General features: G+C 59.6%; 239 protein-coding genes, 4 tRNA genes and 1 pseudogene (1 of these 244 cut by a window edge). 94 read left to right on the plus strand and 150 right to left on the minus strand.

Features of this window, described 5'->3' with window-relative positions:
* Window positions 1-3219 (minus strand): excinuclease ABC subunit UvrA (gene uvrA, locus B472_RS07950; RefSeq protein ID WP_026039492.1); only part of this gene is annotated, 3219 nt, incomplete at its 3' end.
* A 151-nt stretch (window positions 3220-3370) separates the two neighbouring features.
* Here uvrA and B472_RS07955 point away from each other — a divergent pair.
* The 8 genes from B472_RS07955 to B472_RS07990 all read left to right on the plus strand — a co-directional run bounded on the left by B472_RS07955 (window position 3371) and on the right by B472_RS07990 (window position 11404).
* Window positions 3371-4669 (plus strand): DUF294 nucleotidyltransferase-like domain-containing protein, encoded by a 1299-nt coding sequence (locus B472_RS07955; protein ID WP_019426686.1) that lies wholly within the window; start codon window positions 3371-3373, stop codon window positions 4667-4669.
* A gap of 116 nt (window positions 4670-4785) precedes the next feature.
* Window positions 4786-5088 (plus strand): DUF4212 domain-containing protein, encoded by a 303-nt coding sequence (locus B472_RS07960; RefSeq protein WP_019426687.1) that lies wholly within the window; start codon window positions 4786-4788, stop codon window positions 5086-5088.
* A gap of 415 nt (window positions 5089-5503) precedes the next feature.
* Complete coding sequence (locus B472_RS07965) at window positions 5504-7261, plus strand: MFS transporter (RefSeq protein WP_019426688.1); 1758 nt, start codon at window positions 5504-5506, stop codon at window positions 7259-7261.
* Between the two features lie 181 nt (window positions 7262-7442).
* Complete coding sequence (locus B472_RS07970; RefSeq protein WP_116798632.1) at window positions 7443-7715, plus strand: hypothetical protein; 273 nt, start codon at window positions 7443-7445, stop codon at window positions 7713-7715.
* A gap of 330 nt (window positions 7716-8045) precedes the next feature.
* Window positions 8046-8342 carry a hypothetical protein gene (locus B472_RS07975; RefSeq protein WP_019426690.1) on the plus strand — a complete coding sequence of 99 codons (297 nt, stop codon included), beginning with the start codon at window positions 8046-8048 and terminating at the stop codon, window positions 8340-8342.
* A complete protein-coding gene (locus tag B472_RS07980) occupies window positions 8333-8950 on the plus strand; it encodes a tetratricopeptide repeat protein (RefSeq protein ID WP_019426691.1) in 618 nt (205 codons plus the stop codon). The genes B472_RS07975 and B472_RS07980 overlap by 10 nt, the downstream gene beginning before the upstream one ends.
* 79 nt (window positions 8951-9029) lie before the next feature.
* Window positions 9030-9293 carry a DUF4212 domain-containing protein gene (locus B472_RS07985; RefSeq protein ID WP_019426692.1) on the plus strand — a complete coding sequence of 88 codons (264 nt, stop codon included), beginning with the start codon at window positions 9030-9032 and terminating at the stop codon, window positions 9291-9293.
* Window positions 9290-11404, plus strand: a complete 2115-nt coding sequence (locus B472_RS07990; protein WP_019426693.1) for a sodium:solute symporter family protein — start codon at window positions 9290-9292, stop codon at window positions 11402-11404. Before B472_RS07985 ends, B472_RS07990 begins: the two co-directional genes overlap by 4 nt.
* Window positions 11405-11516: 112 nt before the next feature.
* Here the strand turns inward: B472_RS07990 and B472_RS07995 are convergent, their stop codons facing one another.
* Window positions 11517-12155, minus strand: coding sequence for a 2-hydroxychromene-2-carboxylate isomerase (locus B472_RS07995; RefSeq protein WP_019426694.1), 639 nt, complete (start codon window positions 12153-12155; stop codon window positions 11517-11519).
* An 11-nt stretch (window positions 12156-12166) separates the two neighbouring features.
* Between B472_RS07995 and B472_RS08000 the strand changes: the two genes are divergently transcribed.
* Window positions 12167-12769 carry a universal stress protein gene (locus tag B472_RS08000; protein WP_081504950.1) on the plus strand — a complete coding sequence of 201 codons (603 nt, stop codon included), beginning with the start codon at window positions 12167-12169 and terminating at the stop codon, window positions 12767-12769.
* 21 nt (window positions 12770-12790) lie between these two features.
* Here B472_RS08000 and B472_RS08005 read toward each other — a convergent pair whose 3' ends face one another.
* The 8 genes from B472_RS08005 to B472_RS08040 are packed head-to-tail and all read right to left on the minus strand — an operon-like array spanning window position 12791 to window position 21036.
* The gene (locus tag B472_RS08005) at window positions 12791-13027 is read right to left on the minus strand and encodes a DUF1289 domain-containing protein (RefSeq protein ID WP_019426696.1); all 237 of its coding nucleotides are present in this window, start codon (window positions 13025-13027) and stop codon (window positions 12791-12793) included.
* Between the two features lie 3 nt (window positions 13028-13030).
* A complete protein-coding gene (locus B472_RS08010) occupies window positions 13031-13939 on the minus strand; it encodes a hydroxymethylglutaryl-CoA lyase (protein ID WP_019426697.1) in 909 nt (302 codons plus the stop codon).
* A 16-nt stretch (window positions 13940-13955) separates the two neighbouring features.
* Window positions 13956-14876 carry a glyoxylate/hydroxypyruvate reductase A gene (locus B472_RS08015; protein ID WP_019426698.1) on the minus strand — a complete coding sequence of 307 codons (921 nt, stop codon included), beginning with the start codon at window positions 14874-14876 and terminating at the stop codon, window positions 13956-13958.
* Window positions 14877-14888: 12 nt separating this feature from the next.
* The gene (locus B472_RS17485) at window positions 14889-16895 is read right to left on the minus strand and encodes an acetyl/propionyl/methylcrotonyl-CoA carboxylase subunit alpha (protein ID WP_019426699.1); all 2007 of its coding nucleotides are present in this window, start codon (window positions 16893-16895) and stop codon (window positions 14889-14891) included.
* A 1-nt stretch (window position 16896) separates the two neighbouring features.
* Entirely contained in the window at window positions 16897-18054 is a 1158-nt protein-coding gene (locus B472_RS08025; RefSeq protein WP_019426700.1) for a S9 family peptidase, read from the minus strand.
* A 10-nt stretch (window positions 18055-18064) separates the two neighbouring features.
* Entirely contained in the window at window positions 18065-18850 is a 786-nt protein-coding gene (locus B472_RS08030; RefSeq protein ID WP_019426701.1) for an enoyl-CoA hydratase/isomerase family protein, read from the minus strand.
* The gene (locus tag B472_RS08035) at window positions 18847-19383 is read right to left on the minus strand and encodes a DinB family protein (protein ID WP_019426702.1); all 537 of its coding nucleotides are present in this window, start codon (window positions 19381-19383) and stop codon (window positions 18847-18849) included. The genes B472_RS08030 and B472_RS08035 overlap by 4 nt, the downstream gene beginning before the upstream one ends.
* Window positions 19384-19428: 45 nt before the next feature.
* Entirely contained in the window at window positions 19429-21036 is a 1608-nt protein-coding gene (locus tag B472_RS08040; RefSeq protein ID WP_019426703.1) for a carboxyl transferase domain-containing protein, read from the minus strand.
* Window positions 21037-21167: 131 nt separating this feature from the next.
* Here B472_RS08040 and B472_RS08045 point away from each other — a divergent pair, with 131 nt between their 5' ends.
* Entirely contained in the window at window positions 21168-22211 is a 1044-nt protein-coding gene (locus B472_RS08045) for an AraC family transcriptional regulator (RefSeq protein ID WP_019426704.1), read from the plus strand.
* Window positions 22212-22233: 22 nt separating this feature from the next.
* Here the strand turns inward: B472_RS08045 and B472_RS08050 are convergent, their stop codons facing one another.
* The 13 genes from B472_RS08050 to B472_RS08110 all read right to left on the minus strand — a co-directional run bounded on the left by B472_RS08050 (window position 22234) and on the right by B472_RS08110 (window position 33058).
* Window positions 22234-22902 (minus strand): HAD-IA family hydrolase, encoded by a 669-nt coding sequence (locus B472_RS08050; RefSeq protein ID WP_019426705.1) that lies wholly within the window; start codon window positions 22900-22902, stop codon window positions 22234-22236.
* A 24-nt stretch (window positions 22903-22926) separates the two neighbouring features.
* Complete coding sequence (locus B472_RS08055; RefSeq protein ID WP_019426706.1) at window positions 22927-23328, minus strand: YchJ family protein; 402 nt, start codon at window positions 23326-23328, stop codon at window positions 22927-22929.
* Window positions 23328-23759, minus strand: coding sequence for a rhodanese-like domain-containing protein (locus B472_RS08060; RefSeq protein WP_019426707.1), 432 nt, complete (start codon window positions 23757-23759; stop codon window positions 23328-23330). The genes B472_RS08055 and B472_RS08060 overlap by 1 nt, the downstream gene beginning before the upstream one ends.
* A 36-nt stretch (window positions 23760-23795) precedes the next feature.
* Entirely contained in the window at window positions 23796-25259 is a 1464-nt protein-coding gene (locus B472_RS08065; RefSeq protein WP_019426708.1) for a TrkH family potassium uptake protein, read from the minus strand.
* Complete coding sequence (trkA, locus tag B472_RS08070; RefSeq protein ID WP_019426709.1) at window positions 25259-26650, minus strand: Trk system potassium transporter TrkA; 1392 nt, start codon at window positions 26648-26650, stop codon at window positions 25259-25261. Before trkA ends, B472_RS08065 begins: the two co-directional genes overlap by 1 nt.
* A 49-nt stretch (window positions 26651-26699) precedes the next feature.
* Window positions 26700-27827 (minus strand): acyl-CoA dehydrogenase family protein, encoded by a 1128-nt coding sequence (locus tag B472_RS08075; RefSeq protein WP_019426710.1) that lies wholly within the window; start codon window positions 27825-27827, stop codon window positions 26700-26702.
* Between the two features lie 20 nt (window positions 27828-27847).
* Entirely contained in the window at window positions 27848-28525 is a 678-nt protein-coding gene (locus B472_RS08080) for an SDR family oxidoreductase (RefSeq protein ID WP_019426711.1), read from the minus strand.
* Between the two features lie 3 nt (window positions 28526-28528).
* Window positions 28529-29713 carry an acetyl-CoA C-acyltransferase gene (locus B472_RS08085; RefSeq protein ID WP_026039496.1) on the minus strand — a complete coding sequence of 395 codons (1185 nt, stop codon included), beginning with the start codon at window positions 29711-29713 and terminating at the stop codon, window positions 28529-28531.
* A gap of 11 nt (window positions 29714-29724) precedes the next feature.
* Window positions 29725-30237, minus strand: a complete 513-nt coding sequence (locus tag B472_RS08090; protein WP_019426713.1) for a hypothetical protein — start codon at window positions 30235-30237, stop codon at window positions 29725-29727.
* A 13-nt stretch (window positions 30238-30250) separates the two neighbouring features.
* The gene (gene can, locus B472_RS08095) at window positions 30251-30892 is read right to left on the minus strand and encodes a carbonate dehydratase (RefSeq protein WP_019426714.1); all 642 of its coding nucleotides are present in this window, start codon (window positions 30890-30892) and stop codon (window positions 30251-30253) included.
* Window positions 30893-30902: 10 nt separating this feature from the next.
* On the minus strand, window positions 30903-32084 hold the full coding sequence (locus B472_RS08100) for an isovaleryl-CoA dehydrogenase (RefSeq protein ID WP_019426715.1): 1182 nt from the start codon (window positions 32082-32084) through the stop codon (window positions 30903-30905).
* Window positions 32085-32129: 45 nt separating this feature from the next.
* Window positions 32130-32504, minus strand: coding sequence for a PaaI family thioesterase (locus B472_RS08105; RefSeq protein ID WP_192877863.1), 375 nt, complete (start codon window positions 32502-32504; stop codon window positions 32130-32132).
* 149 nt (window positions 32505-32653) lie between these two features.
* Window positions 32654-33058, minus strand: coding sequence for a MerR family DNA-binding transcriptional regulator (locus tag B472_RS08110; protein WP_019426717.1), 405 nt, complete (start codon window positions 33056-33058; stop codon window positions 32654-32656).
* A 68-nt stretch (window positions 33059-33126) separates the two neighbouring features.
* Between B472_RS08110 and B472_RS08115 the strand changes: the two genes are divergently transcribed.
* Window positions 33127-34347: an MBL fold metallo-hydrolase gene (locus B472_RS08115; RefSeq protein WP_238147412.1), complete on the plus strand. Its 1221-nt coding sequence runs from the start codon at window positions 33127-33129 to the stop codon at window positions 34345-34347.
* Here the strand turns inward: B472_RS08115 and B472_RS08120 are convergent.
* The 6 genes from B472_RS08120 to B472_RS08145 form a co-directional block, all read right to left on the minus strand.
* Entirely contained in the window at window positions 34317-35237 is a 921-nt protein-coding gene (locus B472_RS08120; RefSeq protein ID WP_019426719.1) for a M48 family metallopeptidase, read from the minus strand. The two genes, B472_RS08115 and B472_RS08120, sit on opposite strands and share 31 nt — an antisense overlap.
* Before the next feature lie 18 nt (window positions 35238-35255).
* Complete coding sequence (locus tag B472_RS08125) at window positions 35256-36005, minus strand: 1-acyl-sn-glycerol-3-phosphate acyltransferase (RefSeq protein WP_019426720.1); 750 nt, start codon at window positions 36003-36005, stop codon at window positions 35256-35258.
* Window positions 36006-36027: 22 nt separating this feature from the next.
* Window positions 36028-36621 (minus strand): D-glycero-beta-D-manno-heptose 1,7-bisphosphate 7-phosphatase, encoded by a 594-nt coding sequence (gene gmhB, locus B472_RS08130; protein WP_019426721.1) that lies wholly within the window; start codon window positions 36619-36621, stop codon window positions 36028-36030.
* A 13-nt stretch (window positions 36622-36634) separates the two neighbouring features.
* Window positions 36635-38767, minus strand: a complete 2133-nt coding sequence (glyS, locus tag B472_RS08135) for a glycine--tRNA ligase subunit beta (protein ID WP_026039497.1) — start codon at window positions 38765-38767, stop codon at window positions 36635-36637.
* Between the two features lie 11 nt (window positions 38768-38778).
* Window positions 38779-39684, minus strand: a complete 906-nt coding sequence (gene glyQ / locus B472_RS08140; protein ID WP_026039498.1) for a glycine--tRNA ligase subunit alpha — start codon at window positions 39682-39684, stop codon at window positions 38779-38781.
* Between the two features lie 147 nt (window positions 39685-39831).
* Window positions 39832-40800, minus strand: coding sequence for an AEC family transporter (locus tag B472_RS08145; protein ID WP_019426725.1), 969 nt, complete (start codon window positions 40798-40800; stop codon window positions 39832-39834).
* Between the two features lie 146 nt (window positions 40801-40946).
* Here B472_RS08145 and B472_RS08150 point away from each other — a divergent pair, with 146 nt between their 5' ends.
* From B472_RS08150 to B472_RS08175, 6 genes are all read left to right on the plus strand, one after another.
* Window positions 40947-43022 (plus strand): ATP-dependent helicase, encoded by a 2076-nt coding sequence (locus B472_RS08150; RefSeq protein WP_019426726.1) that lies wholly within the window; start codon window positions 40947-40949, stop codon window positions 43020-43022.
* Window positions 43019-43453, plus strand: a complete 435-nt coding sequence (locus B472_RS08155; protein WP_157951967.1) for a hypothetical protein — start codon at window positions 43019-43021, stop codon at window positions 43451-43453. Before B472_RS08150 ends, B472_RS08155 begins: the two co-directional genes overlap by 4 nt.
* A 91-nt stretch (window positions 43454-43544) precedes the next feature.
* Window positions 43545-44258, plus strand: a complete 714-nt coding sequence (locus B472_RS08160) for an energy transducer TonB (RefSeq protein ID WP_019426728.1) — start codon at window positions 43545-43547, stop codon at window positions 44256-44258.
* A gap of 122 nt (window positions 44259-44380) precedes the next feature.
* Window positions 44381-45103 carry a MotA/TolQ/ExbB proton channel family protein gene (locus tag B472_RS08165; RefSeq protein ID WP_369908192.1) on the plus strand — a complete coding sequence of 241 codons (723 nt, stop codon included), beginning with the start codon at window positions 44381-44383 and terminating at the stop codon, window positions 45101-45103.
* Window positions 45103-45531 (plus strand): biopolymer transporter ExbD, encoded by a 429-nt coding sequence (locus B472_RS08170; protein ID WP_019426730.1) that lies wholly within the window; start codon window positions 45103-45105, stop codon window positions 45529-45531. Before B472_RS08165 ends, B472_RS08170 begins: the two co-directional genes overlap by 1 nt.
* A 10-nt stretch (window positions 45532-45541) precedes the next feature.
* On the plus strand, window positions 45542-45967 hold the full coding sequence (locus tag B472_RS08175) for a biopolymer transporter ExbD (RefSeq protein ID WP_019426731.1): 426 nt from the start codon (window positions 45542-45544) through the stop codon (window positions 45965-45967).
* A 60-nt stretch (window positions 45968-46027) separates the two neighbouring features.
* Here B472_RS08175 and B472_RS08180 read toward each other — a convergent pair whose 3' ends face one another.
* The 8 genes and pseudogenes from B472_RS08180 to B472_RS08215 all read right to left on the minus strand — a co-directional run bounded on the left by B472_RS08180 (window position 46028) and on the right by B472_RS08215 (window position 55579).
* Complete coding sequence (locus B472_RS08180; protein ID WP_019426732.1) at window positions 46028-47014, minus strand: tripartite tricarboxylate transporter substrate-binding protein; 987 nt, start codon at window positions 47012-47014, stop codon at window positions 46028-46030.
* Window positions 47015-47152: 138 nt separating this feature from the next.
* On the minus strand, window positions 47153-48415 hold the full coding sequence (locus tag B472_RS08185; RefSeq protein WP_019426733.1) for a phenylacetate--CoA ligase family protein: 1263 nt from the start codon (window positions 48413-48415) through the stop codon (window positions 47153-47155).
* A 54-nt stretch (window positions 48416-48469) separates the two neighbouring features.
* Window positions 48470-49279: an ABC transporter ATP-binding protein gene (locus B472_RS08190; RefSeq protein ID WP_019426734.1), complete on the minus strand. Its 810-nt coding sequence runs from the start codon at window positions 49277-49279 to the stop codon at window positions 48470-48472.
* A 150-nt stretch (window positions 49280-49429) separates the two neighbouring features.
* Window positions 49430-50767 (minus strand): ABC transporter substrate-binding protein, encoded by a 1338-nt coding sequence (locus tag B472_RS08195; RefSeq protein WP_019426735.1) that lies wholly within the window; start codon window positions 50765-50767, stop codon window positions 49430-49432.
* Window positions 50768-50823: 56 nt separating this feature from the next.
* A complete protein-coding gene (locus tag B472_RS08200) occupies window positions 50824-51900 on the minus strand; it encodes a branched-chain amino acid ABC transporter permease (protein ID WP_019426736.1) in 1077 nt (358 codons plus the stop codon).
* A 12-nt stretch (window positions 51901-51912) separates the two neighbouring features.
* On the minus strand, window positions 51913-52842 hold the full coding sequence (locus B472_RS08205) for a branched-chain amino acid ABC transporter permease (protein WP_019426737.1): 930 nt from the start codon (window positions 52840-52842) through the stop codon (window positions 51913-51915).
* A 12-nt stretch (window positions 52843-52854) separates the two neighbouring features.
* Window positions 52855-53637 carry an ABC transporter ATP-binding protein gene (locus B472_RS08210; RefSeq protein WP_019426738.1) on the minus strand — a complete coding sequence of 261 codons (783 nt, stop codon included), beginning with the start codon at window positions 53635-53637 and terminating at the stop codon, window positions 52855-52857.
* Window positions 53634-55579, minus strand: a pseudogene (locus B472_RS08215) (long-chain fatty acid--CoA ligase). The gene B472_RS08210 and the pseudogene B472_RS08215 overlap by 4 nt, the downstream one beginning before the upstream one ends.
* 155 nt (window positions 55580-55734) lie before the next feature.
* On the opposite strand from B472_RS08215, the gene B472_RS08220 reads away from it, so the two are divergent.
* The 5 genes from B472_RS08220 to htpG all read left to right on the plus strand — a co-directional run bounded on the left by B472_RS08220 (window position 55735) and on the right by htpG (window position 61466).
* The gene (locus tag B472_RS08220; RefSeq protein WP_019426739.1) at window positions 55735-56442 is read left to right on the plus strand and encodes a Crp/Fnr family transcriptional regulator; all 708 of its coding nucleotides are present in this window, start codon (window positions 55735-55737) and stop codon (window positions 56440-56442) included.
* 163 nt (window positions 56443-56605) lie between these two features.
* Window positions 56606-57820 (plus strand): sorbosone dehydrogenase family protein, encoded by a 1215-nt coding sequence (locus B472_RS08225; protein WP_019426740.1) that lies wholly within the window; start codon window positions 56606-56608, stop codon window positions 57818-57820.
* On the plus strand, window positions 57807-58445 hold the full coding sequence (locus B472_RS08230) for a c-type cytochrome (RefSeq protein ID WP_019426741.1): 639 nt from the start codon (window positions 57807-57809) through the stop codon (window positions 58443-58445). Before B472_RS08225 ends, B472_RS08230 begins: the two co-directional genes overlap by 14 nt.
* 68 nt (window positions 58446-58513) lie before the next feature.
* A complete protein-coding gene (locus B472_RS08235) occupies window positions 58514-59422 on the plus strand; it encodes a pseudouridine synthase (RefSeq protein ID WP_019426742.1) in 909 nt (302 codons plus the stop codon).
* A gap of 76 nt (window positions 59423-59498) precedes the next feature.
* Window positions 59499-61466, plus strand: a complete 1968-nt coding sequence (gene htpG / locus B472_RS08240) for a molecular chaperone HtpG (RefSeq protein WP_019426743.1) — start codon at window positions 59499-59501, stop codon at window positions 61464-61466.
* Between the two features lie 98 nt (window positions 61467-61564).
* Here the strand turns inward: htpG and B472_RS08245 are convergent, their stop codons facing one another.
* Window positions 61565-62584: a serine/threonine protein kinase gene (locus B472_RS08245; RefSeq protein WP_019426744.1), complete on the minus strand. Its 1020-nt coding sequence runs from the start codon at window positions 62582-62584 to the stop codon at window positions 61565-61567.
* A gap of 39 nt (window positions 62585-62623) precedes the next feature.
* On the opposite strand from B472_RS08245, the gene B472_RS08250 reads away from it, so the two are divergent.
* Complete coding sequence (locus tag B472_RS08250) at window positions 62624-63076, plus strand: potassium channel family protein (protein ID WP_019426745.1); 453 nt, start codon at window positions 62624-62626, stop codon at window positions 63074-63076.
* Here the strand turns inward: B472_RS08250 and B472_RS08255 are convergent.
* From B472_RS08255 to B472_RS08275, 5 genes are all read right to left on the minus strand, one after another.
* On the minus strand, window positions 63063-63869 hold the full coding sequence (locus B472_RS08255) for a crotonase/enoyl-CoA hydratase family protein (RefSeq protein WP_019426746.1): 807 nt from the start codon (window positions 63867-63869) through the stop codon (window positions 63063-63065). The two genes, B472_RS08250 and B472_RS08255, sit on opposite strands and share 14 nt — an antisense overlap.
* Before the next feature lies 1 nt (window position 63870).
* Window positions 63871-64719, minus strand: a complete 849-nt coding sequence (locus tag B472_RS08260) for a 3-hydroxybutyryl-CoA dehydrogenase (protein WP_019426747.1) — start codon at window positions 64717-64719, stop codon at window positions 63871-63873.
* Between the two features lie 72 nt (window positions 64720-64791).
* Window positions 64792-66951 carry a TonB-dependent receptor gene (locus tag B472_RS08265; protein ID WP_238147413.1) on the minus strand — a complete coding sequence of 720 codons (2160 nt, stop codon included), beginning with the start codon at window positions 66949-66951 and terminating at the stop codon, window positions 64792-64794.
* A gap of 201 nt (window positions 66952-67152) precedes the next feature.
* Window positions 67153-67959 (minus strand): ABC transporter permease, encoded by an 807-nt coding sequence (locus B472_RS08270; protein WP_019426749.1) that lies wholly within the window; start codon window positions 67957-67959, stop codon window positions 67153-67155.
* Window positions 67960-67962: 3 nt separating this feature from the next.
* Window positions 67963-68892 (minus strand): ATP-binding cassette domain-containing protein, encoded by a 930-nt coding sequence (locus B472_RS08275; RefSeq protein WP_019426750.1) that lies wholly within the window; start codon window positions 68890-68892, stop codon window positions 67963-67965.
* 93 nt (window positions 68893-68985) lie between these two features.
* Between B472_RS08275 and asd the strand changes: the two genes are divergently transcribed.
* Complete coding sequence (gene asd, locus B472_RS08280) at window positions 68986-69846, plus strand: archaetidylserine decarboxylase (protein WP_019426751.1); 861 nt, start codon at window positions 68986-68988, stop codon at window positions 69844-69846.
* Between the two features lie 20 nt (window positions 69847-69866).
* Here asd and B472_RS08285 read toward each other — a convergent pair whose 3' ends face one another.
* The 4 genes from B472_RS08285 to B472_RS08300 are packed head-to-tail and all read right to left on the minus strand — an operon-like array spanning window position 69867 to window position 73064.
* Complete coding sequence (locus tag B472_RS08285) at window positions 69867-70721, minus strand: uracil-DNA glycosylase family protein (protein WP_019426752.1); 855 nt, start codon at window positions 70719-70721, stop codon at window positions 69867-69869.
* A gap of 8 nt (window positions 70722-70729) precedes the next feature.
* On the minus strand, window positions 70730-71239 hold the full coding sequence (gene rimI, locus B472_RS08290; protein WP_019426753.1) for a ribosomal protein S18-alanine N-acetyltransferase: 510 nt from the start codon (window positions 71237-71239) through the stop codon (window positions 70730-70732).
* Window positions 71236-72054, minus strand: coding sequence for a tRNA (adenosine(37)-N6)-threonylcarbamoyltransferase complex dimerization subunit type 1 TsaB (gene tsaB, locus B472_RS08295; protein ID WP_019426754.1), 819 nt, complete (start codon window positions 72052-72054; stop codon window positions 71236-71238). Before tsaB ends, rimI begins: the two co-directional genes overlap by 4 nt.
* Window positions 72051-73064 (minus strand): DMT family transporter, encoded by a 1014-nt coding sequence (locus tag B472_RS08300; RefSeq protein WP_116798639.1) that lies wholly within the window; start codon window positions 73062-73064, stop codon window positions 72051-72053. The genes tsaB and B472_RS08300 overlap by 4 nt, the downstream gene beginning before the upstream one ends.
* 67 nt (window positions 73065-73131) lie before the next feature.
* Here B472_RS08300 and dacB point away from each other — a divergent pair, with 67 nt between their 5' ends.
* The 3 genes from dacB to B472_RS08315 all read left to right on the plus strand — a co-directional run bounded on the left by dacB (window position 73132) and on the right by B472_RS08315 (window position 76271).
* A complete protein-coding gene (gene dacB, locus B472_RS08305) occupies window positions 73132-74652 on the plus strand; it encodes a D-alanyl-D-alanine carboxypeptidase/D-alanyl-D-alanine-endopeptidase (RefSeq protein ID WP_019426756.1) in 1521 nt (506 codons plus the stop codon).
* The gene (locus tag B472_RS08310) at window positions 74649-74903 is read left to right on the plus strand and encodes a SemiSWEET transporter (protein WP_019426757.1); all 255 of its coding nucleotides are present in this window, start codon (window positions 74649-74651) and stop codon (window positions 74901-74903) included. Before dacB ends, B472_RS08310 begins: the two co-directional genes overlap by 4 nt.
* Window positions 74904-75008: 105 nt before the next feature.
* Window positions 75009-76271, plus strand: coding sequence for an alpha/beta fold hydrolase (locus B472_RS08315; protein WP_040505903.1), 1263 nt, complete (start codon window positions 75009-75011; stop codon window positions 76269-76271).
* Window positions 76272-76277: 6 nt separating this feature from the next.
* Here the strand turns inward: B472_RS08315 and B472_RS08320 are convergent, their stop codons facing one another.
* Genes B472_RS08320 through purE form a run of 3 tightly spaced genes read right to left on the minus strand, consistent with a single transcriptional unit; the run spans window position 76278 to window position 78987 of the window.
* Window positions 76278-77282, minus strand: coding sequence for an L-threonylcarbamoyladenylate synthase (locus B472_RS08320; protein ID WP_019426759.1), 1005 nt, complete (start codon window positions 77280-77282; stop codon window positions 76278-76280).
* An 8-nt stretch (window positions 77283-77290) separates the two neighbouring features.
* The gene (locus B472_RS08325) at window positions 77291-78481 is read right to left on the minus strand and encodes a 5-(carboxyamino)imidazole ribonucleotide synthase (protein ID WP_019426760.1); all 1191 of its coding nucleotides are present in this window, start codon (window positions 78479-78481) and stop codon (window positions 77291-77293) included.
* Window positions 78478-78987, minus strand: coding sequence for a 5-(carboxyamino)imidazole ribonucleotide mutase (gene purE / locus B472_RS08330; RefSeq protein WP_019426761.1), 510 nt, complete (start codon window positions 78985-78987; stop codon window positions 78478-78480). Before purE ends, B472_RS08325 begins: the two co-directional genes overlap by 4 nt.
* 81 nt (window positions 78988-79068) lie before the next feature.
* Between purE and trxA the strand changes: the two genes are divergently transcribed.
* Window positions 79069-80022 (plus strand): thioredoxin, encoded by a 954-nt coding sequence (trxA, locus tag B472_RS08335; protein ID WP_019426762.1) that lies wholly within the window; start codon window positions 79069-79071, stop codon window positions 80020-80022.
* 82 nt (window positions 80023-80104) lie between these two features.
* On the opposite strand, the gene B472_RS08340 is transcribed toward trxA, so the two are convergent.
* From B472_RS08340 to pyk, 4 genes are all read right to left on the minus strand, one after another.
* Window positions 80105-80626, minus strand: a complete 522-nt coding sequence (locus B472_RS08340) for a DUF962 domain-containing protein (protein WP_019426763.1) — start codon at window positions 80624-80626, stop codon at window positions 80105-80107.
* Between the two features lie 144 nt (window positions 80627-80770).
* Window positions 80771-81679, minus strand: coding sequence for a phosphoribosylaminoimidazolesuccinocarboxamide synthase (locus B472_RS08345; protein WP_019426764.1), 909 nt, complete (start codon window positions 81677-81679; stop codon window positions 80771-80773).
* A 73-nt stretch (window positions 81680-81752) separates the two neighbouring features.
* Window positions 81753-82817 carry a class II fructose-bisphosphate aldolase gene (fba, locus tag B472_RS08350; protein WP_019426765.1) on the minus strand — a complete coding sequence of 355 codons (1065 nt, stop codon included), beginning with the start codon at window positions 82815-82817 and terminating at the stop codon, window positions 81753-81755.
* A 142-nt stretch (window positions 82818-82959) separates the two neighbouring features.
* Entirely contained in the window at window positions 82960-84393 is a 1434-nt protein-coding gene (pyk, locus tag B472_RS08355; protein ID WP_019426766.1) for a pyruvate kinase, read from the minus strand.
* A 182-nt stretch (window positions 84394-84575) separates the two neighbouring features.
* On the opposite strand from pyk, the gene B472_RS08360 reads away from it, so the two are divergent.
* Window positions 84576-85691 carry a fatty acid desaturase gene (locus B472_RS08360; protein ID WP_019426768.1) on the plus strand — a complete coding sequence of 372 codons (1116 nt, stop codon included), beginning with the start codon at window positions 84576-84578 and terminating at the stop codon, window positions 85689-85691.
* 76 nt (window positions 85692-85767) lie between these two features.
* On the opposite strand, the gene B472_RS08365 is transcribed toward B472_RS08360, so the two are convergent.
* The 5 genes from B472_RS08365 to def all read right to left on the minus strand — a co-directional run bounded on the left by B472_RS08365 (window position 85768) and on the right by def (window position 89646).
* Window positions 85768-86961, minus strand: coding sequence for a phosphoglycerate kinase (locus B472_RS08365; protein ID WP_019426769.1), 1194 nt, complete (start codon window positions 86959-86961; stop codon window positions 85768-85770).
* Window positions 86962-87079: 118 nt separating this feature from the next.
* Window positions 87080-87415 (minus strand): AzlD domain-containing protein, encoded by a 336-nt coding sequence (locus B472_RS08370; protein ID WP_019426770.1) that lies wholly within the window; start codon window positions 87413-87415, stop codon window positions 87080-87082.
* The gene (locus tag B472_RS08375) at window positions 87412-88143 is read right to left on the minus strand and encodes an AzlC family ABC transporter permease (RefSeq protein WP_019426771.1); all 732 of its coding nucleotides are present in this window, start codon (window positions 88141-88143) and stop codon (window positions 87412-87414) included. The genes B472_RS08370 and B472_RS08375 overlap by 4 nt, the downstream gene beginning before the upstream one ends.
* Window positions 88143-89117: a methionyl-tRNA formyltransferase gene (gene fmt / locus B472_RS08380; protein ID WP_019426772.1), complete on the minus strand. Its 975-nt coding sequence runs from the start codon at window positions 89115-89117 to the stop codon at window positions 88143-88145. Before fmt ends, B472_RS08375 begins: the two co-directional genes overlap by 1 nt.
* A gap of 22 nt (window positions 89118-89139) precedes the next feature.
* Complete coding sequence (gene def, locus B472_RS08385; protein WP_019426773.1) at window positions 89140-89646, minus strand: peptide deformylase; 507 nt, start codon at window positions 89644-89646, stop codon at window positions 89140-89142.
* Between the two features lie 205 nt (window positions 89647-89851).
* On the opposite strand from def, the gene dprA reads away from it, so the two are divergent.
* Window positions 89852-91021, plus strand: coding sequence for a DNA-processing protein DprA (gene dprA, locus B472_RS08390; RefSeq protein ID WP_019426774.1), 1170 nt, complete (start codon window positions 89852-89854; stop codon window positions 91019-91021).
* A gap of 97 nt (window positions 91022-91118) precedes the next feature.
* Here the strand turns inward: dprA and secF are convergent, their stop codons facing one another.
* The 3 genes from secF to yajC are packed head-to-tail and all read right to left on the minus strand — an operon-like array spanning window position 91119 to window position 94326.
* Window positions 91119-92069 (minus strand): protein translocase subunit SecF, encoded by a 951-nt coding sequence (gene secF / locus B472_RS08395; protein ID WP_019426775.1) that lies wholly within the window; start codon window positions 92067-92069, stop codon window positions 91119-91121.
* Window positions 92070-92081: 12 nt separating this feature from the next.
* Complete coding sequence (gene secD, locus B472_RS08400; protein ID WP_019426776.1) at window positions 92082-93959, minus strand: protein translocase subunit SecD; 1878 nt, start codon at window positions 93957-93959, stop codon at window positions 92082-92084.
* A gap of 34 nt (window positions 93960-93993) precedes the next feature.
* Window positions 93994-94326, minus strand: coding sequence for a preprotein translocase subunit YajC (gene yajC / locus B472_RS08405; protein ID WP_019426777.1), 333 nt, complete (start codon window positions 94324-94326; stop codon window positions 93994-93996).
* 185 nt (window positions 94327-94511) lie between these two features.
* Between yajC and nthA the strand changes: the two genes are divergently transcribed.
* The 4 genes from nthA to B472_RS08425 are packed head-to-tail and all read left to right on the plus strand — an operon-like array spanning window position 94512 to window position 97117.
* Window positions 94512-95171: a nitrile hydratase subunit alpha gene (gene nthA, locus B472_RS08410; RefSeq protein ID WP_040505923.1), complete on the plus strand. Its 660-nt coding sequence runs from the start codon at window positions 94512-94514 to the stop codon at window positions 95169-95171.
* Window positions 95168-95845 (plus strand): nitrile hydratase subunit beta, encoded by a 678-nt coding sequence (nthB, locus tag B472_RS08415; RefSeq protein ID WP_019426779.1) that lies wholly within the window; start codon window positions 95168-95170, stop codon window positions 95843-95845. Before nthA ends, nthB begins: the two co-directional genes overlap by 4 nt.
* 10 nt (window positions 95846-95855) lie before the next feature.
* Window positions 95856-96257, plus strand: coding sequence for a nitrile hydratase accessory protein (locus B472_RS08420; RefSeq protein ID WP_019426780.1), 402 nt, complete (start codon window positions 95856-95858; stop codon window positions 96255-96257).
* Window positions 96258-96274: 17 nt separating this feature from the next.
* Window positions 96275-97117 (plus strand): DMT family transporter, encoded by an 843-nt coding sequence (locus tag B472_RS08425; protein ID WP_050995449.1) that lies wholly within the window; start codon window positions 96275-96277, stop codon window positions 97115-97117.
* 21 nt (window positions 97118-97138) lie between these two features.
* On the opposite strand, the gene B472_RS17090 is transcribed toward B472_RS08425, so the two are convergent.
* From B472_RS17090 to B472_RS08440, 3 genes are all read right to left on the minus strand, one after another.
* Entirely contained in the window at window positions 97139-98299 is a 1161-nt protein-coding gene (locus B472_RS17090; protein WP_019426782.1) for a hypothetical protein, read from the minus strand.
* Between the two features lie 70 nt (window positions 98300-98369).
* A complete protein-coding gene (locus B472_RS08435; RefSeq protein ID WP_040505924.1) occupies window positions 98370-99158 on the minus strand; it encodes an enoyl-CoA hydratase/isomerase family protein in 789 nt (262 codons plus the stop codon).
* Window positions 99159-99242: 84 nt separating this feature from the next.
* On the minus strand, window positions 99243-99800 hold the full coding sequence (locus B472_RS08440; RefSeq protein WP_019426784.1) for a phasin family protein: 558 nt from the start codon (window positions 99798-99800) through the stop codon (window positions 99243-99245).
* A gap of 239 nt (window positions 99801-100039) precedes the next feature.
* Here B472_RS08440 and B472_RS08445 point away from each other — a divergent pair, with 239 nt between their 5' ends.
* Window positions 100040-100639, plus strand: coding sequence for a hypothetical protein (locus B472_RS08445; RefSeq protein WP_026039500.1), 600 nt, complete (start codon window positions 100040-100042; stop codon window positions 100637-100639).
* Window positions 100640-100690: 51 nt separating this feature from the next.
* Here the strand turns inward: B472_RS08445 and mdeB are convergent, their stop codons facing one another.
* Window positions 100691-103300 carry an alpha-ketoglutarate dehydrogenase gene (mdeB, locus tag B472_RS08450; protein WP_026039501.1) on the minus strand — a complete coding sequence of 870 codons (2610 nt, stop codon included), beginning with the start codon at window positions 103298-103300 and terminating at the stop codon, window positions 100691-100693.
* Between the two features lie 102 nt (window positions 103301-103402).
* Here mdeB and B472_RS08455 point away from each other — a divergent pair, with 102 nt between their 5' ends.
* Complete coding sequence (locus B472_RS08455) at window positions 103403-103870, plus strand: Lrp/AsnC family transcriptional regulator (protein WP_026039502.1); 468 nt, start codon at window positions 103403-103405, stop codon at window positions 103868-103870.
* A 13-nt stretch (window positions 103871-103883) separates the two neighbouring features.
* Here B472_RS08455 and B472_RS08460 read toward each other — a convergent pair whose 3' ends face one another.
* The 5 genes from B472_RS08460 to B472_RS08480 form a co-directional block, all read right to left on the minus strand.
* Window positions 103884-104675, minus strand: a complete 792-nt coding sequence (locus tag B472_RS08460) for an SDR family NAD(P)-dependent oxidoreductase (RefSeq protein ID WP_019426788.1) — start codon at window positions 104673-104675, stop codon at window positions 103884-103886.
* 39 nt (window positions 104676-104714) lie between these two features.
* Window positions 104715-106001 carry a TRAP transporter large permease gene (locus B472_RS08465; RefSeq protein WP_019426789.1) on the minus strand — a complete coding sequence of 429 codons (1287 nt, stop codon included), beginning with the start codon at window positions 105999-106001 and terminating at the stop codon, window positions 104715-104717.
* 7 nt (window positions 106002-106008) lie between these two features.
* A complete protein-coding gene (locus tag B472_RS08470) occupies window positions 106009-106605 on the minus strand; it encodes a TRAP transporter small permease (RefSeq protein ID WP_019426790.1) in 597 nt (198 codons plus the stop codon).
* Window positions 106575-107564, minus strand: coding sequence for a TRAP transporter substrate-binding protein (locus B472_RS08475; RefSeq protein ID WP_019426791.1), 990 nt, complete (start codon window positions 107562-107564; stop codon window positions 106575-106577). The genes B472_RS08470 and B472_RS08475 overlap by 31 nt, the downstream gene beginning before the upstream one ends.
* 245 nt (window positions 107565-107809) lie before the next feature.
* Window positions 107810-108421, minus strand: coding sequence for a PolC-type DNA polymerase III (locus tag B472_RS08480; RefSeq protein ID WP_019426792.1), 612 nt, complete (start codon window positions 108419-108421; stop codon window positions 107810-107812).
* 82 nt (window positions 108422-108503) lie between these two features.
* Between B472_RS08480 and B472_RS08485 the strand changes: the two genes are divergently transcribed.
* The gene (locus B472_RS08485; protein ID WP_238147414.1) at window positions 108504-109259 is read left to right on the plus strand and encodes a metallophosphoesterase; all 756 of its coding nucleotides are present in this window, start codon (window positions 108504-108506) and stop codon (window positions 109257-109259) included.
* A gap of 137 nt (window positions 109260-109396) precedes the next feature.
* On the opposite strand, the gene B472_RS08490 is transcribed toward B472_RS08485, so the two are convergent.
* A complete protein-coding gene (locus tag B472_RS08490; RefSeq protein ID WP_019426794.1) occupies window positions 109397-110992 on the minus strand; it encodes a glycerol-3-phosphate dehydrogenase/oxidase in 1596 nt (531 codons plus the stop codon).
* Between the two features lie 44 nt (window positions 110993-111036).
* On the opposite strand from B472_RS08490, the gene glpK reads away from it, so the two are divergent.
* Complete coding sequence (gene glpK, locus B472_RS08495; RefSeq protein ID WP_019426795.1) at window positions 111037-112539, plus strand: glycerol kinase GlpK; 1503 nt, start codon at window positions 111037-111039, stop codon at window positions 112537-112539.
* A gap of 3 nt (window positions 112540-112542) precedes the next feature.
* On the opposite strand, the gene gyrB is transcribed toward glpK, so the two are convergent.
* The 3 genes from gyrB to dnaA all read right to left on the minus strand — a co-directional run bounded on the left by gyrB (window position 112543) and on the right by dnaA (window position 117880).
* Window positions 112543-115146: a DNA topoisomerase (ATP-hydrolyzing) subunit B gene (gyrB, locus tag B472_RS08500; protein ID WP_019426796.1), complete on the minus strand. Its 2604-nt coding sequence runs from the start codon at window positions 115144-115146 to the stop codon at window positions 112543-112545.
* Between the two features lie 85 nt (window positions 115147-115231).
* Complete coding sequence (gene dnaN, locus B472_RS08505) at window positions 115232-116341, minus strand: DNA polymerase III subunit beta (protein WP_019426797.1); 1110 nt, start codon at window positions 116339-116341, stop codon at window positions 115232-115234.
* Between the two features lie 150 nt (window positions 116342-116491).
* Window positions 116492-117880 (minus strand): chromosomal replication initiator protein DnaA, encoded by a 1389-nt coding sequence (gene dnaA / locus B472_RS08510; protein ID WP_040505905.1) that lies wholly within the window; start codon window positions 117878-117880, stop codon window positions 116492-116494.
* A 252-nt stretch (window positions 117881-118132) separates the two neighbouring features.
* Between dnaA and rpmH the strand changes: the two genes are divergently transcribed.
* From rpmH to B472_RS08595, 17 genes are all read left to right on the plus strand, one after another.
* Entirely contained in the window at window positions 118133-118267 is a 135-nt protein-coding gene (gene rpmH, locus B472_RS08515) for a 50S ribosomal protein L34 (RefSeq protein ID WP_005798102.1), read from the plus strand.
* A 67-nt stretch (window positions 118268-118334) separates the two neighbouring features.
* Window positions 118335-118784: a ribonuclease P protein component gene (locus B472_RS08520; protein ID WP_040505927.1), complete on the plus strand. Its 450-nt coding sequence runs from the start codon at window positions 118335-118337 to the stop codon at window positions 118782-118784.
* Entirely contained in the window at window positions 118781-119056 is a 276-nt protein-coding gene (yidD, locus tag B472_RS08525; RefSeq protein ID WP_019426800.1) for a membrane protein insertion efficiency factor YidD, read from the plus strand. The genes B472_RS08520 and yidD overlap by 4 nt, the downstream gene beginning before the upstream one ends.
* Window positions 119053-120768, plus strand: a complete 1716-nt coding sequence (gene yidC, locus B472_RS08530) for a membrane protein insertase YidC (protein WP_019426801.1) — start codon at window positions 119053-119055, stop codon at window positions 120766-120768. The genes yidD and yidC overlap by 4 nt, the downstream gene beginning before the upstream one ends.
* Before the next feature lie 73 nt (window positions 120769-120841).
* On the plus strand, window positions 120842-122254 hold the full coding sequence (mnmE, locus tag B472_RS08535) for a tRNA uridine-5-carboxymethylaminomethyl(34) synthesis GTPase MnmE (RefSeq protein WP_019426802.1): 1413 nt from the start codon (window positions 120842-120844) through the stop codon (window positions 122252-122254).
* A 127-nt stretch (window positions 122255-122381) separates the two neighbouring features.
* Window positions 122382-123071 carry a GntR family transcriptional regulator gene (locus B472_RS08540; protein WP_238147415.1) on the plus strand — a complete coding sequence of 230 codons (690 nt, stop codon included), beginning with the start codon at window positions 122382-122384 and terminating at the stop codon, window positions 123069-123071.
* A 26-nt stretch (window positions 123072-123097) separates the two neighbouring features.
* On the plus strand, window positions 123098-123664 hold the full coding sequence (locus tag B472_RS08545) for a VOC family protein (protein WP_019426804.1): 567 nt from the start codon (window positions 123098-123100) through the stop codon (window positions 123662-123664).
* On the plus strand, window positions 123661-124527 hold the full coding sequence (locus tag B472_RS08550; RefSeq protein WP_019426805.1) for a fumarylacetoacetate hydrolase family protein: 867 nt from the start codon (window positions 123661-123663) through the stop codon (window positions 124525-124527). Before B472_RS08545 ends, B472_RS08550 begins: the two co-directional genes overlap by 4 nt.
* A 14-nt stretch (window positions 124528-124541) precedes the next feature.
* Window positions 124542-125537 carry a zinc-binding dehydrogenase gene (locus tag B472_RS08555; RefSeq protein ID WP_019426806.1) on the plus strand — a complete coding sequence of 332 codons (996 nt, stop codon included), beginning with the start codon at window positions 124542-124544 and terminating at the stop codon, window positions 125535-125537.
* 55 nt (window positions 125538-125592) lie between these two features.
* On the plus strand, window positions 125593-126561 hold the full coding sequence (locus B472_RS08560) for a tripartite tricarboxylate transporter substrate binding protein (RefSeq protein WP_019426807.1): 969 nt from the start codon (window positions 125593-125595) through the stop codon (window positions 126559-126561).
* 96 nt (window positions 126562-126657) lie between these two features.
* Complete coding sequence (locus B472_RS08565) at window positions 126658-127236, plus strand: amino acid synthesis family protein (RefSeq protein WP_019426808.1); 579 nt, start codon at window positions 126658-126660, stop codon at window positions 127234-127236.
* Entirely contained in the window at window positions 127223-128206 is a 984-nt protein-coding gene (locus B472_RS08570) for a fatty acid desaturase family protein (RefSeq protein ID WP_019426809.1), read from the plus strand. Before B472_RS08565 ends, B472_RS08570 begins: the two co-directional genes overlap by 14 nt.
* Window positions 128207-128365: 159 nt before the next feature.
* Window positions 128366-129142, plus strand: a complete 777-nt coding sequence (locus B472_RS08575; protein ID WP_019426810.1) for an ABC transporter ATP-binding protein — start codon at window positions 128366-128368, stop codon at window positions 129140-129142.
* Window positions 129135-129845: an ABC transporter ATP-binding protein gene (locus B472_RS08580; RefSeq protein WP_019426811.1), complete on the plus strand. Its 711-nt coding sequence runs from the start codon at window positions 129135-129137 to the stop codon at window positions 129843-129845. Before B472_RS08575 ends, B472_RS08580 begins: the two co-directional genes overlap by 8 nt.
* Before the next feature lie 30 nt (window positions 129846-129875).
* Window positions 129876-131090, plus strand: coding sequence for an ABC transporter substrate-binding protein (locus B472_RS08585; protein ID WP_019426812.1), 1215 nt, complete (start codon window positions 129876-129878; stop codon window positions 131088-131090).
* Between the two features lie 33 nt (window positions 131091-131123).
* The gene (locus tag B472_RS08590; protein ID WP_019426813.1) at window positions 131124-132008 is read left to right on the plus strand and encodes a branched-chain amino acid ABC transporter permease; all 885 of its coding nucleotides are present in this window, start codon (window positions 131124-131126) and stop codon (window positions 132006-132008) included.
* Window positions 132009-132012: 4 nt separating this feature from the next.
* Complete coding sequence (locus tag B472_RS08595) at window positions 132013-132972, plus strand: branched-chain amino acid ABC transporter permease (RefSeq protein ID WP_026039505.1); 960 nt, start codon at window positions 132013-132015, stop codon at window positions 132970-132972.
* 90 nt (window positions 132973-133062) lie between these two features.
* On the opposite strand, the gene B472_RS08600 is transcribed toward B472_RS08595, so the two are convergent.
* Together B472_RS08600 and B472_RS08605 are read right to left on the minus strand one after the other, a co-directional pair.
* Window positions 133063-133599, minus strand: a complete 537-nt coding sequence (locus B472_RS08600) for a 2,4'-dihydroxyacetophenone dioxygenase family protein (RefSeq protein WP_019426815.1) — start codon at window positions 133597-133599, stop codon at window positions 133063-133065.
* 114 nt (window positions 133600-133713) lie between these two features.
* Window positions 133714-134268 (minus strand): adenine phosphoribosyltransferase, encoded by a 555-nt coding sequence (locus B472_RS08605; protein WP_019426817.1) that lies wholly within the window; start codon window positions 134266-134268, stop codon window positions 133714-133716.
* Between the two features lie 119 nt (window positions 134269-134387).
* Here B472_RS08605 and B472_RS08610 point away from each other — a divergent pair, with 119 nt between their 5' ends.
* From B472_RS08610 to lptC, 3 genes are read left to right on the plus strand one after another with little or no spacing between them, the layout of a single operon-like run.
* Window positions 134388-135374, plus strand: coding sequence for an SIS domain-containing protein (locus tag B472_RS08610; protein ID WP_019426818.1), 987 nt, complete (start codon window positions 134388-134390; stop codon window positions 135372-135374).
* Window position 135375: 1 nt separating this feature from the next.
* The gene (locus tag B472_RS08615) at window positions 135376-135954 is read left to right on the plus strand and encodes an HAD family hydrolase (RefSeq protein WP_019426819.1); all 579 of its coding nucleotides are present in this window, start codon (window positions 135376-135378) and stop codon (window positions 135952-135954) included.
* A complete protein-coding gene (gene lptC / locus B472_RS08620; protein WP_019426820.1) occupies window positions 135951-136559 on the plus strand; it encodes an LPS export ABC transporter periplasmic protein LptC in 609 nt (202 codons plus the stop codon). Before B472_RS08615 ends, lptC begins: the two co-directional genes overlap by 4 nt.
* Before the next feature lie 65 nt (window positions 136560-136624).
* Here lptC and B472_RS08625 read toward each other — a convergent pair whose 3' ends face one another.
* A complete protein-coding gene (locus tag B472_RS08625; protein WP_019426821.1) occupies window positions 136625-137218 on the minus strand; it encodes an RNA-binding protein in 594 nt (197 codons plus the stop codon).
* 230 nt (window positions 137219-137448) lie between these two features.
* Window positions 137449-138651 (minus strand): ammonium transporter, encoded by a 1203-nt coding sequence (locus B472_RS08630; protein WP_026039507.1) that lies wholly within the window; start codon window positions 138649-138651, stop codon window positions 137449-137451.
* A 176-nt stretch (window positions 138652-138827) separates the two neighbouring features.
* On the opposite strand from B472_RS08630, the gene B472_RS08635 reads away from it, so the two are divergent.
* From B472_RS08635 to B472_RS08650, 4 genes are all read left to right on the plus strand, one after another.
* The gene (locus B472_RS08635; RefSeq protein WP_019426823.1) at window positions 138828-139394 is read left to right on the plus strand and encodes a TMEM165/GDT1 family protein; all 567 of its coding nucleotides are present in this window, start codon (window positions 138828-138830) and stop codon (window positions 139392-139394) included.
* Window positions 139395-139627: 233 nt separating this feature from the next.
* Window positions 139628-140782: a homoserine O-acetyltransferase gene (locus B472_RS08640; RefSeq protein WP_019426824.1), complete on the plus strand. Its 1155-nt coding sequence runs from the start codon at window positions 139628-139630 to the stop codon at window positions 140780-140782.
* Window positions 140779-141363, plus strand: coding sequence for a methionine biosynthesis protein MetW (gene metW / locus B472_RS08645; protein WP_019426825.1), 585 nt, complete (start codon window positions 140779-140781; stop codon window positions 141361-141363). The genes B472_RS08640 and metW overlap by 4 nt, the downstream gene beginning before the upstream one ends.
* Window position 141364: 1 nt before the next feature.
* A complete protein-coding gene (locus tag B472_RS08650; RefSeq protein WP_019426826.1) occupies window positions 141365-142573 on the plus strand; it encodes a Bcr/CflA family efflux MFS transporter in 1209 nt (402 codons plus the stop codon).
* A 38-nt stretch (window positions 142574-142611) separates the two neighbouring features.
* Here the strand turns inward: B472_RS08650 and B472_RS08655 are convergent, their stop codons facing one another.
* The 3 genes from B472_RS08655 to B472_RS08665 are packed head-to-tail and all read right to left on the minus strand — an operon-like array spanning window position 142612 to window position 145090.
* Window positions 142612-143136 carry a VOC family protein gene (locus B472_RS08655; protein ID WP_019426827.1) on the minus strand — a complete coding sequence of 175 codons (525 nt, stop codon included), beginning with the start codon at window positions 143134-143136 and terminating at the stop codon, window positions 142612-142614.
* 19 nt (window positions 143137-143155) lie between these two features.
* A complete protein-coding gene (locus tag B472_RS08660; RefSeq protein WP_019426828.1) occupies window positions 143156-143386 on the minus strand; it encodes a DUF2783 domain-containing protein in 231 nt (76 codons plus the stop codon).
* An 18-nt stretch (window positions 143387-143404) separates the two neighbouring features.
* Entirely contained in the window at window positions 143405-145090 is a 1686-nt protein-coding gene (locus B472_RS08665; RefSeq protein WP_019426829.1) for an FAD-dependent oxidoreductase, read from the minus strand.
* 189 nt (window positions 145091-145279) lie between these two features.
* Here B472_RS08665 and B472_RS08670 point away from each other — a divergent pair, with 189 nt between their 5' ends.
* A complete protein-coding gene (locus B472_RS08670) occupies window positions 145280-146053 on the plus strand; it encodes a FadR/GntR family transcriptional regulator (RefSeq protein WP_019426830.1) in 774 nt (257 codons plus the stop codon).
* Window positions 146054-146072: 19 nt separating this feature from the next.
* On the opposite strand, the gene B472_RS08675 is transcribed toward B472_RS08670, so the two are convergent.
* From B472_RS08675 to hpaR, 11 genes are all read right to left on the minus strand, one after another.
* Complete coding sequence (locus B472_RS08675) at window positions 146073-146993, minus strand: DMT family transporter (protein ID WP_019426831.1); 921 nt, start codon at window positions 146991-146993, stop codon at window positions 146073-146075.
* A gap of 30 nt (window positions 146994-147023) precedes the next feature.
* The gene (locus tag B472_RS08680; RefSeq protein WP_019426832.1) at window positions 147024-148007 is read right to left on the minus strand and encodes a 2-dehydropantoate 2-reductase; all 984 of its coding nucleotides are present in this window, start codon (window positions 148005-148007) and stop codon (window positions 147024-147026) included.
* Window positions 148004-148792: a class II aldolase/adducin family protein gene (locus B472_RS08685; protein WP_040505906.1), complete on the minus strand. Its 789-nt coding sequence runs from the start codon at window positions 148790-148792 to the stop codon at window positions 148004-148006. Before B472_RS08685 ends, B472_RS08680 begins: the two co-directional genes overlap by 4 nt.
* Before the next feature lie 62 nt (window positions 148793-148854).
* Window positions 148855-149670: an aldolase/citrate lyase family protein gene (locus B472_RS08690; RefSeq protein ID WP_019426834.1), complete on the minus strand. Its 816-nt coding sequence runs from the start codon at window positions 149668-149670 to the stop codon at window positions 148855-148857.
* A 152-nt stretch (window positions 149671-149822) separates the two neighbouring features.
* Complete coding sequence (hpaH, locus tag B472_RS08695) at window positions 149823-150644, minus strand: 2-oxo-hept-4-ene-1,7-dioate hydratase (protein ID WP_019426835.1); 822 nt, start codon at window positions 150642-150644, stop codon at window positions 149823-149825.
* A 3-nt stretch (window positions 150645-150647) separates the two neighbouring features.
* The gene (locus B472_RS08700) at window positions 150648-151079 is read right to left on the minus strand and encodes a 5-carboxymethyl-2-hydroxymuconate Delta-isomerase (protein WP_019426836.1); all 432 of its coding nucleotides are present in this window, start codon (window positions 151077-151079) and stop codon (window positions 150648-150650) included.
* Between the two features lie 12 nt (window positions 151080-151091).
* Window positions 151092-152018, minus strand: coding sequence for a 3,4-dihydroxyphenylacetate 2,3-dioxygenase (hpaD, locus tag B472_RS08705; RefSeq protein ID WP_019426837.1), 927 nt, complete (start codon window positions 152016-152018; stop codon window positions 151092-151094).
* Window positions 152019-152020: 2 nt separating this feature from the next.
* Window positions 152021-153490, minus strand: a complete 1470-nt coding sequence (gene hpaE, locus B472_RS08710; protein ID WP_026039510.1) for a 5-carboxymethyl-2-hydroxymuconate semialdehyde dehydrogenase — start codon at window positions 153488-153490, stop codon at window positions 152021-152023.
* A 2-nt stretch (window positions 153491-153492) separates the two neighbouring features.
* Window positions 153493-154257, minus strand: a complete 765-nt coding sequence (locus tag B472_RS08715; protein ID WP_019426839.1) for a fumarylacetoacetate hydrolase family protein — start codon at window positions 154255-154257, stop codon at window positions 153493-153495.
* The gene (locus tag B472_RS08720; protein WP_050995443.1) at window positions 154254-154925 is read right to left on the minus strand and encodes a fumarylacetoacetate hydrolase family protein; all 672 of its coding nucleotides are present in this window, start codon (window positions 154923-154925) and stop codon (window positions 154254-154256) included. Before B472_RS08720 ends, B472_RS08715 begins: the two co-directional genes overlap by 4 nt.
* A 3-nt stretch (window positions 154926-154928) precedes the next feature.
* Complete coding sequence (hpaR, locus tag B472_RS08725; protein ID WP_019426841.1) at window positions 154929-155420, minus strand: homoprotocatechuate degradation operon regulator HpaR; 492 nt, start codon at window positions 155418-155420, stop codon at window positions 154929-154931.
* A gap of 161 nt (window positions 155421-155581) precedes the next feature.
* Here hpaR and B472_RS08730 point away from each other — a divergent pair, with 161 nt between their 5' ends.
* The 9 genes from B472_RS08730 to B472_RS08770 all read left to right on the plus strand — a co-directional run bounded on the left by B472_RS08730 (window position 155582) and on the right by B472_RS08770 (window position 163607).
* Entirely contained in the window at window positions 155582-156634 is a 1053-nt protein-coding gene (locus B472_RS08730; protein WP_019426842.1) for a nitronate monooxygenase family protein, read from the plus strand.
* 21 nt (window positions 156635-156655) lie between these two features.
* A complete protein-coding gene (gene radA / locus B472_RS08735) occupies window positions 156656-158041 on the plus strand; it encodes a DNA repair protein RadA (RefSeq protein ID WP_019426843.1) in 1386 nt (461 codons plus the stop codon).
* Window positions 158042-158072: 31 nt separating this feature from the next.
* Window positions 158073-158486, plus strand: a complete 414-nt coding sequence (locus tag B472_RS08740) for a hypothetical protein (protein ID WP_019426844.1) — start codon at window positions 158073-158075, stop codon at window positions 158484-158486.
* Between the two features lie 47 nt (window positions 158487-158533).
* The gene (locus B472_RS08745) at window positions 158534-159484 is read left to right on the plus strand and encodes a branched-chain amino acid transaminase (protein WP_026039513.1); all 951 of its coding nucleotides are present in this window, start codon (window positions 158534-158536) and stop codon (window positions 159482-159484) included.
* A gap of 3 nt (window positions 159485-159487) precedes the next feature.
* The gene (locus B472_RS08750; RefSeq protein WP_019426846.1) at window positions 159488-159694 is read left to right on the plus strand and encodes a zinc-finger domain-containing protein; all 207 of its coding nucleotides are present in this window, start codon (window positions 159488-159490) and stop codon (window positions 159692-159694) included.
* A gap of 9 nt (window positions 159695-159703) precedes the next feature.
* On the plus strand, window positions 159704-160555 hold the full coding sequence (locus B472_RS08755) for a glycosyltransferase (protein ID WP_019426847.1): 852 nt from the start codon (window positions 159704-159706) through the stop codon (window positions 160553-160555).
* A 2-nt stretch (window positions 160556-160557) separates the two neighbouring features.
* Entirely contained in the window at window positions 160558-161355 is a 798-nt protein-coding gene (locus B472_RS08760) for a glycosyltransferase family 2 protein (protein ID WP_019426848.1), read from the plus strand.
* 11 nt (window positions 161356-161366) lie between these two features.
* Window positions 161367-162350, plus strand: a complete 984-nt coding sequence (locus B472_RS08765) for a glycosyltransferase (RefSeq protein WP_019426849.1) — start codon at window positions 161367-161369, stop codon at window positions 162348-162350.
* A 423-nt stretch (window positions 162351-162773) separates the two neighbouring features.
* Window positions 162774-163607 (plus strand): O-antigen ligase, encoded by an 834-nt coding sequence (locus B472_RS08770; RefSeq protein ID WP_157951968.1) that lies wholly within the window; start codon window positions 162774-162776, stop codon window positions 163605-163607.
* On the opposite strand, the gene B472_RS08775 is transcribed toward B472_RS08770, so the two are convergent.
* Window positions 163591-164979: an MFS transporter gene (locus tag B472_RS08775; RefSeq protein ID WP_040505928.1), complete on the minus strand. Its 1389-nt coding sequence runs from the start codon at window positions 164977-164979 to the stop codon at window positions 163591-163593. The genes B472_RS08770 and B472_RS08775 overlap by 17 nt on opposite strands.
* 86 nt (window positions 164980-165065) lie before the next feature.
* Between B472_RS08775 and B472_RS08780 the strand changes: the two genes are divergently transcribed.
* Complete coding sequence (locus B472_RS08780; protein ID WP_019426852.1) at window positions 165066-165938, plus strand: M48 family metallopeptidase; 873 nt, start codon at window positions 165066-165068, stop codon at window positions 165936-165938.
* Window positions 165939-165953: 15 nt separating this feature from the next.
* On the opposite strand, the gene B472_RS08785 is transcribed toward B472_RS08780, so the two are convergent.
* A complete protein-coding gene (locus B472_RS08785; protein WP_019426853.1) occupies window positions 165954-166595 on the minus strand; it encodes an MBL fold metallo-hydrolase in 642 nt (213 codons plus the stop codon).
* A 167-nt stretch (window positions 166596-166762) separates the two neighbouring features.
* Between B472_RS08785 and B472_RS08790 the strand changes: the two genes are divergently transcribed.
* The gene (locus tag B472_RS08790; protein ID WP_040505907.1) at window positions 166763-166996 is read left to right on the plus strand and encodes a glycine zipper 2TM domain-containing protein; all 234 of its coding nucleotides are present in this window, start codon (window positions 166763-166765) and stop codon (window positions 166994-166996) included.
* 9 nt (window positions 166997-167005) lie between these two features.
* A complete protein-coding gene (locus B472_RS08795) occupies window positions 167006-167152 on the plus strand; it encodes a lmo0937 family membrane protein (protein WP_019426856.1) in 147 nt (48 codons plus the stop codon).
* An 80-nt stretch (window positions 167153-167232) separates the two neighbouring features.
* Here B472_RS08795 and B472_RS08800 read toward each other — a convergent pair whose 3' ends face one another.
* From B472_RS08800 to B472_RS08810, 4 genes are all read right to left on the minus strand, one after another.
* Entirely contained in the window at window positions 167233-168462 is a 1230-nt protein-coding gene (locus B472_RS08800) for an OmpA family protein (protein ID WP_019426857.1), read from the minus strand.
* Between the two features lie 79 nt (window positions 168463-168541).
* On the minus strand, window positions 168542-168667 hold the full coding sequence (locus B472_RS17430) for a hypothetical protein (protein ID WP_019426858.1): 126 nt from the start codon (window positions 168665-168667) through the stop codon (window positions 168542-168544).
* The gene (locus B472_RS08805; RefSeq protein ID WP_019426859.1) at window positions 168664-169047 is read right to left on the minus strand and encodes a hypothetical protein; all 384 of its coding nucleotides are present in this window, start codon (window positions 169045-169047) and stop codon (window positions 168664-168666) included. Before B472_RS08805 ends, B472_RS17430 begins: the two co-directional genes overlap by 4 nt.
* Window positions 169047-169373: a DUF883 family protein gene (locus B472_RS08810; RefSeq protein WP_019426860.1), complete on the minus strand. Its 327-nt coding sequence runs from the start codon at window positions 169371-169373 to the stop codon at window positions 169047-169049. The genes B472_RS08805 and B472_RS08810 overlap by 1 nt, the downstream gene beginning before the upstream one ends.
* 250 nt (window positions 169374-169623) lie before the next feature.
* Between B472_RS08810 and B472_RS08815 the strand changes: the two genes are divergently transcribed.
* The gene (locus tag B472_RS08815) at window positions 169624-169938 is read left to right on the plus strand and encodes a BON domain-containing protein (protein WP_019426861.1); all 315 of its coding nucleotides are present in this window, start codon (window positions 169624-169626) and stop codon (window positions 169936-169938) included.
* Window positions 169939-170008: 70 nt separating this feature from the next.
* On the opposite strand, the gene B472_RS08820 is transcribed toward B472_RS08815, so the two are convergent.
* The 3 genes from B472_RS08820 to B472_RS08830 form a co-directional block, all read right to left on the minus strand.
* Window positions 170009-170644: a hypothetical protein gene (locus B472_RS08820; RefSeq protein WP_202862777.1), complete on the minus strand. Its 636-nt coding sequence runs from the start codon at window positions 170642-170644 to the stop codon at window positions 170009-170011.
* A 91-nt stretch (window positions 170645-170735) separates the two neighbouring features.
* On the minus strand, window positions 170736-174107 hold the full coding sequence (locus B472_RS08825) for a filamentous hemagglutinin N-terminal domain-containing protein (protein WP_081504952.1): 3372 nt from the start codon (window positions 174105-174107) through the stop codon (window positions 170736-170738).
* 64 nt (window positions 174108-174171) lie between these two features.
* Window positions 174172-175836, minus strand: a complete 1665-nt coding sequence (locus B472_RS08830) for a ShlB/FhaC/HecB family hemolysin secretion/activation protein (RefSeq protein WP_019426863.1) — start codon at window positions 175834-175836, stop codon at window positions 174172-174174.
* Window positions 175837-176065: 229 nt separating this feature from the next.
* Here B472_RS08830 and B472_RS08835 point away from each other — a divergent pair, with 229 nt between their 5' ends.
* Entirely contained in the window at window positions 176066-176794 is a 729-nt protein-coding gene (locus tag B472_RS08835; protein WP_040505930.1) for a methyltransferase, read from the plus strand.
* Window positions 176795-176809: 15 nt separating this feature from the next.
* Here B472_RS08835 and B472_RS08840 read toward each other — a convergent pair whose 3' ends face one another.
* Window positions 176810-177601, minus strand: a complete 792-nt coding sequence (locus B472_RS08840; protein ID WP_026039516.1) for an exodeoxyribonuclease III — start codon at window positions 177599-177601, stop codon at window positions 176810-176812.
* 10 nt (window positions 177602-177611) lie between these two features.
* Between B472_RS08840 and pyrE the strand changes: the two genes are divergently transcribed.
* Window positions 177612-178316 carry an orotate phosphoribosyltransferase gene (gene pyrE / locus B472_RS08845; RefSeq protein ID WP_019426866.1) on the plus strand — a complete coding sequence of 235 codons (705 nt, stop codon included), beginning with the start codon at window positions 177612-177614 and terminating at the stop codon, window positions 178314-178316.
* Window positions 178317-178581: 265 nt separating this feature from the next.
* A complete protein-coding gene (locus tag B472_RS08850) occupies window positions 178582-179211 on the plus strand; it encodes an excisionase family DNA-binding protein (protein ID WP_019426867.1) in 630 nt (209 codons plus the stop codon).
* A gap of 36 nt (window positions 179212-179247) precedes the next feature.
* Here B472_RS08850 and B472_RS08855 read toward each other — a convergent pair.
* A tRNA-Arg gene (locus tag B472_RS08855) sits at window positions 179248-179323 on the minus strand.
* 141 nt (window positions 179324-179464) lie between these two features.
* Between B472_RS08855 and B472_RS08860 the strand changes: the two genes are divergently transcribed.
* Entirely contained in the window at window positions 179465-179986 is a 522-nt protein-coding gene (locus tag B472_RS08860) for a cytochrome c5 family protein (RefSeq protein WP_019426868.1), read from the plus strand.
* 58 nt (window positions 179987-180044) lie between these two features.
* Here B472_RS08860 and B472_RS08865 read toward each other — a convergent pair whose 3' ends face one another.
* The 12 genes from B472_RS08865 to B472_RS08920 form a co-directional block, all read right to left on the minus strand.
* The gene (locus B472_RS08865; RefSeq protein WP_019426869.1) at window positions 180045-180584 is read right to left on the minus strand and encodes a DUF2946 family protein; all 540 of its coding nucleotides are present in this window, start codon (window positions 180582-180584) and stop codon (window positions 180045-180047) included.
* Window positions 180585-180596: 12 nt separating this feature from the next.
* Complete coding sequence (locus B472_RS08870; protein ID WP_019426870.1) at window positions 180597-181601, minus strand: YheT family hydrolase; 1005 nt, start codon at window positions 181599-181601, stop codon at window positions 180597-180599.
* Window positions 181602-181605: 4 nt separating this feature from the next.
* Entirely contained in the window at window positions 181606-182055 is a 450-nt protein-coding gene (locus B472_RS08875; RefSeq protein WP_026039517.1) for a nuclear transport factor 2 family protein, read from the minus strand.
* Between the two features lie 117 nt (window positions 182056-182172).
* Window positions 182173-182586 (minus strand): F0F1 ATP synthase subunit epsilon, encoded by a 414-nt coding sequence (locus B472_RS08880; protein WP_019426872.1) that lies wholly within the window; start codon window positions 182584-182586, stop codon window positions 182173-182175.
* Between the two features lie 67 nt (window positions 182587-182653).
* The gene (gene atpD / locus B472_RS08885) at window positions 182654-184057 is read right to left on the minus strand and encodes a F0F1 ATP synthase subunit beta (RefSeq protein WP_019426873.1); all 1404 of its coding nucleotides are present in this window, start codon (window positions 184055-184057) and stop codon (window positions 182654-182656) included.
* Window positions 184058-184095: 38 nt separating this feature from the next.
* A complete protein-coding gene (atpG, locus tag B472_RS08890) occupies window positions 184096-184980 on the minus strand; it encodes a F0F1 ATP synthase subunit gamma (protein WP_019426874.1) in 885 nt (294 codons plus the stop codon).
* A gap of 27 nt (window positions 184981-185007) precedes the next feature.
* Window positions 185008-186561, minus strand: coding sequence for a F0F1 ATP synthase subunit alpha (gene atpA, locus B472_RS08895; protein WP_019426875.1), 1554 nt, complete (start codon window positions 186559-186561; stop codon window positions 185008-185010).
* A 44-nt stretch (window positions 186562-186605) separates the two neighbouring features.
* Window positions 186606-187136, minus strand: a complete 531-nt coding sequence (locus B472_RS08900; RefSeq protein ID WP_019426876.1) for a F0F1 ATP synthase subunit delta — start codon at window positions 187134-187136, stop codon at window positions 186606-186608.
* Window positions 187137-187158: 22 nt separating this feature from the next.
* Window positions 187159-187629: a F0F1 ATP synthase subunit B gene (locus B472_RS08905; RefSeq protein WP_026039518.1), complete on the minus strand. Its 471-nt coding sequence runs from the start codon at window positions 187627-187629 to the stop codon at window positions 187159-187161.
* Window positions 187630-187665: 36 nt separating this feature from the next.
* A complete protein-coding gene (gene atpE, locus B472_RS08910) occupies window positions 187666-187914 on the minus strand; it encodes a F0F1 ATP synthase subunit C (RefSeq protein WP_019426878.1) in 249 nt (82 codons plus the stop codon).
* Window positions 187915-187970: 56 nt separating this feature from the next.
* Window positions 187971-188849, minus strand: a complete 879-nt coding sequence (gene atpB, locus B472_RS08915) for a F0F1 ATP synthase subunit A (RefSeq protein WP_019426879.1) — start codon at window positions 188847-188849, stop codon at window positions 187971-187973.
* Window positions 188850-188867: 18 nt separating this feature from the next.
* Window positions 188868-189383 (minus strand): ATP synthase subunit I, encoded by a 516-nt coding sequence (locus tag B472_RS08920; RefSeq protein WP_019426880.1) that lies wholly within the window; start codon window positions 189381-189383, stop codon window positions 188868-188870.
* 195 nt (window positions 189384-189578) lie between these two features.
* Between B472_RS08920 and B472_RS08925 the strand changes: the two genes are divergently transcribed.
* Genes B472_RS08925 through yghU form a run of 5 tightly spaced genes read left to right on the plus strand, consistent with a single transcriptional unit; the run spans window position 189579 to window position 192999 of the window.
* The gene (locus tag B472_RS08925) at window positions 189579-190025 is read left to right on the plus strand and encodes a CopD family protein (protein WP_019426881.1); all 447 of its coding nucleotides are present in this window, start codon (window positions 189579-189581) and stop codon (window positions 190023-190025) included.
* 27 nt (window positions 190026-190052) lie between these two features.
* On the plus strand, window positions 190053-190352 hold the full coding sequence (locus B472_RS08930) for a DUF493 family protein (protein WP_019426882.1): 300 nt from the start codon (window positions 190053-190055) through the stop codon (window positions 190350-190352).
* Between the two features lie 2 nt (window positions 190353-190354).
* Window positions 190355-191017 carry a lipoyl(octanoyl) transferase LipB gene (gene lipB / locus B472_RS08935; RefSeq protein ID WP_081504953.1) on the plus strand — a complete coding sequence of 221 codons (663 nt, stop codon included), beginning with the start codon at window positions 190355-190357 and terminating at the stop codon, window positions 191015-191017.
* A 58-nt stretch (window positions 191018-191075) separates the two neighbouring features.
* A complete protein-coding gene (gene lipA, locus B472_RS08940) occupies window positions 191076-192086 on the plus strand; it encodes a lipoyl synthase (protein ID WP_026039520.1) in 1011 nt (336 codons plus the stop codon).
* 40 nt (window positions 192087-192126) lie between these two features.
* Window positions 192127-192999: a glutathione-dependent disulfide-bond oxidoreductase gene (gene yghU, locus B472_RS08945; RefSeq protein WP_019426885.1), complete on the plus strand. Its 873-nt coding sequence runs from the start codon at window positions 192127-192129 to the stop codon at window positions 192997-192999.
* A 45-nt stretch (window positions 193000-193044) separates the two neighbouring features.
* On the opposite strand, the gene ptsP is transcribed toward yghU, so the two are convergent.
* The 5 genes from ptsP to B472_RS08970 are packed head-to-tail and all read right to left on the minus strand — an operon-like array spanning window position 193045 to window position 197316.
* Window positions 193045-194793 (minus strand): phosphoenolpyruvate--protein phosphotransferase, encoded by a 1749-nt coding sequence (gene ptsP / locus B472_RS08950; RefSeq protein ID WP_019426886.1) that lies wholly within the window; start codon window positions 194791-194793, stop codon window positions 193045-193047.
* Window positions 194794-194796: 3 nt separating this feature from the next.
* Window positions 194797-195066 (minus strand): HPr family phosphocarrier protein, encoded by a 270-nt coding sequence (locus B472_RS08955; RefSeq protein ID WP_019426887.1) that lies wholly within the window; start codon window positions 195064-195066, stop codon window positions 194797-194799.
* A complete protein-coding gene (locus B472_RS08960; RefSeq protein WP_019426888.1) occupies window positions 195035-195478 on the minus strand; it encodes a PTS sugar transporter subunit IIA in 444 nt (147 codons plus the stop codon). The genes B472_RS08955 and B472_RS08960 overlap by 32 nt, the downstream gene beginning before the upstream one ends.
* Window positions 195479-195490: 12 nt before the next feature.
* Window positions 195491-196771 (minus strand): MFS transporter, encoded by a 1281-nt coding sequence (locus B472_RS08965; protein WP_019426889.1) that lies wholly within the window; start codon window positions 196769-196771, stop codon window positions 195491-195493.
* Window positions 196768-197316, minus strand: coding sequence for a hypothetical protein (locus B472_RS08970; RefSeq protein WP_026039521.1), 549 nt, complete (start codon window positions 197314-197316; stop codon window positions 196768-196770). The genes B472_RS08965 and B472_RS08970 overlap by 4 nt, the downstream gene beginning before the upstream one ends.
* A 53-nt stretch (window positions 197317-197369) precedes the next feature.
* Here B472_RS08970 and B472_RS08975 point away from each other — a divergent pair, with 53 nt between their 5' ends.
* The 3 genes from B472_RS08975 to B472_RS08985 are packed head-to-tail and all read left to right on the plus strand — an operon-like array spanning window position 197370 to window position 199902.
* Window positions 197370-198614, plus strand: coding sequence for a CaiB/BaiF CoA-transferase family protein (locus B472_RS08975; RefSeq protein WP_019426891.1), 1245 nt, complete (start codon window positions 197370-197372; stop codon window positions 198612-198614).
* A complete protein-coding gene (locus tag B472_RS08980; protein WP_019426892.1) occupies window positions 198614-199342 on the plus strand; it encodes an alpha/beta fold hydrolase in 729 nt (242 codons plus the stop codon). The genes B472_RS08975 and B472_RS08980 overlap by 1 nt, the downstream gene beginning before the upstream one ends.
* A gap of 38 nt (window positions 199343-199380) precedes the next feature.
* A complete protein-coding gene (locus tag B472_RS08985; RefSeq protein ID WP_019426893.1) occupies window positions 199381-199902 on the plus strand; it encodes a TlpA disulfide reductase family protein in 522 nt (173 codons plus the stop codon).
* A 90-nt stretch (window positions 199903-199992) separates the two neighbouring features.
* Here the strand turns inward: B472_RS08985 and B472_RS08990 are convergent, their stop codons facing one another.
* Entirely contained in the window at window positions 199993-200445 is a 453-nt protein-coding gene (locus B472_RS08990) for a cytochrome c (RefSeq protein WP_019426894.1), read from the minus strand.
* A gap of 91 nt (window positions 200446-200536) precedes the next feature.
* Between B472_RS08990 and B472_RS08995 the strand changes: the two genes are divergently transcribed.
* Window positions 200537-201196, plus strand: coding sequence for a cytochrome b/b6 domain-containing protein (locus B472_RS08995; RefSeq protein ID WP_040505934.1), 660 nt, complete (start codon window positions 200537-200539; stop codon window positions 201194-201196).
* 33 nt (window positions 201197-201229) lie between these two features.
* Window positions 201230-201736, plus strand: coding sequence for a GNAT family N-acetyltransferase (locus B472_RS09000; protein ID WP_019426896.1), 507 nt, complete (start codon window positions 201230-201232; stop codon window positions 201734-201736).
* Window positions 201737-201825: 89 nt separating this feature from the next.
* On the opposite strand, the gene B472_RS09005 is transcribed toward B472_RS09000, so the two are convergent.
* The 24 genes from B472_RS09005 to rpe all read right to left on the minus strand — a co-directional run bounded on the left by B472_RS09005 (window position 201826) and on the right by rpe (window position 217066).
* The gene (locus tag B472_RS09005; RefSeq protein WP_019426897.1) at window positions 201826-202332 is read right to left on the minus strand and encodes a peroxiredoxin; all 507 of its coding nucleotides are present in this window, start codon (window positions 202330-202332) and stop codon (window positions 201826-201828) included.
* Between the two features lie 103 nt (window positions 202333-202435).
* Window positions 202436-202705, minus strand: coding sequence for a 30S ribosomal protein S17 (gene rpsQ, locus B472_RS09010; RefSeq protein WP_019426898.1), 270 nt, complete (start codon window positions 202703-202705; stop codon window positions 202436-202438).
* Window positions 202706-202714: 9 nt separating this feature from the next.
* Window positions 202715-202909, minus strand: coding sequence for a 50S ribosomal protein L29 (gene rpmC / locus B472_RS09015; RefSeq protein ID WP_019426899.1), 195 nt, complete (start codon window positions 202907-202909; stop codon window positions 202715-202717).
* 17 nt (window positions 202910-202926) lie between these two features.
* The gene (gene rplP, locus B472_RS09020; RefSeq protein WP_019426900.1) at window positions 202927-203343 is read right to left on the minus strand and encodes a 50S ribosomal protein L16; all 417 of its coding nucleotides are present in this window, start codon (window positions 203341-203343) and stop codon (window positions 202927-202929) included.
* An 11-nt stretch (window positions 203344-203354) separates the two neighbouring features.
* The gene (rpsC, locus tag B472_RS09025; protein WP_019426901.1) at window positions 203355-204233 is read right to left on the minus strand and encodes a 30S ribosomal protein S3; all 879 of its coding nucleotides are present in this window, start codon (window positions 204231-204233) and stop codon (window positions 203355-203357) included.
* 14 nt (window positions 204234-204247) lie between these two features.
* A complete protein-coding gene (gene rplV, locus B472_RS09030) occupies window positions 204248-204577 on the minus strand; it encodes a 50S ribosomal protein L22 (RefSeq protein WP_019426902.1) in 330 nt (109 codons plus the stop codon).
* A 9-nt stretch (window positions 204578-204586) separates the two neighbouring features.
* Window positions 204587-204865, minus strand: a complete 279-nt coding sequence (gene rpsS / locus B472_RS09035; RefSeq protein WP_007847809.1) for a 30S ribosomal protein S19 — start codon at window positions 204863-204865, stop codon at window positions 204587-204589.
* Window positions 204866-204875: 10 nt separating this feature from the next.
* The gene (gene rplB, locus B472_RS09040; protein ID WP_019426904.1) at window positions 204876-205700 is read right to left on the minus strand and encodes a 50S ribosomal protein L2; all 825 of its coding nucleotides are present in this window, start codon (window positions 205698-205700) and stop codon (window positions 204876-204878) included.
* 2 nt (window positions 205701-205702) lie between these two features.
* The gene (gene rplW / locus B472_RS09045; protein WP_019426905.1) at window positions 205703-206017 is read right to left on the minus strand and encodes a 50S ribosomal protein L23; all 315 of its coding nucleotides are present in this window, start codon (window positions 206015-206017) and stop codon (window positions 205703-205705) included.
* Window positions 206014-206634, minus strand: a complete 621-nt coding sequence (gene rplD, locus B472_RS09050) for a 50S ribosomal protein L4 (protein ID WP_019426906.1) — start codon at window positions 206632-206634, stop codon at window positions 206014-206016. Before rplD ends, rplW begins: the two co-directional genes overlap by 4 nt.
* Complete coding sequence (rplC, locus tag B472_RS09055) at window positions 206634-207299, minus strand: 50S ribosomal protein L3 (protein ID WP_019426907.1); 666 nt, start codon at window positions 207297-207299, stop codon at window positions 206634-206636. The genes rplD and rplC overlap by 1 nt, the downstream gene beginning before the upstream one ends.
* Window positions 207300-207482: 183 nt before the next feature.
* Window positions 207483-207797: a 30S ribosomal protein S10 gene (gene rpsJ / locus B472_RS09060; protein ID WP_019426908.1), complete on the minus strand. Its 315-nt coding sequence runs from the start codon at window positions 207795-207797 to the stop codon at window positions 207483-207485.
* A 75-nt stretch (window positions 207798-207872) separates the two neighbouring features.
* Window positions 207873-209063 (minus strand): elongation factor Tu, encoded by a 1191-nt coding sequence (gene tuf, locus B472_RS09065; RefSeq protein ID WP_019426909.1) that lies wholly within the window; start codon window positions 209061-209063, stop codon window positions 207873-207875.
* 73 nt (window positions 209064-209136) lie between these two features.
* A tRNA-Thr gene (locus B472_RS09070) sits at window positions 209137-209211 on the minus strand.
* Between the two features lie 28 nt (window positions 209212-209239).
* A tRNA-Gly gene (locus B472_RS09075) sits at window positions 209240-209313 on the minus strand.
* An 85-nt stretch (window positions 209314-209398) separates the two neighbouring features.
* Window positions 209399-209484, minus strand: a tRNA-Tyr gene (locus B472_RS09080).
* 61 nt (window positions 209485-209545) lie between these two features.
* Window positions 209546-210316, minus strand: coding sequence for a uracil-DNA glycosylase (locus B472_RS09085; protein ID WP_019426910.1), 771 nt, complete (start codon window positions 210314-210316; stop codon window positions 209546-209548).
* Window positions 210316-211104, minus strand: a complete 789-nt coding sequence (gene trpC / locus B472_RS09090; RefSeq protein ID WP_019426911.1) for an indole-3-glycerol phosphate synthase TrpC — start codon at window positions 211102-211104, stop codon at window positions 210316-210318. The genes B472_RS09085 and trpC overlap by 1 nt, the downstream gene beginning before the upstream one ends.
* A gap of 52 nt (window positions 211105-211156) precedes the next feature.
* A complete protein-coding gene (gene trpD, locus B472_RS09095) occupies window positions 211157-212185 on the minus strand; it encodes an anthranilate phosphoribosyltransferase (RefSeq protein ID WP_019426912.1) in 1029 nt (342 codons plus the stop codon).
* Between the two features lie 26 nt (window positions 212186-212211).
* On the minus strand, window positions 212212-213279 hold the full coding sequence (gene ltaE, locus B472_RS09100) for a low-specificity L-threonine aldolase (RefSeq protein ID WP_019426913.1): 1068 nt from the start codon (window positions 213277-213279) through the stop codon (window positions 212212-212214).
* Window positions 213276-213857, minus strand: a complete 582-nt coding sequence (locus B472_RS09105; protein WP_192877861.1) for an aminodeoxychorismate/anthranilate synthase component II — start codon at window positions 213855-213857, stop codon at window positions 213276-213278. The genes ltaE and B472_RS09105 overlap by 4 nt, the downstream gene beginning before the upstream one ends.
* Window positions 213858-213859: 2 nt before the next feature.
* On the minus strand, window positions 213860-215359 hold the full coding sequence (gene trpE / locus B472_RS09110) for an anthranilate synthase component I (RefSeq protein WP_019426915.1): 1500 nt from the start codon (window positions 215357-215359) through the stop codon (window positions 213860-213862).
* 288 nt (window positions 215360-215647) lie between these two features.
* A complete protein-coding gene (gene gph / locus B472_RS09115; RefSeq protein ID WP_192877862.1) occupies window positions 215648-216370 on the minus strand; it encodes a phosphoglycolate phosphatase in 723 nt (240 codons plus the stop codon).
* A gap of 15 nt (window positions 216371-216385) precedes the next feature.
* The gene (rpe, locus tag B472_RS09120) at window positions 216386-217066 is read right to left on the minus strand and encodes a ribulose-phosphate 3-epimerase (protein WP_019426917.1); all 681 of its coding nucleotides are present in this window, start codon (window positions 217064-217066) and stop codon (window positions 216386-216388) included.
* A gap of 29 nt (window positions 217067-217095) precedes the next feature.
* Here rpe and apaG point away from each other — a divergent pair, with 29 nt between their 5' ends.
* The 4 genes from apaG to B472_RS09140 are packed head-to-tail and all read left to right on the plus strand — an operon-like array spanning window position 217096 to window position 219507.
* Window positions 217096-217488, plus strand: coding sequence for a Co2+/Mg2+ efflux protein ApaG (gene apaG / locus B472_RS09125; protein ID WP_019426918.1), 393 nt, complete (start codon window positions 217096-217098; stop codon window positions 217486-217488).
* A gap of 35 nt (window positions 217489-217523) precedes the next feature.
* Entirely contained in the window at window positions 217524-218483 is a 960-nt protein-coding gene (gene thiL, locus B472_RS09130; RefSeq protein WP_026039526.1) for a thiamine-phosphate kinase, read from the plus strand.
* Window positions 218480-219028 carry a phosphatidylglycerophosphatase A gene (locus tag B472_RS09135; RefSeq protein WP_019426920.1) on the plus strand — a complete coding sequence of 183 codons (549 nt, stop codon included), beginning with the start codon at window positions 218480-218482 and terminating at the stop codon, window positions 219026-219028. The genes thiL and B472_RS09135 overlap by 4 nt, the downstream gene beginning before the upstream one ends.
* Window positions 219025-219507: a CinA family protein gene (locus tag B472_RS09140; protein WP_040505909.1), complete on the plus strand. Its 483-nt coding sequence runs from the start codon at window positions 219025-219027 to the stop codon at window positions 219505-219507. Before B472_RS09135 ends, B472_RS09140 begins: the two co-directional genes overlap by 4 nt.
* Window positions 219508-219614: 107 nt before the next feature.
* Here the strand turns inward: B472_RS09140 and B472_RS16945 are convergent, their stop codons facing one another.
* From B472_RS16945 to B472_RS09155, 4 genes are all read right to left on the minus strand, one after another.
* Window positions 219615-219818: a hypothetical protein gene (locus B472_RS16945; RefSeq protein ID WP_133176081.1), complete on the minus strand. Its 204-nt coding sequence runs from the start codon at window positions 219816-219818 to the stop codon at window positions 219615-219617.
* Window positions 219797-220222, minus strand: coding sequence for a barstar family protein (locus B472_RS09145; protein ID WP_019426923.1), 426 nt, complete (start codon window positions 220220-220222; stop codon window positions 219797-219799). Before B472_RS09145 ends, B472_RS16945 begins: the two co-directional genes overlap by 22 nt.
* A 25-nt stretch (window positions 220223-220247) precedes the next feature.
* The gene (locus B472_RS09150) at window positions 220248-220661 is read right to left on the minus strand and encodes a ribonuclease domain-containing protein (protein WP_019426924.1); all 414 of its coding nucleotides are present in this window, start codon (window positions 220659-220661) and stop codon (window positions 220248-220250) included.
* Window positions 220662-220815: 154 nt separating this feature from the next.
* Window positions 220816-222178, minus strand: partial view of an NADP-dependent malic enzyme gene (locus B472_RS09155; protein WP_019426925.1) — the 3' portion only. Its footprint extends 941 nt past the window's final position; 1363 of the gene's 2304 nt are visible here — the last part of the coding sequence; its start codon lies off the right edge, out of view; the stop codon is at window positions 220816-220818.

Consider the following 222178-nt stretch of genomic DNA (forward strand, 5'->3'; position numbering starts at 1 on the left):
GGTGTCGGCGGGTGACGATTTGGGCGTACCCCCGCCGTATGAGGAACCCGCCGACACCGCAGCCTCGCCCCCATAGAAACCCAAACGCTCAGCCACACCATGCACCTCACCCATGGACTCAGCGTATTCCCGCAGCGCCAGCCCCGTGTGCGATGTCGCGTGTTGGCGCACATCTTCGGGCGTGCCCTCGGCCACGACCAAGCCCCCGGCATAGCCGCCCTCTGGGCCCAAGTCGATCAGCCAATCGCTGGCCCGGATCACATCCAGGTTGTGCTCGATGACGATGAGCGAATGCCCCGCTTCGAGCAGCTTGCGCAATGCGCGCATGAGCTTGGCGATGTCGTCAAAATGCAGACCGGTGGTTGGCTCGTCAAACAAAAACAGCGTGCCCTTGCGCGCCAGGCTCTGGCGACTCTTGGACGCACTTTTGGCCGCCTCGGCCAAAAAGCCAGCCAACTTGAGGCGCTGTGCCTCACCGCCCGACAAGGTGGGCACGGGCTGGCCCAGGCGCACGTATTCCAAGCCCACATCCACAATCGGTTGCAGGGCGCGGATGACTTCGCGGTCTTGCGCAAACAATGCCGCCGCTTCGCTCACGGTCAGCTGCAAAATGTCGGCCACATGGAGGTGCCGCACCGCGCCGCCGATGGCCTGGCGCTCAATGGTGATCTCCAGAATTTCGGGGCGGTAACGCTTACCGTCGCAATCGGGGCAGCGCAAATACACGTCGCTCAAAAACTGCATCTCGACGTGCTCGAAACCCGAGCCGCCGCAGGTTGGGCAGCGGCCATCGCCACCGTTGAAGCTGAACTTGCTGGCGGTGTAGCCGCGCTGACGTGACAGCGGCGCGGTGGCAAAAATCTCGCGGATCGCGTCCCACGCGCCCACATAGCTCACCGGGTTGGATCGTGCGGTTTTGCCGATGGGTGACTGGTCCACAAACACCACATCGCTCAGGTGGTCTGCGCCCAGCAGGCGGTCGTGCGCGCCGGGTGTTTCGGTGGCTTTGCCAAAGTGGCGCATCAGCGCCGGGGCCAGTACGTCCTGAATCAAACTCGACTTGCCCGAGCCGCTGACGCCGGTGATGGTGACCAAGCGCTGCAGCGGAAAGTCCACGCTGATGTTTTGCAAGTTGTGCTCGCGTGCGCCTTCCAAAATCAAACGCGGCGTGCTGTCAGACACCATGCGTTTGAAGCCCAAGCCCACTTGCTTGCGGCCGCCCAGGTAGGCACCTGTGAGCGTGTCGGCCTTGCGCAGGTCGGCGGTGGTGCCGTCAAACACGATTTGCCCGCCGCGCTCGCCAGGCCCGGGGCCCATGTCGATCATGCGGTCGGCGGCCATCATCACCGCCGGGTCGTGCTCGACCACGACCAGGGTGTTGCCCGCGTCGCGCAGGCGGTGCATGGCCTGTGTGATGCGGTGCATGTCACGCGGGTGCAGGCCAATGCTGGGCTCGTCCAGCACAAACAAGGTGTTGACCAAGCTGGTGCCCAGGGCGGTGGTGAGGTTGATGCGTTGCACTTCACCGCCGCTCAATGTGCGGCTTTGGCGGTCGAGGGTAAGGTAGCCAATGCCCACATCGCACAGGTATTTGAGGCGGGTGGTGATTTCTTCGAGCAGCAGCTGCAGGGCTTTTTGTTCGGCGCTGGGGCCTCGGCTCGTGGGTTCTGCTGAGAGTCGGTCTGCATCAGCGCGGGGGGCGGGCTCCTCATGAGGCGGGGGTACGCCAAAATCGTCGCCCGCCCCCCGCTCTGACGCAGACCTTGTGGTGGATCGAACGTCAGAAGCCGACACCCGGTCAAAGAACAAACGCAAGCGGTCCAGCGGCATGATCATCATGTCGTGCAGACTCAAACCCGGCAGCGCCTCCAATTGCGCCCGCGTCCACTTCACGCCCGCAGGCATGAAGCGCTTTTCTACGGGCAGAACCCCGTCGGCGTCCGAATGGCTGCCAATGCGCCAGAGCAAACTCTCGGTCTTCAAACGCGCCCCGTGGCAGGTCGGACACTCGGTGTAACTGCGGTACTTGGACAAGAGCACCCGGATGTGCATCTTGTAGGCCTTGCTCTCGAGGTAATCGAAAAAGCGCTTCACGCCGTACCACTGGTGGTTCCAGCGGCCCTTCCATTCGGGCGAACCGTGGATCACCCAGTCTTGCTGTGCCTGGGTCAACTTGTCCCAGGCGGTGTCGCGCGGAATGCCTGCGGCCTCGGCGTGGCGCATCAGGTCGTCCTGGTTCTCTTGCCAGGCGGGTGTTTGCAGTGTCTTGATGGCCCCGGCCCGCAAAGTGAGCTTGGGGTTGGGAATGACCAGGCCGTAATCGACCCCAATCACCCGGCCAAACCCCCGGCAGGTCTCGCACGCGCCCACGGCCGAGTTGAAGGAGAACATCGATGGGATCGGGTCGGTGTAACGTTGGTCGCTGTCGGGGCAATGCAGGCCTGTCGAAAAGCGCCAGATGTCAAAGGCAGGCTCAGGGGAGGAAGAAGCGGAGAAATTGGGGTCAGACCCCAATTGATCGGCATACACATTCAAGCGGCCACCGCGCTTCAGGGCCACTTCGATGGCTTCAACCACACGGGCTTTTTCGGCATTGCCGATGCGAAAGCGGTCGGCGATCACGTCCAGCACCTTGCGCGGGCCGGTGGGTGTGGCCACTTCGCGTTCAGCCTGCACTTTGGTGAAGCCGCTGGCCGAGAGCCACTGCGCCACTTGCTCAGCGCTGGTGTTGGCGGGCAGCTCGACCGGGAAGGTCAGGTACAAGCGCGGGTCGCCCGCTTGGGCGGCACGCTGGGCCAGTTCGGCGTAAATCGTGTCGGGGTTGTCGTGGCGCACCGGCTGCGCGGTGTCCTTGTCGAACAACTGACCCAGACGGGCGAACAACAATTTCAGGTGGTCGTTCAGCTCGGTCATGGTGCCCACGGTAGAGCGTGAGCTGCGCACCGGGTTGGTCTGATCGATCGCAATCGCCGGGGGCACGCCTTCAACTTTGTCCACCGCCGGTTTGTCCATGCGGTCCAAAAACTGCCGGGCGTAGGCGCTGAAGGTCTCCACATAGCGGCGCTGGCCTTCGGCGTACAGCGTGTCGAACACCAGGCTCGACTTGCCCGAACCGCTGGGGCCGGTGACCACCGTGAGTTCACCGGTGCGGATGTCCAAGTCGAGGTTTTTGAGGTTGTGCTGACGGGCACCACGGATGCGAATGAGACCTTGGGACATGCTGGGCTTTGTGGGGTGGAGGCCAAACATTCTAGGGCCGCGCCCCATGCACCTTGAACAAGTCACGTTTGTCCCTTTTTCTTGACCGGGATCATGAAAACAGACGACTTTTCAGCCGCACAAACCTGGCAAATGACAAAATGAAATCACCGTGTTCACCCAAAAAGAGCGAGGCCAGAACATGTCCATGGTGAGCACCGATCACGCCGCAGCACCCAAGGCCATCGCCTTGCCCGATTCAGCCCAAGAACGTGCTGAAAACGCAAGCTTGTTCGGCATGCCACTGCAAGCCTTGGTTCAGCGCAACCCCCTCACCTTGCCATTGAATGCCAGCGTGCTCGAAGTGGCCCGCACCCTGCGCTGGATGGGCATGGTCAGCGCATCCGACCTGATGCGCCAGCAAAGCACAGCGCCGGTGCACTTGGCGCGCGACATCCACCGACAAACCACGCTCGAAGGGCTGGTGGGCATCGGTCAACGGGTCAAGGCCCTGCAAAACCATTTGAGTGCAGCCAACGCCAGCGCCTACCAAACCGGTCACATCATCACGGCCATCACCGATGCTTTGACCTGTCGCCTGATTGCGCTGACCGAGTCGGCATTGGGACCACCGCCTGTGCCCTATGTGTGGGTGGCGGCGGGTTCGCAAGGGCGTTGCGAACAAACCGCCAAATCGGACCAAGACAACTGCATGATTTTGGACGATGCGTATGAGCCAAACTTGCATGGCGACTATTTCAAGACCTTGGCTCGCCAGGTCTGTGACGGCTTGGCCGCCTGCGGCTACATCCACTGTCCGGGTGAGATGATGGCCATGACCGACACATGGCGACAACCCTTGCACGTTTGGCGTCGGTATTTTCAACGCTGGACAGAAAATCCTGAGCCCAAGGCTTTGATGCTGATCACGGTCTTTTTTGATCTGCGGGCGGTTCACGGCCAACTCGAATTGCTTCAGGCATTGCGCCAAGACGTGCTGGCGCATACGCCCCAAAAAAGCCTGTTTTTGGCGCATGTGGTGAACAATGCACAACGGCAACGCCCGCCACTGAACTTGTTTGGCCAAATCGCCAGCAGCCACAGCGGCGCGCACGCCGGGACGGTCGACCTGAAAAACCATGCCATCACCCCCATCGTGGATTTGGCCCGCATCTGCGCCTTGGAGTCCGGCTTGCTCGAAGTCAACACCCGTGACCGCATCGAAAAAGCCTCGAAACGGGGTGAATTGTCTGAGTCCAGTTCGCACGACTTGCGGGACGCTTTCGAGTTCGTGTCCCGACTGCGCATCGCCCACCAAACCTTTTGCATGCGGCGTGGCCTGGAGCCTGACAACCACCTGCATTTGCAAGAACTGTCGAATTTCGAACGCGGTCATCTGCGCGACGCCTTGTTGGTCATTCAATCGCTGCAAGATGTCTGGGCCCAGCGCTACCCCTCAGGCTTGCTTTGAAACTTTGGGCGCTCTGCAGTGCTTGCCATGCACCCGCTTTACATGCAAGGGTAAACACCGAATATCGGTGTGGCATTGCGCCAACAAGCGCCATGGGTTTTTGCGTATCCTTGCGCATGCCTGAAATTCACACGCCATCTGCCGCGCTGAAAAAACGTCAAAACCGTTTGAAGTGGGGCTTGTTGTCGGTTTGGCTGTTGACCAGTTTTGGGCCTGGTTTTTTTGCTCGCGATTTGGCCATCGAAATCAATGGTTGGCCTCTTTATTTTTGGATGGCCGCACAAGGCTCTTTGCTGATTTTCATGGCCATCGTGGTGCTTTATGCATGGCTCATGAACCGCTGGGAGGCCGAAGAAGTTGCCCAACTCAGCGCGGCATCCCATCGTTCTTCTCTCTCAGACCCGCACGCATCTGACTGATTGTGCGTTCAGCGCACCCCCACACCAGGCCCGTGTGAGGCGCGTGCCATCTTATTCAGCATTCGCACGGCCTTCAACAGATCTTCGCCCGTTGATCTGGGTCAAAACAAGATGTGGCGCCATCGCTATGGTTCAACCTGAACACGCGCATGCTGCCAATTGATCTGCAGGCAAATCAAGTGCCCGCCGCCTCAATTTAAGTGTTTACCCTAGGATTGGCGGCATCTTATAGCCGATGAAATCTCCGAGTAAGTTAACAAGCCTAAATTTATAAGGTAATTATGTGGCAGGCACTCCACCCGCCCATCAGTACAGGATTTACCTAAACCGCCGGGCTTTGAAACCCGACATCCCTTGAGGAAACGACATGTCAACAACAGAACAGTCAACCAACGTGCGGGAACGCTCCCGTCCGATGACGCCGGAGGAGAAGAAGGTCATCATGGCTTCTTCAGCCGGCACCATTTTTGAGTGGTACGACTTTTACCTTTACGGCGCACTGGCCGCCATCATTGGTGCGCAATTCTTCACCGCCTTCCCAGAAAACACCCGCAACGTTTTTGCCCTGCTCGCTTTTGCCGCGGGCTTCATCGTGCGCCCCTTCGGCGCGCTGGTCTTCGGCATGTTGGGCGACATGATTGGTCGCAAGCACACCTTCTTGATGACCATCGTCATCATGGGCGTCTCCACTTTCCTGGTGGGCGTGCTGCCCAACTACGAAAGCTGGGGCGTTGCTGCGCCCATCATCCTGATCCTTTTGCGCATGGCCCAAGGCCTGGCTCTGGGCGGTGAATACGGTGGTGCGGCCATCTATGTGGCCGAACACGCGCCTGCCAATCAGCGCGGCTACTTCACGGCGTTCATTCAGACCACGGCCACTTTGGGCCTGCTGCTCTCGCTGATCGTCATTTTGTCGGTGCAAGGCTATGTCAACGGCAACTACCCCGACGTGCCCTTGATGAAAGACGGCGTGGCCGTGCTCATGGCCGACGGCAACCCCACCATGGTCAAGGCATTCAATGCCTGGGGCTGGCGTGTTCCTTTCATTGGCTCCATCTTCTTGCTGGCGATTTCGCTGTACATCCGCTTGCAGATGAACGAAAGCCCTGCCTTCAAGAAAATGAAGGAAGAAGGCCGCACCTCCAAGGCGCCTTTGAGTGAGGCCTTTGGCAACTGGAAAAACGGCAAGATCGCCCTGATCGCTTTGCTGGGTCTGGTGGCGGGTCAAGCTGTGGTTTGGTACACCGGCCAGTTCTACGCTTTGTTCTTCATGCAGAACGTCATCAAGATCGACAGCTTCACGGCCAACGTGATGGTGGCTTGGTCGCTGATCTTGGGTACAGGCGGCTTCTTGTTCTTCGGCTCTTTGTCGGACCGCATTGGTCGCAAGCCGATCATTTTGGCCGGCTGCGCCTTGGCTGCGGCGACCTTCTTGCCCGTGTTCAGCTTTTTGACTGAAACGGCCAACCCCGCCATTTACCAAGCACACAAGACGCCCGTTTCCGTCAAGGTTTCGGCTGAAGATTGCTCTTTCCAGTTCAACCCCACGGGCACTGTGAAATTCACCTCGTCTTGCGACATTGCCAAGGCTCAACTGGCACGTTCTTCGGTGAACTACACCACCGAAGAAGGCGCTGCCCCTGGCACACTGACCATCGTGAAGGTGGGCGAAACAGCCATCGAGTCTTATGACGCAGGCAAGCTGACTGGCGATGATCTGAAAAAGGCCAAAGCCGCTTTCGACAGCAGCCTGAACGCAGCCCTCAAACAAGCGGGTTACCCCCTGGTGCCTGCTGACAACAAAACCATTGCCAAGGCCAGCAGTTTTATGGACATCTTCACGGCACAGAAGATGACCATCATTGTGATCTTGACCTACTTGGTCCTGCTCGTGACCATGGTCTATGGCCCCATCGCCGCCATGCTGGTTGAAATGTTCCCCACACGCATCCGTTACTCGGGCCTGTCTTTGCCGTACCACATCGGCAACGGCTGGTTCGGTGGCTTGATGCCGGCCACAGCGTTTGCGATCTCTGCGCAGACCGGCAACATCTACTCCGGCCTCTGGTATGCCATCGTGATTGCGGTCATGACGGTGGTGATCGGTACCTTGTTTGTGCCAGGCGGCACGCACAAAAAGGACATCTTCGCCGGCGACCGCGACGCCCGATAAGTTCAACGTCGACCCGACTCGGTTGCAAACAACCGAGCTCGGGCCTCACGGCTGCGTTGCCCCTGACAAGGCAACGGGCCGGTTGGCTTCTTCCAAATCGGGTTGGTCCAACCCAGCCCGATTTGCAAGGCGCAGACCATGGCAAACTTCATGCTCGTTGCTCGGAAAAGGAAATGACACTGTGATTGAGCTTGTGTTGTCGCAATTGAGCGACGTGTTTCGCATTGGTCTGATCATTGCCTTGGTGGTCACCATGCTCAGAACATCCTCGGTGACAGGGCGCGTGCTGCCCTTGATCGCGGGCGTGGTGTTCGTGGCCGTGATCGTGCCGAGCACCCTGTCTGGCGGCACGGAGTCGCTCAGCCAAGCAATCGCCGCCGGCCTGATCTCCAACCTGATCATTTTGGCCCCTGTACTGCTGCTGGCGCAACTGATTGCTCGCTTGCGCCGCTGACGCTGCACTTCTGCGTCCCATCCGATGGGCGCCCCATGACGGCCAACAGAGCAGGCCACAGCCTGCGTTTGCGCTGTGAATCGGCGCAATTTGCCTAAGTGTTTTCCCTCGAACCCACATCGCCCAGTCTGTAAGCCTTCGGACAGCAATTTGTCAGGCATTTGTCAGCTTGGCAATTTCCCCGAGTGAGGCCACCGAATAGACATCAAAAAAAAAGGTTTTTCAACCGCTGCGGTCAGGTTTTGAATGGGGCTCGCTGGGTTTGGACGATTGCAAACTTGCCCCTAGAATCCAAAAAAATTGATCCGGTCGCCCCAAAAATGGAACCTTATGCTGCTCGCTGTCGTCATCGCCAAGAGTCTGATTGAACTTTCTTTGATGTTCATCATTGGGCGTTTCTTGCTGGGATTGCTGGCGGGCGCCAAACGCGACACCAATGTTTTTTACCAGCTGCTCGACGTGGCCTCCAAGCCCGCGCTTTGGCTCACACGCAAGATCAGCCCCAAATTGATCCTCGACCAGCACATCCCCTTGGCCACCAGCAGCTGGTTGCTCATCGCTTGGGTGCTGGTGTTGCAATTGAAAATTGACCTCTGCCTCGAGCTGGGAATCGCCACATGTCAGTGAAAACCCATCTCTCGCCCACCGGCGTCAACACCTCCAATCGCGGCAAGTGTTTTTGGCTGCGCCTGCAGGCCAAAGCTTTTTTGGTGCTGGGCATGCGCAGCAAAGCCCATGCGGTGTTTCAAGAGATCCTGGACCTCAATCCCCAGGACGTCTTGGCTCTGAACAGCCTGGGCTTCAATGAATTGAACGATCGGCGCTTGCTTCAGGCTTTGGGCTTTTTCGAGCGCGCGTTGGCGCTCACCCCGGCCAACGCCAATTCGCACTTCAACGTGGGGTTTGTCTGCGAAGAATTAGGGCGCAGCCAAGAAGCAGAACACGCGTTCAGGGCCGCCCTCCAAATAGACGAAAAAATGGACCGCGCTTGGTATGGCCTGGGCTTGGTGCTGGTGCGTCAACGGCGTTTTGAAGAATCTTTGGTGGCCTTTGAGCGCAACACCAAGTTGCAATCGATGAGCCCCTACGCCTGGTACCAAATGGCCCGCGTGCACATGGAGATGCATGCCCCCGAAAAGGCGCTGGAAGTCATGCGCCACCTGAACGGTTTCGAGCCCAAGGTCGCCGCACAACTCGAGCGAGAAACCGGGCTCAAGTTGAACACGCTCATGTGAGTCCCTGCCCTCTGATTGGGGGCAAGAAATTCAAATGTGACAGTTGGTAGTTTGATTTTTTAACGAGAAGGAGAAGACAATGCAGCTCACTGCAAGGCACCAGGAATACTGGAGCAAAAACTTAAGGATCACGGGGCTCTTGCTGGCCCTGTGGTTCTTTGTCACGTTCGTACTTTTGTACTTTTCGCGTGATTTGACGTTCAGCTTTTTTGGCTGGCCGTTCTCGTTTTGGGTTGCAGCCCAAGGCGCATTGATCGTGTACTGCCTGATCATTTGGTACTACGCCCGCTACATGAACAACCTTGACAAGGAATATGGCGTGGCAGAAGGAGAAGAGTCATGAGCGTATTTGACGGAGTGGGGCAAACCCAAAGCCAGTTTCAGAAATCTCTGAACAAGGTCTTCCTTTTCTACGGCGGTGGCTTTGCGGCCTTCGTCATCGTGCTCGCCATCCTTGAGCAAATGGGCATGCCCAAAGAGTACATCGGTTACGCCTTCTTGGCCGCCACCGTGCTCTTGTACGGCGGCATTGGTGTGATCAGTCGCACCAACGATGCGGCCGAGTACTATGTGGCGGGCCGACGCGTGCCGGCCATTTACAACGGCATGGCCACCGGCTCTGACTGGATGTCGGCGGCTTCCTTCATCGGTATGGCCGGTACGCTTTACCTGACAGGTTACGGCGGTTTGGCCTTCATCTTGGGCTGGACTGGCGGTTACTGTTTGGTGGCTTTGTTCTTGGCGCCTTACCTGCGTAAGTTTGGCCAGTTCACCATCCCTGACTTTTTGGGCGCACGCTACGGCGGCAACATGGCGCGTCTTATTGGCGTGTTTGCGGCCATCTTGGTGTCCTTCGTGTACGTGGTGGCGCAGATTTTCGGCGTGGGCCTGATCACAGCCCGTCTGACAGGTCTCTCCTTCGACGTGGGCGTGTATGTCGGCTTGGCCGGTATCTTGGTGTGCTCGTTCTTGGGCGGTATGCGCGCTGTGACCTGGACCCAGGTGGCCCAATACCTGATCCTGATCGTGGCTTACATGATCCCCGTGGTTTGGTTGTCGGTGAAACACACCAGCAATCCTCTGCCGCAAGTCTCTTATGGCTATTTGCTTGAAAAAGTGACCGCCAAAGAAGAGCAACTGCTGAAAGACCCCAAAGAACTCGAAGTTCGCGGTATCTTCAAAGCACGTGCCGATGCAGCCGCTGAAAAGCTGAAAGACGTGCCAGCAGCCATGGCCGCTGACAAAGAAGCAGCCACCAAAAAGCTGGAAGACCTGAAGGCCGCCAACGCACCGGCAGCTGACATCCAGGCCGCTGAAAAGGCTTTGGCTGGTTTGCCCAAAGACGAAGCGGCTGCCAAAGCGGCCTACACCGCTGCGCGCGCTGCCAATGCACCCCGTGCCAACCCACCCCTGCGCCATGCTGAGCCCTTCCCAGGCAAAGACGACGCTGCCCGGGATGTGGCCCGTAAGAACTTCTTGGCGCTGGTGTTCTGTTTGATGATCGGTACGGCTGCTTTGCCACACATCCTGATGCGCTTTTACACCGTGCCTTCGGTGCGTGAAGCGCGTGAGTCGGTGGCTTGGTCGCTGTTCTTCATCTCTTTGCTGTACTTCACGGCGCCTGCTTTGGCGGTGCTGGTCAAGTTCGACATCTACACGATCCTGGTCGGCACACCGTTTGACCAGTTGCCGGGATGGATTGCCCGCTGGAACGTGGTCGACCCCACACTGATGGCAGTTTCTGACATCAACAAAGATGGCATCTTGCAGTTGGCAGAGATCCGCTTGGGCGGTGACATCGTGGTCTTGGCCACACCTGAAATCGGCGGCTTGCCGTTCGTGATTTCGGGTCTGGTGGCAGCCGGTGGTTTGGCCGCGGCCTTGTCCACAGCCGATGGCTTGTTGCTGACCATTGCCAACGCCTTGTCGCACGACGTGTACTACAAAGTGATCGACCCCAACGCCTCGGCCAACCGCCGTGTCGCGATCTCCAAAGCCATTTTGGTGTTTGTGGCCTTGGCGGCGGCTTATGTCGCATCCCTGCGCATGGCGGACATTTTGTTCCTCGTGTCTGCGGCCTTCTCGTTCGCTGCGGCAGCCTTCTTCCCTGCGTTGACCCTGGGCATCTTCTGGAAGCGTGCCAACAAATGGGGCGCTTCGCTGGGCATGTTGGCTGGTTTGGGCATCTCGTTCTACTACATGACCAAGACCCATCCTTGGATGTACGGCTTGTTCCATGAGGGTTCGTTGACGCCTGAAATCCTGAAGGCCAACACCTGGTGGGACATCGCCCCCATCTCGGCTGGTATCTTCGGCGTGCCATTGGGCTTCGCGGTGATCATCATCGTGTCGCTGCTGACCAAGGCACCGGACCAAGAAGTGCAGGAAATGGTCGAGAACGTTCGTTTCCCCAGCTTTGACGGCACCACCTCACAAGGGTCTGCTGCTCACTAAAAGGTCGATGTTGGCAAGACCTGTCTTGCCAACCTGAACCCTTCTCATAAAAAACCCCGATCGCATTCAGCGATCGGGGTTTTTTTATGGCGCTTGTGCGTGGCCCGTCAAATCATAAACGCCGCACCCCGACACCACACAAGGACGGCGCTTGCCAGTCCGGGCCATCGAACCAAGGGTCGCCTTGCAGATAGGCCCGCAGCATGGGCAAGGCGTCTTGCCCCCAAAAGTGACGGCCATCCACCACCCAGGTCGGCACGCCAAAGATGCCTTGCGCCACAGCGCTTTCGGTCTGTGCTTGCAAGGCTTGCTTGACCGCTGGGCTGCTCGGATCCAAAACAGGTTGGAGCTCTGCCGTGAGCTGTTGCAATCTTTCCGCATCGGCGGCATCGCCACCGGCACACCACACATGGCGGAAAATTTTCTCGCACACCCAGCGGCTGGGCTCGCCGCCCACATCGCTGGCGGTGGCCAAGCGCAACAAGCCCAAGGGGTTGAACGGGTGCATGGCAGGCAGCTGCAAGGGCGTGCCTTGTTGCCGTGCTTGCCACAGCACTTGGCGGTAAGTCCAATCGCGCTTGGCAGGAATCTCGGCCGGCCCCAGTTGCCCATGGTGCTTGAGCAGCGCAGCAAACAAAATCGGCTTGTGCACCACCCGGTGGCTGATGCCTTGCAAGGCTTGGGGCAAGGCATCAAAACCCAACCAGGCATAGGGCGAGATGAAATCAAAATAAAAAGCAATGGTTTTCATGGCAACTCTCAATGAATGGAATCTGTCAATCGGTTCAGTCACACCGTGCACGCCCTAGGGTCAACACCAGCTTGCGCATCCGGGCGTTGCAGCCCATGATTTTGTCATTCAACCCCAACCGTGCGATGCCCCACAGCATCACAGCTTTTCAGTCGTTCAAAGAGGCGCACATGTACCAACACATCATCTTGGCTTATGACGGATCGGTCTCGGGCCAAAAGGCCTTGATTGAACTGAAAGAACTGGCCCACTGGGGCCAACCACAATTGACGCTGGTGGCCGTGGCCCCCAACCCCTTGGATGTGGGGTCTATGGAAATGGGTTACTACACCTCGGTGGACCCGGAACCTCTTCAAGAAACACTCCAAGAGCAACTGGCTCAGGGGGTGAACACCCTGCAAGCCATGGGTTTTGCGGCGAAAGGGGAGATCCTGAAAGGGGAGATCATCCACGAGCTGACGCAATTTGCAGAGCGCGCCCAAGCCGACCTGATCGTGGTGGGCCACAAGCACGAAAAGAACATTTTGCGCCGCTGGTGGAGTGGCTCGACGGCCAAATCACTGGTCGAAGAGTCACCCTGCAACGTGTTGATCGTGGTGGCGCGTGACCGTTGACCCCATCAGACCCGCGCGATTTCAGCCCTCTGAGGCCAAAACCAGGCGCTGCTGAATGTTGCGCCACACCAAACGCTTGGCCTCATCCGACATGCGGCCCCAGTTGCCAATCTCGGGCAGGGTTCTCAAACACCCCTCACAGTGCCCGCCCTCGGGGTGCATCAGGCACACCGACACGCAGGGCGATGGCACATGGGGCTCTTCAAATGCCAGCACCTGACTGGCACGCTGCGCCAACAATTTGAAGTGCGGCTTCATGGCTCAGCCCGCCCGCTTGTTGAGGATGGCCTTGGCCACATTCGAGTTGGGTTGGCGGCCTAAAAATTGGCTGATGAAAGCGCCTGCATCCACCAGTTTGTCCAAGTCAATACCGGTCGTGATGCCCATGCCATTGAGCATGTACACCACATCTTCGGTGGCCACATTGCCCGTGGCCCCTTTGGCATAAGGGCAGCCGCCCAGACCCGCCACCGAGGACTGGAAGTTCCATACCCCCATCTGCAGCGAAGCCAAGGTGTTGGCCAGTGCCTGGCCATAGGTGTCGTGAAAATGGCCGCAGATGTGGTCGATGTCGAAATGCTTTTGCGTGGCTTCAATGGCTTTTTGAACCTTGAGCGGTGTGCCGGTACCGATGGTGTCTGCCACATCCACGCGCTGCACGCCGATCTGTTTCATCAAACCCGCCAGATGGGCCACGCTGGCTGGCGAGACCTCGCCTTCGTAAGGACAGCCCACCGTGCAGCTCATGGCCCCGCGCACCGCCATGCCTGCCGCCAGTGCGGCTTGCACCACCGGCGCAAAGCGTTCCATGCTGTCTTCAATCGAGCAGTTGATGTTCTTTTGGCTGAAGGCCTGGCTGGCGGCACCAAAGACCACAATCTCGTCGGGGCGCGAGGCCACCGCCGCTTGGTAACCCACCATGTTGGGCGTGAGCACCGAGTAGCGCACACCCGCTTGGCGCTGGATACCTGCCATCACGACCGCGTTGTCGGCCATCTGCGGCACCCACTTCGGGGACACAAAACTGGTGACCTCGATCTCGGTCAGGCCTGCGGCCTGCAGGCGGTGCACCAGTTCGATCTTGACCTCTGCAGGCACGGTTTGTTTTTCGTTTTGCAAACCGTCGCGGGGGCCGACGTCGATGAGTTGAACGCGAGAAGGAAGGTTCATGGTGCTCTCTGAGTATTCAATAACCGCGCAGGGCGTCCACCACACCGTTGATCGATTCACCGCGCTGCAAAGCCTGCATTTTGCCCACGATCTGGGCGATGCTCTCTTCACGCAACGTGCGGGCCGAGGTGTGGGGCGTGACGGTGATTTTCGGGTGTTGCCAAAACACATGGCCAGCGGGCAATGGTTCGGTACGGAACACATCGAGCGTGGCGCCGGCGAGATGCCCGCTGTCCATCAGGGCCAGAAGGTCCTCGTCCACCAGGTGCTTGCCGCGCGCCACATTGATGACATAGCCACCCTTTTGCAGCTGCGAAAGGGTGGCGTGGTTCAGGATGTTTTCGGTGTCGGGCGTGAGCGGCAACAGGTTGACCAACACGCGCGTGGCGGCCAAAAAGTCGGGCAAGGCCTGCGCCCCGCTGAAGCAGCGGATACCGGGCAAGTCTTTGGGGCTGCGGCTGTAACCGTTGACCGGAAAATCAAACACCTGCAGCGCTTTGGCCACGCGCTCGCCCAGCACACCCAGGCCCATCACGCCGACGGCAAAGTCGGCGCGGTTACGGGGTTTGCGGTACGACCATTTGCCCGCTTGGGTGTCGGCGTCGTAGCCATCGAACTCCCGGAAATGCCGGATCACCGCATGGCACACGAACTCGGCCATTTGCACCGACATGCCCGCGTCGTCCAGCCGCACCACTTTCAGGCTGGGCGGCAATTTCAGCTGGAGCAAGGCATCCACGCCCGCGCCGATGTTGAACAAGGTCTGCAGACCCGGCTGCTCGTCGATGAACTGCTGGGGCGGGGCCCAGACGATGGCCTGCTGGGCAGGCGGTGCGCCAGGCGCCCAAGCAGAGACGGTGGCCTCGGGGAAAGCCTTTTGCAAGCCCTGCACCCAGGGCGCAGGGTCGAGCTTGTCAAAACAGATGGTGATGTTCATGAGCCGATTTTGTCAGCCCAGCTTGAGGAGCTCTGCCCCATCGGCGACTTGGTCGCCCGGTGCGTAGAGCAGCTCGACCACGGTCCCGTCTTGGGGTGCGCTGATGGTGTGCTCCATCTTCATGGCTTCCATCACCGCCAAGGGCTGACCGGCTTTGACTTTGTCGCCCGCCTTGACGGCAAAGGACACGACCTTGCCCGGCATGGGGGCCGTCAGACGCCCACCTTCTTGCGCCGCCTCGCCAGCGTGCGCCAACGGGTCGAGCGCGGTGATGCGGGTCGCGCCCTGGGGCGTGAAAATGTGCGCGGTTTCGCCTTGCCAATCGATCTGGCTGAAGCACCGTGCACCGCCCCACTGCACCCACAGGCCTGAGCCTTCGGGCGCAAAGCGCAAGGTGCCCGACACAGCCTCTTCGCCGTCGAGCGACAGGCTCAAAGCGCCATCGTGCAAATAGCTCAGGCGGGCCGAGCGGGGCTGGTCTTGCCAGACGAATTCAAAGCGCCGCTGAGCCACCCCGTGCGACTGCCAGCCATCGCGGCGGCTGAACGGGTCTGGCCCCTGCAAAGCTTTGTCGGCTTGCAGTCTGTGCGCCACCACGGCGGCCACCGCGGCAGGCAAGCCCACCTTGTCTTGCTTGAACAAGACAGCGGCTTCACGCGGGATGAGGGCCGTGTCGAGCTTGGCCGTGGCAAACGCATCGCTGCACACCACATGGCGCAAAAACTGCACATTGGTGTTCAGGCCCACGATGTGGGTTTGGGCCAGCGCCGTGTCCAAACGGGCCAGCGCTTGCTCGCGGGTGTCGCCGTGCACGATGAGCTTGGCCACCATCGAATCGTAAAACGGGCTGATGGTGTCGCCCTCGCGCACGCCGTCGTCGATGCGGAGGGTGCCACGCTCGAAGCTGGCCGCTTGAGGCTTGCGGTAGACCTGCAGGGTGCCGGTGGCGGGCAAAAAGTTGTTGTCGGGGTTTTCGGCGCAGATGCGCGCCTCTATCGCATGGCCCTGGATGCGCAACTGGTCTTGGCGCAAGGGCAGCGGCTCGCCGCTGGCCACACGCAGTTGCCACTCGACCAGATCGAGGCCCGTGATGGCCTCGGTCACAGGATGCTCCACCTGCAGGCGCGTGTTCATCTCCATGAAGAAAAAGCGCATGGATTCGGGTTGGTCGTAGGCGGTTTGCTCGACGATGAATTCCACCGTGCCCGCGCCCACATAGTTGACGGCTTTGGCCGCCGCCACAGCCGCTGCGCCCATCTGCGCACGCAGTGTTTCGGTCATGCCGGGGGCCGGTGCTTCTTCCAAAACCTTTTGGTGGCGGCGTTGCACCGAGCAATCGCGCTCGAACAGGTACACGCAGTTGCCGTGGGTGTCGCCAAACACCTGGATCTCGATGTGGCGCGGGCGTTGCACGTACTTTTCGATCAGCACCGCATCGCTGCCAAAGCTGTTGATGGCTTCGCGCTGGCATGAAGCCAACGCAGCCGCAAAGTCTTCCGATTTTTCGACCACGCGCATGCCTTTGCCGCCACCGCCAGCGCTGGCCTTGATCAGGGCCGGATAACCGATGCGGTCGGCTTCGCGCTGCAGCAGCGCAGGGTCCTGGTCGGCCCCGTGGTAGCCGGGCACCAGGGGCACACCGGCTGCTTCCATCAAGCGCTTGGATTCGGCTTTGAGGCCCATCGCCAAAATGGCCGAAGCGGGTGGGCCAATGAACACCAAACCCGCAGCGGCACAAGCCTTGGCAAAGTCTTCGTTCTCACTCAAAAAGCCGTAGCCGGGGTGCACCGCTTCGGCGCCCGTGTCTTTGGCCGCTTGCAAAATGCGCTCCCAACGCAGGTAGCTGTCTTTGGGTGCACTGCCGCCCACATGCACGGCTTCGTCGCAGGCTTGCACATGCTTGGCCCCAGCGTCAGCGTCCGAATACACGGCCACCGTCTGGATGCCCATTCGGCGGGCAGTGGCCGCCACGCGGCAGGCGATTTCGCCACGGTTGGCGATCAGTATTTTTTTGAACATCTCAATTTCTCCAAACCACTTGGTGATCTACGGCGTACAACTTGCAGGTGATGCCTCGGCGTGCCTGGCAAAAACCCAGGGCGCGCCCCACAGCCCAATCGCCCGTGGCAAAGCCGGCGCCACCCGGTCCGATGGCAAAAGCGCGGGGCAATGGGCTGGCCAGAAAACGGCTGTACAGGTTTTGCCGGGTCTCTGGCCCAACAGGCACTTTGTCGACCTCGTCGATCCGGGCAAAGTCGCTGGGCGCAGGCAGGGGCGGCAAGGCCGGCTGGGTGTAACCCGCCTTGGCCAGAAAAGCATCGACCAATGGCACCCAACGGTCCATGTCGATGCTGAATCCTGAGTGCCCATCCGGGCCTATGGCAGCAAGCTGGTGGAACTCGGCTTGTCCGCCGCCCTCAACCCAAGCCCGATGCCAGTCCCGGGGCGCCTGGGCACCCCAAAACAAATCGTTTTCCCAATACAACCAAAGCATGGGCGCCTTGGCCTGAGCCGCTCGGTTTTTCCACAAACGGCCAATTTCCGTCACGGCACAAGAGCGGCCTGGGCGTCCCACAGGGTCACCGCCAGTTCCGCCAGCAAAATTGACGGCCCCTTGCAAACCCGGTGGATTGCGCCAAACGGTGGCCACCGTGGTCAAGCCACCAACCGATTGGCCCATGACCCACCAGCGCGACGCATCGACAAAGGGCAGGCTGCGTGCAAATTCGGCCACCGCCAGCACCTGGTCCGATGCCGCCAAGCTCATGGGTTCGATGCGGGGCTGGCTGCAGCCGCCATTGGTTTCCGGGTCAAAACCATCAAAGGTTTCGCCATAGCCCACCCGGGTGGGCACCATGACCACAAAGCCTTTGCCCACGAAATAGCGGGCCTGCTGTTCAAATCGAAAACGCGCAGGTTGGGCCATTTTTTCAGCGCTGGTGGCACGGCCATGGTTGAGCACCACCATCGGAAATGGGCCATCCCCTGCGGGCTTGAACACCGTGACCGGAATCTGTCGCTGCTCGCGGCGGCCGTAAAGGTCTTGTACCGAAACCGGAACACGGTGAACGACTTCATGCAGATCTTTGGCGACCGGCAATTCGCCAGGGGCCTGCGCGTGCGCCATCACCGCCCACCAGCAGCAGCCCAAGCCCAGCAGACGAAGCAAAATTTTCATATCGGCTCGCTCAAGGCATCAACCAATTCGGTTTGCGCTTTTGCAAGAAGGACTGCACACCTTCTTTGCCCTGCTCGCTGGCGCGGATGTCGGCAATCCCCGCCACCGTCTGCGCCACCAGCGCATCGTTGATCTCGCGCTCGGCCACGTCCTGCACCAGTTTTTTGCAGGCCCGCACGGCATGGGGGCTGGCGTTCACCAGGGCCTGTGTCAGCTCTGCCACTTTGGCGTCCAGCGCACCGGCCGTCACCACCTCGTGCACCAGACCCATGCGGTGCGCCTCGGCCGCGCCAAAACGTTCGGCCGTCAAGAAATAGCGGTGCGCCGCACGCGCGCCCATGGCGCGGATCACATAGGGGCTGATGGTGGCGGGGATCAGGCCCAGCTTGACCTCGCTCAGGCAGTAATGGGCCGTGTCCACACTGACGGCCATGTCACACGCCGCCACCAAGCCCATGCCGCCCGCATACACATCGCCTTGCACACGGGCGATGGTGGGCTGGGGGCACTCATAAATGGCGCGCAACATGGCGGCCAACTCGCCCGCATCGGCCAGGTTTTCATCGCGGGTGTAGTCGGCCATGCGGCGCATCCAATTCAGGTCAGCACCCGCACAAAATGCAGGCCCCTCGGCGGCCAACACCACACAGCGCACAGCAGCATCTTGGGCCACCGCCAGAAACGCGTTTTTCAGATCGGCAATGACGTCGTCGTTGAAGGCGTTGCGCACATCGGGGCGCGACAGCGTGATGGTGTGCACGCCAGCCAGGGTGGAAAATTTCAGGGCTGTGCTCATGTTTTGGACGCCTGTTCTGTTTGAAGGAAGTCCACCATGTCCAGCGCCGGGCAAGGCTGGCCCATGGCCGTCAAGGCCGCCGTGATCTGCCCGCGGTGGTGGGTGGCGTGGTTGAACACATGCGCCAAGGTGGCCGCAAACGGCAAGGACAGGGGGGCGCCTTGGCTGGTCTGGTAGTCCAGATGGCCATCAAAACGCTCGGCACTCCAGCTGGCGATCAGTGGCGTCCAGTTGGCCGATCCGCCCTTGATCGCCTGCGCCAGGCGTTCGCGATCGGGTTCAATTTCACTGTTCAGCGCCAACACGGGCGATTTGCCTTTGGCAAAACGCGCATACCAAAGCAGGTGCTCGGCCACCAGCATGTGGTTCAACGTGCCGTGGACGCTTTTGAAGAACAGACCCACGTCGCGTTGGTAGTCTTCGCCTGGCAGGCGCGAGACCGCCTCCAGCAGGCGGTGCGTGGCCCACACGTGGTAGGGCGCCTGGGTGTTGAAGTGGCGGTGCCAAGTGGATGCGTTGTTCAGTGTGTCCATGTGTCCAGCCCAGTCAGAGGGAATGAATTTGAAGAGTCATACCCATCACATGCGGAAAAGTCCAAATTTCGTCTCGGGAATCGGGGCGTTCAGCGATGCACTCAATCCCAGCGCCAACACGCGGCGGGTGTCCGCCGGGTCAATGATGCCGTCGTCCCAGATGCGGGCGGTGGCGTAATACGGGTGGCCTTGGTCCTCATATTGCTGCTTGATCGGGGCTTTAAAGGCCTCTTCTTCTTCCGTGCTCCACTGACCGCCCTTGCCCTCAATACCGTCGCGCTTGACAGTGGCCAAGACGCTCGCGGCTTGCTCGCCGCCCATGACAGAGATGCGGGCGTTGGGCCACATCCACAAAAATCGTGGCGCAAATGCACGGCCGCACATGCCATAGTTGCCGGCGCCAAAGCTGCCGCCGATGATGATGGTGAATTTGGGCACCGCAGCGGTGGCCACGGCCGTAACCATCTTGGCGCCATTGCGGGCGATGCCTTCGTTCTCGTATTTGCGCCCGACCATGAAGCCGGTGATGTTCTGCAAGAAGACCAGTGGGATCTTGCGCTGGCAGCACAGCTCGATGAAGTGCGCACCTTTGAGCGCCGACTCACTGAACAAGATACCGTTGTTGGCGATGATGCCCACCGGCATGCCTTCGATGCGGGCAAAGCCGCAAATCAGGGTGGTGCCAAAACGAGATTTGAATTCATCAAACTCCGAACCGTCCACGATGCGGGCAATGATTTCGCGCACATCAAAGGGCTTGCGCGTGTCCGTGGGAATCACGCCGTACAACTCTTGCGCATCCAACAGCGGCGGCACGGGTGCGTGCGTGGCGATGTTGGGGGCCTTTTGCGCGTTCAGGTTTTTCACAGCCTGCCGGGCCAGCGCCAGCGCATGCACATCGTTTTGCGCCAAATGGTCGGCTACACCCGACAGGCGGGTGTGCACATCGCCACCGCCCAAATCTTCGGCGCTCACCACCTCGCCGGTAGCGGCTTTGACCAGCGGCGGGCCGCCCAAGAAGATGGTGCCCTGGTTCTTGACGATGATGGTCTCGTCGCTCATGGCGGGCACATACGCGCCACCCGCCGTGCAACTGCCCATGACCACGGCGATTTGCGCAATGCCCAACGCACTCATGTTCGCTTGGTTGAAGAAAATGCGGCCGAAGTGGTCGCGGTCGGGAAAGACCTCGTCCTGATTGGGCAAGTTGGCCCCCCCGGAATCGACCAAATAGATGCAAGGCAAGTGGTTTTGCTGCGCGATCTCTTGCGCCCGCAAATGCTTTTTCACCGTGAGGGGGTAGTAGGTCCCGCCCTTCACTGTGGCGTCGTTGCACACGATCATGCAGTCCACGCCGCTCACGCGGCCAATGCCCACGATCACGCCCGAGCTGGGCGCATCGTTGTTGTACATGTTGAGTGCGGCCAGCGGTGCGACTTCGAGAAAAGGCGTGCCGGGGTCCAGCAGCATTTGCACGCGGTCACGCGGCAGCAACTTACCCCGGGCGATGTGCTTGGCGCGGGGGGCGTCACCGCCACCCAAAGCCACGCGCTCCAAGTGCGCATGCAGGTCATCCACCAGGCTGCGCATGGCTGCGGCGTTGTGCTGGAAATCGGCAGAACGTGGGTTCAGTTGTGAGTGCAAAACAGTCATGTGTCTTCCTTGGCTGTGGCCCGTGCACAGGGCAAACACCGCGCCTGTGGGCAATACCTGCCAGCTTAAGACCTGCGCCCGGTGGGGAGGGCGTCAAATAGGTTGCAAATCGTGCCACAATTTCAAGACCCATGAACCCACACTTGCCCGATCCACCTCACCCGATCCACACCGCCCGTGCTGAGACACCCATAGCCTTTGTAAAAGCCATTGCACAGGCCTACACCCAGCGCGGCATGGACCCACTGCCCGCCCTGGTCGAGGCACAAATTACGCCAAATTTATTGAGCCAAAAGGATGCACGCATCACCGCGCTGCAAATGGAGTGGCTATCAGCCACCGCCATGCGGGCGCTGGACGATGAGGCCCTGGGCTGGTTCAGCCGCCGCCTCCCTTGGGGCAGCTACGGCATGCTGGTGCGCGCCTCACTGACCGCCCCCACTTTGGGCGTGGCGCTGGCCCGCTGGTGCCGCCACCACGGTCTGCTGACCGACGACATTCGTTTGCAAGTCAGCACTGAGGCGGGCGTGGCGCATCTGCAATTGCATGAAAACTGCCCACGGGGCGCTTTGCAGGAATTTGCCGTGGTGTCGGTGCTGCGCAATGCTTTGGGCGTGGCCTGCTGGCTGACCGACTCGCGCATTCCGCTGCTGCAAACCACTGTGCGCTTTGCACCACCGCACCATGCCGACAGTTACCGTGTGCTGTTTGACGGCCCCACACAATTCAACGCGCCCGCGCACAGCCTGCAATTTGACGCAGGTTATCTGAGCCTGCCGGTGCGCCGCGACGAAGCTGCCTTGCAACGCATGCTGCAACGCGCCTTGCTGCTCACCGTCCGCCCTTACCGGCGCGACCGCTTGTTGGTGGAGAAAGTGCGCCAGACCCTGGCCGAACACCCTGAGCACAGCCGCAATGCCGATGACCTGGCGGCCTGGCTGAACCTGTCGGCCCGCACCTTGCACCGGCAACTCAAAGAGGAAGGCGCCAGCCTGCAACAACTCAAAGACGCGGTGCGCCGCGACCTGGCCACCGACCTGCTGCTGCGCACGCAGCGCCCCATCAAACAGATCGCCGCCGAGGTGGGGTTTCAGAACGAGAAGAGTTTCATGCGCGCCTTCAAAGGCTGGACGGGGCAAACGCCTGAAGAATTCAGACTGGCCAAGGTCCCTTGAGAGGCACTGACCTGTGCCGGACTCAAGCCAGACGCAGCTCGTGCATGCCAGTGAACACCCGCTGCGCGCCCGCCTGCAAGAGCGGCGCGTGTTCGGCGGGTGACGCGGCATAGGCCCACACCGTCGCACCAGCAGCCACACCGGCCGTGATGCCCACGGTGGTGTCTTCCACCACCAAGCAACGTGCCGGGTCCATCTGCAAATGGGCCGCAGCGGCCAAATACACATCAGGGTGCGGTTTGCTGCGGGGCATTTCGTGGCCACTGAAAATACGGCCTTCAAAAAAGTGCATGAGGCCCACTTGCTTGAGCATCATCTCGACCTTGAAGCGGTCAGCGCCGGAGGCCACAGCGATGCGACCTTGGCAATGGTCATGCAGATGCGCCACCGCCTCGTGCACGCCTTCAATGGCGGTGATGCTTTGCGTCAAACGCTCATTGCGAAGTGCAAAAAACTGCGCCAGCCATTCGTCGGTGAGCGGCTGACCGGTGTGCGCCTCGATGGTGGTGCGCTGGCTTTTGACGGTATGACCCACAAAGCGCTGCATGCACTCGGCCAGCGTCATGCGCCAGCCTTGCGCTTCAAACATGTCGCGCAGCACGCCGCAGGTGATGGCCTCGCTGTCCACCAGCACACCGTCGCAGTCAAACAAAATGGCTTCAAAGTTCATGGGTGAGATGATAGGGGGCATTGTGCAGATGCTCTGAGTCAAGCCTTAAAGCGCATCGCCGTCCACATAAAACCAGCGATCGCCATCTGCGGCGGGTTCGCGCACAAAGCGGCTGCGCTCATGTTGGCGAACGGCTTTGCCGCCGACCCGAAAGCGCGCGACAAACTCCACCTCGGCGGTATCTGTCCCTGTAACGCGGTGATGCTTGATCTCCAAGCCCAACCATTTGCCGCCAGCTTCGAGCGTCAGCTCAGCAGGGCGTTGGCTGCTGTGCCAAGTCGCCAACAAATACGGCACGTCACCCTGCACAAAGGCGCTGTAACGTGAGCGCATGAGGCGTTCAGCATCAGGGGCTGGCTGACCTGCGTGCAGTGGGCCGCAGCAGTCAGTCAAAGCGAGTGGCTGGCCTTTGGCACTTGTGCGGCCGCAGGGGCATGGCACCGCCATCAAGCGCCTTTGCGCGCCGCGCTTTCAGCTTTGTGCTGTTCCATCGTGACGACAGGGCCTCCGACTTTTTTCCAGGCGGCAAAACCACCGTCGATGTGGGCCACATTGGTCATGCCCATGTCTTGCAGGGTTTTGGTGGCCAGGGCGCTGCGCCAGCCTGCGCCGCAAAACAAGATGAATTGTTTGCTCTCGTCGGCGAACACGGGCTTGAAGTAGGGCGAGGCCGGGTCCACCCAAAATTCCAACATGCCCCGAGGCGCGAGCAATGCGCCCGGGACTGTGCCGTCGCGCTCCAACTCACGCGGGTCGCGGATGTCGACGATCTGCACGCTGGGGTCGCTCATGCGGGCGCGAACCGTTTCCACGCTGTGCGTCGTGACCTGGGCCATGGCTTGGTCAACAAGCACTTGAAAACCTTGGGTGATGGGCATGTGTTTCTCCTTGAATAGACGGCAAAACTGCCGACTTTATTTGCGCCAAAAATGTGAACTGAACAACACCAGGACCGACAGCAACTCCAGTCGGCCCAGCAGCATGGCAAAACTCAGGACACTCAGCTGAAAAGGGTTGAGGTTGCCATAGTTGCCCGATGGCCCGACCTCGCCCAGACCGGGTCCGATGTTGTTGACCGTGGCGATCACAGCCGAAAACGCGGTGACGATGTCCAAGCCGCTGAGCAAGAGCAACATGCTCAAGCTCATGGTGGCTCCGCCATAAATGAGCATGAAGCCCAGCACCGCCGTCATGACCGACATGGGAATCACCGAGCCGCCCAGCGTCACCGGGTTGATGACGCGCGGATGAATGATGCGCACCAACTCACGACGTGCCTGCTTGACCAACAAAATCATGCGCACCAGCTTGATACCGCCGCCCGTAGACCCCGCACACGACACAAAGCAACCCAAGAACATCAGCAAAATCGGTGCGAACACGGGCCATTGCGCGTAATCGGTGGCGGCATAACCCGTGGTGGTGGCCAAAGACACCACATGAAAGGCGCTGATGCGCAAGGCCTCCAACGCGTCGTTGTAAACACCATGCACCAAGAGCAAGGCCATGACCAACAAAGTGGCAAGCACCAGCACGGCCAAATAGGTGCGGATTTCGCGATCCTTGCTGATGGGCGAAAAGGAGCGGCTGCGCAAGACCACAAAGTAGCGCACAAAGCTGATGCCGGCCAGGGTCATGAACACGATGGCGACCCACTCGATCATGGGCGAATTGAAGTGCCCAAAACTGGCGTCATAAGAAGAAAAGCCCCCCAGACCCATGGTGGTGCACATGTGCATGAAGGCGTCGGCCCAACTCATGCCCGCCCAGCGGTAAGCCAGCAAGCAAGCGGCCGAAAACAAAAAGTAAACGCCCCACAAACCCCGCGCGGTCTCGGCAATTCGGGGCGTGAACTTGGTGTCTTTCATGGGGCCAGGGGTTTCGGTCTTGTAGAGCTGCATCCCACCCAGACCCAACATGGGCAAGACCGCCACCACCAACAGCATGATGCCCAAGCCGCCCATCAACTGCAAAAAGCAGCGCCAAATGTTGACCGATACCGGCAAGTGCTCAAGCCCCGACAACGCGGTGGCCCCGGTGGCCGTGAGCGCGCTCATGGCCTCAAAGTAAGCTTTGAACCAAGTGATCTCGGGCACCAAAAACATGAGGGGCAAGGCCGAATAGGCCGGCAAGACCAGCCACACCATGTTGACCAACAAGAAGCCGTCTTTGGTCTTCAACTCACGCCGATGCTTGTGCGTGACCCATGCCAACACCAGACCACTGCAGACGGTCAAGCCAAAGCCAGCGAGCCAAATCCATTGCAAGTCGTGGTGGTCTTCAAACCAGGCCCAGATGCCGGGCACCAAAAACGTGACCGAAAACGCGATCAAAATGCGCGCCATCAAGGCCAAGACTGGCGAGAAGAAGGTGAGCATCAGCCAAAGAAGGTCGCGCTGACCTGAAAAAGTTTTTCCACCGCACGCACATCCTGTTTATTGGGAATGAACAAGACGATGTGGTCATTGGCTTCGATCAAGGTGTCATGGTGTGGCATCAGCACCTCGGAGTTTTTGCCCTCGCCACGCACAATGGCGCCCATGCTCACCCCCTTGGGCAGCTGGATGTCTTCGACACGCCGACCCACCAACTTCGAGGTTTTGAGGTCGCCCCGCGCAATGCCCTCCAAGGCCTCGGCCGCACCCCGACGCAGGCTGTGCACCGCCGCCACATCGCCCCGACGCAGGTGCGCCAGCAGCTCACCGATCACGGTTTGCGCGGGAGAAATGGCGATGTCGATGGTGCTGCCTTGCATCATGTCGGCATAGGCGCGGCGGTTGATCAAGGCCATCACACGCCCGGCCCCCATGCGCTTGGCCAACATGGCCGACATGATGTTGTCTTCGTCGTCGCTGGTCAGCGCCAAAAACAAGTCCATCTCGCCCACATTTTCTTCGTGAAGCAGGTCCTCGTCAGCGCCGTCACCATTCAGGATGAGCATGCTGGAGGGCAACTGACTGGCCAGGTACTCGCAACGCTTTTTGTCCCGCTCGATCAGCTTCACGTCGTACTGGTCCGCCAAAATGCGCGCCAAACGCAAGCCCACCTTGCCGCCCCCGGCCAGCATGAGGCGCCGAACGGGTTGGTCGGTTTTATGGATACCGGACAACACCACGGGGATCTTGCGGGTGTCGGCCAGCACAAACACCTCGTCGCCCGGCAAGATGCAGGTCTCGGGCAGCGCGTCCACTTGCGTGTCTTGCCGGTACAGCGCCACCACGCGCATCTCGGCATCCGGTAAGCGGTCACGAAACTCGGCGATGGTGTGGTTCACCAACAGGCTGTCGGCCGCTGCGCGCACCACGATCAGGCTCACACGGCCCTCGGCAAATTCGAGCACCTGCAAGGCCTCGGGGTACTGGATCAGCTGCTGGATGTAGCGCATCACCGACTCTTCGGGGCAGATCACATGGTCCACCGCAAAACCGGATTTACCCAACAAGGCGTCACCCTCGTTGAATTCGGGCGAACGCAGCCGTGCGATGGTGGTGGGCACGTTGAAGACGTCGTGGGCGATTTTGCAAACCACCAAATTCGACTCGTCGGCTGCCGCGCAGGCAATCAGCATGTCGGCGTCCTGGGCCCCGGCCTCGCGCAGGACCGAAGGCTGGATGCCGTTGCCCACCACACCACGCAGGTCCAAACGCTCTTCCAACAAGCGCAGACGTGCCGGGTCTTGGTCGATGACGGTGATGTCGTTTTGCTCGGAAACCAGGCTTTCAGCGACGCTTTCGCGCACTCGGCCGGCACCCAGGATGATGATGTTCATGAGGCCTGATGATACGGGAGCCCACCCCTGGAACCGCCCGCCTTGTCCCTCAAAGCGCCCGCTGGATGATGATTTTTTGCACGTCGCTGGTGCCTTCGTAGATTTGGCACACGCGCACATCGCGGTAGATGCGCTCGACCGGGAAGTCGCTCACATAGCCGTAACCGCCCAGGGTCTGGATGGCCGCAGAGCACACCATTTCAGCCGCCTCGCTGGCAAACAGCTTGGCCATGGCCGCTTCTTTCAGGCAGGGGCGACCGGCATCGCGCAGGCTGGCCGCGTGCCAAATGAGTTGGCGAGCCGCTTCGAGTTGCGTGGCGCAATCGGCCAAACGGAAACCCACCGCCTGGTGGTTGAAGATGGCGGTGCCAAAACTTTCGCGCTGCTTGGCGTAGTCGATGGCCACATCGAGCGCGCTGCGCGCCATGCCCAAACTTTGCGCGGCAATGCCGATGCGACCACCCTCGAGCGAGGACAGGGCAATCTTGTAGCCCTCGCCTTCCTGGCCGATCAGGTTTTCGGCGGGGATGCGGCAATTGTCGAAATTGATCTGCGCGGTGTCGCTGCTGTGCTGGCCCAGTTTGTCTTCCAGGCGCGCCACCGTGTAGCCGGGCGTTCGGGTGGGCACGATGAAGGCGCTCAGGCCTTTTTTGCCTGCGCCCTTGTCGGTCACGGCAATCACCACCGCCACGTCGCCGTTCTGGCCGCTGGTGATGAACTGCTTGACGCCGTTGATCACGTAGCCCTCGCCGTCTTTCACGGCCGTGGTGCGCAGCGCAGAAGCGTCCGAGCCCACATGCGGCTCGGTCAGGCAAAACGCGCCCAGCATCTGGCCTTGGGCCAAGGGCGTGAGCCACTGTGCTTTTTGCGCGGCATTGCCGTACATCATGAGGATGGCGTTCACCGGGCAGTTGGTCACGCTGATGGTGGTGCTGACGCCGCCGTCACCGGCGGCGATCTCTTCGAGCACCAGCGCCAGTGTCACATAGTCCAGGCCCGCACCACCCAACTCTTCGGGCACGCAAATGCCATACGCGCCCAACTCGGCCAGGCCCTTGTGCGCTGCTTTGGGAAAATGGTGTTTTTTGTCCCACTCGGCGGCGTGGGGCCACAACTCGCGCTGCGCAAAGTCGCGCACGGCCTCACGGATCATTTCCTGGTCAGGGGTCAGCAGCATGTCGGTCTTTCTTTACGGGGTCACCACGGCAGGGTCTGGCCGTCGTGGTTCAAAAATGCGCCGCGGTGCTTCGGGTCGCGTTGTTCAAGGATGCGATTCAATGTCTGGCGCAGGCTGCTGGCGCTTTGCTCGGGCGTGAGAGGGGCGGCCGCGCCACCCATATCGGTCTGCACCCATCCAGGGTGAATGGCCAGTACGGTCACATCGGGCTGCTCGGCTTGGGTACAGCGCACGACCATGTTGAGGGCGGCCTTGCTCACGCGGTACAGCGCGGCGTTGCCGCTGGTGGTTTCTTGCTGGCTGCCCATGATGGAGCTGATGCAGGCGATCACGCCTTTTGTCTCTTGCACCATGGGCACGATCTGCGGGATGACCTGCATCGCCCCCATCACATTGGTGTGCATGACGGCGTCAAAGCGGTCGCGGGTGGGCGGATTGCTGGCGCTGTTGCGGTCCACCACGCCCGCCACATAAATGGCCAGGTCGATTTTTTCGCCGTCGAGCTGCCAAGACAGCCCAGAGTTGCTGGCCGGGTTGGCCACATCCAGGCGCAGGGTTTGCGCGCCCAAGGCCTTCAGGCGTTCAAGCCCCTCATCGCTGCGGGCTGTCGCGATGACACGCCAGCCCTCTTGGATGTACTGGCGTGCCAGTTCAAAACCAATGCCGCGGGACGCGCCCATGAGCAGGACCGTCGGCATCTGTCAGACCAGTTCCAACGCCACCGCCGTGCCTTCGCCGCCGCCGATGCACAGCGTGGCCAGGCCCTTCTTGAGGCCACGGGCCTTGAGGGCGTGGATCAGGGTGACCATGATGCGCGCACCGGATGCGCCAATGGGGTGACCCAAGGCGCAGGCGCCACCGTTCACGTTGACCTTGTCGTGCGGCACGTTCAGCTCTTTCATGAGGGCCATGGGCACCACGGCAAAGGCTTCGTTGACTTCCCACAGGTCCACGTCTTGCACCGTCCAACCCGCTTTGGCCAAGGCCTTTTGCGTCGCGCCCACCGGGGCGGTGGCAAACCACTCGGGCTCTTGCGCGTGGGTGGCGTGGCTGACGATGCGGGCCAGCGGTTTGCAACCGAGCTTGGCGGCGGTGCTTTCGCGCATCAGCACCATGGCGGCCGCGCCGTCGTTGATGGAGGAGCTGCTGGCGGCGGTGATGGTGCCGTCTTTCTTGAAAGCGGGCTTGAGGCTGGTGATCTTGTCGAGCTTGACTTTGCCGGGGCCTTCGTCGATGGACACCACGCGCTCGCCGCTGCGGTCCTTGACAGTGACAGGCGTGATCTCGGCGGCAAACGCGCCCGACGCGGTGGCGGCCTTGGCGCGCTGCACGCTGGTGGTGGCAAAGTGGTCTTGCTCGGCGCGGGTGAAGCTGTACTTGGCGGCGCAGTCTTCGCCAAAGGTGCCCATGCTGCGGCCGGCTTCATACGCGTCTTCCAGGCCGTCGAGCATCATGTGGTCGTAAATCTTGTCGTGGCCCATGCGGTAACCGCCACGGCCCTTGAGCATGAGGTAAGGCGCGTTGGTCATGCTTTCCATGCCGCCGGCCACCAGCACATCGTGCGTGCCGGCCACCAGCATGTCGTGCGCGAACATGGCCGCGCGCATGCCCGAGCCGCACATTTTGGACAGGGTGACGGCGCCGGCGCTCTTGGGCAAACCGCCCTTGAAACCGGCCTGACGGGCCGGGGCCTGGCCTTGGCCTGCCATCAGGCAGTTGCCAAACAGCACTTCGGTGACGAGTTCGGGGCTGATGCCCGCACGCGCCACAGCGGCCTGGATGGCGGCGCCGCCCAGGTCGTGGGCGGCCAACGCGGAAAAGTCGCCCTGGAAGCTGCCCATGGGGGTGCGGGCGGCGCTGACGATGACGATGGGGTCATGAGACATGGTGAAGCCTTTCAAGTGTTTGTGTCTTTGTGGATGTCGGCAATGATGAGGTGTTCGCCAGTTTCTTCTTCGGCGATGTGGCGGATGTAGGCCACGAAATCGGGGTCTTCGCCGCGCAGCAAGAGGGGCAAGGATTGGCGGAAATCGTCCCGACGGCACCACTCGCGCATGTAGTCGTCCCAAGAGTTCCAACGGCGCTGTTCGGTGACGCTCATCTTCTCTCGGAACGCGATCAGGAAGGCGCGCTCAAACAGCGCAATGAGCATGTCGAAGATGATCAACATGCGTTCTCTTTGCTCAGGCGTTGGTTCAGGCAGCGCTGGGTTGGTGCGCAGTTGTAAATCGGCGTGGTCCAGCACCACTTTCAAAAAGTCGTTGTAGGCATCTGACAGGTGCTGGTAGGCCTCTTCTTCTTCGTTTTCGCGCTCCTTGCGCTGCTCCACCCAAAACACCCATGCGGCATACGGCAAGCCGAACACGGTCACCGCATAACTGCCCATCTCCAGAAGTTCTGCCAAGCTCATGGGCACACGGCGCTCAGCCGCCTCTCGGATAGCGCTTGAGCGCACTGCGAAACACACTGAGCACCTCACCGGGATGGGTCATGCTCACCCCCAGGTCTTTGGCCAGGCCATCCTTGATGCCGTAACACCAACCATGCACGCTGAGTTTCTGGCCACGGGCCCAGGCGTCTTGCACCACATTGGTCAGCGCCACATTGCCCACTTGCTCGATCACATTCATCTCGCACAAGGCATCCTCTTGCTCGGGCACCGTGAGGTGATCGAGGCGGCGACGGTGGCGCACTTTGACGTCGTGCACATGGCGCAACCAGTTGTCAACCAGCCCGACGCGCAAGCCACGCAAGGTGGCCAGCACGCCACCACAACCGTAATGGCCCACCACCATGATCTGCTCGACCTTCAGGACATCCACCGCGTACTGAATCACCGACAAAGCGTTCAAGTCAGAGTGCACGACCAAGTTGGCCACATTGCGGTGCACAAACACTTCGCCCGGATCCAGCCCGGTGATCTGGTTGGCAGGCACCCGACTGTCCGAACAACCGATCCACAAAAATTTCGGGTTTTGTTGGTTGGCCAAACGGGTGAAAAACTCGGGGTCTTCGCGCTTCATGCGCGCAGCCCATTCGCGGTTATTGGCAAGCAGTGTTTGCATCTGGCTGGGCTCAACAGGTTTCGGCAAACAACTCACGGCCGATCAGCATGCGGCGAATCTCGCTCGTGCCCGCGCCAATTTCGTACAACTTGGCGTCGCGCCACAAGCGGCCCAGGGGGTACTCGTTGATGTAGCCATTGCCGCCGAAAATTTGCACCCCTTCACCGGCCATCCAGGTGGCTTTCTCGGCCGTCCACAAAATGACGCTGGCGCAGTCCTTGCGCACCTGACGCACATGCTCGGCACCCAACAAGTCGAGGTTCTTGGCCACGGTGTAAGCGAACGAGCGTCCGGCCTGCAGCACGGTGTACATGTCGGCCACTTTGCCCTGAATCAGCTGGAACTCGCCAATGCTTTGGCCAAACTGCTTGCGGTCGTGGATGTAGGGGATCACGTTGTCCATGACGGCTTGCATGATGCCCAAGGGGCCACCCGTGAGCACAGCGCGCTCGTAGTCCAGGCCGCTCATCAGCACTTTGGCGCCATTGTTCAGGCCACCCAGAATGTTCTCAGCGGGCACTTCAACGTTGTTGAACACCAGCTCGCCCGTGTGGCTGCCGCGCATGCCCAGCTTGTCGAGCTTTTGGGCGATGGAAAAGCCCTTCATGCCCTTCTCAATCAGAAAGGCCGTCACGCCGCGTGCGCCCAACTCGGGCTCGCTCTTGGCATACACCACCAGGGTGTCGGCGTCGGGGCCGTTGGTGATCCACATCTTGGAGCCATTGAGCAGGTAATAACCGCCCTTGTCTTCGGCCTTGAGCTTCATGCTCAGCACGTCCGAACCTGCGCCGGGTTCGGACATCGCCAGTGCGCCCACATGCTCACCGCTGATGAGCTTGGGCAGGTACTTGGCGCGCTGCTCGGGCGTGCCGTTGCGCTTGATCTGGTTGACACACAGGTTGGAATGCGCGCCGTAGCTCAGTCCGACAGAGGCGCTGGCACGGGAAATCTCTTCCATCGCGATCATGTGCGCCAAATAGCCCATGTTGGCGCCGCCGTATTCCTCGCCCACGGTGATGCCCAGAACACCCAGGTCGCCCATCTTGCGCCACAGGTCCATCGGGAACTGGTCGCTCTGGTCAATCTCGGCGGCGCGGGGGGCGATTTCGGCTTGGGCGAAGTCGCGCACGGCGTCGCGCAGGGCGTCGATGTCTTCACCGAGTTGAAAGTTCAGGCCGGGCAAGTTGTTCATGGGGTCTCCGTTAGGGGGGGTGCGTGGGGTGCCGAACACCCAAGGTCAATAAGTTTTAGTCACTGGCACGAGGGTTTGCTGCATCAGGGCACAGTCCGATCGTTTGCCGCTGTCATCGATGTGCACCAACTCGGCCGTGGTCACGATGATGCGTTTGCCCGCCTTGGTGACGCGGCCAATGGCGCGAATCTCTCCACCTTGAAAGCTGGCGAGAAAGTTGATTTTGTACTCCACTGTGGTGACCTCCATGCCTGCGGGTGCAACCGTCAAGGCGGCGTAACCGCCCGCGATGTCGGCCAATGCGCCCATGGCCCCGCCATGAAAGCCGCCCTGTTGCTGGGTCACCTTGTCGCTGTAGGGCAAAGCCAACTCGACCTGGCCCTCGGTGGCCGACAACAGGCGCACGCCCAAGTGGTTCATCATGCCTTGTCGCGCCAGGCTTTGGGCAACGCGCTCGTGGGCAGAAATGGCAGAAGTCACATCACATCCAAGGTTGAATCACAGACCACCACTGTAATTGACGTTTACGTCAACGTCAATCCAAAAACCACCACCATCCCACGACAGCCTCAGGCCGATTTGCCGCTTTTAGTGGCTTTGACCAGCAAATTACGGGTCTCTTTTTCGTGGGTTTTGACCTCGTCCAGGGTCGCCTCCAGGTCAGACAACTGAGACTCCAGCTGTTGCCGGTGTTCCGCCAAGACCACCAAAAACTTTTTGAGCTGAGGCACCGTGTCGCGCGGGCTGTCGTACATGTCGATCAGGTCTTTGGCCTCGTTCAGTGACAGCCCCAGGCGTTTTGCCCGCAAAGTCAGTTTGAGCCGGGTGCGGTCTCGGGCGGAATACACACGGTTGCGCCCGCCCGGCCCAGAGCGCTCAGGCTCAAGCAAGCCCATGTCCTCGTAAAAGCGGATGGCGCGGGTGGTCAGGTCAAATTCCTGAGCCAAATCACTGATCGTGTACGTGTTCGCCATGGCATGGGTCCCCTGAGCTTGCGCAAGAGGGACAGGCCCATCCAATGCCGCCCCCTAGAATGAAATGCATGTTTGACGTTAACGTCAACGTCAAAGCCCGAATGCTAACCCAAACCCCTGCCGCCATGACCCCATCGCCCTCCGAAGCTCTGGCCCACAAGGTCGATGCCCCAACGACGGGGCGCTCGCCCCCATCCGACTTGAATTACCCGCTGCAAGAACAACTACCGGGTCTGGGTGCCGCCCTGGAAGTGGCACCTGGCGTGTTTTGGATGCGCATGAGCCTGCCCTTTGCTTTGAACCACATCAACCTCTGGTTGCTCCGTGATCGACTGCCCCACCCCAGCCAATCCGGCGTGTGGCAAGAAGGCTGGACGGCCGTCGATTGTGGTGTTGACAACCCCGCCACTCGAGAAGCTTGGCTGCAAGTCGAAGCCCAAGTGTTGCAAGGCCTGCCCATCTTGCGCGTGCTGGCCACGCACATGCACCCCGATCACATGGGCTTGGCCCACTGGCTTTGCGAACGCTGGCAAGCCCCCCTGTGGATGAGCACCAGCGAATACCAATCGGCCCTGCTGGCGTGCCATGGCTTGTCTAACTTTGGGGGTGACCCGACGGTGCGGTTTTTCAACGCCCATGGCTGGAACAAAGCCGAAGATCTGGCGGTGGTGCAGTCGCGCATGGGTTATTACCCCAGCATGGTGCCCAGGGTGCCGGGTTCTTATGTGCGCCTGATGTCGGGCATGCAGGTCCGCATCGGCGACCGCCTCTGGCAGTGCATCAGTGGCTACGGCCACTCTCCCGAACACATGGCCTTGCTCGATGACACCCAGCAACTGATGATCAGCGGCGACATGCTGTTGCCGTCCATTTCGACCAATGTCAGTGTTTATGCGATGGAGCCCGATGGCAACCCTTTGCAGCATTTTTTAGACTCCTTGGACAAGATGCAGCACCTTCATGACGACACCTTGGTCTTGCCCTCGCACGGCCGCCCCTTTCAAGGTGCGGCCGCCCGCATCGCCCAACTGCGCAGCCACCACGCTGAACGTTTGGAAGAATTGCTGATCGCTTGCACCAAGCAGGCCTTGTGCGCCCACGATGTTTTGCCTTTGATCTTCAAACGCGCACTGGACGTGCACCAAACCACCTTTGCCATGGGTGAAGCCGTGGCCCATCTGAACCTGCTGTGGCTGGACGGGCGCCTCTCACGCGAACAAGATGCCGCGGGCATTTACCGGTTCAAGACCCTCGCACCTCAGTCGTCGGCCAAACCCACCGGGGATTGACGCAAAGCTTTGCGCCGCTGCGCGTAGTCGGGCATGACCTCGCCCACGGTCTCCCAAAAGCGGGGGCTGTGGTTCATCTCGCGCAGGTGGGCCAGCTCGTGCACCACCACATAGTCGATTTGGCTGATGGGCAGATGGATCAAACGCCAGTTCAGCCGGATGTGGCCATCGTTGCGGGCGCTGCCCCAACGCGTGCTGGCGCTGGACAAACTGAGTTTTTGCCAACGCACCCCCAGCAGCGGCGCGAAATGGTGCAAGCGCTCTTCAAACAAACGCTTGGCTTGCTTTTTGAGCCAAACCTGCGCGGCATCGCGCACCTGCGTGACCGAGGCATCGGGCGGTACTGTGACCGGCAGCACTTGGTCAGGCGAGAGGTCGTGCCCCAGCACGCGGCCCACGCCACGCTCCAGCACACACAGCTGCACCGTACGCCCCAAAAAAGGCACCTCGGCGCCATGTCGCCACTCAATGGCTTTTTGAAACTGCTCGGTTTGCCGTTCTCTGAATTGCTGCAGCTTGGCCACAATCCAAGCGCTTTTTTCTTGCACAGCGGCATCCACCTCGCGCAGCGTCACCCAATTGGGGGCGCGCACCACCAAGCCATCGGCCCCGACCAAAAAGCCAATGCTTTTGCGGCGCGAACGCTCGAACCGAAACGACACCAACACGCCTTGCAGCTGGGCATGCCGGTTCGCGGCTGGATGGACAAAGCCCGTGGCGGGGGGCTGCGCGGCATCTGGGGCCACGGTGGGCGCACGGGCAGTGGCATCAGCCGCCGGTAGCGGGGCCGGTGAAGGGTTTGAGGCTTGCGTCGGTGAAGGCACCGTGGTGGGCACCACCGGGTCTCCCCCGGTGAAGAAATCGAGCACAAATTGCAAAGGCGCTCGCATGACTTGCCTCTTTAGGGGTCAGTTCCCGGCCACCGCCGGGTAGGCCTCAGGGTCGAGCCGGTGCATCTCGGACTCGATCCAAGACTCCACTTCGAGCATCAACTCGTCGGCGCTGCGGCCTTCGCTGGAAATGGCGCGACCGATCGAAATGTCGACGACCCCCGGTGTTTTCACAAACGCTTTGGTGGGCCAGCAGCGCGCCGAAGTGACCGCAATCGGGATGACGGGGACGCCCGCTGCAATGGCCAGACGCGCACCACCGCTTTTGTATTCGCCTTTTTGACCGCGCGGGATGCGGGTGCCTTCAGGAAACATGATGACCCACACGCCGTCAGCCATGAGGCGGCGGCCTTGCTGCACCACCTTGGCAAAGGCACGCGAGCGCTGCTTGCGGTCGATGTGGATCATGTCCAAACGGCCCATGGCCCAGCCAAAAAAAGGCACGCTGAGCAACTCTTTCTTGAACACATAAGCCAAAGGGTGCGGCATGATCGCAGGCATCACAAAGGTTTCCCAGGTGGACTGGTGCTTGACCAACAAAACCGCAGGGTCCTTGGTGCCCAAAGGCAAGTTTTCCATGCCCTGGATGCGGTTTTCAATGCCTAAGATCCAGGTGCCACTGTTCACCGCCAGGCGCAGCCAAGCAGCACAAATCCAGTACAGGCGCGTGCTGCTGACAAAGTAAGAGACCACCACCACAAACAGCGCCCAAGGCACCACCGTGATGGCCATCCAAAGCACATGGGCAAGCGAGCGAATAAAGTTCATGCAGAAGTTGGTCAGGTGGGTTTCAAGGACTGACCGTCGGGGCCATGCCGTGCTGCGGGGTGGCAGCGTTGCCCAAGAAATGGTCGACAAAGGCCGCCAAATCGGCATGGACTTGGGTGTCGGGCGGGAACCCTGCCGGCAAACTGTTGACATCCCCTCGGGCATGGCGTCCGCTCAACACCCAATGCGGCGCACAACCGGCGGCCTGTGCCGCCTGCATGTCACGCAGCCTGTCGCCCACATAAGGCACGCCCTTCAGGGCAATGCCATAGCGCTCTTCAATTTGGTGCAGCAAACCTGGCGCAGGCTTGCGGCAGTTGCAGCCTTCGTCTGCCGCGTGGGGACAATAAAAAATCGCATCAATCCGCCCCCCCAAAGCGGCCAGAGACTTGAGCATGAAGGCGTGCACCGCATTGAGCGCGGCCATGTCAAAAAGCCCACGTCCCAAGCCCGACTGGTTGGTGGCCAACACCACATGGAACCCAGCGTGGTTCAGGCGGCTGATGGCCTCCAAAGCGCCGGGCAGGGGGTGCCACTCCTCGGGCGATGTGACGAACTCTTCACTGGCCCGGTTGATGGTGCCATCGCGGTCCAAAATGACGAGCTTGGTGTGCATGGGCGCTTTCCGTTCAGGTCGCCAAGCGCGACAAATCGGCCACACGGTTCATGGCCACATGCAGCGATTTGAGCAGGCCCTGGCGGTTCAGGCGCAGGTCCATTTCTTCGGCGTTGACCATCACGTCGTCAAAGAATGCATCCACCGGGGCGCGCAGCGCAGCCAAGGTTTGCAGGCTGGCGGTGTAGTCGCCCGCCAAGAACAGCGCCTCGGATTCGGGCAACAACTTTTGCATGGCGGCGTGCAGGCTTTTTTCGGCGTCTTCTTGCAGCAGCGCGGGGTTGACGTGGGCATCCACCTCACCGGCTTTCTTGAGGATGTTGCCAATGCGCTTATTGGCTGCGGCCAAGGCCGGGCTTTCGGGCAAGGCGGCAAAGGCGCGCACGGCTGCCAAGAACAAGTTGACCTGACCCAGACGGGCGGGGCGCAGGGCCATGACGGCATCGACCTCTTGCGCGCTGAAGCCATGCTCGCGCAGGCTGCCAGACAGGCGGTCGTAGAAAAAATCGATCAGCGCTTCAGGATGGCCTGAAATCTTGTCGCCAAACACGGGCACAGACAAAGCCAACAATTCGGGCAAACCCAAGGCCATGTCTTTTTCGGTCAGCATGCGGATCACACCCAAAGCGTGGCGGCGCAGCGCAAACGGGTCTTTGTCGCCCGTGGGCACGTTGCCAATGCCAAACATGCCCACCAAAGTTTCGAGCTTGTCGGCCAGTGCCACCACCAAGCCCACCTTGTTGCGCGGCAACTCATCACCCGCAAAACGGGGTTTGTAATGGTCTTCAATCGCCTCGGCCACTTCATTTGAAAGACCATCGTGGCGGGCGTAGTAAGCCCCCATGGTGCCCTGCAACTCAGGGAACTCGCCCACCATGTCGGTCAAAAGATCCGTCTTGGCCAGGCGTGCAGCCTGTTCGGCTTGCTTGGCCAGCAGTTCACCACCCAGTTGCTGGCCGATGGCTTTGGCGATGGCGCAGACACGCGCCATGCGTTCGCCTTGCGTGCCCAGCTTGTTGTGGTAAACCACTTTGGACAGACCCTCGACACGCGACTCCAGCGTTTTCTTGCGGTCTTGGTCAAAGAAAAATTTGGCATCGGCCAGGCGCGGGCGCACCACGCGCTCGTTGCCGCCGATCACGAACGAAGCGTCATCGGGGGTGATGTTGCTGACCACCAAAAAACGGTTCGTCAGCTTGCCCGATGCGTCGAGCAAGGGAAAGTATTTTTGGTTGGCCTTCATGGTGAGGATCAGGCACTCTTGCGGCACGCCCAAGAACTCCTGCTCAAACTGGCAAGTCAACACATTGGGCCGCTCCACCAGCGCGGTCACTTCGTCGAGCAGGGCGTCGTCCTCAATCGGCTGGCAACCGCCACCGACTTGGGCTGCAGCGGCTTGCAACTGGCGCACGATCTCGGCGCGACGCTCGGCAAAGCTGGCGATGACTGCGCCATCGCGCTTGAGCAGGTTGTCGTATTGGTCTGCATGCGGCAGCACCACGGGCGAGACCTTGGCCTCAAAACGATGGCCCTGCGTGCTGTTGCCCGCTGTCAGGCCCAGCGCTTTGACAGGCACCACGGTGCTGCCATGCAAAGCGATCAGGCTGTGCGCAGGGCGCACAAAGTTCACACTGCTCCAGCCTGGCAGTTCGCAATCGGTCTCCAGCTGGTACTGCATGACTTTGGGAATCGGCAACTTGGCCAGCGCTTCTTCCAAGGCCTTTTGCAAACCGGTTTGCAGCGATGCGCCTTGGACCACGCTGTCATAAAACAAGGCTTCGGCTTTGCCGTCAGGGGCACGCTTGAGCGCGGCCACAGCGGCAGCCGGGTCGCTCACGTCGGCGCCCAGGGCTTGCAGTTTTTTCAGCAAGGCGGGTGTGGCGCTGCCGTTGGCATCCAAGCCCACGGCCACCGGCATGAGTTTTTGTTGCACGGCTTTGTCGACCGCTTGTGCGGACACGCCAGTCACATGCGCCGCCAAACGGCGGGGCGAGGCAAAAGCAGTCACCACCGCATCGGCGGCGGCCAGACCCTGAGCCTTGAGTTGTTCGGCCAGCACGCCTGAGAAGGCAGCGCCCAATTTGTTGAGCGCCTTGGGCGGCAGCTCTTCCACAAACAGTTCCACCAGCAGATTTTGTGTCGTCATGTTGTGCTCCCTCAGGCGGCTTTCTTGGGCATTTGCGCAACCCATTCACGCGGGGCCATCGGGAAGTCCAGACGTTCGCGGCTTTCGTAATAACTCTGGGCCACGCTGCGCGCCAGATTGCGGATGCGGCCGATGTAAGCGGCGCGCTCGGTCACGCTGATCGCGCCGCGCGCGTCCAGCAGGTTGAAGGTGTGCGCGGCCTTGAGCACTTGCTCATAGGCGGGCAGCGCCAATTGCTGCACGATCAGGTTTTGCGCCTGTTTTTCGTGCGCACCAAAGGCCGTGAACAAGAATTCAGCATCGCTGTGCTCGAAGTTGTAGGTCGACTGCTCCACCTCGTTTTGGTGGTACACGTCGCCATAACTCAGGGTATCGGTCCACTTCAGGTTGTAGACGTTGTCCACCCCCTGCAAATACATGGCCAAGCGCTCCAAGCCGTAGGTGATCTCGCCCGTGATCGGCTTGCAGTCGATACCGCCCACTTGCTGAAAATAGGTGAACTGCGTGACTTCCATACCGTTCAACCAAACTTCCCAGCCCAGCCCCCAAGCGCCCAGGGTGGGGTTTTCCCAATCGTCTTCGACGAAGCGGATGTCGTTTTTCTTCAGGTCAAAACCCAGTGCCTCCAAGCTGCCCAAATACAGCGCCAAGATGTTGCTGGGCGCGGGCTTCAAAACCACTTGGTACTGGTAGTAATGCTGCAAGCGGTTGGGGTTGTTGCCATAGCGGCCGTCCTTGGGGCGGCGGCTGGGCTGCACGTAGGCCGCCTTCCACGGCTCAGGGCCAATGGCGCGCAAAAACGTGGCGGTGTGGCTGGTACCCGCGCCGACTTCCATGTCGTAGGGCTGGAGCAAGGCGCAGCCCTGGGCGTCCCAGTACTGCTGCAATTTGAGAATGATCTGTTGGAAGGTCAACATGGCCTGAACGAGGCCAGCAGCGAGCTGGCCAGAGTGAAATGGGCGCAAACTTTGCGCGAACCTTTGATTTTACGGGCTTTGGACCTTGGCCACGCCTGACAAAAGACATCGGCGTGTGCACCGCCTGTGCCGCGCCAGCCTGTGCCGCTAAGCCTTGAAAAAATCCACCGCCCCAGAGAAAGTCACAAACGCTGCCACCGTGGTCACCAGGATGATGCGGGCAATGCGCCCGTTGTCGGCGCCCAAGCGCTCGGCCAACAGCGACACATTGCTGGCACTGGGCAAGGCGGCCACCAAGACCATGACCTGCAAGGCAAAGGGCTCGAGCGGCACACCCCACTGCACCGCGGTCAGGCCCACCAACAAGACCAGTACAGGGTGAACGACCAGTTTGATCACAGCAATCGGCAGGTAATCGACCGCACGCAATGGGCCGTCTTCTCGTTCATGTGCCAACATGGCCGAGCGGGCCAAAACCGCCCCGATCGTGAACAAGGCCACAGGTGAAGCGGCATCGGCCAACAATCCTGCGGTTTTACCCACCGGACCGATCAGCTCCAGGTTCCAGTAGGAAAACGCAGCCCCCGCACTGATGGCCCAAGGCATCGGGTTGCGCAACACCCCCACCAAGGCCTTGCGCGCCGCAACGGCCGCGCCGTGCTGGCCTGCCGCATCCATGCGAGACAAGGCGACACACAAAGAAGACGTGATGACCAGGTCGACCACAATGGTCACGATCGCCGGCCCCACAGCTTGGGTGCCCAACAAAGCGACCAACAAAGGCACGCCCATGAAACCGGTATTGGGAAAAGCCGCCACCAAAGCCCCTAAGGACGCATCGTTCCAGCGCACTCGGCGGTTCAAGCTGATGCCGATGCTCAATGCCACGATCACCAAAGCGCAGAACAAGTAGGTGAAAAACACCCCGGCATCCAGCAACTGCGCAATGGGCGTGTCAGATCCAAACCGGAACAACATGCATGGCAGCGCAAAAAACAACACAAAGCCATTCAGGCCGGGGATGGCCTCCAAGGGCAACATGCGCAAGCGGGCGGCAGCGTAGCCGCACAAAACCAGCGCAAAAAACGGAAAAGTGACACGGAAAATTTCTAACATGCCCCGATTGTCGGGGTAAACCAGTACGGCCTCCGGCAAAGACCGTCGCACTGCAGACAAGCTTGTTCAGCAACCATCTGGCCTGTGTTCGCCAAGGCTCAGTCCCGCTATGATGACCCGCTTTGCCCCGATCGCCCACCTCCCCCATGTCAGCCGGACTCAACAACGCCCAACTCGAAGCCGTGAACTTTGTCTCCGGCCCTTGCCTGGTGTTGGCCGGGGCGGGTTCGGGCAAGACGCGGGTGATCACACACAAGATTGGACGCCTGATCGAAGCCGGGCTGGAGCCCCAACGCATCGCGGCCATCACCTTCACCAACAAGGCCGCCGCCGAGATGCGCGAGCGGGCCAAGGACCTGATCGGCAAAGCGTCCAAAAATGTGCTGATTTGCACCTTCCACGCGCTGGGCGTGCGCATCATGCGCGAGGACGGCGCGGTGCTGGGCCTCAAACCCCAGTTCAGCATCATGGACGCCGACGATGTGACCAGCATCCTGAAAGACTGCGGCGGCACCACCGACGCGGCCACCGCCCGCCAGTGGCAATGGACCATCAGCCTCTGGAAAAACATGGGGCTGAACGCCGAGCAGGCTGCAGCGCAAGCACCCGACGACAACGCCCGGGTGATCGCCCGCATCATGGCGCTTTACCAAGAACGCTTGACGGCTTACCAGAGCGTGGACTTTGACGACCTGATCGGCATGCCCCTGAAGCTGCTGGCCGAGTTTCCTGAGGTGCGTGAGCGCTGGCAAGCCAAAATGGGCCATGTGCTGGTGGATGAATACCAGGACACGAACGCCACCCAATACGAGGTGCTGAAGCACTTGGTGGGCGAGCGGGCGCGGTTCACAGCAGTGGGCGACGACGACCAGTCGATTTACGGCTGGCGCGGCGCGACGCTGGACAACCTCAAACGCCTGCCAGTGGATTTTCCGAAGCTCAAAGTCATCAAGCTGGAGCAAAACTACCGCTCCACCAGCGCCATCTTGCGCGCCGCCAACCATGTGATCGAGCCCAACCCCAAGCTCTACCCCAAAACCCTGTTTTCTGAATTGGGCGAGGGCGAGCCGGTGCGCGTGGTCGACGCGGTGAATGAAGAGCACGAGGCCGACCGGGCCGTGGCCCGCATCCAGTCGATCCGCAGCGGGCATTCACTCGAATCCAAGCACCGCGAGTTCAAGGACTTTGCTGTTCTGTACCGGGCCAACCACATGGCGCGGCCATTTGAGCAAGCTTTGCGTCGCGCCAACATCCCCTACAAAGTGTCCGGCGGGCAAAGCTTTTTTGACAAGGCCGAGATCAAGGACTTGTGCGCCTGGTTCCGCTTGTGGATCAACAACGACGACGACCCGGCATTTTTGCGCGCCATCACCAGCCCCAAACGCGGCATTGGCCACCAGACGCTGGGCCAGCTGGGCAGCTTTGCCACGCAATACAAATTGAGTCTGTTTGAAGCCCTCTTTGCGGGCAGCTTGCCCAGCGCGGTCAATGCCCGTGCGGTCGCGGGCCTGCACGAGTTTGGCCGCTACATCAATGACCTCGAATTCCGCGCCCGCCAGACCTTGGGGAAAACCGATGCGCTGGCTTTCCTGCTGGAGTGGCTGAAAGAGATCGGCTACGAGTCGCACCTGTACGACGGCGAAGACAACGAAAAAGTGGCTTCAGCCCGCTGGACCAACGTGCTGGAGTTTTGCGACTGGATGGCCGGGCGCTGCGGCGGCGAGATCGAAGATGCCACCGGTGCCCAAGCCACTGAGACCAAAAACCTGCTGGACGTGGCACAGACCATCTCGCTGATTTCCACCCTGAGCGAGCGCGAGAAAGACCAAAACGTGGTGACCCTGTCGACCTTGCACGCCTCCAAGGGTTTGGAGTGGCCCCATGTGATGCTGGTGGGCGTGAACGAGGGGCTGATGCCCTTCAAGCTGGGCGACGACAACACGACCGAAGGCGCCAGCCAAGAGGGCATTTTGTTGCGGCTGCAGGAAGAACGCCGCCTGATGTATGTGGGCATCACCCGCGCCCAGCGCAGCTTGGCCGTGAGCTGGACGAAACGCCGCAAAAAAGGCCGTGAAACCGTGGCCGCCCTGCCGAGCCGATTCATTGCCGAGATGCGGCTGGACGAAAACACCACCAAAGAAGACCCGCGCGAAAAGCTCAAGGCGCTGCGCGCCGAATTTGCACAACGCGCCGCCACCGCTGCAGCTGAGGCCAAACCATGATGAAACCTTTGATCAAGCCCTTTGGCCGCAGACCCGCCATGCTGCTCCTTTCCCTGGCATTGACCGGATGCAACCTGGCCCTGAGCCCGCCTGACTGTCCGCCAGGCCAGTTGCTTGGGGCCGACAAGCTGCTGGGCCACTGGACTGTGCAATTGGCAGGTGCAGCCCAACCCTGGGCCTTGAGCTTGTCCCCACACCCAGAGCACCAGGGCAGCCTGCGCGGCGAACTGCGACAAGGCGACCAGCGCTACCCGGTGGTGGCCGATCTGGAGGGTCGCGAGTTCACGATGGAGGAATCACACGACGGGCAACGCATAGCCGCCACATGGTTGGGCACTGCGGTGCACGGCCATTGTGGTCGCTGGGTGCAGGGTGAGCGAGTGGTCACAAACCAAGCTGCTGAGGGCTTTTCCATGAGGCGCGCCCCGTGACAAAGTCTGGGTCAGTGTCTTTGCAAGCCGTGGGGTCAAAGACCGTGCTTTTCACGCAAAATACAGCCGAACTCAGCCTTTGCCATCCTTCATGCAGTCCGCCTCTTTCCAACTGACCCGCCCCAAGCGCCCACTGGCCGGTTGGGCTTGGGTGCTTGTTCTGCATGCCCTGCTGTTTTGGGCTGTGCATGTGGGCTTGACGCGCGACGTGGTGCAAAAAATGCCGACGGTGGTTCAAGCGCTGTTGCTCAGCGACACCCGACCAGCAACCCCGCCGCCGGCGGCACCACCGCCCCCAACGCCCTCACCGCCGCCGCCCACACCCCAGCCTGTCAAGCCGGCCCCGACACCAGCGCCTGTTGCACCTCCTGTGACACCCGCGCCGGCCGCCGAGTTACCGGCCATCAGCACACCCGCCCCGACCCCAACGGGCTTGACCGCGTCAGCCCCTGCGGCGCCCCCAGCTGCACCGCCTGTCGCCCCCCCCGTGACGGCAGCACCCACCCGCGCCACATCACCCGCCCCTGCGCGCACAGCTGCAGGTGTGAATGTCAACCAATGCGAAAAGCCGGAGTATCCGAGTGCGTCCCGCCGCCTTGAAGAGGAGGGCACTGTTGCATTGCGCTTCTTGGTGGGTGTGGATGGCAAAGTGCTTCAATCCGAGATCGAAAAAAGCTCTGGCTTCAAGCGGCTCGATGAAGCCGCCAGATTGGGTTTGTCCAAATGCCAATTCCGTCCCGCTTTGCTCGATGGCAAACCCGAGCAAGCCTGGGCCAGCATGAAATACACCTGGCGCCTCGAATGAACCCGTACGCTTCCACAACCCCACACACGTCCACCCCACACCCCATGTCAAAGCCACAAGGACCCGCTCGCATGCTCACCCATTTCAGAACCGCTCTGGCCCACCTGCTGCTTGGTTTGGGCATGCTGATGACCCACAACAGCTGGGCATCCACACCCACACCCGCCACCTTGACGCCCTCTGCCACGCCAGAAAACCCCTATGGCCTGGGCGCCTTGTGGGCACAAGGGGACGCAGTGGCCAAGATCACCTTGCTGATTTTGGTGCTGATGAGCATGGGCAGCTGGTTTGTGATCGCGACCAAATACCTCGAGCAATCCAAGCTGCTGAAATTGGCAGCGGCCACACAGGCCAGCTTCAAGCAAGCGGCATCGGTGCGACAAGCGGCTGATGCCCTCGACACCACCAGCCCGTTTCGCTTCATTGCAGAAAAAGGCCTTGAAGGCGCTGCCCAACACCCGGGCCTGCACGACACCGTGGACTTCAATGCCTGGGTGGTGATGAGCCTGCAACGCGCGATGACCACCGTGCAAAGCCGCTTGCAAGACGGGTTGGCTGTGTTGGCCACTGTGGGCTCCACCGCGCCCTTTGTCGGTTTGTTCGGCACGGTGTGGGGCATCTACCATGCGCTGGTCAAAATCGGCATGTCTGGTCAAGCCAGCATCGACAAAGTCGCGGGTCCCGTCGGAGAGGCGCTCATCATGACGGCCATTGGTTTGGCCGTGGCCGTGCCTGCGGTGTTGGGCTACAACTGGTTGGTGCGTCGCAACAAGGCTGTGATGGAAGAAATCAACGCCTTTGGTGCCGATGTGCACGCGGCCCTGCTCGCTTCGGCCAAACGCTGATGGCCATGCAAATCGGCCCCGGCGTGGGCATTGGCCCCGACGACGAGGTGATGGGCACCATCAACACCACGCCCTTGGTGGACGTGATGCTGGTGTTGCTCATCATTTTCTTGATCACGATACCCGTGGTCACCACGTCGATTCAACTCGACCTGCCCAAAGAGCGCCACGAAGTGCGTCAAGCACGGCCTGAGACCGTGATCCTTTCGGTGAACAAGGCCGGTCAGGTTTTTGTGTACGACACCCCCATCCAAAACCAGGCTGACCTGCAAGAGCGGCTGAAGAAAATCGCCGCCATGAAACCCCAGCCTGACGTTCAAATCCGGGGCGATGCGCAAAGCGCCTTTGAATCGGTGGGCCGCGTCATGCATGCCCTGCAGCTGGCAGGCATCGCCCAAGTGGGCTTTGTCACCGACCCCGCACCCTGAAGGAAGACGCATGGCCATCCATTTGGGGACAGACCCCAACGACGACGACGGTTTGATGATGGACATCAACACCACGCCCTTGATTGACGTGATGCTGGTTCTGATCATCATGCTCATCATCACCATCCCGGCGCAATTGCATGCGGTCAATCTGGACATGCCCACGGCAAGCACCGCTGCGCCCCAAGAACCGGTGGTGGTTCGCATCGACATCAATGCGCAATCACAGTGGAGCTGGAACGGCAAGGCTCTGGGTAACCGCGAAGAGCTCGAAGCGCAGCTCACACTGGCTGCTGCCCAGCAGCCTCAGCCCGAGCTGCACATCCGTGCGCATGGCCAAGCCCGCTACGAAGCGGCCGTCACCGTATTGACCACTGCACAACGTGTGGGCTTGACCAAACTGGGCATGGTGGGCACTGAACAATTCGTCAACTGAGTTCTGTCAGACGAAAAAAAGCCGCTCTGTGAGCGGCTTTTTCTTGGAGCAAGACCCGTATCAGTCGGCGTACTTGCCAGCCGCATCCACAGCGGCCTTGATTTTGACCATCTCGGCGGCCACGAACTTCTTGTGCTCTTCGGGCTCAACGCGCTTGTCGTTGACCACCAAAGCGCCCAAGGCTTCGTTCTTCTTGATGAAATCTGGGTCCTTCAAGGACTTCTTGAGCGCATCGTTCAACATTTTGGTGATGGCGGGTGGCGTGCCTTTGGGGGCATACAAACCGTGCCAGATGGTCAGGTTGAAGCCCTTCATGCCCATCTCTTGCAAGCTGGGGTAGTGCTTCAACACAGGGTGACCGCTCAGAGGCTGGGCCGTCGTGACCGCAAACGCCTTGATGCGGCCGCCTTCGATCTGGGCTGTGGTGTTGGTGGTTTGGTCGCACATCATGTCAACCTGACCGCCGATCAAGGCCGTCATGGCAGGCGCAGTGCCGCCAAACGGGATGGTGGTCATGGCTTCTTTGGTCTTCATGTTGGTCTGCCAGAGCAAGCCGCAAATGTGCGAGGCAGAACCCAAGCCCGCGTGCGCAATGTTCAGCTTGCCTGCATTGGCGCGGATGTAGTTTTCAAAATCGCGGTAGGTGTTGGCTGGCAGTTGTGGCTTGCCCACCAAGGTCATGGGCACATCATTGACCATGCCCAAAAACTCGAAATCCTCGAGGGGTTTGTAGCCCAGTTTGCGGTACAGGGCCGGTGTCGCGGCCATGCCGATGTGGAACAACAACAAAGAATGGCCGTCCGGTGCAGCCTTGGCCACTTTGGTGGCGCCGATGGTGCCACCAGCCCCTGCAGCGTTTTCCACAACGAAATTGCTGCCTGGAATGTGCTTGCGCATCACTTCGGCCAAGTCACGCGCCACGCGGTCGGTGGGGCCGCCTGCGGCGAAGGGCACGACGATCGAAATGGGCTTGCTACCCGGGAAGGCTTGGGCGTAAGAGCCCATCGAGAGAGTGGCCAAAGCGGCCAAGGCGATCCATTGCTTCATGACAAACTCCTAGTTGGTGGCGGATTGTAAAACCCTGCATTGTGATGAAAACAAGGAAACTACTTAGCCACTCGACTTGAATTGGCCTTGGTTCAATTGAGGAATCTGAAACCTCAGGCGTGGCCAACCACCGCCAACTCACTGGTAACTGCGGGCATCCTCAATGACTTTACCGTCATTGGCCAGTGTGCCTTGCGCCACCAAATGCACCTCACCGCGCAGTTTCGTGACATCACGCACCGCCTCAGACACCCGGCCTTTGAGCCCTTCGTCAGTCAGTTGCGCTGTTTCGACGTGCAAGGCCATTTGGTCATTGGCCATCTCACCGGTGACCACCAAGCGGGCCTTGGTCAACTCCGGGAAGCGTTTGACAATCTCGGCCACTTGACCGGGGTGCACAAACATGCCCCGGATCTTGGTGGTCTGGTCGGCGCGGCCCATCCAGCCCTTGATGCGCTGCCCGGTGCGGCCCGTGGGGCATGTGCCGGGCAGAATGGCCGACAAATCGCCCGTGCCGAAACGAATCAGCGGGTAGTCGGGGTTGAGCACTGTGACCACCACCTCGCCGACCTCGCCGTCTGCCACCGGGTCACCGGTGCCGGGACGCACGATCTCGACGATCACGCCCTCGTCGATCACCAAACCTTCCCGCGCGGCAGTTTCATAGGCAATCAAGCCCACATCGGCGGTGGCATAGCACTGGTAAGCCGCCACGCCCTGCTGTGTGAACCAGTCGCGCAAGGATGGCGGGCAGGCTTCGCCCGACACCAGGGCTTTGGTGATCGACAACTTTTGACCGGCCTCGGTGGCTTTTTCAATCAGGATCTTCAGGAAGCTGGGCGTGCCCGAATAAGCCACGGGGCGCAAGTCGGCGACTGCTGCCAATTGCTGTTCGGTGTTGCCCACGCCACCGGGAATCACCGCACAGCCCAGCGCATGGGCACCGCTTTCCATGATCCAGGCACCGGGTGTCAGGTGGTAACTGAAGCAGTTGTGGACCAGGTCGCCGGCCTCAAACCCGGCAGCCGCCATCGCGCGGGCTGCACGCCAATAGTCGGGGGCATGGCCCTCAGGTTCATAGATCGGGCCGGGTGACTGGTACACGCGGCGCACACCGGCAGAGCGGACCATGCCCTTCCAACCAATGGCTGAAAAACCGCCAAAGGGGTCTTGCGCCCGCAGGGCTTGCTGACGCGCCAGCAACTCGTACTTGCGCGTGACCGGCAGTTGGGCCAAAGCGGCACGGCTCGTCACTTGGGCTGCATCGATGCCCTTGAGGATCTCCGCCAAAGCGGCGCTGTTTTTCTGGGCATGCGCAATTTGCGAAGGCAAGGCCGCCATCAGCGCTGCTTCTCGGACTTCAGGTGCGCGGGTTTCCAACGCATCGAGGTGATGGGCCATGGGATTCTTTCAGGACACTGGCGATGAAGGGTGACTCAATGGATGCGCAAGGCATCAGGCCAGCCAGCGCTTGCGGCGCTTGTAGCTCTTGACGTCTTTGAAGCTCTTGCGCTCACCACCACCCATGCCCAAGTAAAACTCTTTCACATCTTCGTTGGTGCGAAGGTCTGTAGCCTCACCGTCCATCACGATGCGACCCGACTCCATGATGTAGCCATAGTCAGAGTACTTGAGCGCCATGTTGGTGTTTTGCTCGGCGATCAAGAAAGTGACCTTTTCTTTCTCGTTCAAGTCTTTGACGATGTTGAACACCTCTTCCACGATCTGTGGCGCCAGACCCATCGAGGGCTCGTCCAGCAACATGACACTGGGGTTGGTCATCAAGGCGCGGCCAATCGCGCACATTTGCTGCTCACCGCCCGAGGTGTAAGCGGCTTGTGATGTGCGGCGTGTTTTAAGACGCGGGAAATAGGTGTAAACCTTGTCCAGGTTGGCGGCGATTTCGCCCTTGTCGGTGCGGGTGTAGCTGCCGGTCAACAGGTTGTCTTCGATCGACAAGTGGGCAAAGCAATGCCGCCCTTCCATGACCTGCACCACACCCCGGTTGACCAAGTCAGCAGGTGTGAGGTTTTCAATGCGCTCGCCGCGCAGCTCAATGCTGCCCTTGGTCACGTCACCGCGCTCGCCCTTGAGCAAGTTGGAAATGGCGCGCAAGGTGGTGGTCTTGCCGGCGCCGTTGCCACCCAGCAGAGACACGATGCCTTGCTCGGGCACCTGCAAGGACACGCCCTTGAGCACCAAGATGACGTGGTTGTAAATGACTTCGATGCCGTTGACGTTCAGAACAATGTTTTTGTCGCTCATGGACTGTGCCTTTTCTAACTTTGGAGGTTCAAGCCAAATGAAACCGCTGCACGCAAAGGTTTCATTTGATCTCTCCCGTACGGCAGCTGCGGGCCAGCACAAGCTGGCTGCAGCTGACCAGCTGCCGCTTGCGCGGCAGCTGGACTCCGATCAAGACTGGCAATCCGCAGGGGTGCGGCGTGTGATCTTTTTCTCGGCAGCGTACTTGTCAGCAGCGGCCTTGACCATGGGCTTGATGATTTGCTCATCGGCCTGCATCCAGTCGCTGCTGAATTGCCACTTGGTGCCGTCCCATGTGTGGATACGGGCCCAGTTGGCACCCATGTGGTCGGCGCACGAAGTGGAGATAGGACGCAGCACGCCCTTGAAGCCCAAGGCATCCAGTTTGGGCTGAGTCAGGTTCAGGTTTTCATAACCCCAGCGTGCTTGCTCGCCGGACATGACTTTGCCCTTGCCGTATTTCTCTTGCGCTTGACGCACACCTTCCACCGCAAACATGGCGCTGAACAGGCCGCGCATGTACAAGACTTCGCCCACTTCATCACGAGGACCGGTGCCTTGGTTCTTGGCATGCAGTTTCTCCAGCACCTCTTTCACGACAGCAGAGCCTTTTTCAGCGCCATGCTGCATGGTGATGGCGTTGTAGCCCTTGGCACCCATGCCAATGTCTTTCACATCGGGTTCGGCACCCGCCCACCACACGCCCCAGATGTTTTCACGGGGATAGCCAGTGGCTTGTGCTTCTTTGAGCAAGGTGGAGTTCATCACGCCCCAGCCCCAGTTGACCACGTAGTCAGGGCGGTCGCGGCGAATTTGCAGCCAGGTGGACTTTTGCTCGACGCCAGGGTGGGTCACAGGCAACAAGCTCAGCTTGAAACCGTGCATCGCTGCGCGCTCTTGCAAGATGGGAATGGCTTCTTTGCCAAATGGGCTGTCGTGGTAGACCAAGGCGATGTGCTTGCCCTTGAGTTTGTCAGCGCCGCCAGCCTTCTTGGCGATGTCCTGGATGATGACGTCGCCAGCCACCCAGTAAGTGCCTGCGAGCGGGAAGTTCCACTTGAACACGCCGCCGTCAGCCGATTCGCTGCGGCCGTAACCGGCCGTGATCAAGGGGATCTTGTCGATCGGGGCTTTTTCGGTCAAAGCGAAGGTGATGCCGGTGGACAGTGGCTGGAACACGGTCGCGCCGCCGTTTTTGCCTTTCAGGCGCTCATAGCATTCCACGCCACGGTCTGTGGCATAGCCTGTTTCGCACTCTTCAAAGCTGACCTTCACGCCGTTGATGCCGCCGCGCGCATTGACCAGCTTGAGGTAGTCCACGTAGCCGTTGGCAAAGGGCACGCCGTTGGGCGCGTAGGCGCCGGTGCGGTAAACCAGCACTGGGAAAAATTGCTCTTTGGTTTGAGCCGTTGCGACCGTGCTGACCAGCGCACTGGCAAGTCCGGCAGCGGCCACAGTGGTGGCCAGGACGAGTTGACGAAGCTTCATGGTTTGTCTCCTGTTAAAAAAAGGTGGAAGCACTTGGGGAAAAATCGAGGTAAAAATCAGTGAGGGAAAGGCCAGAGGCGGAGCTTTTGCTTGGCAATCGACCACAGCTTGGCCAGGCCATGCGGTTCGACGATCAAGAACCAAACGATCAGGGCGCCAAAGATCATGAATTCGGCATGCGACACCAAGGCCGTCGAGATGGTGACCCCCACCAGACCGCCCATCCAAGGCAAAAACTGGTTGAGGAAGATCGGCAAAATCACGATGAAGGCCGCACCAAAAAAGCTGCCCATGATGGAGCCCATGCCACCGATGATGACCATGAACAACAACTGGAACGAACGGTCAATCGAGAAAGCCGCAGGCTCCCAGGATCCGAGGTGGACAAAGCCCCACAAGCCACCGGCTACGCCGATGATGAAAGAGCTGACGGCAAAAGCACTGAGCTTGGCGTACACAGGCCGAATGCCAATCACTGCGGCGGCCACGTCCATGTCGCGGATCGCCATCCATTCCCGGCCAATGGCCGAGCGCACCAAATTTTTGGCCAGCAAGCCAAACACCACCAAAAAGGCCAAGCAAAAGAGGTATTTTTCAACGGGCGCGTTGATCGTCCAGCCCATCAAGCTCAGGTTGGACACCGAGACTGAGCCCGAAGCCGAGTTGTTGGTGAACCAGCCCACACGCAAGAATGCCCAATCGCAAAAAAACTGCGCAGCCAGCGTGGCCACCGCCAAATACAGGCCTTTGACCCGCAAGCTGGGGATGCCAAAAAACATGCCCACCACCGTGGCAAAAAAGCCGCCGGCCAACAAAGCCACGATCAAGGGCATGCCATCAATGCGCACATAGGTGTTGTAGGCCATGTAGGCGCCCACCGCCATGAAGGCCCCCGAACCCAAGGAAATTTGTCCGCAATAACCCACCAAGATGTTGACCCCCAATGCGGCCAAAGCCAGGATCAGGAAGGGAATCAGGATGGCGCGGAACATGTACTCGTCGGCCAACATGGGCACGCCCACGAACGCGAAGGCAATCAATGCCCACACAGCCCATCGGTCTTGCGAGATGGCAAAAATCTGTTGGTCGCTGCGGTAAGAGGTCTTGAACTGACCGTTTTCTCTGTAAAACATGTTTTTCTCTCCTTACACGCGGTCGATGATTTTTTCGCCGAACAAGCCTTGCGGACGGAACAGCAAGAACACCAGCGCCAGCACATAAGCAAACCAAATTTCAATGCCACCGCCCACGAAGGGGCCCAGGTAAACCTCGGACAACTTCTCACCCACACCGATGATCAGACCACCAATGATGGCCCCCGGCACCGAGGTCAAGCCGCCCAAAATGATCACCGGCAATGCACGCAAAGCCACCGTGGTCAATGAAAACTGCACACCCATCTTGGAGCCCCAAATGATGCCGGCGACCAAGGCGGTGATGCCGGCCACAAACCACACAATGACCCAAATGCGGTTCAGCGGAATGCCAATCGACTGGGCGGCTTGGTGGTCATCGGCGACCGCACGAAGGGCACGGCCTGTACCGGTTTTTTGGAAGAACAAAGACAAGACCACCACCATCAATGCGGCAATGCAGGCGGCATAGACGTCTTCCAAGTTGACGAGCACACCGCCAGGGAAGACCGAGTCAAACAAGAAGACAGGGTCCTTGGGCATGCCCACATCGATCTTGTAGATGTCACTGCCAAAAATCGTCTGACCCAAGCCATCCAAAAAGTAGGTGATGCCCAAGGTGGCCATCAGCAAGGTCACGCCTTCTTGGTTGACCAAGTGACGCAGCACCAAGCGTTCAATCAGCCACGCCAACATGAACATGATGGCTGCCGCCAACACAAAGGCGATCAGGTTGCCCATGAACTTGTCTTCAATGCCCAGCCAACCTGGGATCCACTCCGAAAAACGGGCCATGGCCAAAGCGGCAAACAACACCATGGCGCCTTGGGCGAAATTGAAAACACCCGAGGCTTTGAAAATCAAAACAAAACCGAGCGCCACCAAGGAATAAAGCATGCCGGCCATGAGGCCGCCAAAAAGGGCTTCCAGAAAAAATGCCATGTCTTGTTCTCCTTAGTGGCTGGTGCCCAGATAGGCACTGATCACGTCTTCGTTGTTGCGCACTTCTTCGGGTGTACCGTCGCCGATTTTTTTGCCGTAATCGAGCACCACCACGCGGTCCGAAATGTCCATCACCACACCCATGTCGTGCTCGATCAGCACGATGGTGGTCCCAAACTCGTCGTTCACATCCAGAATGAAGCGGCACATGTCCTGCTTTTCTTCCATGTTCATGCCGGCCATGGGCTCGTCGAGCAAGAGCACCTTGGGCTCCATGGCCAAAGCGCGGCCCAAATCGACCCGCTTTTGCAAGCCATAAGGCAACTGGCCCACAGGCGTCTTGCGAAAGGCTTGGATCTCCAAGAAGTCAATGATGTGTTCAACAAACTCGCGGTGCCTTTCCTCTTCGCGCTGAGCAGGCCCGATGCGCAAGGCCTGCATGAAGAGATTGCTCTTGATGTGCAGGTTGCGGCCGGTCATGATGTTGTCAATCACGCTCATGCCCTTGAACAAAGCCAAGTTTTGGAAGGTGCGGGCAATGCCCATCTCGGCCACTTGGCGGCTGTTCATGTGGTCGAACTTTTGACCACTGAACGTGATGCTGCCTTCTTGCGGTGTGTAAACCCCGTTGATGCAATTGAGCATCGAACTTTTGCCCGCACCGTTGGGGCCGATGATCGCGCGCACTTCGTGCTCACGCACGTTGAAAGAGATGTCGGTCAGCGCCTTCACGCCACCGAAACGCAAACTGATGTTGTTGACGTCCAAAATGACGTCGCCGATTTTCTTGGTCATGCTGCTGCCTTCACGGGTGTGAATGTTTTGGCGTCTGAAATCTTGAGCGTGGCGCTGACGCTGCCGGTGCGGCCATCTTCAAACTTGACCACCGTCTCGATGAACTGCTCGGCTTTGCCCTCGTACAGGCCATCCACCAAAGGCTTGTATTTGTCGGCAATGAAGCCGCGGCGGACTTTGTTGGTGCGGGTCAACTCGCCGTCGTCGGCGTCCAACTCTTTGTGCAAGACCAAAAAGCGCGAGACCTGGCTGCCTGCCAGCAAAGCATCTTCGGCCAAATCGGCGTTGACCTTTTCCACGCACTCCTGGATGAGCTGATACACCTCGGGCTTTTGCGCCAGATCGGTGTATCCCGCGTAAGACAGGTTGCGGCGCTCGGCCCAGTTGCCCACGGCATCAAAGTCGATGTTGAGCATGACGCAGACTTTTTCGCGCTGGTCACCGTATGCCACAACCTCTTTGATGAAGGGGAAAAACTTGAGTTTGTTCTCAACGTATTTGGGCGCAAACATTGCGCCGTCGTTGGCGCCGCCCTGGATGCGGCCCACGTCTTTGACGCGGTCGATGATTTTCAGGTGACCGTGGCTGTCGATGAAACCCGCATCGCTGGTGTGGTACCAGCCATCGGCGGTCAACACTTCATCGGTAGCCTTTTGGTTTTTGTAGTAACCCTTGAGCAAGCCGGGCGACTTGACCAGGATTTCGCCGTTCTCAGCGACCTTGATCTCAACACCTTTGCAGGGCACGCCGACGGTGTCGGCACGCGCTTCGTTGTCAGGCTGCAGGCACACAAACACGGCGGTCTCGGTGGAGCCATACAACTGCTTGATGTTCACACCGATCGAACGGAAAAAAGTGAACAAGTCAGGGCCAATGGCTTCGCCCGCGGTGTAGGCCACGCGCACGCGACTGAAACCCATGTTGTTGCGCAAAGGGCCATACACCATGAGGTTGCCCAAGCCATAGACCATGCGGTCCATGAAACCCACCGACTGGCCATCCATCAAAGCGGGGCCGACTTTTTTGGCCACATTCATGAAGTATGAAAACAGCTGGCGCTTGAAGTTGCCCGCGTCTTCCATGCGGATCATCACGCTGGTCAGCATGCCCTCAAACACGCGGGGCGGTGCGAAGTAATACGTGGGGCCAATCTCTTTCAGGTCGATGGTCACGGTGGCTGTCGACTCGGGGCAGTTGACCACATAGCCACACACCAACCACTGGGCGTAACTGAAGATGTTTTGTCCAATCCAGGCGGGCGGCATGTAGGCCAGCACGTCTTCTGAGTGGGTCAGCTTGTCGAACTCGGCACCCGCATCAGCGCGGTCGATCAAGGAGCCGTGCGTGTGCACCACGCCCTTGGGGTTGCCGGTGGTGCCCGAAGTGAAAAACATGGCCGCCACATCATCAGTGTTGGCTTTGTCCGCCTCTTCGGCAAAGAACTGGGGGTGCTGCTGGGCAAACACCGCCCCTGCAGCCATCAGCTCTTCCAATGAACCGAGACCGTCTTCGGTGTATTTGCGCAAACCACGGGGTTGTCATAAAAAATGTGCGTCAACTGCGGGCACTGTTCGCGCACCTCCAGCATCTTGTCGACCTGCTCTTGGTCTTCCACCACCGCAAAGCGCACCTCGGCATTGGTGATGGGGAACACGCATTCGGCAGCCGCAGCATCTTGGTACAAAGGCACAGGAATCGCGCCGAGAGACTGTGCGGCCAGCATCGTGGCGTACAGGCGCGGGCGGTTAGAGCCCACCACAATCAGGTGCTCGCCCCGCTGTAGACCGGCTTGGTGCAAACCACAGGCCATTGACTGAACCAGCTTGGCCAAGTCAGACCAAGTGATGGTCTGCCAAATGCCATATTCTTTTTCGCGCAAAGCCGGTGCCAAGGGGCGCTCGGCAGCATGCTTGAGCATCAAACGGGTGAACGTTGTTTGCATGACCTGACCTGTCTCCATAACGGTGCGTTGGGTGCAGAGCGACCCAAACTTGGCCGGATCGTAGGCGCTCATTTGACGCCAAGTTGTCGTTTGGACGACAATTCAGGGAAGACCCTTATCACATCTGTCTGCAAACTGACAATTCGGATTTTCAAATGGTTCAAGAAAGTTCTGTCCACCAACGCCGCCGGCCTTTGACTTTGGCCGAATTGAATGACATTCCTTGGCTTCGCCTGCTGCAAGCCGATGAACGGCAACGGATCGCGCCGCAATTGGTGGTCAGTGACTTGCTGCCTGGCGAACATGTTTGCCGAATCGGCAAACCGGTGACGTATTGGTTTGGCGTGCTCTCGGGTTTGTTGAAAATGAGCACCGACAACGAAAGCGGCCAAACCATGACCTTCACGGGCATCCCCCCCGGTGGATGGTTTGGCGAAGGCACGGCGATCAAGCGCGAGATTTACCGCTACAACATCCAAGCTCTGCGGCCCAGCTTGGTCGCTGGCATGCCCGTCGACACCTTTCACTGGCTGATCGATCACTCGTTGGGTTTCAACCGTTTCATCATGCAGCAACTCAATGAACGCTTGGGCCAGTTCATTGCAGCGCGAGAAATGGACCGCATGACCAACCCCGAGCTGCGCCTAGCCCGGCACTTGGCTGCTCTGTTCAACCCCGTGCTGTTTTCGGGTGTGGGCGAAGTGCTGCGCATCACCCAGCAAGAATTGGCTTATTTGGTGGGTCTTTCAAGACAGCGCGTGAATGAGGCACTCCGTGTGCTGGAAGACAACCAGCTGATTCGCATCGAATACGGCGGCTTGCGCATCCTCGATTTGCACGGGCTAAGGACCCGACAGTTTTAGCCCCACCCTTGTATTCAAAAGGCCGCATAAAGCCTGCACCCAGCAGGCGCCAGTCATGTGGGTGACCGTAAACAGATACCGGCTGGGGGTAACCCTATGTCTCCTTAATTTTTGTGGGGATAAGCTCCAAAATCTTTTTCGCTTCACCCACAGGAGACCATTGATGTTCAAAAAAATTGCAACTTGCGCAGCTGTCCTGACCCTCAGCATGGGTTATGCCGTTGCCCAAGCCCCCGCCGCCGCGCCTGCGCCCCCACCCGCCTGGAAACAAGGCATGGGCGCCGACATGGCCAACTCCACATTGGCACCTTTGGCCGGCAAACTGACCGTCACACCGGCAGCCGACATCCCATTGAACAAGCTCAAACTGCCACCAGGCTTCAAGATTGAAATCTGGTCCACCGGCACCCCTGGCGTCAGAGCCATGAGCCGCGGCGAGAGCGGCAAAATCTATGCAGGCACACGCGGTCTGGGCCGTGTTTATGAAATCAGCGACAACGGCAAAGAGCGCAGCAGCCGCGTGCTGGTGGACAAGCTGAACCAACCCGCGGTCACCATGCACAAAGGTTCTTTGTATGTCATGGCCATCGACAAAGTGTTGCGTTACGACGGCATCGAAGCCAACCCCAATGCCCAGCCCGTGGACATGACCGCCGCCTTCAAGCTGCCCCCCCTGCAGCACCACAACTGGAAGTACCTGAGCTTCGGCCCAGACGGCAAGCTGTATGTGCCTTTCGGTGCACCGTGCAACATCTGCGAGCCTGGCGCTGAATACGCTCAAATCCGCCGCTACAACGCCGATGGCTCTGGCATGGAAGTGATCGCCACCGGCGTTCGCAACACCGTGGGTTTTGACTGGCACCCCGTCACCAAAGAGTTGTGGTTCAGCGACCACGGCCGTGATTGGATGGGCGACGACACCCCCGATGACGAACTCAACCGCATGTCCAAAACGGGCTTGAATTTCGGCTTCCCCTACTGCCACGCCAGCGGTGTGGTCGACCGGGACATCAAGAAAGACAAGCCCTGCGATGGCGTGACCTTGCCAGTCACCAACATGGGCCCTCACGCGGCTGTGATGGGTGTGACCTTCTACACCGGCAACATGTTCCCTGCCGAATACAAGAACGCACTTTTTGTGGCCCGCAAAGGCTCTTGGAACCGCACCAAGAAGTTGGGTTTTGACGTGGTGGCCGTCAACACCGATGCCGAAGGCAAAAACGCCAAAGTCTCGCCCTTCCTGACCGGCTTCAAGGACGACGCGGACAACAGCTTCTGGGGTCGCCCAGCCTACATGCTGCAAATGCCCGATGGTTCCATGCTGGTCTCTGACGAGCAACTGGGTGCCATCTACCGCATCTCGTATGCCAAGCCCTGATGGCTGGAGTCTGAGAGCAGGTATTGGGGCGGCCCTGATCGGGGCCTGTGTCTGGACCACGCCACAAGCGCTGGCCCAGACCGCCTTCAAAGGCACGGCCCAAGTCAATGCCAGCATCCCAGCCCCTGAACGGGCCGCGCAGTGCGTGGCCTGTCACGGCGCCCAAGGTGTGTCTCAAATTCCCAGCATCCCTTCGCTGGCGGCGCAACCCAAAACCTTCATCGAAAACCAATTGGTCTTGATTCGGGAAGGCTTGCGGGATGTGCCCGCCATGAAAGGCTCGCTCGACGGGGTCTCGGATGCCGAACTGGTGGCTTTGGCCACCTATTTTTCGGCACAGGCAGCGCCCCCTGCGGCCAAAGGCCGTATGGACAAGGCCAGCCTGGAGCGTGGCAGAGAACTGGCCAAGGCCGCGTTGTGTGGCACTTGCCATTTGCCGCAGTACCAAGGCCGTGACCAAGTTCCCCGATTGGCCAGCCAACAAGAACAGTTTTTGTTGGACGTGATGAAGGAATACCGTGACAAACCCGGCCCAGGCCGCGACACGGTGATGGCTGCGGCCTTGTATGGCATCAACGATGCGCAGCTCAAAGACTTGGCTCACTTTTTCGCACACACACGCTGAATCGGTGGCAGCAAAAAAAGGGACAATGGGCAGCCTTGCCCATTCGTCCCATTTTTTTCTGCACACCCATGAACCAGCCGCCGGCATTCAAACGCGCCCCCCGACCTGAAGGCAAAGGCGAAGCCGCTGCGCCCAGTGGCACTTCGCGCCTGAACAAGCGCATGGCCGAGCTGCGGATGTGTTCGCGCCGCGAAGCCGACGCCTGGATCGAACAAGGCTGGGTCCAAGTCAACGGTCTGCCCGCCAGCATGGGCCAACAAGTCACGCTGTCGGACCGCATCACCATCGACAAAGCGGCCGAGCAGCAGCAAGACCGCCAAGTGACTATTCTTTTGCACAAGCCCATGGGCTATGTGAGCGGCCAAGCCGAAGACGGACACGAGCCCGCCATCACCCTGATCAACCCACGCAGCCATTGGGGCGGTGACCCTTCCAAACTGCGCTTCACCCCGCCCCACCTGCGCGGCTTGGCGCCGGCTGGGCGCCTGGACATTGACTCCACCGGTTTGCTGGTGCTGACCCAAGACGGCCGGGTGGCGCGTCAGCTGATCGGTGAAGACTCGGAAATGGAAAAGGAATACCTGGTGCGCGTGGCCTACACCGGCCACGAGAACACCGCGGCGGCCGCGGCCGCCTCAGCCACTTATGGCGGCAAGGCCAATCAGCTCACCGCGATTGGCGATTTCGACCGCGTCAGCGCCAACGTGCAAGGCGTCTTCCCGGCCGCCCAACTGCAACGCCTGCGCCATGGCCTGAGCTTGGACGGCAAGCCCCTCAAGCCCGCCAAGGTCGACTGGCAAAATCCCGAGCAGCTGCGCTTTGTGCTGACCGAAGGCAAAAAACGCCAGATCCGCCGCATGTGCGAGCAAGTCGGCCTGAAAGTGGTCGGCCTCAAACGCATCCGCATGGGCGGTGTGCAGCTGGGGCAGATGCCTGCAGGGACGTGGCGCTACTTGGGCCCGAACGAATCTTTTTGACCTCTTGAAATTCACACACAACGCCCCAAGCTGTGGGGCGTTCTTGTTTTCCGATCTTTTTAACTGTTGAACCGCTATGAGCAAACAAACCCATGCCTTTCAGGCCGAAGTCGCGCAACTGCTGCACCTGGTCACCCATTCGCTGTATTCCAACCAAGAGATTTTCCTGCGCGAGCTGATCTCCAACGCGTCTGACGCTTGCGACAAGCTGCGCTTTGAAGCGCTGAACAACAACGCCCTGTACGAAGATGCGCCCGAGTTGCAAGTGCGCTTGTCGTTCGACAAAGCGGCCAAAACCTTGACCATCACCGACAACGGCATCGGCATGACGGCGCAAGAAGCCATTGACCACCTGGGCACGATTGCCAAGAGCGGCACCAAGGATTTCATGAGCAAGCTCAGCGGCGACCAGAAGTCGGACGCGCAGCTGATCGGCCAGTTCGGCGTCGGCTTTTATTCGGGCTTCATCGTGGCCGACAAAATCACTGTCGAAACCCGCCGCGCTGGCGCTGCAGCCGCCGAAGGCGTGCGCTGGATCAGCGGCGGCACGGGCGACTTTGAGGTCGAGACCCTCACCCGCGCCGAACGCGGCACCAGCGTGGTCTTGCACCTGCGCGAAGAAGCGCTGGACTACGCCAACACCTGGAAGTTGAAAGAAATCGTCGGCAAATACTCCGACCACATCAGCCTGCCCATCTTGATGGAAAAGGAAGAGTGGAAAGACGGCGAGCTGATCGAGCCCAACAACGAAGAAGGCGGTCGCCAACCCGGCGGCATGGTCAAGACCGGCGAATGGGAAACCATCAACAAAGCCAGCGCCTTGTGGACCCGCCCCAAGAAAGACATCACCGACGAGCAGTACGCTGATTTTTACAAGCAGATCAGCCGCGACTTTGACGCCCCGCTGACCTGGACCCACAACCGCGTGGAAGGCAGCACCGAGTACACCCAGCTGCTCTACATCCCCGCCAAGGCCCCGCAAGACCTGTGGAACCGCGACAAGAAGGCGGGCATCAAGCTGTACGTCAAGCGTGTGTTCATCATGGACGAAGCCGAAGCGCTGATGCCCAGCTACCTGCGTTTTGTGAAAGGCGTGGTGGACTCGGCCGACCTGCCGCTGAATGTGAGCCGTGAACTGCTGCAAGAAAGCCGCGATGTCAAAGCCATCCGTGAAGGCTGCACCAAGCGCGTGCTGTCGATGCTGGAAGATCTGGCCAAGCACGACAAGGCGCCTGAGAGCACGGACGGTGTGACGGACGTCCTGAGTGACGAGGACAAATCCAAACTGGGCCAGTACACCCGGTTCTACGGCGAGTTTGGTGCGGTGCTGAAAGAAGGCCTGGGCGAAGACTTCAGCAACAAGGACCGCTTGTCCAAGCTGCTGCGTTTTGCGTCATCGACCCATGACAGCGTGAGCGTGAGCTTTGCCGACTACAAAGCCCGCATGAAGGACGGCCAGGACGCGATTTACTACATCACCGCCGACACCCTGGCCGCCGCCAAGAACAGTCCACAGCTCGAAGTCTTCAAGAAAAAAGGCATCGAAGTGCTGCTGATGACCGACCGTGTGGACGAGTGGGCGCTGAACTTTGTGCACGAATTTGACGGCACGCCGCTGCAAAGCGTGGCCAAGGGCGCGTTTGACCTGGGCAAGCTCCAAGACGAAGAAGAAAAGAAAGCCGCCGAAGACGCCGCCGAAACCTTCAAGCCCGTGTTGGCCAAGCTGAAAGAAGCACTCAAGGACAAAGCCGAAGACGTGCGTGTGACCAGCCGCCTGGTGGACAGCCCCGCCTGCCTGGTGGTGACCGACGACGGCATGAGCATGCAACTGGCCCGCATGCTCAAACAAGCCGGGCAGCAAGCGCCTGAAGTCAAGCCCGTGCTCGAAGTCAACCCCGAGCATGCGCTGGTCAAAAAACTCGACGGCTCGGTCCACTTCCACGACCTGGCCCACATCCTGTTTGACCAGGCCCTGCTGGCCGAAGGCGGCCTGCCCGCTGACCCTGCGGCTTATGTGAAGCGGGTGAATGCGCTGCTGAGCTGATCGTTTTTTGCGCAACGAAACGCCCTGCCAGACAGCTGTCTGGCGGGGCTTTTTTGTGGGTCATGCGACGGTTACAGCAATGGCCTGGCCGAGAGCTTTCACGCCATCAAAGGCGCATCCTGCATTTGCTCCACCTGCTCTTGCAGCATCAACACCTGCCCGCGCCAATAGTCGGGCGTGCCAAACCACGGAAAGTTGACCGGGAATATCGGGTCTTCCCAGCGCCGGGCCAGCCAGGCGCTGTAATGGATCAGGCGCAGCGTGCGCAGCGGCTCGATCAGGTTCAACTCGGCCCGGTCAAAGTCGCGCACCTGCTCATAACCGTCGAGCAAAGCCGACAGCTGCTGCGTGCGCTGGGCCCGATCGCCAGACAGCAGCATCCACAGATCTTGCACGGCCGGGCCCATGCGGGCGTCGTCCAGGTCCACAAAGTGCGGGCCACCGCCGGGCAGCTCGGCAGGTGTCCACAAGATATTGCCCGGGTGGCAGTCGCCATGCAGGCGGATCAAGCGGCGTTCTGACGCAGCTTCTGCCATTTTTTCTTGCACCAAGGCCAGCGCCGCAGCAAAGGCCTCGCGCCATTCACGCTCGACCTCCAGCGGAATCATTTGGTGAGTTTGCAACCACTCGGCGGGCTCCTGCGCAAAGCTTGGCACATCGAGTGTGGGCCGGTGCACAAAAGGCCGGGCTGCGCCCACGGTGTGGATGCGGGCCAGAAAACGGCCAATCCACTCCAGCACCTCAAAATCATCCAGCTCAGGCGTGCGGCCGCCGCGCAGGGGGCTGACCGAAAAATCAAACCCGGCACTTTGGTGCAGGGTCTGACCGTTGAGCACCATCGGTGGCACCACAGGCACTTCGGCCGCCAGCAGCTCGGCGGCAAAGTCGTGTTCTTCCTGAATTTGTGCTCGGCGCCAACGGCCTGGCCGGTAGAACTTGAGCACCACCGCAGCACTGCCTTGCACCGGCTCGTCCAAGTGAGCGCGGTAGACGCGGTTTTCATAAGAGCTGAGCGCCAGCAAGCGGCCATCGGGCCACAGGCCCAGTTCCTGCAGGGCGTCCATCACCCGGTCGGGGGTGAGTTCGGCGTAGGGGTGGAGTGCGTTCGAATCGGTCATGCGCCGATTGTGGGGCCACCAGATGGGTGAAAATGCCATATGCCTCAGCCACCACGCCGCTTCCATCGCCTGATCCGCCAAGGTCTGATCTACTCCCTGTTGCTGGCGTTGGCCATTCTGGGGCTGGGTGGTCTGGGCTTTTGGCTGATTGACCCGAGTATCCAGAGCTTCGCTGACGGACTGTGGTTGGCCTTCACCACCGCAGCCACCGTTGGCTTTGGCGACGTGGTGCCTTCCACCCAAGCCTCACGCGCCTTTTCAGTGGTCGTGGTGCTGCTGGGGCTGGCCGTGCTGTCGCTCGTCACGGCCTCACTGTCGGCCATCTTTGTCGAAAAGGAAGTGGAAGACGAAGGGCGCCAAATCGAAAAAGACTTGATGCAGGAAATCGGTCTGCTGCGTCAAGAAGTGGCCGAATTGCGCCGTGAGATTCAAGCCCGTGACACTTCGCAACAGGCCCCCACGCCGAGTGGGTTGAACATCACTGGCCCGTGAATCGGGCGGCGCGTTTTTCCACAAATGAGCGCACGCCTTCGGCCGCGTCTTCGCTGCGCGACAAGCGCTGCTGCACGGACAAAAAGTCTTGCATCGCCACCACTGGGCCGTGCTCCACCGCTTTGAGCACGTTCTGCCGCGTGGCCACCACCGCCAGCGGGGCTTGCGCGGCAATCAACTCGGCAATGCGCATGGCCTCGTCCAACAGCCCCGCGGCAGGCAGCACTTTTTGCACAAAGTTCAGGCGCAAGGCTTCGGCACTGTCAAAGACATCGGCCGTGAGCAAATGCAAGAGCGCATTGCCCGAACCCGCGCGCTCGGCCATGCGCAGCGTGGCGCCGCCCGTGGCCATGATGCCGCGCTGCACCTCCAGCTGCGAAAACCGGCAGTCGTCGGCCGCCACCACAATATCGGCCGCCAACATCAGCTCAATGCCCAGCGTGTAAGTGATGCCCTGCACCGCCACCACCATCGGCTTGACGCGGCGGCGGTAGCCCTCCATGCCCAAATTCAGTGGATCGACCAAGCCCAGCGGCACGGCCTTTTCGCCACGCTGCATCAGGGGCGCGATGGTGGGCAAATCCAGCCCGGCGGTGAAATGGTCGCCCGCCGCCCACAACACCCCCACGCGCAGCGCCGGGTCGTCGTCGAGCCGGGTGTACGCCTCGCCCAACTCGCGGAACATCTTGGGCGTGAAGCCATTGCGCTTGGCCGGGCGGTTGATGCCAATTTGCAGGACTGCACCGTGCACGGTGCAATCGATCTGGCCTTCGGGGTGGGGCGTGGTTTGCATCTCAGTACGTGTAAACGCCCTGGCCGGTCTTGCGGCCCAAGCGACCTGCAGCCACCATTTCTTTGAGCAGCGGGCTGGGGCGGTATTTGCTGTCGCCAAATTCCTTGAGGTAGACCTCCATCACAGCCAGGCACACGTCCAAGCCAATCATGTCGGCCAGCGCCAGCGGGCCAATGGGCTGGTTGCAGCCCAGCTTCATGCCGGCGTCGATGGCTTCTGCCTCAGCCAATCCCTCGCCCAGCACAAAGAAGGCTTCGTTGATCATGGGCACCAAGATGCGGTTGACCACAAAACCGGGGGCGTTCTTCACGGTGATCGGCGTCTTGCCCAGTGCCAGCGCCATGTCGTGCACCGCGTCGTGGGTGGCATCGCTGGTCTGCAAGCCACGGATGATTTCGACCAGCGCCATCATGGGCACAGGGTTGAAGAAGTGCATGCCAATAAAACGGTCCGCACGCTGCGTGGCGGCGGCCAGTTGGGTGATCGAGATCGACGAGGTGTTGGACGCGATGATCACGCTGGGCGCCAGCAGACCGTCCAGCTGCTTGAGGATCTTGACTTTCAGCTCATGGTTTTCGGTGGCGGCTTCGATCACCAACTGCGCACCTTGGAGGTCGTCGTAACTGCTCGAACCCTGGATGCGGGCCAGCGCAGCCACTTTATCGGCTTCGCTGATCTTTTCTTTGTTGACCAAGCGGTCCAGGCTTTTGGTCACATTGGCCAAGCCCTTGGCCACGGCTTCGTCCGAGATGTCGACCATCACCACCTGGATGCCCGACACCGCACACGCCTGTGCGATGCCATTGCCCATGGTGCCTGCGCCAATGATGCCTACGGTCTGGATGCTCATGTTTTCATTCCTTCGAAATCGGTGTGGTAACTCAAAACGAGGATCTTAACGGGCCCAGATCTGGCCACCGCCTCAGAACCGACGCTGCGCCTCCAGACCCACCAAGAGCTTGCGGCCCAGACCAGGTTCAAAGAAACGGTTGTTGCCATCGTTCACGATGACCGAGCCCAAATGACGGCGGTCGGTCAGGTTGTCCAACCGAACGAATTCACGGAGCGTCCAATCGCCCCGGTCTTGCTTGAAGTGCAAGCCCAGATTGAACAGGGTGTGGCCCACCGCTGAATCGCTGTTCAGGTCATTCACCATGACTCGGCCCACATGCCGTGTTTCAAAAACGACCCGACTGCCCGCCCAGCCCGTGTCCCAAGCGGCTTGCACAAACACCTGCTGCATGGGCAAGCCGGGGATGCGCTGGCCTGCAGGCACTTGCACCTGTGGATTGACATTGGGGCAACCCGTGGTGGTACAGGTCATGAAGGCGTCCAGGTATTCAGCCTGCATCCAAGTGAGTGCGGAAACCAAGCTGATCGGACCATAACGCCAATCGCCAGACAGCTCGAGACCTTGGCGCTGCGTGCGTCCTGCGTTTTGGAAAGTGGTGCGGCCACCCGTGTTGTTCTGGACAACGATCTCGTCATTGGTGCGGATATCAAAGGCGGTGGCGTTCCAGCGAAAGCGCTCGGCGCGACCACGCAAGCCCAGCTCGGCGCTGGTGCTGCGGGCGGCATTGAGCTGCGCATTGAAACCCGAAACCCCACCACTGCGGTAAGCCACCTCGTTGAGGGTCGGAATTTCATAACCTTTGCCCACGCTGGCAAAGGCCTGCACCGCAGGCGTCCACTGCCAGCGCATGCCGACAACTGGCAAAGTGGCCTGAAAAGTCTTGCGACCACTGTCGTCCGCGTTGCCTGTCCCAACGAAGCGGTCTGAAGACTCGTATTCAGTGCGCGTTTGGCGCACGCCGCCCATGAGCGTCAGGTCTTTGGAACGCCATTCTGCTTGGACATAAGGGTCCAGCGTACTGGCACGGTTGACCTCATCGCGCCGCAGCTTTCCTTGAACACCCAGGGTGCTGCCGATGAAGTTTTCATAGCCTTTGCGTTGGTCACTTTGGTGGTCTGAAGCCAAACCCGCGCTGACCGACAAACGGCCGCCTTGCCAATCGCCTTCATGGCGCCAACGGGCATTCCAGCCCCAATAGTCGCGGTCCAGATCGATCACGCCACCGGAGCTGCCAGGAGGCACTTGGGCACCTGTTGCGATGGATTGGTACTGCACCACTTGTCGCTGGCCTCCGTAGCCCATCAACTCCAATTTGTGGCCGCCGCCAAGGGCCTGCTCAAAGGCCAAACCCAATTGGGTTTGGGCCACAGACTTGCGGGTGTTGAAGTTGATCGCCGACGCGGTGGTTTGCATCGGATTGGCATTCAACTCTGCACGGCTCAAACCCTGCGGGTCCAATGCAAAACTGCTGTGTTGGTTGAGCACCAACACCGTTCGCCCGCCCTCATGCGGACGCGAAAGTTTGAGGTTGGCGTTGGTTCGGTCGGCCTCCGACTGTGGCCTTGCACCGTCGGTGGCAAAACGGCTCACATCCAAGGCATACGACCAACCCGGCTCTTTGGGGGCGCCGGTTTTGCCCGTCGCCTGAGTGGACACCCTCAACAAGCCATCGGACCCCGCGACCACACCCGAGCGCCATTGCGCCGGGTGCTGCCCCTCTTCGGTGTACAGCAGCAAAGCGCCCCCCGATGAAGCGCCATACAGCGCCGCCATCGGGCCACGCACCACCTCGATGCGATCAGCACCACCCAATGGGAAATTGGCCACCTGCCCCGAACCATCGGGGGCACTGGCGGGGATGCCGTCCACAAACAAGCGCACGCCGCGCACCCCAAAAGTGGCCCGCGCCCCATAGCCCCGCACCGAAATTTGCAGGTCTTGGGCATAGTTTTGGCGGTTGCGGATCACCAAGCCCGGCACCCCGGCCAAGCCCTCTGACAAATTGATCTGGGCCTGCCCATCGCGCAGCGATTCACCATCGACCACATCAATGGACGCTGCGCCACGCCACACACCACCAGACCGTTCGCCCGTCACCACCACGGGCGACAGGGCGCCCGGGTCTGCAGCGGCCGGAGCCAATTCAATCTGGGCGTGGGCATGCCATGCGCAACAGACAAGAGCCGCCAAAGCCACGGGCTGGCGGACAAAACGGATGGGATCGTTCACGGGCAAGGCTTTCTGGGAAGGGCGTGAAAAACGCCAAAGCAAAGAGGGCAAAACAATTTGATGATTTTTATACAAGCCCACCGCATGGGTGGACACATAGACGACAGTGAGACGCCCCACACGCCTTCAACCAGTCACACGCGGCCAGATCCATCACAGGATTTCGGCCATGAACTTGGCAACACCCAAAATCTGAGTGAATCAACTCCTGAACCGCTTCCTGGTGAGCGCCAGCGCCACCCAAAACGACACCCCCGCAAAACCCGCCAACACCAGCACCAGGCGCACAGGCTCGTCAGGCCAGCGGTCCAAGAACATCGGGCGCACCAGGTCCACCGCCACCGACAGCGGTAACCAGTCGGCGATCACGCGCACAAAGCTGGGCAGTTGCTCTCGCGGGAAAAAGATGCCCGAGAGGAACATCATGGGTGTGAGGAACAGGGTGAAGTAGTAGGTGAAGAAGTCATAACCTTTGGCCAGCGCGTTGAAGATCAAGGCCATGCAGCTGAAGGTGATGCCCACGCCCAGCAGCACCGGCCAGGCCACCAGCAGCTTCCAGCTGTGGCTGATGCCCAGCGCCATCATCACCAGCAAGATGGCCGTGACACTGAACAGCGCCTTGAAGGCCGCCCAGAGCATTTCGGCCAGCACCACATCGTCCAGACGGACCGGCGCGTTCATGATGCCGTCCCAGGTTTTTTGCACATGCATGCGCGAAAACGCCGAGTACAGCGCCTCAAAGGTGGCTGCGTTCATGGCGCTCATGCAAATGCTGCCACTGGCCAAAAACAAAATGTAGGGCACTTTTTCGCCGCCCATCTCGATCTGCCCGACCAGCGAACCGAGGCCGTAGCCAAAGGCCACCAGCCACATGAGCGGCTCGGCGATGTTGCCCACCAGGCTGGGGATGGCCAGCTTTTTCCAGACCAGCCAGTTGCGCAAAAACACAGGCCACCAGCGCATCGACAAGCGGGGTGCGGCCCAGATGTTGTTTTGAATTTGGCTCATGGCTCAACCTTCCTCGCGGATCTGGCGTCCGGTCAATTTCAGGAACAGGTCTTCCAAGTTGGAAGGTCGGTGCAAGGTGCGCAGAGCGGGCCAAGCCTGCAGCGCGTTCATCAAAGCCCGGCTGTCTTGGGTGTAGAAGAAAACGGTTTCGCCGCTGACCTCAACACGGCCAGACAAAGCTTTCAGATTCGGCTCTTGCGCCAGCGCCACCGCGCCTTGGCCAAACACCTCGATCACCTCAGGCTCCAAGTGCTGCGCAATCAAATCACGCGGCTTGCCCTCGGCGATCTTGCGGCCTTGGTCCAGCACCAAGAGGCGTCCACACAGGCGCTCTGCCTCGTCCATGAAGTGGGTGGTGAGCAAGATGGATTTGCCTTCTTGCAGCAACACCTGCAAGCGCTCCCACATCAGGTGGCGCGCCTGCGGATCCAGGCCCGTGGTGGGCTCGTCCAGCATCAAGAGCTGCGGGTGGTTGATGAGGGCGCGCGACAAACTCAAGCGCCGCTTCATGCCGCCCGACAATTCGCCCGGTTTGGCTTTGGCTTTATGGCTGAGGGCACCAAATTCGAGCAGTTGCGGAATGCGCTCGCGGATCACCGCATCGGGCAGGCCAAAGTAGCGGCCAAACACCAGCAGGTTTTCTTCGGCGGTGAAGTCGGGGTCCAGCGTGTCCATTTGCGCCACCACACCCAAGCGTGCCTTGATGGCCAGGGCGTCGCGCGGCATTTGCAAACCGTCGAAATAACGGATTTCACCGCCATCAGGCTGCGACAAGCCCAAGCACATGCGCAGCGTGGTGGTTTTGCCTGCGCCGTTGGGACCGATCACGCCCAGGCACTCGCCGGGCTCGATGTGAAAAGACAGGTCATTGACCACCGTGGCATCGCCGTAGCGTTTGACCAGATGTTCGACCGAAAGCAATGGGGTATTCATGCCGGAATTGTGCCTGTGGCCGCTTGCCCGAGCGCCGTGACGGGTGACCGATAAAATCACGACCTTGTCTTGAACCGCCCCAGCGGCACTCTCATGTCCCCTTCTTTTTCTGACCGCCTGGCGGTTTTGCCGCAATACCTGATCCCCAAACAAGCCCTGACCGCCTTTGCGGGCTGGGTCGCGGGCAGCCAATGGGGCAGCGCCACCACCGGCATCATCAACTGGTTTGTCAAGCGTTACAACGTGAACATGGCGGAGGCCGCCAACCCCGACACGGCCAGCTACAAGAGCTTCAACGAATTTTTCACCCGCCCGCTCAAGGCCAGCGCACGCCCCTTGGCCACTGCGGCATTTGTCTGCCCGGTGGACGGGGCCATCAGCCAATGCGGTGCAATTGCAGGCGACCAAGTGTTTCAGGCCAAAGGCCACGGCTACAGCACCCGCGCCTTGGTCGGAGGCGACGCGGCGCTGGCGGCACAGTTTCAGGATGGTGAATTTGCCACGCTGTACCTGAGCCCGCGTGACTACCACCGCATCCACATGCCCTGTGCAGGGCGCTTGACACGCATGATTCATGTGCCGGGCGATTTATTCTCAGTCAATCCGACCACGGCCCGTGGCGTCCCGGGCCTGTTTGCCCGCAACGAGCGGGTGGTGTGTGTGTTTGAAGGCGCGCAAGGCCCGTTTGTGATGGTGCTGGTGGGTGCCACCATTGTGGGCAGCATGGCCACGGTGTGGCACGGCGTGGTCAACCCGCCGCGCCCCGGCACGGTGCGTGAATGGACTTACGAGATGGGCAGCATCGCCTTGGCGCAGGGCGAAGAAATGGGCCGATTCTTGCTCGGCTCCACCGTGGTGATGCTGTTCCCCAAAGGCGTGATGCAGTTCAACCCCGACTGGACACCGACCCGCCCCATCGTGATGGGCGAGGGCATGGGACAGGAAATAGGCTAAGCCAGGGCCGCTGGCCCATTTCAAGCTTGCGTCACTTTGAGCGCCAGGACCAGATCGGCCCACGCTTTGGCCTTGTCAGCCGGTGCGCGCAGCAAAGTGGTCGGGTGGTAAGTCACCACCACAGGCACCCCTTGGAATTCGTGCACAGTGCCCCGCAGTTTGCCCATGGGCTCGGTGCTGCCCAAGAGGCTCTGGATGGCAAAACGGCCCATGGCCAAAATCACTTTGGGCTTGGCCAGTGCCACTTGGCGTGACAAATAGCCGGCACACACGGCCAACTCGGTGGCTTCGGGGTTGCGCCCGGCAGGCGGGCGACATTTGACAGCGCAGGTCAGGTAGGCCTCGGCCGAAGCCGCTTGGCCTTCCACAGGCGGCAGACCTTGGCGACGCACGCCCACGGCTTTGAGCATGTTGTCGAGCAACACCCCCTCTGGCCCCGTGAATGGCAAGCCCTGTTGATCGTCTTCTGGCGAGGGCAAATCGCCCACCACCAGCCAGTCGGCTGCTGCTGCAGCAGCGCCCCACACCGGATTCAGGCGTGCACCGCTCAAAGCACAAGACTGACAAGATTGGACCGCCGCCTGCAGACTGCCCCAGTCCATGTGGGGCACGCCCAGAGGCAAGGGCTTGGATGCCACGGCGGGCGGTGCTGCGGTCGCAGCCCTCTGCTCGCGTGCTGCAACGCTGGCCACTGGCGGCTGAGGCTTGGGCTGAGTGATCGGCGAAACAGCGGTCGCCTGAATCCGCGACGAGGCCAGGGCTGGCTCGGCTTGAACCGACGGGTGGGCGGTTTGCGGCCACCACACACGCACGCCCATTTCGGCCAGCATGGCGCGTTGGCGGTCGTCCAGATCGAATCGGGTGGGGTCACTCATGTTGGGGCTCACAGTTTCAAACTCATCACCACGGCATGTTCACGGTGCAGTCGTCCCGCAGGATAGTAATCCTTGCGGATGCTGATCTGCTTAAAGCCATAGCGCTCGTACACCTGCAAGGCCCGTTGATTGCTCTGACGTACCTCCAGCCACAGCCATTGGGAGCCCTGATGGCGCGACCACAGCGACAAGGCGTCCAGCATCATGTGCCCCCAGCCCTGCCCTTGGTGCGCAGGCGCCACGGTGATGTTGAGCAAGTGCATTTCTTCAAAGCCGCGCATGGCCAAAAAGTAGCCCAGCAACTGGCCGTCCAGCCACAGGCACTGGGCTTCAAACAGCGGGTTGAGGGAGTCCCGAAAATTACCCAGCGTCCAAGGGTGGCTGTAGGCGGTTTGCTCAATGGCAATGACCGCGTCCAGATCGTTCGGTGTCATGGGGGCCAAAGTGACGCGGTTGCGCGTTTCCTCGGTTGGCCGATGACGGCTCAAAGCCTTGTCGACGTTCAGGCCCGGACTCATGACGGTGCAGCGGCTTGGCCTTGATGGGCTTGCAAAGCCAACGCCTTCAGGGCTTCACGCTCTGCGGTGGTGTTGGCGACCTTGTCGCGGATGTAGAGCGGCATGGCCTGCTCAGCGGGAACGGCCAGTCCCTGCGCCCACAAAGCAGGCGCCAGGCGCAGCAAAGCCGAAGCGGTGGGCAAAGCCTCGAAACGTGGGACATGGGCCCATGCACAGGGCAAGCGCTCGCCATAAGCCACAAAGGCATTGCCCGCCAAGCACAGCGATGTGCCCACTTGCGGCACTTGAACTTTTTCGGGGGCCGACACTTGCAGGGGCGAGGCTTCGCGCCATTGGCCTTGGTGATGCTCAGGCACCTGCTGCCAGGTGTAAGCGGCGCTGTACACCTCGTCCATGCGGGCGTCCAGCAGCGCCAGCACGGTCAAGCCACTCAACACGGCTTGAGATTCAGAACTGGACTCGCCAGCACCCGCTTGCAAGCGAACCCAGCGCGCCTCTTCGGCCACCGCCATCAAGGTGTCAACGGGCAACACCGGCACATCGGCGCCAAAGGCCAAACCCTGGGCCACAGCACAGGCGGTGCGCAAACCCGTGAACGAGCCTGGTCCCCGGCCAAACACAATGGCATCCAGAGATGCCAACGGCATATCGGCCTCCGCCAGCATGGCCAAAACCGCGGGGATCAAGCCGCTCGAGGCCTGTGCGCCTCCGGGCAAAGTTTGCGTCCAAACCTGGTCTCCGCGTGCCACGCCCAAAGACAACACATCGGTGCTGGTGTCAAACGCCAGCCAGCGCCCCTCAGGTGCTGCGTTCATGGCTTGTCTCCGGCCTGCGCTGCTGAAGGCATTGGCGTCGAAGTGGACAAGGGCGCAGGCACCATTTCAGACTTTTTGGCTTGCCGTACACCGAACAAAATGCCGCCGGTCACCAGCGCCAGCCCTGCGAGCAAATTCCAGTGCATGGGCTCACCCAAAAACCACACCGCTCCCAAAGCCGACAAGCCCGGCACCAACGCCGTGATCATGGTCGAGCGCACTGGCCCATAGTGACGCACCATTTGAGTGAAGGTGATGCCCGAGATGACCACCGAGCCCACGCCTTGAAACACCGCCTGGAACAAAATTTCTGACCAAGGCGCTTGGTGCAACTGCGTGGGCAAGATGGACAAGCCCACCAGCAAGGCAAACAAGGGCACAAAACAAACAAAGGCAAAGGCGGTGATGGCCATGGTGGCCCGCACCGCATCAAAACCATGGCGGCGCACCAACACGCTGTAACTGGCCCAACACATGGCAGCTGTCATGAACAACAAGTCGCCTTTCCACACCTCGCCACCGTCAAAAGCCATCAGCAAACTCGCCCCACCCACCAGCACATCGCCCAGCACGATGAAACTCAAACCAACAGCACGACTGGTGGCCACCTTTTCACGCAAAAAAAGCCAGGCCAACAAAGTGGTCCACAAAGGCAAACTGCCGGGCATGAGCACAGAGGCATGCGAAGCCGGGGCATAGAAAAAACCGGTGTAAGCCAAGATGGCGTACAGGAACCCACCCAAAAACCCTGTTTGCACCGTTTGACGCAGAGGCAGGGGCGACAGGCCCCACAGTGAGCCCACGGGCTGTCCCGCCTGACGGGCTGGACGCATCAGCCACCAGGCCCAAGGCAATAACACGGCACTGGCCCCCAAAATACGGGCCAAGGCGATGTCCAGGGGCAACAAACCCCGCGATGCAGACGCGCGTGCAATGACAATGAAGCCAGTCCAGATGAGCACCGTGATGACCGCCGAAACCAGGCCCACGGTTTTTGAAGACAATCGCATGGCCCGAATCATACGGCCCCAAGGGAAGAGCCCCCGCAATCGGGTGGGGGCGGGTTAGACTTGCCCGATGAAGTTGGCCCGCTCATGCCCCATTTGGAAAGCGCTCAAGCAGCGGGGCTTGGGGGTTTTTCTGACAGCCGCTTGTGCCGCCTCACAAGCCACTCCCGCGACACCGACTCAGCACGAGCTGCCCCCAAGCATTCAGAAAATCTTGCGTCAGGCCCAAGTACCACCCTCGGCCTTGAGCGTCTTGATCGCGCCCTTGCCGGCCAACAACGCAGTCGCCCAAGCCAGTCAGCCGCGTTTATCGCACCAAGCCCAGACCAGCGTCAATCCCGCTTCGGTCATGAAGCTGTTCACCACTTACGCCGGCCTGAGCCTGCTCGGGCCTGAGCACACTTGGCGCAACCGCGTGTACACCGATGGCCCTGTGCGCGAAGGCGTGCTCCATGGCAACCTGATTGTGCGCGGCAGCGGAGACCCCAAATTGGTGGTCGAACGCCTGCAAGACCTGCTCACGCAAGTGCAAACTGCGGGCGTGCGCGAGGTGCGGGGTGACATCGTGCTGGACCGCAGCGTGTTTGATGTGCGCGAGCGCAGCGAACCCTTTGACGACGAGCCCTTGCGGCCCTACAACGTGGGGCCCGATGGCTTGCTGCTCAATTTCAAAGCCGTCATTTACACCTTCACACCCGACCCGGCCAACGGCCTGGTGCAGGTGCGCTATGAGCCGCCCTTGGCCGGTTTGTCGGTGACCCGCCAATTGCCTTTGACCTCAAGCCCTTGCACCGACTGGCGACGCCAGCTGCAGGCCGACTTCAGCCAACCGCTACAGGTTCGGTTTGCCGGAGGCTACCCCGCCAACTGTGGCGAGCGGGAGTGGCCCGTGGCCTTTCCAGACCCCGCCCAATACGCGCCACGCGTGCTGCAGGCCATGTGGGCAGGCTCAGGAGGACAACTTAGTGGTCAGGTGCGCTACGGGGCACGCCCTGCCCAGGCCCGCTTGCTGGTGGACGCCCCGTCTTTGCCTCTGTCGGAAGTGATCAAAGACATCAATAAATTTTCAAACAACGTGATGGCCCAGCAGTTGTATCTGACACTGTCGAGCGAGCTGGGGGCGCCCGGGCGCTTTGAGGCCTCGCGCTTGCGCTTGTCGCAGTGGTGGCGGCATGGCTTTCCCGCGCAAAGCGAACCGCTGCTGGACAACGGCTCTGGCTTGTCACGAAGCGAGCGCAGCACGGCGCAAGCCTTGACCGCTTTGCTGCAGGCGGCACATGCGGGCCCGCATGCCCAAGCGTTCACCGACTCGCTGGCCGTGGCGGGCGTAGACGGCACGGCCGCTCGCCTGAAAGACCGCCAACCCCAATCGCCTGTGATCGGGAACGCTTGGCTCAAAACCGGCTCTCTGCGCGACGTGGCCTCGGTGGCCGGCTATGTGCAAGGACAAAGTGGCCAGCGTTACACCTTGGTCGCGGTTCTGCACCACCACAACGCCCACGCAGCGAGGACCGCGCTGGACCAGCTGCTGGAATGGACGGTGCGCGACACCACGCCCCAACGCAAACCTTCGCCGAAACACACACCATGAACTTGATCGACTGGGTGGGCTCAGTAGCCGCCTTCCTCACCACCGCCAGCTTCATTCCGCAAGCTTGGCAAACTTTCCGCACCCGCGACGTGAGTGGCATCTCGCTGGGCATGTACAGCCTGTTCACCTCAGGGGTGGCGCTGTGGCTGGTCTACGGCATCTTGATGGTGGCCTGGCCCATAATCATCGCGAACGTCATCACCACCAGCCTGGCGCTGATGATTTTGGTGATGAAGTTGCGGTACCGCTGAAAAAATTCAATGGATGGGTGTTAACCCCATATGTCAAAGGGCTTTCGAAATATAGGATCAAAAACGAACGACCGTTCGTTTCACTCGACCCAATAGGAGACTCCCTTGACATCGGTAAAACTTAAAATTTCTTTGATCAGTGCTGCAGCCCTGTTGGCTGCTTGCGGCGGGTCCGACCCGGTCAACGGTTCACTGATTGATGCTCCGTCAACTTTGATAACTTTGACCAAAGCGCAACTCGATGCCAGTGGATTGATCGCCTTGAGTGGTCCCGCCAAATGCGATGTCAAGCTCGTCAGTCTCAATTATGTGACCCCCGGCGCCAAAGGCGAATCGTCCAATGCATCCGGTGTTTTGCTGCTGCCGACTGGCGCAGGTTGCACGGCTGCAGCGCCTTTGGTGGCTTATGCCAAGGGCACCGATGTTCAGAAAACTCGCACACTGGCCAACCCCGCAGACAGTGAAACAGGCCTTCTTGCCGCCATGTACGCTGGCCAAGGTTACGCGGTTGTCGCCACAGACTATTTGGGGTTTGCCAAATCCAACTACAGCTTTCACCCCTACCTGCACGCAGACTCACAGGCGACCTCTGTGATTGACTCGATTCGTGCAGCCCGCAACGCTGTGGCTTCACAGGGCGGCAGTCTCAACGGCAAAGTCATGTTGACCGGCTACTCACAGGGCGGGCATGCTTCCATGGCAGCTCACCGTGCGATTGAAAAGGATCTGGCCTCCGAAATCAATGTGGTGGCGGGTGCTCATTTGGCTGGTCCTTACAACTTGTCTGGCTCCATGAAGTTGCCCGACGCCATTGCGGGCTATCAATTTTTTGTGCCCTACTTGGTCACAGCCTGGCAGAAGATTTACGGCAATTTGTACAGCGATGTCAAAACCGCCTTCAAAGCGCCTTATGCCGAGTGGGTTGAAAACCTTTTACCCAGCCCGACACTCAACTACACCACCTTGGTGACCACCGGCAAATTGCCTGGCATCAATGGTGAGACGCCCAATCAGGCCCGCGATGCGTTGTTCCAACCCGCGTTCAGCAGTGATATTTTGACCAACCCGAACAATGCCACTTTCTTAGCCGCCAAAAAGAATGACTTGCTGGACTGGTCACCCAAATCACGCACCATGCTGTGCAGTGGCAGCGGTGATCCGACCGTTCCGCAAGCAGTCCACCAAACGGTCATGAAAGCAGCGTTCGATGCCAAGGGTCTGACCAACGTCACCTCGGTGGACGTGCATCCAGCCATTGTGGCGACTTATGGGCCCATCACCATGGCCAATATCGCCAACTACCATGGCACTTATGCGCCTCCGTTTTGCCACGCCCAAGCCAAGGGCCTGTTTGACTTGGTGAAGTAAACCCATTCAGGCTGCCGCCCGCTGCAGCCTGTCCCGCACGCCTTCCCACTCAGGCGTGTCGGGCGGCTGCTGGACCCAGATTTGCGAGACGCCCCGGGCGTCCAGATCACGCAACACACCGAACAAGTCGTGCGCGGCTTGCTCGGCTGTGGTGGCTTGGCGGCGCCACAACACACCTGCCCCCATGCCCTGCTCGCTCGCCGGTCGTTCGGTGCACCACACGCCCAAGTTGTTGGCGTGAGGACCCAAGGCCTGCAGTTTGGCCGTGATGTCTTGCGCCGCCATCAGCCGCACCTTGGCGCGGGGCGCGTAATGCGATTCAAGCGTGCCCGAGGCGCGCGGCGCGGCTTGGCCCATGACCTCTTGCGGCGCATCTTTGTCCAGCACGGCGCGGCCGCATGCGGCCTCAATCTGCGCCCGCGTGAGTTGTCCGGGGCGCAGCAGCACCGGCTCGCCACGGGTGCAATCGATGATGGTGGACTCGATGCCCACCGCGCAGTCGCCGCCATCCAGAATCAACAAATCGGGGCCTAACTCGGACTGCACATGCTCGGCGCAGGTGGGGCTCACACGGCCGAATCGGTTGGCGCTGGGGGCAGAGACGCCCAGCACGCCCAAGGGCAGGCAGGCCCGCAACAAAGCCTGCGCTACCGGGTGCGAAGGGCAACGCAAACCGATGGAGTCTTGACCGCCGGCCGAGGCCGTCGCCACGCCACGTTGGCGCGGCAGGATCAAGGTCAGTGGGCCAGGCCAGAACGCCCGCATCAAACGATTTGCAAATTCGGGCATTTCCAAAGCAAACAAGGGCACTTGGTCCACACTGGCCACATGCACGATCAAGGGGTGATCGGCTGGGCGGCCCTTGGCCACAAAGATTTTCGCCACCGCCGCATCGTCGGTGGCGTTGGCCGCCAGGCCGTACACGGTCTCGGTGGGAAGGCCGACCAAATGGCCGTCACGCAAAGCTTGTGCAGCCTGCGCGATGGCAGCATGGGAGGCACTCAGGATCATGGTGGACTTTAAAACGCTTCAATGCCGAGCAGGGCAGCCGCTTGCAAGGCGGTAGCGCGCACGGCCTCGGGCGTAGCCCCGGTGATGTTCAAGTGCCCCATCTTGCGACCAGGGCGCGCAGACAGCTTGCCGTACAGGTGCAAATGCGTGCCAGGCAGCGCCAGCACTTGGCCCCAGGCGGGGCTGGTCGGACCTTTGCCGGTGGGCGTGACTTCGGGCCACAAATCGCCCAGGAGGTTGAGCATGATGGCCGCAGCGTGTTGGCGCGGCTGCGTGAGTGGCAAGCCCGCCAGCGTGCGCACTTGCAGCTCAAACTGCGACTGGTCGCAGGCGTTCATGGTGTAGTGGCCGCTGTTGTGAGGGCGCGGAGCCATTTCATTCACGACCAGCTGACCGCCTTCGAGCATGAAAAACTCCACGCAGAGCACGCCCACGTAGTTCAGACCTTCGGCAATGGCGCGGGTGGCGGCCACGGCTTGCGCCGCCACATCGGTGGGCACAGCACCCTCGTAAACACTGGTCACGGCCAAAATGCCGTCGCGGTGCAAATTCAGTTGCACCGGAAAACTCACCATCTGCCCATCGGCGCCACGCGCCACAATGACCGAACACTCGGCCTGCAGGGGCAACATTTTTTCAAGCACGCAAGGCACGTTCTTGAGCTGATTCCAAGCGGCCTCCAATTCTTCACGGGTCTTCACACGGATCTGGCCCTTGCCGTCATAGCCCATGCGCGAGGTTTTCAAGATGCCCGGCAGCAAATCGTCGCTCACAGCGGCCAACTGACTGCCCTTCTCAATCACGGCATGCGGGGCCACCGGCACACCGCAGCGCACAAAGTGGGCTTTTTCGGCGGCGCGATCTTGCGCAATGGCCACCGACTCGGATGCCGGGGCTACTGGGCGGTGTGCGCCCAAGGTCAGCAAGGCAGGTGCGGGCACGTTTTCAAATTCGGTGGTGATCGCAGCGCAACGCTGCATCAGCTGGGCCAGACCCTGCTCGTCCAAGTAGTCGGTTTGGATGTGGTGGTGGCTGACCCGTCCGGCAGGGCTGGCCACATCAGGGTCGAGCACCACCGTGAAGTAGCCCATGGCCTGCGCCGCATGCACAAACATGCGACCCAGCTGGCCGCCGCCCATCACGCCCAAAGTGGCCATCTGCCCATTGACCATGGCACCCGGCAAAATGGCGCGGCTCATGCGGCACCTGTTGGTGAAACGGGAGGAAGCGTCATGGCGCGGGCCATGGCGGTTTGTTCGGCGCGGAAAGCCTCGAGCTTGGCGCGCAAGGCCGGGTCGTTGTTGGCCAACATGGCCACCGCAAACAAAGCCGCATTGGCCGCACCGGCTGCGCCAATGGCAAAGGTGGCCACCGGCACACCTTTGGGCATTTGCACGATGCTGTGCAGCGAATCCACGCCCGACAGCGCCTTGGTTTGCACCGGCACACCGAGTACAGGCACCACGGTTTTGGCCGCGATCATGCCGGGCAGGTGGGCCGCGCCGCCCGCGCCCGCGATGATGGCTTGCAGGCCCCGCTCGGCCGCGCTCTGTGCATACGCAAACATATCGTCCGGCATTCTGTGGGCCGAAACCACGCGGGCGTCGTGAGGGATGCCAAACTGTTGGAGAATCTGGACTGCGTGCTGCATGGTGTCCCAGTCGGAGCTGGAACCCATGACGACGCCGATGAGCGCTTGAGTCATTGGGTGCTTTTCGTGATCAATCTTGAATTTTAAGGTTTCGCTTCATCTGGAGACGAAACACAACCCGGAACACTGCCCGCCATGATGGACGTCACGATACAAAACTTTGAAGCCGAGGTCATCGAAGCCTCCATGACCACGCCCGTGCTGGTGGACTTTTGGGCCCCTTGGTGCGGCCCTTGCAAATCGCTGGGTCCTGTCCTTGAAAAGGTGGAGGCCGCCTATGAGGGACGCTTCAAATTGGTCAAAATCGACTCTGACCAAGAGCAGCAACTGGCCCAGGCCTTTGGCATCAAAAGCATCCCGACCTGCGTGTTGCTGAAAAATGGCCAGCCTGTGGATGGTTTCATGGGTGCTTTGCCCGAAGGCCAGGTCAAGCAATTCCTGGACAAACACCTGCCCGCCGCCGAAGAACTGCAGGCACAAGCTGCCGCCAACGAAGCCCAAGAGCACCTGCAAGCCGGTGATGCCGACAGCGCCCGTGCCGCCTTGGAACAAGCCTTGGCCACCGACCCCGGCAACGACGATGCACGCTTTGACCTGGTCAAACTGCTGATTGGTTTGGGTGAACTGGCCGAAGCCGCCGCCTTGCTGGCCCCGGCCATGAGCCGCATTCCGGTGCCTTTGCGCTTTGAGGCCCAAACCCAGTGGCTCAACGCCCTGGAATTCGTCACCAACGACCCGCGTGGTCAGTGGGAACTGGATCAGTTTGATGCCTTGATCGCCCAGAACAAACGCGACTTTGAGGCCCGCTTTGCCAAAAGCCGATTGCTGATCGCCATTGGCCAATGGGAAGCGGCCATGGACGAGTTGCTCGAAATCATCATGCGCGACAAGAAATGGGACGACGAAGCCCCGCGCAAAACCTTTGTCGCCCTGCTCGAGCTGATGACACCACCCAAGCCCAAAACGCAAGACGCGACGGGCAAATCAGCCGGCGGCATCGAATTGATGGGCAAAGCCGCCTTGCAGGAAGATCCGCACATGGCGATGATCTCGAGCTACCGGCGCAAGCTGAGCATGATGCTGAACTGAGCACAGCCCCACACCCCAAGCCCGGCCCAGCTGCTGCGATGCAGGCTAACCGGGCTTTTTCACGACAACGCCGCCAACACACTCAGCGGGTGGCCCCTGCCTGGCGCTCAATGTCCATGCGCATGCGCTGCAACAACCCGGCCCACATGAGCACCTCACCCACCACAAACATGGGGCCGACCAGCAGGCCTGAAAGGTCGTCCACAAAAGCGGGCTTGCGGCCTTCAAAGTAATGGCCAACGAACTGCAAGAACCAGCCGATCGCAAACACCCCCAAGCCGACCTGCCAAACAGGCCAGCCCCAGGCCGATAGCCAGACCGGCAGCTCATGCGCCAAACCGATCAAAACCCCATTGACCAAGACGGTGGCCAGCCCCAACAAGACGTTGCCCCGACTGAGGTACCACAGGCTTGTCAGACCCCAAAAAAACCAGGCCAGGGTCAAAGGCAGTCCTCCCAACACCCATGTTGGGCCTTGCAACAAAACACCGATGGAAAAAACGATCAAAGGAATGCCCACCAAATGGGTGGCAATGTTGCGGCGACTGCGGTGGTATTGGGCGTACTGCGCCATCAACTGGCTGGCGGGTCGAAAAAGTTGCATGCCTGACTCCAAGGAAAACTGAGCTTGGGCCGTTCTTCTCAGAGCCACCACAACAGTCGAAGGGAACAGATATTTTGAAGTGCTTCAACCACCCGTCAAGGGTGATTTCCATTAGACAAACCTGGTGCAACAAGCCGCAGGCCGTCAAGCCATCAGCTTTTTCATCGCCTCTTCGTACTTGGCGGCGGTCTTTTCGATCACCTCTCGCGGCAAGCGCGGTGCGGGTGGGGTCTTGTCCCACGGCTTGCCATTGACCAAGGCGGTCTCCAGCCAGTCACGCAAAAACTGCTTGTCGTAACTGGGCGGGTTGGCGCCTTCTGCATAACTGTCGGCTGGCCAGTAACGCGAGGAGTCGGGCGTCAGCACTTCGTCCATCAGCACCAGTGTGCCGTCGGCATCGAGGCCAAACTCGAACTTGGTATCGGCAATGATGATGCCCTTGGTGGCGGCGATGTCACGCGCGGCTTTGTAAAGCTGGATGCTGATGTCGCGGATGCGGGTGGCCAAATCGGCCCCGATCATGGCCACGGTTTGCTCGAAGGTGATGTTCTCGTCGTGCTCACCCACCGCAGCTTTGGCCGCAGGGGTATAGATGGGCTCTGGCAGGCGGCTGGCATTTTTCAGCCCCGAGGGCAATTTCACACCGCAAACAGCCTGGTTGTCTTGGTATTCCTTCCAGCCGCTGCCGGCCAGATAGCCGCGCACCACCGCCTCGACAGGAATGGGTTGGAGACGCTTGACCAACATGGCGCGGCCCGTGACCTGCGGTGCCTCGACAGCGCTCACCACGCTCTCGGGGGCTTCGCCCGTCAAGTGAATCGGGCAGATGTTGAGGCCTTTGGGGCCGAGTTGGTCAAACCAGAACAGCGCCATTTGCGTGAGCAGCACACCCTTGCCCGGAATCGGCTCGCCCATGATCACATCAAACGCGCTGATGCGGTCAGACGCCACCATCAAGATGCGGTCGTCGCCCACGGCATAGTTGTCACGCACCTTGCCTCGCGCCAGCAAAGGCAAGGAAGTCAAGGCCGAGGTGTGAAGCGCAGAAGTCATGGAAAAACAGTCCAGCAAAAAAGAAAAGGCCCGTTGAACAGTCAACGGGCCATTCGGGCGAATTATCGCAGGCTCAGTTCACCACTTGGGCCAATTCACCGCGTGCATAACGGGCCGCCACCACCTGCAGGTTGTCGCCCTTGATCTTGGGGGCCTGGCCTTCGCAGCCGAACTCCAGGTAGCGCTGCTTGCAAATTTGCTTGGCAGCCTCGCGGGCGGGCTTGAGCCATTCGCGGGCATCGAACTTGTCAGGGTTTTCGAACAAAAACTTGCGGCAAGCGGCGGTCATGGCCAAACGGATGTCGGTGTCGATGTTGATCTTGCGCACGCCGTGCTTGATGGCTTCTTGAATCTCTTCGACCGGCACGCCGTAGGTTTCTTTCATCTTGCCACCGTACTGGTTGATCATGGCCAACAGTTCTTGTGGCACGCTGGACGAGCCGTGCATCACCAAGTGGGTGCTGGGGATGCGCTGGTGGATTTCTTTGACGCGGCTGATGGCCAAAATGTCGCCCGTGGGTTTGCGGCTGAACTTGTAAGCGCCATGGCTGGTGCCAATCGCGATGGCCAGCGCATCCAGACCCGTGGCTTTGACGAACTGGGCGGCTTCTTCAGGGTCGGTCAGCATCTGGCTGTGGTCAAGCTTGCCGACCGCACCAATGCCATCTTCTTCACCGGCTTCACCCGTTTCGAGGTTGCCCAGGCAGCCCAACTCGCCTTCCACCGAGACGCCCAACTTGTGGGCCATGTCCACCACGCGGCGGGTCACATCCACGTTGTAGGCAAAGTCGGCCGGGGTTTTGCCGTCTTCGAGCAAAGAGCCGTCCATCATCACCGACGAAAAACCCAAGTTCATCGCGCCCTGGCAAATGGCTGGACTTTGGCCATGGTCTTGGTGCATGACCAAGGGAATGTGTGGCCACTGCTCTGTGGCGGCTTGGATCAGATGCTTGATGAAAGGCTCACCGGCGTATTTGCGAGCGCCGGCGCTGGCTTGCAAGATGACCGGGGCGCCAACTTCGTCGGCCGCCATCATGACGGCCTGGACCTGCTCGAGGTTGTTGACGTTGAAAGCTGGAATGCCGTAGCCGTTGACGGCCGCATGGTCCAGCAGCTCGCGCATTGAAACGAGTGCCATGGTGGTGATTTCCCGGGAAGTTTGAAAAATTGAACGCGCCGGTACAACATTCGGCGTCAGACTGATCCGAATTTTATAGGCTTCGGTCAGATCGGGGGCTGAGTCAGGCTCTCAAAAGAGGGCCAATCAGGCCCATGCGTGCTCAAGCCACTTTGCAGATTTGCAGCATGTTGGTGCCGCCGGGTGAACCCATGGGCTCACCGCAGGTGATGGCATACACGTCGCCCGTGCCCACAATGTTGCGGCTTTTGAGGTGCGCCTCGGCTTCGGCCAAGGCCGTGTCACGGTCAGCGCTGGTGTCCATCAACAAGGGGCGCACATTGCGGTAAAGCGCCATCTTGCGCTGCGAGTTCAGCTTGGTCGTCAATGCATAAATGGGAATGTGCACCCGGTGGCGGCTCATCCAAAGGGCTGTCGAGCCCGATTCGGTCATGGCCACGATGGCTTTGGCGCCCAAATGGTGGGCGGTGAACAAAGCGCCCATGGCGATCGACTGGTCAATGCGGCTGAAAGTCTGACCTTTGAAATCAGCATCCAACGTCGGGTCTTCGGCGTTTTCAGCCGCCTCACAGATCTTGGCCATTTCCTCCACCGTTTCGAGCGGAAACTTGCCCGCAGCGGTCTCGGCGCTGAGCATCACGGCATCGGTGCCGTCCAGTACAGCGTTGGCCACGTCAGACACTTCAGCACGGGTGGGCACCGGGTTGGTGATCATGCTTTCCATCATCTGGGTGGCGGTGATGACCACCTTGTCGTGCACCTTGGCCAGCTTGATCATGCGTTTTTGCAGGGCAGGTACGGCGGCATTGCCCACCTCGACCGCCAAATCGCCCCGGGCCACCATGATGCCGTCGCTGGCTTTGAGGATGGCTTCAAGGTGAGGAATGGCTTCAGCACGTTCGATCTTGGCAATCAGGCCAGGCTTATGGCCATATTCGGCCCCCGCCACGTTGCACAGCTGACGGGCCATTTCCATATCGGTGGCGTTTTTAGGAAAGCTCACCGCCACATAGTCGGCTTGGAAACTCATGGCGGTTTTGATGTCGTCCATGTCCTTGGCCGTCAAGGCCGGCGCAGTGAGGCCACCGCCTTGCTTGTTGATGCCCTTGTTGTTGGACAGCTCACCGCCCAGTTTGACCGTGGTGTGCACTTGCTCGCCCTTGACGGCGTTGACCGTCAGCACAATCAAGCCATCGTTGAGCAGCAGGACATCGCCCGCCTTCACGTCTCGCGGCAACTCTTTGTAATCGAGGCCCACACCGTGAATGTCACCCAACTCGGTGCGCGAGGCGTCCAATACGAAAGCCGCTCCCGGCTCCAGCATGACTTTGCCTTCGACAAACTTGCCCACACGGATCTTGGGGCCTTGCAGGTCGGCCATGATGGCCACCTCACGCCCGGCACGCTGGGAGGCTTCGCGCACCAAGCGGGCACGGTCCACATGGTCTTGCGCTTTGCCGTGGCTGAAATTAAGGCGAACCACGTTCACCCCGGCGCGGATCATGGCTTCGAGCAGCGCTGGGTCGCTGGAAGCAGGGCCTAAAGTGGCAACAATCTTGGTGGCGCGACGGGGCATTCGGAGATCTCCATTTATTGGATTTCGATTCTCACACGAAAAAGAGACAGCGCTGTCTCTTTCAGGAATTTGCGGAACAACGGCCCCTTAACCCCAAGCAAAGCCCTTGAATTGATCTCTGTCAGGCCCATGAAAAGGCTTGCCGACTAAACTCCTGCTTGCCCGATTCACATTTGAGCGTCATGACTGCCTTACACACCCCGCCCGTCGATCAGCCCATTGCGCTGGACCAACCCCTACCGCACCGCAAAACGCTGCGCGAATGGTTGACCCCGTTGTCGCAACGCAGCACCGTGCGTGCATTGGTGCTGTTGGCTTTTGACTACGCCCTGTTTTTTGCATTGATCGCGGCCACGGTGGCATTTGACGCCATCTGGGTCAAGTTGCTGTGTGGCGCCATGGCTGGCTTTGTGATTGGCCGCTTGTTTGTGATTGGCCATGACGCCTGTCACCAAAGCCTCACGCCTCACCGCGAATTGAACAAAGTGTTGGGTCGCATTGCATTTTTGCCATCCCTCACCCCCTACAGCTTGTGGGACACAGGCCACAACGTGGTGCACCATGGCTACACCAACCTCAAAGGCGTGGACTTTGTCTGGACGCCCCTGACGGCCGAAGAATTTGCCGCCCTCAACCCTGTGCAGCGTTTGCTGCAACGCGCCTACCGCAGCGGCTGGGCACCGGGCCTTTATTACATGATTGAAATTTGGTGGAAGCGCGAGTTCTTCCCCAACAAGACCCACATGCCCACTCGCCGTCCGATCTTTTTCAAAGACAGTTTGTTGGTGAGTTTGTTTGGCGCTTTTTGGATGGGTACCGTTGCTGCAGCAGCGGCCTACACCGGGCAATCGGTCTGGTTGTCCTTGCTGATGGGTGTGTTGATCCCGTTCTTTGGCTGGAACACCATGATCGGATTCGTGGTCTATGTGCACCACACCCACGTCAAGGTGTCCTGGCATGACAACAAAGCTGCTTGGACCAAAGCCGCGCCATTTGTGTCGACCACCGTGCACCTGACCTTCCCGTTCAACATCGGCGGCATGATGCACCACATCATGGAGCACACGGCGCACCACGTGGACATGAGCATCCCCCTCTACCGCTTGAAGCAAGCCCAATCCAAATTGGAAGAAATGCTGCCGGGTCGCATCATCGTCCAAGCCTTCAGCTGGAAGTGGTACTTCGAAACCGCCAAGAACTGCAAAATGTACGATTTCAGCCGCGAATGTTGGACCGACTTCAAGGGCAACATGACCAGCCCGGTCAGGGGCAACCTGCCGCCCGCTGCCCAAACTTAAAAGCCCATGATGGGTCCACAAAAAACCCCGCATTGCGGGGTTTTTTGTGGCGGTCAATGGTTGGACAGATCGAAGATCAGTGGGCTGCGCGTTTGGCCAAAATTTCAAATGCTGGGAGCACCTTGCCCTCCAGAATTTCGAGAAATGCGCCGCCGCCGGTCGAGATGCAACCCACCTGCTTTTCGATGCCGTACTTGGCAATCGCGGCCAAGGTGTCCCCGCCACCTGCGATGCTGAATGCCTTGGACTCGGCAATCGCGTGCGCAATCACTTTGGTGCCATTTTCAAAAGCCGCAAACTCGAAAACGCCCACAGGTCCATTCCACACGATGGTGCCCGCCTGATTGAGTTGCGTGGCCAGCTTGGCCGCGGTCTCTGGGCCAATGTCCAAAATCAGGTCATCGTCGGCCACGTCGGTGGCTTTTTTGATGGTGGCAACCGCATCAGCGGCAAACGTCTTGGCCGTGACCACATCGGTGGGGATCGGCACTTCGGCGCCACGCGCCTTCATGGCCTCAATGACCGCTTTGGCCTCGCCCACCAGATCGGCTTCGGCCAGGCTCTTGCCAATCTTCAAACCCGCAGCCAGCATGAAGGTGTTGGCGATACCGCCGCCCACGATCAACTGGTCCACGTTTTGCGCAAGGCTCTTCAAAATGGTCAACTTGGTGCTGACCTTGGAGCCGGCCACGATGGCGACCAATGGCCGTTTAGGCGCTTCCAGCGCCTTGCCAATGGCATCGATTTCGGCAGCCAACAACGGCCCGGCACAGGCGATGGGCGCGAACTGGGCAATGCCATAGGTCGTGCCTTCGGCGCGGTGCGCGGTGCCAAAGGCATCGTTCACATAGATGTCGCACAGGGCGGCCATTTTGCGGGCCAGCGCTTCGTCATTTTTCTTCTCGCCCTTGTTGACGCGGCAGTTTTCGAGCAGCACCACTTGGCCGGGTGCCACAGCCACGCCGTCCACCCAGTTCGCGCGCAGGTCAACACTGCGGCCCAAAAGCTCACTCAGGCGCTGCGCCACTGGGGCCAAGGAGTCTTCGGATTTGAAAGCGCCTTCGGTCGGACGACCCAAATGAGAGGTCACCATCACTGCAGCCCCAGCGTCCAAAGCCATCTGAATACAAGGCACGCTGGCACGGATGCGGGTGTCCTCGGTGATGCGGCCATCGCCCGCTTGAGGCACGTTCAGGTCAGCTCGAATGAAAACACGTTGTCCAGCCGCTTGGCCACTGGCGCACAGATCTGAAAAACGAATGACATTCATGGGGAAACTTGTCCTGTATCTGGGAAATTGGGGGGTATTTTAAAAGCAGCGCCTGACGAGGACTGACAGCACCCCAAATGTAAACAACCACTCACATTCCGTCGGGCTGGGTCAAGCTCTACCAACCCAGACCCAAGCGCAAAGGCAAGTAAACCGCCATCCCCGCAAGGATGGTGATCAGCACATCACGCCGCCAAAAGTAAGCAAACACTCCCACCACAGCCGCATAAAGGCGAGCATCTTGCCAAGTGCTGACCAACTCGCCTTGCACCGTGATGATCTCGGGAATGACAACGGCCGACAATGCCGCGATGGGCGCGTACTGCAAGCCGCGTTGAGCCCAATCAGGCAATTGCCAGGACTGGCTGGAAATAAAGAAGAAACTGCGCGCCACCACCGTGACCACGGCGAGGCCCACGATGACGGTCATGGTCCACAGGTCGGTCTCGTTCACACAGCCGCCTTGGGTATTGGCCGGATTTTTTCAACCGTCAGGCACAAGATCACCGCCACCGCAATCGCCACCACAATATTGAGCTTGAGCGGCAAGTGGTAGGCCACCACCGCCGCCACCCCCGCCACAGCTGCCGACAAAATGCGCATGCGCGAGCTGGCCAGCGAACACTGGATGCCGAGCAGACACAAAATGCCCGCAAAACCCAAGCCCCACTCTGGAGGGATCAGGTTGGCCAAGCCGATGCCCAACAGGCTGGCCACGATCCAACTGCTCCAATTCAGAAAATAGTTGCCCGCCAAATAGGCCTCTTGGCCCGTGCGCTCGGTATCGGTTTCACCGGGCTTTGCAAAGCGCTGTGTGAACAACACATAACTGATGTCAGCGGTGAAATAACCGTGGCACATGCGCTGCCAGCGCGGCAGGTGCATGAGGTAGGGCCGCAAATGCAAGCTGAACACCACAAAACGCAGGTTCACACAAAAACCAGTCGCCAAAATCACCCAAGCCGGGGCGCCAGCCACCAAGAGTGGAATCGCCGCCAGTTGTGAGCTGCCCGCAAACACCAGCATGGTCATGGCCACAGCTTCAAAGACACTCATGCCCGACTTGACCATGGCAACGCCCGTCATCAAGCCCCAAGCCGCCACACCTGGCGCTTGGGGGGCCAAGTCGCGCAAGCCTTGCCAAAACTCGGGGTCGCGGTAAAGCGTTGGCCGAAAAAACATCAGGCCACCCAGCGCTGACCGGGCTGCAAGGGGCAGCCACGCAAAAAGTCGGCAGCACTCAGGCGTTTACCGCCGGGGCGCTGCAACTGGGTCAGGCACAGCAGGCCTTCGCCGCAGGCCACACGCACACCCGAAGCATCGGCGCTGAGCACCGTGCCCGGCGGTGCACCGGCTGGCGCTTGGCCTTCCGCCACTTCGGCCACGGCTTGCCACAACTTGAGGGTTTCCACACCCGCGGCCATGGCCAGCGGCACGGTCATGCCTGGAAACGGGTCAAACGCCCGGATGCGCCGCGCCAGCACCTCGGCGCTCAATGTCCAGTCGATGGCGGCTTCGGATTTGTCGATCTTGTGCGCGTAATTCACGCCTTCAGAGGGTTGCACTTGTCGGGGCAAGGCGTCTAGATGCGCCAGGGCCTGCACGATGGCCTGACCGCCCAGCTCGGCCAAGCGGTCGTGCAGCACGGCGGTGGTGTCGCTGGGCGCAATGGCGCAGGGCAGAACCAACAGCATGTCGCCGGTGTCTAAGCCCGCGTCCATCTGCATGATGGTGATGCCGGTTTGCGTGTCTCCCGCCTCGATGGCGCGGTGAATGGGCGCAGCGCCGCGCCAACGCGGCAGCAAAGACGCGTGGATGTTCAGACAACCCTTGGGGGGCAGGTCCAGCACCCACTGCGGCAAAATCAAACCGTAAGCGGCGACGATCATGGCATCTGCCTTCGCCGCCTGCAAAGCGTCTCGGGCAGCGACGGCGTCTTCGGGGTATTTGCCGTCCAAGCGCAGGCTCCGGGGCTGGGCCACGGCCACGCCGTGGTCCAACGCCCACTGTTTGACGGGCGAGGGCTGCAGCTTCATACCGCGCCCGGCAGGCCGGTCGGGCTGGGTCAACACCAACACGACCTCGTGGCCTGCGGCGTGCAGGGCGGCCATGGCCACTTGGGCAAATTCGGGCGTGCCCGCAAAGATCAGACGCATGTGGGGGAATTGGCAGCGCGCTTCAGCGCTCGGCTTTTTGGGCTTTGACCAGTTTGGTCTTGATGCGGCCTTGTTTGAGGGGGGACAGGTATTCCACAAACACCTTGCCCATCAGGTGGTCCATCTCGTGCTGGATGCAAATGGCCAGCATGCCCTCCGCCTCAATGCTGCGGCTTTGACCGTCACGGTCAAGGGCCGTGATTTTGACTTTTGTGGCGCGCTCCACGCCATCGTAAATACCGGGCACCGACAGGCAACCCTCTTCGCCTTTGACGCGCTCATCCCCCATCCAAGTGATTTCGGGGTTGATCAGCACCATCGGCTGATTGCGCTCTTCCGAGGTGTCGATCACCACCAAACGCTCATGCACATCGATCTGCGTTGCGGCCAAGCCAATGCCACCGGCCTCGTACATGGTCTCCACCATGTCATCGATCAGCGCATGAATTCGGGCGTCCACCGCTTGCACAGGTTTGGCCACCTTGTGCAGGCGTGTGTCGGGGTAGCAAAGGATGGGGAGCAGGGCCATGGTTCAAAGGATCAGATGGAATACAGGTATTTTCGGTCATTTTGGCCAAAAACAAGTGTCTCCTGATCGAACGCGCCATGTCGCGTCACAAAGCGCTTGCACTTCCGCTCTGGCAAGTCGCACTTGGCGACAACCGGTCTTTGCAACACAATGGTCCTGTTACAAAAAAGCAAAGACAGCCCCAAGGGCTGCGCAGGGAGACCGCATGACACACACCCCCCACGAATTGGGCGCTTGGTTGCGCCTGAGCCTCACCCCTGGCGTCGGCCCCGAAAGCGCACGGCGTCTGCTGGCCGCATTCGGCGAACCCCAAGCCATCTTTGCGCAAACCGAGGCCGCTTTGGGCCAAGTGGTCAATGCCAACCAAGTGCGGGCGCTTGTGCAAATGCCGCAGGGGTGCGCAGCACTCACGCAGGAAACCGTGGACTGGCTGCAAGCCCATGCCGCTTTGGGTTGCCGCGTCATCACTTTGGGGGACACCCACTACCCGGCACCCTGGCTGAACATTCCGGACCCTCCGTTGATGTTCTACGCGATGGGCCAAACCGCGCACTTGGCAACGCTCAAAGCCGAGCAATCCTTGGCCATCGTCGGCAGCCGCAACCCCACGCCTCAAGGCGCGGACAATGCGCGTGAATTGGCCCGCAGCCTGGCAGCCAGCGGGCTCACCATCGTCTCAGGGCTGGCCCTGGGTGTGGACGGCGCGGCACACGATGGCGCCTTGCAGGGGCACACGGGACAAGGCCTGGCCACCATCGCCGTGGTGGGGACCGGTCTTGACCGGGTCTATCCACGCCAGCACCGCGAGCTGGCGCACCGAATTGCCAAAAATGGCGTGGTCCTGAGTGAGTATCCGCTCGGCACACCCCCCCTGGCCCCCAACTTTCCGCGCCGCAATCGACTGATTGCAGGCCTGTCGCAGGCCACCCTGGTGGTCGAAGCCGCCTTGCAATCGGGCTCACTCATCACCGCCAAGCAAGCCCTCGAACAAGGCCGCGATGTGATGGCCATCCCCGGGTCCATCCATGCCACCCAATCCAAGGGATGCCACGCGCTGATCAAGCAGGGGGCCAAGCTGGTGGAATCGGCGCAAGACGTGCTGGAGGAACTGCGAATACCGGCACTTTTGACGCAACAGGCGCTGGACCTGTCCGCCGATTCAAATGCCCCTGGCCATGGCCCTGAAAGCCAAGAAGGAAATGCCGAGCCCTCACTGCTGCGCGCTCTGGGCCATGACCCGGTGAGCCTCGACGCCTTGCAAGCCCGCTGCGGGTGGAGCACGGCGCAGCTGCAAGGGCAACTGCTGGAGCTGGAGCTGGCGGGTCAAGTCGGCCGCTTGCCGGGAGGGCTGTTTCAGCGCATAGGCTCGGCCTAGGCCAAGGAAAAGCGCTAGCGGCCAACCACAAACCCGCTGCCCCAAAACAAAAGGCACCCGAAGGTGCCTTTGTGCGAGGGATCGGTCGGATGATCTGTCAGACCACAGCGCCCGAGTTCTCGTCGTTCGGGTCGTGGTCTTTCTTGACCGGCTTGACCATGTCTTCGCGGCTGATGCCCAGCCACATGGCCACAGCAGCGCCCACAAACACCGATGAATAAATGCCAAAGCAAATGCCAATCGTCAGCGCCAGCGCAAAGTAGTACAGCGTCTCCCCCCCAAACAGCAACATGGACAACACCATGATCTGCGTGGAGCCGTGGGTGATGATGGTGCGGCTGATGGTCGAGGTGATCGCGTTGTCGATGATCTGAACCGTGTTCATCTTGCGATAGCGGCGGAAATTCTCACGAATACGGTCAAAAATCACCACCGACTCGTTGACCGAATAACCCAGCACCGCCAACACCGCGGCCAACACCGCCAGCGAGAACTCCCACTGGAAGAAGGCAAAAAAGCCCAAGATGATGATCACATCGTGCAAGTTGGCGATGATGGCCGACACAGCAAACTTCCACTCGAAACGGATGGCCAAATACAGCATGATGCCGCCGACCACAAAGGCCAGCGCCATCAGGCCGTCTTCTACCAGTTCGTTGCCCACTTGAGGCCCCACAAACTCGGTGCGGCGCAGCGTCACATCGGGGTTGGCTGCTTTCAGGGCGTTGAGCACGGTCTCGCTTTGCTGGGCCGTGGTCACGCCTTTTTGCACCGGCAGGCGGATCAGCACTTCACGCGCCGAGCCAAAGTTCTGCACCTGCACCTCGGCATAACCCAAGCCCGAGATCACGCCGCGCACTTTGGGCAAATCGGCCGGTTGGCTGTAACTCACTTCCATCACGGTGCCGCCGGTGAATTCCACCGACAAATGCAAGCCCCTGCTGAACAAAAAGAACACCGCCAAGAAAAACGTGATGAATGACACCGCGTTCAGCACCAAAGCATGGCGCATGAAGGGGATGTCTTTTCTGATTTTGAACAATTCCATGGTCTTTTCCCCTTAATCGGCTTTCACCGCAGTGCCAGCCTCGGGCCGCCAGACAGTGCCGATGGACACTGTCTTGAGTTTCTTCTTGCCGCCGTACCAAAGGTTGACCAAGCCGCGCGAAAAGAGAACAGCGGAAAACATGCTCGTCAAAATGCCGATGCAGTGCACCACCGCAAAACCCCGCACCGGACCGGAGCCAAAGGCGAGCAAAGCCACGCCCGCGATCAAGGTGGTGATGTTGGAGTCCAAAATCGTGGACCAGGCGCGGTCATAACCCGCGTGGATGGCCGCTTGCGGGCTGGCGCCGTTGCGCAGCTCTTCGCGCACACGCTCGTTGATCAGCACGTTCGAGTCAATGGCCATGCCCAGCGCCAGCGCCATGGCGGCCATGCCGGGCAAAGTGAGCGTGGCTTGCAGCAAGGACAGCACGGCCACCAACAACAGCAAGTTGACGCCCAGTGCAATGCCTGAGAACACGCCAAACATGGCGTAATAAATCGCCATGAACGCCACGATCACCACAAAGCCCCAGGTCACGCTGTTGAAGCCCTTGGCGATGTTCTCGGCACCCAGGCTCGGACCAATGGTGCGCTCTTCAATGATCTCCATCGGCGCGGCCAGCGAACCGGCACGCAACAGCAGCGCGGTGTCGTTGGCTTCGGCCGTGGTCATGCGGCCCGAAATCTGCACCCGGCCGCCACCGATCTCGGCACGGATCACGGGGGCCGTCACCACTTCGCCCTTGCCCTTTTCGAACAAGATGATGGCCATGCGCTTGCCCACGTTGTCACGCGTCACGTCCTTGAAGATGCGGGCACCCTTGCCGTCCAGGGTCAGGTTGACCACGGGCTCTTGGGTCTGGCTGTCAAAGCCGGGCTGGGCGTCGGTCAGGTTGTCACCCGTGAGCACCACTTGTTTTTTGACAATCAGCGGACGGCCATCGCGCTCCAGGTAGCGCTCGGCGCCAAAAGGCACCATGCCGCCTTGTTCGGCAGCACGGGCTTCGGTGCTTTCGTCGACCATGCGCACCTCCAGGGTGGCGGTGCGGCCCAAAATGTCTTTGGCCTTGGCCGTGTCTTGCACGCCGGGCAGCTGCACCACGATGCGGTCCAGGCCTTGTTGCTGAATCACCGGCTCGGCCACACCCAACTCGTTGATGCGGTTGTGCAAGGTGGTGATGTTTTGCTTGAGGGCCTGCGCCTGTACCAAGCGAGCCGCCTCGGGTTTGATGGTGGCCGTCAAACGGAACTCATTGCCATCGGCCACTGAATTGATTTGCAAGTCTGCAAACTGAGCGGCGATCAGGTCTTGGGCGGCCTGCAACTGCTTGGCGTCGCGCAAACGCATCTCGATGGTTTGGCCGCTTCGGCTCATGCCGCCGTGGCGCAAGTCTTTCTCACGGAAAGTGGTGCGCAAATCGCCCACCAAGGCTTCGACACGCTGGGTCAAAGCCGCTTGCATGTCCACTTGCAACATGAAGTGCACGCCGCCACGCAGGTCCAAGCCCAAATACATGGGGGCCGCACCCAGCGAGGTCAACCATGCAGGCGACCTCGTCACCAGATTCAAGGCCACCACAAAAGAGGGGTTGCTCGCATCTGGAATCAAGGCCTTTTCAATCGCGTCCTTGGCCTTGATCTGGTTGTCGGTGGTGTCAAAGCGGGCACGGATCGAGGCGCCATCCAGGGCCAAGGTCTGCGGATTCAAGCCTGCCGTCTTGAGGGCTTCTTCAACGCGCTGCAAGGTGGTGTTGTCCACCTTGACCGTGGCCTTGCCCGAAGACACCTGCACCGCAGGGGCCTCGCCGAAAAAGTTGGGCAGCGTGAACACCGTCCCCAACAACAAGGCAATCACAAGGATCGCGTATTTCCAGATCGGGTAACGGTTCATGGTGGCTCGCGTGCAGGCTTTTTATCGGGGGAAATTACTTGATCGTGCCTTTTGGCAAAACCTGAACCACAGCGCTGCGCTGCATTTGAACTTCAACGCCAGTGGCCATCTCGATGCCAATGTAGGCGTCGCCGATCTTGCTGACTTTGCCCAGCAAACCACCTGCAGTCACCACCTCATCGCCCTTGGCCAAGGCATCGATCATGGCGCGGTGTTCTTTTTGCTTCTTCATCTGGGGGCGAATCATGACGAAGTAAAGAACCACGAACATCAGCAACAAAGGCAGCATGCTCATCAAGGTGGACTGGAAGTCACCACCCGAGGCAGCGGCAGGAGCAGTTTGGGCAAAAGCTGAAGAGATGAACATGGGGTCTCCAAAAAATCACATTCGGTTTGAAACAGTTGTCGCCCACGTCTTTCGCAGGCGAAGCCGCCATTGTATGCGGCGCTATGATCGATCCCAAAAGCCCCGGCCGCACGGGGTCAGACCCCTTGAAGCCATATTCAGGCAGCACTCAAGCGCAACCCCAGACAACCCGACAGGAGACCGCCATGCCCGCTGAACACAATCAACCCCACGGCCATGACCACGCACATGACCACGAACACAGCACCCTGGGCGAGAACGACCTGCGTGTCCGCGCCTTGGAGACCCTGCTGACGCAAAAAGGGTATCTGGACCCCGCCGCCGTGGACCGGATCATCGAGACCTACGAGGTGCATGTGGGCCCGCACAACGGCGCCAAAGTGGTGGCCCGCGCCTGGGCTGACCCAACATTCAAAGACTGGCTGCTGAAAGACGCCACCGCCGCCATCGCCTCGATGGACTACACCGGCCGCCAGGGCGAGCACATGGTGGCCGTGCCCAACACACCCGACACCCACAACATGGTGGTCTGCACCCTGTGCAGCTGCTACCCCTGGCCCGTGCTGGGCCTGCCCCCAGTTTGGTACAAAAGCGCGGCGTACCGCTCGCGCGCCGTGATCGAACCGCGCGCCGTGCTGGCCGACTTTGGGGTGACCCTGCCGCCGGAGCAAAACATCCGCGTGTGGGACTCCACCGCCGAAGTGCGCTATTTGGTGCTGCCTGAGCGCCCGGCAGGCACCGAGGGGTGGACCGAAGCACAACTGGCGAAACTGGTCACCCGCGACGCCATGATCGGCACCGGCTTGGCCTTGAATCCAACACTGAACCCCCTGGAGGCAGCATGAACGGCGTGCACGACATGGGCGGCCTGCAAGGCTATGGCCCGGTTCAGATCGAAGCCAACGAGCCGCTGTTTCATGGCGAGTGGGAGCGCCGCGCTTTAGGCGTGACGGTGGCCATGGGTGCCAGTGGGCTGTGGAACATCGACCTGGCCCGCTCGGCCCGCGAGTCTTTGCCCCCGCTGGACTATGTGCAAGGCCCCTATTACGCCATCTGGACCCAAGCACTGCAAAAGCTGCTGATCGAGCGCGGCTTGATCACCGAAGAGGAACTGGCGAAGGGCCAAGCCATCACGCCGCCCGTGGCAGGCGTGCGGGTGCTCAAAGCCGCCGAGGTGGACGCGGCGCTGGCCAAAGGCAGCCCAGCAGACCGCCCCAGCACCCAAGCGCCGCGCTTCACCGTGGGCCAGCGCGTGCGCGCTCTGAACCTGAACCCACAAGGCCACACCCGTTTGCCGCGCTATGTGCGCGGCCATGTGGGCACGGTGGTGCTGCACCACGGCAGCCACGTGTTGCCCGACCAGCATGTGAACCAGATGCTGCCGCCTTTTGATGGCACGGCCGAGCACCTCTACACGGTGGTGTTCGACGGCACCGAACTGTGGGGCCCGCAAGCCGAAGCCGGGCACCAAGTGAGCGTGGACGCTTGGGAGTCGTATTTGGAAGCCATCCCCTCCTGATCAAGGCCCCATGAACACCGCCATCCAAGACCTGAACGACCTGGCCCGCGCCTGCGGCGACGGCTTTCCCATGCCCGCCACCGCCAACAACGGCGCGGTGTTTGAAGAACCCTGGCAGGCCCACGCCTTTGCCATGACCTTGCAGCTGCACGAAAAAGGTGTTTTCACCTGGCCCGAATGGGCCACCGCCCTGACCCGCGAAATTGCTGCGGGCCAAACGCGTGGCGAAGCCAGCGACGGTAGCCTCTACTACACCCACTGGTTGAACGCGCTGGAGCAAATGGTGATCGAGCGCCAGCTGGGCACCCCTGAGCAAATCCATGATCTGGAACACGCCTGGGCCGATGCCGCCGAGCGCACCCCGCACGGACAAGCCATCGTGCTGGACATCCGTCAAAGGGGCGCCGCTTGAACCTGCGTTTGTGGGCCATGCTGGCCTTGCTGGCCAGTCTGGTGTCGCTGGCCGTGGGCACTTCTTTTGCCAAAAGCCTGTTTCCAGCTTTGGGCGCAGAAGGCACCACCGCCTACCGCATCATCTTTGCCACCCTGATGCTGATGGCGGTGTTCCGGCCCTGGCGCAGAAAATGGGTCTGGGCCGATGCCTTGCCGCTGGGCCTGTACGGCGTCACGCTGGGCGTGATGAACCTGCTGTTTTACAGCGCGATCAAGACCATTCCCTTTGGCGTGGCCATTGCCATCGAATTCACCGGGCCCCTGGCCGTGGCGGTCTGGACCTCCAAAAAAGCCAGCGACTGGCTCTGGGTGACGCTGGCCATCGCGGGCCTGGCCATGTTGCTGCCCCTGCCCGGGGGCGATACAGCCACAGCGCTCGACCCCATGGGCATGTTTTTCGCCTTCACGGCGGGCATTTGCTGGGCTTTGTACATCGTGTTTGGCCAACGCGTGGCCCAGCGATACGGCAGCATGGCCACCCCCATGGGCATGCTGGCCGCCGCCATCGTGGTGGCCCCCATCGGGATTTTCCATGCGGGCACGGCCATGCTGGACCCGCAATGGCTGGTGGCAGGCCTGGCCGTGGCCTTGCTGTCCAGTGCCATCCCCTACGCGCTGGAGATGTTCTCGCTCAACCACCTGCCCAAAAACACCTTCAGCATTTTGCTCAGCTTGGAGCCTGCTGTGGGGGCACTTGCGGGCTGGTTGGTGTTGGCCGAACACCTGAGCCTGTCTCAAGGCTTGGCCATTGCGCTCGTCATGGCCGCCTCGATGGGCACCACTTGGTCAGCCGGGCGCGCTCCGTCGCCATCCACTTGAACACGCCAAGCGAGCACGTCCTCACTTCGCAGGTACGGGCGCAGGTGCGGGTGAAGGAACCGGTGCAGGTGCGGGCGAAGGTGCTGGTGAAGCCGCCGCCGCAGGGACAGCCGCAGGTGCCGCCTCAGGGACTGCTGGCGCAGCGCCGGCCGCAGGCGCCGCCTTGGGATCCTCCGCCGGTGCGGGCTGGTTATTGCCCGTCAACTTGTCCATCTGCTTGAGCAACCAGTTGCGGTTTTCAATGCGCTCTTTCTCTTTGCGGATTTTGTCCTCCGCAATTTGCGCTTTCAGAGCGTCAATTTTGGCTTGGGTGGCACGTTGTTCGGCCAACTTGGCGTCTTCGACCTGCTTTTCTGCCCGCAGGCGTGCATCTTCAATGGCTTGGATCTTGGCTGCTTCTTCGGCCTCCAAGCGCGCCACCCGATCTTTCTCTGCTTGGATGCGCTTGTTTTTAGCGCCCGCGATTTCTCGCACACCCGTGGACCAGGGCTGCTTGCTCAGCTGCATTTGAATGGCCACCTCTTGGGTGATCACTTGGGTTTTGCCGTTGACCTGCGCGCTGAAAAATCCCTCGCAACGGGTTTGGATCCCGCCAGCCAACGTGCAAGCATGGCCCGCTGGGCTCTGAGCCCCCCACGCTTTGGGTCGGGCCAAAAAGGCATCGCATTGGTTGAAGACCTGCTGAATCCGAAGGTCCTCGGCACTGGGGCGTGCGTCATTGAAGTCAAACCACTCGGGGCGGATCTTTTCATGGGCCATGCCCACGCGCACGCACTCGGCTTTGGCGGGTGACAGCTGGGCCAACATGGCCAACCACACCGCCCGCGTCAAGGCGTTGTCACGGACCACATTGAAGGCCAAATCGCCTTGGGTGGGGCAGGCGTTGACCACCCCATCTGCTGTGCGTCTGGCCAAGCCACGCCATTGAACCAGCACAGAGACCTCGTTGCCGGGTGTGATCGCGATGCGGGTGTCAAAAAAGGGCGCCCGCACCACGCGCTCAAAAGGCGGCTGGCCGGGGACGGTGATTTCCAGGTTGCACACCTGCTCGCCATTGAGCACCCGCGCTGACACGGGCACGGTGTTGGCCTGGCCCGCCACCAGCACATACTGACCGGCCCACGCCACAGGCGCAACCCACAGGCCGAGCAGCACCCCACACACCCAACGACTTGCACCCATTGCGCACCCATCCCAAGAAAAAAGCATCCACCTACAGTATCGGCAGCATGGGGCTTGACTTGATAGCGGGTCAGCGCCCCACAAAAACGGGCTGGCGTCGCTGGGCAAATGCCGCACGGCCCTCGGCAAAGTCGAGGCTTTGACTGCTCGTTTGCTCGCGTTCGCGCAGACGGGCCTCATCGGCCTGTCCGGCTTCGATTTCGCGCAAAGACTTTTTGGTTTCTTCCACCGCCAAAGGCGCCAGCGCCAACACATCGTCCAGCAGTGACTGCAGCGTTGCCGCCCAATCATCCGTCCCCACCAGCGCCTCGAACAAGCCCATGGCATCGAGCTGCTGAGCCGTGAAAGGCCGCGCCGTCAGAAAAGCCCTTTTGGCGCCGGCCAAACCCAATCGACCCACATAGCGCCTCAAACCGCTGGGGTAGTAATGCAAGCCCAAAGCGGTGGCGGGCATGCGCCACTCGATGCCCTGCAGGCCAATGCGCAAATCACATGCCAGCACCACATCGGTCGCGCCGCCATAGACACTGCCGTTCAAGGCGCAAATGGTCACCGGGCGCATGGCGGCCAAGGTGTCCGGAATTTCTTCAAAAAAAGTGGATCCGTGGCCCGGCTCGTCAAAGCCCCCAATGTCATAGCCCGCACAAAACACAGGCCGGGGCTGACCCGCCGTGTTGGCGGTCAACACCAGCACGCGCACCCCGGGTTCGCGGTTGACGGTGTCAAAGTGAAGCAACAAAGCCTTGAGGTCGGCGTTTTCCAAACGGTTGCGCTGGGCCGGGCGGTTCAAAGTGATGGTGGCCACGCCGCCTTCGATGCGCAAAACGGGGGCTGAAGGCTGGGCAAAAGCTGCGTGCATGGTGGCGTCCAAAACAAAAAGGGTGTCCGAAGACACCCTGATTGTAGGAAGCAGGCGACCAGCGCCCGCTGATGGGGCGATCGCTTAGGCCTTGGCTTTCACCTTGGACATGGCGGCCTTGACCGAAGCTTCGGCTTGGGCTTGAGCGGCTTTGATGCTGGACTCTGCGCTGTCAGCCGCTTGCTTGGCCACTTTTTTCAGGGTTTCAGCAGCCGTCTGGCTGGCTTCGAAAGCGGTCTTGATGGCGGCCACAGCGGCGTCAGAGCCAGCAGGTGCGTTCTTCAAGCTGCTCTCGACCAGGCTTTTGACAGCCTTCTCGGACTCGGCCATCTTGCCCTCGACGGCCTTGGTGAACACGGCGCTGGTGCTGTTGGCGATGTCAGACAGGTGACGGCCATAAGACACCGACTTTTCGATGGCGGGCTGGACCAAAGCGGCTTGCACGGCCATCAGGTCTTGTGGGCTCTTGGCGGCCATCAGGGCTTGCATGTTGGCGAAAGACTCGCCCACAGCGGCTTTGCCAGCGGCCATGTTGAGTTCAACCAAGCGCTCGAAACCGGCAAATGCGGTTTGCGACAGGTCTGCAGCAGCAGCGATGTTGGCTTTTTGTGTGGCGGCGAATTGGTCGGCGTTGAAGTTCATGGTGTGTTCCTTGAGAGGTTTTGTTGCAATGCAGCAATTTGAACAGCATGAAGCGGCCAAAGCAATGGCAAACCCGCACTTTAGAGTCCACTCTCAAATTGGACACTTCAGCGCGCCAGGGCGCAAAAAGCCCTGCGCAAGGCCTGAGCCATCCATCACGCAGGGCCTTTGCCGGTGTGGGTGCGTCCACTCACTACACTTGGAACTCGCGCAAATTTGGCCAGAAACTTTTTAAATTTATGGAATTCATCAGTCTGTTGTTCATTTCGGCCATCGGCATTCACTGGCTCAATCTGCAGGGTCAGCGCAAACGCACCGCCTTGCTGGCCGAGCAGCTGCGCCCCTACCAAATTGAAAAGCTCATGTCGCAGCTGACCACCTCTTATATGCGGGCCTTGGGAGAGAGCGACCCCGAGCGCCAACGGCACATCTTTCAACTGCAAGAACAAGCCGAACAACAACTGGCCGCTGATTTTCAGATCCTGGCCCGCGAATTTGCCAAACTGCCGGCCCCCGTTTCGCGTGGCCTCAAACTGGCCCTGCCTTTCATTGACCAGCTCTCGCCCAAGGTTTGTTTTGACATGCGGCGCTTGCTCGAGGTGCACGCACAAGGCATCGAGCGCGCCGTGGACAACCGTGAAGGTCTGTCCGACAAGGCACGGTCATTTCGCATGATGGGCGAGATGTTTTTGATGCAGCACAGCTGCCACTGGTTTTGCCGCTCCAAAACCATCGCCTCGGCCCGCATGCTGGCCCAGCACCAAACCCGCTACGAGCAAGCGCTCGACGCGGTCAGCCCTGAAACACGCCAAGCCTATTGGGCCGTGGTTCAAGGCTAAAAAGCCAAACTTCAGCCCCAAACTTCAGCCCCAAACTTCAGCGCCGAACGCTCATCGCCCCAAGGACTTGAGCGCTGACTGCGCGATGCTGTCCGCGTCCACCGCAAAGAAGCGGCGCAGCGCAGCCCGCGTGTCGCTGCGGCCAAAGCCGTCGGTGCCCAGCGTGCTGTAGCGGCGGCCTTCGGGCACGAAGGCGCGCACGCTCTCGGGCACGGCGCGCACGTAATCGGTGGCGGCGATCACCGGGCCGCGTGTGCTGGCGAGCAGTTGCGCCAGATGTCCGGCACCCAAATGTCCACTGGCTTCCTGCGCCATGCCATCGCGGGCCAGCTCACTCCAGCTGGTGATGCTCAGCACCTCCACCCCCACACCTTGCGCGGCCAGTTGCTGCGCGGCTTTGATCACTTCAGTCAGGATCGCGCCGGAGCCCAGCAAGGACACATGCTCTGCGGCATCGCTCGGCCCGAACGCCCCAAAGCGGTAAGCACCACGCAGCACATCGGTGGCCACGCCCGCAGGCAAGTCGGGCTGGGCGTAGTTCTCGTTCATCAGGGTGATGTAATAAAACACGTCGGCTTGCTGCTCGACCATCTCGCGCATGCCCGCGTCCAAAATGACGGCCAGCTCGCCCGCGAAGGCCGGGTCGTAGGCCTTGCAGTTGGGAATGGTGGCCGCCACCAAGTGGCTGCTGCCGTCCTGGTGCTGCAGGCCCTCGCCGCCCAAGGTGGTGCGACCGGATGTGGCGCCCAGCAAAAAGCCCCGAGCCCGCTGATCGGCCGCGGCCCAGATGGCATCGCCCACGCGCTGAAAGCCGAACATCGAGTAATAAATGTAAAAGGGCAGCATGGCCAGACCGTGCACGCTGTAGCTGGTGGCCGCCGCCGTCCAGCTGGCGATGGCACCGGCCTCGCTGATGCCTTCTTCCAAAATTTGGCCGTCGGTGGCTTCGCGGTAACTCAGCACCGAGCCGATGTCTTCGGGCGCGTAGCGCTGGCCCACGCTGCTGTAAATGCCCACCTGCTTGAACAGGTTGGCCATGCCGAAAGTGCGCGCCTCGTCGGCCACGATGGGCACGATGCGCGGGCCCAAGGTGCTGTCTTTGAGCAGGTTGCCCAGCATGCGCACAAAGGCCATGGTGGTGCTCATCTCCTTGCCATCGGCCTGCAGCGCAAACTGCCCGTAGTTGGCCAGGGCCGGCACAGGCAAGCGGTCGCAAGTCGTCTCGCGCTTGGGCAAGCTGCCGCCCAAGCGGGCGCGGTGCTCGCGCAGGTAGCGCATCTCGGCGCTGTCGTCGGCGGGCTTGTAAAAGGCCAAGCCTTTGGCCTGTTCGTCGCTCAGCGGCAAATCGAAGCGGTTGCGGTACTCGATCAGGTCTTGCTCGTCGAACTTCTTTTGGCTGTGCGTGGTCATCTTGCCTTGGCCTGCGCTGCCCATGCCAAAGCCTTTTTTGGTGTGCGCCAAGATCACCGTGGGCTGGCCGCGGTGCTTGGCCGCAGCCGCATACGCCGCATGGATCTTCACGATGTCGTGGCCACCGCGCTTGAGCCGGTCGATCTGCTCGTCGGTCATGCCCTGCGCCAGCCGCGCCAGTTCTTCGTTTTGGCCAAAGAAGTTGTCGCGGTTGTAACGACCATCCTTGGCGGCAAAAGTCTGCATTTGCCCGTCCACCGTGTTGGCAAAAGCACGCAGCAAAGCGCCCGAGGTGTCACGGGCCAGAAGGCCGTCCCAGTCGCTGCCCCAGACCAGCTTGATCACGTTCCAGCCCGCACCGGCAAACAGCTTTTCCAACTCGTCGATGATGCGGCCGTTGCCGCGCACCGGGCCATCCAGGCGCTGCAAATTGCAGTTGACCACCCACACCAGGTTGTCGAGTTTTTCGCGCGCGGCCAAAGTCAGCGCGCTCATGCTCTCGGGCTCGTCCATCTCGCCATCGCCAAACACGCCCCACACCTTGCGGGCGCTGCAGTCTTGCAGCTGGCGGTGCGTCAGGTAGCGCATGAAGCGGGCGTGGTAGATCGAGCTGATCGGCCCCAAGCCCATCGAGCCGGTGGGGAACTGCCAAAAATCAGGCATCAGCCAAGGGTGCGGGTAGCTCGACAGGCCGCGTGCGCCGCTGTCCGGTGCGGTGATTTCTTGGCGGTAATGCATCAGGTCGGCCTCGCTCAAGCGGCCTTCCAGAAAAGCGCGGGCGTACACGCCGGGGGCGCTGTGCGGCTGGAAGAACACCAAGTCGCCTTGGTGCTGCTCGGTGCGGGCGTGGAAGAAATGGTGAAACCCGGTCTCGAACAAATCGGCCACGCTGGCGTAACTGGCAATGTGCCCGCCCAACTCGCCATAGGCTTGGTTGGCGCGCACCACCATGGCCAGCGCGTTCCAACGCATGATGGCCACCAGCCGTTCTTCGGTGGCCAAGTCGCCGGGAAAGTCGGGCTGATCCTCCACCGCGATGGTGTTCATGTAAGGCGTGTTCAGCTCGGGCTGCCAGCCCGTGCGCTGCTGCCGGGCCACGGTGGCCAGTTCATCCAAGATCTGGCGCGCACGCTCTGGGCCTTGGGTGCCAATGAGCGCCAACAATGCCTCGCGCCACTCGGCGGTTTCTTCGGGGTCGATGTCGAGGGCTTGCAACATCGCATTCATATGGGGTTCGTAAGGTGCGTTCATGCACTTGACTCTACACAGGCCAGCGGCGCATGTGCTGCGTATTTGAATGACTTTAATCCATATTTAAAGCACAATATTCCGAAATAATTGAAAATTCAGCACATGATTCTAGACAACGTGGATTTAAAGATATTGGACGAATTGCAGCGCGATGGCTCGCTGTCGAATGTCACGCTGGCCAAACGCATTGGCCTGTCGCCCTCGCCGTGCCTCGCCCGTGTGAAGGCGCTGGAGTCGGGCGGCGTGATCCAGCGCTATGTGGCGCTGGCCAGTGCGGCGGCGCTGGGGCTGGGCCTGACGGTCTTCATCTCGATCAGCCTCAAGACCCAAAGCAAAGAAACCTTGGCCGACTTTGAAGCGCACATCGCGCGGCACGATGAGGTGATGGAGTGCTATTTGATGACCGGCGACAGCGACTACCTGCTGCGCGTGGCCGTGCGCGACATGGCGGCGCTCGAGCGCTTCATCTTGGAGCAGCTCTCACCGATTCCGGGGGTGGAAAAAATCCGCTCCAGCTTTGCGCTCAAGCAGGTGCGCTACAAAACGGCGCTGCCGCTGGGTTTGGGTTGAGGGTACTGAGGGCTCACACCCGGATCGAGAAACCACCGTCCACTGCCAAACACTGGCCGGTGATGTATTGGGCTTCATCCGACGCCAAAAAAGCGGCCGCCTTGGCAATGTCCCAGCCTGTGCCCATGCGGCCGGTGGGGCACATCGCGTTGCGCTTTTCCACCATCTCTTCGTGCGAGGCGTACTGGCCCGCAATGGCTTTGTAGATGTGGGGCGTGTCCATCATGCCGGGCATGATGGCGTTGACCCGGATGCCCTTGCGCGCGTATTCGAGTGCCATCGACGCGGTCAGGTGGTTCACCGCCGCCTTGCTGGCGTAATACGCCGGGTACGGGTAGCCGGTGTAACGGATCGCGGCCAACGATGAGATGTTGACAATCGCACCCTTGCCCTGCCGCACCATCACGGGCAGTACCGCCTGGCAAGTGAGGAACACGCTCTTGAGGTTCACATCCATCGCGTGGTCCCACTCCCCCTCATTGAGCGTTTCCATGGTGCCCATGGCGGGCAAGCCCACGTTGTTGTGCAGCACATCAATGCGCCCGAAATGCGCCACGATCTCATTCATGACCGCATTCACTTCGTCGCGCTGGGTCACGTCGCAGCGCCAGGCCACCGCCGTGCCGCCTTCTGCGCGGATCAGGTCCACTGTGGCCTGCGCAGCGTCCAACTCGATGTCGATGGCCGCAATCGTCGCCCCATCACGCGCGTATTGCACCGCCGCCGCCTTGCCGTTGCCCCAACCGGGACCCACCGAACCGGCACCGCACACCACGGCCACACGGCCATCAAATCGCAAAGCCATGTCTTGAACTCCCAGGAAAAAACAGCCAGAAAAGCTTTTTTAGCGCCCACCGATCACGGACGGCAACCACAATGAAACAGAGGGCACAAAGGTGATCAACAACACGACGCCAATGGCTGCGGCCAAGAAGGGCAGCACTTCCCGGTTGACCTCGTCCGACCGCGCCCCAGCTATCAGCGCACCAATGGACAGGCTGATGGCCACCGGCGGCGTGATCAGCCCGATGAGCAAATTGATGCCAACGATCATCGAAAAATGGTAAGGGTCAATGCCGAATTTGGCCGCCACGGGGTACAGCACCGGGCACAGCAACACCAAAGACGGGCCGTTTTCCATGAAGGTGCCCACCAGCAGCAGCAGCACGTTGACCAACAACAAGAACAGTATTGGGCTGCCGATCGAGCCGAGCATCCATTCGGCAATGCGCTGAGGCGCTTGCTCGTACGCCAGGAACCAAGACACCACTTGGGCCCCACCCAAAATGATCATGATGACGGCCGTACCGCGTGCAGACCCCACCAGCGCCAGCCAGAGCTTGCGCATGTTCAGTTGGCGGTGAATGAAAAAACCCACCAGCAGCGCATACACCACCGCCACCGCCGACGACTCGGTCACGTTAAAAATGCCCGAGCGGATACCCACGATCAAAAACACCGGCATCGCCAGCGCCCAAAAGGCCAGCTTGAACTCGCGCCAAATGCCCGCCAAGTTCACCGCCTCGGCCGCTGGATAGCCACGGCGCCTGCTGATCACCACCGCCACCAGCATGATGGCGCTGGCGTACAACACGCCCGGAATCACGGCGGCAATGAACAGCTTGAGCGGTGACAAATTGGTCAACACACTGATCATCAAAAACGTGATGGACGGCGGAATGATCGGCCCCACCACGTTGGCGGCCGCTGTCAGCGCCGCCGAAAAGCCCCGCCCATAACCCGCTTTGATCATGGAAGGGATCAGCACCTTGCCCAGCGCCGAAGTGTCGGCAATGGCCGAGCCCGAAATACCCGACATGAGCGTGGCCGAAGCCACGTTGGTCATGGCCAAACCGCCACGGAAACGACCAAACACCGCATTGCAAAAACCCAGCAAACGGTCGGTCATGCCGCCCTGTGACATGAGCTCCCCGGCCAACAAAAACAGGGGGATGGCCAGCAGCAAAAAGCTGTCCAGCCCCTGATAAACCTGCTGGGGCACAATCATCAAATCAATGTCACCGACAAACACCACCGCGATCGTTGCCGACAGCACCAGCGCAAACGCGACAGGCACCGCCAAAAGCAACAGCACTGTCAAAGACAGCAACAGCACACCAAGCATCGTCATCTGGGTATCACTCCACCGGCAAGATCGAATCGACGGCTGGCGTTTGACCGCCTAGCCGCGCAAGCGTTAAGACGAGCGCCAACAGCACCGCACCAACGGCCATGGCCGAATAAGGGATCGCCATCGGAATTTCCAACGCGGCTGACTCCTGCTCGGCATTGAGCATCGCGAACCGCATGCCCGCCCAACCCAGCACGCCCGCGGTGGTCATCACCGCCATATCTCGCAAGGCAAGCAAAACCACTTTCACGCGCGGTGACACCGAGTTGACCAAGGCGCCGACCGCCACATGCCCACCTTCACGCAGGCACGCGCCTGTGCCGAGCATCGCCATCCATGCGACCATCATCCGCGCAACCTCTTCCGTCCAAGCGGGTGCTCGGCCGACCACGTAGCGTCCGAACACTTGGTAGAACAGGGCCAAGGTGACCGTCAGCAGCATCAGGCCGAGGATCGCATCCAGCGTGCGCTCGATGCGTATCGCCCACGCGATGAACGCATTCGGCACCCCGAGGCCCAGCCCAAGCGACCCTGCCTGGGGTGAGCCGCTTGCGGTCTTTTCAACCCCCTGAATCACTTGACGGCCGCGAACTTGGCCGCCCATGGGGCAAGGTCTGGGAACTCCTTGGCGATGCCACCGAGTCGGCTGCGGATCGACTCACGGTCAATGTCGCTGAACTGCATGCCCGACTTGGACAGCTTGTCGCGCAAACTGCTTTCCAGCTTCGCCATCTTGTCGCTGGCCTCCAGCATCACCTTGTCGCCCTCTTCTTTGAGCAAGGTCTGCACATCGGCGGGCAAACGCTTGAAACGCGCATCCGAGTAGATCCAGGTCATCGCACCAATGATGTGGCGGGTGTCAATCGCGAATTTTTGAACTTCATTGAACTTGAAGTTGTCGATGAACTCCAAGGGGTTCTCTTGGCCGTCCACCACGCCCTGTTGCAGCGAAGTGAACAGTTCGGCAGCGCCCATCGGCACAGGGCTCGCACCGAGCAGATCCCAAGTCATCCGGTACATCTTGAGTGGCGGCACGCGCAGCTTCAGGCCTTTGATGTCGTTGACCGTCCTGACGGGCTTGTTGGAAGTCAGCCAGCGCGCACCGCGGTAGCCCGCGCCGACGATTCGGAATGAGCTCTTCTTGGCGACCTCTTCAATGAACTCGGCGCCAACTGGGCCGAAATACACTTTCTTGAAGTGGTCCAGGTCGCGGATCAAGTAGGGATAAGCCTCCAAACCGGGCAAGGGGTTGTAGCGGTCCAGCGTACCAATCGACTGCAACACGATGTCGTTGGTGCCGATTTTCAGGCCCTCGATCGAGGCAGGCCAATCGCCGGTTGAACCACTGGCCGCGATCTGGATTTTCACCCTGCCGCCCGAGCGCGTTTCGACCGCTTTGGCATAAGCCTCAGCGGTTTCAAACCAAATGTTGCCGGGGTTGTAAACGTGCGCCATTTTGAGGACGATGGGCGCCTGCGCCCATGCTGGCGCTGCAGGAAGGCTGGCCACCACGGCTGTCGCGCCAATGGCCTTGAGCAATTCACGTTTGTTCGACTTCAACATTTTGCAGGTCTCCTGAATGGGTTAAATATTTAGTGGCAAATTTTGTGTTTTTCCCACTTGAATCAGTATGTCACCCGATACCCACATGCCAAAAAGGGAAAACCCTGTAGACAGTCCCCAACAAGACGGCCGGAGTTACTTGCGTGACACAGCGCGACCTTTAAGCCCTGCGGCTTGGCGCAATGAGGACAGACACGGTGTGATTTTTTGGCGACTTTGAATGCCGCTTGGTTGGCGCTTTTTATTCAGCCACCCGCACGCGCTTTCAAATAAGGCCCCACCTGATGGCGGCTGGTGCGTTGCAGGCCCATCAGCAAAGCGTGGTCGGGCTGCTGGCAGCCGTAGCGGGTTTTCAGGTCGTGCTGCATCTGCGCCAGCAAATGCGCGGCCATCTCGGCATCGGCCAGGGCCCGGTGCGCACGGCCTGACGCAGGCAAATGGTGCAGCGCGGCCAGCGTGCCCAGCTTGTGGTTGGGCGCTTGCGGGTAAAGGCGGCGCGACAGCAGCACGGTGCACGCAAAAGGGTGCGATGCGTCCTGTCCGCAACGGGCCAGCTCGGCCTGCCAGAATTTTTTGTCAAAGGCCGCGTTGTGCGCCACCATCGGCCGCCCGCCCACAAAGCGCGCCGCCTCGCGCATCACCTGCTCGGCCGGGGCAGCGGCCTGCACCATCTCGTTGGTGATGCCCGTGAGCTGGGTGATGAAACTGTTCACCCGCACCCCGGCGTTCATCAGGCTCTGGTAACGGTCCACCACCTGCCCGCCTTCGAGCATGACAATGGCCACCTCGGTGGCGCGGTCGCCCATATTGGGCGAGATGCCGGTGGTTTCGAAGTCGATGATGGCGATGGGGGACATGGATGGGGTAGCGGCAGGCATTCGGAGGAACGGTTCAAGCTTATCCGAAGGCCATGCCAGCCGCGCCGCAAAGACCTGCACAATGCGACAGAAACTTCATTCGCTCACGCCCATGCACCCCGGCCCCCTCCTCTTCTGCGGCGACCCGCACGGCCAATGGCAGCACATCATCGATGCCGCTTTGCAAACTCAGGCCCGCGCCGTCATCCTGCTGGGCGACTTGGAGCCGGCCCGGCCGCTGCACATCGAGCTGGAAGCGATTTGGGAGCGCGTCTGGTTCATCCACGGCAACCACGACACCGACCATGCGGGCAACTTTGGCAACGTGTGGCACGACGAAGTGAGCGAGCGCAGCCTGCACGGCCGTGTGGTCACGCTGCCCTGCGGCACGCGCATCGCCGGGCTGGGCGGTGTGTTTCGCGGGGCGGTGTGGTACCCCAAAGACCCGCAAGCGCCCAAGTTTCGCAATCGCGAAGACCACGCCCGCGTCACCCCGCACCAAGACCGCTGGCAAGGCAGCGTGCACCTCAAGCACTGGTCCAGCATCTACCCCGACGAGGTGGAACAACTGGCCACGCAACAAGCCGACATACTCATCACCCACGAAGCACCCGGCTACCACGAGCACGGCTTCAAACCGCTGGACACACTGGCCCGCCGCATGGGCGTGCGCATGACGGTACACGGCCACCAACACGACAACCTCGACAGCAGCGCCCTATGGAACGCACAAGGATTTAAAAGCTTTGGGGTGGGGCTGCGGGGGGTGATGGCAGTGAATGCACTGGGACAAGCTCGGCCTCTGGTCGCGGGCATTGTGGACGACAAGACTGCGTAGTTGGAGATGGAGAGGTGCCGAAGGCAAAGCGCCCCCGTCACCCCACTGGGTCGCATGCTCCACGAATCTCACCAAGGCAGCCAGCCCATGAGCATGGTTTTACAGCTCAACACAGCGGTCGCATCGCTTCGGTCGATTCAGTCCAAGCGGTATTGCGCCGCCAACTTCACAAAGCCCTGCACATCGGGGTCGAGTCCGGTTTCGGACTGCAAGATGTCGCCCACGGCAGGCGCTGTTTGCGCGGCCAGTCGGGCATCTAAAAACAGCAATCGTGATCGGCGGGCCAGCACGTCTTCCACGCTCAGTGCGTATTCGTAACGGGCCGCAAAGCGCACCATGGCTTCGCTCAGGCTCGGGGTCAGCCAGTGGTTGGCGCCGGGCAGTTGGGCCAGCCAGGCTTGTTCGCTGCCATAGCTGTGCGCACCTTCGGGCTCGCCGAGGGACACCGCGGGGCCAGCCCCCACTCCCACCATGCCCACCGCCCCTACCAGTGGCAGGTGCGCGGTTTGTGCCGGTCCGCGTGGCAGCAGGCGTGCGTGGTCCACACACTTTTGCAGCACGTCTTCGGCCATGGCGCGGTAGGTGGTCCATTTGCCGCCGGTCACCGTGACCAGGCCAGAGCGGCTGACGACCACGGTGTGCTCGCGGCTCAGGGCTTTGGTGTGGTCGCCATCGCTTTGCGGCGGTTTGACCAAGGGACGCAAACCGACCCAAATGCTTTTGACATCGTGGCGCCCCGGTGCGCGCTTCAAATAGCGCGCAGACTCTTGCAAGATGAAGTCAATTTCGGCTTCAAAAGCCAGCGGCTCGCGCGCCAAATCGTCACGCGGTGTGTCGGTGGTGCCCAAGATCACTTGGCCCAACCAAGGCACGGCAAACAGCACGCGGCCATCGGCGGTTTTGGGCACCATCAGGGCCTCTGGGTTGGGCCAAAAACTTTTGTCCACCACCAGGTGCACGCCCTGACTGGGGGCCACCATGGCTTGCGTGCTGCCGTCTTGCTCGCGCAGCGCGTCCACCCACACCCCCGTGGCATTGACCACGCAACGCGCCTGAATCTCGTGTGTTTGGTTGGTGAGGGTGTCGGTGCATTGCAAGCCAGACACTTGGCCTTCGGTGTAGCGCAGGCGATCAGCCCGCATGCGGTTGAGCAGCAAGGCCCCTTGGCCCGCCGCGCTGCGCGCCAGCGCCAGCGCCAGCTTGGCATCGTTGAACTGCCCGTCCCAATACTTCACGCCGCCACGCAATCCCTCAGCTTGCACCGTTGGCAAGCAGGCCAGCGTGTCTTGGCGCGACAAAAATTCGGTGCGCCCCAAGCCGGATGCGCCGGCCAAGGCGTCGTACACCTTGAGGCCGATGCCGTAAAACGGCTTTTCCCACCAGGCATAGGTGGGCATGACAAAGGGCAGCGCTTGGGCCAGGTGCGGGGCGTTGCGCAGCAAGGTGCTGCGCTCGTGCAAAGCTTCGCGCACCAAATACAGCTTGCCTTGGGCCAAATACCGCACGCCGCCGTGCACCAATTTGGTCGACCGCGAAGAGGTGCCTTTGGCAAAGTCGTCTGATTCCACCAAGACCACGCGGTAACCGCGCGAGGCCGCGTCCAAGGCCAAACCCAAGCCCGTGGCGCCACCGCCCACAACGGCCAGGTCATAGACGGTGTCGGCCTGCAACTGCGCCACAAGGTCAACACGGCGGGTGGGCAGGGGTGGCGAAAGGGGGGGCAGGGTCTGCATGGATTAAAGTGGCTTGATCCCACAGATTATGGTTCGATACGCCCATGACTTACCTTCTCGCCCTTGACCAAGGCACCTCCAGTTCGCGCAGCATCGTGTTCAATGCTCAGGGCCAGATCATGGCCATGGCGCAGCAAGAGATCACGCAGATCTACCCCCAGCCCGGCTGGGTGGAGCACGACCCGATGCAGATTTGGCAAACCCAGCTGGCCACGGCCGTTGAGGCGCTGGCCAAAAGCGGCATCAGCGCAGCCCAAGTGTCGGCGCTGGGCATCACCAACCAACGCGAAACCACAGTGGTGTGGCACAAAGGCACGGGCCAGCCGATTCACAACGCCATCGTGTGGCAAGACCGCCGCACCGAGCCGGCTTGCGCGGCCCTGCGCGAACAAGGGCTGGCGGACACCATCCAGGCCAAAACCGGCTTGCTGGTGGACGCGTATTTTTCAGGCACCAAGCTGCAATGGCTTTTGGACCACGTGCCCAACGCACGGGCACAAGCAGAGCGCGGCGAGCTGCTGTTTGGCACGGTGGACAGCTGGCTCATGTGGCAGCTGAGCGGTGGCGCGGTGCATGCCACCGATGTGAGCAACGCTTCGCGCACGATGCTGTTCAACATTCACACCCACCAATGGGACACCGACTTGCTGGCGGCCTTGCGCATCCCGCCCGCCATGATGCCCACGGTGCAAGCCTCTAGCGCGGTGTATGGCCAGGTGCGCCCAGAGCTGCTGGGCCACGCCATCACGATCGGCGGGGTGGCGGGCGACCAACAAAGCGCCTTGTTTGGCCAGGCTTGCTTTGGCGCGGGCATGGCCAAAAACACCTATGGCACCGGCTGCTTCATGCTCATGCACACGGGCCACACGGCCATGCATTCGCAAAATGGCTTGATCACCACCAGCGCGGCCCAAGTGAGGGCACAACCCAAGAGCGCGCCGCAGTTTGCTTTGGAGGGCAGCGTGTTTGTGGGCGGTGCCGTGGTGCAGTGGCTGCGCGATGGCCTGGGCGCCATCCGCCACAGCAGCGAGGTGCAAGCTTTGGCCGAAAGCGTGCCCGACTCGGGCGGCGTGATGGTGGTGCCCGCCTTCACCGGGCTGGGTGCGCCCTATTGGAGACCGGATGCACGCGGCTCCATCACAGGCCTGACGCGTGGCAGCACCGTGGCACACATTGCGCGTGCGGCCCTGGAGAGCATCGCCTTTCAAAGCGCGGCTTTGCTGCAAGCCATGGGCCGCGATCTGGCACAGGCGGGCGTGCCCCCGATGCAAGAGCTGCGTGTGGACGGCGGCGCGTGCGTGAACAACTTGCTCATGCAGTTTCAGGCCGACTTGCTGGGGCTGGATGTGGTGCGCCCCGAAGTGACCGAGACCACCGCATTGGGCGCGGCGTATTTGGCAGGCTTATCGACGGGCGTCTACGCCAGCACAGACGAGTTGAGCGCGCAATGGCGCGTGGAACGGCGCTTCAGCCCGCAACGCCTGCCCGACTTCGCCGCCGAACAAATGGCGCTGTGGGAACACGCGGTGCGCAAGACGGTGCTTTGAAACTCAAATATCGATGTTCCCCGCCCGCAGCGCGTTGCTCTCGATGAAGTGGCGACGTGGCTCGACCTCGTCGCCCATGAGCATGGTGAACACGCGGTCGGCTTCGATGGCGTCGTCGATCTGCACGCGCAGCAGACGGCGCACGGTGGGGTCCATGGTGGTTTCCCACAGTTGGGCGGGGTTCATCTCGCCCAGACCTTTGTAGCGCTGACGGCTGGTGGTGCGTTCGGCTTCGCTGATGAGCCAATGCATGGCCTGGCGGAAGTCGCCCACTTTTTCTTCTTTCTGGCGCTCGCCTTCACCGCGTGTGGCTTTGGCACCTTCGCTCAGCAACCCGCGGAAGGTCTCGGCCGCTTCGGCCAATGCGCCGTAGTCGGCACCGTGCACAAAGTCTTGCGTGATGATGCTGCTCTTGATGTTGCCGTGGTGGCGGCGGCTGATGCGCAGGATCGGTTTGTCGGTGCGCACGTCAAACTCGGCGGTCACTTCGGCAGGAATGCCGGTGGTGTTCAGTTCGCGCAGCTTGGCTTGCAGTGCGGGCGCGCAAGCGGCCGCCAGCTCCATGTTGTCGAGGTTGAGCGACACGCCGTCGGCCATGGCGCGCAGGGCTTCGGCGTCCATGAAGTTGGACAAACGTGCAATGACGTGTTCGGCCACTTGGTGCTTGCGGGCCAGGGCTTCAAGGGTTTCGCCCGTGAGCACTTGCGGCGCAGCGCCGCCGGTGCTGATGCTGGCGTCCTTGAGCGCGATGCGCAGCAAAAAGCCGTCGAGCGCCGGGCCGTCTTTGAGGTACAGCTCTTCTTTGCCGGCCTTGACTTTGTAGAGCGGCGGCTGGGCAATGTAGATGTGACCGCGCTCCACCAAATCAGGCATCTGACGGTAGAAGAAGGTGAGCAGCAATGTGCGGATGTGCGCGCCGTCCACGTCGGCATCGGTCATGATGATGATGCGGTGGTAGCGCAGTTTGTCGACGTTGAAGTCGTCGGTGCCGCTCTTGCCGGATTCGGCGCTGGCCTTGCCAATGCCGGTGCCAAGCGCGGTGATGAGCGTGACGATTTCGTTGCTGGTGAGCAGCTTTTCGTAGCGGGCTTTTTCGACGTTCAGGATCTTGCCGCGCAGGGGCAGGATGGCCTGGAATTTACGGTCGCGGCCTTGTTTGGCCGAGCCGCCAGCGGAGTCACCCTCGACGATGTAGATTTCGCACAGGGCCGGGTCTTTTTCTTGGCAGTCGGCCAATTTACCGGGCAGGCCCATGCCGTCGAGCACGCCTTTGCGGCGTGTCATTTCGCGGGCTTTGCGAGCGGCTTCTCGGGCACGGGCGGCTTCCACGATCTTGCCGCAGATGATCTTGGCGTCGTTCGGGCGCTCTTCCAAAAAGTCGGTCAGGGCTTTGGCCACGATGTCTTCCACCGGGGCACGCACTTCGCTCGACACCAGCTTGTCTTTGGTCTGGCTGGAGAACTTGGGCTCGGGCACTTTCACGCTCAGCACGCAGCACAGGCCTTCGCGCATGTCGTCGCCGCTGACTTCGACTTTTTGCTTTTTGGCGATCTCGTTTTTCTCGATGTACTTGGCAATCACGCGGGTCATCGCGGCCCGCAGGCCGGTGAGGTGGGTGCCACCATCACGCTGCGGGATGTTGTTGGTGAAGCACAGCACGTTTTCGTTGTAGCCGTCGTTCCACTGCATGGCCACTTCGACACCGATGCTGGTGCCCGGGATGCCGCCGTAGCTGTCGGCCGGGCGCTCGCCATTGGCATGGAAGGCGTTGGGGTGCAACACTTTCTTGTTAGCGTTGATGAAGTCGACAAAACCTTTGACGCCACCGGCGCCCGAGAAGTCGTCTTCTTTGCCGCTGCGTTCGTCTTTCAGGCGAATGCGCACGCCGTTGTTGAGGAAGGACAGTTCGCGCAAACGCTTGGCCAAAATCTCGTAATGGAAGTCGGTGTTTTGCGTGAAGATTTCCACGTCGGGCAAGAAGTGGACTTCGGTGCCGCGCTTGTCGGTGGCGCCCGTCACGCGCATGGGCGAGACTTCCACGCCGTCCACGGTTTCGAGCAAACGGTTTTGCACAAAACCTTTGGCAAAGTCGATCTGGTGCACTTTGCCTTCGCGGCGCACCGTCAGGCGCAGCCATTTGCTCAAAGCGTTCACGCAAGACACGCCCACGCCGTGCAGGCCGCCCGAGACTTTGTAGCTGTTCTGGTTGAACTTGCCACCCGCGTGCAGTTCGGTCAGCGCAATTTCGGAGGCGCTGCGCTTGGGCTCGTGCTTGTCGTCCATCTTCACGCCCGTGGGGATGCCACGGCCGTTGTCGGTGACGGAAATCGAGTTGTCGGAGTGGATGGTGACGACGATGTCGTCACAGTGGCCCGCCAGTGCTTCGTCAATCGAGTTGTCCACGACCTCGAACACCAAGTGGTGAAGGCCCGTGCCGTCAGAGGTGTCACCGATGTACATGCCGGGGCGTTTGCGCACCGCTTCCAGGCCTTCCAGGATCTGGATGGAGCCTTCGCCATAGCCTTCGGATGCGCCCGCCTGGTTGGCGTCGATCTTGGGTTGTGCGGTGGTGAAAGCGTCTTCGCTGGGCTTGATGTCGTCGGTCATGTTCAATTTTCTCTGTCGCTTGAATGGCCGAAACCCGCGAGGGGTCGCGGGTTTCGATAAGGTCTATTGCCGTAGGGCGCTGGCCTTAAATGCGCATGGGCATCACCACATATTTGAAGTTGTCGTTTTCTGGAATCGTGATCAGCGCCGAGCTGTTGCCGTCGGCCAAGTCGATGCGAACCATATCCTGGCCCATGTTGGCCAGAACGTCGATGATGTAGGTCACGTTGAAACCGATTTCGATGGCGTCGCCACCGTAATCGATGTCGAGTTCATCCACGGCTTCTTCTTGTTCGGCATTGGTCGACGCCACACGCAAAGTGCCTGGCTCCAGGTTCAGGCGCACGCCTTTGAACTTGTCGCTGGTCAAGATGGCGGTGCGTTGCAAGCAGGACAACAGCGCCTGGCGGCCCAGCGTCAGGTTGTTGCGGTGACCCTTGGGGATGACGCGGTTGTAGTCGGGGAACTTGCCCTCGACCAGCTTGGTCACGAACTCCATGCCGTCAAAGCTGAACTTGGCCTGGTTGTTGGCGAATTGCATCTCGATCGCGCCATCGGCATCGGACAGCAAGCGTTGCAACTCAAGCACGGTCTTGCGCGGCAAGATGACTTCTTGTTTGGTGGGCACCTCCACATCGAGCGTGGCGGCTGTGAAAGCCAAGCGGTGGCCGTCGGTGGCCACCAGGCTCAGGCGGTTGCCTTCAGCCACAAACAAGATGCCGTTGAGGTAGTAACGGATGTCGTGCACGGCCATGGCAAACGAGACCTGTCCCAGCAGTTGCTTGAGGGTCTTTTGCGGCACGCTGAACACAGGGCCGAAGCTGGCGGCTTCTTGCACCAGCGGAAAGTCTTCGGCCGGCAAAGTCTGCAAAGTGAACTTGGACTTGCCGCCCTTCAAGATCAGTTTGGCTTGCGACGATTCCAGACTCACGGTCTGGTCGGCAGGCATGGTGCGCAAGATGTCGATGAGTTTGCGCGCGCCCACGGTGGTGGTGAAGTCGCCTGGGTCGCCTTCCATCTCGGCCGTCGTGCGGATCTGGATTTCGAGGTCACTGGTGGTCAGTTGCAATGCGTGACCGGTTTTGCGGATCAGCACGTTGGCCAGTACGGGCAATGTGTGACGGCGCTCCACAATGCCGGACACGGATTGCAGAACCGACAGCAATTTGTCTTGGGTGGCCTTCAGGACGATCATTTGTCTACCTTTGGTGGTTTTTATCGTCTCAGATCAAATCTGGACGAAATTTTCGCTACAGGGTGCATTTTCGCCGCTTTTTGCCCATAAAACGGGCTTCAGAGGGGTCAAATCACCGAAAACAAGCCTGTGGAGCGGGGACATGGCGGTTTAACCCTTGAGGGTCTGCTCCAAAACGTGGAGTTGCTGGTTCAACTCGGTCATTTGCTGACGTTCCGAACCAATTTTGCGCACAGCGTGCAACACCGTGGTGTGGTCGCGTCCGCCAAACAGCTCGCCGATCTCGGGCAGACTTTTTTGCGTCATTTCTTTGGCGAGGTACATGGCGATCTGGCGCGGGCGCGCAATGCTAGCGGGGCGCTTTTTGCTGTACATGTCGGCGACCTTGATCTTGTAGTAGTCGGCCACCGTTTTCTGGATGTTTTCAACACTGATCTGGCGGTTTTGAATCGACAGCAAATCGCGCAGAGCATCACGGGCCAGCTGGATCGAGATGTCTTTTTGGTTGAAGCGTGAATAGGCCAGGATTTTGCGCAGCGCGCCTTCGAGCTCGCGCACGTTAGAGCGCACGTTTTTGGCCACAAAAAACGCCACTTCCTCGGGCATTTCGCTGCCTTCGCTGATGGCTTTGTTGATCAAAATGGCCACCCGCATCTCCAGCTCGGGCGGCTCCATGGCCACCGTGAGGCCCGAGTCAAAGCGTGAAACCAGGCGCTCGTGAATGTCGGCCAAGCCCTTGGGGTAGGTGTCGCTGGTCATCACGATGTGTGATTTTTTGGCCAGCAGGGCCTCAAAGGCGTTGAAAAACTCTTCTTGCGTGCGGTCTTTGTTGGCAAAGAACTGGACATCGTCAATCAGCAGCAAATCGAGCGAGTGGTAGTGGTGCTTGAACTCGTCAAAAGTCTTGCGCTGGTAGGCTTTAACCACATCCGACACAAACTGTTCAGCATGGATGTACAAAACCTTGGCTTCAGGCCGGTCGGCCAGCAGTTTGTTGCCGATGGCGTGCATGAGGTGGGTCTTGCCCAAACCCACGCCGCCATAGATGAACAAGGGGTTGTACAGATGACCCGGCGAACCCGACACATGCATGGCCGCGGCACGCGCCATGCGGTTGGCGGTACCTTCGACCAGGTTGTCGAAATTCAAGGCACTGTTGAGGCGATTGCGAAAAGGATTGGCGACCGCATCGTCGGCAGCAACAGCCAAAGTCACCGGCATGTCCATAGAGGAAGGTGTTGAGGCTTTTGCAGGCCTGATGCCACCTTCACGCTGAGTGATCGCTAACTCAAGTTTGACGGGGTGGCCTTGCAGGTTTTCCAGCAAAGCGGACAAACGGCCCGCATATTGCGCACGAATCCAATCCAGCTTGAAACGGTTGGCCACATAAATGGTGACTGTTTGATGGTCTTTGGAGACCTGTGCCGTGAGCGGTTTGATCCAGGTGTTGAATTGCTGCTCTGGCAGCTCACGCGCCAAATCGTCGACGCAGGCTTGCCACAAAGATGGGCTTGGATCGGCCTGAAATTCCGGAGTCATTCCCTCGGTCATTGCGTACTTTTTTATTGTGGACAGAAGTGGTCACGATGCACGGAACGACGGGCTTTATCAAGAGCTTATCCACATGCTGTATCGGAAAGAAAGTTCATCATAAACCACATCCAAGCCTGAACACTCCGGACACACCCTGATGGACAAAAATACAGTTTGTTTGCCGCGGGCCTGAAAGTTTGCGATAATCTTGGGTTTCGCCCAAAGCTGATTCATGGCATTGGGCACAAAGGAAGAGTTATGAAACGCACCTACCAACCATCCAAGACACGTCGCGCCCGTACCCACGGCTTTCTGGTTCGCATGAAAACACGCGGCGGCCGCGCTGTGATCAATGCACGCCGCGCCAAGGGCCGCAAGCGCCTGGCTGTCTAATGACTGTTCAGCCGTCTGTTCGTGGCCAATCGCCACTTCGGGCGGTTGCAATCGGGGCATGGCCATCGTGCAGCGTTTAAAGACACGCCCACAGTTTCAGGCTGCCCTGGCGGGTGGTACGGTCTCTCGGACAGCGCATTTTGCCTTGCACCGCTTGAACTTGTCCAAGCCCACAGACAACCCATCGGCCCCCGCCGAACTCATCGGGCCTGCACCCTCACCGGAGCAGGCCCTTTTTGACTTGTCTGGCGTCTGGCTAGGCGCCATGGTGCCCAAGCGCTGGGCGCGTCGCGCTGTGACCCGCAACGCCATCAAAAGGCAGATCTACAACGTGAGCGAACGCTTTGGCGATCGCTTGCCTGTGGCTGCACACGTGGTGCGTTTGCGCACCACGTTTGACCGCAAGTTGTTCATCAGCGCCACGTCTGACCAACTCAAGTTGGCGGTGCGCCTTGAGCTTGAACAGCTTTTTGAACGCGCAGCGCTCAAGCCCACTCCACCAAAGGACGCCACATGATCGTTCAGCGCCTTTTGATGGGTGTGGTGCGCGGTTACCGCTTGCTGCTCAGCCCTTGGCTGGGCTCATCTTGCAGGTTCGAGCCCACTTGTTCTGCCTATGCTTTGGACGCCTTGTCATCGCACGGCGCCGCTGCGGGCAGCTACCTGACTTTGCACCGTTTGGTGCGGTGCAGCCCTTGGTGCAAGGGCGGCCATGACCCTGTTCCCACGCAAGCGCCTCGCTTGTTCTCTGCTTTGTTTCCCCCTACGTCGTCAAAGAAGACCCCATGAACGATATCCGTCGCACCATCCTTTGGGTGATTTTTGGTTTTTCCCTGGTTCTGCTTTGGGACCAATGGCAACTGCACAACGGGAAAAAAGCCACCTTTTTCCCCAAGCCTGAAATAGCCGCACCGGCTCCCGCGCCTGCTGCAGGCGCCGCGCCCGCCTCGGCCACCACCGGCGCCAACGCATTGCCCACGGCCACGGCCACGGCGACGGCGCCAGCAGCGGCATCGCCAGGACAGGTGCCCACATCGGCATCCAGCCCCACGGCTGCTGCCCGTGAAAAAATCGAGATCGAAACCGACGTGCTCAAACTCAGCTTTGACACCGAGGGCGGCTCCTTGGTGCGCAACGAGTTCACCAAGCACCTCGACTTGGTGGATCCCAAGAAGAACATGGTGCTGCTGGACCAAAGCAGCAGCCGCGTTTACATGGCGCAAACCGGCTTGATTGGTGGGGACTTCCCAACCCACAAGACCCCCATGAGTTTCAGCGGCGAGCGCAAACTCAAAGATGGCCAAGATGAATTAACGGTTCGTTTTGAATCGGCCGACATCAACGGCGTGCAGCTCATCAAAACCTACACACTCAAACGCGGCAGCCACGTCATCGGCGTCAAGCACGATGTGGTGAACAAAGGCAGCGTGCCTGTGTCGCCGCAGCTGTACATGCAATTGGTGCGCGATGGCAACAAACCCGAGGGCGAGTCGGCTTTTTACTTCACCTTCACCGGGCCGGCCATTTATACCGAAGCCAAAAAATACCAAAAGCTGGAGTTTTCCGACATCGAAAAGAACAAGGGCGAGTTCGAAAAATCCTCTCCCAATGGTTACGTGGCCATGGTGCAGCACTACTTTGCCAGCGCTTGGTTGTTGCCTGAAGGCATTCAGCGCGAAAACTTTGCCCGCAAGGTTGACACCAACCTGTACGCCGTGGGCATGATCACGCCGTTTGCAGAGTTGGCCCCAGGACAGAGCCGCAGCATCAGCAACCAGCTGTTCAGCGGTCCACAAGAAGAAAAAGTCCTCGAAGCTTTGAGCCCCGGCCTGGACTTGGTGAAGGACTATGGCTGGTTGGCCATGCTGTCCAAGCCTTTGTACTGGTTGCTGGATCAGCTGCACAGCGTGCTGCAAAACTGGGGCTGGTCCATCGTCGCCCTGGTGCTGTTGATCAAGATCGCGTTCTATTGGCTCAATGCCAAGGCCTACTCCAGCATGGCCAAGATGAAGGCCATCAACCCCAAGATCATGGAAATGCGCGAGCGTCTGAAAAACAATCCGCAGCAAATGCAGCAGGAGATGATGAAGATTTACCGCGAAGAAAAAGTCAACCCCATGGGTGGCTGCTTCCCGATCATGGTTCAGATTCCGGTTTTCATTGCGCTGTACTGGGTGTTGTTGTCCAGCGTCGAAATGCGCAATGCCCCATGGCTGGGCTGGATTCAGGACTTGGCCGCACCCGATCCTTACTTCATCTTGCCGCTGATCATGACGCTGACAACTTTGCTGCAAACAGCATTGAACCCCGCGCCACCCGATCCGATGCAAGCCAAATTGATGTGGATGATGCCGCTGATTTTCTCGGTCATGTTCTTCTTCTTCCCGTCTGGCTTGGTGCTGTACTGGATCACGAACAACATCTTGTCGATTGCTCAGCAGTGGATGATCAACACCCGCATGGGCGTGCCGCCACAGTTCAACTTGCCGAAGTTCAAGTAAGCACCACCCCACCCCAAGGGCCGCGCAAGCGGCCTTTTTTTGCTTCACCCCGCCCAAGATCACCAAGACCGCCATGCTCGCCAGACACCAAGAACCCATCGTCGCCATCGCCACCGCTCCCGGTCGCGGTGCCGTGGGCATCGTGCGGGTATCAGGCCACGATTTGAACCCCTTGATTCAGGCCTTGTGTGGCCGCACGCTCAAGCCGCGAGAGGCGACGTATTTGCCCTTTGCCGATGCCGATCGCAGCCCGATTGACCATGGCTTGGCGCTGTATTTTGTGGCCCCGCACTCATTCACGGGCGAAGACGTGCTGGAGCTGCAAGCGCATGGCGGGCCTGTGGTTTTGCAACTGTTGGTGGCGCGGTGTTTGCAAGCAGCGGCCGAAGTGGACCCGACCACAGGTCGGCCGCGTTTGGCCGGCTTGCGCGTGGCGCAACCCGGCGAGTTTTCTGAGCGCGCTTTTTTGAACGACAAGATCGACTTGGCCCAAGCCGAAGCGATTGCCGACCTGATCGACGCCAGCACCGAAGCTGCGGCACGCAGCGCCAGCCGGTCTTTGGCGGGCGATTTCTCCAAAGAGATCCATGTGCTGCGCGATGCGCTGATTCACCTGCGCATGCTGGTGGAGGCCACGCTGGATTTTCCGGAAGAAGAGATCGACTTTTTGCAAAAGGCCGATGCACATGGACAACTGAACCGACTGCAGGCGGCCTTGGCCACGGTGCTGGGCAAAGCCCAACAAGGCGCACTGCTGCGCGAAGGCATCAAGGTGGTGATTGCAGGCCAGCCCAATGCCGGCAAGAGTTCGCTGCTCAACGCATTGGCCGGGGCTGAATTGGCCATCGTCACGCCGATTGCGGGCACCACGCGCGATGTGGTGCAGCAAACCATTCAGATTGAAGGCGTGCCGCTGCATGTGATTGACACGGCCGGACTGCGCGAAGGCGCGGGCGTGGACGAGGTTGAGCAAATCGGCATTGCCCGCGCTTGGGGGCAAATCGACAATGCCGATGCGGTGCTGTTTTTGCACGACCTCACACGCGCGGGCCAGCCCGACTACGACCAAGCCGATGCCGACATCGATGCAGCCTTGAAGACACGACTGCCCACCAGCGTGACCGTGATCGACGTGTGGAACAAAGCCGACGCAGCGAGCAGCGCAAAAAAACGCACGGGCTTGACGCTGTCGGCCCGCACGGGAGAGGGCCTGCAAGCCCTGCGCCAGCAATTGCTGCAGCAAGCTGGCTGGCAACAAGCCAGCGAAGGCCTGTTCATGGCCCGGGAACGCCATGTGCAGGCCCTGCACAGGGTGCGCGAGCATTTGGAAATGGCCGATGCCCATTTGGCGGCGCAAGCGCAAAACCTCGACCTGCTGGCCGAAGAACTGCGCTTGGGCCAAAACGCACTCAATGAAATCACGGGCGAATTCAGCGCAGACGATTTGTTAGGCGTGATTTTTTCAAGCTTCTGCATTGGCAAATAAGCCCTGAGGGCTTGTGCCGCCCAGCGACCAGGGCACGCCCTGCACTGCCACCCAGCACCCAGCCGACCCTTGGGCTAGGGTTTGCGAGGGTGCGTCCCACTTATTTTTTATGCACAATTTAAAAATCATGCAAGAAATAGCCCCCAACACCACCGTCTCTGAGCAAGCCTTCCAAGCTTTGCGTCTGGACGTTTTGTCAGGACGTCACATCCCGGAAAGCAAGCTCAAAGTGGACGCTCTACAGCAGCAATACGGCTTTTCCAGCAGCCCGCTGCGCGAGGCTCTGAACCGTTTGGTGCAAGAAGGGTTGGTCACAGCGGACGAGCGTCGCGGCTTTCGGGTGGCCGCCATGTCGCCAGAGGATCTGGCCGACATCACCAAAATGCGCCTGCTGCTGGACGTGACCGCGCTGCACGAATCGATCCAACACGGCGATGATGCATGGGAAGCGAACATTGTGGCGAGCTTTCACCGCCTCGAAAAAATCGAGTCCCGCCTGCCGCAAGGGCCGGTGGTGCTCGATGCCGAATGGAGCCAGCGCCACCGGGACTTTCACATGTCCCTGATCGCCGCCTGCCCCTCGGAGCGCCAACTGACCTGGAGCATGAGCCTGTTTGACCAAGCCGAGCGCTATCGGCACTTTGCAGCACGCAACCGAACCGTGCTCAAAAAGAAAGACGCCGAGCACCGCGCCCTGATGAAGGCCGTGGTGCGGCGCGATGCAGCCACCGCCGCCCAAATGCTGAGCGAACACATTGCCAGCACGCAAACCAATGTGCTGGCTGCTTTTGCATTGATGCAAAAAAATCGCACCTGATTTTTAACCTTCAACCCAAAGACCACATGCTGCAAGTCACAAAACCCACCCCTTCTCACTTCGGCATCTATGTTTGGGATGTCGACAAAATGGTGCACTTTTACACCTCGGTTTTTGGCATGGTTGTCAATGACCGAGGGGTCGGCAAAACCTTCAAAGCCCCCTTGGTTTTTTTGAGCTCGACACCCGACCAGCACCATCAGTTGGTCATCGCGGGTGGGCGTCCGCCAGAGGCCACCTTCAGCACGGTGATGCAACTGTCCTTTGCGGTGCCCTCCATCCAGTCACTGCGCGATTTACGGGACAAAGCCATGGCCTTGGGCGCCACCAAGGTGATGCCCATGAACCACGGCAATGCCTTGTCGGTTTACTTTGCGGACCCAGAGGGCAACACGGTCGAAACCTACATCGACATGCCCTTTTACATCTCTCAACCACACGGTGATCCGCTCGACCTGAGCCAAGACGACGCCACCATCCTGCGCGAAACCGAAGCGATTTGCCGCAGTGACCCCAGTTTCATGCCCATTGACCAATGGCAAGCGCAATTCGCCCAAAAAATCTCAATCACTTCACCCAAGGAACTTCCATGAAATTACTCTCCTTCGTTCACCAAGGCCGCGAAACCTGGGGTGCCGTGACAGGCCCCGACACCGTGGTGGATCTGGGCAAAGCCATGCCGCAATTTGCCACACTGACGGACTACATTGCCTCGGGCGCTTACTTGCAGGCGCAGCACGATGCGGCCCAGCAAAAGACGTCGATTGCCATGGCCAACATCACGTTTTTGCCGGTCATTCCCAAGCCGGAAAAAATTGTGTGTGCTGTGCGCAACTACATGGACCACCACCAAGAAGTTTTGGCTGCAGGCATGCACCGCGAACTGTCTGAAGAGCCGCCTATTTTCCTGCGCGTTTGGCGCTCACAAGTGGCGCACGGTCAGCCCATCATTTGCCCCAAGGTCTCTGGCTCACTCGACTGGGAAGGCGAGTTGGCCGTGATCATCGGCAAAGAGGGCCGCAACATTGCTGAAGCCGATGCCTTTGACCATGTGGCGGGCTACTCTTGCTACAACGACGGCAGCATCCGCGAGTGGCAATTTCACGCCAAGCAAATCGCATCGGGCAAAAACTTCGAGTCCACCGGCGGCTTTGGCCCCTGGATGGTCACCGCTGACGAAATCGCCCCCAACCAAGAACTGAAGCTGATCACGCGCTTGAATGGTGAAGTGGTGCAATCGAGCCACACCGGTCACATGATCTTTCCGATCGCCAAACTCATCAGCTATGCCTCGACCATCTTCACGCTGGTGCCTGGCGACGTGATCGCCACCGGTACGCCTGCGGGTGTGGGCTGGAGCCGCAAGCCGCAATGGTTCATGAAACCTGGCGATGTGTGCGAGGTCGAGATCGAAGGCATCGGCACCTTGGTCAACCCCATCGCCGCTCAAGCCTGAGGGCCAGCCTGACCATGAAAGCGATCCAAGTCCATGTGACTGGCGGACCCGAAAACCTGCTGGAAGTGAACCTTCCGGAGCCGGTGACTGGTCGCGGGCAGGTTCGCGTCAAGGCCTGCACCATTGGGGTAGGCCGCCCCGATGTGCTGCTGCGCAAAGGCATCTACAAGTGGATGCCGCCACTGCCGGCCATTCCAGGCGGTGAGCTGGCCGGTGTGGTGGATGCAGTGGGTGAAGGGGTGACTCAGTGGCGGGCTGGTGACCGCGTTTTGGTCAGCGCCCGAGAGTTAACACAACGGGGCGGCTGCTACGCAGAAGCCATCGTGGTCCCCGAAGAAGCCCCCTACCGCTTGCCCGACACCGTCTCGTTCGACGATGCGGTGAGTCTGCCCAATTTGCAATTGGCTTTGGCACTCCTGCAGATCGCAGGCCCCATCGCTTCACAAACGCCGCATGTGTTGATCACCGGGGCTTCGGGCGGCGTGGCGGGCATGCTGTGCCAAGTGGCCAAACTCCAAGGCTTTGTCACGATAGGCACCAGCAGAAGCCGTGACAAAGCTGCGTTTGCTTTGACCCATGGCTTTGACCACGTCATTTGCACCGACGACGAAGCACCCCATGAGCGCCTTGATCACATCACCCATGGCCAGGGCTTGAATCTGGTGTTTGACCACTTGGGCGGGCAAAGTCTGATCGATGGTCTCAAGAGCTTGGCACCGTTTGGCACGCTGGTGTCTTACAACATCGTGCAAGGCTTGCCCACCGAAGACACCTTCCAGGTGATGCGCCAATTGCTGGAAAAAAGCTTGGCCATCCGGTGTTTTTCCATGCACACCTTTGACGCAGACCAAGGCACGCGACGCGGACTGATGAACGAGGCCATTGCGCTCTTGGCGCAGCAGCGCATCCGCTTGACGCCCCCTCAAATTTTCAAGCTCAGCGAGGTCCAAAAAACCCATCGCTTGCTCGACCAAGGACTTGTGAGTGGCAAGCTGGTCATGCACCCATGACCCTCAGCTGAACCCCTGTATTCGACAGTGATACTTTTATAACCAGGAGACAACCATGATTCGCCGACAACTTCTCGCCACTTTGACCCTCACCGCCTTGGCGCTGCCAGGCGTCGCGCTGGCACAAGCCTATCCAGACCGCCCCATCAAGGTCATGCAGGGCTTTGCCCCAGGCGGCAACGCCGACAACATCGCCCGCACTGTGGGGCTGGAAATGGGCAAGGGCTTGGGTCAAAACATCGTGGTCGAAGCCCAAGCCGGCGCAGGGGGCACCATTGCGGCCACCACCGTCGCCAAGTCCAGGCCCGATGGCTACACCTTGTTGTTGGCCACAGGCGGTCACGCAGTGGCTGGCGCTTTGTACAACAACTTGGCTTACCGCACGGTACAAGACTTTGAGATGGTCAGCACCATCACTTACTTCCCGTTCTTGGTGGTCGTTCCGGCCAACAGCAAGTACCCCAGCCTGTCGGCCTTGTTGGCCGCAGCCAGAGCCAACCCCACCGAGGTGAGCTACGGCACCGCCGGTATCGGCTCCACGCACCATTTGGCCGGCGAGTTGCTCGCCAGCATGTCCAAAACACAGCTGCTGCATGTGCCCTTCCGGGGCGACTCGGCCTCACTCACATCGTTGCTGGGCGGCGAAATCCCGATGATCATTGCCCCGCCCACGGCGGTGATGGCCAATATCAAATCTGGCAAGCTTCGCGCCATTGCCACCACCGGTCCCCAGCGCTGGCAAGGTCTGCCCGATGTGCCCACCGTGTCTGAGCAAGGGGTGGCGGGTTACGACGTGCAATCTTGGGCTGGTTTGATGGCGCCTGCAGGCACACCCAAACCCATCGTTGACCGCCTGAACGCCGAGTTGCAAAAAGCGCTTTTGGTGCCCGCGGTGAAAACGCGGCTGGAAGACATGGGCGGCGATGTCCGCGGAAGCTCCTCGGAAGAGATGCGGAGCATGGTGGCCACACAAACCCAAAAATGGATTCAAGTGGTGAACGACGCCAAAATCCCGAAAAACTAAGCCTCCCGGTGGGTCATGGTCGCCTTGTGCATAGGCTTGCACGCTGATGCATGCTCTGCCCCAAGGCCCCTTGCTCGCCTTTTTTGAAAGTTCCATATGTCATTGATTCAAATCCGCAAACGAAGCCTCACCATCGAAACCACTTACCACGAAGGGGGTCCGGTGACCGATCAGCCTTTGAAACTGGCTGCTGCGTGTGCCGTCATTCAAAACCCCTACGCAGGCACCTACACGCCGGACCTCATGCCTTTCATGGCCGAACTCCGTTCGCTGGGCACGCTGCTGGCCCAAGAGTTGATTGACACCTTGGGCAAAGACAACATCGAGGTTTACAGCAAAGCGGCCATCGTGGGGGTCAATGGCGAAATGGAACACGGTGCCGTCTGGCATGAGGCCGGTGGCTGGGCCATGCGGTCTTTGCTGGGCGACCCCAAAGCCATCGTGCCGGCCAGCAAAGCCGTGGCCAGTGCAGGCTACCGCATCATGGTGCCCGTGCATTACATCCACGCTTGCTATGTGCGCAGCCACTTCAACAGCATGGAAGTGGGCATTCAGGATGCGCCGCGCCCCAATGAGATTTTGTTTGCGCTGGTGATGGGCACGGGCGGTCGTGTTCATTCCAGACTGGGTGGATTGACCGTGGACAAGGTCTCTGTGCACGATGGCCAACGGTGATGCCACTCATCCCATCCTGACCCCCGAGCAAGACGCTTTTTTGCGCGAACGCTCGGACTGGATGGGCGCATATCTGGTGCTGCATGCCTGGGGCATGGTTGCGCTGGCCATGGCATTTTTTGTGGCTTGGCCCAACCCCTTGAGCTTCATCGTTGCCGTGATCGTCATCGGCGGCAGGCAGCTCGGCATGGCCATTTTGATGCACGATGCGGCGCACCGCGCCCTTTTCAAAAACACCTGGCTCAATGACAAGTTGGGGGCGTTCTTGTGCGGCTGGCCTGTGGGAGCGAGCCTCACGCTGTACCGGCCCTATCACCTGAGCCACCACCGCCACACCCAGCAACCGGAAGACCCCGACCTGATTTTGTCGGCCCCCTTTCCCATTACCCGTCAGAGCTTTTGGCGCAAGATGCGGCGCGACATCTTGGGCATCACCGGCTACCAACGGCGCATGGAATTTTTCCGCATGGAAATGGGCGATGACCCGAAGCCTTGGCAACGCCTGAATAAACTGATGGCAGCAGAAAAGTACTTTTTTGTCAGTAATGTTCTCATCTTCGCGGTCACCGCCGCAGCCGGTGTGTGGTGGGCGTACTTTGCCTTATGGCTGCTGCCCTTACTGACTTGGTACCAAGTGATCAGCCGGGTGCGCAACATCGCCGAGCATGCGGTGGTGGGCGACAACCATGACCGCTTGCGCAACACGCGCACCACCCTGACCCATTGGGGCATGCGCATGGTGCTGGCACCTTATTGGGTCAACTACCACCTGGAACACCATCTGTTTGTGTTCACCCCATGCTGGAAGTTGCCTGCGGCCCACCGCATGCTGATTGAGCAAGGCTTGGGGCCACGAATGGAGCTGGCCACCGGTTATGTGCAGGTGCTGCGCTTGGCCACCAGCAAAAAAAATGACCCTGGCGATACCGGTGGCACACCGTCACAGCGCAAGGGCGCCGCACTGATTTGAAGCATTTTGCGCAAGGAGATGGCGCCAGCCTGTCAGGCTCACGCAAGTCCAGTCGCTTAAGGGACATGCATTCGGGATAACCATGTAACGCGGTTTTTGAACGGGTCACAGAATGCGCACCAAGACATTTTTCTTTTTCCCGTCCTGGTGCAAGACGCAATGGCTGATGAAATCATTCTCGAAACCCGCGAGCTCATCAAAGAGTTCAAAGGGTTTGTGGCTGTCAACGACGTCAATCTCAAGGTTAGACGCGGCGAAATCCACGCACTGATTGGCCCCAACGGTGCCGGTAAGACCACGGTCTTCAATTTGCTGACCAAGTTCTTGATTCCCACCCGTGGACAGATCCTGTTCAACGGCCGCGACATCACCGGCGAACGGTCTGCACAGATTGCCCGTCGCGGCATCGTGCGGTCATTCCAAATCTCTGCCACGTTCCCCAATCTCTCGGTGATTGAAAACGTGCGCATCGCCTTGCAACGCGGGGCCGGCATGTCCATGCAGTTCTGGCGCTCAGAACGTGTCTTGGACAGCCTGAACGACCGCGCCATGCAACTGCTGGCCGAAGTTGACCTGCAAGACATGTCGCATTTGATGGCGGTCGAACTCCCTTATGGCCGCAAGCGCGCCCTTGAAATTGCCACCACCTTGGCCATGGAGCCCGAGCTGATGCTGCTGGACGAGCCCACGCAGGGCATGGGCCACGAAGATGTGGACCGCGTCACGCAGCTGATCAAAAAAGTCGGCGCCAACCGCACCATTTTGATGGTCGAACACAACATGAACGTGGTCTCCAAGATCGCGGACACCATCAGCGTCTTGCAACGCGGTCAAGTGATTGCCGAAGGGCCTTACGCGGTGGTTTCTCAAAATCCTCAAGTGCTCGAGGCCTATATGGGCACGGCCGAAAACCAGTTGGAGGGGGCCCATGGCTGAGCCCAAAGAATTTCTGCGCATCAGCGACCTGCACGCCTGGTATGGCGAGTCACACATCCTGCATGGTGTGAACCTGACCGTCAACGAAGGCGAAGTGGTCACCCTGCTGGGCCGCAACGGTGCGGGGCGCACCACCACCATCAAATCCATCTTGGGTTTGGTGGGCAGGCGCACCGGCCAGATCACCATCAACGGCACCGAGTCGGTCAACATGGCGCCGCACCAAATTGCCAAACTGGGCATTGGTTACTGCCCTGAAGAGCGCGGCATTTTTGCGTCCCTGACCTGCGAAGAAAACCTGATGCTGCCACCCGTCATCGCTGAAGGTGGCATGGGTCTGGACGAAATTTACGAGATGTTCCCCAACTTGGCAGAGCGCAAAAACAGCCCCGGCACGCGCCTGTCGGGCGGCGAGCAGCAGATGTTGGCTGTGGGGCGCATCTTGCGCACCGGCGCCCGCTTTTTGCTGCTGGACGAAATCTCAGAGGGCTTGGCCCCGGTCATCGTGCAGGCTTTGGCCCGCATGATCCGTTCACTCAAGGCCAAGGGCTACACCATCATCATGGTGGAGCAAAACTTCCGCTTTGCAGCACCGCTGGCCGACCGTTTTTATGTGATGGAGCATGGGCAAATCGTTGAGGGCTTCACCTCGGCCGAGTTGCCCAACAAGATGAGCATGCTCAGTGAGTACCTCGGCGTCTGATTTTTTATTTTTAAACCAGGAGATAACACCATGAAACGCAAACTTCTCACCATCGCCGCAGCCGCGGCCTGCGCCTTCGGCGGAGCCGCCCAAGCCCAGATCTCTGACGGCACGGTCAAGATCGGCGTGTTGAACGACATGTCCGGCCTGTACTCCGACATCACTGGCCCCGGCTCTTTGCTGGCGGCCCGCATGGCGGTCGAAGACTATGTCAAGGCCACCGGCTCCAAACTCAAAATTGAGGTCATCGGTGCTGACCACCAAAACAAGCCCGATGTGGGCTCCAACATTGCCCGCCAGTGGTTTGACACCGACAAGGTCGACATGATCGCCGACGTGCCCACGTCTTCCGTGGGTTTGGCTGTGGCAGCCATCGCCCGCGAAAAAGGCAAGTTGCACGTGAATGCCGGATCGGCCACATCTGATCTGACTGGCAAGGCTTGCAATGCCAACACCATCCACTGGGCCTATGACACGTACATGCTGGCCAACGGCACCGGCAAGGCGATCGTCAAAAACGGTGGCAACACCTGGTTCTTCTTGACCGCTGACTATGCTTTCGGCCACGCCCTGGAGCGCGATACCGAAGCTGTTGTGACCAAGAACGGTGGCAAAGTGGTGGGCAAAGTGCGCACGCCTTTCCCGACACAAGATTTCTCCTCGTTCTTGCTGCAAGCGCAAGCCTCCAAAGCCAAGATCATTGGCTTGGCCAACGCCGGTGGTGACACCACCAACTCGATCAAGCAAGCCGCCGAATTCGGCATCGTTCGTGGTGGTCAAAACCTGGCGGGTCTGTTGGTGTTTTTGCCTGACGTCCACTCCCTGGGTTTGAATGTGGCCCAAGGCCTGATGTTGACCGAGACCTTCTATTGGGACTTGAACGACCAGACTCGCGCATGGTCACGCCGCTTTGCCACTGCCAACAGCGGCAAGATGCCTTCCATGGTGCAAGCGGGTGTTTATTCCAGCGTGATCCACTACTTGAAGGCCGTTGAAGCCGCCAAGACCGATGACGGCACCAAAGTGGCCGCCAAGATGAAAGAGCTGCCCACTGATGATCCCTTGTTTGGCAAGGGCGTTGTCCGTGCCGATGGCCGCAAGATTCACCCTGCCTACCTGTTTGAAGTCAAGAAGCCTTCGGAGTCCAAAGGCCCTTACGACTATTACAAGCTGGCAGCCACCATCCCGGCCAACGAGGCATTCCGCCCCTTGTCCGAGAGCGAGTGCCCACTCGTCAAGAAGTAATCCCACTGTTCTGAGCTAACCAAAGTCACCGCCATGGAAATTTTTGGCATTCCCTCCCAAGCCCTCTTTGGGCAATTGCTGATCGGACTGATCAACGGTTCGTTTTATGCGCTGCTCTCGCTGGGCCTGGCGGTGATCTTCGGCCTGCTCAACATCATCAACTTCACCCATGGCGCCCAGTACATGCTGGGCGCCTTTGTGGCCTACCTGGGCCTGCAAAAACTGGGGATGAATTACTGGGTCGCTCTGGTGGTCACACCCCTTGTGGTGGGGGCCACGGGCATGCTCATTGAGCGCACCATGCTCAAGCAACTCTACAAGCTGGACCACCTGTATGGTCTGCTCCTCACATTCGGATTGGCACTGATCATCCAGGGCTTGTTCCGACACGAATTTGGCTCCTCGGGTATGCCTTACCCCGTGCCCGAAGTCTTCAGGGGCGCGATCGATACCGGTTTCATGTTCTTGCCCAAATATCGGGCTTGGGTCATCGTCGCCTCTTTGGTGGTGTGTCTGGCCACTTGGTACGTGATTGAACGCACCAAGTTGGGCGCCTATTTGCGCGCCGCCACCGAAAACCCCAGCCTGGTGCAATCCTTTGGCATCAACGTGCCACGCATGATCACCTTGACCTATGGCTTCGGCGTGGGCTTGGCTGCTTTGGCCGGCGTCATGGCCGCGCCCATTTACCAAGTCAACCCCACCATGGGCGCCGACCTCATCATCGTGGTCTTCGCTGTGGTGGTGATTGGCGGCATGGGCTCGATCATGGGCGCCATCGTCACTGGATTTGGTTTGGGCCTTGTCGAAGGCCTGACCAAGGTCTTCTACCCCGAGGCCTCGGCCACCGTGATCTTTGTGATCATGACCATCGTTCTGCTCATCAAGCCCGCCGGCCTGTTCGGCACCCAGAAGTAAAGCCATGTCGAACTCTGCAATGACCACTGTGACCTCTGGTTCCTCCCGCTCGCACTGGGTAGCATTTGCCATCATGGTGCTGGCCCTTGCCATTGCCCCGATCTGGGTCTACCCGATCTTCTTGATGAAGGTGATGTGCTTTGCGCTGTTTGCTTGCGCCTTCAACTTGTTGCTGGGCTTTGGTGGCCTGCTGTCTTTTGGCCACGCCATGTTTTTGGGCACAGCCGGTTATGCGTCGGCGCATGCTGCCAAAGTCTGGGGCTTAACGCCCGAGTTGGCTGTACTTTTTGGCACGCTGTGCTCCACCGTGTTGGCCTATGTGGTGGGCTCTCTGGCGATTCGCCGCCAAGGCATTTACTTTGCGATGATCACCCTGGCTTTGGCCCAGATGATCTTCTTCTTCGCCTTGCAAGCCCCTTTCACCGGCGGTGAAGACGGCATCCAAAACGTGCCACGCGGTCACCTGTTTGGCCTGTTTGATCTGGCCGACAACACAAACATGTACATGTTTGTGTTCGCGATTTTCATCCTGGGTTTCTTGTTCGTCTGGCGCGTCATCCACTCACCGTTCGGTCAAATTCTGAAGGCCATCCGCGAGCACCAAGACCGTGCGACGTCTTTGGGCTACGACACCGACAAATTCAAACTGCTGGCCTTCGTCATCTCGGGTGCCATCGCGGGCACAGCGGGCGCGACCAAATCTCTGGTGTTCCAGTTGGCGTCTTTGACCGACGTGCACTGGTCGATGTCGGGGGAAGTGGTCCTGATGACACTGGTGGGCGGCATGGGCACTTTGTTTGGCCCCGTGGTCGGCGCCGCTGTGATCGTCAGCATGCAAAACTACCTGGCCCAACTGGGTGCCTGGGTCACCATCATTCAGGGTGTGATCTTCGTGGTGTGTGTGTTGGCCTTCCGGCGCGGCATCATTGGCGAAATTGCCAACTGGATCAAGAAACCCCTGTGACGCTGCGCTAAACACCCACTCAACACCCACAAAAAAACCGCCCTGACAGGCGGTTTTTTTGTGGGCCATAACCCAAGGTGTGTGACCCAATCAGCGCATGAAATTCTTCACGTAGTCCGCGCCCAAGCCCATAGCCTCAAAGTGGGTCCGGTATTTTTCGATGCGTGTGAACACGTCGTCATAGCCCGTGGCATTGCCTTGTGTGTCCACGTACATCAGCGCCCCGTGCACCGTGAACATCGTCACCATGTCTTGGCAATCGTCGGGCACCACCAAGGTGTGGGTTTCACCCGGCGGCTCGTACACATAGCTGCCTTCTTCGGCCACCCAGTCGTGCTCCAGGTACAGCCATTTGCCACGCAAAACATGGGCGTGCACCATGCCTGAGTGGCGGTGACGCTGGAGCAAACCCGAGCGCTTGACCTTGAGCAGGTGGACATAAAAACCACCGCTCACATTCAGGTGCAAAGGGCGCGACCAAATGCCCGGGGCGATGGGGGCCCACAAGCGCTCGTCTTCGGTTTGCACATCCAGCACCACCATGTCGGGCGACATGCCCCAAGGCTGGGGTTTGGCATAGGGAACGCGGTCGTCAGCGGCCGCTGGTGGCGTGTGGTTGGAGCTCATGGGTAGGCTGTGAACAGGTGAAAACGCACAGCTTAAAACGGCGCGCCGCGCTGGCCTGCGCCATGTGTGACAGCCTTCAGCGCCATCTGCGCCATGAAGCAACGGCCGCCGCCTTCAATGCCCTGCAAAAGACACCAAGGTGAACAGCTTCAGGCCGGTGGCCTCAATGCGCTCCGACCCGCCCAATTCGGGCAGGTCCACGATGGCGGCGCCCTCGATCACGCTGGCCCCCAGTTTTTCCAACAATTTTTTGCCCGCCATCATGGTGCCGCCCGTGGCGATCAGGTCATCAATCAGCAAGACGCGCTGGCCTGGCTTGACGGCGTCGGTGTGCAGTTCGACAGTGGCGCTGCCGTACTCCAGCTCGTAGGTCTCTTCGACGGTGGTGAAGGGCAACTTGCCCTTTTTGCGGATGGGCACAAAGCCCAAACCCAACTCATAAGCCACCACCGAGCCCAGTATGAAACCACGCGCATCCAAGCCGGCCACCACATCGGGGCGCAAATCGGGCGCCATGTACCGGTGCACAAACGCATCGATCAAAACCCGGAACACCCGGGGATCTTGCAACAACGGGGTGATGTCACGGAACTGCACGCCCGGTGCCGGCCAATCCGGCACGGTGCGGATATGGCGCTTCAGGTATTCGTTGACGTTCAGATCGTCCATGTCTTGGGTCCGCAATGGGTGTCTTTGAAAAAACCGGCTGGAAGGCTTGCCGAGCCTGCCAATCGACTTGGCCAGCGGGGTCTGATGTTAACAAGCCGCCAAGCCCTCAAGCCGATAAAATGAGCTGCATGCTTGCCCACACCACCACCACCCTGCAACTCGCCCGCGAGACCCTCGACATTGAAGCGGCTGCGCTGCTTCAACTCAAGGATCGTTTGGACGAGCGCTTCGTCAAAGCGGTCAACATGGTGCTGGCCGTCCAAGGCCGTGTGGTGGTCACGGGCATGGGCAAAAGCGGTCACATCGGGCGCAAGATCGCCGCCACGCTGGCCTCCACCGGCACACCGGCCATGTTTGTGCACCCCGGTGAAGCCAGCCACGGAGACCTGGGCATGATCAAAACTGTGGATGTGGTCTTGGCCATCTCCAACAGCGGTGAGAGTGACGAACTGGTGGCCATCTTGCCGGTGCTCAAGCGTCAAGGTGTGCCCTTGATTGCCATGACCGGCGGCATGCAGTCCTCTTTGGCGCGTCATGCCGATGTCGTGATTGACTGCTCCGTGAGCAAAGAAGCCTGCCCCTTGAACCTGGCCCCCACGGCCAGCACCACGGCCCAGCTGGCCATGGGCGACGCTTTGGCCGTCGCCTTGCTGGATGCACGGGGCTTCAAGCCGGAAGACTTTGCACGCTCTCACCCTGGCGGCTCTTTGGGGCGCAAGCTGCTCACGCATGTGGGCGATGTCATGCGCAAAGGCAACGATGTGCCGCACGTGGCGCCAGATGCCGAATTCACAGCATTGATGCGAGAGATGAGCAGCAAAGGTTTGGGCGCCACCGCTGTCACCGATGGCGGCGGCCAAGTATTGGGCGTGTTCACCGACGGCGACTTGCGCCGATTGATTGAAAAAGGCGTGGACCTGCGCAACCTGAAGGCGCACGAGGTGATGCATCCCAAGCCGCGCACGCTTCGGCACGACGCCCTGGCGGTCGAGGCGGCCGAAATGATGGAGCTGCACCGCATCACCAGCATTTTGGTGGTCGACGCCGAAGGCGTTTTGTGCGGCGCCATCAACTCCAACGACCTCATGCGGGCCAAGGTGATCTGACATGCAAGCACTGACCCCCGCCCTGCATTACCCACCCGAGTTGCTGCTGCAAGCCCAGGGGATTCGTGTCGCGTTTTTTGACATCGACGGGGTGCTGACCGATGGCGGGCTGTATTTTTCAGAATCTGGCGAAACCCTCAAGCGCTTCAACACGCTGGATGGTCAAGGCCTGAAGCTTTTGCAAAAGGCGGGCATCACGCCGGTCGTCATCACAGGGCGTGACTCCGCCCCTTTGCGCTTGCGACTTCAAGCCTTGGGCATCACCCACGCCCGCTTTGGGACCGAAGACAAGCGGCCTGCAGCCGAAGCATTTTTAGAACAACTGGGCCTGAACTGGTCGCAAGCCGCCGCCATGGGCGACGATTGGCCAGACCTGCCGGTGATGCAAGGGGTGGCCTTTGCTTGCGCCCCTGCCAATGCCCACGCCCAGGCCAAAGCACTGGCCCACCACACCACGGCCGAGCGCGGTGGCGAAGGTGCAGCGCGAGCATTTTGTGACTTGCTGCTGGTTGCAGGTGGGCATTACGCCGGCTTGTTGGCACAGGTCGGCCTGAGTGACCACAAGGGTGCCTCTGCATGAGCGCCTGGATGCGGCTGCGCCGCACGCTGGACAGACTCACCATTTACCTGCCATTGATTTTGTTTGGCTTGCTGGCCTTGGGGAGCTGGTGGTTGGTGCGCAGCATGCCCGAGTTGCTGCCACCAGGAACCGACAAGCTGCTGCGCGTTGAACCCGATTACCGACTCGAAAAATTCACCGTCAAGTCCTTTGACCTATCGGGCCGCATGACCCGTGAAATCAGTGGGCAAAGTGCCACGCACTTTCCGGCCAAGCAAGAGCTGCACATTCAGAACATCCGGATCTTTGCTGAAAACGAGCTGGGCGCACGCCTCCAAGCACAGGCCCGTTTAGGCGTATCGAAAGAACCCGAGCAACGGGTCGAATTGAGCGGTGATGTGTTAGCGGTCCGCGCTGCTGACAAAAAGGGGCCGCGCGTGACGCTCAAAGGTGAAGCGGTGACGGCCCTCATGGACGAGGAGCGCTTGGTCTCTTCAGTGCCGGTTGAAATCGTCCGTGGCGGTGACGTGTTCACTTCTGAGAACATGGACTTTGACATTCGCAATGGGCACTACGAATTACAGGGTCGGGTGAAATCGGTTCTGTCTCCCGACCGCAAACCCTGAAAGAAAAAGCCCTGCAAAGCAGGGCTTGATGGGGGCGCGTGGCTGAGTATCAGCCATGGCCAGGATCAGTAACCGCCGCCGTAGCCGCCGCCACCTTCACGGCCACCACCGCCTTCGCGGCGACCGCCGCCACCCCGAGGGCCTGCGCCATAGGGGCTGCGGAAACCACCGCCGCCGCCTTCGCCGCCACCGCCATAACCGCCGCCGCCTTCACGGCGACCACCGCCACCATAGCCGCCACCCCCTTCACGGCCACCACCGTAGCCGCCGCCACCTTCGCGCGCGCCGCCGTAGCCACCACCGCCACCGCCTTCACGGGGACCGCCGTAACCGCCACCGCCTTCACGACGGCCGCCGCCATAGCCGCCACCGCCACCAAAACCACCACCACCCGTGCGGGGAGGACGTGCTTCCATGGGACGGGCTTCGTTGACCACCACGTTTCGGCCGCCCAATGGCTGACCATTCATGCCGTTGATGGCCGCTTGCGCCTCATCGTCGCTGCCCATTTCCACAAAGCCGAAGCCTTTGGAGCGGCCGGTGTCACGTTCCATCATGACTTTGGCGCTGGTCACCGCACCGAATTCACCGAAGGCTTGTTCCAGATCGCTGTCACGAACCGAGTAAGGCAGGTTGCCGACGTAAAGTTTGTTGCCCATGAAAGGGACTCCTCAAAACACAAAGATAAAAGCGATGGAGCTTCGACAACGCATTCGACATACCTGAAAACATCGTAAGGAAAGCGAAACTGATGGGGTCACCGCAAACAAGACCCGGAGGCGACATGCCCCAAAGTCATCGAATTATGAGAGTGAAAACAAACCAAAAGGCAAGGGGGAAACCCCCCAATACCTGTTAAAAACGGGGCTTTCACTGGTTTTTTGTTGTTTTACCAACTCACCTCGCGATCAGGGCTAGCGCTGATTTTGTGGATGCTCAAATCGGCACCGTCGTATTCCTCTTCTTGGCTGAGTTTCAGGCCCATGGTGATTTTCAAAACACCATAGATCACCAAACCGCCCAATAAAGCCCAAGCCACACCCAAGAAGGTGCCGATCAGCTGGGCCGTCACATTGACACCGCCCAAGCCGCCCAGGCTGGTCGCGCCAAAAATACCCGCCGCGATGCCGCCCCAAGCACCGCAAATGCCGTGCAGGGGCCAAACACCCAGCACGTCGTCGATCTTCCATTTGTTTTGGGTCAAAGTGAACATGACCACAAACAGGCCTCCGGCCACAGCGCCCACCGCCAACGCACCAAATGGGTGCATCAAGTCAGAGCCCGCACACACCGCCACCAAGCCGGCCAAGGGCCCGTTGTGCACAAAGCCCGGGTCGTTCTTGCCCAAGACCAAGGCCGCCAAAGTCCCGCCCACCATGGCCATCAGCGAATTGACCGCCACCAAGCCAGACATTTTGTCCAAGGTCTGGGCACTCATCACATTGAAGCCAAACCAGCCGACGATCAGGATCCACGAACCCAGGGCCAGAAAAGGGATGCTCGAGGGTGGATGCGCCGACACCACGCCGTCCTTGCGGTAGCGGTTGTAGCGGGCACCCAAGAGCACCACAGCAGGCAGCGCGATCCAGCCGCCCATGGCATGCACCACCACCGAGCCGGCGAAATCATGGAACTCGTCGCCCGTGACCGCTTTGATCCAGGCTTGCACGCCAAAGTGCTGGTTCCAGGCAATGCCCTCAAAGAACGGGTAAACAAAACCCACAATCACTGCCGTGGCGATCAACTGGGGCCAAAATTTGGCACGCTCGGCGATGCCGCCCGAAATGATGGCGGGAATGGCCGCTGCAAAGGTCAGTAAAAAGAAGAACTTGACCAGGTCGTAGCCATTTTTAGCCGCCAGCTGCTCGGCCCCCACAAAGAAAGTGGTGCCATAAGCCACGCTGTAACCGACCACAAAATAAACCACGGTCGAGACCGAGAAGTCCACCAGGATCTTGACCAAGGCGTTGACTTGGTTTTTTTTGCGAACCGTGCCCAACTCCAAGAAGGCAAATCCGGCGTGCATGGCCAATACCATGATGCCGCCCAACAAAATAAATAGCGCATCCGCGCCCTGTTTCAGTGCTTCCACGATCGTCCTTTGATTATTTTTGCCCTTGTTTGGTGCATTTGAGGATTTCAAACCCTCAACGCACCAAATCCAAGCAAGAAACGCACCCAAAAAGAAGCAGGCTGCATCAAAGCCCCAGCTTGGGTCACTTAAGATCACCGCTCACACAGTCTTGACGGGCTCAGGCCCGGTTTTCCATGGAAGCATTCCTCGTCTCCACCGGCATCGTGGCCCTGGCCGAAATGGGTGACAAAACCCAGCTTTTGTCACTCGTGCTGGCCGCCCGTTTTCGCAAACCCTGGCCCATCGTGTTGGGCATTTTGGTGGCAACCTTGGCCAACCATGGCTTGGCTGGCGCCGTGGGCAGTTGGGTCACCACCGTGATGGGCCCCGATGTGCTGCGCTGGGTGCTGGGCGCGTCCTTCATCGCCATGGCAGCTTGGATGCTGATTCCCGACAAGCTGGACGATGAAGAAGGCGATAGCGCCCCGCGCATGGGCGTGTTTGTCACCACCGTGGTGGTTTTCTTTTTGGCCGAGATGGGCGACAAGACCCAAATTGCCACCATCATGCTGGCGGCGCAATACAACGCTTGGTTTGCTGTGGTGGCGGGCACCACCCTGGGCATGATGCTGGCCAACGCCCCCGTGGTGTGGTTTGGCGACGCCATCACCAAGCGGGTGCCACTGAGAATGGTGCACATCATTTCAGCGGGCATCTTTGCCGTACTGGGTGTGATCGCGTTGTCAGGCTGGGGCAGCTGAACAAACCCACGGGTCATCGGACACCTTGGCTGGGCGAGGCCTTGTTCAGCGCCCGCTCGGGGCCTTGATTCATCGCCCTTATACTCACGCCATGCGCCGATTTGAACCCAATTGCGGGCGCCGAAACCTCAGGGTTTCGAAATTCAGCTAAATGGCGTGTGTTTCAAGACTTGAAGCCCGGCCCAGCTGACAGCGAAGCCGGGTTTGGTTTTTTGTACACCTGAACACATTCGATGCTGATCGCCGAATCCCAAAGCATGTTGTTTGAAGCCCCTTTGCCTTTGCAAAGCGGGGCGTCCATCCGTGGCTATTCGCTGAGCTACGAAACCTACGGCACGCTCAACGCTGACAAGTCGAACGCGGTGCTGGTTTGCCACGCGCTCAATGCCTCGCACCATGTGGCGGGTGTGTACGCCGACCAACCCAAAAACCTGGGCTGGTGGGACAACATGATCGGCCCCGGCAAGTCGCTCGACACCGACCAGTTCTATGTGATTGGCGTGAACAACCTGGGCTCTTGCTTTGGCTCCACTGGCCCCATGCATGTGAACCCCGACACGGGCCGCGTGTACGGCGCGGACTTCCCAGTGGTGACGGTGGAAGACTGGGTCAATGCCCAAGCCCGCTTGCTCGATGCTTTGGGCATTGAACAACTGGCCGCCGTGATGGGCGGCAGCTTGGGTGGCATGCAGGCGCTTTCTTGGACGCTGCAATACCCCGAGCGCGTCAAGCACGCCGTGGTGGTGGCCAGCGCCCCCAACCTGAACGCCGAAAACATCGCCTTCAACGAAGTGGCCCGCCGCGCCATCGTGACCGACCCGGACTTTCATGATGGGCATTTTTACGCGCAAGGCGTGGTGCCCAAGCGCGGCCTGCGCATCGCCCGCATGATCGGCCACATCACGTATTTGAGCGACGACGTGATGAACGAAAAGTTCGGCCGTGAGCTGCGCGAAGCCGTGACAAACAATGCGACCGGGTACAAATACTCCACGCAAGAAGTCGAGTTCCAGATCGAGAGCTATCTGCGCTACCAGGGCGACAAGTTCAGCGAGTACTTTGACGCCAATACCTATTTGCTCATCACCCGGGCGCTGGATTACTTCGATCCGGCGCGCGCTTTTGGCGGTGACCTGTCCCAAGCGCTGGCCCGCGCCAGTTGCAAATTTTTACTGGTCAGCTTCAGCACCGACTGGCGCTTCTCGCCTGCCCGCAGTCGCGAAATGGTCAAGGCCCTTTTGGACAACCGGCGTGACGTGAGCTACGCTGAAATCGACGCGCCACACGGGCACGACGCTTTCTTGCTGGACGATGCGCGCTACATGAATGTGGTGCGCTCTTACTTTGCCAACATGGCGAAGTCCTTGAACGAAGGAGGTACCGCATGAGCGATGCCTTGATGATCCAAGCCATTGCACGGCTCGTGCCGCAAGGCGCTCGCGTGCTGGATCTGGGTTGTGGTGATGGCGCCTTGCTGGCGCACCTGCAGCAACACCAAGGCTGCACCGGCTATGGCGTGGAACTCAGCGATGCCAATGTGCACGCCTGCGTACAGCGCGGCGTGAATGTGCTGCAGCTGAACCTGGACGAAGGCCTGAGCTTGTTTGCCGACCAATCGTTTGATGTGGTGCTGCAAATCGACACCCTGCAACACCTGCGTAACGCTGAGACCATGCTGCAAGAGACGGTGCGCGTTGGCCGGGTGGGCATCGTGGCCTTTCCCAACTTTGGCCATTGGTTCAACCGCCTGAGCGTGCTGCAAGGCCGCATGCCGGTGACCAAACGCCTGCCCTACCAGTGGTACGACACGCCCAACATCCGCGTGGGCACATTTGCCGACTTTGGCGACTTGGCCTACAAAAACCAGCTGCAGGTGGTGGACGCCTTTGGCCTGCAGCGCGGCCAAGAAGTGCGCACCCTGCCCAACCTGATGGCGGGTACGGCGGTTTACAAACTGCAGCGCAGCTGAAATGTCGGCTGCGCCAGGCACCCCAGGCCCGGGCGCCCACAGCCCTTGGCTGATAGCCAACGTGCTGGCACAAATCTCGTTTGGCCTCTTGGCCATGACCCTGTGCCTGCCGTCTATGCAGGAATGGGGCGCCATCTTTGACACCCGCCAAGCCGATGTGCAGCTGACCTTCAGCGGCTATGTGGTCGCCTATGGCGCCTTGCAGCTGGTGTACGGCCCCTTGTCGGACCGCCATGGGCGCAAGCCCATCCTGATGATCGGACTGGTGGTGGCGGGGCTGGCCTCGGTGATGGCTGCGCTGGCTACCGACATCGCCACACTCACCGCTGCGCGCGTACTGCAAGGTGCAGGCAGTGCCGCCAGCATGGTGGTGGGCCGCTCCATGGTGCAAGACCTGTTCACCGGGCCACTGCGCACGCGGGTCATGGCCTATATCGGCATGGCGCTGGGCCTGTGCCCGCCGCTGGCCACGCTGATCGGTGGGCAAATGCATGTGCGCTTCGGCTGGCAGACCAACTTTGTGTTGCTGGCCATTTTGGCGGGGCTGCTCTTGGTCGCGGCATGGCTTGGTTTGCCGCAAGTGACCCGACCCGCACCCGCTCAAGGCCACTGGCTGCGGGCCATGCTGCACGCTTATGCCCGTTTGCTGCGCGAGCCGCGCTTTTTGCTCTACGTCGCCATCCTCGCCGCGACCACCGCCACGTTTTATGCCTTTCTGGCCGGCGCACCCATCGTGCTCAAGGGTTACGGCATCGGCCCGGACGGCATTGGCTGGTTCATCATGGCCGTGCCCGTGTCCTACATCTTGGGCAACTTCATGACCTCAAGGCTCATTGCGCAAGCGGGCGAATTGCGTGTGATGGCCTGGGGCCAAGTGCTCACGGTGACGGGTTTGCTCATCATGTTGGCGCTGGGCCTGGGGGGTGTGCAAACGGCACTGGCCGTGGCTTTGCCTTTGATTTTGTTGGGCTTGGGTCATGGCCTGATCAATCCGCCTGCACTGGCAGGCACGGTGGGCGTCATGCCCGCACTGGCCGGTTCAGCCGCTGCGGTGGCTGGCCTCATGCAGCAACTGACCGGAGCTACCGGCGGTTATCTGGTGGGGCTGGTGCCGCACGAGGGCGCCGTCAATCTGGGCTGGATGATGCTTTCATTCGCGTTGATCGCGACCGCTGCGCAATGGGGCTTGCACCGCAGCAAAAGGCTCTGAACCTCAACCTCAGACCCTGAGCCGCTGCAGACTCACGCCTAGCCTTCGTGCATCCAAGCGGCGTGTTTGGGCGCACGCTTGGTTTGGGCCCACTCGTTGAGCATGTCCCATTTGCAGGCGTCCAACTTGGCGTACATCTCGGGCGTGCCCACATCGGCGGCCAGTTCCAGACGGTGGCCGTTGGGATCAAAGAAGTAAATGCTCTTGAAAATCGTGTGGTTGGTCGGGCCCAGCACGTCCACGCCATTGGCTTGTAGGCGGGCCTTGGCGTCTTCCAGCGCTTGCAAGCTGTCCACCTTGAAGGCGATGTGCTGTACCCATTCAGGGGTGTTGGTGTCGCGGCCCATTTCGGGGGAGTTGGGCAACTCAAAAAACGCCAGCACGTTGCCGCCACCTGCATCCATGAACACATGCATGTAGGGGTCAGGGGCTTTGGTGGAAGGCACCAGGTCTTCGGCGATGGCCAAAACAAAGTCCATGTTCAAGTTTTTCACATACCACTCGACAGTGGCTTTGGCGTCTTTGCAGCGGTAAGCGGCGTGGTGAATGCGGTCGATTTTCATGCGGTTCTCCTAGGGGGACTCAGTCGGTTTGGCGGGCGGCCTGCAGTGCCTCGCGCAACACGCGCAAGTCGCCAATGTGGTTGGCCAACAGCAAGATCAATCGGGCGTTGAGCGCCTCGCTTTGTTCGTCGCTCAGGCCGTTGTGCGCGTCGATCAGGTGTTCATAGAACTCGTCACCGGGCGAAAAGTCTCGAAAAAAGCGGCGGCCAGCTTCGTGGAAATTGGGATCGGTTTTCAGGGGGCTGTTCATGTTGGTCCTGTGTGCGGTTCAGGCTTGGGGACTGAATTGGCCCAATGCACGGGCCAGGGCCGCTTGCAAGCGGGCGCTGTCGAGGCTGCGCCAACGGGCCAGCACATGTTGATCGGGGCGCAGCAAATAGGCGGTGCCAGGTTGGGCGTCGTAGCGCTTGGCCACCAGGCCTTGGGCGTCAACGATGACTTGGATGCCGGGGATGTTCAGGGGGCTTGGGGAGACGATGAGGGGGGTAACCTGGACGGCCGCATTCGCGCACAGGGGTGCGTTCCCACTGAATGCAAGTTGCGCCAGCACATCGGGCGTCGGCGGCGCATCCACAAACAACAGCAGCTGAAAACCCTTGCCCACCTGGTCGAGCAGCCAAGCGTCTTGTCCATCCACTTGCACCGGTGCATCGTCCATCGGTGCACCGGGCACCATGTTGCCTGCAAACGCTTCGGCATCGGGCGTGTTGAGCATCGAGCCAGTGAGGAAAGAGGGCACCGACAAGCGGCCCGAGTTGACCAGCTTGCGCGCAAACGGGTGGTGTTTGGCCAGCGCCAGCACCTGGTTGCGGAAGGTCTTGCTGGTGCGGCTCTTGGGGGTGATGAAGTCGGTCGAGCGGGTCGAGTTCATGATGTTTTCGTCGGCCGCAAACTGGCGGTCCATTGCGTAGGTGTCGAGCAACTTCTCGCTGGCCTGGCCTTGGATCACCAGCGCCAGCTTCCACAACAGATCGTCCACATCCTGAAAGCCCGAGTTGGCACCGCGTGCGCCGAAGGGCGAGACCTGGTGCGCCGCATCGCCTGCAAACAGCACGCGACCATGCCGAAAATCGGTCATGCGCCGGCACTGGAAGGTGTAGATGCTGACCCATTCCAGCTCAAACGGGCGCTCGTCGCCCAGCATGGCCTGCAAGCGCGGGATGACTTTTTCGGGCTTCTTTTCTTCTTCGGGGTCGGCATCCCAACCAAGCTGAAAGTCAATGCGCCAGACGTTGTTGCTTTGCTTGTGCAGCAGCACGCTTTGGTTGGGGTGAAAAGGCGGGTCAAACCAGAACCAGCGCTCTGCGGGATAGTCGGCCTTCATGATCACATCGGCGATCAAAAAGCGGTCCTGGAACACACGGCCTTCGATGTCCAGCCCCAGGTGGCGGCGAACGGGGCTGCGTGCACCGTCGGCCACCACCAGCCAGTCGGCCTCGATGTCGAACGTGCCTTCGGGCGTTTCCACCGTCAGCGTGGCGTGCGTGTCGTGGGGCGTGACCGCAGTCACCTTGTGCTGCCAGCGGATGTCGGCCCCCAATTCGAGTGCGCGGGCAATCAGCATTTCCTCGACGTGGTACTGCTGCAAATTGATCATGCCGGGGCGCTTGTGGCCCGCATCCGGCACCAAATTGAACTGGTAAACCTCGTCTTCTTCCAAAAAGGTGCGGCCGATGTTCCAGCTCACCCCCAAGTCGCAGGCCTCGTTGGCAATGCCCAGACGGTCCAGGATTTCAAGCGAACGCTTGGCATAACAAACCGCCCGCGAGCCGATCGAGACGGTTTTGTCGTCGTCCAGCACGAGCACATCAAGGCCCTGCAAGCGGGCGTCTATGGCAGCGGCCAAGCCTACGGGGCCGGCACCAATGACGATCAAGGGCTTGCGCTGCGGTGGCGTGGCGATCAGGTCGGCGGGCGACTTGTAGGGATAAATCGGGTTGACGTAAGCACCCATGTGATGCGCTCCAGAAGGGTCAAAAAGCACCCTGAGGTGCCCAGTCGGTAATTTACCATTGATAAATCAGTTTACCTAAACGTAATTTTCGGGTTTCTACGGGGCAAGGAAACGCAGCCATACACTGAATCGACCGTGCCTCACGGTGGAGGTCTGTATGCTGGAGCTTGTTTTTTGTATGACAAGCCCATGAGCCAACAATTTACCCCCGTCTCGAGCGGCGCACGCCTGTCCGACCAAGTGGCCGCACAACTGACGGCCGAGATCGAGCAGGGCCGATTGGCACCGGGCGCCAAATTGCCCACTGAAGCCAATTTGGCCGCGCAGTTTCGGGTCAGCCGCACCGTGGTCCGAGAGGCGGTGTCTCGCCTCAAGTCTTTGGGCTTGGTGGATTCGAGGCAAGGCAGCGGGGTATTTGTCAAACCCGCATTGCCCATTCCAGCTTTGCACTTCGAAGCCCGGCATGCGGCCTCGCAAGAAGCCGTGGTTCAGATGGTGGAAGTGCGGCGAGCGCTGGAGGCCGAAGTCGCCGCCCTCGCCGCACAGCGCCGTTCGCCCCAAGACATTCTTGACATTGAATGGGCGGTGCAAGCCCTGAACGACGCGGTCTTGGCGGGCGGCAATGGGGTGACCGAAGACGTGAACTTTCACCGGGCCATTGCGCAGGCCACCCGCAACCCTTTTTTGATCCAGACGCTGCAGTACCTGAGTCAATTTCTGCATGGCGCCACCCAAGTGACGCGGGCCAACGAAGCGCGCAGGCTGGATTTTGCGGCAGAGGTGCGCGCCGAGCACCAAGCCATTTTGTCGGCCATCGTGGCGGGTAACGCTGAACAAGCCCGTCAGGCTGCTGCGGCCCACCTGGGCAACGCGATAGGGCGCATACGCCAGGCCGATCCTGCATTTTGGGAACAAGAGGGCGAGCGGCTGGCACAGCCCTTGGTCAAGGGCTTGCGCGGTTGAGACCCGGCTCCCACTGCCTTCAATGCTTGGCTTTGGGCTTGCGCAAGCCCAACCACATGACAGTGGCCACCACCACGGCAGCCCCCAACACTTGCATAGGGGCGATGGCTTGGCCCAGAAGCGCCCAAGCCAACACCAGCGCAAAAATAGGCTCAACATTCATGATGGCCGAATTGCCGACCACGCCCAATTTGGGCAACACGGTGAACATGATGGTGAAGGCCGTGCCGTACAAGAAGGTCAAAAGGGCCAAGCCCCACCAACCCGGTTCGGCCTGGGGCCACTGAAATCCACCTTGCGTGCTGGCCACCAGGGCTGCCAGGACACCGACAGTGGTCAGCGAGGTGAAGGTGCGCAGACGGCCGTCCACGCCCACGGTTTCGTGCTGCGTCAACACCAAGGCCAAACCAAACGTCACCGAGGCGATCAAAGCGAAACCCACCCCCGCGCCAATTTCGCCCCAATGCCGCGCCGCGCCCAAGCCCGACGCAGCGCCCAACACATCCAGTGCCAAGGCCAAGCCGAGCATCATCACGGGCATGGCCCACAGCAGGGCACGCTCAGGCTTGTGTCCATACAAAATCCGGGCCCACAGGGCCGTGGTCAAGGGGTAGGTGTTGAACGCCAGCAAAGCCAGCGCCACCGGCAAACGCGCCACGGCCGAATACAGGCACACGCTTTGTACCGCGATCAGCACCCCCACCGCCGCCAGGTATTTGCGTTGTTGGGGCTGCACACTGAACGCCACTTTTTGCTGCCACAGGATCAAGGCCACCACGCCAGCGGTGAGGACACTGCGCACCGTGACCGCCGTCACCACGTCCAGGCCGTGGTTGAAAGCGGTTCGGGCGGCCACATGGTTGGCGCCCATCATGAAGGCGGTCAGCAACAAGGTCGCAAAAGCCGCGCCCGTCAATCCCGCAGAAGTGGTTTTGCTCATGAGGTCAAGGTGACGGCCTGAAAGTCAAGGTCATGCCTTGGGATAGAGCCCCAAACCAGCGGCGTGGAGGCGGCTCAAACCCAGCAAAGCGTCCGTGAAAGGCGTCTGCACGCCTGTCAGCTGCCCCAACTCGCGCACAGCGGTCACCAGCGCATCGAGCTCGACCGGCTTGCCCGCGTCCACGTCTTGCAGCATCGAGGTGCGAAAGGCCCCCAGCTTGCGGGTGACGGCGTGGCGGTCTTCGGGCGTTTGCGCGATCGGGATGCCCATGCGTTCACCAATGGCCTTGGCTTCGAGCATGACGCTGGAGACAAAGCCGCGCACCAGCGGATCGTCGAGGATCACGTCGGTGGTGGCCCCCGTGAAGGCGCTGATGGGGTTGAGGGTCATATTGCCCCAGAGCTTGTACCAAACGTCTTTCTGGATCTGGGGCGAGACCGTGGCGTTGAAGCCCGCCTGCACCAGCAGGGCTGTCAGTGCCTGCACACGCGCTGTGTCGGCACCGCCGGGCTCGCCCAGAATCAAGCCGTTGCCAAAGTGGTGCCGGATCACGCCCGGCACATCGACCGAACAACTGGCGTGCACCACACCGCCCACAATGTGTGCGGCCGGGATGTGCTGCGCGATCACGCCACCCGGGTCCACAGCATCCAGGTGTGTGCCCGCCAAAGCACCGCCGAAGCCCTGCAAAAACCACCACGGCACGCCGTTCATGGCCGTCAGCACCACGGTATCCGAGCCCAGCAAAGGGCCGATGCGCCGAGCCACATCGGCCATGGCCGGGGCCTTGACGGCCACGATGACCAGGTCTTGAACACCCAGCTCGGCCGGGTTTTCGCGGGCCACCAAAGAGGCGCGAATCTCCTGCCCGCCTTGCAGCAGCACCAGGCCGTTTTGTTGCAGGGCTTCCAGTGTGGCCCCGCGCGCCACCGCGCTCAAGCTGCAGCCTTGCTGCGCCAGTTGCGCGCCGATCCAGCCCCCAATGGCGCCTGCGCCGTAAATGCAAACCTTCATGCGCGCCACCCTGTGTCTTGTCGGTCAATCTGGCGCACCAGCGCCTGGAAAACATCCTCGCCGGCGCCATGGTTCGGGTTGAACTGCAAGGCATCGCGGGTGCATCTGTCGGCGATCGCTTCGGGCACCGCAATCGGCTGGCCCATGCTCAGCGTGGCCATCTGGATTTCGCAGGCACGCTGCAAGGTCCAGAGCACGGCAAAGGTCTGTGCCAAGGTGTGGCCCCAGGCCAGCAAACCGTGGTTGCGCAAGATGCCCGCCTGTTTGTCGCCCATGCTGCGCAACAGGCGCGGCGCTTCGTCGGCGTGGATGGTGATGCCTTCAAAGTCATGGTAGGCCACCATGTTGTGCAGCTGGGCACTGTAAAAATTGGTCTGCTGCAAGCCGCCTTGCAAACAAGCCACGGCCACCCCCGCTGTGGTGTGCGTGTGCATCACGCAATGCGCGCCGGCCAGGCCTTCGTGCACCGCCGCATGCACGGTGAAGCCTGCCGGGTTGACGGGGTAGGGCGAGCCACCCTGCACTCGGCCCTGCACATCGATCTTGACCAGGTTGCTGGCCGTGACTTCGCTGTAGTGCAGGCCAAAGGGGTTGATCAAAAAGTGTTTCTCGCCCCCCGTGACGCTGTCGGGCAGGCGCAGCGTGATGTGGTTGTAGATCATCTCGGTCCAGCCGAGCAGGGCGAACACACGGTAGCAGGCGGCCAACTGCAAGCGGGCCTGCCATTCATCGGGGTGCACCTGCGCTTTTAGCGAAGGCACCAAGGGTTGGGGAGTGGGGAACATGCGGGTCTCCTGATGGTGGCGCAAAGATCGGCGAATCGGGGTCTGACCCCAATTCATACCAATTAATAGGTCGCGCCTTTGGCGGGTGCGGCAACAGAAATGGCTGATTTGAAATGCGCCGCCAAATCCGTGGTGTGGCGCATCAAGAGTTGCGTGTCCAGGCCCACCGCGACGAACAGCGCGCCGAGCTGGAGGTATTGCGCGGCCAGATTGCGGTCGGGCGAGAGGATGCCGGGCGCCTTGCCCGCCTTCAGGATGCGGGCGATGGCGTCCTCGATGGCCGCTTGCACCTCGGGGTGGGCGGCGTTGCCCACATGGCCCATGGAAGCGGACAGATCAGCCGGCCCAATGAAGACACCGTCCACGCCGGGCGTGGCGGCAATCGCATCCAGGTTCTGCAGGGCCAAGCGCGACTCCACCTGCACCAGCAGACACACTTCCTGGTTGGCGCGTTTGAAGTAATCCGGGTAGTGGCCCCAGCGCGAGGCCCGCGCACCGGCCATGCCGCGCACGCCGCCTTGCCCATCGTCTTGCGGGTAGCGCATGGCCTGCACCAGTTGTGCGGCCTGCTCAGGCGTGTCGACCATGGGCACCAGGATGTTTTGCGCACCCAGGTCCAGGTATTGTTTGATGAGCGCCGTCTCGCCCACGGGCACACGGCACACCGGGTGGCTGCCGGGGTAAGCGGCCAGGGTCTGCAATTGGGCCTGGATGCTGCGCAGGTCATTGGGCGCGTGCTCGCCGTCGATCACCAGCCAGTCGAACCCGGCCAGGGCGCAGATTTCGGCGGTGTAGGCATTGGCCAAACCCATCCACAGACCGATCTGGGGCTGTTTGTTGTGCAGGGCTTGTTTGAATGTATTCACGGGGGTGTTCATGGATCAGTTCCTCTCGTTAAAGGCCACAAGGCTTACAGGCTGCTGGTGCCGGGGTGGCGGTCTGGGCGATGTGGCAAAGCGAAGCGCCTCTGAGCCCGGGCCGCCACCTCGGGGCCAGCAGCCTCCCGCACACGCATGACGAAGACTCGGCATCAAACAAACCGGAACTCCAGTTTGCCCAAAGGCCCGTAGTCCGCCTCGAACACATCACCCACTTTGGCCAGCGCCGGTTTTGTGAACGAGCCCGCCAACACGATCTCGCCCGCTTGCAAATGCTCACCCCAGGGCGCGAGCTTGTTGGCCAACCAAGCAATGCCCACGGCAGGATGCCCTTGCACACCCGCCGCCAGCCCTGTTTCTTCGACCACGCCGTTCTGGCGCAGCACCGCGCCACACCAGGGCAAATCGGTGGTCAACGGGTCCACGCGTTTGGCCCCGAGCACGATGCCCGCATTGGCGGCGTTGTCGCTGATGGTGTCGTAGACCTTGCGCATCAACTTGGTGTGGCGGTCGAACTGTTCGATGCGCGAGTCGATGATCTCAATCGCGGGCGTGACGTACTCGGTGGCCTCCAAGACTTGCTGCACCGTCACGTTGGGGCCGCGCAGTTCTTGTTGGAGGATGAAAGCCAGCTCCACCTCGACACGCGGGGCGATGAAATCGGTGAACGGAATGTCCAGCACCTGACCAGGCGTGCAGTCGTAGCGCATGTCATCCAGCAGCGTGCCGTAGTCGGGCTCGTCGATCTGACTGGAGACCTGCATGGCGCGGCTGGTCAGGCCAATCTTGTGGCCGATCATGGTGCGCCCTTCGGCGAACTTGAGCTGCATCCAGGCGCGGTTGATGCGGTAACCGTCTTCGATGGTCATGCCTGGAAAGCGCTTGGAAAAGTGCTCGATCTGCACGCGGGATTTTTCGGACTGGTTGAGCTCGTGCGCGAGCTGCTGGATCTGGTCTTCGGTGAACACGGACATGGCTCAAACTTTGTTGAAAAGTGGATGGAGGTTGCTGTGCTTGGCGTCAAACACCTCGGGACCAACGTCGATCTGCAGCGTGATGCCGATGTGGCGCTGCGCCATCACGGGCGCGAAAAAAGCCTGGGCCACTTCGAGCAGGGTTTGACCTGCGCGTTGCTGCGTGGCCTCGCTGCGGCCACGGCCCATGCGCACGTTCAGGTACACAAATGCGTAATCGCCCGTGCCCCCAGCCGCCCGTCCCGCCGCACCCCCATCGGCCACCGCGTAATGCGGCGCGGGGTAAGCCAACACACGCGTGCCGCCAGTGGGGAAAACTTGTTTGCCGTCTTCGTCTTTGACGGTGAGCATGGCATCGGCCATCTGACGGCACAGGGCGGTCATGCTGAGCTCATGGTCCAGCTGGCCAGTGTAGAGAATCACGAGGTGGGGCATGTGTCTTTCTCCTCAAAGCCGGGTGCTGATGGCGGTGTAGCCCTCGGCCGCGCTGGCCACCGCGGCGGGCACCAGTGCACCGTCCTGCGGCGTCACTTCGAAAATGGCATTGAGCTGGCCCGTACCACTGGCGCCGAAGTACGGCGTCACCATGTCCACCGCGCCGTCATAGCCGGTCCAGCCCAAAGCGCCCATGAGCATGGCGGTGTCGTGCATGAAGCCTTCGCCGTGGCCTTTGCTGGCGTACTCGGGCAGCATCTCGCAAAAGGCTTTCCATTCGCGCTTGCCCCACATCTGCAGGACTTGCTTGTCGAGCTGCTCCAAAAACGGGCTCCAGATCTTGTGGGCAAATTCGGGCGCCAGACCGTTTTGCGCAAAGCGGTGTGAGAGCGAGCCGCTGGCCAAAAACGCCACCTTGCCGTCGTAGTGCTTTTCCACCGCTTCGCGCATGGCCCAGCCCAGGCGGGCGCTGTCATTCAGGTAATGCACCATGCACAGCGCCGAGACCGAGACCACCTTGAAGTGCTGGTCTTCGTTCATGTAGCGCAACGGCACCAGGGTGCCGTACTCGGGGTCGAGTGTGGTGTTGTCGTGCGCCAGCGTTTCCACGCCATGCGCGTTCGCCACTTTGGCGAGCAAATGCCCCAACTCGGGGTTGCCCGGTGACTCAAACGCCATGTGGTGGATGAAGTGCGGCAACTCGTTGCTGGTGTACTCACCTTTGAAATGCGGCGCACAGTTGATGTGGTAGTTCGCATTGACCAGCCAGTGCGTGTCAAACACCACCAGCGTGTCCACCCCCAGGGCGCGGCAGCGGCGGCTGATTTCCTGATGACCGTCGATGGCGCTTTGGCGCGTGCCAAAACGCGGGCCAGGGATCTCACTCAAGTACATGCTGGGCACGTGGGTGATTTTGGCAGCGAGTGCAAGTTGGCCCATGGTCAGACCCCCCAATGCGGAATGTGGTGGCCGCCCAGCGACACCGCCACGTTTTTGGGCTCGCAGAACACTTCGTAGCTCCAGGTGCCGCCCTCGCGGCCGGTGCCGCTGGCTTTGGTGCCACCAAAGGGTTGGCGCAGATCGCGCACGTTCTGGCTGTTGACAAAGCACATGCCGGCCTCGAGCGCAGCGGCCACGCGGTGGGCACGGCCCAGGTTTTCGGTCCAGACGTAGCTGGAGAGTCCATATTCGATGTCGTTGGCTTTTTCAATCGCATCCTGCTCGTCCTTGAACGGGATCAGGCAAGCCACAGGGCCGAAGATTTCCTCTTGTGCGATGCGCATGCGGTTGTCGACATCGGCGAACACCGTGGGCCAAACGAAGTTGCCGTTCTTCACATGCGCGGGCAAGTCGGCAGCGTAGCCGGGTTGGTTCAGACCGCCGCACAGCATCGTGGCGCCCTCTTGGGGGCCGAGTTCGATGTAGCTGCGAACCTTGGCCAGGTGGGCTCTGGAGATCATCGGGCCGACGATGGTTTTTTCATCGAGCGGGTCGCCCACGGTGATGCGCTTGGCCCGCTCGGCAAACCTGGCCGCAAAGTCGGCATAAATGCTTTGTTGCACCAGGATGCGGCTGCCGGCGGTGCAGCGCTCGCCGTTGTTGCTGAAGATCATGAAGATGGCAGCATCCAGGGCGCGGTCTAAATCGGCGTCTTCAAAGATCACGAAGGGGCTCTTACCACCGAGTTCCATGCTGAACTTCTTGAGGCCCGCGCTCTGCACGATGCGGTTGCCCGTGACGGTAGAACCGGTGAAGCTGATGGCGCGCACATCGCGGTGCGAGACCAGCGGCTCGCCCGCTTGCTTGCCGTAACCGTGCACCAGGTTGAGCACGCCAGCGGGCACCCCCGCCTCCAGCGCCAGCTCGCCCAAACGCGCAGCGCTCAGGGGTGACAACTCGCTCATCTTAAGCACGGCGGTGTTGCCAAAAGCCAGGCACGGCGCGACCTTCCAGGTGGCGGTCATGAAGGGCACGTTCCAGGGGCTGATGAGCGCGCACACGCCCACCGGGTGGAACAGGGTGTAGTTCAGGTGCGTGGGCGTGGGGTAAGTGTGGCCGTCCACGCGGGTGCACATTTCGGCGAAGTAATGGAAGTTATCGGCCGCACGCGGCACCAGCTGCTTGCCGGTCTGGCTGATGGTCTGGCCGCAGTCCTTCGTTTCCGTCTCTGAAATCTCGGGCACGTGTTTCGTGATCAGGTCGCCCAGCTTGCGCATGATCTTGGCGCGCTCAGTGGCCGGTGTGTTCGCCCATTTGGGGAAGGCGGCCTTGGCGGCGGCCACAGCGGCGTTCACTTCTGCCTCGCCCCCCGATGCGACCTCGGCCAGCACTTCTTGCGTGGCCGGGTTGATGGTCTCGAAATAATCGCTGCCGGCCACGCTTTGGCCATTGATCAGGTGGTTGATTCTCATGTTCATGCTTTCACAAGGGTGTTGGTGAGCGCCCCGATGCCTTCGATCTCGGTGACCACCACATCGCCGGGGTTCACGTTCACGATGCCATCGGGCGTGCCGGTCAGGATCAGGTCGCCGGGGTTGAGCGTCATGAAGCTGCTGAAGTACTCGATCAGCGTGGGCACATCGAAAATCATGTCGGCGGTGCTGCCGCTTTGCGTGACCTGGCCGTTCACGGTGGTCTGCAGCTTCAGGGCCATCGGATTTGGAATGTCGGCCGCATTCACCAACCAGGGGCCGATGGGTGTGCAGGTGTCGCGGTTCTTCACCCGCAGATTGGGGCGGTACCAGTTCTCCAGGTAGTCGCGGATGGCGTAGTCGTTGGCCACGCTGTAACCGCCCACAAAGCCGTAGGCATCGGCCTTCTTGACACGCCGCGCGGTGCGGCCAATGACCACGGCCAGCTCGCATTCGTAGTGCATGTAGGCCACTTGCTCAGGTCGCTTGGTGAAGGCTTTGTGCCCGATCAGCGAGGCCTCGCCTTTCATGAACGCGAGGGGCTCTTCCGGGGCTTTGAAAGCCAATTCCTTGGCGTGGTCCGCGTAGTTCAGGCCCAGTGCGATCACGGTGCGGGCCTGCGGCACGGGCGAGAGGGGGGGCAACCAGACGACGTCGTCAAAGGCCACGCGATGGCCTTTGTGCGGGCCTTGGGTGATGTGCAACCGGCCATGTTCTTCCACGGCTTGCTGGATGGCACCCGACCAGGCAATGCGTGCGTGCTTCATGCGGCACCTCCGACTTGGACAGACACAGACGCAAAACCGGGCGCAGAAATGACCACACGATCCCCTGGTTTGGCACGCGGACGTGTGCCATCGATCAGGCAATCGGTACCCACCATCAGCACATCGCCCGGTTGCAGCGTCATGAACTCACCCACATCGACCAGCAGGGTGGGCAGGTCACGCACCAACGCCCGAAGGTCCACTGTTTGCACCAGATCGCCATTGCGGTGCACATCCATGTGCAGCGCAGTCCATTCAGACACTGCGCCGAACGTGGGTTGCTCCGGCAACGCCAAAAAGCCATCGCGGCAACGGAACTTGACCGGTGGGCGGTAATAGCTGGCGTGCGGTACCGACCAATCGCACAAAAGCGCAGCACTCGCCACTTGGCCGCCCTGACCCATGACCAAGCCCAGGGTTGCGCCGATGTCGACCTCTGTGACGCCGTCTTGCAGCCACAGGTTTTGTCCGGCTGGGGAGAAGGTATTGGCCGATTTGACGTAGAGCACGGGCGCTTGGGGCGCGGCCTTGTGCGGGTCTTGCGTCATGCGCGGGGCCCAAAGGTCCCACTCACGACGGAAGTTGAGCAAGGTGCCATACACCGTGCCTTGAGGCTGCCAAGCTGGGTTTGCACGGGCCGTGTTGAGAGAGATGGGGCTTGTAGACATCGCTTATTCCTCGACCGTCGCGGTATCGGGTTCTTGGGTTTGTGCGCCGGGCACTTCCAGTGCAATCAGCTGGTCCAGCAGGTGGTACAAGGCCGTCAGTTGCGTTGGCCCCAAATGCTGGGCCATCCAGGTGTAATGCGCCTCGATGGTTTGCGACAAGGCCTGCACTTTGGCCAGTCCTGCTGGCGTGGCCCGCACCACGGTGCGTCGGGCATCTTGCGGACAGCGCTGGCGTTCAATCAAGCCATCGCGGGCCATTCGGGTCAACACCCCGGTCAAGCTGGGGCCCAGCAAAAAGGCTTCGGTGGCCACACGGCCGGTTTCGACGCCGCCAGGCTCGTGCGCATGCTCACCCAAAACGCGCAACACGCGCCATTGTTGGTCTGACAGCCCATGCTCTCGCAAACTCGGTCGGGTGTGCAGCATCACGGCTTCGCGCGCTTCGAGCAAAAGGCGCGGCAGGTTGCGGTGGGCAAAAGCGGTGTTGGCAGTCATTTATTTAACATGTTAAATGAATAAAGCGACGCCGTCACGAGGGTTTTCACCAGCACACGACGCCTTCTGCGCTCGACATCCCCCTGCTGCAAGTTGAACCCCTGCTTTCTTCTCATAAGATGCAAGGCTGTTTTGAAGCCCCCCCAGATAGAGAGCTGCCCATGTCATTTGCCGAATTGCTGTTGGGCCTTGCAGGACCCGTGATCCAAGCACCCATGGCCGGCGTGCAAGACCACCGGCTGACAGCCGCCGTCTGTGAGGCTGGCGGATTAGGGTCTTTGGCAGCCGCCATGCTCAGCCCTGAGGGGCTGAGGGCCGAGCTCCAAGCCTTGAGCAGCGCAACTGACCGGCCTTACAACGTCAACTTTTTCTGCCACACCCCGCCGGTGGCAGACCCTGTGCAGCAAGCCGCCTGGCAGCAGACTTTGTCGCCCTATTACGCCGGCATGGGCCTGGACCCCGCCAGCATGCCCAGCGGTGCAGGCCGCGTACCCTTTGGTCACGACAGTGCCGATGTGCTGGAGGCCTTTCGCCCAGCAGTGGTGAGTTTTCACTTTGGCCTGCCAGCGCCGGATTTGCTGGCCCGTGTCAAAAGTTGGGGCAGTCTGGTGCTGTCATCGGCCACCACCGTGCAAGAAGCCATGTGGCTCCAAGCCCATGGCGCAGATGCCGTGATCGCCCAAGGCTTAGAGGCGGGTGGGCACCGCGGCATGTTTTTAACGGATGACTTGACCACCCAAATGGGCACGTTTGCCTTGTTGCCCCAAATTGTTCAGGCTGTGCAGTTGCCCGTGATCGCCGCCGGGGGCATTGGTTCTGCCCAAGGCGTGGCTGCAGCACAAGCGCTGGGGGCGGCGGGTGTGCAAGTTGGCACGGCTTACCTGTGCAGCCACGAGGCCACCACCAGCGCCCTGCACCGCGCGGCCTTGCAATCGCCCGAGGGGCAGCACACCGCATTGACCCGCCTGTTCAGCGGCCGCCCAGCGCGTGGCATCGTTAACCGCCTGATGCGCGAGCTCGGCCCACTGAACCCCGCTGCGCCGGCCTTTCCTTTGGCCACCGCAGGCATTGCGCCTTTGCGCGCCGCAGCTGAAACTCAGGGCTTGAGTGACTTCACGCCCCTGTGGTCCGGCCAAAACGCCGCCAGCGCTCGCAGCCTGAGCGCTGCCGACATCACCCGTGAAATGGTCAAGGCCTGGCGGTGCGTGGTTTGACCTCGAAGGCACAATCGCCCCATGGCCAAAGACAAATCGATTTTCACCTGCACCGAATGCGGCGGCACGAGCGCCCGCTGGATGGGCAAATGCCCCAGCTGTAACGCCTGGAACACCTTGATCGAGGGTTCGAGCGAGCCCGCTGCAGGCAAAAACCGCTTTGGTTCGGTGCATGCATCTTTAGCCCCCACGTCCGAAGTGCTGCCCCTGGCACAGATTCAAGCCGCCGACTTTGAACGCCACCCCACCGGCATCGACGAACTTGACCGCGTGTTGGGCGGCGGCATGGTCGAGGGCGGGGTGGTGCTGATTGGCGGCGACCCGGGCATTGGCAAATCGACCCTGTTGTTGCAAGCCGTGGACGCGTTGCAGCGCAGCGGCATGAACACCCTGTATGTGACAGGCGAAGAAAGTGGTGCACAAGTGGCCATGCGCTCGCGCCGACTGGGCCTGCCAGATTCGCAAGTGCCCGTCCTGCCCGAAATTCAGCTCGAAAAAATTCTGCACACCCTGCAAGCACGCCAGCCGGGCATTGCCATCATCGACTCCATTCAGACGGTGTATTCGGACCAACTCACCAGCGCCCCCGGATCGGTCGCCCAGGTGCGCGAATGCGCGGCGCACCTGACACGCACCGCCAAATCCACCGGGACCACCATCGTGCTGGTCGGTCACGTCACCAAAGAGGGCGCGCTCGCTGGTCCCCGGGTGCTGGAGCACATGGTGGACACGGTGCTTTATTTTGAAGGCGACACGCATTCCAACTTCCGGCTGATCCGCGCCATCAAAAACCGCTTTGGTGCGGTCAACGAGATTGGCGTGTTCGCCATGACCGAGAAAGGCCTGAAAGGGGTGAGTAACCCCAGCGCCATCTTTTTAAGCCAGCACGCCGAGCCGGTGCCCGGCAGCTGCGTGATGGTCACACTGGAAGGCACGCGACCGCTGCTGGTGGAAATTCAAGCCTTGGTCGACAGCGGCGGCCCATCGCCCCGGCGCCTTTCTGTGGGCTTGGACCGCGACCGCCTGGCCATGCTGCTGGCGGTGCTGCACCGCCATGCAGGCGTGGCCTGCATGGACCAAGACGTGTTTGTGAACGCCGTCGGCGGCGTGCGCATCAGCGAGCCGGCAGCCGACCTGGCCGTGATGTTGGCCATCACCAGCAGCTTGCGTGGCAAAGCCCTGCCCAAAGGCTTTTTGGCCTTTGGCGAAGTGGGATTGGCGGGCGAAGTGCGCCCCGCACCGCGCGGCCAAGACCGCTTGAAAGAAGCCGCCAAACTCGGCTTCAAGGTGGCGGTGGTGCCCAAGGCCAATGCCCCGAAGAAAAACGACAAGGCGTTCGAGGGCCTGACGATTTACCCAGTCGATCGCATCGAAGAAGCCATGCAAGTGGTGCGGGGGCTGGACTGAGCGCCGCTCAAGCAAGGCACAATCTGCCCCCATGAATTTCACCAAAATACTCGCGCCTCTGGCCATCCTTGTTTTCACCATCGGGGCTTGGCAGGCTTTTCAGTGGGCCGGCATCGCTTTGGCGGCTGGCGGCGTGGTCATGTGGGTGTTGCTGCACTTCACGCGCATGGTCACCATCCTCAAAAAAGCTGCCGACCGACCTATTGGCCATGTGGCCAGCGCCGTCATGCTCAATGCCAAACTGAAAAAAGGCGTTAATTTGATGCATGTGATCGCCATGACACGCTCTTTGGGCCAGCTTTTGACGGAAAAAGACGCCCAGCCCGAGATCTTCACCTGGACCGATTCCAGTGATTCGGTGGTGACCTGCACTTTTGTGGGCGGCAAGTTGACCGAGTGGGCTTTGGTGCGCCCCGAAGTAGGCTCAGAAGAGTCAAACCCTTAAAATCCCGATCAACCCTATTTAATGCAGTTTCTTCAAAGGACACTTTCATGAGCGTAGTCATTCCCTCCATGTCAGACCGTGACGGCAAAATCTGGATGGACGGCCAGATGGTCGACTGGCGCGATGCCAAGATCCATGTACTGAGCCACACCCTGCACTATGGCTGCGGCGCTTTTGAGGGTGTGCGCGCCTACAAAACCGAACAAGGCACCGCCATCTTCCGTCTGCAAGAGCACACCGAACGCCTGTTCAACAGCGCCAAGATCTTGCGCATGAACATCCCATTTACCCAGGCGCAAGTCAACGAAGCCCAGCGCGATGTGGTGCGCGAAAACAAGCTGGAGTCAGGCTACATCCGCCCATTGACCTGGATTGGCGACAAAAAACTGGGCGTCAGCCCCAAAGGCAACACCATCCACTTGATGGTGGCCGCCTGGACTTGGGGGGCCTACTTGGGCGAAGAAGGCATGAAGCGCGGCATCCGCGTGAAAACCAGCAGCTACACCCGCCACCATGTCAACATCACCATGACGCAAGCCAAGGCGGTGAGCAACTACACCAACAGCATTTTGGCCAATATGGAAGTGACTGACGAAGGTTACGACGAAGCCTTGTTGCTGGACACCTCGGGCTTTGTGTCCGAAGGCGCGGGCGAAAACATCTTTGTGGTCAAGAACGGTGTGATTTACACCCCCGACTTGTCGGCTGGCGCCTTGAACGGCATCACCCGCAACACGGTGTTCCACATCGCCAAAGACTTGGGGCTTGAGATCGTGCAAAAGCGCATCACCCGAGACGAGGTCTACATTGCCGACGAGGCTTTCTTTACCGGCACTGCCGCTGAAGTCACGCCGATTCGCGAACTCGACCGCATCGAGTTGGGCAAAGAGGGCTATGTGGGCAGCCGTGGGCCGATCACCGAAAAAATCCAAAGCGCGTTCTTTGACATCGTCAACGGCCGCAACCCCAAGTACGCCCACTGGCTGACCAAGGTTTGAACCATGAGCAACGCATCCGTTGAACTGCTGGCCTCCGACCTGAATCCCCAAGGTGGTGTGTTTTGCCCCAGCCCCAAAGCCGACATGAAAATCTGGAACAGCCACCCCAAGGTGTACTTGGACGTGGCCAAAACCGGCCAAGCCAAGTGCCCTTATTGCGGCACGGTTTACCAACTCAAAGCCGGGGAGGTGGTGGGGCACCACCACTGATCAACCGGCATGGTTTCGACCGAAGTCATCGTCACCACCTACAACAACCCACAAGCGCTTCATTTCGCCTTGTTGGGTTTGGAGGGCCAAAGCACACAAGCGTTCAAGGTGTGCGTGGCAGACGACGGCTCGGGAAGCGATACGCAAGAAGTGGTGTCACTGTGGCAGCATCGCTTTGGACAAGAACGGTTTCGCCATGTTTGGCACCCCGACAAGGGCTTTGCCAAAAATGAAATTTTGAACAAAGCGATTGTCTCGTCGCAAGCCGATTACTTGATTTTCATTGATGGTGACTGCATTGCTTCACCCGGCTACGTCCAAAGACACCTTGATTTACGCCGGCCAGGACAATTTGTCAGTGGCAGTTTGATTCGAATGCCCCTGGAGGTGAATGAACTGCTGACGGACGGGCTCATCACCACGAAGGCTATTTTTCAAACGAAGTGGCTGAAGTCCCATGGCTCGATACGCAGACTTGGCTCATGGCTAAAAACTGCCAACTTGCCCTTGCCGATGTCTGACTTTTTGGAGCGGATTTCACCTGTCAAAAAAGTTTGGAATGGCTGCAACAGCAGCGGTTGGCGCAGCGACTTGCTCAAAGTCAATGGCTTCGACGAGTCCATGAAATACGGGGCTGAAGATGTGGAAATGGGCGTGCGGCTGAACAATGCCGGCATCATCGGTCGACACAACCGTTACACCGCTCCGCTGCTTCACATTGAACACGCTCGCGGCTACGCCGATCCTTTGGTCGCAGCCAGCAACAAACGCTACATGAAAACCGTTCGCCGATCGGGCAGAACATGGACGCCTCTGGGCATCGTGAAATCCGAAACACCGTCATCTCTCATTCAGGATTGACCATGCCCCACGTCACGCCCTCACCGCTGCGGCTGAGCATTGGTATCCTGACCAAAAATGAGGCTGCCCTCATTGGGCCTTGCATCGAAAGTGCCGCATTTGCCGATGAAGTCATCGTGTTGGACAGTGGCAGCACAGACAATACGCTGGACATTGCGCGCAGCCTGGGCGCAACCATTTTTGTCAGCGAAGATTGGCAGGGATTTGCGGTTCAACGCAATCGTTTGCTGCAGCGCGTCACTGGCGATTACATTTTTTTCCTGGATGCCGATGAAATCGTGACGCCCGAGTTGCGCGATGAAATCAAGGCCATCGTCGACTCGCGCGCAACCGGCATTTGGAAGGTGCGCTGGACTGTGGTGGCTTATGGGCATGTTCTGAAACACTTCAAATCAGACTCCAACATGGAGCGCCTGTTCACAACCCACTTGATCGACCATTACGAGGGTGTTGTCCACGAAGGTGCCGTCATCAAGTCCGACACACCCGTGCAACGGAAGGTCCTTCGTCACCGATTGCTCCACCACTCCCGTCAAAGCATTCGGTCAAGCCTCGAAAAACTGACGCAGTACGCCATGTTGGGGGCAGCCAAGCGACACAGTGCAGGCCAACGCGGCGGTATTTTTCGTGGTTTCTTATCGGCGACGGGTTCTTTCGTGAAGACCTATTTTCTTCGCGGCGCCATTTTGGATGGTGGCCCTGGCTTTCTGTACTGCTTGTTCGTCGCGCTGGAGTCATTTTTCAGGTACGTGGCGTTGGCGTATGACCGCGACAAGCTGAACACCTCTGTGGGCCGTTGACCTGGGAGCCCATGCACATTTTGATTTGCAACAAATCCCCTGTCCCCGTTTTTGCTTACGGTGGAACGGAGCGGGTCGTTTGGGATTTGGCCAAGTGCTTGGTCGACAAAGGGCACCAAGTGAGCTTGCTGGTCCCCAAAGGCTCTCACTGCCCCTTTGCACATGTGATTGAGCTTGACGATGCGAGGCCATTGGCAAGTCAAATTCCCAACCATGTTGACATGGTTCACTTTCAATTCAATCCTGGTCTTGATTTCGAATGCTCAAAGCCATGGTTGATGACCCAACACGGGAACTCAGACCTGAATGAGCTTTTGCCTCGCAATACGGTCTTTGTTTCAAACAACCATGCCCTGCGACATGGTGCGCAATGCCATGTTCATAACGGCCTCGATTGGCGCGCTTATGGACCCGTTGATTTGGGGGCAAAACGCCACCATTTCCATTTTTTAGGCAAAGCGTCATGGCGCGTGAAAAATGTTCAAGGCGCCATAGACATTTCTAAAAAGGCGCAAGTGCCATTGAAGGTACTCGGGGGAACAAGGCTCAATATCAAACGCGGATTTAGACTCACACTGGCCCGACATGTGTCTTTTTTAGGCATGGTGGGTGGCGAGATCAAGTTGACGGCGCTGCAACAATCCAGAGGACTGATTTTTCCTGCTTGCTGGCACGAACCGTTTGGTCTCGCTGTGATCGAAAGCCTCTATTTTGGGTGTCCTGTTTTTTGCACGCCTTATGGTGCTTTACCAGAGATCGTGACTGCAGAATGCGGCGTTCTCTCAAATCATGAAGAAGCTTTGGTTGAGTCGGTTAAGACTCAATCTTTTGACCTGAAAGCTTGTCATGCAAGATCTGTCGATTTCTTTAACGCCGACCGGATGACTGACGCTTATTTGAGCGTTTACCAGCAAGTACTGGACCGCGATTTTTTGAATCAAAACAATCCATGTATGCGAGAAAGTGCCGTTCGCTTGCCTTGGATCAGCGGTTAAATTTTTGTGAATACCCTCTCGCCAGTGCTTATTGTGTATGGGCTGATCACCTCGGCTTTTGTGTTTTCATCGCTCAGCACCAAGGCCATGGGTTTGGCATGGATTCTCATCACTGGTTTGGGAGTTTTCGCTGGATCAAACCATCTGCGAACAGCCCATAAAAACACAGCGCCAAGCTGGCTTCACGTTTGGCTACTTTGCACGGGCTTGGCCTTGGTGTTCAAGGTCGGCTTAACGGCTTACTGGTCAGACCCCTGGGGTGAGAGGCATGGTGAGTTGCGTCTGTTCTTGGGCGCATTGGCTGTTTACGGTCTCCTGTGCATGCAACCTTTCAACCAGAAAGTCCTCGTTCACTTCGCACATGCTTTGTCGCTGAGCAGTGTATTGGGCCTCTTCTGGGTCACTTGGCACGACAGAGGCGCGTTGCCCACTCATCACATCCCCTGGGCCGGCAGCTTGGCCATGGTCAGCGCCTTTTTGCTGGCACTGTCACTCAAATCTGACTTTTCTCTTGGGTGTCGACGCCTGTGGTTTTTGGGTGGCCTGTTCGCCGTCATGGCCGTCTTGGCCAGCCAAACCCGAGGGGCTTATGCGATTGTCTTTTGGTGGTTGGGGGTTTGTGTGCACCATGTTTTTGTGCGGCCGTCGGTGTTGGCAAGCCTTAAGGGCCGAACCCAACCCACAAACATCTTCGTCAGCGGCATGGTCTTGTTCATGGCTCTGCTCGTTTTCGCGCAAACAGCCGTTTTTGAACGTGCAAGCCAATCCCTTCATGACGCCGCTCAAGAAATCAGTGTGTCGCAGCAATCGACTGCGCAAGGATCCAACAGTTCGGTGGGTGCACGGATTTACATGTGGCAGCAAAGCCTGGCCGCCATTGCCGAGTCGCCATGGATCGGCCATGGTCATGACGGACGACGGCAGCTCTTAGAAGATTGGGCGGTTGCCGCAGACTCTCAAGAAATCAAACGTTTGGGCCATGTTCACAACGAATTCCTGCACCAATGGATAGACCATGGCCTGTGGGGTCTCAGCAGTCAGCTTTTGTATTTGCTCGGCCTTGTCCTGATGGTTTGGCGACTGCAACGAAAAAATTTGGGCCCGGCCGCATTGGCCGTTGCGGGCATCACTTTTGTCCACCTGACCAGCAGCATGACCAACGTGAATTTTGCGCACAACCACTACACCGCCAGTCTGTCGATTTTTGTGAGCCTGAGCCTTTGGTTGTCACAACTCCCCCCTAAGCAAGCGGCGTGAACCCCTGATTTTCTTGTGACGTTGTCTTCAGCGATTTGCGCGCATGCACCCGCGCCGCCAAGGCCACCAAGACCAACACCGGCAATCCCAACCAAGCTGTGGCGGTGAAGAAACTGGCGTAACCATAGGCGTCAACAAAGTCCCCCGAAAACCCGGCGATGAACTTGGGCAGGAGCAGCATCATGGAGCTGAGCAACGCGTATTGGGTGGCCGAATAGCTGATGTTGGTGAGCGAGGACAAATAGGCGATGAAGGCGGCAGTCGCAATGCCGCTGGCCAGGTTGTCGGCCGAGATGACCCACACCAGCGCCTGCACATCGTGCCCCACGCCGCTGAGCCACACGAACAACAAATTGCTGGCTGCACTGAGCACGGCGCCCAACATGAGCACGCGCATGACCCCGAACCGCGCAGACAGCAGACCGCCGACAAAGGCGCCCACCAAGGTCATGATGACCCCGTACACCTTGGTAACCCCGGCAACCTCGCTTTTGGTGAAACCCATGTCCACATAAAACGGGTTGGCCATGATGCCCATGACCACATCGCTGATGCGGTAAACCGCGATGAGTGCCAGCAACAGCACCGCCTGCCAGCGGTAGCGCAGCCAAAAATCGGCAAAGGGTTCGAGCACTGCGCCTTTGAGCCACTCGGCGACGTTGCGCGCGGGCTTGAAGGGTGCGGGCACAGGCTCGGGAGAGCCCAGCACCACCAGCATGCCCGGCAACATGCTGAGCGCCATCACCAGGTAAGCCGCTTGCCAAGCCGACTGGGCATAGCCTGTGGCTTGCTCGCCTTGGGCCCAGGCTGCGATCCACAAAACGCCAGCCCCGGCCCAAATCATGGCCAAGCGGTAACCCGTTTGGTAACTGGCGGCCAATGCGGCTTGGGCGTTCACCTCGGCCGACTCGATGCGGTAGGCGTCCAGCGCAATGTCTTGTGTGGCCGAAGCAATCGCCACCGCCAAGGCGCAGGCCACCAAAGGGCCAAGCAACTGCGACGGGTCGTTGAGCGCCATGCCGACCAAACCCCCAGCGATGACGAACTGCGACAGCAACAACCAGCTGCGCCGACGCCCCAGCTGCCGTGTGAGCCAAGGAATGGGCATGCGGTCCACCAAAGGCGCCCACATCCATTTCACGCCATAGGCCAAGCCCACCCAACTGAGGTAGCCGATGGTGCTGCGGTCAATGCCCGCTTCGCGCAACCTGAAACTGAGCGTGCCCAAGACCAGCAGCAAAGGCAGGCCGGCTGCAAAACCCAGCGCCAACATGCGCAAGCTGGCGGGCTGCAAGTACAGACGCAAGGCCTCGCGCCAAGTGCGCACCATGACGGGCGTAGAGGGGTTTTGGGGAGCAGCAGTTTCAAACATGGGCAGATTATCGGCTGCTGCAGTTTGTTTGTGCACGCACCTTGAAAGCGCGATAAACCTCAGGCATTCGTTATGATTTGCAGACCATGTGCTTTATTTGCGATTTCAAAACATCCTCTGCCGATGCCGCACCGCCATCGGACTCGCCTCGCTGGCAAGCCCGCCGTGCCTTCTTGTTGGCTGCGGGCGCCACTGCCGCTGTGGGCACCACCGGCGCATTGGCCCAAGTGGATGTGGGCTCGGCGTCTGGCCTGCGCAAATTGGTGCCTGCCGAAACCCTCGAAATCTCAGCCCAGCAACAGTACACCCAGCTTTTGGCCGAAGCCCGCGCCAAAGGCGCGTTGGCACCGGACGACCATCCCCAATTGCTGCGCCTCAGAGCGATTGCCAACAAACTGATCCCGCACAGTGCCCCCTGGAACGCACGTTCACGCAACTGGCGCTGGCAAGTCAACTTGATTGGCAGCAAACAAATCAACGCTTGGTGCATGCCCGGCGGCAAGATCGCCTTTTACACCGGCATCCTGGACCAGCTGAAACTGACCGAAGACGAAGCCGCGATGATCATGGGGCATGAGATGGCGCATGCGCTGCGCGAGCATGCCCGTGCGCGTTTGGCCAAAAGCCAAGCCACCAGCTTTGGCCTCTCAGTCGCCTCCCAACTTTTGGGCTTGGGCGCATTGGGCGATGCCGCAGCCAACCTGGGCACCCAGCTGCTCACCCTGAAATACAGCCGCGATGACGAAACCGAATCCGATTTGGTAGGCCTTGAGATTGCAGCACGCGGTGGCTACAAGCCCGAAGCCAGCGTGACACTTTGGGAAAAGATGCAGTCTGCCAGCGGCAATGGCGGGCCGTCTTTTTTATCCACGCACCCCAGCGGCAGTAACCGCATCGAAGAGCTTCAGGCCAACCTGCCCAAAGTTCAGCACTTGTACGAGCAAGCCCGCAAGGGCTGAACAGCCCGGCGCGCTTCAGGTGCCGCCCACATAAGGGTTGCTTTGCCGCTCACGCCCGAATGTGCTTTCGGGGCCATGGCCAGGAATGAACACCGTGTCGTTGCCCATAGGCCACAGGCGCTGGGTGATGCTGGCGATCAAATCATCGTGGTTGCCTTGCGGAAAATCAGTGCGCCCAATGCTGCCCGCAAACAGCACATCGCCCACAAAGGCACGCTTGATCTCCGGCGAATAAAACACCACATGCCCAGGCGTGTGTCCTGGGCAATGGCGAACCTGCAAAGTGTGAGCGCCCAGCGTCACGGTGTCACCATCTGCAAGCCACCGCGTGGGCTTGAACACCCGCGCAGGTGGAAAGCCATAAGCTGCGGCAGCCTGCGGCAAACCGTCGATCCAAAATTTGTCGGCCGGGTGCGGCCCGATGATGGGGAGGCCGCCCAATTGTTCGGCCAAATCGGCCGTACCCGATGCGTGGTCCAAGTGACCGTGCGTGATCCAAATCTGCTCCAGATTCAAACTGTGTTGGCGAACGGCGGCCAAAATCAAATCCAAATCACCCCCAGGGTCTACCACCGCCGCTTGGCGGCTTTGGTCGTCCCACACAAGAGAGCAATTTTGCTGGAAGGGCGTGACGGGAATGGTTTGGTATTGCAGCATCCGCAAATTATAGGAATGTCAGGTCTCGGGGTTTGGCACCAACGCGTGTACGCCACCCCACAGACGCTGAGGAAAGCCATCCTTATCCTGAAAACGCTTGACCAGCTTTTGCCTGATTGGCACAGCTCACCGTCAAGTCTTCGCTTGCAAACACCAGGAGTTCATCTATGTACACCGCACATCCACTGATTCGAATAGCAGGAACATCCCTGCTCGCCATGACCTCGCTGGCATTGACCGCCTGTGCAGGCATGACTCAACAAGAGAAAAGCACCGCCATTGGGGCGGGGGTGGGGGCCATTGGGGGGGCGATCCTGACGGGTGGGAGCACCACAGGGACGCTGGGCGGGGCTGCGGTAGGTGGTGTGATTGGCCACGAAATTGATAAGTCTAAAAAGTGAGCACCCACCATGCTTGAAAGTGTAGCCATCGCACTTGTGCTCTTGTGGCTACTGGGCTGGGTCTCGTCGGTCACGTTGGGGGGGCTGATCCATCTTCTGCTGGTGATCGCCTTGGTGGTGGTCTTGGTGCGCGTCATCCAAGGTCGGAGGCCATGATGGGCCATTGACTTCAAAAAATCGTCCCACAAAAAAGCCTGCACCACGCCACGTGGTGCAGGCTTTCAAGTTTTGAGGGTTCAGCGTGGCTGCTGCGTACCGGTCACTTCCACTTCAACACGGCGATCCACTCGCAAACAAGTGATCAAGGCCTGACTGGCTTTGACGCCTTGGCACTGGCCGAAGCTGGTTTCAGGCTGCGTTGCACCCACGCCCACAGCCGTCACTTTGTTGGCGGGCATGCCGCCCACTTGCACCAAGTAGTTGCGGACCGCCTCGGCACGGCGCGTTGAAAGCTTGGCGTTGTAGGCCTTGGCACCCAGGCGGTCGGTATGGCCCGTGACCTGAACCGCATCCACGTTCACACCTTGCAATTCCTCGACCAATTTGTCCAGCGCTTTTTTGCCATCGGCTTGCAAACTGTCTTGATCGAAACCGAACAAGGAGTCGGCTTGCAACTTCACCTTCACCCAAGGCTTGGGGGCAACAGGTGCTGGCGTCGCCATCGGAACAGGTGAGGGCTGCGGGGCTGGCGCAGCCGCGACTACCGGTGCTGGCGCGGGCGCAGGGGCTGCCTGGATAACAGGCTCTGGGCGGTAGGTGGGTGCAGGCGGAACATAAGCCGTACGCATCGGACTGGCTGCAGCGGCAGGCGCGCCAAAACGGTACACCAGACCGACAGAAATCAAGTCGACGAAGGCCTTTTGCGCCACCAAATCATTGACCTGGTAACGCTCACCTTCCAAACGAGCCGTCAATGCAGGTGTGAACGCATACTGCGTGCCAAAACCAAACTTGTAATGGGTGTCACGTTTGTTGGTCGAAGACGCTGCGACCGCACCGGCACCAGTGCCATCGATGCCGCCTTTGGTTTCGGCGTAAGCGGCGCCCACACGGCCCAGCAACGACCAACGGTCCGTGATGGGCAGGGTACCGACCAGGTCCAAATTCAGACCTTGGACTTTGGCTGTACCGCTCACAGTGCCCGCTGGGGTGGTGCTGGCGTCAAAACCAAAGCGCCCCAGGTTGAAGTAACCCGCCTCGACCGCCCAATTGGGCGAGATGGGGAAGCCCAGATAGGCTTTGTAAGCGTTGCCATTCTGATCTATGGCCAGAGGGCCTGCCGCGACGCCCGCACCCAGTGCATTTTGGGCGGCAGCGTCGTGGTTGAACTTGGCTTTGGACTCGCCCGCCCCAATGCCCATGTACATGCCGGTGTTGTCGATGCCCGATTGTGCATAAGCACCAGGCGCTGCCAAAATCAACAAAGCCAAAAGCGAGAGACGGGGTTTGAATGTAGTTTGTTTCATTTGAAAATTTCCAGATCAAAGAGAAGAATGAACGGATGAAAAGGGTGAAGGGGTCCGATGCCTTTGAACCGATCTGCAACTAAGAAGGCGGTTTTTCTTTCAAAAAGCGCTGCAGCAGCATCAGCCAAACAGGATCACGCAAAGCGTGCGCCAACTGGCTTCGTGAAATGGCCAGACGCTGAAGGGGCGTCAACTCGGCACTCATGGCGCGTCAGCCGTTCGAATGACTTCGAGGTCCAATTGCAGCTGCGACTGAATGTCTTGCCACAAGGACGGCAGACGCAAACTTTTTGCGCGCCACCCCAGCAGCACACTGATGACCAAAAAGCTGCTGGGCAAGCCCCACAAAACCGCCGCTTGCGATGCGACCAGTTGAGTGGCTGTGCTCCACAGCATCAAGGCCACACCACCGAAGATCAAGGCCAGCACCATGGTCACCGCACTCAGTGCAAACATCACCCATCTGTTTTTGAGCGTGCACATGTAATGCGAACCCACCTCGCTGGCCAAGTCCACATAGCCTTGGGCATGCGACTTGATCAGCTCGGGCGGCAGCAACATCATTTTCAGCAGCAGCTTGAGCATCAGCGTTGACGTGAACGCATCAACCAGGACACCGCCAAAGCCGCTGCAGCCCCGGTGCCGGCCGCAATCAGCACGGAAGTCATCGGTTCGTGTTGGATGAAGTGCTCGGTTGTCACGCGCACATGGCGGGCTTCTTTTTCCAACTTGTGCTTGACGTCGGACATGGCATCTTTGCCGGATTCACTCAGATCGTGCAGCTCATCTTTGACACGGTGTGTCATGCGGCTCAACACAGGTCGTGCTTCGTTGAGTAATTCATCCACATTGCTGTTGACACTGGCGCCCAAAGAGGACATTTTTTCGGTGGCGGATTTGAGATCGGACATATTGGCCTTTGAAGTGAATGAAAAGAGAGACATTCACTTTAGGATCCGCGCAACGCCATGTCTGTGGGCTGTCACACCAAGGGTGCAGTTATGAAATAAGACGCAGCTTGTGCGCTCTGGCGCACCGACTCATCACCAGTTCCTGCATACGATGAATTGTCTTGAACAGCCATCCCATGGGGTGTGGCTTCAAGCAAGGGGTCAAGCCTTGGCTTGGCTGTTTCGACCGACTGCACGATAGGACTACAACATGATTCGAAAAACGACTTGGGCCACATTGGCCGCTTCTCTGGTTCTGGTGCTTGCATCTGGTTGCGCGGTCACGCGTGGCCAGGAATCTGTGGGTGCCTACATCGACGACACGGGCATCACCACTTTGGTGAAGTCACGATTTTTTGAAGACAAAGACGTGGCAGGCTCATCCATCAGTGTGGAAACACTGAACGGCACGGTGATGCTTTCGGGTTTTGCCAAAAGCACTTTAGAGCGCAACAAAGCCGAGACCATCGCTCGCGGTGTAAGGGGCGTCACATCTGTTCGCAACGAGGTCGCTGTGCGTCCTTGATCTGAAGCAGGGCCGAATCCGGCGTTCCCGTCGGATTCGGCGCTTCACAGCCCACGCTACGGCGGTTGATTCATTTCGCCGCCGCTTCTTTTTGAACTTTCAGGCCGATAAAAACAGATGCCAAGGCTTGAACTTCTGGCATGACATACACAAGGCCTGGAGTGCCCCGAAATGCGGGCAACACCACCGATCGCCAAAACTGAACTGGGACATTGATGCAACCATAGGAGATGCGGTTGTCGTGCACAGAAGGAGAAGCCAGCCTCTCCAAACGCTGCTCACGGGGATTCAAGCTGCGAACGGGATGCATGGATATGGCCTGCTCATAGTCGACCCATATGATGGTTTGCCCAAGGCTATTGCGATCCAATTGCGCCAGATAGCGGCCCGCAGGCGTGGTGCGTTCTTCAGGTTTGATTTGCGCCAAGGGTCTGTCGCCCAAGTCTTTAATGCCATCATCACCTTTGGCCAAGCCCAACAAGGCGGGTGCCGTCCCCAACATGCGGCCATCGCGGTCGAAAACAAATACCCGCGCCTCGCGCTTGTCGACCACCACAAAGGGCAAGCCCTGGTGGTCTAAAGAGCGCATGATCCAATGCGTCAAATCTTGTGCAGGCACCGACGCACCCCGCTGAACGAGTGCAGCTTGGATGGATCCAGCATCGGGTGCGCTTTGAGCGGTGGCTTGCCAAGTCATGAATGGCATGGCGCTCCCCAAGAGCCATGTCCCGATCACGGCCCAACATTTGGGAGCCGAAGCAGCACGCAACAAACGCATGGCAGTCCAGCGTTCGAACTCAGTTTCGGTCTTGTTTAGGTCGTCGTGGCAAAAGAGGGGGCAGCATGCGCTTGACTGCAGGTTGTACAGCGGGTACTGGCGTGGGTATTGGCATGAGCGACTGAGCTGCTGGCATGGGTTCAGCAGTCAGGGGCTTGTCAACCGGCTCAGGTACCGGTAATGGCTCTGGAACCACCGTGGCCGCCAAGGTCACCGGTCCTTGCACGGGCACTTTGCCAGGCAAGACCCGCAGAAGGACCACGGCTCTGTCACGACCCGGAACTTTCGGCAAGGCCTGTCTCTCACCGCTGGGCGACAAGGCCTCTTGAACAGGTGGCGTGATCACTGGCGTTTCTGTAGACGGCACTTCTGGCAACACCACAACAGGCGGCACCGGGACAGGCACGACCACTTCAGGCTCTCCAACAATCGGCGGTTGGACCGGAGGGACCACCACCTCGGGCTCCACCTGAATCGGTGGCACTTCAGGCACCACCACTGCAGGCGGTGGTACATCGGGCGGCGCCACCGGCGCAGGCGTCACGGTCAACACGCCGCTCACATAGCTGATGCTGTAGTTGCTTGGGGTGAACGTGCCGCCAGTGGCGCTGCTGGGCACAATCGCATACGGGCTGCCCGGCACAGCGGCAGTTGCTGCTTGGCCTGCGCTGGTCAGTGTCACGCTGCCCACCGTCTCGCCATTGACCAAAGCGCTCGCATCAAAACCTGTCAAGGCGGGTGCTTGTCCGTACACCTTGCTCACGTCTTGGGCCGTGATCGTCAAGGGTGCGGGCATGATGGTGCCGGGTACAGTCAGCACACTCACGCTGTAATTGCTACCGCCATTGCCATCGCTGACACTGAAGCTGCCGTTGGCAGCCAAGGTACTGGCACCATCCCCCAACACATCTTTGCTGGCAAACGATTGGGTCAAAGCACCATTCAAGGTGTCACTGGTTTGCAAGCCTGTGACCGTGGGCACGCCCACCGAACTTGTGGTGCCGTTGTACGCGCGCGCATCGGTCACCGCGTTGACTGTCAAGGCGCGTGGCGTGATGTCAGCGCGGGCTTGGTAGGTGCCCACAGGCGCGGCGGCTGTGGCAAACAAATCGTAGGTGGCATTCGAAAAAGTCGACGCATAGGTGATGGCTTTGTCCGTGCCCACATGTCGGGTGTCAAAGTTGGCCAGACTGACCGGGCCCAAGGTCACCGGAGGCGGCGCGGCCGTCACATCGGGCAACAAGCCGCTCACCGTGGCCGTGGTGGTGCCGTCGTACACCTTGTTGTCGCCCAAGCCAAACACCCACGCTTTGGCATCGAGCGTGCCAGCACCCGTCAAATTGGCATCGTAGGCCACGATCTCACTGCCGGTGCTGGCGTAATTCACCGGGTTGAATCGGATGATCAACTCGCCTGTGGTCACGGTCAGGCAATTGCTCCCGCAGGTAATGGCCACAGTACCTGCTGCTGCACCGGGACCTGTGCCGTCGTTGTCGGCGCGCAGCACCATATTTCCTGTCGTGACCGTAGACGCAGCGCTGACGGTCACGTTGCGCCCCGCCACCGCTTGCAAGTTGCCCGTGGTGATGGTGGTCGCCGCGTTGATGTTGACGTCTTGTGCTGCGGTAAAGCCCAGTTGGCCTGTGGTCGTTTTAATGGCTGCGCCCACCGTCACGTCGCCCCCGGCGTTCAACGCCAAGCTGCCGTTGGTGCCAGTGATGGCTTCGTTCACATTCACATTGCGGGCAGCGTTCAGGGTGAGCGTGGTCGTTGCTGTCCAAGTGATGGCTGCGTTGACACCGATATCGCCGAGGCCTGCACCGCTGGCGCCCGTGTTTGCGGTGGTCAGTGTGACGTTACTGCCCCCTAAAGCGCTGACCAAGTCGGCCACGTTGACGATGGCAGCACCGACCCCTGCGTTCGGCGCAAAAACACCACCTGTTGCCGTGGCATCGGTGGTCGCCGCGCTTGAAATGGTGATGTCCGCCGGGTCCAGCAGCCAAGTGCCGATTTGACCACGCGGTGCGCGCGAGTCCACCCGCAACCCACCCACATCCAACCATTGACCCGAGGTTTCGATCAAGCCGCCATAGCCACCTTGGGCGCCTCCACGCGCTGACACCTGGCCCTGCGCCCTCGTGCTGCCATCGGCCCACAACACCACCTGCCCACCATGGCCCATATCGCGTGCATTGGCCTCGATGGTGGCGCCAGCGCTCATGTAAACCGATTGGGCATGGGGGAGAGCCGCATCACGGCCCTGGTAACCGCCACCGATCAAGACCTGTCCACCGCCTGCGCCGCCCGAGGCCAAGATGTGCGCATCAAACAGGCCCACCTGGTGACCTGTGGCCAGCACGCGGCCGGCTTTTTGTCCAGGCCCCGCACTCACATCCAAGGTGCCCCCGAGGGACACGGTGCCCGCACCCATGCTGCCCAACAGCACGATGGTGCCTTGGCGGTTTTCCACAGTCTGCGCTTGCACGACACCGGTGTTGTTCACGGCATTGGCCAACAAGTTGCCTGCCACTTGCGTGCTCATGAGCACTTGACCACCATCGGCTTGCAACAAACCCCCATTGCGCAACAACGCCTGTGCGACGCCTTGGTCCAGGTGGACATTCAGCAACTGGTCACCCAGCACGTCCAGCGTCATGGCCTGTCCAGCGGCCAACGCCACACTGCCCCGATGTGCCGTCACAGTGCCCCTGTTATTCACATGCGCACCGAGCAAAGCCACATAACCGCCGTCTGCAGCACGCAAGGCACCTTGGTTGACCAACTCTGCTGTGCTCGGACCCGAAAACCGATAACGCCCAGCCATGAAGTCGACATCGGTGGTGTTCAGCGTCGACGCCACCAATCCACCCACATTGACCGAAGAGCCCAGGCCAAACATGATCCCATTGGGGTTGATGAGGAACACTTGGCCGTTGGCTGAGAGGCTGCCCATGAGCACAGAGGGGTCTGCACCCACGACCCGGTTAAGGGCAATAGCCTGTCTGCCCGGCTGAACAAATTGAACCGATTGCCCCACCCCAATGCCAAAGCTTTGCCAATTGATCGCCACGTTGGGCGTGGTTTGGGTGATGGTCATTTGCCCTGGTGTTTGAGCGATGGTGGCTTGGCCTGCGCTGACCACCCCACCCGTGGGGTTGGCCATGACCAGTCCGCCCCATGCCAGCATCAAGGCCACAGGCAATCGGCGGCCAGTCGATCCAGCTCGGCGCATTCTGACGCCATCGAATGGGCCCCATGCACGTTGGCCTGAATGGACTGAACCCGTGTTGACCCTTGAGGTCGTGGTTTTCCCAAGTCCGGCGACATGTTCAGAAGTGGCCACGCAAGTGCCCACAGCAGGGCTCCAGATGGATCGGTAAATGTGGTTCATGAATCTGTCCTTGTTCTCGACTGCGTCCGCACAAAGCGAACAGGCTGCCCCCCATGAAGGAGAGTCAGAAATACTTCACGCCTTGAACCCATAAGCGCCCCGACTTGTCGGGTGCGGATGTGGCGTCTTCGCTGCCCAATTTGCGGGCATAAAAGGCCCGGACAGAAAAATCACGGACTTGCGTCCAATAGATGCCTAAGCCTGCGCCGCTCAAGTGGCGGCGTTGTTCGCCAGCAGCCCATGCTTGGTGATGCAATTTGACGGTGCCAGCGTCCATGAACGCAGCCAGGTGCACTTGGCCCACAGACTGTGCAGACACGTCCAGCTGCTTTCTGACCTCCAGCGTCAAGAGGGCGCCTTCATCGGCATAGGCCTCGCCTTCCGGATAGGCCCGCACGCCATTCATGCCGCCCAACTCCATCTTTTCGGAGATGTCCAAATTTTGAGCCGCCACTTGTCCACTCAAACCCGCAAAAAATGAAATGCTGGGACTGGCACGCTGCAAACGGGAAACGGCAAAGCCCAACTTGGAGAATGACCCATCGGTGCGCGCAGAGGCGCTGTCGCGCGCCAAAGCCGCAGGGGTTTTGATGTCCAAAGACCCCGCCGACAAAGCCACCCAGTAGGTGCTCAAGCCACCACCACCCAAGCTGTCACGTCGATCGCCGTACAGGGATGCGACCGCCACATGCGCGCGTTTGTCGGTTTGAGAGGGTTCTGCATCTAGCCGGTCCTGAAAAGACTTGGCCTCCAAGGACAGCCCTGCACTCAGATTGTTTTGCCGGGACCGCACCAAAGGATAGGTGCCAAACAATGTGGCCGTGCGCGCATGGCCGTTGGCTTGCAAGTCAGCAAACTCTCGCCCCAGTCTGTAGGCCAAGTCGCTGTACGCCACGCCCACTCGGCCCCGGCCCATGGGCCATTGGTAAGCCGCGCGCCCGTAGCGCAATCCGTGGCCTGAGGTGAGCACACGCAAACTGGCCATGTCGCCCCTGCCGGTGGGGTTGTTCAAATTGACCGTGCCGCCAATGCGCTCTTCACCGGTGTAACGGTTGCCTGCGTTGTCGGCATCCACGCTGCCACTGATGCGCGCACCGGGCAAGACATCGACCAGCAAATCGGACAACCCCAAAGCGCTGCCCGGAACCAATGAAGACCGGATGCCCACACCTGGCATATCCGACAGCAACAGCAACCGCTCCTCTAAGGGCTGCAGTGCGATCACATCGCCGTAATTCAGCCCTGCCAAGACATCTTTGGGCACTTGGCTGTTCAGGGTGCTGGTGTTGTTCAACTTGATTTGGCCGTATTGCCCCTCGAGCACAACCAAGGTCACAACGCCCTCACGAATCTCTTGTGCTGGCAGATACGCGCGAGCCAACAGGTAGCCATTCTCACGGTAATGCTGTGTGATGCGGTCGGCCATCGCCTGCAAGGTTTGCAAACTGAGATCACGGTCGGGCACAAAACCAACCCGCTTCAACAAATCGGCTTCGGGGTACACGCTGGCACCGTTGACCTGCAAGCGATGCACTTTGAAAACCGCACCAGAGGCCTCTGAAACGGTGGGCGTGGGTGCAGATCTCAACTCTATGGGCGCGAGCGACCCGGGCGCCATCGGCACGGTAGGGAGTTGCTGCATCTGCCCCCCGGCACTGGGCAGTGTTTGCGCCCATGCCCCTTGAGCCAACAAGAGGATCCAATACGGTGACCATTTTTTTTTGAGCATTGGCATTCTTTCAAAGGTAAATCCCCTTTTTCCAAAAGGGATGACACCTTGGAGGATGCAGGCTTTGATGGGCGCAGTCAGTTCGCTGAGGCACCAAACCATCACATGCGTTGAAGTTGGCAGCAAAGTCTGCCTCGCATCAGCGCATGTGTGCAGCACAGTGGTCGCCCACAAGCACGGTGTACAGTCGAGCAAGCCAGCGCCTTTTGGTATTTGCACTTGCGCTGCAATGATTGTCTTTTTGCACCCCTCTTCACCCGGCTATCTGACGCGTCAGGACAGCATCGCGGTTGCAGGTACGGACGACTTGATCATCCGGGCCTTGCTCGACAAAAATCAATTTCACGACCCTTTGGACGAGGCCCTGAATTTGGGCATTTCCTCGGCCACTTGGCCTTTGTTTGGCCTGCTTTGGCCCTCCGGGATGCGTTTGGCTGAGCGCATGGCTTTGCGGCCAGTCACTGGCGAACGCATCCTTGAAATTGGTTGCGGCTTGGGTTTGGCGAGTTTGGTGGCGCATCGCCGAGGCGCACAGGTGACGGCCAGCGACTGCCATCCCTTGGCGCGAGCATTTTTAGACGAAAACATTCGCCTCAATGACCTGCCGCCACTGCGCTACCGGCATGGGCTGTGGGGACGTGCAGCGCAACGCGAGGACGGTCTGCCGGTGCTGACAGCGGCCAAGGACGCGCAAGTCCTCGGCTTGTTTGATTTGATTGTGGGCAGCGACATTTTGTATGAGCGCGACGACGAAGGTGCGTTGGCCGGATTCATCGGTGCCCATGCCGCTGCCCGATCCGAAGTCTGGGTGGTGGACCCGAACCGTGGCAACCGCGCAGCCTTTCACAAGCACATGACACTGGCCGGCTTTGACCTGCATGAGCAGCTGTTGGCGTGCCCCGCCAAAGGGAATTCACTCGCCTACAAGGGCCGCATGCTGACGTACACCCGCGCTTGACGAAAAAGCCCGCACTTACAGACTGAAATCGTATTCCACGGTGAAGGGCGCATGGTCTGAAAACTTCTCGGCTTTGTAAATCGATTCCTTGCGGGCTTTTTCAGCCAGCGCGGGCGTGGCCAAGTGGTAGTCCAGTCGCCAACCCACATTCTTGGCATAGGCTTGCCCGCGGTTGCTCCACCAGGTGTAACAGTCGTCGGTGGTGTGTGGCTGCAGGTGGCGGTACACATCGACCACACCCCCTTGAGTGGTCAGCTGGGTCATCCACTCGCGCTCTTGCGGCAAAAAGCCGCTGTTCTTGAGATTGCCCTTCCAGTTTTTCAGATCAGCCTGTTGGTGGGCGATGTTCACGTCGCTGCACACAATGAAGTCACGCTCAGCCTTGAGGGCCATCAGGTGCGGGTACATCTTGTCCAAAAATCGAAACTTGGCCTCTTGCCGCTCTGGCCCGGAGGAGCCACTGGGAAAGTAGCAACTGATGATGGACAGCTTGCGCGACGGGGTGTCAAAGCGCAATTCAACATAACGGCCTTCGGCATCAAACTCACCGCCGTCAAAACCTGCCACCACATCGCTGGGCTCATGTCGGGTGTAAAGGGCCACGCCGGAGTAACCTTTTTTCTGTGCAAAGTGGAAATAGCCCTTCAAACCGGCCAACTCATCAAACTTGCCCACCACATCGGGGCCCTGCGCTTTGACCTCTTGCACGCCAATACAATCAGGTTTTTCTTGCGCCAACCAGGCTTCAACGCCTTTGGTGGTGGCCGAGCGGATGCCGTTGAGGTTGAGGCTGGTGAGTTTGAACAAGGATTTCCCCATGGTGACAGGACAGGCAAGCAGCGCCGAAATGCAGGCGCTTGCTCAGGAATTTGTGCAGTTTTCAGTCGATGCTGGCGTTTTGCGTTTTGGGCAATTCAAGACCAAAGCCGGACGCATGAGCCCGTACTTCTTTAACGCCGGACTGTTTGACGACGGCGCCAAGCTCAGTCGATTGGCACAATTTTATGCAAAAGCCTTGCTGGCCAGCGAGATCGATTTCGACATGATTTTTGGTCCGGCCTACAAGGGCATCCCACTTGGCGCTGCTGTCGCCATTGAGTTATCGCGTTTGGGCAAGAATGTGCCGTTCGCCTACAACCGCAAAGAGGTCAAGGACCATGGCGAAGGCGGATCATTGGTGGGCGCCCCCTTGCAGGGCCGGGTACTGATCGTGGACGATGTGATGAGCGCAGGCACCGCTGCACGGGAATCCATCGCCCTGATTCAAGCAGCCGGGGCCATTCCTCATGGCATTGCCATCGCCCTTGACCGTCAAGAGATGGCCACCGAGAAACAAGCCGACGGTTCGGTCAAGGACGTCCCGCACAGCGCCGTTCAGTATGTGCGCAACACGTTAGGCATGCAGGTTTGCTGCATTGCACAGCTGTCAGACTTGCTTGATTTTTTGGCCCAACACACTCAAAGCCCATTGGGCGAGCACCTGCCTGTTGTGCAAGCTTACAGAGACCGTTACGGCGTGTGATGCACCACCGGCGAGCCCTGGGCTCGCGGTGGTCTCCATGGTCAATGACCTGAATTTTTATTCCTGATTTTTTACGGGCCAATCCTTTGGGGTGATTCGCTTTGGCTGCCGTGTATCGATAATGCCATTTTTGCCACTAATGGCATTTTTAAATGAAGCAACGTCCTGTCTCTCCCATCACCCCACCGGCTTTTGTTGCGCATTGTGAGCATGTGCCGTGCACGACAAAAACGTTGCCGATTTTCTCCCGCTTGAGGATGTTCGAATGTTGAACGCCTCCGAATTGGAAGCACCCCAATCCAAAGCAAGTCGGTCTCAATTTTTGAGCACGGCCCGTGCTGCGAAAGTGCTGGGGCTTTCAACAACGCTGGTACAAACTCTGGTGGATCAAGGCGAGCTGAAGGGCTGGAAGACCCGTGGTGGTCACCGCCGAATTGCATTCGATTCGATTTCCGAATACCAAAGCCATGTCCACATGGCTTTGCAACGCAAAGTCAAAACGGAGAACCGCCAACACATCAGTGTCATGGTTGAAAATTCGGAATGGATTCCGGCTTTCAAAAATGATCTGGCTCAGTGGCAATTGCCCATTGATGTGAGTTTTTTTGAATCGGTGACAGAAGCGATTTTGGACCTGTCTACGCACCGCCCAGACATGCTTGTTATGGAACTGTCTGCGCCTCTGGTGCAGCAGGAGAAAACCTTACAAGCTCTGGAGAACTTCAACAAGCGGGGCAAATCACCTTTGCCGGTGGTGATCGTCACACAAGAAAAAAGCTTGTTGTCTTCTGTGCCCTATCCGTCTGCTTCGACCATCCAATTGGTGCCTGGCCCAATTTCACCGATTTGGCTGCATGCTTATTTGATCGGCATCGTGGCCTCCAGCAGGCTTTGAAACGCGTCCAAGTCAAGCCCCCTGGCCAGGTTCAATTGGTGCGGCTGGCGGGGATCGAACCCACGACCCTTGGCTTCGGAGGCCAATACTCTATCCACTGAGCTACAGCCGCACTTTTTGACTGACCGATTATCACACGGCTTGTTCGTTGACTCAGGTCATTTGAAAGAACCGTGAAGGGTGGGCCGCTATAATCCGCAGTTGATTTTGACCACCAAGACAGCCCTTACGGCCACCCCCCAACGAGGATTTCATGAGCGACAACAGCCACGATCAACACGAAGCCCATACCGGCCCCGTCAAAACCCCCATGCAAATGCTGATGCTGAGTTTTGCATCATTTGTCATTCCCGTGTTCATCATCATCGGCTTGGTGTTTTATGTCACCTCAGAGAACAAACCGGCCGCTGGCGCTGTAGACGTTGAGAAAGCCACCGCACTTCGCATCCAGAAAGTTGGCACCGTTGAAGTTCGTGATGCCAATCGCCCCCTGAAAAATGGCGATGAGGTTTACAAAGCGCAGTGTGCCGCATGTCACGACGCCGGCGCAGCTGGCGCCCCTAAGTTCGCCGTGGCAAGCGCTTGGAGCGCCCGGTTAGGCCAGGGTCTTGACGGATTGGTCAATTCCGCCTTGAAAGGCAAGGGCGCTATGGGTGCTCAAGCTGGCGGCGACTTCAACGACACTGAAATCGCTCGTGCAGTGGTTTACTTGGCCAACAGTGCTGGCGGCAAGTTCGAAGCCCCTAAAGCACCCGTTGCTGAAGCGGCCAAGTAATTTCAGCCTTGCTTCAAAAACCGATCGTTGACGGTCGGTTTTTTTATGTCTTGTCGTTTTATTTGAGATTTGCCATCTGGGGGCTACGCTCAAAAGCAAATGTTTTGGGCAGCTCACCGAATGGGCATTCTTGGCAATCCCAAAGTCCTTGTTCAAGTGCTTTTGCCAGCCTAGGGACATCCATGGTGTGCACCAGTCCAAAGCCCAAGTCGGTGTCGAGATAGGCTCGCCCTGTTTCATCCAACCAGCAAGCTTTAGGCTTGGCCAGCATGCCCGTGTGCGAGTGCACCGCAAATGTGTCGTCCAAGCGCCAAATGAAAGGCGTCACAGCCAACTCGATGTAGACCCTTTGCGGGCCATTTTGGAAATACCACCACCCCTGTTCGTTGCACGCGTAATTGCGCTCGATGAAGGCAATGAGCTTTTCATGCTGCAACAACGAGCCTTTTGCAGCGCTCGATCCCTCCTGAAAAGCGCCCAATGCCTGAACGCGGTCATCGCGCATCCACCATTGGCCGCGCGCATCGAGTCCAAGCCAGCCAAAGCAATCCGGCACGTTGGGCCACTTCGCCATAGCTTGTCGAACCAGGTCATCCATTCTTCACCCCTTTCACGACTGCGGCCGCAATAGGCTCTGACCTGCTGCAGACAAGAGCCAACTGCCCACCGCTTTCGGCAAGTCCAAAACATGGCCCGGCCAGGCACCCGATGCGAATCCCACGTGGCCTCCTTGCTGCGGTTGCCACAGGGTGACACTTTGGGAGACCTCGTTTTTTTGAGGCAAGCTCCGCAAGGGCACAAAGGGATCGTTGCAGGCGTTCAAAGCCAATGCGGGCAATCGGATCTCGCTCATCAACGGCTTGGCCGATGCGCGGGACCAGTAATCCTGGGTGTCTTTGAAACCATGCAATGGGGCTGTGAAGACATTGTCAAATTCATAGAGATCCGATGCATTCAACATGGCTTTTTTATCGAACAAGCCCGGAAACTGCGCCCATTTGGCCAGGGCTTTGGGCTTCATGCTTCGCAAGAACATCGGGGTGTAGATGTACCGGTTCAGACCTTGTCCTATCGCTGCCCCACTTTGGGCCAGGTCCAAGGGTGAGCAGACGGATGCTATGGCATCGGCGGTTTGACGTGCCTGCTGTCCGTGTTCGGCTGCCCAGCGCATCAACGCATTCCCACCCAGTGATACGCCGGCGGCCACCAACACGCTTCCTCCTCTTTGCCGATGCTCTTGGTTCAAGCGTTTGAGGACCCAATCGATCTCGGTGTGATCGCCTGAATGGTAAGCCCGCGGTGCGAGGTTGATCTGGCCACTGCAGCCCCTGAAATGGGGCATCGCCAGATGGATGTCTTGCTCGGCCGACCAATCGGCGAAGGCCTGCGCGTAATGGCTGGCCGAAGAGCCTTCAAGACCATGAAACAACACCAACATCGGTCTGCTGCCAGAACTTGCGCTTTGGTGATCGACATCCATGAAGTCACCATCTGGGGTGTTCCATCGGGTCCGCTGCAGTGGCAATGCTGCTCGATCTCTTTTCTTGGCACACAGCGCAGACCAGATGGTTTGGGCATGGCCGCCCGGCAGCCAAACGGGTGCAGCATATTTCATCGGGTCAGTGCAACACCGTCGGTTTGGCGCCGGTATCTGCAGTGTCATTGGCTGTTCCGGGGCTGGTGTGGTGCGCGACCATGCGCCAGCCCTGCGCCGTCTTGTGGTACACGTTGGTGGCAATCACATACGCATGCTTGGCGCCTTGAGGCGTGATGATTTCTACACGCTCCACAAGATGGTGCACTGAAGACGCCAAAGATTCAATTTTGTGGATGCGTTCTGGGTAAGCTTGAACGCTCCCGTTGTTGAACATGTTTTCAAATGTGGCCCTGATGGCACCGACGCCAATCATGCGGCCTCCTCCTGGATGGACACACACAATGTCGTCCTCTTCTGCCCAACACGCCATGAGTTTGTCCAGATCGGCGTTGTGCAAGGCTTCATAGAAAGCCTGCTCCACATCATCAGGCGTACCACCCAATAAAGCAGCATTCATTTTTTCGCGTTTCATACTCATGTTTTCTTGTGGGCGTGCTGTCATTTTGCCAACAAAAAACCCGGTTGCACTGCTGCACCGGGTTGTGTGTGTTGCCGTACCCAAGGGGACAGGCATGGTCGTTCAAGCCGCTTACTTTTTACGGTACTTGCGCAGCGCAGACAACTGTGCGGCCAAAACAGCCAACTCAGATTGGGCCACAGCCAAATCGATTTCGCTTTTGGCATTGCGCATGGCCTCTTCTGCCAATTGCTTGGCGGCGTTGGCCTTTTCTTCGTCGAGGTCTTTGCCGCGGATCGCGGTGTCGGACAGCACGGTCACGCAGTCAGGCTGCACTTCCAAAATGCCACCGGCCACGAAAACAAATTCCTCGCCGCCGTCGGCTTTTTCGATGCGAACCGAGCCGGCTTTGATGCGGGTGATCAGGGGGGTGTGGCGTGGGTAAATACCCAATTCGCCAGACTCACCCGGCAAGGCCACAAATCGGGCTTTGCCCGACCAGATGGTCTCTTCTGCACTGACCACATCAACGTGGATGGTGTTCATGTTTACTCCTTAAAAAGGTGCTTTCAAGCGGGCTTGGGGGGAGCTTGTCAGCATCCCCCATGCGGGCTTAAGCTGCCTTTTTGGCCTTTTCGAAAGCTTCGTCGATGGTGCCGACCATGTAGAAGGCTTGCTCTGGCAGGTGATCGCACTCGCCAGCCACAATCATCTTGAAACCACGGATAGTTTCGGCCAAGGTGACGTATTTGCCAGGAGAGCCCGTGAACACTTCAGCCACGTGGAAGGGCTGCGACAGGAAACGCTGGATCTTGCGGGCACGGGCCACAGCCAACTTGTCTTCAGGGGCCAAGTCGTCCATGCCCATGATCGCGATGATGTCGCGCAGTTCGCGGTAGCGCTGCAGAGTGCCCTGCACTGCGCGAGCTGTTTCGTAGTGGTCTTGACCCACCACCAATGGATCGAGCTGGCGGCTGGTGGAGTCCAAAGGATCCACAGCAGGGTAGATACCGAGCGAAGCGATGTCACGAGACAACACCACAGTGGAGTCCAAGTGGGCAAAGGTGGTGGCAGGTGATGGGTCGGTCAAGTCATCGGCGGGCACGTAAACGGCCTGGATGGAGGTGATCGAACCCACTTTGGTCGACGTGATACGTTCTTGCAAACGGCCCATTTCTTCGGCCAGCGTAGGTTGGTAACCCACAGCAGATGGCATACGGCCCAACAAGGCGGACACTTCGGTACCGGCCAGTGTGTAGCGGTAGATGTTGTCCACGAAGAACAACACGTCTTTGCCTTCGTCACGGAAGGATTCGGCAATGGTCAAACCCGTCAAGGCGACGCGCAAACGGTTGCCTGGTGGCTCGTTCATCTGACCGTACACCATGGCCACTTTGGACTCGGGCAGGTTCTCGAGGTTCACGACGCCGGAATCGGCCATCTCGTGGTAGAAGTCGTTGCCTTCACGGGTACGCTCACCCACACCAGCGAACACGGACAAACCGCTGTGCGCCTTGGCGATGTTGTTGATGAGTTCCATCATGTTCACGGTCTTGCCCACACCGGCGCCACCGAACAAACCGACCTTACCGCCTTTGGCAAAGGGGCAAACCAAGTCAATCACCTTGATACCGGTTTCGAGCAGTTCTTGCGAAGGGCTCAATTCGTCATAAGCCGGGGCTTTGCGGTGAATAGAAGCGGTGAGTTCTTGGCTCACAGGACCACGCTCGTCGATGGGCGAGCCCAACACGTCCATGATGCGGCCCAATGTGGCTTTGCCCACGGGCACTGTGATCGCTTTGCCGGTGTTGGACACCATCAGACCGCGGCGCAGACCGTCAGAAGAACCGAGCGCAATGGTACGCACGATGCCGTCGCCGAGTTGTTGCTGCACTTCCAGGGTCAGCGCGGAGCCTTCCATTTTGAGTGCGTCATAAACCTTGGGCATCTGGTTGCGTGGAAATTCCACGTCGACCACAGCACCAATACACTGAACAATTTTTCCTTGGGCTTGCATTTTTCGCTCCAAATAATTTGAATTTGCTGAACTGGGAATCAACCGCTGATCGCGGCTGCGCCAGAGACGATTTCCGACAGTTCTTTGGTGATGGCCGCTTGACGTGTCTTGTTGTAGACCAACTTGAGTTCGCCAATCACATTGCCTGCGTTGTCGGTTGCAGCCTTCATGGCCACCATCCGTGCTGCGTGCTCGGACGCCATGTTTTCGGCCACGGCTTGGTACGCCAAAGCTTCTGCATAACGAACCAACAACTCGTCAATGACCGTTTGGGCATCGGGCTCGTAGATGTAATCCCAAGCGTGCGTGTGGCCGGATGCTTTGGTTTCGGCCTGCATATCGGCCGTTGACAATGGCAACAGCATGTCGATGGTCGGTTGCTGAACCATGGTGCTGACAAACTTGTTGTAGCACAGATAAACAGCGCTCACTTCGCCTGCAGCATAAGCGTCGAGCAGCACCTTAACAGGGCCAATCAACTTGTCGAGGTGCGGCTTGTCACCCAATTGGGTCACGTGAGAAACCACTTTGGCATTGACCCGGTTGAGAAAACCCAGCCCCTTGCCGCCAATCGCCACGGCCGCGGGTGTTTTGCCTTGTGCCTGCGTTTCGCGCAATTGAACGGTCACAGCACGCAACAAGTTGGTGTTCAAACCGCCACACAAACCCTTGTCCGTGGTGACCACAATGAAGCCCACCGACTTGCCGTCGTTGCGCTTCATGAAGGGGTGCACATACTCAGGGTTGGCCTGGCCGAGATGCGTCGCAATGGTGCGAATCTTCTCGCTGTAAGGCCGGGCCGTGCGCATACGCTCCTGCGCTTTGCGCATTTTGGAGACGGAAATCATCTCCATGGCCTTGGTGATCTTCTTGGTGTTTTCCACCGATTTGATCTTGGTGCGTAGTTCCTTGCCCGATGCCATCAGTGGCTCCTTTTGATCAGGTGGAAATTAAGCAAAGCTTTTCTTGAACGCTGCGACAGCTGTGGTCAATTCGGCTTCCGCCTCTTTGTCCAAAGCTTTGGAGCTTTCAATTTTGGCCAACAGTGCTGCGCACGAGTCCTTGAGGTAAGCATGCAAGCCGTGTTCGAATGCCAAGACTTTCTTGACGTCGATGTCGTCCATGAAACCTTTGTTGACCGCGAACAAGCTGGCACCCATCAAGCTGATCGACAGAGGGCTGTACTGGGCTTGCTTGAGCAATTCGGTCACGCGGGCACCGCGGTCGAGTTGCTTGCGTGTGGACTCGTCCAGATCGGAGGCGAACTGAGCGAAAGCCGCCAATTCACGGTACTGGGCCAAGTCGGTACGGATACCACCGGACTGACCTTTGATGATCTTGGTTTGCGCCGAGCTACCCACACGAGACACCGAAATACCGGCGTTGATCGCAGGGCGGATACCGGCGTTGAACAAGGAGGTTTCCAAGAAGATCTGACCGTCAGTGATCGAAATCACGTTGGTAGGCACGAAAGCTGACACGTCACCGGCTTGGGTTTCAATGATGGGCAGAGCCGTCAAAGAACCTGTCTTGCCAGTCACTGCGCCCTTGGTGAAGGCTTCGACATAGTCGGCGTTCACGCGGGCTGCGCGCTCGAGCAGACGGCTGTGCAAATAGAACACGTCGCCAGGGTAGGCTTCGCGGCCTGGTGGGCGGCGCAAGAGCAAAGAGACTTGACGGTAAGCCACAGCTTGCTTGGACAGATCGTCATAAACGATCAAAGCATCTTCGCCACGGTCACGGAAGTATTCGCCCATGGTGCAGCCAGAGTAGGCCGACACGTACTGCATGGCAGCGGATTCAGAGGCAGAGGCAGCCACGACGATGGTGTATTCCATCGCGCCAGCTTGCTCCAAAGCGCGCACCACGTTTTTGATCGACGACGCCTTTTGGCCGATCGCGACGTAAACGCAGGTCATGTTCTGACCTTTTTGGTTGATGATGGCATCGATCGCGACGGCAGTTTTGCCAGTCTGACGGTCACCAATGATCAATTCGCGCTGACCACGACCCACGGGCACCATGGAGTCGATCGACTTCAGACCCGTTTGCATGGGCTGGTCCACCGATTTACGAGCGATCACGCCAGGGGCGACTTTTTCGATCACGTCGGTCATCTTGGCGTCGATGGGGCCTTTGCCGTCGATCGGCTGACCCAAAGCGTTCACCACGCGGCCAATCAATTCGGGACCGACGGGGACTTCCAAAATGCGGCCGGTGCACTTGACCGTGTCGCCTTCAGAGATGTGCTCGTATTCACCCAAGATCACGGCGCCCACCGAGTCACGCTCGAGGTTCAGTGCCAGACCAAAAGTGGCAGCGCCATCGGCTGTGGATGGGAATTCGAGCATTTCGCCCTGCATCACATCGGACAGGCCGTGCACACGAACGATACCGTCGGTCACAGACACCACAGTGCCTTGGTTGCGGATATCGGCGCTGGCGGACAGCCCTTCAATGCGGCTCTTGATCAGTTCAGAAATTTCTGCGGGATTGAGTTGCATGACTCTTTCCTTCTTTCTTTAAATATGTCCGGTCTCAATCCGCATCAAGCGGTGAGGGCCGATTTCATTTGTTCCAGTCGGGCCTTGACAGAGGTATCGAGCACCTCGTCACCCACCACCACACGGATGCCGCCAATCAAGGCTGCATCCAATTCGACGCTCACGTTGAGCTTGCGCGCAAATCGTTTTTCGAGCGTGGACGACAAATCAGCCAAGGCCGAAGCGTCGATGGGAAATGCGCTGTAAACCACCGCGTCAGCGGTGCCACCTTGCGCATTCATGAGGGCCCGGTACTGCTGTGCGACGACAGGCAGCGCACTGAGACGGCGGTTTTCGATCACCAGGCGCAGGAAATTTTTGCCAGCCTCGGACAGTGGTGTACGCACCACGCCAGAGATCAGCTCAAATGCCTGCTCGTCGGACACTTTGGGGCTGTCGATGAACTGCTGAAGTTGCGCGTTGTCGGCAACCGCAGCGAGTTCGTCCAGCCAAGCGGCCGTGCCAGCAAGATCGGATGCCTGCGCCTTGAAAAGCGCTTCGGCATAAGGGCGGGCGATGGTAGCAAGTTCTGCCATGGTCTTCTCTGGCTGGAGCTTTTTACAGCTCGGTCTTGAGGCGGCTCAGCAGATCAGCGTGGACACCGGCGTTGACTTCCTTGCGGAGAATCTGCTCAGCGCCCTTCACAGCCAAGGCAGCGACTTGCTCACGCAGGGCTTCGCGGGCCTTGACTGCCTGCTGCTCGGCTTCAGCCTTTGCAGCGGCAATGATCTTGTTGCCTTCTTCGGTGGCACGAACTTTGGCTTCTTCAACGATGCCATTTGCACGGCGCTCGGCGTCAGCCAAGCGCGAAGCCGTCTCATTGCGAGACTGGGCCAACTCGGCCTCTACACGCGCATTGGCGCTGGAGAGTTCGGCTTTGGCTTTGTCTGCTGCAGCGAGGCCGTCAGCGATTTTCAGTGCCCGTTCGTCGAGCGCTTTTGTGATCGGGGGCCACACGAATTTCATCGTGAACCACACCAGAATCGCAAAAACGATCATCTGAATGAACAGAGTAGCGTTAATGTTCACGGTTCAGTCCTTCTTCTGTTGGAAGAGGTACGTGGATTACTTCAGGACGAAGGGGTTGGCGAAGGCAAACAGCAAAGCGATGGCCACACCAATCAGGAAAGCAGCGTCGATCAGACCTGCCAACAAGAACATTTTGGTCTGCAATTCGTTCATCAACTCTGGCTGACGTGCACCAGATTCGAGGAATTTGCCACCCATCATGCCGATGCCAATTGAGGCGCCCAAGGCACCCAAGCCAACGATCAAACCGCAAGCCAATGCCACCAGGCCGAGAATGTTTTCCATGAGAAGCTCCTAAAAGTGAGTGGAAATAGAAAGAAAAAACAAGGGAAAAAGTGTCATCAATGTGCGTCGTGCGCCTGGCCTGTGTAGACCAAGGTCAACATCATAAAGATGAAGGCTTGCAAGGTGATCACCAAGATGTGGAACAGCGTCCACACAGTACCGGCAATGACATGACCGATGGCCAGTCCCACGCCAGTGGTTGACAATGCCCAGCCACCACCCATCAGGGCGATCAACATGAACACCAACTCACCCGCAAACATGTTGCCAAACAATCGCATGCCATGCGAAACAGTCTTGGCCAGATATTCGATCATCTGCATCAAAAAGTTGATCGGATAAAGAATCCAATGGTCTCCAAAAGGCGCAGCCACCAGCTCATGGGACCATCCGCCCAAGCCCTTGATCTTGATGTTGTAGAAAAGGCAGATGAGCAGCACGGAACATGAAAGGCCCAGCGTCGTCGACAAATCAGCCGTGGGCACCACGCGCATGTAATCCTTGAAACCCAAAGCCGGACCGGCGGCATGCCAAGCTGCAGGGAGCAGATCGACAGGCAACATGTCCATGGCGTTCATCAAGAAGATCCAAACGAAGACGGTCAATGCCAAAGGCGAGATCAGTTTGCGGCTCTTTTCGTTCCGGATCACACCCTTGGCCTGGTTTTCCACCATTTCGGACAAGATCTCGACCGCTGCCTGGAATCGACCAGGAACACCAGAAGTCGCTTTGCGGGCGGCCGACCACAAAAAGAAACAGCCAAACACACCCAGAACGACAGAGAAAAAGACCGAGTCCAGATTGAACAGACTGAAGTCAACAATGCTTGTCTGCTTGACACCTTCGAATGAAAAGTTCATTTGCAAGTGTTGCAGGTGGTGCTGGATGTACTCTCCAGCCGTTGGGGCATTTGCGCCAGCGTTTTCAGCAGACATAGATCTTCAATCCATTCATTAAACGTTTGACTTCGATTTGGGCTTCATCCAACCCAGCCACATGGCCAGCCAGTAAACCTTCATCGTCACCACAAAACCGGCCACCAAGGCGAACCAGTTCAATTCCGAAATCACAATGGGCGCCACCAAAAGCAACGCCACCGTCAAGATGATCTTGACCAACTCCCACACAAAAAACCCCACCAATGCAGAAGTCGATGGCGCAACCCGCATTTGCCTGCTCATGGCCCGAACAAATACGACCGCCGGCAACACCACCGCCAAAGTCCCCCATGCAGCCGACAAGGCCAGTCGAAACTGACCGCCGATCAACCCGATCAGGGCTGCCGTCATGACACCGACAGCCACCTGCAAAGCCAATACATGCCAAGGCGAGACCGCCTGGTTTTGTTGCCTCCAAGCTTGCGCTTGTTCCGCTGTCAATGGCTTGAATTCAGTGTCAAGACCTTCTTCCGCAGGACCTGTCGTGTCGGCCGAAGTGCCTTTTTTTGACAATGAGGCGATTTTGACCATGACAAATTACACCGAAGTTACACAGAACACGGTAATTCCTGCAAAGCTCTAGATTATACGTAGAAACCAGTGCCTGACCAACAAAAGCATGTCGACAAATCCCTTTGAATTGTAAGCTTCTGAGCCCAAGAGCGACAATGTCCAATGGATTGCTGGGTGAATCGTTCATCTGGCAAGAGATGCCGGGGGAGTTTTATGTACGAATGGATTGGATTGGTTCACTTGAGCGCAGGCATCGTGTGGCTTGGCGGTATGGCATTGGTTATTTTCGCTTTGCGGCCTGTGGCCATTGCCCAAATGGCAGCACCTGAGCGTTTAACGCTGATGACCGCCGTCTTGTCCCGTTTTTTTTGGATGGTCTGGGTATCGATCGCACTCTTGCTGGGCTCGGGCCTGTGGATGTGGTCCATGACCGACACCCATTTGGCGCCTAAAGGTTGGTACGCCATGTCGGTTTTGGGTCTGTTGATGAGCTTGATCTTTACGCACATCTGGTTTGCGCCATTTCGCCGACTCAAAGCCGCTGTTTCCGCTGCTGACTGGCCCAAGGCAGGCAAAGCCCTCGGTCAAATCCATCCACTGGTACTGACCAACTTTGTCCTTGGGTGGCTGGCGATTCTGGCGGTGGCGGTCTGGCGTTAAGCTTGCAGTTCACCATCCATACCCACCATGAGCGCATCCATGACACCGCCCGCAGGCACCGACCCGCGCAAAGACACCCTGATCGAATACCCCTCGGTCTTTCCCATCAAGGTCATGGGCGCCATGGTCGACGGTTTTGCCGAAGCCATGTGCCAAGTGGCCCTGCAATTTGACCCGGGGTTTGACGCACGAACCATCGAGTTGCGCCCCAGCAAAGGCGGCAATTACTTGGGCGTGACGCTCAACATCACGGCCACCAGCCGCGAACAGCTGGACGACCTCTACCGCGCCCTGACCTCGCACCCGATGGTCAAGATTGTGCTGTGAGCATGGACGTTCGGCTTCTTGGGCAGGTGGCGTACTTGCCCACCTACGAAGCCATGCAGGCTTTCACGGCCGCTCGCACACCCAGCAGCCCCGATGAACTTTGGCTGTGTGAACATCCGCCCGTTTTCACCCAAGGGCTGGCTGGCTTGGCCTCGCACTTGTTGGTACCCGGCGACATTCCGGTGGTCCAGACCAACCGGGGAGGACAAGTCACTTTTCATGGCCCCGGCCAAGTCATGGCTTACCCCTTGGTCAACTTGCAACGCGCGGGCTATTTCGTCAAGGAATATGTCTTCAAGTTGGAGGAGTCCATCATCCGGACCTTGGCGCACTTTGGCGTGACGGGCCACCGGGTGGCGGGTGCGCCCGGCATCTATGTGCGTCTGGACGACCCCTTCAGCCACGCGGCCCTGATCGGCCCAACCCCGGCGGCCGACCCGTTCAAGGGCCTGGGCAAAATCAGCGCGCTGGGCATCAAGGTCAGCCGCCACTGCACTTACCACGGTGTAGCCCTGAACGTGGCCATGGACCTTCAACCCTTTGAGCGCATCAACCCCTGTGGCCATGCCGGCTTGAAAACCGTGGACCTTTTTACAATCGGTGTAGAAACCACTTGGGAAGAAGCCGCCCGGGTGCTGGCCGGCCAACTCGCCGCCCGTCTGTGAAACACCGCCCCCAATGGACGCACCTGACCCGCCGCCGTGCGGCGACCGAAAGAAACTGATGAGCAACACCCCCACCGAACGCAACGTGGTTCGCGAAGCGCAAAGCGTTGAAAACTATGACCCCATGGCCAAGCAAAAAGCAGCGGCCAAACTCTCGCGCATTCCGGTCAAGGTCGAACAGGCCGAGGTGCTGAAAAAGCCCGAATGGATCCGCGTCAAGGCCGGCTCGCCCTCCACCCGCTTCTACGAGATCAAGGACATCCTGCGCACCAATAAACTGGTGACGGTGTGCGAAGAAGCCAGTTGCCCCAACATCGGCGAGTGCTTTGGCAAGGGCACGGCCACCTTCATGATCATGGGCGACAAGTGCACACGGCGCTGCCCGTTTTGCGACGTGGGCCACGGTCGCCCCGATCCTCTGGATGTGAACGAACCCGACAACTTGGCCAAAACGATTGCGCAACTCCAACTGCAATACGTGGTCATCACCAGCGTGGACCGCGATGACCTGCGTGACGGTGGTGCTGGCCACTTTGTGGATTGCATCCGCAAGACGCGCGAGTGGTCACCCACCACCCAGATTGAGGTGCTGGTGCCCGATTTCCGAGGCCGCGATGACCGCGCCCTGGAAATCCTGAAAGCCGCACCGCCTGATGTGATGAACCACAACATGGAAACTGTGCCGCGCCTGTACAAGGAAGCGCGCCCCGGCTCGGATTACCAGTTCTCGCTGAACCTGCTGAAAAAGTTCAAGGCCCTGTTCCCGAATGTGCCCACCAAGAGCGGCCTGATGGTGGGCCTGGGCGAGACCGACGAAGAGATTCTCGAGGTCATGCGTGACATGCGCGCGCACAACATCGAGATGCTGACCATTGGCCAGTACCTCGCCCCCAGCAACAGCCACCTGCCGGTGCGCCGCTACGTGCACCCCGACACCTTCAAAATGTTCGAGGCCAAAGCCTATGAAATGGGCTTTTCTCACGCGGCTGTAGGCGCCATGGTGCGCAGCAGCTACCACGCCGACCAGCAGGCGCATTCGGCGCACATGAGCTTGGCAGACAAGGCATGAAGCCGCCCCTTTCAAGACCCGTTGACACGGACATCGCACCATGACCGACACCAGCGCTTACACCCCACCCTCTGTCTGGACTTGGAACAAAGCCAACGGCGGACGCTTTGCCAACATCAACCGCCCCATCTCGGGCGCCACCCATGAACAAGACCTGCCGCGTGGCCAGCACCCACTGCAGCTTTACTCGCTGGGCACGCCCAACGGCGTCAAAGTCACCGTGATGCTCGAAGAACTGCTCGCTTTGGGGCATGCAGGTGCCGAATACGATGCTTGGCTGATCCGCATCAACGAAGGCCAGCAGTTCAGCAGCGGCTTTGTCAGCGTGAACCCCAACTCCAAAATCCCGGCGATGCTGGACTGCAGTGGCGACCAAGCTGTGCGCGTTTTCGAGTCGGGCGCGATTTTGTTGTACTTGGCCGAAAAGTTTGGCGCCTTGGTGCCCACCGACCCAGCGCTTCGGGCCGAGTGCCTGTCGTGGCTGTTTTGGCAAATGGGCAGCGCGCCTTATTTAGGTGGCGGCTTTGGGCATTTTTACGCCTACGCCCCCATCAAGATTGAATACGCCATCGACCGCTTTGCCATGGAGGTCAAACGCGAAATGGACGTGCTCGACAAGCGCTTGGCACAAAGCCGTTTCATGGCGGGTGACGACTACACGATCGCCGATATCGCCATCTGGCCTTGGTACGGCGCGCTGGCCAAAGGCATCCTCTACGAAGCCGGCGAGTTTTTACAAGTGCACGAATACACCCATGTGCAACGTTGGGCCGAAGAACTGGCCCAACGCCCTGCGGTGCAACGCGGCCGCATGGTCAACCGCGTGATGGGGGCGCCAGAGTCACAGTTGCACGAACGCCATCACGCCAGCGACTTCGATACCCGCACGCAAGACAAAATCAAACAGGCCTAAGACCTGCAAAGGGCTGGCATCGCCCGCTGAGCGGTCTGATGGAGGCTATGCGTTCATGCTGAGCGCGGGATCTTCGCTGTCCAGCACCTGGCCAGCCCAAGAGACCAGCTTGGCGCAATCAGACCGCAGCACCTGCTGTTTGACCGCCAAAATCTGCGAGGGGTGCATCGAAAAACTGCGCAAACCCAGGCCCAGCAGCAAACGGGTCATGGTCACATCGCCCGCCATCTCACCGCACACCGACACGCCCTTGCCTTGCCGGTGACATTCGGCGATGGTGTCTGCAATCAAACGCAGCACCGCCGGGTGCAAGGGGTCGTACAGGTGCGCCACCGACTCATCGGCCCGGTCAATGGCCAGGGTGTACTGGATCAGGTCGTTGGTTCCGATCGACAAAAAGTCGAAGTGTTTGAGGAACAAGCGCAGCGATAACGCGGCCGCAGGAATCTCGATCATCGCGCCCAGCTTGACCGGGCCATGGGCTGCGCCTCGGCGGTCCAACTCGTGCCTGGCCTGGTCGATCAGGGCCAGGGTCTGGCGAATCTCGCTGCCATGCGCCAGCATGGGAATGAGCAGGTGCACTTGCCCATGCGCTGCAGCGCGCAAGATGGCGCGCAGCTGGGTGAGGAACATGGCGGGGTCAGCCAGACTCCAGCGTATGGCGCGCAGGCCCAGCGCCGGATTCAGGTGAGCCGCGTCGTGGCGGGTCTCGTCCAGCGGCTTGTCGGCCCCAACGTCCACCGTTCGGATGGTGACTGGCAAACCGTTCATACCATCGACCGCTCGTCGATAGGCTTGGTATTGCTCCTCTTCATCGGGCAGGTGACCTTGCCGACCCATGAATAAAAATTCGCTGCGAAACAAACCCACACCCACAGCCCCGGCGGAGATGGCCGCTTGGGTGTCTTCGGGCATTTCGATGTTCGCCAACAACTCGATCTTTTGTCCGTCCAAGGAAACCGACGGCGTGTGCCTCAGGCGCACCAAACGCTCGCGTTCCAGGTCGCCCTGGCGTTGCTTGAAACCATAGTCGGCCAGGATGATGGGCGAAGGGTCAACGATGACCACGCCCGCATCCCCGTCAATGATCACCCAGTCGTCTTGTTTGACAAGCTGGCTCGCAGTGCGAGCACCCACTACCGCCGGAATGCCCAAGCTGCGGGCCACGATCGCAGTGTGCGAAGTTTTACCACCCACATCGGTCACAAAGCCGGTGAAAACACTTTGCTTGAATTGCAACATGTCGGCGGGCGACAGGTCGTGCGCCACCAACACCAGAGGCACATCGGTGTCGCCCAATTGAAGTTCTTGTTGGGGGCGCTGAGGCCGTTTGGCTTGCGCCACCAGCGGCCCCGTGCCTTTGAGGCAATGCAGCACCCGCTCTCCCACTTGCTCCATGTCGGCTTTGCGTTCGCGCAAATAGGGGTCTTCCATCTCCTCAAACTGGCGAACGATGATTTCCAACTGGCTGGTCAGTGCCCACTCTGCGTTGTAGAGGCGCGTCTTGATCCAATGCACCACACCCGAAGTCAGCTCTTCGTCTTGCAGCAGCATCAGGTGCACATCCAACAGCGCCACGAGTTCATGCGGCGCGTCTTTGGGCATGGCTTTTTGCAGTCGCTGCAGCTCATCGACCACGGCATCGCGGGCTACGCGCAAACGCATGATTTCGGCACCCACTTGTTCGGGGCTCACAAAATAATGCGCCACATCGACCCGGCTGGAGGCCACCAAAACAGCGCGCCCAATAGCGATGCCACGCGCCACCGCCAAACCATGGATGCTGAAGGTCATGGCTTACTCGCCTTCGCCAAATTTATCGTTGATCAGGGCCAGCAAGGCCGAAAGCGCTTCATCGCTGCGCTCACCGATCGTTTCGACCACCACCTCGCTGCCCAAGCCGGCTGCCAACATCATGACGCCCATGATGCTTTTGGCATTGATACGGCGCTCGCCTTTGCTGAGCCAAACCTCGCACGGAAAACTGCCCGCCAGTTTGGTCAGTTTGGCGGACGCACGGGCGTGCAAACCCAGTTTATTGCTGATGGTCACGTTGGCTTGGGGCATGTCTCTGTCCGTTTTGGTTTTGGGGTGCGGTGCTGCCCACAGGCATCACGCCTTGTGTGCCACCGGCGTGGGCGCGTGCGGCCAGCGCTTCAAGGCCTTCATGCCGATAACACACACTGCGCAGCAACATGGGCAAGTTGGCGCCCGCCACCAAACGGGTGTTCAGGCCATCGCCCAACTGCTGGGCCACATTGCAGGGTGTGGCGCCAAAGACGTCACTGAGCAACAAGACTTCGGGCGTAGCCATGGCGGCCAGCAAGGCACGGGCTCGCAACAAGCTGTCTTCAGGTGCGTCTTCGGGCTGGATGTCCAGCGCCTGCACACCGTCCACACAGTCTGGAAAAACGTGCAAGGCACATTCGCGCAAAGCGCTGGCCAATGGGGCGTGGGCGATGATGAGGATACCAATCATGATGGAGACAGTTTATCGACCTTGGGACGAATTTTTAAGCATGAAAAACACCCATGAAGCGATGGAGCTGAGGCCAAAACAGCCCAAAGCCATTTGGTAGGCCTGCACATTGGCCAAGCCCAGGCCTCGCCCGGCGTCCACCAACAAACCAATGCCCCACTGCACCACAAAGATGCCTGCAAAGATCACCAGGTTGTAGGCCGACAAAGCCCGTCCCGCCAAATGAGATGGGAAAGCCATGCCCACGGCTGGTTGCGCCAAAGCCACAAAAGTGCTGCTGACGCACAACAAAGCCATGCCCACAGCCGCAGCCGACCCGATGGCGGCACCCAGCCAAACCAAAGTGCCGATGACGGCAAAGCTGAGCGGCAAACCCCAAGCAATCAAACGCTCAACCGGGATGCCGCGGCGTGCTAAGCCTGGGGTGATCAGGCCCCACAACCAAAATGTCACCAGCATGGCCAAGTTGATCAGGAACAAGCCGGACGCTGCCTCGGTCGCGCTCCAGCCGGCCACCTGGGTCATCCAGGGACCCGCCCACAAAGTCTGAATGGCCACCATGCCGCCATAGCTGAAAAATCCGATGGGTGCCATGCGCCAAAAATAAGCGCTGCGCCAGATCTCGCGGTAACTACCGTCGTCGTCGGCCGGGGCTTTGGGGGTGTCGGCCGTGGGGGTGGCTTTTTGCCAAACCGGCACCAGCAGGGCAATCAGCAGCATGGCCATGGCGATCATCACGCCCAGCATGACAAACAGCGCGCGCCAGCCCCAGATGGGCATGAGCCACTGCACAGGCAATGTCGCAGCCAACATGCCCAAAGAGCCCGTCATCAGCATCCACGAGTTGGTGCGCAGCTGGGTGCTGACATCAAACCAGCGACGGTAGGCCGTCAATGGGGCCATCAGGCAAGCACTGACGCCCATGCCACACAACACGCGCGCGGCCAACAGGCCATGAAAGTTGTCGGCCCAGGAAAAAGCCAAACAACCCAGCACCGCAAAGCTCAAGAAAGCGAGAATGACTTTTTTGGGGCCATGTCGGTCCAACCAGCGCCCCAAGGGCAGTTGGGTCAGAGAAAAACCCAAAAAATACCCCCCCGCCAACAGACCGAGGTCTTGCGCACTCAGATTGAATTCGGTGGTCAGGGTCGGAGACAAGGTGGCCGTGATGGCCCGCACCAAGGCCGAGAAAAAGTACGCCAGGGCAAAAGCCAAAAACACCACCACCGCCATGCGGCGTGGCAAATGGTCGGGGTGCGGCATGGGCGGCAAGGGCATGTTGACGGCGCTCATGGCTTGATGCTTTCAAACAAAGTGTTGGCCATCTCAGGCTGAATTTTTCGGTCATACACCACGGCATGAACCACGCGCAGCCGCTCTCCCTCAGTCACTGCGCCCCAAACGGCATCCATGGCCACGGGTTCACCCTTGTTTTTGAGCCCCATCGCCTGGACACGTTGCGAGGATGTGAGGGGCAAATGACCCGGACGGTGCCAGACCTGTTGTTGTCCCATTGTCGAAGCTGGGTTCACACGGGCGTTGTCCAGCGTGGCTTTTTGCCAGCCTGACAACACGGCCACGGCATCGGAGCCAGCAGGCAATGCCGCAGTCATCACGGCCACCATGGCCGTTCCGCTTTCGCAGCCGGCCACCTGCAGGTCCACCGACAAGCCTCCGAGGGGAACCGTGCGCGTGGTCCGGTCGGGTTTGCAGGGCAACTGCGCCTTGAGCGTGCTCCCTTCAAAAGCAATGTCCCGCCAGTTTTGCGCAGGACTGCAGGCGCTCAAAATCAAGGTCAATGCCAAGGTGGCCATTCGGGCCGGTGAATGTTTTCGCATAGGGTGATTATCGTGATCAGCGGCGGTATCGTCTTTTGGCGACAATGGGACCCATGAATTCACTTGATGGCATCCGCGTTCTCGACCTGTCCCGCGTCCTTGCGGGCCCTTGGTGTACCCAAACTTTGGCCGACTTGGGGGCCGATGTGATCAAGATCGAGCGACCCGGCTCGGGCGATGACACCCGCACCTGGGGTCCACCTTTTTTGAAAGATGCACAAGGCCGGGACACGGCCGAAGCGGCCTATTACTTGGGCGCCAACCGCAACAAGCGTTCGGTGACCTGTGACATCGCCCAGCCTGAGGGGCAAGCCCTGATCCGCGAACTGGTTCGCCATTGCGATGTCTTTGTAGAAAACTTCAAGGTGGGCGACATGGCCCGGTATGGTTTGGACTATGCCAGCATGAGCGCCTTGAACCCCAAGCTGGTGTATTGCAGTGTGACCGGGTTTGGCCAAACCGGGCCTTACAGTGAACGGGCAGGTTACGACTATGCGGTGCAAGGCATCGGTGGCCTGATGAGCGTCACGGGTGAGCGAGACGATCTGGGCGGCGGCCCCCAAAAAGTGGGTGTCGCGGTGGCCGATTTGTTCACCGGCATGTATGCCACCGTGGCCATCTTGGCAGCGCTTCGGCACGTCGAGCGCACAGGCCAAGGCCAACAAGTCGACATGGCCTTGCTGGACACCCAGGTCGCCATGCTGGCCAATTTGGGCTCCAACTACCTGGTCAGCGGCAAAGTGCCAGGCCGAGCTGGCAATGCACACCAAAACATCGTGCCCTACCAAGTGTTTGAAGTGATGCCACCTGCCGATGCGCCACCAGGTGGTCGCGACCATTTGATTTTGGCTGTGGGCAACGACGGTCAGTTCGCCAAGTTTTGCGCTGTAGCAGGTCAGCCAGATTTGGCCAAAGACCCGCGCTATGCCCTCAACACCGAGCGCGTGCGACACCGCGACGTGTTGGTGCCCTTGCTGGAGGGCATCATGAAAACCCGCACCAAAGCCGATTGGCTGGCGGCCCTGGAAGCGGCCAAAGTGCCCTGCGGCGCCATCAACACCCTGGGTGAGGTATTTGTTGACCCCCAAATTCAGGCGCGCGACATGGTTCAGACATGGCAACACCCTGTCAAAAACAATCTTCAGTTGGTGGCCAGCCCCATCAAGATGAGCCTCACCCCCGTTCGTCAAGACTTTCCACCGCCCATGCTGGGCCAACACACCGCAGAGGTCTTGCAAGAAGTTTTGGGTTGGGACGCTGAACGGCAAGGTGCGCTGCGCGGCAAAGGGGTCATTTGATGGCGAACTTTTTATTGGTGCATGGTGCTTGGCACGGGGCTTGGTGTTGGCAACGTGTCTTACCGGGTCTGATGACCGCTGGGCACCGCGCCCACGCGGTCACCCTCACCGGGGTGGGCGAACGAGCGCATTTGCTGCACCCGGGCATCGATCTTGAGAGTCACATCACAGACGTGATGGCAGCCATGGACGCCGAAGAGCTGAATGACCTGGTGTTGGTGGTTCACTCGTATGCTGGCATGCTGGGCACCGCCGTGGCAGACCGCCGACCTGAGCGCCTGCGCCATCTGGTTTACGTTGATGCGGTGTTGCCCAAGCCCGGCGAAAGCTGGAGCAGCACCCACGCCAGCGCCACGCGCAATGCCCGCATAGCGGCAGCTCTTGCCGATCCTTTGCATGCTTTCCCTGCACCCGACCCTTCCGTGTTTGGCCTGAGCGCTGACGACCACGCCTGGGTGATGCGGCGTCAAACGCCTCACCCCGGTGGCCCCTACACCCAAGCGCTGGCGTTTGATCCCCAGCGTGTCGCCAGCGTACCGCGCACCTTCATCAACTGCACCATGCCCCCTTTAGGCACCATCGATGTCAGCCGGCAACGCATGGTGGATCCAAAATTCTGGGAGGGTGCTTGGCTTCCGGGCTCACATGTTGTGAACATGACGACCGGACACGACCCGATGATCAGCGACCCGGAAGGCCTTTTGGCACACCTGTTGTCGGTCCTTTGACGGACCACAGACAGGCCTAACGGTTTAAACTTTCATCCATGAGAACGATCAGCTTGCGCGCTTGCACCCCTTTGTACCGCCGCTTACTCAACGGATTGGGCGCTTTGGGTTTGAGTTGGGTGCTGTGGGGGTGCGCGGCAGAACGCGCCCCTGAATCTTCTTTCGTGTTGCTCGATGGCTCCACCCTCAGCTCGCAGCAGCTGCAAGGTCAAGTGGCATTGATCAACTTCTGGGCCACCAGTTGCACCTCGTGCGTGGCCGAAATGCCCGATCTGATCGCAACCCACGAAAAATTCAAATCTCGAGGTTTCGACACCGTGGCTGTGGCCATGAGCTACGACCCACCGAGCTATGTGGTGAACTTTGCACAATCACGGCAGTTGCCCTTCAAGGTGGCCATTGACAACACCGGTGCGGTAGCTCGTGCCTGGGGCGATGTGAAGCTCACGCCGACCACCTTTTTGGTGAACAAGCGTGGCCAGATCGTCAAGCGTTTTGTCGGTACACCCGACTTTGTCGAGCTGCATCAACTCATCGACAAATTGTTGGCCGAATCTTGATGCAGTTCGCCGAGGCGGCTGTCTCGCTTGGCATGGCCCAGGGATGGCTTATGAGCCCTTTTTGAGCCGCACCCGAGCCTTTGAACGCTGTCAGTCCTTGCGGAATACGTCGTGACAGGCCTTGCACGATGCAGCAGCGGGGCCAAATGCGACTTTGAGCGCGTCGATGTTGCCTGCTTTAGCGGCGGTGTTGAGCTTGGCCATTTCGGCTTGCATCTTGTCTGAAGCTTCTTTGTATTTGGCCGCTTCTTTCCAGATTTCAGGCTTGGCGCGTGTGTCGCCTTTGTCTGTGCCTTCACCAAATGCCGCCCATGGCAGTTTGGCCATGACAGCGGCGATTTCGGCGTTCTCCTGAGCCATCTTGGCATCGAAGGGGATCCGGCCATTGGCCATGGCGCCCACGCGGCCGAAGTGCGCCGCCATCACGTTGAAGCTGGCTTTGCGGTATTTGATGGCGTCCTCAGGCTTGGCAAACTGCGCCTGTGCTGGAACGGCCATGGTGATGGCCAGCAATGTGCCAATGATGCTCAATGTGTGTTTCATGTTTGACTCCGATCAGTTGAAACGGCTGCATAAGGTTTATGCTGACGCAGTCTCGCATAATTCCTTCCTCTTTGCACCTTTGAAAGTGTCCATGGTCACTGTCCGCATTTGGGATTTGCCCACACGCCTTTTCCATGGGGCTCTGGCCCTGTGTGTGTTGGGCTTGTTTGTCTCGGCCGAGTTGGGCGGCAATGCCATGGTTTGGCATTTCCGTTTTGGTTTCGCAGTTTTGACGCTTTTGCTTTTCAGATTGGCTTGGGGCTTGGTGGGCGGCCATTGGTCTCGCTGGGCTCAGTTTCCCCTTCGCCCAGCTTCTGTGGCGGCGTATTTACAAGGTCGCTCCCTGCTTCTTTGGGCAGGACACAACCCCTTGGGTTCATGGTCTGTCATTTTCTTGATGCTGGTTTTGACCCTGCAAGTGGGCACTGGATTGATCAGCGATGATGAGATTGCGAATGTCGGTCCATTGTCTTTTTTGGCCTCTGGACGCTGGGTGTCATGGGCCACGTCTTGGCACAAAGACTGGGGCCAATCGCTGGTGTTGGCCTTGGTGATTTTGCACCTGTCAGCAGTGGCTTGGTACCACTTCAAAAAGAAGGTCTTCTTGGTGCCCGCCATGCTGCATGGCGACAAGTCCTTGCCTGAACCCGTCACCCCATCGAAAGACCACGTTGCGCAGCGGCTCTTGGCACTTGCGCTATTGGTCTTGTCTGCTTTAGCCGTCTATTTTCTGGTCACCATCAGGCCTTGAAATCGGCTTTACACTGTCATTTTTTGACTTTGGATGAAGCCCTTGCCTTCTGAATTGCCTTCCATTTTGCTGCGTCCGCCAGCGTCCCCACAGGACTGGGTGCAGACCCGGGCCCTTTTCGTGGACTATGCCGCTTCTCTCCAAGTGGATTTGGCTTTTCAAGATTTTGAGAAAGAGCTGGCTGAACTGCCAGGCGATTACACATCGCCGCGCGGTGCCTTGGTGTTGGCTTTTGTCGATGGTGAACCTGCGGGTTGTTGTGCTTTGCGCCCCCTTGATAGCTCGGACTACGCCAATGCGGCCGAGATGAAGCGCTTGTATGTTCGCCCTGCTTTTCGCGGCCAAGGTCTTGGTCGTTTGTTGACCGAAGCCATTTTGGATGCCGCTCGGCATGCCGACTACAGCTGCGTTCTGCTCGACACTTTGGACGACATGGAGTCAGCCCGTGCGCTCTATGAAGACCTTGGATTTGAAGAGATCCCACCTTTCTATCACAACCCCTATGCGGGTGCGCATTACCTCAAAGTTGAGATCGAATGACCGTTTTGCTGAACGCTGAAGTGTTTTGAGCCATTCTTGCACTCAACAAAAAAGGGACCCAAGGTCCCTTTTTTTGATTGAAAGCCCGATCAAGCTTTGGCTTGTGCCAACAATGTGGCCGCATCGCTGACTTCAAATTTTCCGGGGCCTTCCACGTTCAACACAGAAACGGCGCCGTCTTTTACCAGCATCGAATAACGGTTGCTGCGCAGGCCCATGCCACGAGCGGTCAGGTCCAAAGTCAATCCTGTGCCTTTGCTGAAATCAGCGCTGCCGTCGCCCAACATGCGCACTTTGGCGCCGGTCTTTTGCTCGCGTGCCCAGGCACCCATCACAAAAGCATCGTTCACGCTGACGCACCAGATTTCATCGACACCGGCGGCCTTCAAAGCGTCATGGTGTTCGACATAACCGGGGACGTGCTTGGCAGAGCAAGTCGGGGTGAATGCACCTGGCAAGGCAAAAATGGCGATGGTTTTGCCGGCAGCCGCTTTTGCAACATCCACCGGGTTGGGGCCAATGCTGCAACCATTGCCTTCAACTTCTACAAATTCCGTCAATGTCACGGCAGGCAATTTGTCTCCAACTTTGATCATCTGAATCTCCTGAGGGGTTTAAAGGCCAAATGGCCAAGTCAAAAAAAACGACCCACTATTGTGGGTCGTTTCCGATAAGTTTGCTGAGGTCTTGCTTTTGGGCTTAGACGGCAGCAGCCTTTTGGACCAGGCGAGTGGCCACCCAGTTTTTGGTCTTCGAAATCGGACGGCTTTCCGTGATCTCGATGGTGTCACCGAGGTGGAATTCACCCGTCTCGTCGTGTGCATGGTACTTGCTCGACTTGGCCACGATCTTGCCGTAGAGGGCGTGTTTCACACGACGCTCGACCAGCACGGTCACGGTTTTGGCGCGCTTGTCGCTGACCACCTTGCCAATCAAGGTGCGCTTGAGGGATGTTTTAGCTTCCGTCATGGTCACTCCTTACTTGGCGGCTTGCTTTTGGGCAAGGATGGTTTTGGCACGGGCGATGGCACGGCGAGTCTGGCTCATCGTTCCAGTGTTGCCGAGTTGTTGCGTGGCTTTTTGCATACGCAGACCAAAGTGGGCTTTTTGCAGCGCTTTGATCTCGTCTTTCACACCAGCAATGTCTTTTTGGCGCAATTCAGCAGCATTCATTTCTTATTTCTCCTGAATTATTGGCCAATCATGCGTGCCACAAACGTGGTGCGCAAGGGCAGCTTGGCAGCGGCCAATTTGAAGGCTTCACGGGCCAACTCTTCGGGAACGCCCACGATTTCGTAGAGCACCTTACCGGGTTGGATTTCGGCCACGTAGTACTCGGGGTTACCTTTACCGTTACCCATACGCACTTCAGCAGGCTTGGTGGAAATCGGCTTATCGGGGAACACGCGAATCCAGATACGGCCGCCACGTTTGACGTGACGGGAAATCGCACGACGTGCGGCTTCGATCTGACGGGCCGTCAAACGACCACGGTCTGTGGACTTGAGGCCAAAATCACCAAACGCCACCGTGTTGCCACGGGTTGCGACGCCGGTGTTGCGGCCTTTCTGTTCCTTGCGGAACTTTCTGCGAGCAGGTTGCAGCATGTAATTACTCCTTATTGACCGTCAGCTGCTGCAGCTGGCGCGGCGACTGTGCGTACGCGCTTAACGGCGGGTTTGGCATCACCACCCGCGCCGGCAGGCTTGTCGCTGCCGTCGGTGGGTGCTGTGTTGGTGCCTGCGGGACGACGTGGGCCACCACGGCGATCGCCTGCGGGGCGCTCACCAGGACGGGCATCACGGCGTGGGCCACGTGGACGGCGCTCTTCTTCGGCACGAGGCTCAGCCAAAGCTGGTGCATCGTTGCGACCCAAAGTGTCACCCTTGTAGACCCAGACCTTCACGCCAATGACACCGTAGGTGGTCTTGGCTTCTGAAGTGGCGTAGTCGATGTCAGCGCGCAGGGTGTGCAAGGGCACACGGCCTTCGCGATACCACTCAGTACGCGCAATTTCGATGCCGTTCAAGCGGCCAGCCGACATGATCTTGATGCCTTGGGCACCCAGACGCATGGCGTTTTGCATGGCGCGCTTCATGGCACGACGGAACATGATGCGCTTTTCGAGCTGCTGGGTGATGCTGTCTGCAATCAGTTGGGCATCGATTTCGGGCTTGCGCACTTCTTCGATGTTGACGGCCACAGGCACGCCCATGCGAACAGCGAGTTCCTTCTTGAGCAACTCGATGTCTTCGCCCTTCTTACCGATCACCACGCCCGGACGCGCCGAGAAAATGGTGATGCGGGCGCTCTTGGCTGGACGCTCGATCAGCACGCGGGAAACCGCTGCATTCTTGAGCTTGGCCTTTAGGTACTCACGCACCTTGATGTCTTCGGCCAGCATGCCGGCGAAGTCTTTGTTGCTGGCGTACCAACGGCTGGACCAGTTACGGCTGACGGCCAAACGGAAGCCGGTAGGATGGATTTTTTGTCCCATGTTTCTTCCCTGGCTTAGTTGCCGACCGTCACATACACATGGCATGTGGGTTTGCTGATACGGTTGCCGCGGCCTTTGGCGCGGGCAGTGAAACGCTTGAGCGTGGTGCCTTGCTCGACGTAGATGGTTTTCACCTTCAACTCGTCGATGTCGGCGCCGTCGTTGTGCTCAGCGTTGGCGATGGCGGACTCGAGAACCTTCTTGACGATGCCCGCAGCTTTTTTCTGCGTGAATGTCAAGATGTTCAGAGCTTGATCCACTTTTTTACCGCGAATCAAATCGGCGACCAAGCGGCCTTTATCGACCGACAAACGGACGCCCCGGAGGACTGCACGTGTTTCCATGGTCTTTCCTTATTTCTTTTGGACTTTTTTGTCCGCAGGGTGACCCTTGAATGTCCGGGTCAGTGCGAATTCGCCCAATTTGTGGCCAACCATTTGGTCGGTCACATAAACAGGAACGTGTTGCTTGCCGTTGTGAACAGCGATGGTCAGGCCGATGAAATCGGGCAAAACCATGGAGCGACGCGACCATGTCTTGACGGGCTTTTTATCTTTGGTGGCAACGGCTTTTTCAACCTTGGCCAACAAATGGTGGTCAACGAATGGACCCTTTTTGAGAGAGCGTGTCATTGTCTAACCCTTACTTCTTGCGACGCGACACGATCATGACCTGTGTGCGCTTGTTGTTACGGGTACGGTAGCCCTTGGTGAGGTTGCCCCACGGGTCTACTGCATGACGGCCTTCGCCGGTACGGCCTTCGCCACCACCGTGCGGGTGATCCACAGGGTTCATGGCCACGCCACGGACCGTTGGGCGGATACCCATCCAGCGTTTGACACCGGCCTTGCCCAACTGGCGCAGGCTGTGCTCTTCGTTGGCGACTTCACCAATGGTTGCGCGGCACTCGATGTGGATCTTGCGAACTTCACCCGAGCGCATGCGCACCTGAGCGTAGATGCCTTCACGAGCCAGCAAGGTTGCCGAAGCACCTGCCGAGCGAGCGATCTGAGCACCAGCACCGGGCTTGAGCTCGATGCAATGGATGGTCGAACCCACGGGGATGTTGCGGATCGGCAAGGTGTTACCAGCACGGATCGGGGCTTCTGCACCCGACATCAAGGTGGCACCGGCTTCAATGCCACGGGGGGCAATGATGTAACGGCGCTCGCCATCGGCGTAGCACAGCAAAGCAATGTGCGCAGTACGGTTGGGGTCGTACTCGATGCGCTCGACTTTCGCCGGGATCGCGTCTTTGTTGCGCTTGAAATCGACCACGCGGTAGTGGTGCTTGTGACCACCGCCTTTGTGGCGTGTTGTGATGTGACCGTTGTTGTTGCGGCCAGATTTTTGGTGCTGGGGTTCCAGCAAGGGCGCGTAGCCTTCACCTTTGTGCAGGTGGTCACGCGTGACTTTCACCACGCCACGACGGCCTGGTGATGTCGGTTTGATCTTGATGACAGCCATGATTACGCGGCCTCCCCAGACAGGTTCAGCTCTTGACCTGGTTGCAGCGTGACATAGGCTTTGCGAATGTTGTCGCGACGGCCGATGTTTTTGCCAAAACGCTTGGTCTTGCCCTTGGTATTCACCACAGAAACGCCCTTGACCTCAACCTTGAACATCAACTCCACGGCGGCTTTGATTTCAGGCTTGGTCGCGTCCTGCAGCACTTTGAATGTCACAGCATTGGACTTTTCAGCAACCATGGTGGCCTTTTCGGACACGATGGGAGCCACCAACACGGACATCAGACGACCTTCGTCGAACTTCACGGCGCTCATGCAAACATCTCCTTGAGTTTGTCCATGGCACCTTTGGTCACGAGGACTTTCTTGAAGTTCACCAAAGACACGGGATCGGCGTAACGCGGCTCAACAATCAGAATGTTGATCAGGTTGCGCGATGCCAAGTACAGGTTTTCGTCGACTTCGTCGGCGATCACCAGCACGTTGTCGAGACTCATGGCCTTGAACTTGGCAGCGAGCTGCTTGGTTTTGGGCGTCTCAACTTTGAAGGAATCCACCACCGCCAGACGGCCTTCGCGGGCCAACTGAGAGAAGATCGAAGCCATACCAGCGCGGTACATCTTCTTGTTGATCTTCTGTGTGAAGTTTTCGTCGGGCATGTTCGGGAAAATCCGACCACCGCCACGCCACAAAGGCGAAGAGGTCATACCGGCACGAGCGCGACCAGTGCCTTTTTGTTTGAAAGGCTTCTTGGTGGAGTGGTGAACTTGTTCACGGTCCTTTTGGGCGCGGGTACCTTGACGTGCATTGGCCTGATAAGCCACCACGATTTGGTGGATCAGGGCTTCGTTGTATTCACGACCGAAGACTGTCTCGGGCGCATCCACTTTGGAAGCGGCTTGACCTTGGTCGTTCAGGAGTTCGAGCTGCATCAGTTCACTCCTTTGACTTTGATGGCGGGACGCACAGTCACGAAGCCACCCTTGGAGCCAGGAATGGCACCTTTGACCATCAACAGGCCACGGGCTTCGTCAACACGGACAACGGCGAGGTTCTGCGTGGTGCAGGTCACATCACCACGGTGGCCGGACATTTTCTTGCCAGGGAACACGCGGCCAGGATCCTGGGCCATCGAAATCGAACCGGGCACGTTGTGCGAACGGCTGTTACCGTGCGATGCGCGCTGCGATTTGAAGTTGTGACGCTTGATCGTGCCGGTGAAGCCTTTACCGATGGAGGTGCCTTGCACGTCCACTTTTTGGCCCACTGCGAACACGGCAGCCACGGGCACAGCAGCGCCTGCGGCGTACTGGGCGGCCGTGTCGGCGGTCACGCGGAATTCTTGAATGATTTCACCGGCTTCAACACCGGCTTTGGCCAGGTGACCAGCGATGGGCTTGGTCACGCGCGATGCCTTACGGGCACCAAATGTCACCTGCAGGGCGACATAGCCGTCGTTCTCTTGGGTTTTGACCTGGGATACACGGTTGTTAGAAACATCCAGCACTGTGACAGGAACGGAATCCCCATCATCAGTGAACAGACGCATCATGCCCACCTTGCGACCCAGCAACCCGAGGGAGTTGCTCAGACTCATTGTTTTCTCCAAAACTTCCACCGTGCCCACTTCAATTGGCAGCCACGTTTGGTGTGTGAAAGACTGTTAATAAATCTCACCCCAAATTGAGGTGAGCCTGAAATTATAGCCCGACTCGCCATTTCTGGCAAATCAGGCCTTGTTTCAAGTGTTTGGATGGCTTTTCAACCACCCCAAAATGCATTACTGCAGTTTGATTTCGACGTCCACGCCAGCGGGCAGATCGAGTTTCATCAGGGCGTCCACAGTCTTGTCTGTGGGGTCCACGATGTCCATCAAACGCTGGTGCGTGCGGATTTCGAGCTGATCACGGCTGGTCTTGTTGACGTGCGGTGAACGCAGGATGTCAAAACGCTTCATGCGCGTTGGCAAAGGCACGGGGCCCTTGACAATCGCGCCGGTGCGCTTGGCGGTGTCAACGATCTCGGCAGCGGACTGGTCGATCAGTTTGTAGTCAAACGCTTTCAGGCGGATGCGGATTTTTTGCTTGGATGACATGTCAATTCCTTGTGGTGAGTTTCTGCTTGCTGCAACGCAAAGGCGAAGCCTTTGCGCTGCTGCGCCACAAAAGAATTAAGCAAGAATCTTGGCAACAACGCCAGCGCCAACCGTGCGGCCACCTTCGCGGATGGCAAAGCGCAAGCCTTCTTCCATCGCAATGGGGTTGATCAACTTCACAGTGATCGACACGTTGTCACCCGGCATCACCATCTCTTTGCCTTCTGGCAATTCGATCGCGCCTGTCACGTCCGTCGTACGGAAGTAAAACTGAGGACGGTAGTTGTTGAAGAAAGGCGTGTGACGGCCACCTTCGTCTTTGGACAAAACATAGATCTCGCCCGTGAAGTGGGTGTGCGGCTTGATCGAGCCGGGCTTGCACAGCACTTGGCCGCGCTCGACGTCTTCGCGCTTGGTGCCGCGCAGCAAGATACCGACGTTGTCACCGGCTTGACCTTGGTCCAGCAGCTTGCGGAACATCTCAACGCCCGTGCAAGTGGTCTTGACGGTGTCTTTGATACCCACGATTTCGATTTCTTCGCCGACTTTGACGATACCGCGCTCGATACGGCCGGTCACCACAGTGCCGCGACCCGAGATGGAGAACACGTCTTCCACGGGCATCAAGAATGCGCCGTCCACTGCACGCTCAGGTGTAGGGATGTAGTTGTCAAGGGCATCGGCCAGCTTCATGATGGCTTCTTCACCCAATGGGCCCTTGTCGCCCTCGAGGGCCAGCTTGGCTGAACCTTGGATGATCGGGGTGTCGTCGCCTGGGAAGTCGTACTTGGACAGCAACTCGCGCACTTCCATCTCGACCAGTTCCAACAACTCAGCGTCGTCCACCATGTCGCACTTGTTCAGGAACACGATGATGTAAGGCACGCCCACTTGACGGGCCAACAAGATGTGCTCACGGGTCTGGGGCATAGGGCCGTCAGCAGCAGAGCACACCAAAATGGCGCCGTCCATCTGGGCAGCACCCGTGATCATGTTCTTCACATAGTCAGCGTGGCCAGGGCAGTCCACGTGGGCGTAGTGACGGTTGGCCGTCTCGTACTCCACGTGGGCGGTGTTGATCGTGATACCACGGGCTTTTTCTTCGGGGGCAGCGTCGATCTGGTCGTACGCCTTGGCAGAACCGCCGAACTTCTGAGCCAACACGGTCGTGATGGCAGCAGTCAGGGTGGTCTTACCGTGGTCAACGTGACCGATGGTGCCCACGTTCACGTGGGGTTTGGTCCGTTCGAATTTCTCTTTTGCCATATCTTCAACTCCGAAAAGTAGTGGTCAACAACCAAGACAGAGGGCGCACAACTTGCATTGCGCGCCCCAAAACTGGTGCCCTTGGCGGGAATCGGACCCGCGACCTCTCCCTTACCAAGGGAGTGCTCTACCACTGAGCCACAAGGGCGAAACTTCTGACAAACTCACCGGCAAATTGGAGCGGGAAACGGGAATCGAACCCGTGTCATTAGCTTGGAAGGCTAAGGTTCTACCATTAAACTACTCCCGCACTGATTGCACCGCACGAGTGGATGCGATGCCAATGCTTGGAACCATTTCCAATTGCTCAATCAAGCCGACTTTCGCCAGTTTGCTGGTGGAGGAGACTGGATTCGAACCAGTGTAGGCGTAAGCCAACAGATTTACAGTCTGCCCCCTTTAGCCACTCGGGCACCCCTCCAGAAGCGAGTCTTAGATTATGCCATCTTTTTGTGACTGAGCGCAAGATCACGCCGAACTTTTCACCAAGCGATGGCGTTTCTACCGATTTGCGCTGCAAAAAGCTGGGCGCTGGCGAAATGCCCGCAACCTATAAATGGCAAGGGCTGGCGCATGGCCGACAGTGGCGAGGGGTGATTGGCCTGAAGGATCAAATGTTTTGACGAGCCCGGGACCGCATCCAGTATTTTTTTCTTGGCTTGCGCATGGGCGCCCCACAACATGAACACGACGGGCCTGGGGCTTTGGGCCACAGCGGTGGTCAAGGCATCGGTCAACACCTCCCAGCCCCAACCGGCGTGGCTGCCCGCCTGGCCCGCCTCCACAGTCAAACAGGTGTTGAGCAGCAAAACGCCCTGCTGGGCCCAGCGCACCAGCGACCCGTCAGCGGAGGGTGGCACACCAAGGCTCTGCTGAAGCTCCTTGAAGATGTTGCGCAAACTGGGGGGAATGCGCACCCCGGGTGCCACCGAAAAAGCCAAGCCATGCGCCTGGCCCGGACCATGGTAAGGGTCTTGTCCCAGTATGACGACACGGACTTGGTCCAGGGGCGTCAAGCTCAAGGCCTTGAAAGGCTCTGCGGGGTAAATGGTTTGCCCCGCCGACAAAGCCTGGAGAAGGCGCGAGGACAAAGCCCGTCCAGACTCACTGCCCAAGAAGCCCTGCACGAGCGGGCCCCAGCCCGCATCCAACGCCGAGAGGTCTGGCGGCCAGTGGGCCAATCGATCGCCCCCCAGGGGGGCCAAGGGGGAATCCCCCAGATCCAGCGATTGCTGGGCCACGCCGATGGGCATCAGGCAAAGAGCTTGGCCAAGGCCTCACCCGGCTCGTCCGCACGCATGAAGGCCTCGCCCACCAAAAAGGCATGGACCTTGGCCTCGCGCATGCGGCGAACATCGTCGGGCGTTTGAATCCCGCTTTCGGTGACCAACAGGCGATCGGCAGGCACATCGGGCAACATGTCCAAGGTGGTCTGCAATGACACCTCAAATGTTTTCAAGTTGCGGTTGTTGATGCCGACAAGGCGCGTTTTGAGTTTCAGTGCACGCTCAAGTTCGGCGCGGTCATGCACTTCGACCAAGACCGCCATGTCCAAGCTGCGGGCTACGGCCTCCATGTCGGCCATCTGGGCATCGTCCAAGCAGGCTGCAATGAGCAAAATCGCATCGGCCCCCATGGCGCGGGCTTCATAGATTTGGTAGGCATCGATCATGAAGTCTTTGCGCAACACAGGCAGGTCGCAACTGGCGCGGGCCTGCTTCAAGAAATCGACGCTGCCCTGAAAAAATTGCTTGTCGGTCAACACCGACAAGCAGGCTGCACCGAATTCGGCATAGCTCTGAGCGATATCGGCCGGAATGAACTCGGCCCGCAAAACGCCTTTAGAAGGACTGGCTTTTTTGATTTCTGCGATCACGGCAGCTTGCCCAGCGGCGATCTTGGCGCGCATGGCGCCTTCAAAGTCTCGGGTCAACACACGGCTTTCGGCATCGGCTCGGACCACATCCAAGGGCTTGTGCCTGAGCGCAGCAGCCACTTCTTCGCGCTTGACCGCCACAATTTTGTCCAAGATGTCACTCATGATTTGCTTTCTGTCCGAGCTCCGAGGCTCCGAGGGGGGAATTCAAAATGGCTCAAGCCGTCTTCTGGCCAAAGGCCACAAACTGCGCCAGCTTGGCCTTGGCCGCGCCCGATTCAATGGCCATCTTGGCGCGTGCGAGTCCGTCGGCGATGCTGCTGGCCACATTGGCCGCATACAAGGCTGCGCCGGCATTGATCATGACGATGTCACGCGCCGCGCCAGGCTGATTGTCCAACACGCTGCGCAGCATGGCCATCGACTGCTCAGGTGTATCGACCTTCAGCGCACGGTTGCTGGCCATGGTCAACCCAAAGTCTTCGGGATGGATTTCGTATTCGGTGATCTGGCCGTTTTTCAATTCGCCCACCAAAGTGGTCGCACCTAAGCTGATCTCGTCCATGCCATCGCGCCCATAGACCACCACCGCGTGTTCAGCGCCCAAACGTTGCAGGGCGCGCACCTGAATGCCCACCAAATCGGAGTGGAACACGCCCATCAGAATATTGGGCGCGCTGGCGGGATTGGTCAGCGGCCCCAGGATGTTGAACATCGTGCGCACGCCAAGTTCCTTGCGCACAGGCGCCACGTTTTTCATGGCAGGGTGGTGGTTGGGCGCGAACATGAAGCCAATGCCCACCTCTTCAATCGAGCGGGCAATTTGCTCAGGCGACAAATGGATGTTGCCACCCAAAGCCTCCACCACATCGGCGCTGCCGGATTTGCTGCTGACGCTGCGGCCACCGTGTTTGGCCGTTTTGGCGCCCGCGGCAGCGGCCACAAACATGGCGCAAGTCGAGATGTTGAAGGTGTGGGCACCGTCTCCGCCTGTGCCCACGATGTCCACCAAGTGGGTGGGGTCGGCCACATGCACCTTGGTGGAAAATTCGCGCATCACCTGCGCAGCGGCGGTGATTTCGCCAATGGTCTCTTTTTTAACGCGCAAACCTGTCAGCAATGAAGCCATCATGACAGGTGACAACTCGCCATTCATGATCATGCGCATGATGTGCAGCATTTCGTCATGAAAAATTTCACGGTGCTCGATGGTGCGCTGCAGCGCTTCCTGGGGGGTGATGGGCATGGCTTCGTCCTGGTGGAGATGGGTATTCAGTAAATTCCTGACGGGGATGATCCCGTGCCATTGGCCGCCAAAGGCTGGGCCATGAAACGGCGAATGCAAGCGATGGCGAAGTCGACGCCTTCAGCGTCCACATCCAGGTGCGTCACAAAACGCAGACCGATCAAACCTGTGGCCAAAACACCTTGGGCCTTGAGTTCGGCCAACAAAGCAGGGCCTCGGCCATCGGCCACGTCCACAAACACGATGTTGGTTTGCGCAGAACGCACGCTCAGGCCCGGCAAGCCTTGCAAGCCCTGAGCCAGCCGCTGGGCTAAAACATGGTCATCGGCCAATCGGTCGATGTGGTGGTCCAAGGCGTGCAAAGCGGCAGCGGCCAAAATGCCAGACTGGCGCATACCGCCACCCAACACCTTGCGCCAACGAAGTGCTTTTTCAATCAGTTCACGAGAGCCACACAAGGCGGAGCCCACCGGTGCGCCCAAGCCCTTGCTGAAGCACACGGACACGCTGTCGAAGTGGTCCACGATGCGGCGCACGCTGGCCGTGACCGGATCCCCCTCGGCCTGAGCCACGGCTGCGTTGAACAGCCGTGCCCCGTCCAGATGCACAGCCAAGCCGTGCTGCCGGGCCAAGGCTGTGGCTTGTGCCAAATAAGCCTGCGACATGGGATGGCCGTTCCAGGTGTTTTCCAGCGCCAGCAGGCGGGTTCGTGCAAAGTGGCAGTCCATCGGTTTGATGGCTGCAGCGATGTCGGCCAGCGACATTTCGCCCACGCTGTTTTGCGCCAGGGGCTGCGGCTGGATGCTGCCCAGCACGGCCGCCCCCCCGCCTTCGTAGCGGTAGGTGTGGGCGTTTTGGCCCACGATGTACTCGTCGCCCCGGTCGCAATGCGCCATCAAAGCGCAAAGGTTGCTCTGCGTGCCCGTGGGCATGAAGAGGGCCGCTTCTTTGCCAGTGATCTGCGCGATGCGTTCTTGCAAAGCGTTGACCGTGGGGTCATCGCCAAACACATCGTCGCCCAGAGGCGCGCTCAACATGGCCTGCCGCATGGCGGCGGTGGGCTGGGTTACGGTGTCGCTGCGCAGGTCAATCATGGCCGCTCCAAAAAGTTCTTGAGCATGGCATGGCCGTGCTCGGTCAAGATGGATTCTGGGTGAAACTGCACGCCTTCGATGTCCAGTTCGGTGTGGCGCACACCCATGATCTCGCCGTCGTCGGTCCAGGCGGTGACTTTCAGACAAGGCGGGCAAGTGGCCCGCTCAATGGCCAGAGAGTGGTAGCGGTTCACGGTGAACTGCTGGGGCAGGCCCGCGAATACGCCGTCTTGCGTGGTGCGGATGACACTGGTCTTGCCGTGCATCAATTCCTGCGCCCGAACGATCTTGCCGCCGAAGGCTGCGCCAATGCTTTGGTGCCCCAGGCAAACGCCCAAAATAGGCAATTGCCCCGAAAAATGTTGAATGGCTGCCACCGAAATGCCAGCCTCAGCCGGCGAACACGGCCCGGGCGAGATCACCAAACGGTCCGGCTGACGTGCAGCGATGCCCGCCAAAGTGATCTCGTCGTTGCGAAAGACTTCAACTTCAGCCCCCAGCTCACCGAAATACTGCACGATGTTGAAGGTGAAAGAGTCGTAGTTGTCGACCATCAGGAGTTTGATTTTTTTCGCCATGATCACTCCAAGCCTTCTTCGACCAATTCGCTGGCCCGCAACAAGGCACGCGCCTTGTGCTCGGTTTCGCGCCACTCCATTTCGGGCACCGAATCGGCCACCACCCCGGCTGCGGCCTGCACGTAAAGCATTTGGTCCTTGATGACCGCAGTGCGAATCGCAATGGCCACGTCCATGTCACCGGCATAACTGATGTAACCGCAGGCCCCACCGTAAATGCCGCGCTTGACGGGCTCGAACTGGTCGATCAACTCCATGGCGTGGACTTTGGGCGCGCCCGTCAAGGTGCCCGCCGGGAAGGTGGCTTTGAGCACGTCCATGTTGCTCATGCCTTTGTTGAGCAGGCCTTCGACGTTGCTCACGATGTGCATGACGTGGCTGTAGCGCTCGACCACAAAGGCCTCGGTCACTTTGACCGAGCCGATCTGGGCGATGCGGCCAATGTCGTTGCGCGCCAGGTCGATCAGCATCACATGCTCGGCCCGCTCTTTGGGGTCGGTGATCAACTCTTGCTCGGCGGCCTTGTCTTTTTCGGGGGTAGCGCCGCGTGGGCGTGTGCCCGCCAAAGGGCGGATGATGACTTTGGCGCCTTCTTCGGTCTGCTCTTGGCGCACCAAAATTTCGGGGCTGGCCCCAACGACATGGAAGTCGCCGAAGTTGTAGAAATACATGTAGGGGCTGGGATTGAGCGACCGCAGCGCACGGTACAAAGACAAGGGGCTTTCTGTGTAGCGCTTCTTGATGCGCTGACCGACCTGCACCTGCATGAAGTCGCCCCCGGCAATCAGCTCCTTGGCTTTTTCTACGGCAGCGATGTAATCGGCCTTGGCAAAGTCGCGCTCAGCCGGGTAAGACTGGCTGGGTTTGACCACCGGCGCACTGACCGAGTATTTGAGCTGCTCTTTCAGATCGCGCAGGCGCTTTTTGGCACCCACATAAGCCTCGGGCGTACCCGGGTCCGCGTAGACGATGAGGTAAAGCTTGCCCGAAAGGTTGTCGATCACCGCCAGCTCTTCGCACTGCAGCAGCAAGATGTCGGGCGTGCCCAAAGTGTCTGGCGGACAGGTTTTTTCGAGTTTTTTCTCGATGTACCGCACCGCGTCATAACCGAAATAGCCTGCCAAACCACCGCAAAAGCGTGGCAAACCGGGTCTCAAGGCCACCTTGAAACGCTTTTGGTACTGGTCGATGAAATCCAGCGGGTTGCCGGTAGCGGTCTCGGTGATGACCCCGTCTCGCACCACCTCGGTCTTGGCCTCAGCGCCAAATCCGCTGGCGCGCAGCAAAGTGCGGGCGGGCAAGCCGATGAAGCTGTAGCGCCCAAAACGCTCGCCGCCCACCACCGATTCGAGCAAGAAGCTGTATTGGCCGTTGTCCTTGGTGTGGGCCAGCTTCAGGTAAAGCGACAGGGGGGTTTCCAGGTCCGCAAAGGCCTCCAGCATGAGGGGAATGCGGTTGTAGCCTTGGCTGGCCAGGCTTTTGAATTCAAGTTCGGTGATCACAGGCTTAAGCCTCCAAAGCGCTCAGCAACCTCGTGCGAGGTGCTTTTCATTCATCCAGTTGCCCCGTCATCTTGCGGATGACGCTGGGCGCGGGTGGCGGGCAAGGCCGCACGGTCGATGGGGTCAGGCTGGCCGACGCCAGGGCCAGGCTCCCCGGCCTTCCGCAGGGGAATGGCTCGGCAGGCAGGCTGCGCTGGAATGACGATGGAGGGTACGCATGGTGTTGGAAGTGTAGCAAAGCCTTGAGGACCCTTGGATGCCTCGAGGACAACCCCTTTCTGCGAACGCTCAGACGGTCAAAAGTGCAGGCAGGTCGGCCAAGCTGTCCAACCAGGCCACAGCTGGTGTGTCTTGAACGGGTTGGCCATGGTTGTAACCATAAGTCACCAGCACCACCGGGCAGCCTGCGGCGTGTGCGGCTTGGGCATCGTTGCTGGAGTCGCCCACCATCAAGGTGCGCGCCACGGGGCTGCCCAAGGCTTCACAGGTTTTCAAGATGGGCAAAGGGTCGGGCTTTTTGCGCTCAAAACTGTCGCCACCAAACACGGGGCCAAAGTAGTGCGTTAAACCCTTGTCTTTCAACAAGGCTTGCGCAAAAGCCAAGGGCTTGTTGGTCAGGCACGCCATCGGCACGTTTTGAGTCGCCAAATGGTTGAGGACCTCCAGCACGCCGGGGTAGACGTCAGCGAATTGGCCATTGATGGCCAAGTAGTGGTGCTGGTAACGCAGCCAAGCGCGGTCAAACAAGGCGTCTACCGTCAAAGCGGCACAGGCTTGCCCCACCCCTTTGACTTCAGGCCTGGCGATTTGATGCGCCAGCAGGCTGCGAATCAGGTGCTCCGACCCTTTGCCAATGGTTTGCGCAATCAGCGCATCCGATACTGGGGGTAAATCCAGATCGGCCATGGTCCGGTGCAGGGCCACCTGAAAATCACCCAAGGTGTGCACCAAGGTGCCGTCCAGGTCAAAAATAACGGCGTCAATCTGCGTCAAATCCTGCAAAGTTTGCATCGCACCCAAGCCCATTCAACCCAAAGCCACGCGCATCTGGTCGATCACGGCCTTGTAATCGGGCTTGCCGAAAATGGCACTGCCCGCCACAAAGGTGTCGGCCCCTGCGTCGGCCACGCGGCGGATGTTGTCGGTTTTGATGCCACCGTCCACTTCTAGGCGAATGTCTCGGCCGCTGCGCTCGATCCATTGGCGCGCCAACGCCACTTTGCGCAAGGCCGAATCGATGAAACTCTGACCGCCAAAGCCGGGGTTCACGCTCATGATCAGGATCAGGTCGATCTCGTCGATGGTCCACTCCAACACGTCGAGCGGCTCGGCCGGATTGAATACCAATCCCGCCTTCACGCCCTTGGATTGGATGGCTTGGATGCTGCGGTGAACATGCCCGCTGGCGTCGGGGTGGAAACTGATGAGGTCCGCTCCGGCTTCGGCAAAAGACGCGGCCAGGGCATCCACTGGCGAGATCATCAAATGCACATCAATCGGCACGGCCACACCCGCAGCCGTTTTGGCGTGGGGCTTGAGCGCTTGGCAGATCATGGGCCCGAAGGTGAGGTTGGGCACGTAATGGTTGTCCATCACGTCGAAATGGATCCAGTCGGCGCCAGCGTCGATGACGCTTTTGACTTCGTCGCCCAAGCGCGCGAAATCAGCCGAGAGAATGGAAGGGGCAATTCGGTAGGTCGTCGTCATTTCAGAATTGTCGCAGTTAACATCGCCCCATGTCTGCTTACAACGTTCAAATCGATGTCGTGCCCCAATATGTGGCCGATCAAAGCAAGCCCTTGCAAGAGGTTTTTGCCTTTGCTTACACCGTCACGGTAACCAACACCGGCCAAGTGCCGGTGCAATTGATCTCCCGTCACTGGGTCATTCAAGACGAGCGCGGGCACTCTGAAGAGGTCAAAGGTTTGGGCGTTGTGGGTCAGCAGCCTCTGCTGCGGCCGGGTGAATCCTTTCAATACAGCAGCGGTTGCCGTTTGCGCGCGCCCAGTGGGACCATGGGCGGCAGTTATTTCTTTGTAGCAGAAGATGGTCACCGCTTCGATGCGGCGATCGGCACCTTCGTTTTGGAATCGTCCAACTCGATGCCTGCGGGCCGTACGCTGCACTGAGCCTTCCCTCTGAAGTTGCGGTTAAGCTCATGGGCATGGGTGAATTTGAGCTGATTGAGCGCTACTTCAAACGGCCTTCGCGGCAAGCCGCTGTTGGCATTGGCGACGACTGCGCGATTTGGACGCCCCGCCCTGGCTACCAATTGGCTTTTTCTGCCGACATGCTGGTGGAGGGCCGTCACTTTTTACCGACCGTGAACCCGCAGCTTTTAGGTCACAAAGCTTTGGCCGTGAACCTGAGCGATTTGGCCGCGTGCGGTGCGACACCTCGCGCTTTTTTGCTGTCGTTGTCATTGCCCCGCGCCGATGAAGCTTGGCTATCGGGGTTCTCTCAGGGCCTGCTGGCTTTGGCCGATGCGCAGGCCTGTGAGTTGATCGGTGGCGACACCACTCAAGGCCCTTTGAACATCGCCATCACCGTCATGGGCGAAACGCCGCTAGGGCAAGCCATTTTGCGCAGGACAGCGCAAGCAGGGGACGATGTTTATGTCAGCGGTCATTTGGGCGATGCCCGCTTGGCTCTGGAAGTTTTTCGGGGCAACTTGAACGTCCCGCAGGCTGTGTTTGAAGTGGCCAGGGCCCGCATGGAAAAACCCACGCCGCGGACTGCCTTAGGTGCCTCCTTGCGCGGCATCGCCAGTGCCATGGCCGATGTCAGCGATGGGCTGCTGGGTGATTTGGGACATATCCTGAAAGCCAGCGGTGTTGGCGCTCAGCTGAGTTTGCAGCAGCTTTCGGGGCTGATGCTCACCCGCGACGACTGGGACTGCCCCCGTGAATGCGGGCTGCGCTGGGTGCTTTCTGGCGGTGACGATTACGAACTGGTGTTCACAGCCTCTCCGAATGCGCAGCACGCCGTTGAAGCGGCAGCATTGAGCACTGGGACACGCGTGACGCGCATCGGCCGCGTCACCGAAGACCCCCATTTGCTGCTGGTGGATGACAACGGGGATGTTGTGCCCCATGACTTCCGTTCTTTTGACCATTTCGCATGACGATGAGCGGACCCACGATCACCACGGACGACACGGTCCAGCTGGCGCCCGTGCGCGCGACGGCTGCATTCATGCTCAAGCACCCGGCCCATGCGATCGCTTTGGGTTTTGGCTCGGGCCTGTCGCCCAAAGCCCCAGGCACTGTGGGCAGTTTGTGGGGGTGGGCTTCGTGGTTGCTCATTCAACACAGCTTGTCTTTGCCTTTGAAGGCTGCTTTGATCGGCACCGCCATCCTTTTGGGCTGGTGGGCCTGCACGGTCACAGCCAGAAACCTGCGCGTGAGCGACCCTGGCGCGATTGTCTGGGATGAAATTGTGGCCATGTGGCTGATTTTTTTCATCCTCGCCCCCTCCAGCTTCACAGGACAACTGGTGGCGTTTGTGTTGTTTCGTTTTTTCGATGCCGTGAAACCAGGTCCGGTGGCTTGGGCCGACGGCTTGTTCAAGGGCTTGGGATGGCGCGGCGGCTGGGGCATCGTCTTTGACGACCTGGTCGCTGCCTTTTGCACCCTTTTTGTCATCGCCCTTTGGAGGTCATTTGTATGACGGATGTGACTTCTCTTTTAGCGGACCGACTGACTTCATTGAAATGGATGATGTCCACCGCCGAAAGCTGCACAGGCGGTTTGATGGCGGCCCACTGCACCGATTTGCCGGGCTCCAGCCGGTGGTTTGAACGCGGTTTTGTGACCTACTCGAATGCGGCCAAGACCGATTTACTGGGCGTCCGTCCGGAAGTCATCGCTGCCGAAGGCGCTGTCAGCGAGGCCGTTGCCCGCGCCATGGCACTGGGCGCTGTTTACAGAACACCCGCCCGAGTCTCGGTGGCCGTCACAGGCATTGCCGGCCCTGATGGTGGAAGCCCCGACAAACCCGTGGGCACCGTCTGGCTGGCTTGGTGCATCGACGGCCAGGTTCACGCTGAACGGCAGAACTTTGCGGGCGATCGCCAAAGTGTGCGCCAAGCCACTGTTGCATGGGGATTGCAAGGGCTCCTGCTCAGGCTACCCTCGCGAACGGCCTGAACACCCGGTACATGCGCCGTATGCATTGAGCCAGCGGCATCAAAAAACCCGCTGAAAAGCGGGTTTTTTGAGGGTTGCAAGACCTTGATCAGGCCTGCTGAAGGAAATCAGGCTGCTGCGAGCCAATATCCTGCATTGAAAGGGCTGCTCATGCGCAGCGCCAAAGGCGAGACATCCACCAACTTGTCGGTGGGCATCTTTTCGCCTTCTTCGACCGACTCGGCCATGGCGGCGTCCTCGGTTTGTGCCTCAATCGCCCGTCCTGCTTGGCTGTTTTGCGCAGAACGGGCTACAGAAAAGAATAGAAGCATCGGAAGGGTACCTTCCTGTCTCCCCAAAAATCGGCTGTGTCGCGGAAGATGTCCAGCAATTGCTCGCGGGCTTCTTTGTCGAATTTCACGTGGGCCGGAATCTGCTCCAACACCACAATGAAACCAGGCTGTGGGCCCGATTTGTGCAATGGGTCCGTCATGCAGTCGTAAAGCGCATCAAAGTTTTTGCCGAAATGCGATGGCAAAGTGAATTGCGCACCGATCAAATCCAGCACATCTTGTTTGCTCTGGGCTTCTGCCAAGTTGGCGTACAAAAAGTGATGCCCCAATCCTTGGGCGGCTTCCTGCAAGTCGCTCACGCGGTAAGCGCGAATCGACTGCACGATGTTTGACCGCACGCCCTTCAGGGGCGCCTCTTGGTCATGGCGTGTCAGCGTGTCCATCTCCGTGGTCTTTCTCAAGCAAAAATCAAGGTCGGTCAACCATCATGCGAAAACTCGCGTAATGGTCTTGTGTGTAATAACAGGCTTTCGGCTCTGCCGGCACGGGTCCGCCGCAAACAATGCGACGGGCACCACGGCTGCGCTCTCCAGGGGTCTTGACGGTGTACTCGCGGTAAAAACCGCGATCTTGACGAGGCAAAAGCCGCTCACGGTTGCCAAAAACAGTCCCGTCCTTTTCGTAGGGAAAAGGACCACCCTTTCGAATGGTTTGGTAAGTTTCTTGCGCTTCGCGGGGCAGATCGGCCACCAACACGGTGGCCAAGCTCGTCACCTCTACAGGCTGTTTGGCGTGCACCAAAACAGTGCAAGCCATCCAAACAAGGCCCATCAGCACTGCCAACCAGTGCTGGCGGAACACCCATTGTTGGGCCACCTTCATGAGTACACCTTTCAGGAACCTCCGGGTTTACCCGAAAACTCGAAGGCGCTAGTGTGCGACAAGTGCGACAAAAATGCAAGCGAAAGCCCAATAATCAGGCCAAAGTATCTTGGGTATTTTTACCGCATGTGAGGACACACTCCCATTCAGGCTCTTATCTGGCGGCGTTGGCGTCTGCCACGGTCAAAGCGGTCATGTTCACAATCCGGCGCACGGTCGTGCTGGGCGTCAAAATATGAACAGGTTTGGCTGCACCCAGCAAAACGGGGCCCACTGCAATGTTGCCGCCCGCAGCGGTTTTGAGCAAGTTGTAGGCGATGTTGGCGGCGTCAATATTCGGCAAAACCAACAAGTTGGCATCCCCAATCAAGGTGCTGTTGGGCATGATGGCATGGCGTGCCGCGGCGTCAAGCGCCACATCGCCATGCATTTCACCGTCCACTTCAAGCCACGGGGCCTTCTGGCGCAACAGCTCCAACACATCGCGCATTTTGACGGCGCTGGGTTGGTTAGACGACCCAAAATTGGAATGCGACAACAAGGCTGCTTTGGGTTGAATGCCAAAACGGCGCATTTCTTCGGCCGCCATGATGGTGAATTCGGTCAATTGCTCAGCAGTAGGGTCGTAATTGACGTGGGTGTCGACCATGAAGACTTGACGCCCAGGCAACATCAAACCGTTCATACAGGCAAAAGTATGGACGCCTGAACGTTTGCCGATGACTTGGTCGATGTAGTTCAGGTGCATCGGGTTGGTGCCCCATGTCCCGCAGATCATGCCGTCCACATCGCCTTTTTGCAGCAACATGGCGCCAATGAGCGACAAACGGCGACGCATTTCGATCTTGGCCATTTGCTGGGTGATGCCCTTGCGTTCGGTCATGCGGTGGTAAGTCTGCCAAAAATCACGGTACCGGTGGTCATCTTCAACGTTGACCACGTCGTAATCCAGCTCCTCCCGCAAGCGCAGACCAAATTTTTCAATGCGCTCGGCAATCACGGCAGGCCGGCCAATCAAAGTGGGGCGCGCAATGCCCTCGTCCACCACGATCTGCGAGGCACGCAAAACCCGCTCTTCTTCGCCTTCGCTGTAAGCAATGCGCTTTTTCAAGGCGCGCTTAGCCGCCGTGAAGATCGGCTTCATCATGGTGCCCGAGGCATAAACAAAACCTTGCAGGCTCTCCCGGTAAGCGTCCATGTCTTTGATGGGCCGCAAAGCCACACCGCTGTCGGCCGCGGCCTGCGCGACGGCAGGGGCGATTTTGATCATCAAGCGCGGATCAAACGGCTTGGGGATCAAGTACTCGGGGCCAAACGCCAAGGGCTCGCCCACGTAGGCCGCAGCCACCACTTCGCTTTGCTCGGCTTGGGCCAGTTCCGCGATCGCGTGGACAGCGGCGATTTCCATCTCCAGGGTGATGGTCGAAGCACCCGCATCCAGAGCGCCCCTGAAGATGTAGGGGAAACACAGGACGTTGTTGACCTGATTAGGGTAATCGGTGCGGCCCGTGGCCATG

Origin of the sequence: Limnohabitans sp. Rim28, assembly GCF_000293865.2 — a bacterium.
In the GTDB taxonomy this organism is placed as follows: Bacteria; Pseudomonadota; Gammaproteobacteria; order Burkholderiales; family Burkholderiaceae_C; genus Limnohabitans_A.

Coding starts and splice junctions, on each gene's coding strand:
- B472_RS07960 (WP_019426687.1), top strand. CDS start 4,786: ATGCCTGAAATTCACACGCCATCTGCCGCGCTGAAAAAACGTCAAAAC.
- B472_RS07965 (WP_019426688.1), top strand. CDS start 5,504: ATGACGCCGGAGGAGAAGAAGGTCATCATGGCTTCTTCAGCCGGCACC.
- B472_RS07975 (WP_019426690.1), top strand. CDS start 8,046: ATGCTGCTCGCTGTCGTCATCGCCAAGAGTCTGATTGAACTTTCTTTG.
- B472_RS07980 (WP_019426691.1), top strand. CDS start 8,333: ATGTCAGTGAAAACCCATCTCTCGCCCACCGGCGTCAACACCTCCAAT.
- B472_RS07985 (WP_019426692.1), top strand. CDS start 9,030: ATGCAGCTCACTGCAAGGCACCAGGAATACTGGAGCAAAAACTTAAGG.
- B472_RS07990 (WP_019426693.1), top strand. CDS start 9,290: ATGAGCGTATTTGACGGAGTGGGGCAAACCCAAAGCCAGTTTCAGAAA.
- B472_RS07995 (WP_019426694.1), bottom strand. CDS start 12,155: ATGAAAACCATTGCTTTTTATTTTGATTTCATCTCGCCCTATGCCTGG.
- B472_RS08000 (WP_081504950.1), top strand. CDS start 12,167: ATGAATGGAATCTGTCAATCGGTTCAGTCACACCGTGCACGCCCTAGG.
- B472_RS08005 (WP_019426696.1), bottom strand. CDS start 13,027: ATGAAGCCGCACTTCAAATTGTTGGCGCAGCGTGCCAGTCAGGTGCTG.
- B472_RS08010 (WP_019426697.1), bottom strand. CDS start 13,939: ATGAACCTTCCTTCTCGCGTTCAACTCATCGACGTCGGCCCCCGCGAC.
- B472_RS08015 (WP_019426698.1), bottom strand. CDS start 14,876: ATGAACATCACCATCTGTTTTGACAAGCTCGACCCTGCGCCCTGGGTG.
- B472_RS17485 (WP_019426699.1), bottom strand. CDS start 16,895: ATGTTCAAAAAAATACTGATCGCCAACCGTGGCGAAATCGCCTGCCGC.
- B472_RS08025 (WP_019426700.1), bottom strand. CDS start 18,054: ATGAAAATTTTGCTTCGTCTGCTGGGCTTGGGCTGCTGCTGGTGGGCG.
- B472_RS08030 (WP_019426701.1), bottom strand. CDS start 18,850: ATGAGCACAGCCCTGAAATTTTCCACCCTGGCTGGCGTGCACACCATC.
- B472_RS08035 (WP_019426702.1), bottom strand. CDS start 19,383: ATGGACACACTGAACAACGCATCCACTTGGCACCGCCACTTCAACACC.
- B472_RS08040 (WP_019426703.1), bottom strand. CDS start 21,036: ATGACTGTTTTGCACTCACAACTGAACCCACGTTCTGCCGATTTCCAG.
- B472_RS08045 (WP_019426704.1), top strand. CDS start 21,168: ATGAACCCACACTTGCCCGATCCACCTCACCCGATCCACACCGCCCGT.
- B472_RS08050 (WP_019426705.1), bottom strand. CDS start 22,902: ATGCCCCCTATCATCTCACCCATGAACTTTGAAGCCATTTTGTTTGAC.
- B472_RS08055 (WP_019426706.1), bottom strand. CDS start 23,328: ATGGCGGTGCCATGCCCCTGCGGCCGCACAAGTGCCAAAGGCCAGCCA.
- B472_RS08060 (WP_019426707.1), bottom strand. CDS start 23,759: ATGCCCATCACCCAAGGTTTTCAAGTGCTTGTTGACCAAGCCATGGCC.
- B472_RS08065 (WP_019426708.1), bottom strand. CDS start 25,259: ATGCTCACCTTCTTCTCGCCAGTCTTGGCCTTGATGGCGCGCATTTTG.
- trkA (WP_019426709.1), bottom strand. CDS start 26,650: ATGAACATCATCATCCTGGGTGCCGGCCGAGTGCGCGAAAGCGTCGCT.
- B472_RS08075 (WP_019426710.1), bottom strand. CDS start 27,827: ATGCTGCTGACCCCTGACCAGGAAATGATCCGTGAGGCCGTGCGCGAC.
- B472_RS08080 (WP_019426711.1), bottom strand. CDS start 28,525: ATGCCGACGGTCCTGCTCATGGGCGCGTCCCGCGGCATTGGTTTTGAA.
- B472_RS08085 (WP_026039496.1), bottom strand. CDS start 29,713: ATGTCTCATGACCCCATCGTCATCGTCAGCGCCGCCCGCACCCCCATG.
- B472_RS08090 (WP_019426713.1), bottom strand. CDS start 30,237: ATGAGCTTGGCAGAACTTCTGGAGATGGGCAGTTATGCGGTGACCGTG.
- can (WP_019426714.1), bottom strand. CDS start 30,892: ATGCAAACACTGCTTGCCAATAACCGCGAATGGGCTGCGCGCATGAAG.
- B472_RS08100 (WP_019426715.1), bottom strand. CDS start 32,084: ATGAACAACTTGCCCGGCCTGAACTTTCAACTCGGTGAAGACATCGAC.
- B472_RS08105 (WP_192877863.1), bottom strand. CDS start 32,504: ATGAACCACTTGGGCGTGCGCCTGTTGTCGGCCACCGAGGGCCAGGTC.
- B472_RS08110 (WP_019426717.1), bottom strand. CDS start 33,058: ATGGCGAACACGTACACGATCAGTGATTTGGCTCAGGAATTTGACCTG.
- B472_RS08115 (WP_238147412.1), top strand. CDS start 33,127: ATGTTTGACGTTAACGTCAACGTCAAAGCCCGAATGCTAACCCAAACC.
- B472_RS08120 (WP_019426719.1), bottom strand. CDS start 35,237: ATGCGAGCGCCTTTGCAATTTGTGCTCGATTTCTTCACCGGGGGAGAC.
- B472_RS08125 (WP_019426720.1), bottom strand. CDS start 36,005: ATGAACTTTATTCGCTCGCTTGCCCATGTGCTTTGGATGGCCATCACG.
- gmhB (WP_019426721.1), bottom strand. CDS start 36,621: ATGCACACCAAGCTCGTCATTTTGGACCGCGATGGCACCATCAACCGG.
- glyS (WP_026039497.1), bottom strand. CDS start 38,767: ATGACGACACAAAATCTGCTGGTGGAACTGTTTGTGGAAGAGCTGCCG.
- glyQ (WP_026039498.1), bottom strand. CDS start 39,684: ATGTTGACCTTCCAACAGATCATTCTCAAATTGCAGCAGTACTGGGAC.
- B472_RS08145 (WP_019426725.1), bottom strand. CDS start 40,800: ATGTTAGAAATTTTCCGTGTCACTTTTCCGTTTTTTGCGCTGGTTTTG.
- B472_RS08150 (WP_019426726.1), top strand. CDS start 40,947: ATGTCAGCCGGACTCAACAACGCCCAACTCGAAGCCGTGAACTTTGTC.
- B472_RS08155 (WP_157951967.1), top strand. CDS start 43,019: ATGATGAAACCTTTGATCAAGCCCTTTGGCCGCAGACCCGCCATGCTG.
- B472_RS08160 (WP_019426728.1), top strand. CDS start 43,545: ATGCAGTCCGCCTCTTTCCAACTGACCCGCCCCAAGCGCCCACTGGCC.
- B472_RS08165 (WP_369908192.1), top strand. CDS start 44,381: ATGCTGATGACCCACAACAGCTGGGCATCCACACCCACACCCGCCACC.
- B472_RS08170 (WP_019426730.1), top strand. CDS start 45,103: ATGGCCATGCAAATCGGCCCCGGCGTGGGCATTGGCCCCGACGACGAG.
- B472_RS08175 (WP_019426731.1), top strand. CDS start 45,542: ATGGCCATCCATTTGGGGACAGACCCCAACGACGACGACGGTTTGATG.
- B472_RS08180 (WP_019426732.1), bottom strand. CDS start 47,014: ATGAAGCAATGGATCGCCTTGGCCGCTTTGGCCACTCTCTCGATGGGC.
- B472_RS08185 (WP_019426733.1), bottom strand. CDS start 48,415: ATGGCCCATCACCTCGATGCGTTGGAAACCCGCGCACCTGAAGTCCGA.
- B472_RS08190 (WP_019426734.1), bottom strand. CDS start 49,279: ATGAGCGACAAAAACATTGTTCTGAACGTCAACGGCATCGAAGTCATT.
- B472_RS08195 (WP_019426735.1), bottom strand. CDS start 50,767: ATGAAGCTTCGTCAACTCGTCCTGGCCACCACTGTGGCCGCTGCCGGA.
- B472_RS08200 (WP_019426736.1), bottom strand. CDS start 51,900: ATGTTTTACAGAGAAAACGGTCAGTTCAAGACCTCTTACCGCAGCGAC.
- B472_RS08205 (WP_019426737.1), bottom strand. CDS start 52,842: ATGGCATTTTTTCTGGAAGCCCTTTTTGGCGGCCTCATGGCCGGCATG.
- B472_RS08210 (WP_019426738.1), bottom strand. CDS start 53,637: ATGACCAAGAAAATCGGCGACGTCATTTTGGACGTCAACAACATCAGT.
- B472_RS08220 (WP_019426739.1), top strand. CDS start 55,735: ATGGTTCAAGAAAGTTCTGTCCACCAACGCCGCCGGCCTTTGACTTTG.
- B472_RS08225 (WP_019426740.1), top strand. CDS start 56,606: ATGTTCAAAAAAATTGCAACTTGCGCAGCTGTCCTGACCCTCAGCATG.
- B472_RS08230 (WP_019426741.1), top strand. CDS start 57,807: ATGCCAAGCCCTGATGGCTGGAGTCTGAGAGCAGGTATTGGGGCGGCC.
- B472_RS08235 (WP_019426742.1), top strand. CDS start 58,514: ATGAACCAGCCGCCGGCATTCAAACGCGCCCCCCGACCTGAAGGCAAA.
- htpG (WP_019426743.1), top strand. CDS start 59,499: ATGAGCAAACAAACCCATGCCTTTCAGGCCGAAGTCGCGCAACTGCTG.
- B472_RS08245 (WP_019426744.1), bottom strand. CDS start 62,584: ATGACCGATTCGAACGCACTCCACCCCTACGCCGAACTCACCCCCGAC.
- B472_RS08250 (WP_019426745.1), top strand. CDS start 62,624: ATGCCTCAGCCACCACGCCGCTTCCATCGCCTGATCCGCCAAGGTCTG.
- B472_RS08255 (WP_019426746.1), bottom strand. CDS start 63,869: ATGCAAACCACGCCCCACCCCGAAGGCCAGATCGATTGCACCGTGCAC.
- B472_RS08260 (WP_019426747.1), bottom strand. CDS start 64,719: ATGAGCATCCAGACCGTAGGCATCATTGGCGCAGGCACCATGGGCAAT.
- B472_RS08270 (WP_019426749.1), bottom strand. CDS start 67,959: ATGAGCCAAATTCAAAACAACATCTGGGCCGCACCCCGCTTGTCGATG.
- B472_RS08275 (WP_019426750.1), bottom strand. CDS start 68,892: ATGAATACCCCATTGCTTTCGGTCGAACATCTGGTCAAACGCTACGGC.
- asd (WP_019426751.1), top strand. CDS start 68,986: ATGTCCCCTTCTTTTTCTGACCGCCTGGCGGTTTTGCCGCAATACCTG.
- B472_RS08285 (WP_019426752.1), bottom strand. CDS start 70,721: ATGAGTGACCCCACCCGATTCGATCTGGACGACCGCCAACGCGCCATG.
- rimI (WP_019426753.1), bottom strand. CDS start 71,239: ATGAGTCCGGGCCTGAACGTCGACAAGGCTTTGAGCCGTCATCGGCCA.
- tsaB (WP_019426754.1), bottom strand. CDS start 72,054: ATGAACGCAGCACCTGAGGGGCGCTGGCTGGCGTTTGACACCAGCACC.
- B472_RS08300 (WP_116798639.1), bottom strand. CDS start 73,064: ATGCGATTGTCTTCAAAAACCGTGGGCCTGGTTTCGGCGGTCATCACG.
- dacB (WP_019426756.1), top strand. CDS start 73,132: ATGAAGTTGGCCCGCTCATGCCCCATTTGGAAAGCGCTCAAGCAGCGG.
- B472_RS08310 (WP_019426757.1), top strand. CDS start 74,649: ATGAACTTGATCGACTGGGTGGGCTCAGTAGCCGCCTTCCTCACCACC.
- B472_RS08320 (WP_019426759.1), bottom strand. CDS start 77,282: ATGATCCTGAGTGCCTCCCATGCTGCCATCGCGCAGGCTGCACAAGCT.
- B472_RS08325 (WP_019426760.1), bottom strand. CDS start 78,481: ATGAGCCGCGCCATTTTGCCGGGTGCCATGGTCAATGGGCAGATGGCC.
- purE (WP_019426761.1), bottom strand. CDS start 78,987: ATGACTCAAGCGCTCATCGGCGTCGTCATGGGTTCCAGCTCCGACTGG.
- trxA (WP_019426762.1), top strand. CDS start 79,069: ATGATGGACGTCACGATACAAAACTTTGAAGCCGAGGTCATCGAAGCC.
- B472_RS08340 (WP_019426763.1), bottom strand. CDS start 80,626: ATGCAACTTTTTCGACCCGCCAGCCAGTTGATGGCGCAGTACGCCCAA.
- B472_RS08345 (WP_019426764.1), bottom strand. CDS start 81,679: ATGACTTCTGCGCTTCACACCTCGGCCTTGACTTCCTTGCCTTTGCTG.
- fba (WP_019426765.1), bottom strand. CDS start 82,817: ATGGCACTCGTTTCAATGCGCGAGCTGCTGGACCATGCGGCCGTCAAC.
- pyk (WP_019426766.1), bottom strand. CDS start 84,393: ATGCCCCGTCGCGCCACCAAGATTGTTGCCACTTTAGGCCCTGCTTCC.
- B472_RS08360 (WP_019426768.1), top strand. CDS start 84,576: ATGACTGCCTTACACACCCCGCCCGTCGATCAGCCCATTGCGCTGGAC.
- B472_RS08365 (WP_019426769.1), bottom strand. CDS start 86,961: ATGAATGTCATTCGTTTTTCAGATCTGTGCGCCAGTGGCCAAGCGGCT.
- B472_RS08375 (WP_019426771.1), bottom strand. CDS start 88,143: ATGTTTTTTCGGCCAACGCTTTACCGCGACCCCGAGTTTTGGCAAGGC.
- fmt (WP_019426772.1), bottom strand. CDS start 89,117: ATGCGTCTGATCTTTGCGGGCACGCCCGAATTTGCCCAAGTGGCCATG.
- def (WP_019426773.1), bottom strand. CDS start 89,646: ATGGCCCTGCTCCCCATCCTTTGCTACCCCGACACACGCCTGCACAAG.
- dprA (WP_019426774.1), top strand. CDS start 89,852: ATGACACACACCCCCCACGAATTGGGCGCTTGGTTGCGCCTGAGCCTC.
- secF (WP_019426775.1), bottom strand. CDS start 92,069: ATGGAATTGTTCAAAATCAGAAAAGACATCCCCTTCATGCGCCATGCT.
- secD (WP_019426776.1), bottom strand. CDS start 93,959: ATGAACCGTTACCCGATCTGGAAATACGCGATCCTTGTGATTGCCTTG.
- yajC (WP_019426777.1), bottom strand. CDS start 94,326: ATGTTCATCTCTTCAGCTTTTGCCCAAACTGCTCCTGCCGCTGCCTCG.
- nthA (WP_040505923.1), top strand. CDS start 94,512: ATGCCCGCTGAACACAATCAACCCCACGGCCATGACCACGCACATGAC.
- nthB (WP_019426779.1), top strand. CDS start 95,168: ATGAACGGCGTGCACGACATGGGCGGCCTGCAAGGCTATGGCCCGGTT.
- B472_RS08420 (WP_019426780.1), top strand. CDS start 95,856: ATGAACACCGCCATCCAAGACCTGAACGACCTGGCCCGCGCCTGCGGC.
- B472_RS08425 (WP_050995449.1), top strand. CDS start 96,275: ATGCTGGCCTTGCTGGCCAGTCTGGTGTCGCTGGCCGTGGGCACTTCT.
- B472_RS17090 (WP_019426782.1), bottom strand. CDS start 98,299: ATGGGTGCAAGTCGTTGGGTGTGTGGGGTGCTGCTCGGCCTGTGGGTT.
- B472_RS08435 (WP_040505924.1), bottom strand. CDS start 99,158: ATGCACGCAGCTTTTGCCCAGCCTTCAGCCCCCGTTTTGCGCATCGAA.
- B472_RS08440 (WP_019426784.1), bottom strand. CDS start 99,800: ATGAACTTCAACGCCGACCAATTCGCCGCCACACAAAAAGCCAACATC.
- B472_RS08445 (WP_026039500.1), top strand. CDS start 100,040: ATGGAATTCATCAGTCTGTTGTTCATTTCGGCCATCGGCATTCACTGG.
- mdeB (WP_026039501.1), bottom strand. CDS start 103,300: ATGAACGCACCTTACGAACCCCATATGAATGCGATGTTGCAAGCCCTC.
- B472_RS08455 (WP_026039502.1), top strand. CDS start 103,403: ATGATTCTAGACAACGTGGATTTAAAGATATTGGACGAATTGCAGCGC.
- B472_RS08460 (WP_019426788.1), bottom strand. CDS start 104,675: ATGGCTTTGCGATTTGATGGCCGTGTGGCCGTGGTGTGCGGTGCCGGT.
- B472_RS08465 (WP_019426789.1), bottom strand. CDS start 106,001: ATGACGATGCTTGGTGTGCTGTTGCTGTCTTTGACAGTGCTGTTGCTT.
- B472_RS08470 (WP_019426790.1), bottom strand. CDS start 106,605: ATGGGCGGCCAAGTTCGCGGCCGTCAAGTGATTCAGGGGGTTGAAAAG.
- B472_RS08475 (WP_019426791.1), bottom strand. CDS start 107,564: ATGTTGAAGTCGAACAAACGTGAATTGCTCAAGGCCATTGGCGCGACA.
- B472_RS08480 (WP_019426792.1), bottom strand. CDS start 108,421: ATGTCCCCCATCGCCATCATCGACTTCGAAACCACCGGCATCTCGCCC.
- B472_RS08485 (WP_238147414.1), top strand. CDS start 108,504: ATGCGACAGAAACTTCATTCGCTCACGCCCATGCACCCCGGCCCCCTC.
- B472_RS08490 (WP_019426794.1), bottom strand. CDS start 110,992: ATGCAGACCCTGCCCCCCCTTTCGCCACCCCTGCCCACCCGCCGTGTT.
- glpK (WP_019426795.1), top strand. CDS start 111,037: ATGACTTACCTTCTCGCCCTTGACCAAGGCACCTCCAGTTCGCGCAGC.
- gyrB (WP_019426796.1), bottom strand. CDS start 115,146: ATGACCGACGACATCAAGCCCAGCGAAGACGCTTTCACCACCGCACAA.
- dnaN (WP_019426797.1), bottom strand. CDS start 116,341: ATGATCGTCCTGAAGGCCACCCAAGACAAATTGCTGTCGGTTCTGCAA.
- dnaA (WP_040505905.1), bottom strand. CDS start 117,880: ATGACTCCGGAATTTCAGGCCGATCCAAGCCCATCTTTGTGGCAAGCC.
- rpmH (WP_005798102.1), top strand. CDS start 118,133: ATGAAACGCACCTACCAACCATCCAAGACACGTCGCGCCCGTACCCAC.
- yidD (WP_019426800.1), top strand. CDS start 118,781: ATGATCGTTCAGCGCCTTTTGATGGGTGTGGTGCGCGGTTACCGCTTG.
- yidC (WP_019426801.1), top strand. CDS start 119,053: ATGAACGATATCCGTCGCACCATCCTTTGGGTGATTTTTGGTTTTTCC.
- mnmE (WP_019426802.1), top strand. CDS start 120,842: ATGCTCGCCAGACACCAAGAACCCATCGTCGCCATCGCCACCGCTCCC.
- B472_RS08540 (WP_238147415.1), top strand. CDS start 122,382: ATGCAAGAAATAGCCCCCAACACCACCGTCTCTGAGCAAGCCTTCCAA.
- B472_RS08545 (WP_019426804.1), top strand. CDS start 123,098: ATGCTGCAAGTCACAAAACCCACCCCTTCTCACTTCGGCATCTATGTT.
- B472_RS08550 (WP_019426805.1), top strand. CDS start 123,661: ATGAAATTACTCTCCTTCGTTCACCAAGGCCGCGAAACCTGGGGTGCC.
- B472_RS08555 (WP_019426806.1), top strand. CDS start 124,542: ATGAAAGCGATCCAAGTCCATGTGACTGGCGGACCCGAAAACCTGCTG.
- B472_RS08560 (WP_019426807.1), top strand. CDS start 125,593: ATGATTCGCCGACAACTTCTCGCCACTTTGACCCTCACCGCCTTGGCG.
- B472_RS08565 (WP_019426808.1), top strand. CDS start 126,658: ATGTCATTGATTCAAATCCGCAAACGAAGCCTCACCATCGAAACCACT.
- B472_RS08570 (WP_019426809.1), top strand. CDS start 127,223: ATGGCCAACGGTGATGCCACTCATCCCATCCTGACCCCCGAGCAAGAC.
- B472_RS08575 (WP_019426810.1), top strand. CDS start 128,366: ATGGCTGATGAAATCATTCTCGAAACCCGCGAGCTCATCAAAGAGTTC.
- B472_RS08580 (WP_019426811.1), top strand. CDS start 129,135: ATGGCTGAGCCCAAAGAATTTCTGCGCATCAGCGACCTGCACGCCTGG.
- B472_RS08585 (WP_019426812.1), top strand. CDS start 129,876: ATGAAACGCAAACTTCTCACCATCGCCGCAGCCGCGGCCTGCGCCTTC.
- B472_RS08590 (WP_019426813.1), top strand. CDS start 131,124: ATGGAAATTTTTGGCATTCCCTCCCAAGCCCTCTTTGGGCAATTGCTG.
- B472_RS08595 (WP_026039505.1), top strand. CDS start 132,013: ATGTCGAACTCTGCAATGACCACTGTGACCTCTGGTTCCTCCCGCTCG.
- B472_RS08600 (WP_019426815.1), bottom strand. CDS start 133,599: ATGAGCTCCAACCACACGCCACCAGCGGCCGCTGACGACCGCGTTCCC.
- B472_RS08605 (WP_019426817.1), bottom strand. CDS start 134,268: ATGGACGATCTGAACGTCAACGAATACCTGAAGCGCCATATCCGCACC.
- B472_RS08610 (WP_019426818.1), top strand. CDS start 134,388: ATGAGCTGCATGCTTGCCCACACCACCACCACCCTGCAACTCGCCCGC.
- B472_RS08615 (WP_019426819.1), top strand. CDS start 135,376: ATGCAAGCACTGACCCCCGCCCTGCATTACCCACCCGAGTTGCTGCTG.
- lptC (WP_019426820.1), top strand. CDS start 135,951: ATGAGCGCCTGGATGCGGCTGCGCCGCACGCTGGACAGACTCACCATT.
- B472_RS08625 (WP_019426821.1), bottom strand. CDS start 137,218: ATGGGCAACAAACTTTACGTCGGCAACCTGCCTTACTCGGTTCGTGAC.
- B472_RS08635 (WP_019426823.1), top strand. CDS start 138,828: ATGGAAGCATTCCTCGTCTCCACCGGCATCGTGGCCCTGGCCGAAATG.
- B472_RS08640 (WP_019426824.1), top strand. CDS start 139,628: ATGCTGATCGCCGAATCCCAAAGCATGTTGTTTGAAGCCCCTTTGCCT.
- metW (WP_019426825.1), top strand. CDS start 140,779: ATGAGCGATGCCTTGATGATCCAAGCCATTGCACGGCTCGTGCCGCAA.
- B472_RS08650 (WP_019426826.1), top strand. CDS start 141,365: ATGTCGGCTGCGCCAGGCACCCCAGGCCCGGGCGCCCACAGCCCTTGG.
- B472_RS08655 (WP_019426827.1), bottom strand. CDS start 143,136: ATGAAAATCGACCGCATTCACCACGCCGCTTACCGCTGCAAAGACGCC.
- B472_RS08660 (WP_019426828.1), bottom strand. CDS start 143,386: ATGAACAGCCCCCTGAAAACCGATCCCAATTTCCACGAAGCTGGCCGC.
- B472_RS08665 (WP_019426829.1), bottom strand. CDS start 145,090: ATGGGTGCTTACGTCAACCCGATTTATCCCTACAAGTCGCCCGCCGAC.
- B472_RS08670 (WP_019426830.1), top strand. CDS start 145,280: ATGAGCCAACAATTTACCCCCGTCTCGAGCGGCGCACGCCTGTCCGAC.
- B472_RS08675 (WP_019426831.1), bottom strand. CDS start 146,993: ATGAGCAAAACCACTTCTGCGGGATTGACGGGCGCGGCTTTTGCGACC.
- B472_RS08680 (WP_019426832.1), bottom strand. CDS start 148,007: ATGAAGGTTTGCATTTACGGCGCAGGCGCCATTGGGGGCTGGATCGGC.
- B472_RS08685 (WP_040505906.1), bottom strand. CDS start 148,792: ATGTTCCCCACTCCCCAACCCTTGGTGCCTTCGCTAAAAGCGCAGGTG.
- B472_RS08690 (WP_019426834.1), bottom strand. CDS start 149,670: ATGAACACCCCCGTGAATACATTCAAACAAGCCCTGCACAACAAACAG.
- hpaH (WP_019426835.1), bottom strand. CDS start 150,644: ATGTCCGTGTTCACCGAAGACCAGATCCAGCAGCTCGCGCACGAGCTC.
- B472_RS08700 (WP_019426836.1), bottom strand. CDS start 151,079: ATGCCCCACCTCGTGATTCTCTACACTGGCCAGCTGGACCATGAGCTC.
- hpaD (WP_019426837.1), bottom strand. CDS start 152,018: ATGGGCCAACTTGCACTCGCTGCCAAAATCACCCACGTGCCCAGCATG.
- hpaE (WP_026039510.1), bottom strand. CDS start 153,490: ATGAGAATCAACCACCTGATCAATGGCCAAAGCGTGGCCGGCAGCGAT.
- B472_RS08715 (WP_019426839.1), bottom strand. CDS start 154,257: ATGAAGCACGCACGCATTGCCTGGTCGGGTGCCATCCAGCAAGCCGTG.
- B472_RS08720 (WP_050995443.1), bottom strand. CDS start 154,925: ATGTCTACAAGCCCCATCTCTCTCAACACGGCCCGTGCAAACCCAGCT.
- hpaR (WP_019426841.1), bottom strand. CDS start 155,420: ATGACTGCCAACACCGCTTTTGCCCACCGCAACCTGCCGCGCCTTTTG.
- B472_RS08730 (WP_019426842.1), top strand. CDS start 155,582: ATGTCATTTGCCGAATTGCTGTTGGGCCTTGCAGGACCCGTGATCCAA.
- radA (WP_019426843.1), top strand. CDS start 156,656: ATGGCCAAAGACAAATCGATTTTCACCTGCACCGAATGCGGCGGCACG.
- B472_RS08740 (WP_019426844.1), top strand. CDS start 158,073: ATGAATTTCACCAAAATACTCGCGCCTCTGGCCATCCTTGTTTTCACC.
- B472_RS08745 (WP_026039513.1), top strand. CDS start 158,534: ATGAGCGTAGTCATTCCCTCCATGTCAGACCGTGACGGCAAAATCTGG.
- B472_RS08750 (WP_019426846.1), top strand. CDS start 159,488: ATGAGCAACGCATCCGTTGAACTGCTGGCCTCCGACCTGAATCCCCAA.
- B472_RS08755 (WP_019426847.1), top strand. CDS start 159,704: ATGGTTTCGACCGAAGTCATCGTCACCACCTACAACAACCCACAAGCG.
- B472_RS08760 (WP_019426848.1), top strand. CDS start 160,558: ATGCCCCACGTCACGCCCTCACCGCTGCGGCTGAGCATTGGTATCCTG.
- B472_RS08765 (WP_019426849.1), top strand. CDS start 161,367: ATGCACATTTTGATTTGCAACAAATCCCCTGTCCCCGTTTTTGCTTAC.
- B472_RS08775 (WP_040505928.1), bottom strand. CDS start 164,979: ATGTTTGAAACTGCTGCTCCCCAAAACCCCTCTACGCCCGTCATGGTG.
- B472_RS08780 (WP_019426852.1), top strand. CDS start 165,066: ATGTGCTTTATTTGCGATTTCAAAACATCCTCTGCCGATGCCGCACCG.
- B472_RS08785 (WP_019426853.1), bottom strand. CDS start 166,595: ATGCTGCAATACCAAACCATTCCCGTCACGCCCTTCCAGCAAAATTGC.
- B472_RS08790 (WP_040505907.1), top strand. CDS start 166,763: ATGTACACCGCACATCCACTGATTCGAATAGCAGGAACATCCCTGCTC.
- B472_RS08795 (WP_019426856.1), top strand. CDS start 167,006: ATGCTTGAAAGTGTAGCCATCGCACTTGTGCTCTTGTGGCTACTGGGC.
- B472_RS08800 (WP_019426857.1), bottom strand. CDS start 168,462: ATGAAACAAACTACATTCAAACCCCGTCTCTCGCTTTTGGCTTTGTTG.
- B472_RS17430 (WP_019426858.1), bottom strand. CDS start 168,667: ATGAGTGCCGAGTTGACGCCCCTTCAGCGTCTGGCCATTTCACGAAGC.
- B472_RS08805 (WP_019426859.1), bottom strand. CDS start 169,047: ATGCTCAAGCTGCTGCTGAAAATGATGTTGCTGCCGCCCGAGCTGATC.
- B472_RS08810 (WP_019426860.1), bottom strand. CDS start 169,373: ATGTCCGATCTCAAATCCGCCACCGAAAAAATGTCCTCTTTGGGCGCC.
- B472_RS08815 (WP_019426861.1), top strand. CDS start 169,624: ATGATTCGAAAAACGACTTGGGCCACATTGGCCGCTTCTCTGGTTCTG.
- B472_RS08820 (WP_202862777.1), bottom strand. CDS start 170,644: ATGCCATTCATGACTTGGCAAGCCACCGCTCAAAGCGCACCCGATGCT.
- B472_RS08825 (WP_081504952.1), bottom strand. CDS start 174,107: ATGAACCACATTTACCGATCCATCTGGAGCCCTGCTGTGGGCACTTGC.
- B472_RS08830 (WP_019426863.1), bottom strand. CDS start 175,836: ATGCTCAAAAAAAAATGGTCACCGTATTGGATCCTCTTGTTGGCTCAA.
- B472_RS08835 (WP_040505930.1), top strand. CDS start 176,066: ATGATTGTCTTTTTGCACCCCTCTTCACCCGGCTATCTGACGCGTCAG.
- pyrE (WP_019426866.1), top strand. CDS start 177,612: ATGGTGACAGGACAGGCAAGCAGCGCCGAAATGCAGGCGCTTGCTCAG.
- B472_RS08850 (WP_019426867.1), top strand. CDS start 178,582: ATGTTGAACGCCTCCGAATTGGAAGCACCCCAATCCAAAGCAAGTCGG.
- B472_RS08860 (WP_019426868.1), top strand. CDS start 179,465: ATGAGCGACAACAGCCACGATCAACACGAAGCCCATACCGGCCCCGTC.
- B472_RS08865 (WP_019426869.1), bottom strand. CDS start 180,584: ATGGATGACCTGGTTCGACAAGCTATGGCGAAGTGGCCCAACGTGCCG.
- B472_RS08870 (WP_019426870.1), bottom strand. CDS start 181,601: ATGAAATATGCTGCACCCGTTTGGCTGCCGGGCGGCCATGCCCAAACC.
- B472_RS08875 (WP_026039517.1), bottom strand. CDS start 182,055: ATGAAACGCGAAAAAATGAATGCTGCTTTATTGGGTGGTACGCCTGAT.
- B472_RS08880 (WP_019426872.1), bottom strand. CDS start 182,586: ATGAACACCATCCACGTTGATGTGGTCAGTGCAGAAGAGACCATCTGG.
- atpD (WP_019426873.1), bottom strand. CDS start 184,057: ATGCAAGCCCAAGGAAAAATTGTTCAGTGTATTGGTGCTGTGGTCGAC.
- atpG (WP_019426874.1), bottom strand. CDS start 184,980: ATGGCATCGGGCAAGGAACTACGCACCAAGATCAAATCGGTGGAAAAC.
- atpA (WP_019426875.1), bottom strand. CDS start 186,561: ATGCAACTCAATCCCGCAGAAATTTCTGAACTGATCAAGAGCCGCATT.
- B472_RS08900 (WP_019426876.1), bottom strand. CDS start 187,136: ATGGCAGAACTTGCTACCATCGCCCGCCCTTATGCCGAAGCGCTTTTC.
- atpE (WP_019426878.1), bottom strand. CDS start 187,914: ATGGAAAACATTCTCGGCCTGGTGGCATTGGCTTGCGGTTTGATCGTT.
- atpB (WP_019426879.1), bottom strand. CDS start 188,849: ATGTCTGCTGAAAACGCTGGCGCAAATGCCCCAACGGCTGGAGAGTAC.
- B472_RS08920 (WP_019426880.1), bottom strand. CDS start 189,383: ATGGTCAAAATCGCCTCATTGTCAAAAAAAGGCACTTCGGCCGACACG.
- B472_RS08925 (WP_019426881.1), top strand. CDS start 189,579: ATGTACGAATGGATTGGATTGGTTCACTTGAGCGCAGGCATCGTGTGG.
- B472_RS08930 (WP_019426882.1), top strand. CDS start 190,053: ATGAGCGCATCCATGACACCGCCCGCAGGCACCGACCCGCGCAAAGAC.
- lipB (WP_081504953.1), top strand. CDS start 190,355: ATGGACGTTCGGCTTCTTGGGCAGGTGGCGTACTTGCCCACCTACGAA.
- lipA (WP_026039520.1), top strand. CDS start 191,076: ATGAGCAACACCCCCACCGAACGCAACGTGGTTCGCGAAGCGCAAAGC.
- yghU (WP_019426885.1), top strand. CDS start 192,127: ATGACCGACACCAGCGCTTACACCCCACCCTCTGTCTGGACTTGGAAC.
- ptsP (WP_019426886.1), bottom strand. CDS start 194,793: ATGACCTTCAGCATCCATGGTTTGGCGGTGGCGCGTGGCATCGCTATT.
- B472_RS08955 (WP_019426887.1), bottom strand. CDS start 195,066: ATGCCCCAAGCCAACGTGACCATCAGCAATAAACTGGGTTTGCACGCC.
- B472_RS08960 (WP_019426888.1), bottom strand. CDS start 195,478: ATGATTGGTATCCTCATCATCGCCCACGCCCCATTGGCCAGCGCTTTG.
- B472_RS08965 (WP_019426889.1), bottom strand. CDS start 196,771: ATGAGCGCCGTCAACATGCCCTTGCCGCCCATGCCGCACCCCGACCAT.
- B472_RS08970 (WP_026039521.1), bottom strand. CDS start 197,316: ATGCGAAAACATTCACCGGCCCGAATGGCCACCTTGGCATTGACCTTG.
- B472_RS08975 (WP_019426891.1), top strand. CDS start 197,370: ATGAATTCACTTGATGGCATCCGCGTTCTCGACCTGTCCCGCGTCCTT.
- B472_RS08980 (WP_019426892.1), top strand. CDS start 198,614: ATGGCGAACTTTTTATTGGTGCATGGTGCTTGGCACGGGGCTTGGTGT.
- B472_RS08985 (WP_019426893.1), top strand. CDS start 199,381: ATGAGAACGATCAGCTTGCGCGCTTGCACCCCTTTGTACCGCCGCTTA.
- B472_RS08990 (WP_019426894.1), bottom strand. CDS start 200,445: ATGAAACACACATTGAGCATCATTGGCACATTGCTGGCCATCACCATG.
- B472_RS08995 (WP_040505934.1), top strand. CDS start 200,537: ATGGTCACTGTCCGCATTTGGGATTTGCCCACACGCCTTTTCCATGGG.
- B472_RS09000 (WP_019426896.1), top strand. CDS start 201,230: ATGAAGCCCTTGCCTTCTGAATTGCCTTCCATTTTGCTGCGTCCGCCA.
- B472_RS09005 (WP_019426897.1), bottom strand. CDS start 202,332: ATGATCAAAGTTGGAGACAAATTGCCTGCCGTGACATTGACGGAATTT.
- rpsQ (WP_019426898.1), bottom strand. CDS start 202,705: ATGACGGAAGCTAAAACATCCCTCAAGCGCACCTTGATTGGCAAGGTG.
- rpmC (WP_019426899.1), bottom strand. CDS start 202,909: ATGAATGCTGCTGAATTGCGCCAAAAAGACATTGCTGGTGTGAAAGAC.
- rplP (WP_019426900.1), bottom strand. CDS start 203,343: ATGCTGCAACCTGCTCGCAGAAAGTTCCGCAAGGAACAGAAAGGCCGC.
- rpsC (WP_019426901.1), bottom strand. CDS start 204,233: ATGGGACAAAAAATCCATCCTACCGGCTTCCGTTTGGCCGTCAGCCGT.
- rplV (WP_019426902.1), bottom strand. CDS start 204,577: ATGGAAACACGTGCAGTCCTCCGGGGCGTCCGTTTGTCGGTCGATAAA.
- rpsS (WP_007847809.1), bottom strand. CDS start 204,865: ATGACACGCTCTCTCAAAAAGGGTCCATTCGTTGACCACCATTTGTTG.
- rplB (WP_019426904.1), bottom strand. CDS start 205,700: ATGGCTGTCATCAAGATCAAACCGACATCACCAGGCCGTCGTGGCGTG.
- rplW (WP_019426905.1), bottom strand. CDS start 206,017: ATGAGCGCCGTGAAGTTCGACGAAGGTCGTCTGATGTCCGTGTTGGTG.
- rplD (WP_019426906.1), bottom strand. CDS start 206,634: ATGCAGCTCGAACTCCTGAACGACCAAGGTCAAGCCGCTTCCAAAGTG.
- rplC (WP_019426907.1), bottom strand. CDS start 207,299: ATGAGTCTGAGCAACTCCCTCGGGTTGCTGGGTCGCAAGGTGGGCATG.
- rpsJ (WP_019426908.1), bottom strand. CDS start 207,797: ATGTCATCCAAGCAAAAAATCCGCATCCGCCTGAAAGCGTTTGACTAC.
- tuf (WP_019426909.1), bottom strand. CDS start 209,063: ATGGCAAAAGAGAAATTCGAACGGACCAAACCCCACGTGAACGTGGGC.
- B472_RS09085 (WP_019426910.1), bottom strand. CDS start 210,316: ATGCCCATCGGCGTGGCCCAGCAATCGCTGGATCTGGGGGATTCCCCC.
- trpC (WP_019426911.1), bottom strand. CDS start 211,104: ATGAGTGACATCTTGGACAAAATTGTGGCGGTCAAGCGCGAAGAAGTG.
- trpD (WP_019426912.1), bottom strand. CDS start 212,185: ATGCCCATCACCCCCCAGGAAGCGCTGCAGCGCACCATCGAGCACCGT.
- ltaE (WP_019426913.1), bottom strand. CDS start 213,279: ATGATTGACCTGCGCAGCGACACCGTAACCCAGCCCACCGCCGCCATG.
- B472_RS09105 (WP_192877861.1), bottom strand. CDS start 213,857: ATGGCGAAAAAAATCAAACTCCTGATGGTCGACAACTACGACTCTTTC.
- gph (WP_192877862.1), bottom strand. CDS start 216,370: ATGCAAACTTTGCAGGATTTGACGCAGATTGACGCCGTTATTTTTGAC.
- rpe (WP_019426917.1), bottom strand. CDS start 217,066: ATGACGACGACCTACCGAATTGCCCCTTCCATTCTCTCGGCTGATTTC.
- apaG (WP_019426918.1), top strand. CDS start 217,096: ATGTCTGCTTACAACGTTCAAATCGATGTCGTGCCCCAATATGTGGCC.
- thiL (WP_026039526.1), top strand. CDS start 217,524: ATGGGTGAATTTGAGCTGATTGAGCGCTACTTCAAACGGCCTTCGCGG.
- B472_RS09135 (WP_019426920.1), top strand. CDS start 218,480: ATGACGATGAGCGGACCCACGATCACCACGGACGACACGGTCCAGCTG.
- B472_RS09140 (WP_040505909.1), top strand. CDS start 219,025: ATGACGGATGTGACTTCTCTTTTAGCGGACCGACTGACTTCATTGAAA.
- B472_RS16945 (WP_133176081.1), bottom strand. CDS start 219,818: ATGCTTCTATTCTTTTCTGTAGCCCGTTCTGCGCAAAACAGCCAAGCA.
- B472_RS09145 (WP_019426923.1), bottom strand. CDS start 220,222: ATGGACACGCTGACACGCCATGACCAAGAGGCGCCCCTGAAGGGCGTG.
- B472_RS09150 (WP_019426924.1), bottom strand. CDS start 220,661: ATGAAGGTGGCCCAACAATGGGTGTTCCGCCAGCACTGGTTGGCAGTG.